The sequence below is a fragment of the Asticcacaulis sp. P2_C5 genome (genome assembly GCF_056404555.1).
Genome location: NZ_JBFUDU010000001.1, coordinates 1 through 230,686 on the forward strand (window position 1 = coordinate 1; position 230,686 = coordinate 230,686).

A 230,686-nucleotide genomic window follows, 5' to 3' on the forward strand; every position below is an offset into this window, starting at 1 on the left:
CTTCGCAATGTCTCGGGCGGTCCCCCGCCCCGCTCACGGGGCGGTATAAGTATTTGTTTTTCTTATACTCCCCCGTTGGCGGGGGAGGTGGCGCGGCGCTCGCGCTTCTTCGGCGCGTAAGCCGTGACGGTGGGGGGCCTTAGCTACAGCTTAAACAGGCACCAAATTTCAGCGTCGCAAACTCTGACATCTCACGCGAAAATCTTATTGAGTTTATTTGCCTTTTTGAGATGTGTGAATCGCCTAGCCCTCAGGTGGAGAGAAAGGAATAATCCGCAATTTCAGTGCTTTTCAAGTTCTAAGGTTCAAATACCGAACCGAGAACTCACCACCTGAACCGGCTTGGGAGTTACTAAAAATCTGTGCTAATCTGTGGGAAAATTCTTTATTTTCAAGTTCTTGATAGAAGTGTGAATCGAATAGGTTTGTTCTATTTCCGGCTAAGCCGGTGACGGCTTTAGGTTACGCGTTCGGCAGTGGTTCCAGGCATCCGTAGCTCAGCTGGATAGAGTGTTGCCCTCCGAAGGCAAAGGTCACAGGTTCGGCGAGACCCGAAAGGGCGAGCGACGCCGCAGGCGCCCCGAAGGGGTAAGCGTCGTAAAAACGATGCGCATCAATCCTGTCGGGCTACGCTGTCGACGCTTGGTTCCTTCAGCTCTCCAGGTAAGAAAACTGCCTCATTCTGATTTTCCGGTTGAGCCGGTGACGGCTTTAGGTTACGCGTTCCGCAGTGGTTCCAGGCATCCGTAACTCAGCTGGATAGAGTGTTGCCCTCCGAAGGCAAAGGTCACAGGTTCGGTGAGAGCCGAAAGGCCGAGCGACGCCGAAGGCGCCCCGAAGGGGTAAGCGTCGTAAAAACGACGCGCATCAATCCTGTCGAGCAACGCTGGCGACACTTGCTCTGCCGACACTTCAAATAAGAAAACCGCCACATTCTGATTTTCCGGTTGAGCCGGTGGCGGCTTTAGGTTACGCGTTCGGCAGTGGTTCCAGGCATCCGTAGCTCAGCTGGATAGAGTGTTGCCCTCCGAAGGCAAAGGTCACAGGTTCGAATCCTGTCGGGTGCGCCATTCCTAATAGTCTTCCTCAGCGGAAGACTTTTTCATAAAAACCAGATCGAAGAAGCACACTTGCTCGACAGCCCAAGACCGTTCATCCAAGACACTTGTGAGCCGGGCAGAATTCAGATTTTTGGAAGTAACTGACTCTGACCCCTCTGCCCGTCGCGGACGGCGATATTTTTTGGAGGGTACATGTCTGTAGGCCGCGAAGAAAAGCTATTAGTTGGCCGTGTTCGAGAAACCATCGGAAGGGCGCGCGAAGCTGAAAATCAATTGTCTGCCTTGCATCTGCAAATACTGCCCCCTGACTTTATTGATCCGCCCGACTACGATGGGACATGTCACTGGCTAGCCAGGGAAATTGACAACATTCGAAATCAAGTGGCGGCACTGGCAGAAAGATTAGGCCTGCATCAAGAACGAATGGCAATTGATTCAGCCTATCCGAAACTTGCAAACGAACGCGATTCCTATGAATTTATTGAGCTTGAGTTCAATAAAGAAGCGGAGCGCTACGAATCTGACAAGTTGAAAATTCTAATTAGAAATTTTGAAAATCTGGCTGTCATGGTAGAGGGCCAAACTGTTTATGGCCTGGAAATTCTAGAAACTATATTGCATAATACTCCTATAATTTTGCGTGATATGAATGTTACTCCCGATAGAGAGGCTAAAATAAAAAACTCCGTTCTGAAAATTTTAAAGTACTCGTTCGATGATGCCATATCGGAGTTTTCTGTACCTCATCTTACTAAAGTGTACAAGCCTGACATTGGTGTTAGGTCACTAATGGCGGCGGTGGAGTTTAAATTTGCGATCAATGAACGGGAATTCAAGACAGCGATAGATGGTATTAACGAAGATATGATCGGATACAATGGACATAGTGATTGGAGAAATTTTTATGCGGTTATATATTGTACTGAGACATTTTCTTCAAAAGGTCGAATTGACGCCGACCTGGCAGGAAAGAAGGCCAATATGAATTGGAAAATCATTCCAGTTTACGGACCGGGAGCTCGCCCTGCAAAAGGAAGTAAACTGCAGAAGTGAATCGGGCAATCTAAACGCTTTGACTAAAGGTATGCCCACTTTTCCTATCCGAGACTGAACCGGTAAGCGGTAATCGCGCCCGCGGTTGCTCGCTCTATCTGAGCATCTACGCTCACTCCAACAAGTCTGGGGCCAGTACGTGTCGTTTCTTTGTTCGACATCAGTCAGGCCTCAAAGCCGTATTTTTGGCGGTGGTATGCCAGATAACGGCACTGAATCTCACTGAACGGCCGGCTCGTTATGGTGTCGGGGATTGACCAGGCGCTCAGGATACTGCAGTCCAACGCTGGCGATATCAAAAGTGCGCCGTCGTCAGCAAATGAAATATGTCCACGGTCGAAAAGATGATCGATGTGTGGCGCCAAAAGTAGGCCGTTATTGCCATCGAGGCGTTCTTTGTCGGAGCTATCTCGCCATGGCTTGATGTGACTGGCGCGTAGATGGCGTCGGTCCGCAATGTCGGTGATGCGGCACTTCGGTTCAATGCGGATCGCGTCATCTTTGAAACGGCCTTGGCCCAACCGAGCGTCGGTGAGCGTCTTGCGAGTTGTTTCCGATATGTCGGCACGGGCTTCGATCGCTGCCACATCCAGCGAGAGTTCTTGGTGTTCAAGCAATTCATAATGGATGGATCGAGCAGGCGCCAATGGGACGGTATCTGGCAAAATTGCGATGATCGGTTTGTTCTGATTGGCGGCCTTTTGAACCCAAGCTCTCGCGCCCGGACCCCAGTCGATTATCAGCCTGCCTTCGTACGCGCTCAGAGACGGATTTAGCGTGGTTTGATAATCGTCGCAGGTCCCAGGTAAGTCGACGCCCTCGCCATGGACATAGGGGCGCGTCTCCTGAAGAAGCCCTTTATATCGGACATCATACAGCCCGACGAAGAGGGTAGCCTTGTCTGGTGTGACCACAAAACTCGCCCAATACTGACGTGCAAATTTTGCCCGATTTCCGATATCCTGTGTCGCTTGGTAGATCTCAAATTCCGCAAGATTTGTAGTCCAAAGTGTATAAGGCGTTTTTGTAGCTTCTTGGCGTGTGTCGCTATGCCGGACCAAGGCCACTTCTTTAGATGAGATGCCGGCATCTTCCAACAATGTGTTGAAGTGCCCGTGCTCCGCATTACTGGAAATTTCGACCGAAAAGCCAAGCGATTTCAATAAATTTCCCACCGTGGCCTGTCCGCCACTGAAATCTTCGGCATGAAGGGGCCCTAGGTCGGGGCGGGCGTATTTGTGAGCGACGCCGACAATGGCTTTTGAATCATAACGGCGACCACTTTCAACAAGATGGTAAGTACGAGCTGGCGCGAAGCCGTAAGTCTGTAGAAACGCTTCCCGGCCGAGGCCGTCGAACTCAGTCATAGCGGCGCGGATGTGGTCAGGATTGTTAATGTCGGAAAATGGCATGGACGCTAGGTGAGTACGAGCGGCGCGGAACAAATAACACTGACCATTAGACCGTGCTCCATTTGGTTATGACGCAGGCGGCGGACTTGAAGATGTCCCGCCCTTCTTGACGAAATATGTCGTTAGCAGGGTGAGGAAGAATGCAAGCCAGCCGTCTTTTCGGCTCAGGAATTCTATCACCTCGGGGGAATTGTTGGCAAGTGAAGCAAGGTCGGCGAGGCTGATCCCTGACACTGATGCCGCAGCCCAAGTTCCCAAGCCTGCTCCGGTTGCCCAGATCATTGAGTACAGGCCACGCCCGACCTTATCGCCCATCTCCGTGTGGGCCTTGCCGAACCCTGGGCCTAACCATTTTGCGAACGCTGTAGCTAAGACTGTGAAAACCCTGTGCGTGCTTTCGCGGGCGTCGTAGCCCAGCCACTGTTTGTCGGGTTTAAGAACCTGATCTTCGAGGCCCTCGGCCGCTTCAACGTTTTTGAGGCCCTCTTCGATTGTCATGTCATGGCTCCGTTGACACTTCAGCCGTTAGGTGGCGCGGCCGTGTCATCAGAGCTAACTCAGTACAAGTCATCGCGTAAGGCAATTTGCAAGCAAAATCAGGGGCTTTTGCCTGCCAGAGCCGGAGCGTTTGCTAACGAATTCCTGACTTCGGTCGAAAGGGACTCTGTGAAGGGGAGAGCCTCTCCAACTGTCCGTTGCCGTGCTCGAATCCAGTCGACTCCCACGCGCGGATCGCTTTCACTAAGCTCGCCGGCAACTTGGAAAACCCTTCTTTTCTTAGGCTCGATAGAATTTTTTCGGATAAGGTGTCTTGGCCTGCTTCGGGGGACTTTAACCGGTGTTCCTTGGCCATTTCAAAGGCACGTGATTTGTATTTTGTCTTAGCCTCAGCGGACTTTTTTTGAGCTTTTATTTTATCTTTCGCCATCTTCCGGCCTGCTTCCGCCGCTCTTTGATGTTCACTCTTCAGTTCGGCTTGACGAAAAGCTCTGCCGCATTGATAAGCACCGGCTGTTAAGTCCCTCACTAACCGTTCCAACTTCATTTGCAAATTGCGATCAAGGCCAGGCGTAAGATTTCGCACAATCCGGTCACAAGTAATGGCTCGTACCGCCTTTCGAAGATCCTCAAAATCTAACTCAATACCTTTGACAGCTAATTTCTGTCCTAACGGCCAGCCGTCTTGATCATAGGCGGTGATTGAAATGATCGACTCTTCTATTGCCGCTTCAAAAGATGTATCCGTTATATCAGGCGTCGCCGCAGCCTTTTTGCGCGGCTTGGCGATCCTTGACTTCGCGTATTTCAGTAGAGAACTTTCCAGTTTTTCGGGATCAGTTTCTCCAAGTCCGCCAACAATGAATTCTGCAACATCGGAGAGTGTCTGATAAGAGCTTTGCCGATGGAAGGTGCCATGCCAAGGTTCTTTTTTACCTTCGAATTCGATTTGGAACTTTCCCAACAGGAAAACGCCGTCGTCGAAGGATTCGCCCTCGTTCGCCTCAATCGTGGAGACCAAGCTCATGATCGCGCCAGGTCTAATGTAGGGTGTTAGATCGGGAATCCACCCTAAAAGCCTTGGATCGTTTAGGGCAAGAAAGTCGAACGGAATGTATTCTTCGGAGTCTGACATCTCAGGCCTTAGCACTTTTTAGTGAAACCATTTCACCGGATTGGCCAACCATATGTTGAAAGTGGGGACGGGAGCAATATTCCCTTTTTGTTCAATAGACGCTCATGCTCACGGCCATTCAGCCACGGTGATTTTGCTATCGTGCGGTCGATAGCGGGCGACCTGGCCATCAATCCGAGAAAAATATGGATCCAGATGCTGCAGGGCTTCGGGGCGCATAATTACGAAAAATTCTGGCCGGCATAGGGTTTCCGTGACGCCATACCAATTGCATTAATTTCATGCTTTTCTTAATCTGTATCGCACGGCGAACGCGCCAATGCTGTTTACGCCAACTTGCCGTTCTACCGCCCAAGGCGACACGGTCGGCCTTGCTCCAATGCCAAGCCGGAGCGTCAGCGGACATACGTCGTGCGGGATTTCTGGGACGCCTTACCAATTGTCAAAATAGCAATGGATTATCGTTAGTAGCGTTCGTTTCCGCTATCGATTCCGTCCTCGCTTTTGCGGGCTGAGTTTTTAGAAAATACTTTATGCAATTAGTAACGCGTCCCCGAAATCGCGTTCGGTCGATAGGTTCTCACATGCAAGGCCTGACGTCTACATGAGTAACATTCTAGATGACAATTTAAAGGTGCTTGGGGTAAAAGGCGAGTACATCAGTGGGAGGGTCCAACAAGCTTGAGGCAATGGAATGACGCTTCTTATTGATTACGAGAGCCACTCATTTCCAGCCTCTTACACGTCGAAGAGATTCGGCACGCTCGAAACAGATTGGAATGAACTACTTTGGGCCGCCATAATGATCGGTCGGCCGAGCACCTATCATGTGTTCAGGCATGGGCCTGCATCCTTTCATGAGGCAATCTTTCGGCTTGGTCTTGTAAGGATGGCCGTTGAGCAGGGCTCGAACGGGTATTTGCGCCGTACCGACGCCTTCGCCTCACTCGACCCCACGGAAAAAGGAATGGTGAGCTATTTCCTGGGGATGGTGCTTTGTAAGGTATTCGCCGCGCGGCTGTTACAAACGCCTTGGCTCTTGCACCTTGACGTGTTTAAGAAGTCACTTGGCGCGGTTGTCCTTGGTCGCTCGCGTCCAGACCTTGTCGGCGAAGATATATCAAACAAATGGCATGCATTTGAGAGCAAGGGGCGATCTTCTGCGCCTTCAAAACTTGACAAGCAAAAAGCAAAAATTCAAGCCAAACGGCTATTATTTGTAGGCTCCGCGAAATGCACTTTGCACGTAGGTTCTTTTGCATTCTTTAGAAACGACCTGTTGGAATTTTATTGGATTGATCCTGAGCCAGATGCAGATAAACCTTTACGGTTACCAGAACCAAAGGAAGAATGGCGCTTCTATTTTGAGCCACCTTTCAGCTTTGCATCTGACACGGATTCAAAAGCATTAGATGCGGAGCGCGAGTTGACCGATGTGAAAGTCGACGTCCATCCACAGATTCGACAACTTCTAGAAAGAGAAGAATGGCTGACCGCAAAAACGCGTGCAATCGAGATGCGCCAGGTGCTCTTGACCCAAGGATATCATGCGGACGGTATGAAGGTCACGGCCGGTGAAAGTTGGGCAAAGCCCTTTGAATTCCGTGAGCGAAGATAAATGACAATCAGAAATAGGGGGACAGGGGCAATATTCCGCAAGACTTCCGACACAGCGCTATTGAAGCACCCGCTGGTCCTCAGTCCCGCATCGTGGCTTCCTTAGTGGCGCGCGGCGAGCAATGGAGCGACCGAGCAAGAGAACAAGGGAGCATTACTCCTGTCCCCCTATTCTGCTGTCCCCTTACCTTTTTCAGGCTTCCCGCTTCCGGTCATTGTCCCAGGGTCAATGTTATGACGGTCGTATTTGAGATGTCTTCACCTGGGTCGGGCGCATAGCCGTCGTCGCGGTGGCACGTGGTCTTTGACGCCAGGCCGGTCGCCAGGGTGATATCGACTTCGCAGCGGTCGTGAATGACCCAGACCTTATCATAGTCAACGTAACGCCTTGGCCCTTTGGCCAGTTCGGCGAGCATCTCAGCGGTAACATCGATTGGCGTCGTCGTCCTGTCGCTGACGATATGCGCCAAGCCCAAAGCAGGATCCCATTGCGACAGAGTCGAGACCTCTTCGATCTTCACCTTCACGTTTTGGCCGTCCAATGGCCAGTCCGAGTCCTGGCGCGTCAAGATGGGGAGGTTCCGGACCATAACCGGATATCCGTTGCCTGTCCGTGTCAGCTTCGCCCTGTCGTACCATGATAAAGCGCTCTGCTGCGTCAGCGCATCGAACCCGGCCTTGAGACCGGCACCTTGCGTCTCGCCCATCTCCGCGCCGTCTCTGTCTGTGAAGACCTGCACGATATCATCGGTAGCGATATCGATACGCGCCTTAACCGCGTTCCAGTTTTCGATGCGCACGGGCGTCAGCTTAGCGTCGGCAACATAGGTCGCCGGGTACATGGCGCGGATGAGTATCTTTTGGGCCTCTGAACCCGTCGTGGTCACGGGGTGCCCGTTCCACAGCCGCTCGTAACGCACAAGCGTCGCCGTGATGCGGTATCCATCGCCTTCGGCCGTGTATTCGTAGTCTATGTCGGTCTCTGTTCGTTCCGATTCGTGAAAAGGATCAGCTCCACTTTCAGAAACCTCCACAATGTGAGCCTCGATGACGCCGTGGTCGCCAATATGTAAGGGGAGCGGATGCGGCATTGCGTCATCGGCATGAACCGGCGCGGCGATCAAGGCCACTATCGAAACCGCACTTGCAAGCCGCACGACGCTTCCCTCTCCCAGAGCCTTTGACGTGCCACGGCGACGGGCGGCAGCTTTGCCGTCAGCTGGTTCCTGGATTTCGAGTCGCCCAAAACCCTGAAGCTGCGCATCTATTCACCGGCATGACGTCCGCCGGCCTGTGTGCCCGAACCCAGCCATCCGTTCGACATGATCCAATCGATAATGGTTCCCTGCCAGACGTCGCGTGGCAACAGGAAAAAGCCGTGCTGACCTTTGGCGAAGAAGCGGGCTTCGACGGGCACGCCGGCATGCCTGAGGGCTTCCAGGAAAACGATACTGTTATCGATATCCACCAATTGGTCGTCGGCGGCATGAAGTATCAAGGTCGGCGGGGTGTCGGCTGTAACCTGCAGCTCGTCCGAAAACGATTTTAACCGTTCGTCGGACGGTGATGGACCCAACAGCGCCGTCCGCGAATCCATATGGGTGATCTTCGGGTCCATGCTGATGACCGGATAGACGAGCACCAGAAAGTCGGGACGCAGGCTGACCTGTTCCGGGTTGGCGACATAGGACGTCCCGAAGTGGGTCGCCAGGGTCGCGGCGACGTGGCCGCCCGCCGAATAGCCAATCGCGCCGACGCGCGCCGGATCCAGATTCCATTGCGCGGCGTGGAGCCGGATAAAGCGCAGTCCCTGCTGCGCGTCCTGAAGCGGACCTATCGACTTGTCCTGCATCGTTTTGTCGCTGGGCAGGCGATATTTCAGAACGAAGGCGGCGATGCCGTGATCGACGAAATACTGCGCCTGTTGCACGCCCTCGTAATCGAAGGTCAGGCCGGCATAGCCGCCGCCCGGTACAATCAGCACGCTGGCGCCGGTCGCCTTCAGTTTTGCGGGCAGGTAGACCTGGATCTGGGGACGAGAAACCTTCTGAATCCATCCTTTGTCCGCGCCGGTTTCTTCATCGGGGCCTGGCTTGGCATTGGGAATGGCCGCGTCACCGTAGAGCGGAAAGCTCTCCATTTTGGGCGGGAAGGCCATGGACGGATCGGGCGCCGCCGCGGTTGCCGACATGACGAAACCGGCCATCAGGCCAAGCCAGAGCACGAAGCTTATCTTTAGTCGCCGCATGTCTATCAGCCCTTTCCGCCCGTCCTTCCCAGTTCAATTCTTGGCACATCGCACCGAAGAAATTGTCTGAGTTATGATGGCGGCAGGTTGGTTCCGAAACGGCGCGTCTGTCAATCGGAATTACGCCTTGGACGGTTTCCAAACCTTTCCGGCCGATTTGTCCTTGCCTGCCATCCCTTCCTATGCCATATACTGAACCACATGGTTCAGTATGCAAGACCCCATCTCGATGCTTCGTTCTCCGCGCTGTCGGACGCTACGCGACGTGGTGTCCTGGAACAACTCGGGCGGTCCGACGCCTCGATCACGGATCTGGCCGGTCGTTTCCACATGACCCTGACGGGCATGAAGAAGCACGTCGGCGTCCTGGAGCAGGCGGGGTTTGTCACCACGGAGAAGATCGGCCGTGTGCGGACCTGCCGGCTGGGCCAGCGCCGGCTTAACGAAGAGGCGGCCTGGATCGAGAGATACCGGCAGCTTTGGGAGGCGCGCTTCGACGCCCTGGACGCCATTATCGATGAATTGAAAAACAAGGAGAAAATCGATGACCAGTGAACCCGCCCCCCAGAAGAACCCGACCACTATCGAACGGGCTTCAGACCGCGAAATCGTGGTTACGCGGACCTTCGACGCCCCGGCGCGCATCGTGTTCAGGGCGTGGACCACGCCCGAACTGTTCCAGCGGTGGTGGGCGCCGAAGTCGCTGGGCATGCCCCTGCGCGCCGTCGAAATGGATGCCCGTACCGGTGGCGGCTATCGCGTCGAATTTGGTAAGGACGCCGAAAACACCTTCGCCTTCTTCGGCCGGTATATCGAGGTCACGCCCCACACCCGCATCGTCTGGACGAACGAAGAAGGCGATGACGGCGCCGTGACCACGGTCACCCTGGAAGAGGACAGCCAACGGACGCGGCTTACCCTGCGCGAACTCTATCCGTCGAAGGAAGCGCTCGATGCGGAGCGCGGGGCGGAAGAAGGCCTGCCCGAACAGTTTGGTCAACTGGACGAACTGCTGGCCGAGCTGGTCGCCGACGCGGGAGGGGCATGACGTCGTCTGCCCGTCAACCCACTTGGTATACGGTGGCCGTCGGTTCGAGTTCGATGAGATAGTCGCGATCGAAATCGTAGTACTTGGCCGTAAGGTAGTCTTCGCCGGCAAAGGCCTTGATCGCGTCCAGGTCGGTCCAGAAGGTCAGCATCTGGAAATGCGCGACATCGCCCTCAACACGATGCAGCACATGCGCGCCAAGATTGCCCGGGGTCGCCATATAGTCCGGCACGGCGACCGTCCGCATCAGCTCAAGATAGGCGTCCGCTTTCGAAATTGGCGTCATGCCGTGCCAAAGACGTGCCAGCATGTCAGATCTCCTTCAGGTGGCTTCGCTGTGCACGCGCAGGGACAGGTAGGCGGCGCCCAGCATCACGGCCATGCCGATCCAGGTGACAAGCGGGACGCTTTCATGAAGGGCGATGGCGCCGGTCAGGACGGCGATGGCCGGCGAGACAAAGGCGAAATTGCCGGACTTCGATGCGCCCTCGTCACGCAGCAGCCGCATATAGAGCGCAAACGCCACCAATGAGCCGAACACGGTCAGGTAAAGCCAGCCCGTCCAGGCGGCGCCGTTCCAGCGGAAATGCAGCGCCTCACGCGCGCCGGGCTCGACGGCCAGCGAGGCTGCCAGCAGAACCAGGCTGCCGACAAGCATGGACAGGCCGGATATGAAGGTCGTCGGATAGGTGCGCAGCAGCGGCCGGGCCAGGACCGAGCCCAGGGCATAGGTAAAGGCCGACAGGGCGACCGCTATGCCGCCCAGCAACCGCATCTGGCCGTCGTCATGTTGGACGAGAAGGCGGCCGAGGTCGGGTGAAAACATCAGGCCGACACCCGCAATGCCGAGGCCAAGAGCCGTGATCTTGGACAGGGTCAGGCGTTCTTCGCCAAGCGCCACGGCGCAGGTGAGCAGCGCCACCGGCGTCAGCGACATCTCAATAACGGCGGCCAGGCCCGACTCGATAAATTGCATGCCCCAGAACAGCGGTCCGTAGCATAGGGTGATCATCAGGAAACTAGCGAGGACCAGGCGGAGGGACTCTCGCCGGTTCCATTGCCGGATACGGGGATCGCGGCAACCATAGGCCGTCAGTATGATGCCCGCCGCGACAAACCGCGTTCCGGCCAGGAAAAACGGGGGCACGGTGGCGATGGCGATCTTGGTGGCCCACCAGGTCGTGCCCCAGACGAAGCAGACGATGCAGAACGCAAGAAGCGATTTTAACCTCATCAGCCTGCGTCCCGTGAATGCAATTGGGTAATGGATAAAACTGATTTATCCCATTACGCAATATGCTCAGGCGCTTTCAAGCGCCTGAGCAAGATCGGCGATCAGGTCATCGGGATGTTCGATGCCGATCGACACCCGGATCGTCGCGTCCAGCACGCCTATTCGCTTGCGCACATCGGCCGGCACACCCGAATGGGTCATGGTCGCCGGATGGCTGGCCAGGGATTCGGTGCCGCCCAGGCTGACGGCCAGCTTCATGATCTGGAGCGCGTTGAGGAACTTAAACGCCGCCGGCTGACCGCCGCGGATGTCGAAGGCAAAGGTCGATCCGGCGCCGGAACATTGCGCGGCATAGACGCGACCCAGGGGCGATGACGGCTCGTGATAGGGCAGATAGTGGATGGCCTCGACCTTGGGGTGGGCTCTCAAAAAATCGACGACGGCGCGGGCGTTTTCGTTCGCCTTTTCCATGCGCAGGCTGAGCGTTTCGAGCGACCGTCCCAGCATCCAGCACGAATGCGGATCGAGCTGGGTGCCGATGGCGCTGCGTAACAGCTTGACCTGTTTCATCAGGGCCTTCGATCCCAGCGCGGCGCCGGCGATCAGATCCGAATGTCCGCCGACATATTTGGTCAGCGAGTAGAGCGAAATGTCGGCGCCATGCTCGATCGGACGCTGGAAGACGGGCCCGAGCAGGGTGTTGTCGCACGCCACGATCGGCGTATGGCCCTGGGCCGCGCCTATCCGGTCGGCGATGCGCCGCATCAGGGCAATATCGACCAGGCTATTGGTCGGATTTGCCGGCGTCTCGATCAGGATGATGGCCACGCGCCCCTTGGCCATGGCCGCATCGGCCGCCGCCTGGACGGTTGCTTCATCGACGCCATCGGCGAAAGCGACGGCCGCCACATTCATATTGGCGAAGGTCTTGCTCAGCAGGGTTTCGGTCCCGCCATACAACGGCTGGGAATGCAGGACGACATCGCCCGGCCGGACGAAGGCCAGCAAGGTGGTCGCAATGGCCGACATGCCGGATGAAAACAAGACGCAGTTTTCGGCGCGTTCATAGACCGCCAGGCGATCCTCGACGATCTCGCTGTTCGGGTGATTGAAGCGCGAATAGACGAGCCCGGCGCCCTTGCCGGCGGGTGGTTCCTTGCGACCGGAGACATAGTCGAAGAAGTCCCGGCCATCCTCGGCTGTTTTGAAGACGAAGGTCGAGGTCAGAAACACCGGCGGCTTTACGGCGCCTTCCGAAAGCTCGGGATCGTAGCCGTAGTTCAGCATCTGGGTCTCAGGGTGCAAAACGTGGTCACCGATCTTGGTCCGCGAGGGATGGGGTGCGGTCATGACTTGGCTCCTGGCAGGGTGCTATGATGGCGCGCAATTTATACCAAATGCGATGTCAATTCCTTGCTTTTCCAGTTCGGTTTTGTGTAAATACCGCCATATTGTGCTTGGAAAGACAAATAATGGCGCAGAAAATTGCTGACGCAACCGACCGCCGGATACTCAAGGAACTGGTCCGCGATGCGCGCATCACCAACAACGAATTGGCCGATCGCGTCGGCCTGTCGCCCTCGCCCTGCCTGAGGCGCCTGCGCCGGATGGAAGAGGCGAAGATCATCCGCGGCTATACGGCCCTGGTCGACCCGGCCATCGAAGGCTGGACCATGGCGGCCATGGTGGTGGTCCGCTTGAGCCGGCAGCACGAAGACGAGATCGTCATGTTCGAAGCGGCCGTGCGCGAATGGGACGAGGTCCTGGAATGCTATCTCGTGACGGGTACGCCGGACTATATCTTGAAGGTCATGTCGTCCGGACTCGAAGACTATGAGACCTTTATCAAGGGCAAGATTGCCCGGCTCAAATGCGTCGCGTCCATCGAGACCAGCTTCATTATGAATACCATCAAGGAACGCCGGATCTGACGGGTCGGTCCTGGCGCGCCATGGCTTGTGTGGCCGCGAGATTCGACGTCATAATGTCAGACTATAGTCTGGAGATGCCGATGTTGAAAGTTACCGCCTGTCTGTTTGCGGCCTTAATCGGCCTGGCCAGTCTGTCCGCCGCGGCCAGGCCAGCGCCCGGGCCCCCTGTGGCCCCGGTGGAAAAGCATCGCGTCATCATTCTCACCGACATCGAAAACGAGCCGGATGATACGGAGTCGGTGATCCGGCTGTTGCTTTATTCCAACCAGATCGACATCGAAGGGCTGGTTGCCACAACCTCGGTCCATCTGAAAAACCGTGTTGCGCCGGAATCCCTGCATCGCATCCTGGCGGCCTATGCCAGGGTGCAACCCAATCTTCTGAAACACGAAGCCGGCTTTCCCGAGGCCAGGGTGCTGGCCGCACGGGTCACACAGGGCCTCCCCGTTTATGGCATGGGCGGTGTCGGCGAGGGCAAGGATTCACCGGGCTCCGCCATGATCATCCGTGCCCTGGAAAGCCAGGACCCGCGGCCTCTGTGGGTGACGGCGTGGGGTGGCGCCAATACCCTGGCGCAGGCGCTGTACCGCATCCGCGCCGACAAGACGCCGGAAGAGGCGAAAAGGCTGATCGCCAAACTGCGCGTCTATACCATCTCCGACCAGGACGACAGCGGCATCTGGATGCGGACGCAGTTCCCGGACCTGTTCTATATCGTCAGTCCCGGTGGCTATGGTGCGTCGACATGGAGCGGCATCATGCAGGAGGTGCCTGACCAGGACAATACCGAGCTCAGCACCGCCTGGATCGCCGAACATATCCAGCAGGGCCACGGTCCCATGGGCGCGCTCTATCCCGATATCAGCTACGGCATGGAAGGCGACACTCCCAGCTTCTTGGGGCTGATCCCGAACGGTCTCAATGCACCCGAAACCCCCGAATGGGGCGGATGGGGCGGGCGCTATGAATTTTACAAACCCGAACTGTCCAATATGGACACCCAGGGCTTTACCGGCGGCGTTCCGATTTTGCCTGAGCCGCGCGCCATCTGGACCAATGCGACGGACAGCTATCGCCCCTATATAGTGAAAAATTACGGGCGGTCGGTGCAACGAGATGAAAAGACGGTTACCGGCTTCAAGACGACCGTGTGGCGCTGGCGAAAAGCGTTCCAGAACGATTTCGCCGCACGCATGGACTGGACAACCAAGGCTTACGCAGATGCCAACCACCCTCCCGTTCCCGTGCTGGACCACGACACGCATCTGACGGTAAAATCCGGCAGTACGTTCGAGCTCAGCGCAACGGGCTCCAGCGATCCGGACGGCGACAGCCTGAGCTTTCTGTGGTTCAATTATCCCGAAGCCGGCAGCTGGAAGACACCGATCCCAATCAACGGCGCCGAGAATATTTATCGGGTCCATGTCACGGCGCCTGAGGTCACCAAGACCGAGACCGCACATTTTATCCTGGCGGTTACAGATAAGGGCACCCCACCCCTGACCCGATACAAGCGCGTCATCGTCACCATCGAACCTTGATGGCGACACACCTCCCTGTTGTCGAAAGCAGCTTCACGATGAACCTGTCGCGACTGCCGCCTCGGTGAGGACAACCAGGACCCTTGACGCCTCGGTCAGTTGCAATCGCGTCCGCAGGTCGGGGTCGCCAGCGGTCTTGGCCAGTCCCGCCAGCCCTGCGGCGCCCGAGATCGTCGTCGCTGCCCTCTCCGTGGCCGCCAGGTCCGGGCCGATGGCGAGCTCGGCTTCGGTGAGGGCGATCGCGGCGACCTTGTGTCTGAGCAGCTCTTTCACGGCTGAGGCTGAGGCTTCGCCGCACGACAGCATATCCGCCGTGGTTTCAAGCGTGCCTGTGAGCCGAAGGAGGTGGCCATGGCGCAGGGCCTGGCCGACGCAGTCGGCGGCTTCGGGTTCGACGATGACGATCCGGTTCGGGCCGGTCATGATGGGCGCCAGGCCTTTCGCCAGGGCTGCTGCCAGCCCGCCTACGCCTGCCTGGACGAAGACATGGGTCAGGCCGTCGTCGAGATGGCTGAGTTGTTCGACGATCTCCGAGGTCATGATCCCGTAGCCCTCCATGACCCGTTGAACGACCGGGTCCTTCGCCAGGTTCGACGTATCCGGCACGAGAAGAGCGCCGGTTTCCGCCGCAAAGCGCTGTGCCAGGTCGACCGCATCGTCATAGGTGCCGGCGACACGTTCGATGCGGGCGCCCTGACGCGCGATGCGGTCGACGCGATCGCCGGAAACATGGCGTGGCAGGAAAATGGTCGCCCGGGCATTCACCCGTTTTGCAGCCGCCGCCACGGCCAGGCCGTGGTTACCGTCGCTGGCGCAGACCAGGGCCGGCAGGTCATGGCATGAAGCAAGGGCGTCGAGCGTCTGACATCCGCTGTGCTGCATCAGGGCCAGGATACCGGCGGTCATGCCCCCCAAGGATTTGAAATTGCCCAGCGGACGGTCGGTCTCCATTTTCATGTAAAGACCTGCCAGGCCGAGACGGGCGGCGATGACGGGCGCACTGCGTAACGGGGTCGGCGTGAAACCCGGCCAGAGTGTGGCAACCAGATGGTCAAGGGATGGATCGGTCATGGAACTCTCTAGTCGTAACTGCCAAGGTGGATGACTTAAACAAGCAAGAAACCCCACCACCGCATCTCCGCCTGCGCTTCACTTCGTTTCGCTTGACGTCGTGCGGTCCCCCTCCCCACGCTTCGCGCAGGGAGATGTAAGTAAAGGTAAGCTAGCCATTTTCTTATATCTCCCTGCGCGAAGCTCTTGCGAAGCGTGGGGAGGGGACCGCATGAGCGCGAATTGGCGATAGTCCAATGAGCCGTGAGATGCGGTGGTGGGGTTTCTTGCTTGCTTGACTACCCACCTTGGGAATGACCTCTAATCTACCGTGTCACCGTCCAGCGGCGTGGACAGCATGGATGGGCGCTGTTCAAAAGCCGCCATCCAGGCCGACAACCGCGCAAAAGGCCGAAAAGACGGGAGCTCGCGGAAGTCGAGCCAGCTCAGGGCGGTCGCCACGGCGATATGGCCAAGCGTCACCGGGCCGTCGACATCGAGATGATCTTCGAGCCACTGACAGGTCGATGTCAGTTTCAGCGTGAAACCGTCGGCCAGCGGCGGATAACGCAGCGCTTCGGGGCGTCGCACCGTTTCCCAGCGCAGAGCAATCCCCGACTCGCACAGGCCTTGCGCAACCGCCTGGAGCTGCAGGGCCTGCCATCGCGCTTCGCCGCTGGACGGAATTAGCGGTTGCCCCGCGTGAAGCGTATCGAGATAGGCGCAGATGACGTCGGAATCGAATAGCGCCGGGGCGCCGGGGCGGATAAGCACCGGCACCTTGCCCAACGGGTTCTGCGCGAAGACCGTTTCATTCTTTTGGGTTGGACTCGTCTCATGGTGGATGACCTCGACCCGGTCGGCCAGGCCGATTTCGTGGACGAAGACCAGCACCTTGCGGGCATAGGGGGAGTGGGTCTGGTAGAGAAGCTGCATGCGAAATCCATAAACGGTTTCCAAAGGGGCGATGTGCGATAGTAGCGCGGCGCCTTGCCGGGAAACGGCGTTCGGGGGCACTTAAATGCGGGAAATCCGCGTTGTGTTGCGGTAAAAGCGGACATCATGGAACTCGACAGCTTTGATCGCCACCTTCTCAATCTGCTCCAGGAAGACGCGAGTCGGACGTCCGAAGCCCTGGCGGAAATCGTCGCCCTGTCGCCGTCCGCCATCCAGCGTCGCCTGCGCCGGCTGAAGGACAGCGGCGTCATCGAGCGCGAAATCGCCGTGCTGGATCCGCGCAAGGCCGATAAGCCGGTCATCTTCATCGTGGCGCTGGAAATCGAGCGTGAACGTCCGGAGCTGCTGGCCGAGCTGCGCCGGTGGCTGTCGCTTGAAGCACAGGTCCAGCAGGCCTATTACGTCACCGGCACAACGGACTTTGTTGTGGTGATCGCCGCACCCGATACGGCGTCCTATGACGAGCTGATGACGCGCCTGGTGGCTGAGAACGCCAATGTCAAACGCTTCACGACCAATGTCGCCTTAAGCGTGGTAAAGCGCGGCCTGACCTTGCCATTCGCGGAGACCTAGACAGTGATTCGGGACATATTGAAGATGGGCGACCCGCGCCTTTTGCGCGTCGCCAAGCCGGTTGACGACATCCATGATCCCGAACTGGTCGCCATCATTGCCGATATGTATGAGACCATGCACGCCGCCAATGGCGTGGGTCTGGCGGCACCGCAAATCGGCGTCGATCTGCGCCTGATGATCTTCGGCTTCGATGCCAACCCTCGATACCCCGACGAGGCGCCGGTTCCGGTCACGACCCTGATCAATCCCTGGCTCGAGATTTTGACGCAGGACACCGAAGACGGTTGGGAAGGCTGCCTGTCCGTACCGGGCATGCGCGGCCTGGTACCGCGCGCCACGCATATTCGCTACGGCGGCACGCTGGAAGACGGCACGACGCTCGAACGCGAGGCGCACGGCTTCCATGCGCGGGTGTTCCAGCACGAGTTCGATCACCTCGACGGCATCCTGTATCCGCAACGCATCCGGGACATGACGCAGTTCGGATTTATCGAAGCCCTGTTTCCGGACAGTCCCCTGGCAGCACTCGAGAGCGAATAGTGACCCTATAGGCCAAACTGGCCCATCAGCGTCGAGCAGATGAGCCGGACCAGGTCCGATTGGCGGGGGCTGCCCGTCTTGGCCAGCACCTGTTTCAACTGAAAACGCACGGTCCCTTCGGCGAGGCCGTTGATCAGGGCATAGCTGTTGACCGAGCCGCCCTCGACAATGGCCTTGGACAGGCGCGCCTCTGCCGGCGACAGGCGAAACAGCTTTTCCAGCAGCTTGGCCGGAATCTCGAACGGCCGTGCGGCGCGGGTGATCAGCAGGGCAACGCGGTTTTCGCGCCCATCCGGCCCGCCCTGCAACGGCATGACCATCAGATGCGTCGGGGTTAGCCCCTGGTCGTCAAGCGCGACGCAACGCTTTTCGACCGCGTCGGCGTGCTGAGCGGCGTTGCGGATCAAGGCATGCAGGGCCTGGGTGCGATCGTGGCTGAGGCTGCATATACGCCCGCCAATGACCTTCAGCACGTCGGCGGACTTGATGACCTGCTGGGCGTTGTGATTAGCCCAAATCACATTGGCCTGGTCGTCGCAGATAACCAGGGCGGGCCGGACGCGGTCGAGCAGCCGTTCCATCGCTTCGGACTTTTTCGCCGATTGCTGCAACTGGTCGGCCAGGCGCAGCGCCTGGGCGACATGCGGCACGATGTCGGCGACAAAGGCGCGTTCCTGGCTGGAATAGTCGGCCGTGTCGCCGGGGTAGCGATGCAAGATCAGGCTGACGCCCTGGTCGGGCAGCAGTTCCGTGCCGCCGAATATACCCTTGCCCAGGCCGACATCGCCGAGATCGTCCTGAAACTGCCGCCGGACATAGGCCGGCATGGCCAAGTCTTCGTCGCAGGCGATGCCGACATTGCCGATTCGTTGCTCACGCGCATACTCATAATGAAAGCGCGGGTTCATGGCGTCGTTGACGACCGGGGCGTGACGGGCTGCGTGTTCTTCGGAATGCGAATCCCAGGCCAGCCAGGTCGTCTGAAGCGCCGGTCCGGCAGCGTCGAGCCGCTGCACCACGGCGCTGCGCACATGAATATTGGCGCAGATCTGGTCCAGGACCTGCCGCCACGTGTCCGGCTGCTGAACCGTGCCGTAAAGCTTGAGAAGAAGATCGTCCCTGTAGGCCAGCATCCGCCCGTGCGTTTTCCGAAGAGCTACGAAAGGCCGGATCTTTTCGGCGCGCGGAACAGGTTATCCGGCGGCACGATTTTGTCCACTCGCTTAGCCGTGAACGGTGGGATAAATAATACCGTATGGCATAAATGTTACAACACATACCTATTTTGCCCGGATGGCCATAAAGCGCCGTGCGAGCGCGGCGGATATACCAAACGGGATATGTGGCGATTGCGGGCAACCCTTAGCGTGGGGGCAATTCGTCATTCCCGGAACATCTCTTCCATGCCCATGCCCAACCTCGTCCGATCGACCACCGCGCTTTGCCTGGCCCTGTGTTGCCTAAGCCCCGCCGTCCAGGCCCAGGACCAGGACACCGCCTACCCCGGCGGCAAGGGTGACAGTGCGGCGGCGCCGGCTGCGACCATGGGCAATACCAGCACGGTGCCGGTGGCGATCCAGGAACTGCGCCGTCATATGCTGGACAGCGACGTCTCGACCCTGACCTTTCATTCCATGGACCAGATATTCACCACGCGGACGGTGGGACGGTCGGGCCCGGTGTGGCAATTGCCGCAATCCACCGCGCCGTTGCAGCTCAGCTACAGCTTCGCCGGCCAGACCCACACGTCAGACCAGTTCCTCGAACGGACCTACACCAATGCCCTGCTGGTCATCAGGGACGGGCGGATCGTCAGCGAGATCTATCGCAACGGCACAGGGCCGCAGACGCGCTTCATGTCGTGGTCGATGGCCAAGTCGATCACCTCGATCCTGATCGGCAAGGCGCTGGAAGAGGGCCGCATCCATTCGCTCGACGACAAGATTGTCACCTATCTGCCGGAACTGAAAAGCGGCGGTTACAAGGACGCCACGGTGCGTCAGGTGCTGGAGATGCGCTCCGGCGCCGATTACGAAGAGCGCTACGACTTCGCCAATCCCGGGGCGGCGGCGCGCAATCACGAGAGCAGCCTGGTCGAAAACGTCACCCGTTTCGCCGACGCGGCGCGTACGGTGAAGTCGAAGGCCACACCCGGCACGCTGTTCGAATACAAGACCCTCGACACTGCGGTGCTTGGCTGGCTGGTCGAACGGGTCAGCGGCATGAACGCCTCGGCCTATCTGGCCAATCGCGTCTGGGAACCGCTGGGTGCCGAGGCCGACGGCTATTACATTCTCGACGGTGAGCCCGGTGTCGGTCGCGAATTCACCGGCGCCGGCTATAACGCCACCTTGCGCGATTACGGTCGACTCGGCCAGATGATGCTGAACGGCGGCATGGCCGATGGCCGGCGCATCCTGAGCGAAGCCTGGGTGAAGGAATCGACCCAGCCGGCGACGCCTGAAACCGAAATTGGAGGCTATGGCTACCAGTGGTGGACCGTGCCGCAATCCAACGCCTACTACGCGGTTGGCCTGCAGGGCCAGTTCATCTATGTCGACCCGGACAGCCACACCGTCGTCGTCAAGCTTAGCTATTTCCCGCCGGACAACCAGGACGTCTACGGCGAAGCCCTGGCCTTCATGGCCGCAGCTTCGGCGTGGAAAGCACAATAAAAACAAAACCATCTCACCAGGGGCAAAAGGAATGAGCAATATAATGAGCAAGGCCAGGACAAGACGATTTGCAGGCTGTGTATCGGTTCTGGCGCTGTTGGCCACAACCGGCGCCGGCGGGGCCTGGGCGCAAAACCAGTCCCAGACTCAGCCGGAAGCGGCGCCGGCCAAGGGCGATGAAGAGATTGTCGTCATCATCTCGCAAAAGCGGCGCGAAAACCTGCAGAAGGTGGCCGTCTCGGCGGTCGTCCTGACCGGCGGCGCCCTGGAAGGCAAGGGCGTGTCGCGGGCCAGCGACCTGCAATATGCCGTGCCGTCGCTGTCCTTCACCGACTCGGGCTTTACGCAGAACGTCAATATCCGCGGCGTCGGTCTGTCGGCCAATACGCCGAACGTGGTCAATGGCGTCGCCACCTATGTCGACGGCGTGTTCCAGCCGCCGATCGTCTCGACCAACAGCTTCTATGACATCGGCTCGGTCGAGGTCCTGCGCGGGCCGCAGGGGACCTTCGTCGGCTCGAACTCGACCGGTGGCGCGATCTTCATCAACAGCCAGAGCCCCAAGCTGGGCAAGCAGGAAGGCTATCTCGAAGCCTCGCTTGGCAATTACGATTTCAAGGGTCTGGAAGGTGCGGTCAACCTGCCCCTGACCGACACCGTGGCGGTTCGCCTGGCGGTCAATTCGCGTCAGCACGACGCCTTCTTTGAAGATATCGGGCCGAACCATAACCAGGTCGGCCGGCTGGACGAGCAGGGCGCCCGCCTGGGCGTATTGTGGAAGCCGACCGACGCCTTCCAGGCCCTGTTCAAGGTCGAGACCGACCGGCTGCAGAACGGCGGCTTCGCTTTCACGCCCCTGGCCAGCCAGCCCTATGGCGCCTACCGCCCGGCCGATCGCACGGTCGATTTCGACCAGGCGGTGTTTAACAATCAAAAGGCGGCGCAGGACACGCTGGAGCTCAAATACCAGTTCGACAACGGCATCACCCTGCGCTCGATGTCGGGCTATCAGGACAAGGCGTTCAACGCCACCGACGACTACGACGCGACCAATGCTGCGCGCTACACCTCATACCTGCCCGTTGCCATTGAGCATAACTACGCCCGCGAACAGATCTGGACCCAGGAAGTCAACCTGATCTCGCCGACGACGGGCCGGTTCAGCTGGGTCATCGGCGCCTATTACCAGCGCAACAAGATCAACAGCGACTACCTGTTCCTGTCCGACGGTTTCCCGACCGAGATCGACAGCCTGACGCTCAAGAAGACGACCGGTGTCTTTGCCCAGGCGACCTACAAGATCACCCCGACCCTGGCGCTGGATGTCGGTGTGCGCAACTCGACCTATGAGGCCGAGGGCGCCGGCAATGTGGTTATCGGCGCCGGCATTCCGGGCTTTCCGCCCGACGGCGTCCCGGTCGCCAGCGTGGCCGGCACGGAGAAGGACCAGCGGCCGACCGGCAAGATCTCGCTGAACTGGACGCCGGACGCCAACAACCTGGTCTACGGTTTTGTGGCGCGCGGCTACAAGTCGGGCGGCTTCTCGTCGCCGGTTGACACCTTCCGTCCCGAAACGGTGACGGATTACGAAATCGGCTGGAAATCGAGCTTCGCCGACCGTCGCGTCAATACCCAGATCGGCGCCTTCTATTACGATTACAAGGATTTCCAGTACAACCTGGTCAATCCGGCGACGGGTGTGGCCAATCCCGGCAATATTTCCGACGCGACGATCATGGGTGTGGAGGCCAGCGTCCAGGGCCGCTTCGGCGACCTGCGCGTCGACGGTGGCCTGTCCCTGGTCAGTTCCGAAATGGGCAGCGTGACCTTTATCAACCTGCGCGCTTTTGCCCGCGCCCATCCCGGCGCCTCGACCGCGCCGCAATGCCCGCCGGGCGTTCCGGATACGCCGAATTTCTGTAACAACTATGCCGGCTTCATGCTGACGACTTCGGGCCAGCCCAACCTCTATTCGCCCGAGCTGTCGTTCAATCTGGGTGTGGAATACGCCTTCCATATCGGCGATGCGATCCTGACGCCACGGCTGAACTACGCCTATGTCGGCAAGCAGTGGACCTATATCGCCTATGACCCAGCGACCGATCGTATCGACGCCTATGGTTTGTGGAACGCCCTGGTCACCTATCACCGCGACAAGTTCAGCGTGGACCTCTACGCCACCAACCTGGCCGACAAGAGCTATGTCACGGGCCAGTATGTCGACAACGCCTTTTACGGTGCACCCCGGCAGGTCGGTGTAAAACTCAGGGTATCCTACTGACCTGCTGTCCGCAGAGGTTCACGCGACGGCTCCCACGTCGCGTGAACCTCTGTTTTTTCAACTCAAGCGCCGGAACTATAACGGCAGCGATCTGAGATGTCTTTGCCCACCCCATTTATGGGGAGGGTGGCGGCCCGTGCCGTGGCGCGAAGCGCTTTCTTCTTCTCATGAGGTTACCATGACCGACATACTTCACGCCCGGCGGCACTTCCTCAGCGGCTGCGCTGTTACCCTCCTGGCCGCTGCGACCGGCACAGCCGCCCATGCCGCGGAACTCATCCCTATTGAGGGCCCTAAACTGACCCTGGTGATGAATCTGGTCGTCACCTGCACCGATCCCGAAAAGGTTGGCGGAGGCCCCGCCAGCAAGGACGGCCAGCGCACCGAAATTTGGCCGATCGTCGGTGGTCGCTTCGAAGGTCTGGGCATTCGCGGCACGGTCATTCCCGGCGGCGGCGATTTCCCGGTGACGCGTCCGGATGGGATCGAGGTCATCGACGCCCTGTACCGCCTGAAGACCGACGACGGCGTCCAGATCATCATCCACAACCGCGGCCTGGTCTACACCCCGACGGCCGAGCAGCCGTACCGCTTCCGCCTGGTGCCGGAATTCATCGCCCCGGTCGGGAAATACGACTGGCTGAACAAGGCGATCTTCCTGTCGACCCTGGTCGAGGTGCCGAAGGAGATGCAATTGGCTGGCCCAGGCGAGAACGACCGGCTGATCCAGGTTTACCGGGTGGATTGAGCGCGCAAAGCGCGCCCTAAAGCCCGCCCTTCCCCTCTACTCCCCCGCCAGCGGATCAATGCGGCACGGCTGTTTCAACACCGTCCCGCACACCGGCGCTGTCATAGGCATCTCAATCCCCACCAACTCACCCAAGACCAGCCGCGATGGATGGTCCTTATCATGCCATACGCGGTTGGTAGATGGTGCCGAGGTCGGCGTAAAGCCGTAACCGCCCCAGCGGCTGGGTGTGTCGATCCATATACGGATGCGCGAACCGGTCCGGAAGCTATGGGCGAACTTGTTCAGCTCGACCCGGCCCAGAACGGGCACACCCGGTGTCATCGCCACCATGGTTTCAGGCCGATCGAGTGGAAACGGGCGGACGATCGTCGCGCGGCCGTCGTCCTGTGCCCGGTCGGACAGGCGCAGCCAGCCGCGCTGGACGAACATTTCCTGGCCGTCCGGCCGGACCTCGGTCAGGGTGACCTGCAGATCGGTGTCCGAGGTGGTGGCGGAAATCCACAGGTCGGCGCTGGCCGAACCGTAGGTCACCAGGGTGCGATCAAGGGCTGAGCTGGTATAGACAGCCGTGCCGCTGCGCCAGTCGGCGTCGAGCGGCGACCAGGCATCCTCGCCGGTGTCGGCCTCGTCGGTATCGACCGCCACACCGGGCCGCGGATACTGATAGGCGTCGGGTTTGCCGTCGCCGTCGTCGGCGCCGGCGGTCAGGGCGCCACCGGCGTCCAGGTTCAGCACATAGGGCGTCACGCCTACCGAATAGGCCGCGCGCTCGATAACGAAGCCCGGTTTGGCGTCGATATTCAGCCGGCCTGGCGTGTCCGACGACGTCGTTTCCATCCACACCTGGACGTGGGGGCGGCTGTCGAAACCATTGGCCTCGCCCTTCACGAAGCGATCGTAGAAGGCGATCAGGGTCTCCTGGAAAACGGCCGAGTCGTACAGGTCGTGGCCGCCATTGGTCTGGATCAGCCACAGTTTCGCCGGGTCGAGCGTGTCCTGATAATAGCCGCCGCGCGAGGTCACCGCCTCGTCCTGGAAGGATTCCATCGACAGGACCGGCACGGTGATATTGTGCGTCCGGTCGGCCAGGGTGCGTTCGGCAATGGCGTCGTCACGCAATGGATGGCGTATCAGGAAGCTCGACAGGGCGTGGGGTTCGGCGCTGAGCTTGTTGGCCGCGACCTGGTCGACACACGCCTGGTCGCCTTCGGCTGCGGCGCTGTCGCGGGCGGCCTCCCAGCGGCTGTGCAGATATTGCCACCAGTTGGAGACGAACAGTGGCGCCGGCACGCCGCCCGGCGCCCAGCTGTCGAGGCGCGGATCGCCCAGCACCATGCCTGGCGCTATGGCCTTCAGGTGCGGCGGGCGTTCCGACGCGGTGGCCAGTTGCGACATCCCTGCCCACGACCAGTTGCCCATGCCGACCGCGCCGTTGGACCACGGCTGGGCCGCGATAAATTCGATGGCGTCGCGGCCGTCGCGGCCATAGTCGGGCCCGAGAAAATCGAACACGCCTTCGGAGCAAGCCGTGCCGCGCGCATTGACCCCGACCACGGCATAGCCATGGGCGATCAGCGACCGGTCCAAGGTGGTCGACATCGACGAGTCGTTTTGCCGGTAGGATCGCCCGCCGATGCTGCCCGGGTCATAGCCGCTGTAGTTGACGATGACCGGGAACGGCCACTTGCCGGCCGGCAGCAGGGCGCTGTAGCGCAGCTTCACCCCGTCGCGCGTCGTCAGATAGCCGGTGATGCGCTTCGCCCAGAACGGCGCCATGACCGGGGCATCGGGAGCGCTGCGGAACATGTCGGGGGTCTGGGCGTCGAAGGAGGCGTCCTGGGCATGGACTGTGACGGCCGGACATGCGGCCAGGCAGGTGATCAGGGCGAGGGTGTGTTTTTTCATATTCATGCCTTGAGCAGCAGGTGATCGCGTTCCCACGAGCTGATGACGCCCTGGAAGTGATCGAGTTCGGATTGTTTGATGGCGAGAAAGGCGTCGATAAAAGCGTCGCCGAGATAGCGCCGCACGGGCGCGCACGCGGTGAGGCGTTCCAGCGCTTCTTCCAGCGTCTTGGGCAGGGTGCGCGGGTGGACATAGGCATTCCCCAGGACCTCTTCGGCCGGGGCGATGGCGGCCTCGATACCGAGGAATTCGGCCAGCAGCGACGCCGCCATGGCGAGATAGGGATTGGCGTCGGCGCCGGGCAGGCGGTTTTCGATCCGCCGGTTTTGCGCATCGGCCGTCGGCACACGCAGGCCGCACGAGCGGTTGTCGCGCCCCCACTGGACATTGATCGGCGCTGAATGGCTGGGGCGCATGCGACGGAACGAATTGACCGTCGGGGCGAACAGGGGCGCGATTTCGGGCAGGAAGGTCTGCAACCCACCGATAAAGTGACGAAACAGGTCCGAATCCGTGCCGTCGGCGGTGGTAAACAGGTTGCCGCCGTCGCGATCGACGACCGAGATATGCAGGTGCATGGCCGAACCTGGCTGTTCGGCCATCGGCTTGGCCATGAAGGTGGCATAGACGCCGTGCGCCAGGGCGGCCTGGCGGACCAGGCGCTTGAAGACGATGACCTGGTCGGCCAGTTGCAACGGGTCGCCGTGGTGGAAATTGATCTCCAACTGGCCGGCGCCCGACTCGTGGATCATGGTGTCCAGGTGCAGGGCGGCGATGTCGGCGTGCTCATAGATGGTCTCGACCAGGTCCTCGTATTCGGTGATCGATTCCAGGCCGTAGGGCTGGGGCGCCGTCTCGGCTCGGCCCGACCGGCCGACGGGCGGGGTCAGGGGCAGGTCCGGGTCGGTATTGATGGCGGTGAGGTAGAATTCCAGCTCGGGCGCTATGACCGGTGTCCAGCCGCGCGCCGTGTAGAGGGCCAGGACCTCCTTCAGGATATGACGCGGCGAGGCCGGCCACGGTGTGCCGTCGGGCTTGCGCGTATCGGCGAAGACAAAGGCCGTGGCGCTTTTGTAGCCCGGCGCGATATGGAGGGTCGTCACATCGGGGAACAGGATCAGGTCACGGTCGGCATAGGCTTCGTCGCCGTCGCCGGCATAGGCGCCGGTGATGTCGACCGAAAACACGCTGGACGGCATGCGCAGCGAGCCTTCGGCCTCCGACTTGACGAACTTGGCCGCCGGCAGGACCTTGCCGCGGATGACGCCGTTCATGTCGGGCACCAGGCACTCGATCTCGGTGATGCGGTGGTGGGCGATCCAGTCGTGAAAGGTCGCAGGCGTCGCTTCGGGTGGCGTGATGAGGGTCATGCCCTCACCCTGCGCCGCAGGAATTGTTATGTCATATACCAAACGGGATATGTAGCCGGCGTGGCCGCACTATGATCGGTGCAGGTGCCGCGGGAAGGCGTACGGCTGCGTCACACCGCACGCCAAGGGGCGTTGAGTTGTAGATCGCCCGCTCGTCGGCATTGATATCGACCTATGACCGAACAGCGGCGCTACCGGAATTCCGATCTGCCTGAATTGAACGCTTGCGGTAACTGCCGCCTTTTGGCACGACGGCTTCCTAAGGCCTACCCAGGCCCCACGTGAACGAGAACGGCGCGACATCTCATGACTACTGAAACGCCAATTCCATTGGATCCTGAGCCCGGCGCGATCGCTGAAGACCACGGTGAACGCAACAAGCTTGTGATCGGCTTGCTGCTGATCTCAACCTTTGTGGTGATCCTGAACGAAACCTTGATGATTGTGGCTCTGCCACACCTGATGAAAGATCTCGGCATCACGGCCAGCGCGGCACAATGGCTATCGACCGCCTTTATGCTCACCATGGCCGTGGTGATCCCCATCACGGGTTTTCTGCTGCAACGCCTCAATACCCGGCCTGTTTTCATTCTGGCCATGTCGCTGTTCTGCCTGGGCACCTTGATCTCGGCCCTGGCGCCGGGCTTTATTGTCCTTGTCCTGGGACGTATTGTGCAGGCGTCGGGTACAGCCATCATGATGCCGCTGCTGATGACGACGATCATGACCCTTGTCGCGCCGGAATCGCGCGGCAAGACCATGGGTGATATTTCCATCGTTATCTCGGTAGCCCCGGCCCTGGGTCCGACCCTTTCCGGACTGATCCTTTCGGTTCTGGATTGGCGATGGATGTTCCTGCTCGTTCTGCCGATTGCCCTGGGTGCCTTGGTCTTAGGCGCGGTGCGGATCAAGAATGTCTCCGTTCCGAACAAGGCGCCGATCGATATTGTCTCGGTTTTCCTGTCGGCCATTGGCTTCGGAAGCTTCGTCTATGGCCTGAGCGGCCTGGGGGAAATGGCGCTGCATCCGTCGGTCATATCGCCCTGGATTCCGTTACTCGTGGGTGCCGCCGTCATCGCGGTCTTTATCGTTCGGCAGCTATTTCTGCAGAAAGAGAACCGCGCCTTGCTCGACATGCGCACATTGACCTACAGCCGCTTCACCATCGCCATGGCGATGATGGCGATCCTGATGATGTCGATGTTCGGTGCCTTTATCCTCCTGCCGATCTATCTCCAGAATGTCCTGGGCCTCACGACCTTGCAGACCGGACTTCTGCTGTTGCCGGGCGGTCTGATCATGGGGTTATGCGCGCCGACCGTTGGCAGGTTGTTTGACAAGCATGGTCCTGTGCTGCTGGTTATCCCCGGCGCCATTCTGCTCAGCCTCGCCCTGTGGGGGCTGACCTTCATCCAACAGGACACGCCGTTCTGGCTGTTGCTAATTGCCCATCTTACTTTGAGCGTCGGCCTCGCCATGATGTTCACGCCGCTATTTACAGTCAGCCTCGGGGCACTGCCACCGAACCTGTATTCGCACGGCAGCGCCATGCTCGGCGCCACGCAACAGGTGGCCGGCGCTGCGGGTGTGGCCCTATTTGTTGCCATCATGACCCTGCGAAGCGCAGGCCTTGCCGCCGCCGGAGCCGACCTGCACGCGATGACGACCGGCGGCATAAAAGCCGCCTTCCTGTGCGGCGCCATTATCTCCCTTGGCGCGGTCGTCGCTGCGTTTTTCATTAAAAAACCAGACGGTCCCTTGCCTGGCGCGCCAACAAGCCATTAAGTCGGATTGCGTACTGGAACTGACGCCTGAGGGCGTGCATCTCTAGGAGGATGGACCTGTCCACAGGGCATTCAGGACATGACGCAGTTCGGATTTATCGAGACCTTGTTTCCGGACAGCCCCTTGGCCGCGCTGGAAACAGAATTGAGGCGTGGCTCTCGTCGGAAACACGCGGCCAGACGGGATCGAGGTTATCGACGAGCGGTAGCGCTTGAAGGCAGAAGACGGCGTCCTGATCTACGTGTTCAGCTATTCCGGCTATCGCACATGGTGCACGAACACCCTGAAATCCACCTCTTCCCGCCTGCGGGGAGAGGGTGGCCCGAAGGGCCGGGTGAGGGGCATTCCACCGTCGAAACTGCATTCACGACCATGGAAATATAAGCTTCAGCAATCACAGTAGGGAAACGTCGGCGAAGCTTTTGGAGGCAACTGGCCGGGCCGGATGACAACGATCGGCTTATCCAGAATAACCGACTGGATTGACCGGAGGACAGGGTGCCATGCCATTACCTCTGGCGCATTGGAGCTCCGAGGGTGCAATCCCTTAAATTCTGCAATTCATATGGCGTCGCCGAAATTCCCTTTACTTCTGTTGACTTTACTTCTGTTGAAATTTTTTGATAATGTTTTGATAATGTACCAGGTGGGAAAATTCAGTGATGAGAACAGATCAACAAATCTATATGGCGATTGCTGAGGTTGTTAATAGAACTGCACCTGCCGATTGGCAGACAATCATCGTCAGCGCATCAATACAAGATGACAATGGCGAAACCGGGTATGATTATCTAGATTCAGCGGGCAACAAAAATTGGTTTTTTCCCGAAAATTTTGAACAATATGAAGTTTATAAGGCGTTTAAAGAATTACGCACTCTAATGAAATCGTCCAGTCACGCGTGGGACACCGCTAGATTTACATTGGAACGATCGGGTAGTTTTGGGATTGAGTTTGATTATAAAGAATAAATTCGACGAGCCTCCGAACGACCATCTGGAAAGAAAAAAGCGGCGGCATTACTTCTTACTTCGAGGTCGCGCATCACGGACACGCCATCTCATGATCCAGATCCTGCGTTGGCGGGATAAAGGTTTGGGAACCAACGCTCCACTGCGTCCGGCGGAAAGGCGAGGCGCAGAGGCGCACGGTGCGATGCGGCGGACAGCATGCCGCGATCTACGAGTACCGACGTCACATTTCGGGCATTCCGTTCCTCGTAGCCTGTAAGGGACGGAATTTTCGAGCGCTCGACCTCGCCAGCCAGAACAGCCTCGCGCAGTATCTGAAAACTGCCACGCTGGAGGCGCCTGGCGCGAACTTCTTCTTCGACATAGATTTCCATTCGGGTGAGCAGGGTGCCGGGTTCGAGAAGGCCGCTCATGAACCGGACCTGGTCGAGACTGGTGTCGAGGAAGAATTTACAAAAATCCAGAAGGCCACGCTGGGTCAGGTTGCCCCGACCGTCGCGATCGCCTTGTCGGGGCCCGTCGGCGTAAGACAGAAGTTTCTTATAGGTATCGACATTGCGGGCAAGGCCGCGGGCGACCGACCAGAGGCTCGTACCTACGCCCAGGCGCTTGAGAAGGGCGTGCGACATCAGGCGGGCGACGCGTCCATTGCCGTCGAGGAACGGATGGATCCACAAGAAGCGATGGTGAGCTGCGCCCACGGTTTGAATTTGCCGGCTTCTCGAAAGAGGGGGATTTCCATAGGCCTGATCGAAACGGGCAAGAAACCGCGGGAGATCGTCAGGATCCGGAGGTACGTGGCGCCCGACGACGACGTCGCCTTTGCGCCATTCTCCGGGGATGACGCGCACCCGTTCATGGGTGTCGACATTGGTCACCCACAGCATGTCTTCAGGCAGGCGTGAGCAGAATTCGCGGTGTAACCATGTGGCATACGCATTGGACGCCGGCCAGGCGTCTGGATCGCTGTCGGTGTCGATCAGTTTTTGGACATGGATGTGGGCCACCGCTTCGAGCTGAAGGTTGCGGCGCTCCGGCTCTATTGCAAAATCATTTGTCAGTGCCCGATCGATGTCGCGCGGGTGAGTGTCATGGCCTTCGATCAGGTTGGAGTAATAGCAGTTCATAGAGCGGACCAGGTCACCCATGGATTCGCGCAATATCGGATTATGAACACGACCTGCAAGCTCACGCGCTTCGCCCACCAGCTCCAAGGCGTGGTCGTCCAGTTCCCGTACCGCTTCTTCCGGAACCATCGGTTCCATATAAGATATATCCATCCGGATATTATGCCGGTTCATGTGCCGATAGTCTATGTATTTTTAGCTTATATAAATCAATATGATAATGTGAATTAGTATTTCTAATTGCTTATATTTTTGCCGGTTGGTGTGCCGGTTAATTTTCCCGCTAAGCTTCGGGACATGGCGTTATGAAATGCACGATCATTTCTGCGAGTTGCGCATATGGCGTCACCGAAAATCCCAATTCTATCGGATGGATTGAGCGAAAGTGGCGTTGATTTGTGATTCATCGGTGCTTTTCGGAGTGTAGGAAACCAAGATTGGCGTCACCGAAATTCGATTTAATGCCGTCAGCGTTTCGGCGTTGAACTCGACCGGCTACAATTGGCGCGATAAGGGCTTCGATATCAAAAGCGCGCGTAAAATTTGTAACACCGACACTGACCACTATATAGTGAGTCCATGAGTGTCGCAAAATCGTACTTGGAAAAGCCCCCGATGTTTCCTGATATTTCCAACGTGCTTCATATTCGAGAAGCACTTTTTCGGCACAAGGCGCTTGGTAGCGCATCCATCATGGTTGGGGCTGGCTTTAGCCGTAATGCAGAGCCCACCAACCACTCCGCGAGACCAATGCCCGATTGGTCGCAAATGGCAGCCGCCCTTTGTGATCCTCTTTATCCAACAAATGCCGAACTACGCGAACACGCGATGAGGGAAGCCTCAGCTACCAGTGGCTTTCTCCGCATGGCACAGGAATATAGGTCTGCCTTTGGTGCAAGCTCCCTAAATTATGCGATTAAAAATCTTGTGCCCGATATGGATTACCTACCGGGCGATTTGCATAAGCGCTTGCTACGCCTGCCGTGGGCGGATGTTTTCACAACAAATTGGGACACACTCCTGGAGAGGGCTTGCGTTGATGTAATTGAACGCAGTTACGATGTTGTAAGAACGCTCGAAGAAGTTCCATTCACGATGCGTCCAAGAATTGTGAAGTTACATGGCACGTTCCCATCCTATGAGCCTTTTATATTTACTGAAGATGATTATCGCACGTATCCAGTGAAATTCGCTCCTTTCGTAAACCTGGTACAACAGTCGATGATGGAAACCATCTTCTGCTTGGTGGGATTTTCAGGAGACGATCCAAATTTTCTAAATTGGGCTGGCTGGGTACGAGATAATTTGGGACCATCCGCGCCAAAAATTTACTTAGTCGGATGGTTGAGTCTTTCCGTACACCGGCGCCGAATGCTTGAGGAGCGCAATGTCATGCCAATTGACATTGCAAACCTGCCGGAGGCGAGCGCGTGGCCGGACCATTTAAAGCATCACCATGCGACCGAATGGTTCATTCGAGCGTTGGAGGCCGGGAGGCCGTATAATATTCTAGATTGGCCAAGACCACCGTCCAATTTGCCGCCCGACGGCGGTCCGTCATTGCCCGTCAACCCATCGCTTAACCAAAGCCCCTGGCAAGAGCTCACACCCGGTCACGATGATGATCTCGAAATAAATTTGTCGAGACTTCGAGAAGCAGCGGGCATTTGGGAACATAATCGTAAAGTTTATCCTGGTTGGCTAATTGCGCCCGAATATGTGCGGGAGCATTTGTGGCAGCAAATTCGCAACTGGGCTTCTGATATTCAAAGACTTTTACCCCATCTCAACGTACCTGAACGAATTTTTGTTCTTTATGAATGTATGTGGCGCTCGGAGTGCGCCCTACTGCCACTTTTTAATGACGTTGCAGCGTTCGGCCTGGATGCCATCCGAGCGGTAGACTTGGCAAGGATGGACGTCCCAGAGCACGATCTTCCTGAAGGGAAAACAAGAGACGAACTCGCCAAGGCCTGCATTTTAATACTTGAAAATGTCGCCCGTACCGCAAGGCATGATGGGGAAGAGGAAATATTCCAAGAAGCAATTGCTGGTTTGGCACTGTGTGCAATTTCCTACCCCGAAGCTGATAACATCAGAACATACGAATTAATTCTACAAGGTCTTGGACGCGGAAAAACTCAAGGTGCTCTACAACTAGTATCGGCATGGCGACTTGGCGCGGATGACCCGGTGTGGGCACTCCGAAAAGCTGGCATAATCAGCGAACTTGGTGATCAAAAGCAAGCCTGCGAACTTCTTGAAAAAGCCTTGGTCCAAATTAGGAAAACACGCCACCGCGATACCGATGACATACCATCGTTGTCACGTGAGTCTTGGGCACTTTATTTTGGTTTGGCCTTTACCCATGACTGGCTTGAAGCGCTTCCGAGGCTTTCCGAAGATTTGCCAAGGCCGAGATTGAGGTGGCGGGAGCTTGCCATCGTTGAATGCGACGCCATGGGAGAATACCAACTAATTAAGCGTTCGCTTGAAAGCGGCAAGGATCGTCAACCAGATGTCACGACGCGGCGAACCTTTGATCTCGACCGAGAACAGGAAACCTATCATTTCGCTCAGGGCCCATCTGCAAAATGGCTGGCAGCAATTCAAATGGTTCATTTGGCAGAGCAAACAGGAGTTCCTGGCTCGGCTAACAGGATGAGTCTATTTAAGGAGGCTCTTACGGTATCTGCTATTATCTTGAAAAACGATGAATGCTGGCTTACCGCTCAACTCGTTGTCCGACAATTACAGTCGATGAGCGAGAGCGAAATTTCAGAAATCTACAACCGCACCCAAATCGCAACGCTACCTCTCGAACTCGTTTCGATGCTACGGGACGCATGCCTTGAGCGCATTGATGAGGCGCTGAATGCATTTGACAGTAAGGACGACCAGAAATCAATTGTACGAAATGGTTTCGAGTTGCTCTCACGCGTGGCATTAAGGTTAAATAGCGAAGACCTTTTTAAAATTCTCAGTATGTCTATAATTTATTACAAAAATAGCAATGTTCAAGGGCAAATACATCAATTCAAAACTTCTCTAAGCAACCTATTATCTCGTACTATGGAAGCGCTAAATCATCAGGATTTAGAAGATATTATGCCAACGATTTTTTCACTTCCATTACCCAGCGGTAGCGGCTCCATGGAATTTGCGTGGGCAGTTGAACCTAGCGAATATATACCTGACGACTTTCAGCCAACCGGGATTTCCCATTCAGATCAGTGGAGAATTGTTATCTCTGGATTGCTTTCATCAGCTATCGATGATGATTTAAGTGCCAGAAAAGGTGCAATACACCGTTTGTATTTGCTGTGGAAATGGAAGATATTAACTGATGCGGAGACAAAACAGTTCGGTGAAGCGCTCTGGACTGAAAAGCATGTAGGCGAGAACAAATTTCCGTCGGCAACAACTTTTGTGATCAGCGCTTTCTCGTCGTTACCTCATCCCGACGGAGTTGATGCCGTAGGCAGGTCACTCGATTTTGTGGCAAATATATTGACTGGGCCAGATCGCAATCCATATGAAAAGCTAAAAGCTATTGCCCCAATTTTTGGGCATATTAGGGAGGAGGGTAAACGGATAGATTTAAATCTCAATATTTCCGAATTAATTTCAAACGCAATCAAAGAGTGGTCGCTAATTAAGTATTCGTCCAAGAATTTAACGTTCCTTGATGGCAGAGAGGACAGAAGAGAAATAGAATCTATACGTTCCATTCGGGATCTAATGAATACAGGAGCAATTCATGTCGATAATTATTCGATCGTATTTAATAAAATAAAATACCTAGACTCTGAGACTGAACATGACGCGCGTGGATACGAGCTATATTCGGAGCTTTTCACAGCATTTGCTGTTGACGAATCTTATTTCAACGAGCAAATCCTAATAGGACTACTATCGGACCGAAAGGTAATAACTAGGGCGGCTGTTCAGGGACTCTTTTACTGGCTCTACAAAAATAAAAACGACGCTTCCAAGATGCTTGACCTAGTCAAAGAGATAGGAATCGCCATCGCTGCCCGACGCTTGGCAATTCTACGTAGCGCCATAGAACTTGCCATTTGGATATTCAAAGAAGGCTCCGAGATACAAAAGGAGGCGATCGCAGCCAATGTGATCTACGGGCTTGGCGCTCTCCTTACTGAGGCGTCATACCAAAAGGTCGCCTACACTGATCTCGACATTCCCTCTATCCGCGCGGCCTGTGTACGGCTGGCCTTTGCAATGAAAAAATCTGGCCATTCCGAAAGCACAGCTATCAAGTCGTGGTTGGAAGCCGCCTCAAGCGACCCACTGCCAGAGGTAAGAAACGCAATCACCCTCCATCCGGATAGCCAGTTAGTAGATGCCGAGGCCTAATGATATGAAGACGCCGGGAGGTTGATCGTGCCAATTGCTGAGAATCCCCATCCGGGCCTATATGAAAAACGTTGAGAAAGCTGTCCTTGAACGTCTTCACTACACCGGGCACGTTGATGTGGCCGGTGTGCGCATTGCTATCGGCTTTTTTCTATCCGCTGGTCAAGATAGCCGACTTGTATTTGAGTTCGACCCTATAAGCGACACAGATTATTTTCAAATTCGACAATACAATTCTAGTGCTGACGGTTCTTTACCCGATATATCACTATATGCCCAGAGTGAAAACGGCTTCGTCATTACGTCCAAAACGGTAAATTTGGTTGGATGGAGAAGTGGTTCGTCAGGTAACTCTATCAAGATAGATACGCGGGCAGCAGAGCTTACTATTCCTCTACAAGAGACACAGCCATCTCCTGTTCTTCGACTTTGGTTTAGATCATTCAAATCGTTCGTCAATCCGGTCATAAGCACGCCGCTTGGAAAACTGAGTGTCAGAGGCGCTACCCACGTTAATGATATAGACGATATGTCCGGGAACATCTCCATATCGGCAGACACGCCCAATGTTGAAGCGAACTGGAGCGAAAAAGCTGACGCCTTTCTCACCCACATGCATCACGGATTATCTTTTGCGCACGGTGGCCGACTACAGACGCCTCGTCTGGATTATTATGCAGGTAACACACTTACTTCGACCTTTTACGCCGGTGAGGCATTTCGATCCGAGTTCGCCATTCAATATTCGCTTCATCATGCGCCGATCATCACCGCACTTACGGATAGATATTTTTCAAAAGGGCCATTGCCAGAACTTTTGTGGACAGCATTGGGTTGGGTTCAGGTGGACTCGACTATCAACGAAGTCCGCTTTCTGACTGGCATGACCGCCTTGGAGTCGATAATTCAACATCTATTGCCGCAAAAAAACAAAAGTACGGTTCCTGCGAAGAAATTCAAACCCATAAAGAAGGCTATGGAAGCCGTTATAAAAAACTCCGAAGGTCTGAATGATAATGACCGAGAGACTCTTATTAGGCAGCTTTCCGACATCAATAGGATGACCCTGGCTGACAAGATTGAAGCGGTTTTCATTCATTTCGGGATTTCCCGGCGCGATCTAGACCGCGCAACTATCGGAGGGCTAGCCAGTCTCCGAAATAAGATTGTGCATCAGGGCACATTCCCAAATGGGACAGACCAGTGGGCTATTATCATTCTGGTTAGAGAAATTGTCACTCGCATCCTTTTAGCTGAAATAGGCTTTTCCGGCAGATACATCTGCTTCATCGGCCAACGTCACGACCGGCAGTTTGAATTGGAAACGGTTATCAAAGACTAGGGCTCCGCCCTCGCGCAGTTCGGAGTGCCCTTCGCCCAGCATCGCTCGTTCCTCACTGCCAGCCGGTTCCCCGCAAAGGCACCCGCTCCGTCTGCACATCCGCTGTTCGCCACGTGGCATCGGTGGCATCTGGAGCCCAGGAGTTTCGCAGGGGTTTCGGGGACAGGTTATCGTGTCCACGACATCTTTCCTTCCGACATGTTTCCTTAAGTGAAAGTGCGGTGCCGCCTTGCGCGAACTGAGCTATGCCGCTGTGGTGTCGAACGCGGCACATATTGAAAGGATTGTTCGGCGGCCTGCCGCATGAAGTCTGATATGTTGAGGTTCGCTAGGAGCTTATTGACGCCCATATATCTCATCATCTGTTCATGCCAGGCGCTCATTTTCAAATCTTGACGCGCCTGTCTGAATGTCATGTCGGCCGGAATCAGGTCTTGCATATGCATCATCAGGCAGGCGGTGATAGTGCTAATATCATCGCTCATGGCCCGAAACGTCGCCGGATTAAAAAGCTCTCCTGGCTTGCCGTCTGCCAATTCGTTCCAATTTTTCGCAACGCTGGTGTGATGCTCACGGAACTGCGCGCCGCTATGGGCGATCCGGTTCCGTGCCTTTCGGATCAGGTCGAGTTGATTGAACGCCTTTTCGAGATAGGGGCTAACTGGTAAGCCAGCCGTCACCCGTGCAGTTCTGACACCCTTCATAGTGTCGAACAGAGTATTTTCCGACACCGGCAACGGGGCCGCCCGAGTCCCGGCCAACAAGCCTTCCTTGGCGAATAGCTTGATGGCGTTTTCCAGGTAGGCGAATTCCTGATTGAACATAGCCGTTGCGATGAAATGTTCGTTCATGCGGCGCAGGAATTTTTGCGGATTGAACACGTAACTTCCTCCCGTTTGATATTTTTCGCATAAATGGGGAATTGGGGAATGCGTCCAAGGTTGTCGGAAAAATGGGCAGCTGTATGCCGCAAAAATATCACAGTTGTCCAGGTGTTGGCCAAGGCCCTGTGGTGGGGTGTTTCGGGCGGCGGGTCTCGTAGTTATCGCCTTACGCCGCGACGCCCAGTGGCGTCGAGTTGTAGATCGCCAGCTCCTCGGCGTTCATGTCGACCTCGATATGGCCGAACAGCGGCGTCGACAGGTAGCGCTCGCCCGTATCGGGGAGCATGCACAGGATGTTGCTTCCGGCAGGGGCGTCCTTCGCCACCTGCAGCCCGCCGGCAAAGGTCGCGCCCGAGGTGATGCCGACAAATATACCTTCGCGCGCAGCCAGGTCCTGGCTGGCCTTCATGGCTTCGGCGCCGGCGATGGTGACAATCCGGTCGACATGACTGAGGTCGACATCGCCTGTCAGTTTCGGGATGAAGTCCGGCGTCCAGCCCTGCATCGGGTGCGGTTTCCACGCCGGATGGGCCGCGGCGGGCGTGCCGTCGGCCAGACGCGCCTGGGCTTCGCCACTGCTCAGCAGCGCCGCGTCGGCCGGTTCGCAGACGACGATCTTGGTCTCCGGGCGTTCCCTGGCCAGGACGCGCGACACGCCGTTCAGCGTTCCGCCCGTGCCGTAGCCGGTCACCCAGTAGTCCAGCCGGTCGCCGTCGAAATCGGCCAGGATCTCACGCGCCGTCGTGCGCATGTGCATCTCCGGGTTGGCCTCGTTCTCGAACTGGCGCGTATAGTACCAGCCGTGGGCCTGCGCCAATTCGATCACCTTCTGAACCATGCCGAAGGCGCGCAGGGCGGCGGGGGTCAGGACCACCTTGGCGCCCAGGAAGCGCATCAGCTTGCGGCGTTCGATCGAGAAGCTTTCTGGCATGACCAGGACCAGAGGATAGCCCTTGGCCGCGCAGACCATGGCCAGGCCGATGCCGGTATTGCCGCTGGTCGCTTCGACCACAGTCTGGCCCGGTTTCAGCGCGCCCGATTTTTCAGCCGCCTCTATCACACCCAAGGCCAGGCGGTCCTTGACCGAACCCAGCGGATTGAAAGCCTCGACCTTGACCCACAGATTGACGTGGTCCGGCGCCAGATGGTTGATGCGCACGATCGGTGTATTGCCGACGGTGTCGAGAATGCTTTGATAACGCGCCATATTAAGCTCCTTTGGCAAGGCTCCTGCCGTCCGAACGAAGCCTCTAGCATAGGCCTCTCTGCGGAATGTGGACAATAGCTATGGACAATCCCCGGTGAAGATAATTATGGTTAATGAATTGGTAAAGGCGTGCAGCCCACAAAGGGCGATATCGGAATCAGCGTCCGCCCTTTGTTGAGGCTGGACAACGCACATCAAGCGGGGCGGCTATGACACAGACAGCAAACACAACGCGCATTGCGCGTCTTTCCCGACTGGCTGTGTATCTGGAGCGCGGCGCCGAAGATTGGCGTGCCGCCCTTGCCGATCCGGCGGTTGCGCGCGCCCTGCATGCCCGTTTCGGCCCGGCCGTGACCGAGATCGAAGCCACACGGCGCATCGTCGCCGAAGTCATGGCGGCACAGGCCGGCAAGACTCGCTTACCCGAGGATCTGCTGCTGCGTCTGCATGACGGCCTGGCCAATCTGGCCTTGCTGGCGGCGCACCGTCCGCCGGCGCCGCGCCCGGGGCAGGATCCGCTGCCGCAGACCGTTGTCGACCTGGCCAGCCGCACCCGGGCGGTCGAAATCGAAAGCTCTACCCGCAAGGTGCTGAAGAAGCTGCGCGTCGCCCTGCTGGGTCTTGGCCTCGCCGCCGGCCTGTCCCTGGCCATGCCGGTCGCGGCCGGCACAGGCGTTGGCGATACGGTGGTCAATCCCGTCACGGGCAGCACAGGCGTTATCGTCAAGACGGGCACCGGTTATGTCCTGACCGACAACTATTGGCTGGTCTTCACCAGCCTGACCGGCTTGAACGCCAAGAGCGTGACCGATGGCGTCAAGGTCTCGGTGCCGACGGCCGGCGATCCGGAAAAATATATCGAGGCCACGGTCATCGGCGTCACCATCAATGCGGGCACGAACCTGGCGACCTCGGTCAAGGTCAAGGACAAGGACGGCCATATCTGGGACGTCGTCACCTCGGTGGACAAGAGCGCCGGCGTCGGTCCCATCAGCAATCCGGGCGGCGGGCCGACCTCGGTCACCTTGCCGACCGCATCGGACGACAAGAATGTCGTCCAGGACGTGCGCGTCGCGGGCGATGGCAGCAACGGCCGTAACGGTGGTGGTTTCAAGGTCTTCGGTGTCGTCATCGGCGTTTCGGCCGGCAATGGCGGACCCGGCATCGATGGCCAGAGCTTCACGCATGACGTTCCGGCCAGCACGGGGCTGATCGAGGTCAAGTCCAATGACCTGTCGGGCATCGAGATCGGCAGCGTGGGCGGCGGCGGCGGGCGCGGCGGCGACGCGGTGTTCAGCTTCGGCATCGACGGCGGCACGGGTGGCAAGGCGGGCAAGGGCGGCGACGTCAATGTCACCAACCGCACCAACATCACCACGGACGGGACCACGTCGCACGGCATGCACGTCTTCAGCCGCAGTGGCGCCGGCGGCGTCGCCGGCACGGTGGATTTCGGCGTCGCCCAGGGCGGTGTCGGCGGCGCAGGCAATGGCGGCGGCCATGTCGTCGGCGTCAATTACGGCAGCATCACCACCAAGAAGGACGGCGCGATCGGACTGTTCGTCCAGAGCCTGGGCGGCCAGTCCGGCGCGGGCGGCAGCAGCTACGGTTTTGTCGGCATTCCGGGCAGTTCGCTGCAGGCCGGCACCGGCGGTACGGCCGAGGCCTATAACTATGCCGCGGTCACCACCGGGGGCAAGGGCGCCCATGGCGTGGCGGCGCAATCGATCGGTGGCACGGGCGGCAATGCCGGCGACGGCATCGGTCTCGCCACCTTCAGCCTGGGCGACGACGGCGGCGGCAAGGGCGGCAATGGCGGCTACGCCAAGGCGGTCAATGGCGAGGGCGGTTTCATCACCACCAACGGCAAGGACGCCTACGGCCTGATGGCGCAGTCGATCGGCGGCGGCGGCGGAGACGGCGGCTATGCCGGCGGCCTGGTCGGGCTGGGCTCCAAGGGCGGGGCAGCCGGCGACGGTGGCACGGCCGAGGCGCGGCTGACCGGCAATGGCAAGATCGTCACGACAGGCGTCGGCGGCTACGGCATCTTCGCCCAGTCGATCGGCGGCGGCGGCGGTAACGGCGGGGTCGGTGGCGGCCTGGCCGGCATCGGCGGCAAGGGCGCGGGCGGCGGCAAGGGCGGCCAGGCCATTGTGGTCACGGAGGCCGACACGTCGATCATTACCCTCGGCGACGGCGCCCACGGCATCTTCGCCGAAAGCGTCGGCAAGGGCGGCGGGGTCGGCGGCACAGGTGCGGGTATCGTCGGCATCGGCGGCGACGGCGATGGTGGCGGGGATGCCGACCTCGTCCAGGTCACCAATGCCGGCGATGTCACCACGACGGGCAAGGCGGCGCGCGGGATCTTCGCGCAATCGACCGGCGGCGGCGGCGGTGCAGCGGCAGGGACCGGCGGCCTGGTCAGCGTCGGCGGCAGTGCGGCCAAGGGCGGTATCGGCGGCCGGGTCGTGGTCAATAACAGCGGCACCATCCGGACCGGCAATCTCACCAATCCGCTCGACGCCGAAGTCGGCAGCGACGGCATCTTCGCGCAAAGCCTGGGCGGCGGTGGCGGTGCGGGTTCCGCCTCGGGCGGCCTGGTGTCGCTGGGCGGCAAGGGCGGCGGCGGCGGCGCCGGCGGCCAGGTCGATGTCGGCAATACTGGCGTTATCATCACACGCGGCGCGCGGGCGCGCGGCATCTTTGCCCAAAGCGTGGGCGGCGGCGGTGGGACCGGCGGTGATTCCGGCGGCCTGGTCAGTATCGGCGGCACCGGCGGCGACGGCAAGCTGAGCCTGGGCGGCCAGGTCACGGTCGACAATGACGGGGCCATCACCACCTACGGCGCGGTCTCCAGCGCCATCCAGGCCCAGTCGGTCGGCGGCGGCGGCGGCGACGGCGGGACCAGCGGCGCGGTCCTGCTCAGCATCGGCGGCAAGGGCAAGGACGGCGGCGAAGGCGGCCTGGTCAAGGTCTATGACAGCTACAACCTGATCACCACGGGCAAGGATTCCCACGGCATCTTCGCACAGAGCGTGGGCGGCGGCGGCGGCAATGGCGGTTCGTCGACCTCGATCAGCCTGTTCGCCGGCGTCTCGGTCGGTGGTTCGGCGGGCAAAGGCGGCAATGGCGGCAATGTCGTGGTCGATTTCGACGACCGCACGCTTGACCTGAACGGCGTGCCGACCCTGGTTTCGCCCCTGATCCTGACCCAGGGCGACCGCGCCATGGGCATCTTCGCCGAAAGCGTGGGCGGCGGCGGCGGCAATGGCGGCTTCGCGGTCCAGACAAGCGTCGGCTACGGCGCCAGTTTCTCGGTGGCTGTCGGCGGGTCCGGCGGTGACGGCGGCAAGGGCGGCCTGGTCAACCTGAGCGGCGACGCCATCGTGCGGACCCAGGGCGATTTCGCTCCGGCCATCTACGCCGAAAGCGTCGGCGGTGGTGGCGGTAACGGCGGCTTCTCGACGGCCATTGCCATCGCCGGCAATCCCGACGGCCCGGCCGGCGCCTTCACCTTCGGTCTTGGCGGCTCGGGCGGCAAGGGCGGCGACGGCGACAAGGTCGACCTCAAGATGGGCGGCGGCATCTATACGGTCGGCGGCTTCTCGCCCGGCCTGATCGCGCAATCGGTCGGCGGCGGCGGCGGCAATGGCGGCTTCAACGTCTCGGTCGCCGTTGCGGCCTCAAGCGCTACGTCGGTCGCGATCGGCGTCGGCATCGGCGGATCGGGCGGCGAAGGCGGCAAGGGCGGCGTGGTTGACGTCCACTATGCCGGCGACATCACCACGGCCGGTTACAGCTCGACCGGCGCCCTGGTCCAGTCGGTCGGCGGCGGCGGCGGTTCCGGCGGCTTCAATGTGACCGCGGCGGTTGGCCTCGGCACCCAGTCCCTGGCGGCCAGCGTCGGCCTGGGCGGTTCCGGCGGCAAGGGCGGCAATGCCGACAGTGCGACGGGCATTTTCGACGGTACGATCGAAACCGGCCTGCTGGCCACGCCAACCATCCCGGACGGCACGCCCGAAGGCGAGTTGAAGCGGGCGCTCGATAACCTGAAGTCGATCCAGTCGGCTGGTCTGGTCGTGCAGTCGGTCGGCGGCGGCGGCGGCAGCGGCGGGTTCAATATTTCGGGTTCGATCTCCGGCGGGCTGGAAGGCAATGCGGCGGTCGCCGTCGGCCTGGGCGGTTCGGGCGGAAGCGCCGGCAATGGCGGCATTGCCAAGGGCGAATCGCACACCATCATCACCCATGCCGACCAGTCGCCCGGATTCCTGGTGCAGAGCGTCGGCGGTGGCGGCGGTGTCGGCGGGATGAACATCTCGGGCAGTATCGCCATTTCCCAATCTCTCAGCCCGACCATCTCGATCGGCCTGGGCGGTGCGGGCGGCGGCGGTGGCTCGGCGGAAAAGGCCCAGGGCAAGGTAACGGGCCATGTCGCCACCTATGGCGCCGATTCCGACGCCATCGTGGCCCAGTCCCTGGGCGGCGGCGGCGGCACGGGCGGGCTGAACGTCTCCGGCGGCATCTCGCTCTCGGGTAAAAACAGCTTCAACCTCGGCGTCTCGCTCGGCGGGGCCGGTGGCAAGGGCGGCGACGGCGGTGTTGTCGACCTCAGGATCAATGAAGGCATCGCCAATAGCGACCGCAGCCTGCTGGCCGCCTATACGGAAGGCGAGCGTTCGAACGGCGTCCTGGCCCAGTCCCTGGGCGGCGGCGGCGGCAATGGCGGCATCTCGGTGGCCGGTGGCCTGGCCATCTCGGCCGAGGCCGGTGGCAATATCATGGTCGGCGTCGGCGGTGCGGGTGGTGGCGCGGGCATCGGCAAGAGCGTCGTCGGCCTGGTCAACGGCAACGTCCTGACGCGGGGCACGGATGCCGACGCGGTCGTCATCCAGAGCCTTGGCGGGGCCGGCGGCAATGGCGGCATCAATGTGTCGGGCGGAATCGCTGCGACCTCGGGCGGCGCGGGCAACCTGTTGGTCGGTGTCGGCGGGGTCGGCGGCAAGGGCGGCAATTCCGGCGTCGTCAAGGGCACGGTGACCGGCGATATCCAGACGGGCTATGAGGAAACGGTCAACGGCGTCAAGGTGCGCCACGGCGACGACGCCTCGGGCGTGACCATCCAGTCCCTGGGCGGCGGCGGCGGCAATGGCGGCATCAATGTCACCGGCGGCATAGCAGTGAGCCTCGGCGACAACGCGACGGGCAATCTCGGCATCGGGGTCGGCGGCTTCGCCGGCGACGCCAGCAACGGCACCTCGGTAACCGGCAGCGTCACCGGCAATATCCAGACCTACGGCAACAAGGCCTACGGCATACTGATGCAGAGCGCCGGCGGGGCCGGCGGCAATGGCGGCATCAATGTCACCGGCAGCATCGCGGCCAGCGCCGGTCCCGCCGTTAATATCGGCCTGGGCCTGGGTGGTTTCGGCGGCAAGGGCGGCCATTCGGTTGTCGCACCCGACGCCGACCAGAACTGGGTCGTCCAAGGCGTTACCAAGGGCGATGTCGTCACCTGGGGCAACGAAGCCTTCGGCGTGGCGATCCAGAGCATGGGCGGCGGCGGCGGGCTCGGCGGCGTCAATGTCACCGGCAATATCGCCTTCAGCTCGGGCGCGTCGGGCGCGGGCAATATCGGGCTGGGCGTCGGCGGCTTCGGCGGCGGCGGCGGCAATGCCGGCAATGTCCGTGGCGACGTCACCGGCACCTACCAGACCCACGGCGACAAATCGACGGGCGTCATCGTCCAGAGCGTCGGCGGTGGCGGCGGTAACGGTGGCATCAATGTCAGCGGCAATGTCACCATCGCGACCGGCGGCGGCGCGCAGGCGGGGGGCTTCAGCTTCGGCCTCGGCGGCTTCGGCGGCAGCGGCGGCTATGCCGGCAAGGCGAGCCTGGTCCGCGTCGGCGACACCGAGACCTGGGGCAAGGAATCCAACGGCATCTTCGTCCAGTCGGTCGGCGGCGGCGGCGGCAACGGCGCCATCAATGTGTCGGGTGACCTCGACCTGTCGAAGAGCGGCGAATCCGGCGCCATCTCGATCGGCATCGGCGGCTTCGGCGGCGGCGGCAAGTCGTCGGGTATCGCTGAGGCGAATGTCACCGGCAATGTCGCAGTGCACGGCACCGGCAGCGGCGTCATCGTGCAGAGCATCGGCGGTGGCGGCGGCAATGGCGGAATCAACATCACCGGCCAGCTGAACTATGGCAAGACGGGCGGGCGCGGCCTGGCCTTCGGCCTGGGCGGCTTCGGCGGCGACGGCGGCGACGGTAATGAGGCTCACCTGACGCTTCAGGGCCCGGCGACAGCGACGGCGAACAACTCGATGGCCCAGATCGTGGCGGTGGGCGAAAAGCAGTCGGCCGTCCTGGTCCAGTCGGTCGGCGGCGGCGGCGGCAACGGCGCCTTCAACATCACCGGCGGCATTGCCGCCGACGGCGAGATCGCGATCGGCCTGGGCGGCTTCGGCGGTGACGGCGGCGTAGGCCGCCTCGCTGAGGCGCATGTGACGGCCAACCTGTTCGCCAGCGGGCAGAAGGCGCGCGGCATGCTGGTCCAGTCGGTCGGCGGCGGCGGCGGCGACGGTGGCTTCAACATCACGGCGGCGGGCAACAAGTCGAAAGAGTTGTCCCTCGCCTTCGGTCTCGGCGGCTTCGGCGGCGACGCCAACCGCAGCGGCGACGTCGTGGCCTGGCACCGCGGCCAGATCTCGGTCGACGGCCTCAACGCCTCGGGCCTGGTGGCCCAGAGTGTCGCGGGCGGCGGCGGTGACGGCGGTCTGAACGTCGCGCTGGACGTCAACCTGCAAAACAAAGGCAATTCCATTGCGGTCGGCGTCGGCGGCAATGGTGGCGACGGCGCCAATGCCGGCAGGGTCGACGTCAACAATGTCGGCAGCATCTTCATCAATGCCGGCGATCCGGCGCACGGCATCGAACAGATCCTGACCCAGCAGATCACCGATGACGACGCGATCAAGCTGGCCGAGCATTCGCATGCCCTGCTGGCCCAGTCGGTCGGCGGCGGCGGTGGCGAGGGCGGGGTCAATATCACGGCGGCCATCGCCTGGAGCAAGGGCAATCCGCTGGCGCTCGGCGTCGGCGGCAGCGGCGGCACCGGCGGCAATGGCGGCGTGGTAAATGTCAGCCAGGGCTGGGAAGACGTGAACGGTGTCAAGACGGCGACGCCGGGAACCTTGCGCACCTATGGCGAGGGCTCGATCGCCCTGCTGGCCCAGTCGGTCGGCGGCGGCGGCGGCGACGCCGGTTTCAATCTCGTCGTGCCCGTCACCTACAGCAGCGACGGCAAGGATCCGGCCAAGGCGGCGGTCATCGCGGTCGGCGGTTCGGGCGCGGGCGCGGGCTATGGCGACACGGTGACGGTCGACCATCGCGGCAATATCCTGACCGGCTTCTACGACATGAACGGCAGCCTGGTCGGCGGCAAGGGCAATGACAGCGGCGGCATCCTGGCCCAGTCGATCGGCGGTGGCGGCGGCAATGCCAACCTGAACCTCGGCATGGGCCTGACGCGTAACGCGTCCGCCCTGGCCCTGAACGTCGGGGGCGCCACCGGCGCCGCCGGCAAGGGCGGCAAGGTCAATGTCTATCACGACGGCAATATATTCACCTGGGGCAACGATTCGACGGCGATCATCGCCCAGTCGATCGGCGGCGGCGGCGGCAATACGGCGGCGTCGATCGGCCTGCCGGCCCTGGCCAACGACAAGCTGGAAATCAGCATCGGGCGGCTCGGCGGCAAGGGCGGCGAAGGCGACGAGGTCTATATCAACGCCAAGGGGACGCTCAGCACCCAGGGCGAGCGCTCGGACGGCATCTTTGCCCAGAGCGTCGGCGGCGGCGGCGGGCGCAGCGGCACGACAGCGATCGGTGGCCAGGTCAAGAATTCGAGCAATAACGAGACCGTCGGCGGCAAGGTGACAATCGGCCTGGAAGGCGGCGAAGGCGCGATCTCGAAAAAGGTCGAGGTCCACGCGTCCGGCTATATCGACACCTGGGGCAAGGATTCCTATGGCATCCACGGCCAGTCGCTCGGCGGCGGCGGCGGGGTCGGTGGCCTGGCCACCAACAGCATCATGCGCACCGACGGCTCGCTGAACATCGCGATCGGCGGCGATGGCGGCAAGGGCGCCAAGGGCGGCGAGGTCAAGATCTACAATGCGGCCGAGATCACTACCCGCGGCGAGAACGCTGCCGGCATCTTCGCCCAGTCGATCGGCGGCGGCGGCGGCACGGGCGGTAATGTTCTTTCGCTCGGCATTCCGGCCGGCGGTCCCAAGGGCGAAACGCCGCACATGAACATGGCGGTCGCCGTCGGCGGCAGTGGCGGTGAAGGCGCTGTCGGCAATATCGTCTATGTCGAGAACAGCGGCATCATCACGACCAGCGGCAAGCACGCCGCCGGCATCCGCGCCGAGAGCATCGGCGGCGGTGGCGGCTGGGGCGGCTCCGTCCTGTCCTTCCGCGCCGATACGGCCAAGGGCGCCAGCAACACCATGTCGATCAATCTCGGCGGTGATGGTGGCGACGGCGGAATCGGTGACATGGTCACGGTGTGGAACAAAGGCGGCAGCATCTGGACCGACGGCGAATGGTCGGCGGGCATCAGCGCCGCCAGCATCGGTGGCGGCGGCGGTGAAGGCGGTGGCGTCGCCGACTTCCAGGTCGCGCAGATCAGCGGTGAAGGCACGTCTGGCAGCATCAATGTCAATATGGGCGGCCAAGGCGGCAAGGGCGGCAAGGGCGGCGAGGTCAATGTGACCAACGATCCGACCGCCGGCGTGGCCGGGACCGGCCAGATCGTCACCACCAAGGACAATTCCTACGGCATCTTCGCCCAGTCGCTGGGCGGCGGCGGCGGCAATGGCGGCGCCGTATTCTCGGCGCTCGGCGGCAAGGGCAGCAAGGACGCTGTCACGGTCGGCCTCAATATCGGCGGCAGCGGCGATGACGGCGGCACAGGCGGTCATGTCAATGTCATCAATCGCGGCCTGATCGACACCACCGGCGCCAGCGCGCACGGCATACTGGCACAATCGATCGGCGGCGGCGGAGGTAACGGCGCGATGGCCATCGCCGGCGCCCTGCTGATCTCGGCCCCGACCAAGAGCCCGCTGATCGCGATCGGCGGCTCGGGCGGCGACGGCGGCAATTCCGGCCTGGTCGAGGTCAATAACAGCGGCAGCATCGTGACGCGCGGCAAGAATGCCAACGGCATCTTCGCCCAGTCGATCGGCGGCGGCGGCGGCAATTCGACCACCGGCTTCAGCGCCTCGGGCAATCCCTATACCTTCGTCGGCTCCAATGCTTTGGCGGCGCTGATCGGCGCCCTGACCACCGGCGACGGCGGGATCGGCGGCGAGGTCAAGGTGACCAATACCGGCAATATCACCACGCTGGGCGAAGGTTCGGCCGGCATTGTCGGTGAAAGCATCAATGGCGGCGGCGGTCACCTGGTGCTCAATTTCGACAGCATCGAGACCCTGTTCGACCTGCAGTGCATCCCGATCCCGGGCGCCAGCACCTGCATACCCGGCACGGGCGGCACGACGGGCGAACGTCCGGTCGGCCAGCCGATCTATTCGACGACCCTGGGCTCGACCGATTCGTCGGACATGAATGCCGGCAAGGTGACCATCGTCAACACCGGTACGATTGCCTCGGGCGGCGCCAACAGCGTCGGCATGGCCATCCGGTCGGTCGGCGGCGGCGGCGGCAAGGTCGATGTGCACAGCCTGCTGGCCACCACCTCAACGGCGGCCAATCCGCACGCCACCATGCCGGTGACGTTCGGCATCAATCTCGGCGCGCTCAACGCCAAGAACGGCACCGGCAGCGCCATCGACAGCAAGCAGACCGGCACCATCTACACAGCGGCCGGTTACGCCACCGGCCTGCGCCTGCAATCGATCGGCGGCGGCGGCGGTGAGGGCACGATTAAGCTCGAAGCGCCCGACGGTACCCAGATCAGCACGGTCGACATCAAGCTCGGCGCGACCAGCGGTACGCACCTCGAAGGCGGTACGGTCGGTCACATCCAGGACGGCGCCATTGCCACCACCGGTAGCTGGTCGACCGCGGCGCATATCCAGAGCATCGGCGGCGGCGGCGGCACGGCCATGGTCGACATCAATGCCGTCGATCAGAGCCAGCTCATCACCCGGGCCGTGCTCGGCGCCGATGGCGGTTCGAATCTGGGCGCAGGCGCCATTACCGGCGATTACGACGGCCTGCAGACCAGCGGTGCCCATTCGGTCGCGCTTCTGGCGCAATCGATCGGCGGCGGTGGCGGTACCGTCCTGACGACGGGCAGCAACGCGCTGGACGTCAAGCTGGGCGGCAAGAACAGCGCGGCCGGCGACGGCGGCAGCATCACGCTCGGCAATAGCGGCCTGATCCAGACGACCGGGGCCGGCTCGCACGCCGTCATGCTGCAATCGATCGGCGGCGGCGGCGGGGCGATCCTGACCGACGCCACAACCATCACCCTGGGCCTGAATAGCGGCAATAGCGGTAATGGCGGCGCCATCATCTTCAACCAGACCGGTGACATCGTCGCCACTGGCGCCGGTGGCAACGGTTTGATCGCGCAAAGCCTCGGCGGCGGCGGCGGCTGGGTCGACGGCCCGAACGGCAATACGTTTGCCGGAACGGCGGGCGGCACAGGCAAGGGCGGGGCCATTACCTTGACGCTTGACGGTGGCGTGTTCGCCTCAGGCGCCGGTGCTGCAGCCATCTTCGCCCAAAGTCTGGGCAGCCTGGGCGGCGGCGACATTGCGGTGAATGCCAACGGCCTGGTGCGCGGCAATGCGGCCGGTATCCGCATCGACGGTGGCGTTAACAATACCGTCAATGCCACGGGCTCGGTCTCGGCGGTGTCGGGCCTGGCGATCAATACCGGCAGCGGCAACGACCGGGTCAGCAACACAGGCCTCGTCGTCGGCAATATCGATCTCGGCAGCGGCAACAACGCCTTCAACAACCAGGCCGGCGCCACCTTCGTCGCCATCAGCCGGATCGACCTGAGCGATCCGTCAGGCAATGGCAATAGCCTCAAGAGAATCGCAGCGAACGCGGCGGGCCTGCCCACGGTCAACGGCACCTTCAGCAATGACGGTGACTTCCTGATGGGCCTGTCGGCCAGCCGCGTGCCGATCGACCTGGCCCACGGCGCTACCTTCGCCAATCTCGACGCCAACGGCGCGCCTGGCAACAACCTGATGTACGGCACGCGCGTCATCAACACGGTCGAGCTCGACGGCAACTTCGTCCAGAGCGCCCAGGGCCATATGGCCTTTGACGTCGCCTTCGGTCCCTATGCTTCGGACCGCGTCAATGTCACCGGCAATACGACGGTGGCCGGCAAGGGCGACGTCATCCTGACCTGGCTCGAAAACGCCGCCCCGGTCACCCTGTTCGCCACGGCGGGCACGGCGACCGATAACGGCCTCGACATCAAGGACACGCTGGCGATCAACTACCGCGTCATCGCCGACAGCGCCGGTATCAAGCTGGCCCTTACCTCCGACTTCGGCCTGCCCTTCCTCAACCGCAACGGCCGCGAACTGGGCCGTCACCTGGATTCGGCTATAACCCTCGGCGGATCCGGCGGAGTCGGCCGGTTGGCGGCGCTGATCGGCAACCTCCAGGTCGGCGACGAAAGCCTTTATGCCGGCGTCTTCCAGGAGCTGAACCCGGAGCCCTTCCTGGCGCCGCAGACCATTCAGCTGGACGCTGCCCGCCAGTTCGCCGGCGACCTGACGCGCTGCAACCTCGCCACCTCGTCGCGGGAACACTGTGTCTGGGCTCATATCGCCAATACCGATACGCGGCGTGAGGGCGACGACGAAAGCTTCGCCTGGCATGGCAATCTCAACAGCTTCGAATCGGGCTTCGAGACGCGCGTCGATGACAAGTGGTCGATCGCCGGCGCCATGGGGTACGGCCGTCTCGACCGCACGTCGGTCGGCAATGGCCGGGCGCAGATGGAGGGCGACAGCCTCCATGCCGGCGTGGGTGTCACCCGCACCTTCGTCAGCGGCAGCAAGCTGGACCTGTCCCTGACCACCGGCCTGCAGACTGTGGACAGTGAACGCCTGGTCCAGGTCTTCGGACCCGAGATCGGCACCGCGACGCCGCATTCGGCCTATCTGATGGCCCGGGCGCGCTATAGCCACACCTATGAGCGCGGCGCCCTGTTCGTCCGCCCGGCGGTCGGCCTGGCGGTGACCTCCCTGCATCAGGGGGCCTTCACCGAACAGGGTCTGGACGGCCTGGGCGTTGTCGGTGTCTCGCACACCCAGACCTTCGCCACCCTGACGCCGGACCTGACGGTCGGTTACAAGGCAAAGGGCAGCGATGGCGGCTATACGGCTCTGTCATTCAATGTCGGCGCCGTGGTCAACTCGACCGACCGGCTGAAAATGCCCTACCGCCTGGCCGGCGCCAATGCCAATGCCGATCCGGCGCAGATCAGCACGGCCTTCGATCCGTCCAGCGTGCGTTACGGCGCCAATGTCCAGGTCGTGGGTAAGGACGACAAGGCCAGCCTGAACCTGTCGATCTCTAACGAAGCCGGAAAACGCTACAGCCAGCAGACCTTCAGCGTCAGCGCCCGGTTCAAGTTTTGAGTCCTTGTGCGCCCGCTACGTTGTAGTGGGCGCACGTAGCGTGCGGTTAAACAAGGCCAGGGTCCGCTCCCAGGCCAGTTTCGCGGCCTCGGGATTGTAGCGCGGCGTCGTGTCGTTATTGAAACCGTGCTCGGCGCCGTCATAGATAAAGGCCTGATAACGGATATTGGCCGCCTTCAGCGCCGCCTCATAGGCCGGCCACAGGGCAGCGATCCGCGTATCGTTGCCGCCGAAATGCAGCAATAGCTCGGCCTTGATATTGGGGACGTCTTCCAGGGCCGGCGGCGAGCCGTAAAAGGGCACGGCAGCGAGGAGGGCCGGCTTGCGTGTGGCGAGGAAATTGGCAATCCCGCCGCCGTAGCAGAAGCCCGTTACACCCAAAGCGCCGGTGGCTTGCGGCAGGGCCTGGGCATAGTCGGCCGCCGCCAGGAAATCTTCCTTGGTCTTGGCCTGGTCGAGCTGGCCGAACAGGGCGCGTGCCTTGTCCTCGTCGCCCGGATAGCCCCCCAACGATGTCAGGGCATCGGGCGCAATGGCGATAAAATTCTCCAGGGCCAGGCGACGCGCAATGTCTTCGATATGCGGGTTCAGGCCGCGATTCTCGTGTACGACCAGGACGACCGGCAGGTTCCCGGTCGCGCCTTGGGGCTGCGCGACATAGGCCTTGATCGTGCCGTAGCCGGCAGGCGAGGCGATGTCGATCCACGAGGTTACAATGCGTGCATCGTCGGGTTTTATCTGCTGGCCGCGGGCGAAGTCCGGCTTCAGCGCCGCGAGCGTGGCGAGGGCGCCTGCAGCACCGGCGGTATAGCGGGCGCAGCGGTCGAGGAAGGTCCGGCGATTGATGAAACCGTGCACATACTTGTCGAAAAGCTGCAGGACTTCGGGTTTGAAATCACTTGAAGGCGGCAGGTCAGGCTTACGGGTCATGGCATGTCTCCGTGAGGCATTGTGTGCGTCAGAGACTTATACGCGCTATCGGCTAAATCCGGTCGCGTTTTTTATCCGCCGTTGCGGTTGGCTGCGATCACTTTCAGACGTTGTGGCGCGGCTGTCACGGCTTGCGCCAGCCGCAGCAGGCGCGGCAAGAGCCTGGGTTCCAGGGCGCTGATATGGTCGAGCCGCCGGCCGAAACGCTGTACCCAATGATTGGCGACCGCCGACAAGTCTGACTTACCTGCCCGCAGTCGGGCATCGGCCATCCGTGTGGCGTAGGCATGGCCGCGTGCCGCTTCGCCCATGCGGTTGCAGAACAGCCGCTTGTGATCGCCCGAGCCGGTCCCCAGATCGTAGAGCCGGATGCCGGCGTCCTTCATGGCCGCGGGGGCCAGTTGCAGGAACAGCAGGCCCGGCGTGTAGTCGCGCAAATCCTGGTCGTAGGTCGACACCCACATATGGACTCGGTCACCGCAGCGCACGCCGAACTTACCGGCGACCAGGCGCTCGCCGGCATACAGATTGACCATCACGCCGCGAAAATCGGCATGCTCCGGCAAGGCGAACAGGTCGCGCATCAATTGCCTGACCCAGGCCGGCGCCAGGAAGTCGGTCAGGCCACTGCGCCGGGTCTGGTTGCTTTTCCAGCCGAGCAGGGTCTCGAAGGCCTGGGCGTCGCGATCACCGATTTCCACCCGCAGCGGGCCATGGTCGGCTTCCAGCTTGGCGGCGTGGTTGCGCAGCTTCTTCGCCTGTTTGCGATTAAGTTCGGGCGCGGGCAGGCGGGTGTCGATCTGGTAGGCCAGGTCATGGTCCGGCGCCATGCCGTCGAACAGATTGTAAGGATCGATCAGCCCGTATAGCGGCATCTGGCGCAGTCCGGCCAGTTCCAGGGCCCGGGCGACGCGCAGACCGCTGTCGCGTTCGCTGACCAGGGCCATATAGTCCGAAAACGGCGCGCCGATCGCCCGGCCGAAGCCGTTGGGCCGGCGGTGATGGGCCAGAAAGCCCAGAACCATGCCATTGCGGCGGAAGATCGCCACCCGCGCATCGGGCCGGACCTTTGAGACGGCGCGGAAGAAGTGCGGCGTCAACAGGGGCGACTGGAAGGCTTCGTCGGCCTCGAGCATTGCCAGCCAACGCCCTTCATCGGCAGTGGTCAGGTCGTCGGCCTTGACGAGATCGCAAAACAGCACGCGGTACGCTTTCGAAGAACGGAAATTATATGACCGTTCCACTATGAACCCTCGCCGGAAGGGGGTCACGCCTGCAAACCTGCTGGTTGCGCAACGTGGTTAAGGTGCCCCGCTACAGGTAAATCGCCGCAAAAAGGACGTCGTCCGGCGCTAGATGTTGCCGCGGTGACATGAAACTCGCTCGATTTTCCGGGCTCGACCCGGCGACGCCCATTTGCTACGCCTGAGGCCGAAGAGATTCATAAGGGGGGACGCCATGCGCCGCGCCATATCTGTTGCCCTTGGTATTGCCCTGTGCTGCTCCACGCCGGTCTCGGCGAAGGACAAGAGCCGCCCGCCCCTGGCGCTCGACGACCTGTTCCAGGACCACATGATCATGCCGCGCCACGCCGCGGTGGTGTCGGGTAGCGCTGCGCCCAACGAGAACATCAACATTTCCTTCTTCAATGTCAGTCAGAGTGCGACCACAGACGACAAGGGCCGCTTCCGCATCAACCTGCCGGATTTCGAGCCTGGCCGGACCAGCACGCTGACGGTTTCGACCGACGACGGTGAGCGCGTCGAGGTGACGGATGTTCTGTCCGGCGACGTCTATCTCTGTTCGGGCCAGTCGAACATGGGCCTGCCGGTCGACCGCGCGCTCAACAATGATATCGTCAAGAGCAATTCGGCCAATGACACGATCCGCATGGCGACCATCGCCACGGATCCATCACCGAAACCCCTGGCGCATTTCAAGACGCCGGTGACGTGGGAAAAGGCCGCGCCCGACACGGTGGGGAAATGGTCGGCCGCCTGTTATTTCTTCGGTGACGCCCTGCAAAAGCGCGTCCATGTGCCGATCGGCCTGGTCAATGCGTCTCTGGGCGGCTCCAACATCACCACATGGCTGTCGTCCGAAGCCCTGGTGCCCGACTATGCCGCCCAGGAAAACCTGCTCGGCGTTTACGCCGACGACCCTGCCAGGGCGGGTCTTGAGTTCGGTCACGCGTTTGAAACCTGGTGGCAATCGGGCGCCGCGCCCGGCACGCCGTGGGCGGCGACAGCCGACGACCTGGCAACCTGGCAACCGGTGCCCAATCCGGTCGTGGCCTGGGAGAAATGGCCGGGCGCCGGTCTCTATACCTATGACGGACCCCTGTGGTATGCCACGACGGTGACGCTCAGCGACGCCCAGGCGGCTCAGGGCGCGACGCTTGATCTCGGCCAGATCGACGATATCGACCAGACCTGGCTGAACGGTCAGCCGGTCGGCTTTACCTCGGGCGGGGGTGTTGAGCGCCACTACAAGATCGAAGCAGGCAGCCTGAAATCCGGCGACAATATCGTCGTCATCAATGTCATCGACCTGTGGAGCTTCGGCGGCCTGTATGGTGACAAACCGCGCCAGTTGCGCCTGGCCGACGGCACGGTCCTGCCGCTCGACTCGTGGCGCTGGGCGCCGGTGCCGGAGGCACAGAAATATCCGCCGCGCGCCCCGTGGGACCCAGCGGGTGGCGTCAGCATCCTGCGCAACGGCATGATCGAGCCCATGGGACCCTTCGCCTTCGCCGGCGCGGTCTGGTACCAGGGCGAAAGCAATGTCGGCAATCCGTATCAGGGCCTGTTGCGCGCTCTTTTCCGCGACTGGCGTGACCAGTTCGGCCAGGAGCTGGCCTTTGCCGTGGTGCAACTGGCAAATAATGGGCCGCGCCCGACCCATCCTGTCGAATCCGGCTGGGCGCGCCTGCGTGAAGATCAGCGCCTGGCCGTGCTGGCCGATGGAAATGCGACCCTGGCCACGGCGATCGATATCGGTGAACCGACCGATGTCCATCCCGCCAACAAACAGGCCCTGGGCGAGCGCCTGGCCCGTGCCATGGCCATCCGACTGTACGGTTTCAAGGGTTCGGAATCGGGCCCGCAGATCGCCGGCATCAAGCGCGACGGCGAGAAGCTGGTACTGAGCTTTACGGGTCAGGAAGGCGATTTCGTCGCCTACAGCGCGGCCCGGCCGATCGGCTTCGAGGCCTGTCATGACAAGGAATGTCGGTATGTCGATGCCGAGATTTCGGGGCGGCAGGTGATTTTGACCGGTGCGAAGGACGCGACCAAGGTGCGCTTCTGCTGGGCGGATTCACCGACCTGCACGCTGTATGACGGCAAGACCGGCCTGCCGGCTTTGCCCTTTGAACAGACGGTCGCGCCATAGAAAGCATAAATGCAGGAGGTGGCTACGGATTTCGCGTAATATTCTGATTTTACGGTAATTCTCAACGCGGAAAGCGCGGAAAAGTCGGAAAGACGCGGAAACGAAGTTCGGCGAAGCCAAATTCAGGATATTGCTTCTATCGCGCGAAGCGCCTTCGTACAGCGTGAGTTGCCAACTTCTCGGAACGACAGCCCTTCGGGCGTAAGCTTGTCCGCCGGCTCCCTTTCCGCGTCTTTCCGACTTTTCGGCGCTTTCCGCGTTGAAAATACTGCTATTTCAAAATATTGCGCGGCAATCAATGCCGCCCACTAACGGCCTACGCCGCCAGGACGGCGTCCATTTCCTGGCCCAGCTTGTCGACCGTGAACGGCTTGGTGATCAGCGATGTCCCGTGGTCCAACACACCATTGTGGATGATGGCGTTTTGCGTATATCCGGTCATGTACAGCACACGCATGTCCGGCCGCTTCTTCAACACCGCGTCGGCCAACACGCGGCCGCTGACATCCGGCATGACGACATCGGTCAGCAGCACGTCGATCCGTCCGCCGCCGTCGATAATCTGCAACGCCCGGTCGGCGCAGTCGGCGCTTACCACATCAAAGCCCAGCTCATTCAGCGCCAGGGCGGCGAATTCGCGCACGCCGGCCTCGTCATCGACCACCAGGACCGTGACGTCTCGGCGGTCGCGGTCCGCCCGCAGCGGTGCTTCCGGCGGGGGCGCCTCGACCTCCTCGGTCGATTTCGGCAGGTAGAGCTTGATCGTCGTGCCGACCCCGACCTCGCTGTAGATGCTGATATGGCCGCCCGACTGCTTGACGAAGCCGTGCACCTGGCTGAGCCCCAGGCCCGTCCCCAGGCCCGATGGCTTGGTGGTGAAGAAGGGCTCGAACACCTGGTCGATAATCTCCTGCGGCATACCGGTGCCGGTATCGCTCACGGCGACCAGGACATATTGCCCCGGAATGACCTCGTCCTGCGACCTGGCATAGTCGCGATCGAGCCAGGCATTGGAGGTCTCGATGGTCAGCTTGCCGCCGTCCGGCATGGCGTCGCGGGCATTGACGGCCAGATTGACGATGGCGGTTTCCAGTTGCCCGAGGTCGATATGGGCGCGCCACAGGCCGGCCGAGCGCACGGTCTCGATCGAGACGGTCTCCCCCAGGGTGCGGCGCAGCAGGTCGGACATCTCCGTCACCGCCTTGCTGACGTCGACGGCATGCGGATCCAGGGGCTGGCGGCGTGAAAAGGCCAGCAGCCTCTGGGTCAGGGCGGCGGCGCGCTTGGCGGCCTCCTGCGACCCGGTGACGAAGCGCATCAGCAATGGATCGGCTTCGGGATAGCGTCGCGTCAGAATGTCGAGATTGCCGATAATCACGGCCAGCATATTGTTGAAGTCGTGCGCGATACCGCCGGTCAATCGCCCGACCGCTTCCATCTTCTGGCTTTGCCGCAGGGCGGCCTCGGCGGCTTCGCGATCGGCCATTTCCTGGCGCAGGCGTTGATTGCCGCGCGACAGGGCGCGGGCGTCGAAGGCCATGACGGCCAGCATCAGCGACGACATGAGGACGAGCAACATGGCGCCGGCGTAACGCGCCATGCGCGGCGCCATGGCTTCCTTGCGAATACGGAAATAGACCGTACCCAGCTTGACACCGTTCTCGACGACCGGCGTCCAGATGGCGATGCTTGCCACCCGGGGTGCCAAGAGCGGGGCCGTGGGTGCGCTGCGCACAGGTTCGGGTCCGACATGGGCCACGACCTCGCCGCGTTCGTCATAGACGGCGACGGCCGCGACGTCCGGATTGGCGCGCAAGGCACCGGTCAGTTGGTTGACGGTCGCCGTATCACCGAAAGCGAGGGCGGCGGACACCGACTCGGCCAGGATACGCGCCTGAATTTTCGCGGATTGCTGGACCTCGGCATTGTGACGCGCCTCGGCATAGACGCCCAGCCCGACACTGGCGACGATCAGGGTGACCAGGCTGATCATCACGGCCAGGGTACGCGTGTTGTTGAGCAGGGCCATCCACCCCCGGCTTTCTACCTCTCTGACAATCGGCTCATCTTTCAAGGAGTGGGGGCTCATCTGCGAGCTCCTTTCACCGAAACGGCCAGGCTGAGCAGCTTGGAACTGATCGACAACCGCCCGGCCGCCGCCGTGTCCTGGTCGATGGAAAAACGCACGCGACCGTCGCGTATGGCAAACTGGATAATGCCGGCGGGGTCGCCCTCGTCGGTCACTGTCAGCACCGGTGCGCCCCGCAGCGCAGCCAGGGCCCGGCCGACATCCTGTTCGCCGGATCCGCCGAGATAGGCGACGTCGCACGGCGACTGATCCTGGATCGCATTCATACGGACGACCTGGATCGGGCGCGCGCCATAGGTCTGGCCGACAACCGCCTGATCCAGCACCTGGCCGAAGGGGTCCCGGCCGACGACGCAGATATGAAATGGGCCGTCCTGGGCCTGAGGCCAGTCGACGAAAGGGGCAAACTTGTACAGGAAGGTCGCCTTGACGGCGGTCTCAAGCGTGGTCGCGGCCACGCACGGCGATACGATCAGCATGGCCATCACCAGCCCGGCGGCCCATCCCACAGCAAGGCTGCGTCTCCCGGCCATCAGAAATCCAGACGCAGGGTGGCGAAGACCGACCGGCCGATATAGCGCGGATCGGCCGTCGACGGGTCCCAGACCTCGATATGGCGTTCATGCAACAGGTTGGTGCCTGATATCGCCAGTTGGATCTTGTCGGTGACCTGCCACCCCAGATGCATGTCGGCTTCGGTATAGGCCGGTACGGGCGCATTATCGACCTTGCCGACCTGGCGCAGGCTGATGTCGAACTCGACCTTGTCGCTGACGTCCCATTGCGACCGGATCTGCGCCTGGTAGGATGGATCCTGGCCCTGAACGTTGAGTTGGCTTACGTCAAGGTGACCTGGCTTGAGCTCGAAATCCTTATGCAGCGTATTGACCCCGCCACTGAGGCGCCAGGCCGGCGTTACCGCATAGCGGCCCCAAATTTCGACGCCTGACGTCGTCCCGCGTCCGCCATTATCGAGCATGAACGGAAAGACATGGACGGGGTCATAGGCATAGGTGCGCAGGTCGTCATAGAGGTTGTAGAAGGCCGAAACCGATAGCGACCAGCGATTTTCATGCTGCATCCGCCAACCGGCTTCGATCGCCGTCAGGGTCTCGGATTGGAAGTCGGGTGAAGGGATCAGATAGGGATCGGCCTCCAGTTCCCGTTCGATGCGGTTGGGTGTGCGCACGGCCCGCGATACCGCACCCCACAGCACGGTCTCTTCGCGGGGGTGCCAGGCCAGCCGGACGCTGGGCAGCCATTGAAAGCCGGAATAGCTGTTGGTCTCCCCTTTTAGCCCCAGGGTCAGATTCAGGTCCGGTTTCAGCGCGATCTCATCCTGGATGAACAGCGAGCCCAGCGAAATGGTCGTCTTCGGATCGGCGAAATGGAATATGTTGTAGGAATTGAAGTTTTCCCACCAATAGCGGAACTCGCCACCCCACACCACGACGTGGCGTTTTCCCAGCGTCACGGTGTGCTGGGCTTCCAGGCTAAGCAGATCCCGGGCCTCGTACAGTATTGGCTGCTCGCGGACGTCGTGGCTGACATAGGCCTTGGTATCCAGCGTCGAGCCGTTGGCAAATCTGTGCGTCCAACCGGCGCGGATGGTCCGGCCGGTGAAGACGCCGCCATGGTCGGCGATGGCATTGCGATAGGCGGATGCGCCGAACGAAGCGCTATCGTGCTCCCATGCGCCGCTAATCCCCATTCCGGCATAGGTGCCGGAGAAGGCATCGTTAAACGTATCTCCGGCTGTAGCCGGCTGTGTGGCGTCATAGGCGAAACTGTCGCCCAGCACTTTGAAACTGATGTGGTCGCTGATCTTGCCGCCGAAACGCACGCCGACCGTGCGGTCCTGGCCGCCGCCGGTGGCGTGCATGAACAGGCCTTCGCTGGCTGCCTGGCCCTTGGTAATGACATTGATGACGCCGTTGACCGCATTGGCGCCCCACATGGTGCCGCCGGGTCCGCTGATCACTTCGATGCGCTCGATATTGGGCAGGTCGATATCGACCTGCTGCCACAGGACGCCCGAACCGATCGGTTCGTAGACGGTGCGGCCATTGACCAGGACCAGCAGCTTGTTGGCCGTTTCCGGGGAATTGAAGCCGCGCGCCGTTACTGTCCAGCTATAGGCGTTGATTCGCGCCACTTCGAGATTGGGCGCCAGGCGCAAGGCTTCGGGCAGGCTGGTAGCGCCGCTGCGCCGAATGTCCTGGGCGGTGATGACATAGATGGCGGTGGCCGCCTCGCTCAGGGCCTCCGGCCGCTTCGACACGGAGGTGACCTGGATATTGCCGAGATCCTCCAGAGACAGGTTTTGCAGGTCAGCGACCGAGGTTGCTTCGCTATCGGCTGTAAGGTCTGGCACCTGGTCTGCCCATACCGGGCTTGACATGGCGGTCAGGCACACAATTGCTGCCGCGCGCACAGATCCAGACGTCGTTAAAAATCGCAAAATCTTCACCCGCCTTTACCCCCGAACACACTGACAGCAAATGGTTTTTATTCTCAGAATAAGTAAGAATTCCATGCGGTTTGACAGCGCCTTATGGATAGTGACCTTGACGACAGCGCTGTCATGGTTCTTCATGCCAAAAAACATAACACCAAAATCATAAGACTCACAGAGAGACGAAACCCCATGGCAACCCCTTCCTCCGTTCGCCGGCGCGGCCTTTTCATGGGTGCGGTTTCCTGCACCGCTCTGTTGTTGGCCTCGATACTGACCCCCAGTGTGGTCGAGGCCAAGGTAACAGTACACGCCAAACGTTCAAAGCCCTTTAACGCCCAGAACGTGCATCCGAAACTGTGGCCGGTGGCAAGGTCGCCGGTCGGTCTCGATTCCGCCATGGAAAAACGCATCAGCGACATTATGGCGAAGATGACGATCGAGGAAAAGGTTGGTCAGGTGATCCAGCCCGAGTGGAAGTCGATCACGCCGGCCGAAGCGAAACAGTATCATATCGGCTCCATCGAGAACGGTGGCGGCGCGGTTCCGAACGGCAATAAGCATTCGACCGTTGCCGACTGGGTCAACCTGATCCAGCCCTATTACGAGGCCTCGGTCGACCCGGCAGCGCACAGCGTCGTCATCCCGATGATCTGGGCGTCGGATGCCGTCCACGGCCATAACAACGTCTATGGCGCTACGCTATTTCCGCACAATGTCGGCCTGGGCGCCGCCCACGATGCCGACCTGATCACCCGCATCGGCGCGGTTACCGCCGCCGAGGTCCGTTCGACGGGCATGGACTGGTCGTTCGCCCCCACCATCGCCGTGGCTCGCGACGACCGCTGGGGACGGGCTTATGAAAGCTATTCCGAAGACCCCCGGATTGTTTCCGACTACGCGGCCGCCATGGTGCGCGGCATCCAGGGCTCCGGCAAGACCTTCCTTGATGGCAATCACGTCATCTCGACCGCCAAGCACTTCCTGGGCGATGGCTCGACGTCGGGCGGCCGCGACCAGGGCGACAGCCTGGTGTCCGAACAGGAACTGGCCGACATTCATGGTGTGGGCTACAAGGCGGCGGTTGACGCCGGCACCCAGTCGATCATGGCCTCGTACAACAGCTGGCACGGCGTCAAGATGCACGCCAACAAGGCCCTTATGACCACCATCCTCAAGGACAGGATGGGCTTTGACGGCTTTATCATGGGCGACTGGAACGCTCACGGCCAGATTCCGGGCTGCAGCAATTTCGACTGCGCCACCGCCTTCAATGCCGGGCTCGATATCTTCAACGCGCCCCAGGATTGGAAAGCGCTGCACGGCAATATGGTGCGCGAGGTCAAGGACGGCACCATCCCGATGGCGCGCCTCGACGACGCCGTCCGTCGAATCCTGCGCGCCAAATTGCGCATGGCCGTGTTCGACGAACCGTCGCCGAAGGACCGCGTGACGACCTTCGCCCCCATCGGCACGCCAGATCACCGCGCCGTGGCCCGCGAAGCCGTGCGCAAGTCCCTGGTCCTGCTGAAAAACAACGACGCCGTCCTGCCGATCAAGCCGGGCGCCCATATCCTGGTCGCCGGCGATGGCGCCAACAATATCGCCATGCAGTCGGGTGGCTGGACCCTGTCGTGGCAGGGTTCCGACAATGGTCCGAACGACTTCCCGGGCGCCACCTCAATCTATGAAGGCATCAAGGCCCAGGTCGAGGCGGCGGGCGGACAGGCGATGTTCAGCCCCGACGGCACCTCGGCGCAAAAGCCCGATGTCGCCATCGTCGTCTTCGGCGAAACACCCTATGCCGAATTCATGGGCGACCAGTCCGACGTCGCCCTGCATCACGACAATGTCGAGTCGCTGGAGCTGATCAAAAAGCTGAAAGCCCAGGGCATCCCCGTCGTCGCCGTCATGCTGTCCGGCCGGCCACTCTATATCAATCCGCAGATCAACGCCGCCGATGCCTTTGTCGAGGCCTGGTTGCCGGGTTCCGAAGGGCAGGGCGTGGCCGATGTCCTGCTGGCCAAGGCCGATGGCACGCCGCAATACGATTTCCAGGGCCGGTTGAGTTTTTCGTGGCCGAAGCGCCCCGATCAGACGCCGCTCAATGTCGGTGACGCCAATTACGACCCGCAATTCGCCTATGGTTTCGGCCTGTCCTATGCCGCGCCGGCGTCGACGCCGCAACTGGACGAGGTCGCCGGCAATGTGAAGTACGGCGAGAAGAACGTGTACTTCGCTAAAGGCGATGTGTGGAACGGCTATCAGCTGTTTATCGGCGACGCCAATGTGCCGCGCATGGCCTATGTCGGTACGAAGACGACGCTGTACGGCTCGGCGGCCATCCTGATGCAGCCGGCCGATGGCGGGGTCAATGTGACCTGGACCGGCAAGAAGGATGCCTGGTTCGAGATCGCGGCGGATAAGCCTTCCGACGTCGCCCGCGAAGCCAATGGCGCCATGATGCTCAGTGTGCGGATGAAGGTCAATGCTTTGCCGTCGGCTGATGTCGTGCTGGGCGCCGGGGCGGCCAGTGTTCCCGTGACCAAGCTGCTGAAGGCCGGCGATGTTGTGCTGGCCGTGCCTTTGTCGTGCTTCGCTGCGGGCCAGGATCTGGCCGCGACCCCCAGCGTGCTTCACCTGGCGACGCCCGGGACCTTGGACGTGACGGTAACGGATGTGCGCCTGGTCGAAACCCAGAAGGGCGCGGCCTGTCCGACGGGGTAGGTTTTTACACAGATGTCGCAGATGTCACAGATGATTTTCTGCCAACGTAACTTCGGATTCTTCATCGCGCGTAGCGCCTTAATTTCACGATGAAAGGCGCTGCGCGCAGGCGAGCGCGCATGAAATCATCTGTGACATCTGTGACATCTGTGTAAACCCTTCTTGGGTTCCGGCGCCTCGAAGTTGAATGTCTTGCACGTTCCGCAGGTGTTTTAACCTACTGTAAGAGGTTTAACCGCAGATTTCGCCGATTAACGCAGATTTTTCAGAGCGATACCTGGCAATAGACGTGTCGGTCTGTCGACTGTGACATGCGCTTTGCGCGTAGACTTCGCACCGATAAATCTGCGTTAATCGGCGAAATCTGCGGTTCCAAAATCCTTATGACTCTTTTGGTGCCTCGAAGGTGAATGTTTTGCACGTCCCGCGGGTATTGCCCGGTACGCCTAGGTCTTGGGCTTTAACGCGCCATAGTAGGCGTCTTCGAGGATCTTCGCCGCCCCCTGGCCCGATTCCGGTCCGCCCGAGACATTGGAATTGAGGAACAGAATCCCGACCACGCCCGGTCCGAAGACGGCGACCGATGTGCTGATCTGCTCGCAATTATTGCCATTGGCGTCGCAATTGGCGCCCCAGCCGCCGTTCTTTTCGAACTCCGGATAGGGAGGCTTGGGCGTCCCGAACAGAGGTTCGTCGAAGCCCAGGCTTGAATCCTTCATGTCCTGGAACAGGTCCTTGCCGGCCGTTCCATTGAGCACCGGACCCGCCGGCTGCAGGCCACCCACAGCGACGATCCTGCGCAACGGGTTGTGCACCAGGATCTTGCCGTCGCCATTGGCCAGGCTGACCATGACCTTCGACATGTCGTCGACCGACAGATACCAGCCGGCCGCCCCGCATTGCAGCGAATTGTCGCCCCAGTCGAAGCCCTTCTTCGAGCCGGGATAGAGATAGGCGAAGGCGTAGGTCGAGTTGTTGGGCGCCGCGCACGACACGTTCGGTGCACCGACCAGATCGAATTCGTTCTTCTGGACCAGGGAGATATATTGCGCCGCCAGGGTCGCCGGCCGCGATGCCTGCGAAGGGTCCTCGGCATTGCCGTTCAGCTTCGGCAGCAGCAGGCGCAGGATCGAGAAGTTGTAATTGCTGTAGCACGGTGAATTGTTGTTGGGATTGATCGGATTGGGCGGATTCTGGACGCTGGAATTCTGGCAGGTCTGGGTTCCCGCCGCAGACACATTCTGGTCGTAGAAGGTCTTCAGACCCGCATAGGCCTGGGAGACATTGCCATAGTCCTTGATGCCGCTTTGCTGCGACATCAGTTGCTTGAAGGTAATGCCCTTGACATAGGTGCCGGGCGTCCAGTCGGCCGGCAGATAGTTGCCGATGCCGGCGGTCAGGGCGACGCCCTTCTTGTCCAGCAGCCTCACTGTGGCGATCGCCGAGACCAGCTTGCTGACGCTGGCCACCGTCACCTTGGTCGACGCGCCGAACGGCACGACCGTGCCATCGGCCGCCGTGCGCGCGCTGCCGCCGCCGCCCTTGAAGAAGTTAACATCGCGCCCGATGAAATAGGAATAGCCGACGACGTGGCCGTCCAGGCTGGCCCTCAGCGCTTTGACGACATCGCACGGCACGACGCATTGCGTGTCGTCGCAGATCGGCTGGCCGGGCTGATCGTGGCCATTGGCCAGTTTCAGCAAGCTTTCAATATGTTCGCCGAACGGTGTCTCGGCCTGCGGACCGCGCCAGTCGAGGACCAGTCGGTATTCGGCGCCACAGGCATTGTCATAGTGGGTGTTCCACGTCGCGAAGGTCGTACCGGTGAGGTTGGCCTTCATCGCCACGACGATCGTCTTCGATTCGCCGGGCGCCATCGGCGCCAGCATGACCCTGGTCGCGGCCGGTTCCATAAGAACATTGCTGTCCTTGATGGCCAGCCAGGCCGGCGCCGTGGTGACCTTGTTGTAATTGTGCACCTTCAGCGTCAGCGAGGCCGTCGCATTATTGGCTGTGCGCGTTTCGCTCTGGTCGCTGATGACAGCCGTCGGAAACACGGCATTGTTGTCGAAAAGAGGTTTTTCCGCGGGCTTGACCTGGATGCCCGTCTCGCCCGTGGGAGTCGGGGTCTGGTTCGTCGTGGCCTTTGGCGGGGCGCCGGCAAAGGCGGAACCGGCCCAGAGCGCCAGCAGACTGGATACAACATACGCAACAATTCGTTGAGAGTAAGCCATCACGTCACCCCACCGTTGTGTTTTGTTGCTGGAGACAAACGCCGTTATCCCGGCCGTGTCAAGGCGGGAGTCGGGATGTGTGATGTGCGCCTGATCGAATCCTGGAAGAGCGCGGCTTAGGAAAGGTATTTCCCCACAGATTTTCACAGATTAGCACAGATTAGAAAACGGCGCATTGCGCCAGGAGGCTAACCTCTCGCTGAACAGGCATAAGCACCTGAAAAATCTGTGCTAATCTGTGAAAATCTGTGGGGAAAATCCTTACTTCCCATCCGGCACATCGAACGTGAAGGTCTTGCACGCCCCGCAGGTGTCGCAGCCGCCGGAACCGCAACCACCACTGTTCGACGATGGTAAAGCCGCTACCTTTTTCGGCCAGAATTTCTTCGCCACCTGCCAGGCGCAGAAGCCCACAATCACCGCGACAATAAGGGTTTGAATCATGTCAGCCTCACTGCGATCTGATAGGTAATAAAGGCCGCCGCATAGGCCAGGGCGAACAGATACCCGGCCGTAATGGCAACATATTTCCAGCCATTGGTCTCGCGCTTGATAACGGCCAGGGTCGACAGGCACTGCGGCGCAAAGACGTACCAGGCGATCAGCGACAGGGCGGTCGCCGTCGACCACTGGCCGGCGATCAGCCCGCTCAGTTGCTGGGTCACAGCGTCGTCGTTGCCCGACACGCTATAGACCGTCCCCAGCGCCGACACCGCCACTTCGCGCGCCGCCAGGCCAGGGATAAGCGCCACGCAGATCTGCCAGTTGAAGCCAATGGCGGCAAAGACCGGCTGGATGAAATGGCCGATCATGCCGGCGATCGAGTAGTCGATATCCGGGCCCGTGGCGCCGGCCGGCTTGCCCGGAAAGGTCGTCAGCACCCATAGCAGGGTATTGACGGCGAAAATGATGCCGGTGATCCGCTTGACGAAGATCATCGCCCGCTCCCACAGCCCCAGAGCCAGGCTCTTGCCATTGGGCACGCGGTACGACGGCAGCTCCATCAGAAGCGGATGTTCGTGCTTGTCGCGGCGCAAGGCCGACATGACCCGAGACACGATAAGGCCCGACGTGATGCCGACGATATACAGTCCGAACAACACCAGGCCCTGGAAACTGACAAAGCCGAACACCGTCGTATTGGGAAGGAAGGCCCCGATCAGCAGGGTATAGACCGGCAGGCGCGCCGAACAGGTCATCAGCGGCGCGATCAGGATGGTCGTCATCCGGTCGCGCATGTCGTGGATCGAGCGCGTCGCCATGATGCCCGGGATGGCGCAGGCATGGCTCGACAACAGCGGAATGAATGACCGCCCCGTCAGGCCGGCGCCGGCCATCAAACGGTCGAGCAGGAAGGCGGCGCGCGGCAGGTAGCCGGATTCTTCCAGCAGCAGGATGAAGAAGAATAGGATAATGATCTGCGGCAGGAAGACGAGCACCGAGCCCAGCCCGCCGATCATGGCATTGGCGATAAAGTTCTTCAGCAGGCCGTCGGGCATGGTGGCGGTGACCAACTGGCCCAGCCAGGCCATGGCCGCCTCGATGCCATCCATCAGAGGCGTCGCCCAGGTGAATACCGCCTGGAAAACGACGAACATGATGACCAGCAGGATGGGTATGCCGAACACCGGATTGAGCAGGACGCGGTCCAGCGCATCGTCGGTGACGGCCGTCCGCGTCGGCATGACGACAGTAGCGGCCAGAATGCGTCGCGTCTCGGCGTGGTCGTCGTCCCCGGAACGTAAAATGTCGGCGGGAGTTGCGCGGTCATTCGTGACCCGATCGATCTGTTCGACTAGGGCCTTGGTGCCATCCGACTTGACGGCGATTGTTTCGATCACCGGCAGGCCCAGTTCGCGTTCCAAAGCCGCCCGGTCGATGCGGATGCCGCGCTTTTTCGCCGCATCCATCATGTTCAGGGCCAGGACCATCGGCCGTCCCAGCCGGCGAATTTCGAGCACGAAACGCAGGTGAAGGCGCAGATTGGTCGCATCGGCCACGCAGACGATCAGGTCGGGCACGGCCACACCGGCCAGCTTGCCCAGGCAGACATCGCGGGTAATGATCTCGTCCGGCCCCATGGCGTCAAGGCTGTAGGTCCCGGGCAGGTCCAACACATGCACCGAACGGCCCGATGGTGCGGTAAAGACGCCTTCCTTGCGCTCGACGGTGACCCCGGCATAGTTGGCGACCTTCTGCCTGGAACCGGTCAGCTGGTTGAACAGCGCCGTCTTCCCGCAGTTGGGGTTACCGACAAGTGCGATATTCAGGGTACTCATACTAGGCCGCCTGCTCCACGGTCACTCTGGCAGCTTCCGAGCGGCGCAGGGCGAAGCGGGTAAAGCCGATCTGAATCAGGAGGGGATCGGCGCCGATCGGCCCGCGGCCAACCACGGAAATCTCCTCGCCCTTGACAAAGCCCAGTTCGCGCAACCGGCGACTGATGGTGTCGCCGTCGGTTACATCGCTGACCGCGACGACGCGGGCAGGGGCAAAGGCTTGCAGGTCTGTGAGTTTCATGGCCGCCATACTTAAGACTGAGAATGATTATCATTTAGTTATGGGACGGGTCAAGGGCGCGTCATGCGACAAGATAGCGCTTGTCAAAGTCAAATGCGAACGATAATGAGAATGATTATCAAATAAGTTTCGTACCTGCCAATGCTGTCACCCTCCACCCTTCCGTCCGGCTTTTGGCGCAATCAGTTGCGCCAATGGCACTGGATCAGCTCGGCCCTGTGCCTGATGGGGTTGCTGCTGTTTTCGGTGACGGGCTTTACGCTGAACCACGCCTCGAAGATCGAAGCCAAACCGCAAACCGTCCGCATCGAAAAGGACCTGCCCAGCTTCACCGGCTACGGTAAGGCCGTCGACAAGCAGCCAGTGCCGAGGCTGGTGGCGGTCGGCGTTGGGCGTGCGACCGGCGTCGATATCTCGCGCATTCCGGCCGATGTGACCGACGACGAAATCTTCGTCGATCTCGACGGGCCCGGCGTCGATGCCTCGGTGACGATCGAAAAGGCCGATGGTCATGTCACCTATGAACGTACACAACGCGGCGTTATTGCGGTGCTCAACGATCTGCATAAAGGCCGTCATACCGGCGCCGTCTGGTCGCTGTTCATCGATCTCCTGGCTATCGCCTGCGTCGTCTTTTCGGTCACCGGCTTCGGCCTGCTCTGGCTTTACGCCAAAAACCGCAGCATCACCTGGCCGCTGATCGCCGCCGGCCTGGTCCTGCCCTTCATCCTCTTCATGGTGTTCGTACATGCTTAAAAACCCGATCCTGCTGGCCGGTGGCACTCTCGTTCTGACGGCCGGTTCTGCCATCGCCGGGCAAATGACGCTCGATGTCGATATCCCGCAGCAGACCGTCGCCGAGTACCACAAACCCTATGTTGCCGGCTGGATCGAGGATGCGGCGGGCGCTCACACGGCCAATGTCTTCCTGTGGTACGACGTCAAGAAGAAGGACGGCGGCGGCCAGAAATGGCTGAAGGAGGTCCGCACCTGGTGGCGCAAGAGCGGCCGCGACCTGACCCTGCCGATCAACGGCCTGACCACCGCCACCCGCGCCCCCGGCCGCCAGACCCTGACGGTCGATGCGGCGACCCTGGCCAGGCTCAAGCCTGGCGCCTATGTGGTGGTCGTCGAAGCCGCCCGCGAAGCCGGCGGTCACGACCTGGTCAAGGTGCCCTTCACCTACGCGCCCTCCAAGGCTGCCTCGGCTTCCGGCAAGGGCGACGGCGAACTGGGCGCCGTCAAAATCACTTACAAGCCGTAGTTATTTTCCTCTTCCCGCCTGCGGGGAGAGGGTGGCCCAACGGGCCGGGTGAGGGGCAACCATGCCATCCGCAGACGCAGAACTTTGTGAATCCGCTCCGATCGCCGGCCGCAAGGTGCTGGTGCCCGAGCTCACCTTGGCGCCGCAGCCCTGCGCCACGGCGCGCAAATACACGCTGGCCGGCCAGGCTTTCGCCACCACATGGAAGGTCATCCTCCTCGCCGATCCGGGCCTGTCCGAACGCGCGCACTCTGCCCTGAGCACCCGGCTCCAGGACCAACTCAACCGCATCGATGTTGAGATGAGTCCCTACCGCAGCGATTCCGACCTGACGCGATTCAATCATGCCGCGCCCGATACCTTCGTCCCCTTGCCAGCCATGCTGCTCGAGGTCGTCCGTCATGCCCTCGACATAGCCGCCTTGAGCGAGGGCGCGTATGATCCCTGCCTGCTCGATGCCGTCGAAGCCTGGGGTTTCGGCGCCAAGGCCGTCGCCCCCGGCCTGCCGGATACGACACACCTGGCGGGCGGCGGCTGGCGCGACCTGGTCTGGCGCGCCGACGGCCTGATCCGGCCTGCCCATGCCCGTCTCGACCTCAATGCCATCGCCAAGGGATACGCTGCCGACGCCCTGTTGGGCATCGTCAAGGCGGAACCCGGTTGCGTCGCCGCCCTGGTCGAGGTCGGCGGTGAACTGACCAGCTTCGGCGTCCAGTCGGATGGCCTGCCATGGTGGGTTGAAATCGCCGGCGTCGACGCGGTTGTCGCCCTACATGAACACGCCGTTGCGACTTCGGGCGACGGTCAGCGTTTTTTCGTCCACGACGGCCGGATTCTGTCGCATACGATCGACGCCGCCACCGGCGCACCCACCCGCTCCGCCATCGCCTCGGCCACTGTGTTCGATCCCCTGTGCTGGCGCGCCGACGCCCTGGCCACCGCCCTGATGGTGATGGGCGAGGCGAGGGGTCTTGAGTTCGCGACGTGCCATGACATTGCGTGCCTGCTGCGCATCCGCGACGGTGAAACCATTCGCGAGCGCCTCAGTCCCGCCCTGGAGCGCTGGCTATGAAATTAAGCGACCTTGTGACCCACGATCCGCAAAATTGGCTGTGGGCCGCCGGCGCTGCGGCTGCCTTTATCGCGATCTGCCTGGCGTCGCTATGGCCGAAAAAGCGCCTGACGAAGACCGCTGCAACCCTGGTTCTCTATGCCTCCCAGACCGGCCAGGCCGAAGAGCTGGCCCGCGACGCCGCTAAGCGGCTCGACGCCACCTGCCTGTCCCTGCGCCAAGTTACGGTTGAGATTCTTACCTCTGCCGAGACCATCCTGTGCGTCGCCTCGACGACCGGCGAAGGCGACGCGCCCGACGACGCCGTGGCCTTCGAACGCGGCCTGATGCGCGAGAGGATTGACCTGTCCGGCAAACGCTTCGCCGTCCTGGCGCTGGGTGATCACAGGTACGACAAGTTTTGCGCCTTCGGCCTGCGATTGTTCGACTGGTTGATGGCCACGCAGGCTCACGCCCTGTCGGCCTGTATGACGGCCGACGACCTCGACGCAACCACGCTGGCGAAATGGGATGCGCTCCTGATCCAACTCGGGGCTTCTGTGACGTCGGATGCCGCCGTCTTCACACCGTGGCGCCTGACCTTGCGCGAACGTCTCAATCCGATGGGCGAAATGCCGCTTTTTCGCATTCGTCTCGTCCCGGTCAACGACCTGCCAACCTGGCAGGCGGGCGACCTCGCCGAAATTACCACGCCTGACGGTCACCGCCGGGACTACTCCCTGGCCTCCCTGCCATCCGAAGGCCATGCCGAGCTGTTTGTTCGCGCGGTGGCCAATGGCACGGGCTCCGGCCTGCTGACCCAGGGCCTGGCGCCGGGCGACACAGTGCCGCTGCGCATCAAATCTCATAGCGGTTTTCATGCTCCCGAAGGGCTTGGCCCCGTCCTGATGATCGCCGCCGGTTCCGGCCTGGCCGGCCTGCGTGCCCATATCCTGGCAGCGCCCAAGCCCGGCTGGCTGATCTATGGCGAGCGTCATCCGGTGCGTGACGGCGCCTTGTGTACCCTGGCCCTGACCTGGCCGCTGGCCCGCCTCGACCTTGCCTTTTCGCAACCCGACAGCGGCGATAAACTGTATGTCCAGGACATTGTCACCGCCCAGGCGAACGCCCTGCGCACCTACCTGGGCGAAGGCGGCGCTATTCTTGTTTGCGGCGGCCTCGCCATGGGGCAGGCGGTGGATTCGGCCCTGCGCGCAGTCCTGGGCGGTGCCTGGGTCGACGCCGCCCTGCGTGACGGACGTTATCGCCGGGACCTGTATTGACCGTTATATTAACATAGTCATGTTACGGTGTGGGCATGAGCAATGCCCCAGATCTCAAAACACAAGATTTCAAATACCAGCGCGACACCTATATCGCCTTTTCCATGGCGGCAGCGGACCTTCTGATCGAGCTCGATGCCAATGGCCGGATCGCTCATACGACCGGCGCGACCAAGGCGCTGCTGGCGGCGGACAATGTGACTCTGAAAGGCACCGATCTCGGCGGCCTGTTCCAACCGTCTGAGCGCGCTACCCTGGCCCATCTGCTGCAAAAGGCCCGCACAACGGGCCGTATCGAGCCCGCAGCCCTGTACCTGGCCCAGGGTCGTGCCAAGCCGATCCTGGTCAATGTCGGGGCCTGTTTCCTGACCAACCGCAACGTGCTGCATGTCACCGTGACCGTGTTGGCCGAATCCCTGTCGATGGGCCTGCCCAAGCGTGACGACATCACCGGCCTGCTCAACATGTGCGACTTCCAGCACATGGCCGAAAAATCGATCAATCCGACCGACGCCGATTCGGGCGCCGCCATGCTGCATGAAATGCGCCTGATCCGTATGGGCGGCCTGACCCAGGCCATGAAGGCCATGCCGGGTGACCGTTCGCGCCAACTGATGGCCGATATCGGAGGACTTCTGCGCGCCAGTTCGGTGGAATCTTCTTCCGCCGGCCAGCTCGACGCCGAAAACTTCGGCCTGATCGCCTCGGCCAGCGGCACCGAGAAGGCGGAACGCCAGTTGGTCAGTGACCTGGGACATACCCTGGAAGCGGCCGGTATCCGGCCGGGCGCCGTCCGTCCCAATGTCACCACCTTGTCAATGGACACGGGCAATCTCGATGAGGCTGGTGTCGCCAAGGCCCTGGCCTATGCCATCAGCACCTTCACGCGCAATGACGGCAAGCTGCCGCTGTCGCTGGAAGCCAGCATGCAGGCCGCCATGGCCTCGACGGTAGAGAAATACGACAGCCTGCACGCTGTCATCGCCACGGGCGCCTTCCAACTGCACTACCAGCCCGTGGTCAGCCTGAAGACGCGTGAGATCAGCCACTTCGAAGCCTTGTTGCGTTTTCCAGGCGATTCAAGCCCTTATCAGACGGTCCGCTTCTCCGAACAGATGGGTCTGATCCCGGAAATCGACGCCGCCGTCTATGGCCGCGGCATCGAGGAACTGAAACGCCAGCCCGATGCGCGCATCGCCGTCAACCTGTCGGGCCATTCCGTACAATCCGACGCCTTCTGCGATGCGCTTACGGCCACTGTGCGCAAGAATGCGGATCTGGCCGGCCGGTTGCTCTTCGAACTCACCGAAACCGCCGAAATCGAGCAGATCGACAACGCCGCCAACTTCCTCAACAATCTGCGCCGTCTCGGTTTCTCGGTCTGTCTTGACGATTTCGGCTCGGGCGCCTCGGGTTACAACTACCTGCGCCGCTTCGAAGCCGACTTTATCAAGATCGACGGCCATTTCCTGAAGATGGCGCGCGATAACAAGCGCGAACGCGCCCTGATCCGTTCCATCGCCTTGCTGTCGCGCGAACTGGGGGCACAGGTGGTCGGCGAAATGATCGAGGACGAGGCAGCGGCGAAACTGGCGGTCGACATGGGTCTCGATCTCGGCCAGGGCTACCTGTTCGGCCGACCGGAGCGCGAACTGCGCTTGCCGGAACTGGTCAATCCCGGCCGCCGCAAGGGCGTCACCGAAAGCTGGGGCTGATCCGGGGCGGGGCATGTGAAGCCTGCGCGTGTGGAACCGTTCGCAAGATTTGAAACACGAATGAACACGAATAAGCACGAATAAGACTGCTTGCTAACGCGCGCAGGCGTACCTGTTCAGCCGGTGCTACGAATTCGTATTCCGGTGCAGTGGCCCGTCATGAAGTGCGCTACGCGCGACAGCGAGCGCTTTCAGATATGCGTGACCATGAAGCTCCCGATGCGATATTTCCGCCCCTGATTCGCAGATTACCATTGCGAATGAGTTGCATTTAATAGTAAACGAGCCTCGTATATGGAGGCTGTATGACCAAGTTCTATTCATGGGCAACGATCAGCGCAGCGGCGGTGCTGGCATTGGCGGCCGGTTCGGCCGACGCCAAGCGAATATGGGTCGTGGCGTCCAGCACCCAGGTCGAAGCGATGGGGCCGGGCAAGCCGCCTGTGGTGACGATTGACGCCGCAGCGTCCGATGATGTCTTCCAGCTCGACTCCTTCGCCGCCAAGCTTGACGGCCTGGTCGTGACGGCGCCCGACGGTACGGCCGCGACCTGCGCCAATCCCTTTACCCTGACCCTGCGCAGCAGCTGCGAACTGACCCTGGCCCAGACCGGCACCTACCGCGTTACCCTGGCCAGCGATACGATCAATGCGCGCTATACCGCCGGCGGCGAGATCAAGCGCTTCCGCGGCACGGCGGCGGAAATGGCCGCCCAGGTGCCGGCCGACGCCACCGACGTTGCGACCTCGCACATGCTCAGCCGCGCCGATACCTATGTCTCCAACGGCAAGCCGACGGCGGCCTCGTGGCAACCGACGGGCAAGGGGCTCGAAATTGTCCCCATCACCGCGCCGGCCGATTTTATCGCCGGCGAAAGCGCCACCTTCCGCGCCCTGCTGGACGGCAAGCCGCTGGCCGGGCTGGCGGTTTCGGTCGTACCCGGTGGCGTGCGGTATCGCGGTGCTTTGAAAGACACCAACCTGACGACCGATGCCAGGGGTGAAGTCACTGTCACCTGGCCGCTCGGTCAGCTGTACTGGGTCGGCGCCAGCTATCCGCCGCGTCCCCCGCAGATCGAAGGTGGACCGCCAGCCGGCCCACCGCCGTTGCCCGAAGACCGTCAGTCCTATTCGGTGACGTTCGAGGTTCTGCCCTTCTGAACCGTATAACACCAGTCCTCCACCGCTTGCAGCTAGGGTATGCACATATCTGCTTGGTTTGGGTGCTGAACGACCGAAGGCCCCCACCACCCCCCTTCGCCAAAGCTGCGCTACGCTTCGCAATGTCTCGGGCGGTCCCCCGCCCCGCTCACGGGGCGGTATAAGTATTTGTTTTTCTTATACTCCCCGCCACGCGGGGGAGCGGGGCGCCCCGTGGCGTGGCGCGGCGCTCGCGCATCTTCGGCGCGTAAGCCGTGACGGTGGGGGGCCTTAGCTTACAGCGTAAAAACAGCGCGCCGGATTCAGCGTCGAAAACCCCGACATCTTACGCCCAATCTTATTGAGTTTACTTGCCTTTTTGAGATGTGTGCATCGTCTAGCAGCATACGGTGGAGGACTGCCATTTAATGGATCATACTAACTCAGTCATGGACCCCGTTAGCCGAGCTACCGCAGCATCGTCTTTTCCGTCCGGAGCATAGGAATCGGCAGGCCCAGCAAACGCGCCACCCGCTGCAGCAGTTTCTGGTCGTCGAACGGCTTGGTGACATAGTCCTGCGCGCCCAGGTCCAGGGCCTTGCGGATATCGGTCATCTGCTGGCGCGCCGTCAGCATCAGCACAGGAATGTCGCGTGTCTTTATGGCGCTCTTGAACGCCTTCAGCACCTGGAAGCCGTCACCGTCCGGCAGACCGATATCCAGAAGCACGCCCGTCGGCCGGAAGGTGTATATGGCCGCCAGTGCCTGGTCGACATTGCGCGCCACAAAGGTCAAATAGCCCGCAAGCCCCAGCCGGATGACCAGCAGGTCGGCGATATCGTAATTGTCTTCGACGATGAGCAGGCGATGTTTGTTAGGCGTTAACGGCGCGGCCATGTAGGGTCTCCGATGCAATACTTAGCCAGGCGGTCACCGCCGCCATCAGGGCCATGGGTTTTATGGGTTTTTCGACCATGTCGTTCATCCCGGCGCCCAGGCACAGCCTGCGCCGCGCATCGCCGCCCGCCGAAATCCCGACAATGGGCGTCATGGCGTTGAAGGCACAGCCCGAACGGATGCCCTGGGTGGCCAGAAGCCCGTCCATCACCGGCATGTTGACGTCCATCAGGATGAGGTCGTACGGCACTTCCAGACAGGCGCTGACGGCTTCGACGCCGTTTTTCACCGTGTCGATGCTGTAGCCCTGACCGCGCAGCAAAACCGACACAAGGTCGATTATGGCAGGCTGATCGTCGGCGACCAGAATCCGCCCCGGACGCGTAATCTCCACCACCTTCTCAGGTTCGACGGCCGGCGGTTCGATCTCGCATATCTCGACCGGAATCTCGAACCAGAACAGGGATCCCTGACCCAGCCGGCTTTCGACACCGATGCGCCCGCCCATCAGTTCGACCAACTGTTTGCAGATCATCAGGCCGAGGCCTGTCCCGCCGACACTATGGTCGACCTGCGAAAACCGCTGGAACAGCCTTTGCTGTCCTTCCGGCGAAATACCGGCGCCGGTATCGGTCACGCGCACGCGCAGCCGGTCGTCACGCAGGTCCAGCCCGATGGTCACGCTGCCGTCCTGGGTGAACTTGACCGCATTGCCGACCAGGTTGAGCAGGATCTGACGCAGCCTCACCTCGTCAAGCATCATCAGATCCGGCATGTCCTCGATGCCGTCGATCATCAGGTTCAGCCCCTTGCCGACGGCCTGGATCTCCAGCAGGTCGACGACGTCCTGGGCGATGTCGGCCACCGAACACGGCGAGGTGTCCAGTTCCAGTTGCCCGGCCTCCAGCTTGGAATGGTCGAGAATATCGTTGATCAGGGCCAGCAGCCCCTGGCCGGCGGTCCAGATGCGCTGGCTGAAACGCCTGTGCTCGTCATCATACAGCATGTCGCGCAGCAGGCTGGAGAAGCCGATAATGCTGGTCAGCGGCGTGCGCAGTTCGTGGCTCATCGTGGCCAGGAACTGCGCCTTGGCCTCCATGGCGGCATTGGCTTCCAGCGTGGCCTGGGCCAGGGCCTCCTCGGTCGCTTTCTGGTCGGTGATGTCGCGCACCACGTCCTGGAAACGCAACACATGGCCCTGGTCGTTGACGATCGCCTGGGGATGAGCCTCCAGCCACACCGGCTGGCCGTCGCGATGCAGGATGCGGTAGCGGATGTGCGGGGCATCGTCCAGCCGGACGCCGGTGACATAGGCGCGGTAGGCAGCTTCGACCTGCGGATAGTCCTCGGGCACGATGAACTCGCGGACATATTTGCCGATAAAGTGTTCGGGCGGGAAGCCCAGGACCGTCGTGACGGCCGGCGAGACATATTCGATCCGGCCATTGACATCGGCGACCGTGATAACGTCCGATGCGTTGTCGGCCAGCAGGCGAAAACGCGCCTCACTGGCTTCCAGCGCTTTTTTGGCCGCGACGAAATCGCTGATATCGTGGAAGACACCGAACAGGCCGGTTACGACGCCGCTCTCGTCGCGCTCGCACACCCCATTGGATTCGACGTAGCGCGTTTCGCCGGTATCCTGGCGTATCATGCGGACCTCAAACGAATAGTCGCCGCCGCGCGCAATGGCGGCATCGACTTCCGTCTTGACCCATTCGCGGTCGTCGGGATGGTAGAAACACATGGTCTCGCCAAGCCGCGGCACGAAGGTGTCGGGATCGCAGCCCAGTATGGCGTAGATTTCGGGCGACCAGTAGGCTTCCTTGGTGGCCAGGTTGCCGTGCCAATGTCCGACCTGGGCCAGCTTTTCAGCCATGCGCAGATAGTCGCGATACTGGGTCAGCTTCTTCTTGGCGTCGAGATAGTCGGTTTCGTATTCGCGTCGTTCCCTGGCGGGAAAGACGGCGTAATGATGCTCGGTCTCACCTTCCGGCGTGGAGACGCGGCGGACATTGACCAGTACGGGCACCCCGCGACCGTCCTGCCCGGCCAGGGTCAGGGCTACCTCATCGGCCACGCCGGTCAGGTTGATCTGCGGCATCAGCTTGGCATTGAAAATGAACTGTGACGGCCGCGTCAGGCAGCGCCCGAAGGTGCGCACGGCGGTCGACTCGGCCAAGCCCGCCAGTTCGCGGAAGAAGCTGTTGGCACGGACAATGGCGCCGTCGCCGTTACAGACAACGAGACCACAGGGCGCCAGGTCGAATCCTTGGTCCAGGGTCACGCGGCGATCCGGTCCTGATAGAGATAGTCGCAGATGGCGTTGCGCACGAGATCGGGGGCGCTGAACTGCGGATAGTGGCCGTGGGTGTCGAGGAGAACCAGGCGGCTGCCGGGAATCTGGCGATGCAGATAGTCACCGACTTCGACCGGCACGACCACGTCGTCGGCACATTGCATGATCAGGGTGGGATTGCGCACGGCGGCCAGATCGCCGCGATGGTCGCAGTTATAGACCACCTTGGCGAAATGGTGAGCGATGTCCGGATCGTTGGCGCGGAAATAGAGCTCAAGCTCACTGGCCAGTTCGGGGCGGTCGGGATTGGCCATGACGACGGGCGCCATGGTGGCCGCCCAGGCTTCGTGATTCAACTCGAGAAAGGCCAGCAGTTCGTCGATGCCCTGCTGGGTGAAGCCACCGGTATAGCCGTCGCGGTCGATATAGCAGGGCGACGCGCCCAGTAGCAGCAGGCGATCGAATAGGTCGGGACGTTTGCCGGCGGCCAGCAGGGCGATCGTGCTGCCGACGCTGTGGCCGAGGATATCGGCGCCCTTCAGGTCCAGGGATTCAACGATCTCGATCAGGTCGTCGGCATAGCCATGCAGGCTGTTGTAGCGGATGCGGTCGTAGGCAGCGCGATTGGACTTGCCCGAGCCGACATGGTCGTAGAGGACGACCTTGTGACTGTCTTCGAAATGCGGCGCAATAAAACGCCACATGGTCTGGTCACAGCCATAGCCATGCAGGAAGATCATCGGCTTTTCGCCACGACCGCGAACGGAGATGGCATTACGCTGGTAAACGGACATGACGCTACACAAATCCTTCTGGATAGTGGCCTTCTGGATAATGCGGTCAGCCTAAACGAACGCGGTTAAAAAGTGCCTTACCGCTCTGCGCTTTTCGGCCGGTGTGCGCGGAAAGGTTTTCTCTCGCTTTGCCGAGTCTTCTTATCGTTGACAGTGGAATTTTGGATCACGAAAAGCACCAAAAGCAGAAAAGCACGAATGGGAGTAGCTCATCTTACTTCGCCCGAAGGGCATTCAATCCAGTTTGTGGCACTGGGCGCGAAAGAAGGCGCTTCGCGCGGGATGTCATACTACCCTGAATATTAGTGCTTTTCTGCTTTTGGTGCTTTTCGTGATCCAAGATTCCACAGCCGAAGACGTGCCGTCACTACGTTGCGTGGTAAGGGCTTCTGTCGTACCGCCATGCAGACCGCAGAAACCCATCTCCAAAACCTCACCCCGCCTGACGCATCGCCGCCATCAGACCCGCCTGCGCCTGCTTCAACAAAATGCGCATCCGTTCGTTTTCGTCGCGCAACATGGCTTCGGCCCGGCCGTTACGCAGCACATAGGCCAGCTGATGCGACAGGACGCGCCAGTTGATCGGCTTGACGACAAACCCCGTCGCCCCCGCCGCATAGGCCTTGTCGACGGCCAGCATGTCCTCGCGCCCCGTCACCACCACGATCGGCATATGTTTCAGCCGCTCATCGGCACGGACACGGGCGATCAGTTCGAACCCGTTGAGCCGCGGCATGTCCAGGTCGACCAGCGCGATATCGATCCCGCCAAGTTGCAGCCGTTCCAGCGCCAACATCCCGTCACCCGCCGTCTCGACCTCGACGGTCGGCGTCGCCAAATGGACAGCGGCGAATTCGCGCAGGATGGGATCGTCATCGGCGACCAGGACGCGCGCCGTCTCGAAGGGCACAAAGCTGTCACTCATCGCTTCAGCACCGTGGCAGTGTCCGGCCCGACGCCCTCTGGCACCGGCACGCCCGATCCGGCGTAGCGCGTGTTGATGACCAGGATCGGACCGTTGCTCAGGGTCAGTTTCTTGGCGACGATGACGCTCCAGTCCGAATCCTGCGCTACATTGCCCTTGGCCGTAACGTTTAAGGTGGCATTGGGGATATAGATGGTGCCCAAAAGCTTCGACACATTGGTCGAGGAGATGTTGAACGTTTTCGTATTGGTCCGTGTCGTGGCGATCAGGAAGCCGGCGAACGGTCCCGACTTGCGTGCCGTCAGCCGTACATTGGCCTTGTCGGCAAAGTTGAAGATCTGCAATGGCCCAAAGATCAGCGCCACATCGTCGCCATCCAGGGTCGAGGTCTGAGTCATGATCAGCCCGCCGATGAAATAGTGATCGCCCGGCAGCAGATGTACCCGCGTACCGCCGACGGCCAGGATGGGCAAGCAATGTACGCCTGGGGCCACCGTTGTGTCGCTGAGCAACGGCGTGACGGCGATATTGAGGCTCAGATTGCACAGGGTGGTCGGATTGAGATTCATATCGGCGAACGGGTCGGGGATGTTCAGTGCGCCGCCATTGCCCGCAGGACTGGTCGATCCCGTCACCTTGCCGCTGGCCTGGATACGCGTCGCGGTGATCATCGACGAAGAGCCGACCGTGATGTCGTTATTGGCATGGATCAGGCAACCCGGCGCACGTATGGTCGAGCCGGTCGCCAGATCGATACTGCCGGAATCTGTTTGCAAGACGCACAACGGCGTCTTTTGCAACGCCTCGGCCATGGCGCTGGCGTGCAGAGTCTTGTCGCCGAGAAAGCCCGTAATGGTGGCGTGCTCGCTTGTGCCATCGACGGTCAGGGTACCGTTCGCCCTGTCGACCGTCACGGAAAAGCTGGCGGCATGACCGTTCATATTGTCGGTGGCGGAGCGTATGGCCGCGGTGCGCGCATCCTGTTCCGGATTGGCCAGCGCGACCGATAGCCGTCCCGCACCGGCCAGCGCTCCGGCGTCGACAGCGGCCTGCAGGCGGCTCTTGTCGCCCGACATGTCGCCCATTTCGAGCGCGCCGACGATGGCGATCATCAGCGGTACGGCGCAGATGGCGAAGATCGTCGCTGTTTGTCCGCTTTCACATCTCACGATGGCGCGGTCAGTTAGCCCAATCCCTTTTCGCCCAATCCCTTGTGGCCAAACCATACGCGCATTTCCTGCCTCCTTTTGAAATAGCAGGCAGTTTTTAACATTTACTTATTAGCCTTGATTCGGACTCTGAAGGTGATCCCTTGCTCGTAACGACACTTTATCGCGACGGCCGCGCACGAATTCACGGCCCGACCGTATGAGCCGGTCCGCGCCTTCCATTCGCCGCCGGCTCAATGTGCTGGTCCTGGGCTCGGTCCTGTTCACCACCCTGCCGGTGGCCGGCCTGTTCGCCTGGTCGGAGACGACCCGCCACGCCCAGGCGCGCTGGACCCAGATGAAAACCGCCGCAGATGTCCTGGCCGGCAGTTCTGTCGACGCCGTCGTTGCCGACGATCCCACCCGCGCCTTTGCCGCTATCCGCGCCGTCTCGCGTACGCCCGGCATCATCTATGCCCGGGTCGAGACTTTCGTACTCGACGGCAATGCCCACCTGCTGGCCGAGAATGGCACGGGATCGCGCCTGCGCAACGATGTGCGTCTCAGTGCCGAAACACCCAACCCGTCGGTCTTCGCCCTGGTCATGACCCAGAGCATCGAGGTGGCAGCACCCATCACCTATGACGGCCGTCGCATCGGCCAGGTCGTCGTCGTCCATAAGGCGAAAGGCATTGCCGCCGACCTGCTGCGCTCCATCGGCGCCATCTTTGGCATCGCCGCCGGCGCCCTGGCCCTGGCCCTTATCGCGGCGCGCCGTTTGCAGACCGCGATGACCGAGCCCCTGACCCAGCTGACCGCTTCGGTCGCCGCTATCTCGGCCAAATCCGACTTCTCGCAGCGCGTCACGGTGCGCAGCCGCGACGAGGTCGGCCGCCTGGTCGAAGGCGTCAACACCATGCTGGATGCCATCGGCCAGCGCGACGCCACGATCCAGGCCCAGGTGAGGGGGCTGGAATCCGAAGTCGCCGCCCGCACGGCCGACTATATCCAGGCGCGTGACGAAGCCCAGGACGCCAACGCCGCCAAGTCCGATTTCCTGGCAACCATGAGCCATGAGATTCGCACGCCGATGAACGGCGTCATGGTCATGGCCGAGTTGCTGGCCGCCGAAACCCTGCCGGCCAAGGCGCGCCGCCATGCCCAGACCATCGTCAAGTCCGGCCGTTCGCTGCTGGCTGTCATCAACGACATTCTCGATTTTTCCAAGATCGAGGCCGGCAAGCTGGAGGTCGAACAGGTCGATGTCGACATACTGGACCTGACCGACGATATCATCGCCCTGTTCCAGGCCAAGGCCCGCGAAAAAGGCCTGGAGCTGGTGGTCGCTGCGCATCCCCTGGCCCCGCGCATCGTTGTTGCCGATCCGGTCCGTCTGGGTCAGGTCCTGTCGAACCTGATTTCCAACGCGCTGAAATTCACCGAAAAGGGCTTTGTCGTTGTCCAGATCGAGCCGGGCGATCTTAACGCGGCCGAACATTCCTGGAAGCTGTCGGTCCGCGATTCCGGCATCGGTATTGCCGCCGACAAGCTGCCCGGCATCTTCGCCGCCTTCACCCAGGAAGACCAGACCACGACCCGGCGCTTCGGTGGCACCGGCCTCGGCCTCTCCATCGCCAAGCGCCTGGTCGAAGCCATGGGGGGCGCCATAACCGTCGCCAGCCAGCCGGGCAGGGGCACGCGCTTCCAGGCTGTCCTGCCGGCCGGCAACAATCCCGCAACCTGCGCACCGCCGCGCCTCGCAGAGCCCGTGCCGGTGGCTTTGCGCGTGGCCGGCCAGTATACCCGCGCCGCCCTGGCCCGCCGCCTCGAGGCCGCGGGCATAGTCCTCACCGAAGACGGGCCGAGGGCCGTCATTGCCGACAGTGCGCATCGTGACAGCGGCGATGTGGCGCCCATCCGCCTTATCCTGCTGGCCGACCCCGACGACAACCAGGCCGAGGCCCTGGTCCGTCAGGGTCGTGCGGCCTGCATCTTGTCCGCCCCTGTCCGCCACCGCGATCTCGACAGCCTGATCGAGCGTCTGCGCGACAGCCAGCCCCTGGCTATCGACGATGCCGATACACCGGTCCATGGCATTGCCGTCCATTACAGCGCCGCCCGCGTGCTGGTCGTCGACGACGCCGAGGTCAACCGGGAGGTTGCTGTCGAGGCCCTGTCGCGCTTCGGCATCACCGCCGACACGGCCAATGACGGCGCCGAGGCGCTGGAGCGCCTCGACCATGAAGATTACGACCTGGTGCTGATGGACGGCTCCATGCCGGTCATGGACGGCTTCGAAGCCACCCGCCGCCTGCGGATTCGTGAAGCGACCTCCAGCGCCGACGCTACACCCGTTATCGCGCTAACCGCCCACGTGGTCGGTCACGCCGCCAACCTGTGGCGCGAGGCCGGCATGGACGGCGTCCTGCACAAACCCTTCACGCTGAAGGACCTCGGCGAAATCCTGCACCAATGGTTGCCGGCCGCCCTGGCCGCCGAAGCGCTCGACGACATGCGCGGGTCAGATCACGGCCACGACCAGGCCCATGACCCGGATAACCTCCAGCCACTGGTGACGGTTGACGAAGCCCTGTTTGACGCCGAGGTTGCCGGCCCCCTGTTCGACGGCCTGGGCACCGAGCGCGACGCCTTCGTCCGCCGCATCATAGGTCTTTACCGCAGCCACGCCCCCGACTGCGTGACCCAGATGATGGCGGCGCGTAGCGAAGGCGATGACGAGGCGGTCGCCCGTGCCGCCCACGCCCTGAAGTCCATGAGCCTGAATCTCGGCGCGCGCGCGGTCTCAGAAGCCACCGCCGCCATCGAACGCGCCGTGCGCGAAACCGGACGCAAGATCTCGGCGGACGAGGTTGCCAATACCCGGGCCCTGCTGGAAGCGACCCTGGTCCGGCTCGACGACCTGACCGAAGGCGGCGCGCGCATCACCATGGTGCTTCAAGACCCGGAAGCGATCATGCTGCGCGAATTGAAGGAGGCGGTGGCCGCCGGCGCCTTCGAAATGAAGTACCAGCCCATCTTCGACCGCAACGGTCTGGTCGCCATATCGGCCGAGGCCCTGGTGCGCTGGAACCGCAGCGACGGCCTCCATATAGGCCCGGATGTCTTCATTCCCCTGGCCGAGCGCAGCGGCCTGATCTGCGAAATAGGCGCCATTGCCCGCCGCAAGGTGCTGGGCGAAGCCGCCGGCTGGGGCGCCATTCCCGTGGCCATCAATGTCTCGCCGCTGGAGCTCAACCAGCCCGACTTTGTTGTCGACCTGAAACGCCTGCTGGCGGAGACAGGCTACGACCCGTCGCGCCTGGTGCTGGAAGTGACCGAAACAGCCTTCCTGGCGGAACCCGATCGCGTGCGCCTCATCTTCAGCGAGTTGCACGACCTGGGTATCAAGCTGGCGCTCGATGACTTCGGCGTCGGTTATTCGTCGCTGACGGCGCTGCATCGCTTCCCGTTCGACAAGATCAAGATCGACGCCGAATTCGTCCAGGCGCTCGACGGCGAAAGACGCACGGCCCTCGAAGCCCTGGCCATTATCCAGGCGGTGACGGGTATCGGACGGGCGTTTGGCATGCAGGTGGTGGCCGAGGGCATTGAGACGGCGTCGCAGCACGCCCACCTGAAGGCCGCCGGTGTTCACGCCATGCAGGGCTGGCTGTTCGGCAAGCCGATGTCGGCGGCGGGCTTCGGCGCCCTGCTCACCGTCGCCCATGACCAGCGCCTGGCGGGCTGATCCGGCGTTCGTTCAATCGCGCACGCAGTAACACGTTCGGCAAACAGACGTTCTTCGTTTGCCACCGCAGCTGGCCGGTCACAATGGACTCGACCAAAGCACCGTTTCCCGACCCTGTTTCGGACTCCCTCAGCGCGATTAAGACATCGGTCTGAAAGAGCACATTGTTGAAGATGCAAGCTTTGCAAGGCCGAGTTCATCAGGGGGTGGACCCTGGAAATCTTTTGAAGCTGTTGAGTTCGCAACCCTCGGGGCGGTACTATTCTTTTGGCCTCACACGTAGAGGACGCTAGCGTCAGGTGCGGGTCCCTTTGCGCGCTCGGCAAAGCCTTCGTAAAAGAATGGTATATTGTCACCAACGTCACCTGTCAGGCGGCCCGCAACTTTCGGCCAAGTCAGCATCCCCACATGCTTGTCGATGTCGCCTATAATCAGGATGGGCGCCTTCTGGTCTGGGTGCCAGACATAGCTACCTCCAAAGGCGCTTCTTCCGACTTCGAGGATATAACAGCCGAATAGCTCCACTATCCGCTGTCGTTGATCTACGTCATAGGCGCCAAATCGGCCGACAAGGTCCGTCAAAATGTCTTCGACCAGAATGAGGCTATTCTCGCTAAGGTCCAGCTGGCGCCCGACGTCGGGGCCCATAAAGCCGTGCAGGTCCTTGACGCTGTCTGCAATATATTCTGCTAGCGATGTCATATTTCCCCCTTTACGTCGATTGTCACGAAAGAAGATATACTCGTAATTTACTGACGCCAAGAGCTCTACGTCTACGCAGTGGACGCCATCCCGTGCATTTGGACGCTTTCTGACGGTTTACGGGCAGACACGGCACACGGTCAGCGCAACTCCTCCCTTGACAGCGCTGTCCGCCTCTCCCTATTCAGGCTGCCAACGAAAAGGTTGAGGAACGTCCATGCTGACTCGCCACGAACTGGGAGAAGCCGAAGCCCGCCTGGCGATCGACGCCTGCGTCGCCGAATTGAAGCGCCGTGGCAAGGCCGGCGTCGTCGCGGTGGGCGACTCGCACGGCGAACTGATCGCGCTCTGGCGCACCGACGGCTGTGCCCTGCCTCCCATCGTCATCGCCCAGAACAAGGTCTATACGGCGGCCCGCGTGCGCGGCAAAAGCGGCGATCTCGGCCGGTCTGCCCAGGAAGACGGTTCCGACGTCCACTATCACGGCGATGCGCGCTATGTCGGCTGGGACGGCGGTTTACCGGTGATCCACAATGGCGAATGCCTGGGCGCCGTCGCCGTCAGCGGCCTGACCGGCGTCGAGGACGTCGAGATCGCCGCACTCGGCGTCACCGCCATCCTTTCCAGTCTCGTATAAATCAATTTTCTTCTCCCGCCCCCTTTAGGGGAGGGGGGACCACCCGAAGGGTGGTGGGAGGGGGTAAACCGGCCTCTCCGCCACGCCAAATCCAAAGGGCTCATCTCATGGCATTTCCCGTTCCCTATACCGCCGCCCCGAACCGCTATGACGCCATGCCCTACCGCCGTTGCGGCCGGTCGGGCCTGAAGCTGCCGGCGATCACGCTCGGCCTATGGCAAAATTTCGGCGGCGACGATGTCTTCGAGACCGGCCGCGCCATGCTGCGTTACGCCTTCGACCACGGCGTCACCCATTTCGACCTGGCCAACAATTACGGCCCGCCCTACGGCTCGGCGGAAGAGAACTTCGGCAAGGTCCTGGCGACCGATTTCAGGACTCACCGCGACGAACTGGTCATCTCGACCAAGGCCGGCTGGGACATGTGGCCCGGGCCCTATGGCGATGTCGGCGGCTCGCGCAAATACCTGATCGCCTCGTGTGACCAGAGCCTGAAGCGCATGGGGCTCGACTATGTCGATATCTTCTATTCGCACCGCGTCGACCCGGAAACACCGCTGGAAGAGACCATGGGCGCCCTGGTCACCCTGCACCGCCAGGGCAAGGCCCTGTATGTCGGCATCTCATCCTATTCGCCGGAACTGACGCGCAAGGCCGCCGCCATCCTGAAATCGGAAGGTGTACCGCTGCTGATCCACCAGCCGTCCTATTCCATGCTCAACCGCTGGATCGAGGCTGACCTGCTCGATACTCTGGCCGAGATCGGCACGGGCTGCATCGCCTTTTCGGCCCTGGCGCAAGGCCTGCTCAGCAAAAAGTACCTGAATGGCGTGCCGGCCGACGCCCGCGCCGCCAGGGAGGGTTCGTTCAACCAGCGCCTGCTGACCGACGACAATATCCGCCGCATCCGGGCGCTGAATGCCATTGCCGAAGGCCGCGGCCAGACCCTGTCGCAGATGGCGATCGCCTGGGTCCTGCGCGACCCTCGCGTCACCTCGGCCCTGATCGGCGCCCGTACGGTGGCGCAACTGGCCGACTCCCTGGGTTCACTGGACAATCTCGCCTTCAGCGACGCCGAACTGGCCGATATCGACACCTATGCCACCGACGGCGGCATCGATCTCTGGGCGGTTTCGTCGACATTATAAGCCTAAAGTCGCTACGCCCTCCGCCCGAATATCCCACGCAGAGCTCCGATCATGCCGGGCGGATTAGCGGCGTACCGCTCCGGCAAGGCGCGAGTAAGTGCAAACTGCTCGAAACCGTCGATGGTCTCGGTTCCGCGATAGCTGCACCCCAGCGAGCGCGACAAGGGGACGATCTCTTTCAGCACGGCCTGGAAGTCGCCGTCGATCGGCACGTCCTTGATCATGCGCAGTTCGCTGAGATAGGTCTCAAGGCTGAGAAAGCGGAAGCCGCGCTGCTCCAGTCCCGACCTGAGCCGCGCCAATGACGGCGCGGCGCCCCAAAACTCAAATCGGGTGGGTTGCACCCGGGCAAGCGCGGGCACCGTCAGTCCAAGGTCGCCAATCGCTTCCCGAGGCAGTAGGGTCCCTGCCACTTCGGCGAGGCTATGACAGGCGATCGTCAACGGAAAATCGCACCGCTGCGCAACTACCTGGACCAGGCGTTCGAAGCTATCCGCGTCTTCGGTCACGAAGTAGAAATCACGCCGGCAGTCGCCGTGTTGTTCGGCCAGATAACAGGCCGGTACGGCGCCGGCTTCCACGGCCTCGACGATGCGTTCCAGAAACCGGTAGTTCCGGCGCGAGCCCGCCGGCGTTAGCAGGCCGTCTTGCTTCATCAGTTCGTCCTGGCGTGACTCAGGCTTGAGCTGTACGACCGGCAACGCAGATGCAGCCTTGAGCAAGGCGAAATTAATCCGTGTGCTGATAAATAGGTCGCTGCGGCCGTCGCGATACCGCACCAGGCTGCGCCAGGGGTCACCCTTGCGGATCAGCTCTTCCGTCACCTCATCTGTGACGTCCTCGCCGCGCACATCGAACAGGTTCAAGCGTGTCATGATGCTGGCAGGCTATCGGCAATTCTTTAACGCTGCCTCAACGCCGCTGCACTTGGCATTCTAGGATTCACCCATCTACAAGCGTTTGAAAAGAAAGATTTTGTGCCCACAGATTTACACAGATTAGCACAGATTTCCGTATCTGAATTGTCTGTTCGCGTAGCCATTTTTATCTGCAGGAAAGCCACTGCCGCGGCAATATAAACCATTGAAAATCTGTGATAATCTGTGAAAATCTGTGGGCAAATCTATCGAAAACGTAACCGCTAAAAAGACGGTCTGGGGCGTGTTTTCGGAATCCATTCGCAAGGCTTCTCCTTGGGATGCGTCATTATGATAGGTCCTTGGCCCGGGGGCTTTGGCTGGACGGTGACGCCTGGCAAGCTGGAGAAAAAAAGGCCGCTCCCTCCGTGGGGAGGAAGCGGCCCAGGTGTAAGCGCGTCTGCGGGGAGCAGCAGCACTCTTGGGGAAGTGTTAAAACGGCGCGGCCTCAGGCCAACCGATAAAGAACTGTTTGTGGACATCGGCGATTGCGAGGCCGCCTTGCCAGGTAATGCCGGGGTCGTCGTGCCGCGCGCCTGGCCCGGTCGAGCCTACCTCGTAAAAGCGTGAATCCCTGGGCAGGAAGACCGCCGTCTTGGTGCCGTCGCGCGCTGTGCCGTTCATGCTGGTCCAATGATCCCGGGCGATATGCGCGTCCATGAAACAGTCGATGAACGAGGCCTGGCCCACCGCGTTGGGATCGGCATAGCGACCGTCCGGAAAGGTCGTTGTCGGATGCCACGGGCGGCCCAGGGCCACCGAACCGTCCGGCACACCGGCCTCGCGCGTCAGGCGCGACCGGTAGACGACGATGCCGATCGGCTGCGCTATTTGTGTCGACGGTGCGACGACAAACGACTGGAAGTCTCCGGCCGCAAAGGTCGCCGACCGGCGCCGGCTTTCCACCGTGCTGTCCTCGATCAGCACCTGCCCGTTGCCGAAGATAAAATCGACATTGCCGGAAATATGGCTGTTGCGGATAAATACCCGCTTGCCATTGGCGAACAAGGTGTCCTGATAGCCCAGCAAGGCCGCCTGTTGTACCATCACGCGATCGCTGTGGATGTCGAGCAATAGCGCCACACCCTGGGAATTGGAGATCTTGCGCGCATCGCCGTCCGGAAGTGCGTCATTGGTCAGAAAATCATAGGTATTTTCCACCGTCAGACCCTCGACCGTCACCTGATCGGCATCGATCGTCAGGGTTGCCGAGCCAGGCGTCCCCCATCTGTTGCGATGGTAAACCCCTGCCGTCTGCGCCACCGCGTCGAAATACAGCCGCGTCCGCTCGGTCCCGTCGCCGCGTAATCGCGTCTTCGCCCGGGCAACCGCCACCTTTTCATAATATTGCCCGGCCTCGATATCGACCGTGACCCAATGATCGCCGATATCGTGCGTCGCGGCATCGACCGCGGCCTGCACGGTCGCATAACACCTTGCCAGCTCGCCACACTGCCGCTTGACGGCGTAATGGTCCGACGCCGCCACGGGAATCGTCGCGCATCCCGCAAGCCCCATGGCAAGGGCAATCGAGATTATGGATGCCAAGCGGTTCATCTCGGTTTGCCTGCCTTCATAAATCTATCGACCCGGTCGACGATCTGGCTGAGATACGGCTCGAACAGCCAGATATCGTGCGGTGCGTTGTAGAACGCAAAATACTGGTTGCGCACACCAAACCCGTTCAGGGCTGTCGCCACCTCTTCCCGGCCCGCCGTAAAACGCAGGTTGCCGCTGCTGATGATCATGGTCGCCGGCGCCCGCGCAGTGACGTGACTGGCCGCACTGGCTTCGCGCCACCGCTCCGGCGCCTGCTCCATCGATCCGCCCAGCCAAACCGCCGCCGGCGAAGCACTTCCGGCGGCATTTTCGTACTGCAGCGCCAGGGGTGTGGTAAAATCCAGCACACCATCGAGATCGATCAGCGCGCTCACTGAGGTATCGTCCGAAGCCCTGGACTTGAACAGGTCGCTGTCCGCCGTATAGGCCACCAGCGCCGCCATCTGGCCGCCCGACGAACCGCCCCCCAGGGCGAGGGCGTCCGGCGCTATGCCGAAGGCGTCGGCATGCGCCTTTGTCCACACGATCGCGTCGTTGATATCGATCAGCCCCGCCGGGTATCCCGCCTCGGGCGACAGGCGATATTCCGGCAGGAAAACCGCATAGCCGCGCTGCGCCAGCAGATTGGCGATGGCGTAAAAGTGCGACTTGCTGCCCGACCGCCACGCCCCGCCATGCACCAGCAGAATGCCCTGCTTCAGGTTTCGCTGCGCCGGGGGCAAAAAGACGTCGATATGCAGGTCGCGGCCCGCCGTCTTGTAGACCCTGTCGAACAGGACCTGCTGGCCGCTTTCGAAGGTCGATACGGGCCAGCTCAGCTCCGGATAGGTGCTCTTGTAGCCCTCGTAGCGCTGCGCAATGGTATAGCTGTCGTCGACCGGCCGGAAGCTGTCCGCCTGCGCTGCGCCCGCTATGGCCATCATTGCTATGAATAGTCTTTTCACGAGCGCTCCCTTTCCAGCAAAAAGCAAGGCCGCCGGTCTTCCTGAGACCGGCGGCCCGTTTGTACCCTCCGCCTCTAGTAGCGGAACCGCGCCCCGACCAGCCATTGCGAGCCGGTATGGGTGTATTCGCGCGTCAGGTCCATGTCACCTGTATCGCCTGTGCCATAGATCCGTTCGACCTCGTCGGTGATATTGATGCCTTCGAAGGTCAGGGTCAGGTGTTCGTTGATGTCGTAATAGGAGGCAAAGTCGACATGGGTCGGACCGTATTTGCGCTCCTGGACATGCCCGTTGCCACCGGGTTCGCTCAGCAGATAGTCGTCGCGCTTGTTGACCGATATCCGGGCGCCATAGGACTTGGCGTCGTAATAGACCGTCACATTGTACGAGTTCGGCGACAGGCCCGTCGAATCCTCGGCCGATACATGGGTGTAGTTCGACGCGATGCCCAGGTTGGCGAACGGACCGGGCAGGAAGGTGAAGGGCTGGTTATAGGTCAGCTCGAAGCCCTTGACGCTGTTGCCGTCGTCGTTGTTTACCGGAATCGTGAAGGTGTAGGGCACCTTCGCCGGGTCGGCATTGTACGACACGTCATATTGCGGATCAGCATAGATGGCGGCCCAGAACGACGGGTCGATCATCTTGGTGACCACGTCCGTCTTCAGCGACCGGACGATGTCCTTGTTGAACACGCCCAGCGACAGCAGGCCTTCCTTGCCGAAATACCATTCGACGGCGAAGTCGAGGTCGTTGGATTCGTAAGGCTTCAGGGCCGGGTTGCCGACATTGCCGACGGTCCGCGTTGTATAGCCGAAAACCGGTCCGGCGATATTCAGCGTGCTCAGGCCGGGCCGCGTCATGCTGCGGCCGTATGAGGCCCGCAGCACGACATCGCTGCGCACGTCCAGGGCCAGATTGATCGACGGCAGATAGTTCTGGTACGACACCTTGTCTTTCACCGCCGTGCCCGCGATCAGGGCTTCGGATGTGACGTTCGTCTTGACGTAACGCAGGCCGGTATTGGTCCGCAGCCGCATGTCGCCGATTGAATATTCAGCATTCATTTCGACATAGCCGCCCATGGTCTGCTCGCCCACCTTCCAGCCGGCGCCGGCGTTGCCGGTATAGCCGGGTGCGATAATTCCGGCCTTCGCAATGGCGTCGAAATCGGCGACACGGAACGGCAGCAGTGTTGCGTCATCCAGTCCATCGCCGAAATTGGAAATCGGGAAGGCCCGGGTGTAGGACGAAGGGTCGAAGCTTGGGCTGGCGCCATAGCCTTCCGAATACTGGACGGTGCGATTGTTGTAGTTCAGCCCCGCCTGGATCGAGAACGATTCGGTCCTGTAGTTGGCGTCGAACTTCGACGAGAAGTTCTCCTTGGTGACGTTGTTGATCCGGTTGGCCGCGGTCAGCGCATTGACGTAGTTGCTGGCCTTGTTCGGATCGTAGCCGCCGAAGCTGACCTCCGGCACATACGGGTTGTTCCTGTAGTCGTAGGCATAGAAGTGCGGGACCGAACGGTAATAGAACCGCAGTTCGGTCCGGTCCGCGTCGTCCGTCGCCGTGCCGGCCATCGCGTCCAGGCTCAGCTGATCCGAAATCCTGAACTTGCCCGACAGTACGACCTGGTTGAACGACGACTTGGATTTCTGGTGGCGGCTTTCATACCATGACGTCACGTCGTTGAAGCTGGCCGCGATCAGCTGTTTGCCGTCGGGACCAACCGTAAACGACACCGGCGTCTGGCCGGTAAAATTGCCCGCCGTGCCGTGGGTCAGCAGCCATTCCATCGAGTTATAGCTGAACCGGTCATTGGTCAGGTCGGAATGCAGCGCGTCCAGCGTGATCAGCACGTCTTCGTTTGGCTTGTACTGCAAAGACCCTGTCAGTCCGGCGCGCTTCTGGTCATTGCCGAAGAAATCGGCGCGGGGCAAACGTGGCGCCCACAGGCAATCCAGTGGATCGGCGGCGCCACAGGCGGTCGACGGCGTACCCGTCACCGTCGGATTGCTGTCGGCCCAGCTGTCGCCATTAGCGTGCGGAGATGTCCAGCGGACGCTGGAATAGCCTTCCTGGTAGACCGTCCGATTGGACACGGCGGCCGAAAACAGGACGCCCAGCTTGCCGTCGGCGAACTTCTTGCTGACCAGGAAGGCGACCCGCGGATCGTTCTTGCCGGTCAGCGAATTATAGGCATCCTGGGCCGACGCCGACAGCGTGAAGTCGTCGCGGAAATCGAACGGCCGGGCCGAATACAGGTCGACCGTACCGGCTATGCCGCCTTCCTCGGTCGAGGCCTTTTGCGTCTTTTCGATATCGACGCGGTTGAACAGTTCCGACGCGAACAGGTGAAAATCGAAGGCGCGTCCGGCGTTCAGGGTGACGCCTCCGGTATCCAGCCCGTCGCTGCTCGCCGGAACCTCCATGCCGTTCAACGTGGTGCGCGTAAAATCGGGTCCAAAGCCACGCAGCGTGATGTTGCGGCCTTCCCCACCTTCGCGCGACATGGCCACGCCCGGCACGCGCTGGATGGATTCCGCCAGGTTCAGGTCGGGCATCTTGCCGATGTCTTCGGCAACGATACTTTCGACCGAATTGGCCGCCTTGCGCTTGATATCGCGCGCCTTGTTCAGCGAATTACGAATGCCCTTCACGACGACGGTGACGGGTTCGCTGGGCGGAGCGGCTGCGGCCGGTGCGACATCGGCCTGCGGTGATGCCGGATCGGCCATGACCAGGCTGGCCGTCCGGGCAACACCGCCCGCCATGGGGTAGCTGGTGCTCGAAGCCTGCGGATTGGGTGTGGCCAGCGCCAGGATGATGACGCCGTTGGGTTGGGTAACCGGTGTCAAATTTGTGCCGGCCAACAGGCGATTGAGGCCTTCGCGGACCGGCATGGTGCCGCGTACCGCCGAGGTGGTCTGGCCCTTGGCCAGGCGCTCAGGCACCAGAAGCTGAATATCGGCCTGTTCGGCAAACTGCGGAATGCCTTGCTGGGCCGATTGAGCCGGAATGTTGAACGACTTGTCTTGGGTCAAGGCCTGGGCCTGGACGGGGAAGGCTGATACCATCAGCAGGGTGGTTCCTGCCAGCAGCAAGGGGCCATTGAACATGCGCATGCGCGAGTTCGTCATCGGTTTCCTCCTGTGTTATGTGGCGCCTTGTGGCGCCTTATGTGAGGACACAACGACCCTCTATTAGAACGATGTGCAGGCCTATGGGTTCCGTATCGCCAGCGTCACTTTTTTTTCATATCTATGTAGATTGCCTTGTCGGTACGGGTAATTTCCGCCCCGAAGGCCTGGCCGACCGCGCCTGAAAATCCGTCGGGATCGTCCGTGCTGAAACGGCCCAGCAGCCGCTCGCCGCCCAATGCCGGATCGCGAATGATGATCTTCAGCCGGTTATAGCGGTTATATTCGTCGGCGACCTGGGCGATGCTCTTGCCGTCCAACACGATTTGGCCCTCGCGCCAGGCCAGGGCGCTGTCGATCGCTTCAGGGGCATGATCGACGCTGACCTGCCGTTTCGGTCCGATAAAGGTGCGGTCGCCGGCATTCAGCCACACCGCCGGCTGATCGCTCCCGTCCAGCCACGCCTTGACTGTACCCTCGGTGACCAGCACCTCGGCACCGCCATCACGACGATTGACCGAAAACGCCGTCCCCACGGCCTGAACCCGCGCAATACCCGCCGTCACGATAAACGGTCGCTGCTTGTTTTTGGCGACCTTGAACCATACCTCGCCCCGGACCAGGTCGATCTTGCGCTGGTGGTCCGTCATGTCGATCTTGATGCGGCTCTCGGTATTGATCGCTGCGATCGATCCGTCGCTCATCGGCAAGCGGCGGATTTCGCCCATCCGGGTGGTGGCTTCGTCCCAATGCAGGCTGATGGCGGCCGCACCCAGTCCGGCCGCGAGAACCCCTCCGCCGACGCCCGTCCCGATCAGCATACGGCGGCGCGTTACGTCTTCGCGCCGGACATCCCTTTCACGCCGATCATCCCTGGCCTGCCATGCCGTGACCGGACCCAGCGCCCTGGCGCGTGACAGGCTATCCCACGTTGCCTGGGCGCGCAAAAGCGCCCCGCGCCGCCGCGGATCGCCGGCCAGCCATTCGCGCAGCCTCTGTTCGTCTTCGGGCGCCAGGGGGCGATCCTTGACAGCCCAGACGCTGGCCGCGACCTCGATCTCTTCGCTAGTTTCGACGGGTGTCGGCGTCACGACTTGACTCCTTGTGCGGTTGAACGTGGCGGTCCTCGGTGGCGATGGCCCGCATGATCAGCCTCAGTCCCTTGGCGGACTCGTTCTCAACAATGGTTTCACTTACGCCCATGGCCCGGGCGATTTCTTTTTGGGGCAGTCCCTGGATCTTGCGCATTTCAAAAATCTTGCGACAGCGCGCCGGCAGGGTTTCGATCAGCCGGCGCACCCGCGCCAGTTCCGACCGTGCCGCCGTCACCTGTTCGGGCGATGGCGCATCGCTTTCGATGTCCAGCCGGTCGATCTCGTCGACGCTTTCGATCCGCACGATGCGGGCGCGGCGCAGTCGCATCAGGGCGATGTTCTTGGCGACGGTAAAGAAATACGCGCGCGGCGACTGGATATGGTCGACACTGACCAGTTCCGCCATGCGGCAATAGGCCCCCTGGATGATATCCTCGATGTCTTCATTGCCCATACGCGTCCGCTTAAGCCAGGCGCGCACGTCGGCTTCGTGGGGCAGGATCTGTGATCCCACCCACTGTATGACGTGGCGTGGCGCCGAATCCATAAATGCCCTCCTGCTATTAAGATGCCTGGGATTGGGCTTTCCGTAAAATAAGTTCAGGAATATTATTTCGATGAGGGGCGGGGAATATTTCTGAGCGTGTGGCGCCCCTGGGTGGGGCGATCCCGGACGAGCAAACCGGAGCTACTAACTTCAGTTCGGGGGATCTGGTGAAGCTGGATTCTTGCTTACCTTACAGGCGACAAATAAGATGTATGTTGGCTGCTGACGACCAAAATGGGGGCTGATTATGTCGATAATTGAATTTCTGTCTCGCTTATTTGGATATCGTCCCGCGATGCCACCAGCCCGTCAACCAGACCCTGTGCTGTTATCAACGCAAGACCTGCCGTTACTATCTATCGATCCGGTCACTTTAGCAGCGATAAAACGTACCGTGCGCACCGGACACTGCGGTTGCGTAGGCCGTCGAACGAAGCATGGAAAAGCCGGTATGCCTGATTTCCATAGCCAATATCAGGATGTGGACGTTGCTGGATGGAGGGAAATTTTACGCTGCGTGGAAGTCGGTATTGCCTCGAAATCCGAGGTTTTCGAGCCATCGGCTATGATGGCACCTTCGGATTGGGCTAATGTTATCACTTTGCCGGATACAATCAGGGAGTTGACGCAGGTTAGGGAATTACGACTTTACGGCAGCCATTTGAGACGGGTCCCGCCCGAGATCGGCTACATGTCGAATCTCGAAAACCTGGATATCTACACGTCCTATTCACTGCACTGGTTGCCCTATGAAGTGACACGGTGTCAAAATTTGCGTTCAACCCGAATGAGCACTCGAGCGATGTATGGAAACCGAAATACTCGCATGCCGTTTCCAAGGCTTCACGCGCCGCAACCGTCCTTGACCCCGCAGACATGTAGCGTGTGCGATCAGCCGTTCGGAGCGCATCAACCACATCTGTTTTGGACGACCTTGTGGGTGGGTACAGATTTGACGCCGCTGCTGATCCATAGCTGCTCAGTAGAATGCACAGACCGGGTCCCAAATGCGGCTGAGGGCTATAGGCCGAGGCCGCATAAGGGCGGTGGCGCGGAGATCATCCCGTCGCGGTATTGAAGCTTGGCGGTGTCAAACCTGGAACGCGCCCTTCGAAAGCGAGAAAAAAGTGTCAGAGTCACTTTAGTTAGCATTAAGCCGCCTGTCTGAACCAGTACGTCCTAACGCACCCGCGTCTGGTCCGTCACCCAGTTGACTTCCCACGTCTTGCCGCCGTCAGCGGAAAAGGCCTGCTCGAAATGCGGCCGTTCGGTGCCGACCAGCGTCCAGGCAAAGCGGATGATGGTGGGGCGGCCGTCCAGGGTGTCATTGCTGTAGAACTCGCCATGGCCGTCGCTGAAATGCCCGACCTGAGGTGCGGGGTCCATGGTGCCATTCTTCTCATTGGCCCAATAGATGCTCCACTCGTGCGACTGTGGATTATAGAGGCGGACGGCAACGCCATGGATGTGGATATTCTGTGCCGCGCTGTCGACCTTGAACTCTTCGACCTCGGCGTGACCGTCCCATATCTGCTGGCAAACCACCGTGCCGTCGAATTCGATCCATTCGTTTGAACCGCTCAACGGGTGAAGGAGCTTTTTCAGGTGGATGTTCCACGAACCGACCAGGCCGTCAAAATCGTGCTGGCCGTCCGGGGTCACTTGCGCCTGGGCCGGTGTGGCCAGAGCCAGGATCGCGCCGAATAGCATGCCTGCTGTTTTCATTTGCACCTCGCTAAGCGCCCCGCCCGGCGCTTCGCGCCACCCTCCCCGTAAACGGGGTGGGCGAAGACTAGACAGGCATTGGCTCAAAATGTACGCCTGCGCTTCATCGCTGGCCTTGTAAAAAATTCGCCGCCGGGCCGCACTTTATCTCTCCTATTCCCAATCGCCAGAATATCTCCCTTTCAAATCTACACCAATTCACTATGGTTTTAATCCCGACCCCTATGGGACCTATGCCATGCCGATTTCGCGCCCTCAGTTGCCGCCCGTCAAACAGCCGTCCACCCCGCAAAGCGTGTGGTATGCCCGCTGCCCGACCTTGACTGCCCTGGGCCTGATCGCCAACCGCGGTGTGCTGCAACGCGAATTCCTGCGTGAGAATGTCTATATCGTCTCGGTGCGTGAAAACTCGACGGCGGCCGTGCGCCAGGGTCATCTCGACCACACCCTGCCCAACCTGTTCCGCGAAGCCGACGCCGCCACCGCCCTGTGGTCGCACGGCCTGCATGGCCAGTCGCGCCTGCTGGCTTTGGGCCAGACCTTCCACTGTGTCGCGGTCGTCACGCGTCCTTCCCAGCCGATCGAACGCCTGCGTGACCTGTCCGGCCGCCGTCTGTCGATCCCCAAGGAGGCCGGCGCCTTTTCCCCGGCCCAGGTGCGATCCCTGCGTGCCTGGGAATCGATCCTCAGCCTGGCCGGTGTCCCGCAACGCGATATCGAATGGGCGCCGGTCATCGCCGATCATCCGTCGGTGCCGTTCGGCGACATCGCCCGCCGCGAAGTCGAGGCCCTGCTGGCCGGCCAGACCGACGTCGCCCTGTTATACGGCGCCAAGGGCATCGAACTGGCGCGCAATGCCCATCTCAAGATCGTCCACCGCTTCAGTGCGACCGAGATCCGCGACCATCCGCGCCTGTCGGGCCTGGTCGAACAACGCGCTGTCACGGTCGACGGCACCCTGCTCGATGCCCGCGACGACCTGGTTGCCCGCGTCCTGGCCAATCTGCTCGACGCCGCCAATTGGGCGCGCGACTTCCCGAAGGAGGCGCTGCGCCAGGTGGCGCTCGAAGGCAAGGTCGAACCGTCCGATGCCGAAACGGCCTATGACGGCCTGATCGCCGACGGCGCCCGGCTCGATCTCGACGCGGCGAAGATTGCCAATCTCGACAGTCTGGCGTCATGGCTCAAAGGCCGCCACCTGCTGCCCGAGACCTATGACGCCGGTGTCTTCCTCCGTCCGGAAGTCCTGGCCAAGGCGCGCCAGACGTCACCCGAGAACGCGTAAAAAAACGCCTCAAAATGACCTAATTCTGTGCTAGAAGCGGCCCATGAATCCGGTTTTTCGCGACCTGAAAACCTCCATTTTCGAGATCATGTCCGGCGAGGCACGTCGCCTGGGCGCGGTCAATCTCGGCCAGGGTTTTCCCGAATCCGACGGCTTCCCCGACGTCCGCCAGGCGGCCGCCGACGCGCTGATGCACCAATCCAACCAATATGCCCCGATGCGCGGTCTGGCCACCCTGCGCGCCGCCGTGTCGCGATTCTACCAGACCTATCAAGACATCGAGCTTGATCCCGACAAGCAGGTCCTGATCACGTCTGGCGCCACCGAAGCCATCTGCGCCGCCATACTGGCCCTGATTTCGCCGGGCGACGAGGTCATCGTCTTCGAGCCGATGTACGACGCCTATGTCCCGCTGATCCGCAGCGCCGGCGGGGTTCCCCGCATTGTGCAGCTGTCGCCGCCGCATTGGCGCCTGACCCAGGCTGATCTGCACGACGCCTTCAATGCCCGCACCAAGCTGGTCCTGCTGACCACGCCGAACAATCCGACGACCCACGCCCTGTCGCGCGCCGAACTGCTGTTGATCGAGCACTATGCCCAGAAGTTCGACGCCTTCGTCGTTGCCGACGAGGTTTGGGAACAGCTGGTGTTCGAGGACTCGCACCTCAGCGTGCTGCATTTGCCCGGCCTGGCCCAACGCAGTCTGAAGATCGGCTCGGCGGGCAAGATTTTCTCCCTGACCGGCTGGAAGGTCGGCTTTGTCTGTGGGCCCTCCGAACTGGTCGACCAGGTCGCTCGCGCGCATCAGTTTATCACCTTTTCGACCCCGCCGGCTCTGCAGCACGGTGTTGCCTATGGCCTCGACCTGCCACGCCAACGTTTCGAGCAGGCGCTTGACGCGTTTCGGACGTCGCGTGATGTTTTGAGCAAGAGCCTGACCGATCACGGCTTCGTCGTGCTGCCGGCCCAGGGCACCTACTTCATCAATATCGATCTTGAAGCCTCGGGCATCACCACGCCGGGCCTCGATTTCGCCTTCCATCTGCTCAACCATCACGGCCTGGCGACCATTCCGTTGCAGGCCTTCTGTGAGAGCGGCCCAGACCGGCAGGTCCGCGACCTGCCCGTCCTGCGCCTGTGCTTTGCCAAGTCGCCTGAAAGCCTGCAAAAAGGCATAGACGCCCTGGCACAGGCGCGCGAGGCGCACTTCGCACTTGCAAACTGAACTGAAACGTTTAACCTCCTCCTGACAAAGGATTTGAGGCCATGACGGAACAGCCCGGCGACTGGTTAGATGAAACAGCAAAATTGCTGGCTCTCGACCTGCCCGAGGTCTGCCGCGAGGGTGTCGTCGCCAATCTGGAACTCCTGGCCAGGCACGCCCGTATCCTCGACGATCATCTCTTGGCCGGGGACGAAGCGTGATCGACCGCTATAATGCCTTGACGCGGACCCTGACGCCGAAAGTCCATGAAGGGCCGCTGGCCGGCATGACCTTTGTTGCAAAAGATCTGTTCGATATCCAGGGCTTGCCGACCACGGCCGGGGCGAAGATGCGCCTCGATTCAGCGCCGGCTGCGCATGATGCCGAGGTCATTGCCCGTCTGAAAAAGGCCGGCGCGGCTCTGATTGGCACGGCCAATATGGACGAATATGCCTACGGCTTTGCCACGGTGAATGCGCATTTCGGCACCACCCGCAACCCGCATGACTTGGCACGCCTGGCCGGCGGGTCGTCAGGCGGATCGGCCGCCGCGGTCGCCGCCGGCTTGGCCGATTTCAGCCTGGGTTCCGACACCAATGGTTCGATCCGTGTTCCGGCCAGTTTGTGCGGTGTCTATGGCCTGCGCCCCGCCATGGACGACCTGCCGATGGACGGCGTCTTCCCGTTCGTCCATGCCCTGGATACGGTCGGTCCGTTTGCCCGTTCGATCCGCGATCTCAAGCGCGTCTATGAGGTCATGGCCGGCCGCACTGTAAAGTCCGAATCGGCTGGACGCATCGCCGTGCTGGACGGCTTTTTCACCCGCAATGCCGGCGCCGAGGCCCGCGAAGCTGTCGCGACCGTCGGCGCTCATCTCAATGCCGAAATCCTCAACCTGCCCCAGGCTGAGGCCGCGCGTTCGGCCGCCTTCCTGATCACTGCGGCGCAAGGTGGCGCCCTGCATCTCGACACGTTGAAAAACCGCGCCATGGACTATGACCCGGCCGTGCGCGACCGCCTGATTGCAGGCGCCATGCTGCCGTCGGCCATCTATCAAAGGGCGCTGGATTTTGGCGCGGTGTGGCGTGATATCGTCGCCGAAGCGCTGGCAAGATTCGATGTCCTGATCTGTGCGGCAACGCCGGTTTCAGCCCCTCGCATCGATGAAGGCACCATCGTCTTCAATGGTGAAACGGTCTCGGCCCGCGCCAATCTCGGCATACTCGCCCAGCCGCTCAGCCTGGCCGGCATCCCGGTTATCGCTGCCCCGCTGAAGACCGACAAGTTGCCCATCGGCCTCCAATTCGCCACAGCGCCCGGCCGCGAGGGCTTGCTGTTCGAGCTGTTGGCTAAGCTGGAGGCAGATGGGATTGTCGGCTTTACCGCGCCGGTCGAGGTGCTCGCCTGATGCTCAATACGCCGTCTTCGTACCGCGGCATGGTGACCGCGCCGCATTATCTGGCCAGCCAGGCCGGGCTCGATATCCTGAAGGCCGGTGGCACCGCCATGGAGGCCGCCATCGCTGTAGCCGCGACCCTGGCCGTCGTCTATCCGCATATGAATTCGATCGGCGGTGACAGTTTCTGGCTGATCCGCGAAGGCGACAAGGTGCGCGCTATCCATGGCTGCGGCGGGGCGGCGGCCACGGCCGATCTTAGTTTGTACAAAGGTTATGACGCCATTCCCTGGCGTGGTCCGCTGGCGGCCAATACGGTCGCCGGGACGATTTCCGCGTGGCAGGCTGTGCTGGAAGACAGCGAAATGCCGCTGACGCAACTGCTCGAATCCGCCATCCACTATGCCGAACACGGTGTTGCGGTGACGAAAGGAGGGGCGGATATCGCCGCCGCCAAGGACGCCGAACTGTGCGAGCAATATGGCTATGGCACGGTCTATCGGGCGGGCGGCAAGCCCCTGCAAACGGGTGACCGCCTTACGCAACCGGCCCTGGCGCGCACCCTGCGCCGCCTGGCCGCCGAAGGGCTGGACAGCTTTTACGACGGCAGCCTGGCGCGTGATATCGCCGCCGATTTGGCCGCCGCGGGATCACCGGTCTCGGCCGCTGACCTGGGCGTCCATCGGGTCAGCCGCACCACGCCCCTGACCACACGTCTCCGCGATGTGCGGCTGTACAACACCGCCCCGCCGACGCAAGGCCTGGCCTCGCTGTTGATCCTGGCGCTGTTCGACAGGCTTAATGTTCCGTCTACGGACGATCTTGTCCTTATCCACAATCTGGTCGAGGCGACCAAACAGGCTTTTATCCTGCGCGACCGTCATATCGGCGATCCGGATTTCCTGTCGGTCGAGGCACAGGCCTTGCTGGATGATACGGCCCATCTCGACCAATTGGCCGCCCGGATTGGCGAAGAGGCCTTGCCGTGGCCACATGTGCCGGCCGATGGCGATACGGTGTGGTTCAGCGTCATCGACGGCGAGGGGCGGGCGGTCAGCGCCATCCAGAGCACCTATTTCGAGTTTGGCTCGGGCCTGGTCCTGCCGCAGACCGGCATCATCTGGCAGAATCGTGGCGCCAGCTTTACCTTGACCGACAAGGGACCGCGCGCCCTGGAACCCGGCCGCAAGCCGTTCCACACCCTCAATCCGGCCATGGCTATGTTCGATGATGGCCGGGTCATGGCCTATGGCACCATGGGCGGCGAGGGCCAGCCTCAGACCCAGGCCGCTATCTTCAGCCGCTATCGGATGGGTGTGCCGCTACAGCAGGCGATTACCGCGCCGCGCTGGCTGCTGGGCAAGACGTGGGGTGAGGCCAGCGTCAATCTCAAACTGGAAAATCGTTTCGACCGCGGGCTGGGTATTGCCTTGACTCTCAGTGGTCACAATGTCGAAAGAGTCGATTCCTTCACCTCGATGATGGGCCACGCCGGCGCCCTTGTCCGCCATCCCGACGGTCGCCTTGAAGGCGCAACTGACCCCAGATCCGACGGGAGTGTGGCGGCATGGTAAGTTCTGGTGCCCGTGCGATGGAGCGCTGCGACGCGCTCGGTGGCGGCGTCTTCAGCGACAGCCCGGACTTTCTGTATCGGCCCTACCTCGGCCGCGGTCATATCGCTGCCCTGGATCAAGTTGCCGCCTGGATGCAAGAAGCCGGCATGACGACGCGGATCGATGCCGCCGGTAATCTGGTTGGCCGCTATGGCGAGGCGCCTAAGTCCCTGCTGATCGCCTCTCATATCGACTCGGTACGCGATGGCGGGCGTTATGACGGACCCTTGGGCGTCATGTTGGGCATCGAGGCCGTGGCCGCACTGGGCGGACGGAAACTTCCCTTTGCCATCGAAATCTATGCCTTCGGCGATGAGGAGGGCTCGCGTTTTCCATCGGCCATGCTGACCTCGCGCGCCGTCGCCGGTCGGCTGGATGCTGCTGATCTGGAGGTGTCTGACCGCGACGGAACGACCCTGTCCGAAGCCCTGAAAACCATCGATCGCGACGCGGCAACCTTTCTGGATGCCCGTCGCGATCCCAAGGATTTCGTCGCCTATATCGAAGCCCATATCGAACAGGGGCCCGTGCTCGAAGCGGAGAAACTGGCGCTCGGCACCGTCACCGCGATCGCCGCTCAACTGCGTTTCGAGGTCACAGTCCGTGGCGTCGCCGGACATGCCGGCACCAATTCGATGGCGCTGCGCAAGGACGCCCTGACGGCGGCCGCCGAAATGATCCTGGCCATCGAGCGCATCGCTCGCGCCGGCCCGGATGACTTGGTATCCACCGTCGGCCGGATGACGGTCGGTCCGGGCGCACCCAATGTCGTGCCCGGCCATGTTGTCTTCACCATCGATGTCAGGGCCGGCACGGAACCTGTCCGCGACAAGGCCGCCGCAGAAATCCGCCAGGCGATCAGCGATATTGCCTTTGGTCGGGGTATCGCCATCGAGATAAAACAGATCCACGACCTGCCGGCCAGCCCGTGTAATCCGCATCTGATGGATCTGCTGGACCAGGCGGTGATTGCGACCGGCCAACCGGCACGGCGACTGGTGTCTGGCGCCGGCCACGACGCCATGGTGTTCGCCAAAATCGTCCCGGCCGTCATGTTGTTCATCCGTTGTAAGGACGGCATCAGCCACAATCCGCTGGAAAGCGTGACGGCGGCCGACTGCGAAGCGGCTCTGGCGGCGCTGTTGTCCTTTATCGACCTGCTGGAAGCCGACTATGATTGATGTGTTTGGCGAAATCGATCCGCCGCAAAGGCTGCTGATGGGGCCCGGACCGGTCAACGCCCATCCCCGCGTGTTGCGCGCCATGTCGGCCGATCTGCTGGGCCAGTTCGATCCTGAAATGACCGGCCTGATGAACGAAACCATGGCGCTGTATCGCGGTGTGTTCGAGACGCAGAACCGCTGGACCTTCCTGATCGACGGCACAGCCCGCGCCGGTATCGAAGCCGCCCTGGTGTCGCTGATCGAGCCCGGCGCCCGGGTGCTGATCGTGCGTTCGGGGCGGTTCGGCCTGTTGCTGACTGAAATCTGTGAACGTCTGGGTGCGGATTATGAAACCCTCGATGCCGAATGGGGTCAGGTGGTGCCGTTTGAACGCATTGCCGAAGCCGGCCGCCGTTATCGCCCGCACGTCATTGCCGCTATCCATGGCGACACCTCGACCACCATGGCCCAGCCGCTGGACGGCCTGGGCGATCTGTGCCGCGAGATCGACGCGCTGTCCTATGTCGACGCAACGGCGACTCTGGGCGGCATGTCGGTGGCGACCGATGCCTGGGGGGCCGATATCGTCACCGCCGGCCTGCAAAAATGCATGGGCGGGCCGTCGGGCTCGGCGCCGATCACCATTTCCGATCGCGCCGCCGCTTTCATCTTTTCACGCCGCCATACTGAAGCCGGTATCCGCAACCTGGACGCCACAGACGGCAACCGGGCGCGCATCGGCTCGAACTATTTCGACCTCGCCATGATCATGGACTACTGGTCGGACAAACGGCTGAACCACCATACCGAAGCGACCACCATGCTGTATGGCGCCCGTGAATGCGCCCGCATCGTGTTGCAGGAAGGCCTGGTGGCGCGGTTTGAACGCCATGCCCTGGCCGGTCGAGCCATGGTCGCCGGTGCCCGCGCTATCGGTTTGACCGTGTTCGGTAATGACGCCTGTCGCATGACCAATGTGACGGGCATCCTTATCCCCGACGGCATCGACGGCGAGGCCGTGCGTCGCCGCATGCGCGAAGATTTCGAAATCGAGATCGGTACGGCGTTCGGGCCATTGCAGGGCAAGATTTGGCGCATCGGCGCCATGGGCTACAATGCCCGCAAGCACAAGGTGCTGATTACACTCGGGGCCTTGGAGGCCTGTCTGCGTGCGGAGGGTTTTCCGGCAAAATCCGGCGTCGACGCGGCATTGGAGGTGTACGGATGAAGACGCTGTCCCATAAACATCCCTGCTCAATTCCGCCTCTTCCCGTCACTTTACGGGGAGAGGGTGGCGCGAAGCGCCGGGTGAGGGGCATTCTACCGAAGGCACAATCTCTCAGCCTGCGGAGTTCTTGGCACCTTAAGTTGCCCCTCATCCGGCGCTTCGCGCCACCTTCTCCCCTCACGAGGGAAGAAGTGAAGGTAGACGCCCCTGGCATGGAGAGTCACCCATGACCTATCCCCGCGACATGATCGGCTATGGCGCTACTCCACCCGATCCGCGCTGGCCTAATGGCGCCCGCATCGCCGTCCAGTTCGTCGTCAACTACGAAGAAGGCGGTGAAAACTCTATCCTGCACGGTGATCCTGGCTCCGAAGCCTTCCTGTCCGAAATGGTCGGCGCCCAAAGCCAAACCGGCATGCGCGCCATGGCCATGGAAAGCCTGTACGAATACGGATCGCGGGCCGGCTTCTGGCGCCTGCATCGCCTGTTCACCGAACGCCAGGCTCCCGTCACCGTCTACGGTGTCGCCATGGCCCTGGCCCGTAACCCTCAAGCCGTTGAAGCCATGTTGGCCGCCGAATGGGAGATAGCCAGCCACGGCCTGCGCTGGATCGACTACCAGCATATCCCGGAAGAGATCGAGCGCCACCATATCGCCGAAGCCATCGATCTGCACCGTCAGGTGACGGGCACGCGGCCGCTGGGCTGGTACCAGGGCCGGACCTCGCCCAATACGGCGCGACTGGTCGTCGAAGAGGGCGGCTTTGTCTATGACGCCGATTCCTATGCCGACGACCTGCCCTATTACGATACGCGCTACGGCACGCCGCAGCTGATCGTGCCCTATACGCTGGACGTCAACGATATGAAGTTCGTCGCGGTCAACGGCTTCGACGACGGCGAGACCTTCTTCCGCTATCTGCGCGACACTTTCGATCAGCTGTATCTGGAGGGCGGCCGGATGATGTCGATCGGCCTGCATGGCCGCGTAGCCGGCAAGCCCGCCCGCGCTGCCGCCGTGGCGCGCTTTCTTGACCATGTGCAGAAGCACGACAGGGTGTGGATCGCCAAACGCATCGACATCGCCTGTCACTGGCTGAAGGTTCATCCCTATGCGCGATGACATCATCGCCCAGATCAATGCGCTGTCGGAGGAAGCCTTTGTAAAACGCTTTGGCTTCCTGTTCGAACACAGTCCGTGGATCGTTGAAATGGCGGCGCAATTTCGTCCGTTCGCAAGCATCGACGACATGTTCGTTGCTCTGATTACAATATTCGACGATGCCGCATGTAGCGATCAGTTTACAATTTTACGCGCCCACCCGAAACTGGCCGACAAGGCGGCGATGGCGGAAGGCTTGACGAAGGAGTCGGCGGCAGAACAGGCTTCCGCAGGTCTCGATCAGCTGACGCCTGAGGAGTATGCGCGCTTCCATGAGCTGAACAACGCCTATGAGACACGTTTCGGGTTTCCCTTTATCATTTGCGTTCGCCGGGCCGGTGGCAAGGCCGGCATTCTCAGGGCCATGCAGGAACGCCTCGACAATTCTGACACGTCTGAACTGGCAAACGCACTGATGGAGGTCGGCAAGATCGTCAATCTGCGTCTGCGAGACGAGGTTTCGTCATGAGCCTGGCCGATCTCAATACCCGCGTGAAGCACGACCTGGCCTGCCTGAACTACGGCGGGGCAAGTTGGGTGTCCCCACGTGACAGCGTCTACGACGTGGTCATTGTCGGTGGCGGGCAGTCGGGACTGGGGACGGCTTTCGGCCTGTTGCGTGAGCGCGTCTCCAACATCCTGGTCATCGATGAGAATCCGGCCGGGGGCGAAGGACCGTGGGAAACCTATGCCCGCATGGTCACCCTGCGTACGCCCAAACATATGACCGCCCTGGAATACGGCATGGCGTCCCTGACCTTCCGCGCCTTCTGGGAGGCGCAACATGGAGAGGCGGCCTGGACTGCGGTCGACAAGATTCCGCGCGGCGACTGGATGGCCTATCTGCGCTGGTACCGCGAGGTGCTGGATCTGCCGGTACGCAACGATACGCGCCTGACCCTAATCGAACCGGCGGACGGCCTGTACAAACTCCATACCACGGGCGGCGAGATTCTGGCGCGCAAGGTCGTGCTGGCCACCGGCATCCAGGGCGGTGGGGAATGGCATGTCCCGCCCCTGGTCGCCGATGCCCTGCCGACGCATCTCTACGCCCATACCTCGCAGGACATCGACTTCGACCGCCTGCGCGGCAAACGCATCGCGGTTCTCGGTGGCGGCGCCTCGGCCTTTGACAATGCCCACCATGCCCTGGTCGAGGGCGTGTCTGAGGCCCACGTCTTTGTCCGCCGCAAGAACCTGCCGACGGTCAATCCGATCCGCCATATGGAAGCGGCCGGTCTGATCGCGCGCTTTCCGGCGTTGGACGACGGCGATAAATACGCCGTCATGGCATCGTTTTTCGCGCGCAACCAGCCGCCGACCAATGACACCTTTGCCCGCGCTGCCGCCCAGCCAGGATTTCAGCTTCATCTCGGTGCGCCGTGGCTGGCGGTGGAACAGGACGGCGACGGTGCAGTAATCACCACACCGCAAGGGCGGCACAGTTTCGACTTCCTGATCGTCTCGACCGGCCTGGTCACCGACCCGGGCCTGCGTCCGGAACTGCGCCTGGTCGCCGATGGCATCCAACGCTGGGGCGATGTCTATCGCGCGCCTGACGACATTGCCAATCCTCTGATTGACGTCCATCCCTATCTCACACCGGGCTTTGCCCTGACCGGGCGCACGCCGGATGACGCCGATACGGTGCGTGGCATCTATGCCTTCAACTACTCGGCCCTGATCAGTTGCGGCCTGTCGGCCTCGGCCCTGTCGGGGCTGAAATACGCCCTGCCCAAGCTGACCGCAGGCATTGCCGACGACCTGTTTCGCGACGACCGCGCGGCCTTGCTCGATGCCTATTATGCCTATGACGAGCCGGAATTCACGAGCGAATGGACGCAAGAATGAGCCTGTCCACACATGTGCTCGACACCATGCATGGCCGCCCGGCGTCGGGTGTGCGGATACGCCTCTATTCCGGCGCCTTAGGCATCTTCGACGGTGTAACGGACGAAGATGGTCGCTGTCCGTCGCTGAAGGATCTGGTGCTGCATAAGGGCGCCTACCGTCTCGAATTCGCGGTTGCCGCCTATTTCCGCGGTAAAGGTGTGGCCCTGGCTGATCCTCCGTTTCTCGACGTCGTGAACATAGATTTCGGCATGGCAGAGGGTCATTACCACGTGCCGCTGCTCGTCTCGCCCTTCGCCTATTCGACCTATCGGGGCAGCTGATGGACGACCTGGCGCTAAAATCGGCCAAACGGGTGACCTTGAAGGAGGTGGCGAAGGCCGCCGACGTCTCCCTGGCCAGCGCCTCCTATGCCATCAACGGCACCGGCTCCCTGGGCGACGTCGTCCGCGCCCATATCCTGAAGGTGGCGGAAGGTCTGGGCTACCGCCGCAACCTCAGCGCCCGGGCGGTGCGGACCGGCAAGACCGGCGCCATCGGCCTGGTCGTGCCCGACTTCACCAACCCCTTCTTCACCCACCTGGCCCAGTCGGTGATGCGGGCGGCGCGTCTGGCCGGCTATTGCGTCTTTGTGACGGACACGGAGGAATCGGAAAACCTCGAACGCGAAGCCTTCAAGCGGATGATCGACCGCGGTGTCGATGGCATCGTCTGGTTTCCCATCCGCGACGTCAATACGGTCGAGGCCCAGACTCGGTTGGTGCCAACCGTGCTGATCGACCGCAGCATTCGGGGGTTGGAGTCGGTCCAGGCCGATTATGTCCGTGGCGGGCAACTGGCGGCCGAACATCTGATCGGGCTTGGCCATCGCAAGATCGGTGTGGTCGCCGGGCCGCTGGATATCACCAGCCAGAAGCAACGCATCGCCGGCGCATCCGCCACCATCAAGACCCAGGCTAATCTTGTTTTCAGCGTCAGCAATGCCTTTTCGATGGACCTCGACCCGCAGGTCACCAAGGCGATTGCCGGCGGCAAGGCGACGGCCGTGTTTGCCGGTACCGACCTGATCGCGCTGGGGGTTATCCGCTATGCTTTGTCGCTGGGTTTGCGCGTGCCGGAGGATCTGTCCGTGATCGGATTCGGCGACATGCCGTGGGCCCAGATGACGGCCGTTCCCCTGACAACGATCGAAATGCCGATCGACGACATGGCCCAGGAGGCGGTCGATACGCTTATGCGCCATATCGATGGGCGCGAGGGTAGCGCGCCGCCCGCCTTTGCCACCCATCTGATCCGTCGCGCTTCGACGGCGTCACCGCGCATGGTGAAGATCGCATGAGACCGATCCGTTTTCTGCTCGATGACCAGGTGGTCGAGATCGACGAAATCGATCCGACGACGACCGTGCTCGACTGGCTGCGCTATACCGCCGGCCGTACCGGTACCAAGGAGGGCTGTGCCGAGGGCGATTGCGGCGCCTGCACGGTCGTGGTCGGCGAGCTGGACAGCGAGTATACTCCAAACGCGGCAGCGTTTGGCGAGGGCGACCGCCCGCCCGAGCCGTTGCGAGGAGCCCGCGCGGCGCCTGAGCGCATAAAATGGCGGGCGGTGAATGCCTGTATCCTGTTTATGCCGATGCTGGACGGCAAGGTGTTGAAGACTGTTGAAAGTCTCGGCGGTGATCATCCGGTGCAGGCGGCGATGGTCGACTGCCACAGTTCGCAATGCGGCTTTTGCACGCCGGGTATCGTTATGTCGCTGTATGGCCGCAGCATCGGTGCTACCGGAACCTGCGGCGTTGCACCCAAGGACGTGCTGGCCGGCAATCTGTGCCGCTGCACGGGCTACGGCCCGATCCTCGCCGCGGCCGAAGCCAATCCTCCGGTCGAAACCGATGACAGCGCGATCGTAGCATGGTTAGGCGAACTGGGCGGTGAGCCTCTGGACTTAAGCGTAGATGGCAGACGCTGGACGACACCGCAAACCGCTGATCAACTCGCTCAAATCCTGGTCGAACGCCCCGATGCCCGCATCATTGCCGGTGCCACCGATGTCGGCCTGTGGGTCACCAAGCAACATCGCCAGCTGGATGATATCGTCTATATCGGCGACATCGCTGAACTCGCTCAGATCACCGAGACAGACGAAGGCCTGACCCTTGGTGCCGCCGTCCGTTACAGCGATGCTCACGATGCCTTGGGCGATCTGAATAAGGACCTCGGCGAACTGGTCCGGCGGATCGGCGCGGTCCAGGTGCGCAATTCCGGCACGATCGGTGGCAATATCGCCAATGGTTCGCCGATCGGGGATATGCCGCCGGCCCTGATCGCCCTGGGCGCCACCTTGACCCTGCGCCGTGGTTCCGATCGTCGTGTTATCCCGCTCGAAGACTATTTCATCGCCTATGGCCAGCAGGACCGGCAACCTGGCGAATTCGTTGAGAGTCTATATGTTCCGTATACAGATAATTTCGTTCGCATTGTCAAGCAGTCCAAGCGCTTCGACAGTGATATCTCCGTTGTCTGCGCGGCGTTCAACCTGACGATAGAGGATGATGTCATCGTGTCTGCCCGAATTGCCTTTGGTGGGATGGCCGGAACACCGAAGCGCGCCTTGGCCGTCGAGGCCGCCCTGACCAGCCAGCCGTTCGACGATCCTGCCTTCGAAGCGGCGGCGCGGGCTGTGGCTGTCGATTTCCAGCCGCTGAGCGATGTTCGTGGGTCGGCAGACTATCGCCTGACGGTCGCCGCTAATCTGGTCCGCGACATGTGGCGCCGCCCGCGTGCCGTGCTCGATGTCCGCCCGATCGAGGTCGAGCATGAGTGATCTTTGCAATAACCAGGAGCGAGTAGAAGGGTTCGTGCAACGCGGTGACGGCACGTCTTCGGCTGTGGAATTTTTGGCCACGAAAAGCACGAAAAAACGAAAAGCACGAACGGGAGTTACGGTTAGACTCGCGCGAAGCGCCTTAATACCAGCATGTCGCCATCCTGATCGATTGCCCTTCGGGCGCTTCATGATCAACACACTCTCGTTCGTGCTTTTCGTTTTTTCGTGCTTTTCGTGGCCAAAAATTCCACAGCCGAAGACGTGCCGTCACTACGATGCGCGAACGGCCTCATGTGACTGGCAGGTGAATCATGCCTAACGCCGTCCACCAATCCCTGCCGCACGACAGCGCCTGGCGACATGTGTCGGGGACGGCGCTGTACACGGATGATGCGCCGGAACCGCGCAACCTCCTGCACCTGGCGTTCGGTCAAAGCCCGCACGCCCACGCGCGAATCCTGTCGATAGACCTGGACGCCGTACGTGCCGCGCCGGGCGTGGTGGCGGTCTATACGGCGGCCGATATCCCGGGCGACAACAATGTCGCGCCGGTCTTCGGCGACGACCGGCTGCTGGCCGCGGACGAGGTGGTATTCGTTGGTCAGCCAGTGTTTCTGGTCGCCGCCACCTCGGTCAAGGCGGCACGCGTGGCTGCAAAATTGGGAAAGATCGATTACGAGGTCCTGCCGGCCATACTGACCATTGCCGAAGCCAAGGCGGCCAATTCCATTCTTGAACTGGCCCAGATGATGCGGCGCGGCGATGCCGTTGCAAGTTTGGCGGAAGCACAAAACCGCCTGTCCGGCTCAGTCGAGATGGGCGGCCAGGACCATTTCTATCTCGAAGGCCAGATCGCCATCGCAACGCCCGGCGAGGGCGGGACGATGCATATCCTGAGCTCGACCCAGCACCCCAGCGAGATCCAGCACCTGGTCGCCCATATGCTGAAGCGGATGAGCGCCGATATCACGGTCGAGATCCGGCGCATGGGGGGCGGCTTCGGCGGCAAGGAGACCCAGGCCGCCCTGTTTGCCGCCGCCGCCGCCCTGGTTGCCGACAAGACCGGTCGTCCTGCCAAGTTCCGCGCCGATCGCGACGACGACATGGTAATGACCGGCAAGCGCCATGACTTTACGGCGGATTACGATGTCGGCTTCGATGATGAGGGACGGATCACCGCCCTGCGGCTGGAGCTGGCGTCGCGTTGCGGCTGTTCGGCCGACCTCTCCCTGGCGATTAACGACCGGGCCATGTTCCACGCCGACAACTGCTATTTCCTGCCCGCCGTCGAGATCGTCTCCCACCGCTACAAGACCCATACTGTGTCTAATACGGCCTTTCGCGGCTTTGGCGGACCGCAGGGCATGCTGGCCATCGAGCGCGTAATGGATGCGGTGGCGCATCATCTGGGGCTGGATCCGCTCGACGTTCGCCGCCTCAATCTGTACGGACCGGGCCGTGACGTCACACCCTACGACATGAAGGTCGAGGACTTCATTGCCAACCAGTTGATCGACGAACTGGCGCAAACTTCCAACTATGCGGCGCGCCGGACCGCGATCGAGGCCTTCAATGCCGGCAATCCGTATCTCAAGCGCGGCATTGCCCTGACGCCGGTCAAGTTCGGCATCAGCTTCACCACCACCCACCTCAACCAGGCCGGCGCGCTGATCCATCTGTATGCGGACGGATCGGTCCACCTCAATCACGGCGGCACCGAGATGGGGCAGGGGCTGAACACCAAGATCGCCCAGATCGTCGCTGACGTCTTCGGCGTGGCGCTCGACGTGGTGCGGATTACCGCCACGCGGACGGACAAGGTGCCCAATACTTCGGCGACGGCGGCGTCTTCGGGCACCGATCTCAACGGCATGGCGGCGTGGAACGCGGCCCAGACCCTGCGTGGGCGGCTGGCCGGGTTTCTTGCCGGCAAGCACGGCGGCCGTGCCGAGGACGTGATGTTTCGCGACGGCAAGGTCACGCTGGGTGAAGTGACGCTCGATTTCGGCCAGGTCTGCCGCATGGCGCATCTCGGACGGATTTCGCTGTCCTCGACCGGCTACTACGCGACGCCGAAAATCCACTACGATCGCGCATCTCACAAGGGCCGGCCCTTCCTCTATTTCGCCTATGGCGCCGCAGTATCGGAGGTGGTGATCGATACCCTGACCGGCGAAAGCCGCGTGCTGCGCGCCGATATCCTCCACGACGCTGGCCGCTCGATCAATCCGGCCATCGATCTCGGCCAGGTAGAAGGCGCCTATGTCCAGGGCCTGGGCTGGCTGATCACCGAGGAACTGGTGTTTGACGCCAAGGGAAAGCTGCTGACCCACGCGCCGTCGACCTACAAGATTCCCTGCGCCTCCGACCGCCCCGAGGTCATGAATATCGCCCTGTGGCAGGCCGGTGAGAACCGCGAGCCGACCATCCACCGCTCCAAGGCCGTGGGTGAGCCGCCCTTTATGCTGGCCCTGTCGATCCTGAGCGCATTGGGCCACGCCATAGGTAACGTTCAGCTCGATGCGCCGGCAACGCCCGAGCGGATCCTGGCCGCCCTGGTGAAAAGCTCATGACGGAATGGGCCGGACATGCGCGCCGTGTGCTGGACCAGGGCCAGGCCTGTGCCTTGATCAGCCTGCTGGCCGTCGAAGGCTCGGCGCCGCGCGAAGCCGGAACGCGCATGGTGGTGACGGCAGATGCTTGCCTGGGGACGATCGGCGGCGGCCATCTCGAATTTCTGGCCGTCAAACAGGCCCGCGCCGCGCTCGATCATCCGCCGGGGGCATGGCGAATCCAGGACTATCCGTTGGGGCCTCTGTTGGGCCAGTGCTGCGGCGGTCGCGTGCGGGTGATGGTCGAGCGGCTGGACCCTGACCATAGTGACTGGTTACGCGAGGTCGAGATTCGTCCGGCCTTCGCTTTGGAAACGCGGCTGTATGACGGCCATGTCGAGCGCCATCTGGTGTCAGAGATGCCGGCAGCCCTCGCCGCGAAAGGACCGCAACCGATGGCCGGCGATCGACTGATCGAGGCCGTCGGTGCGCCTGTGACGCAGTTGACTCTGTTCGGCGCCGGTCACGTCGGCCAGGCGATTGCGCGGCTAATGTCGGGACTGCCGTTCGATCTGCACTGGTACGATGAAAGACCGGAATATTCGCCCCAAACCACGCCGCAAAACCTGTCCGACATCGCGCAAAACGCAAGCGGTCTGGTCCTGATCATGACCCATGATCACGCCCTGGACTACCGGTTGACGGCCGCGGCCTTGTCTGGCGAAGCGAGTTTTATCGGCCTGATCGGCTCGGCCACCAAGCGCGTCCGCTTTCTCAACCGCCTGCGCAAGGACGGTTTCGATGACGATGTCCTGCAACGCCTGACCTGCCCGATCGGCATCGCCGGAATTTCTGGAAAAGCGCCGGAAATCATTGCCGTATCGGTCGTGGCGCAGCTTCTATTGCAGCGGGCAGATGGTGGCGCGGACGGCAGCGCATAGGGACGTCTGGACGGCCGTGAAGTCGGCCTGGGCTTTGGCCTGGCGTTCGGTATCGCTCATGAAAGCCTTGGCGTCCGGCCAATAGCGTTCGTAGCTATAGGGATGGACCCAGGCGGCGATATAGGGCGCGGCCTTTTGGACATTTTCGATATTGCGGAAGGTGTCGTCGACGAAAAAGACGTCGCTGTACAGCCCACCCTTCAGGCTGCGCAACAACAGGTTCAGCATGACGCCCTTGTCCTGGCCAGTCACCATCATCACGCCGTCGGATACCGTGATATTGGCGTAGGGTTTGTCGGGCAGCCTCAAGCCGATCATCCGGGCGGCATGGCGGATCTGCCCGTCGCCCAGGGCGCCGCGGCGCGTGCACAGCGGCGGTCCGCATTCCGGCGCGTTGTGCAGATCGATGCCGGAAGCACGAAGCGCCGCTTCGGTCGGACCGCGCACATCGGAGCTGCGGGCGCTTAAGGCATAGACCGGGATATGCGCTGCCTGCAGCCGGGTAATCAGGGCCGGCGCGTCGGGCTGGGTTGGTACCATGCGCGAGGTTTGCAGGAACAGGCTGTTGTTGCGGATCAGTTCGGCAAAGGCTGCATCGCCCTCAGGCGTGCCGGGCGTTTCCAGCGATTTTTGCCAGTTGAACCAGGCGTCGCCGCCCAGGTCCTGAGGCATGGTCAGAAGCGTGTTGTCGATATCGAAGACCACAATGACATTGCGACCCTGCGCCCTGGCCTTGATCGCTGCCTGGACCGGGTCGGTCAGGTCGGTGACGGAGATATAGGCCGGCACAGGATGGCGATGGATACGCGGCTTTTTGGCGTCGGCAGGTACGGCTGCCAGCGCCGCGATCAGGCCAAGACAAAGGGCAAGGAATTTGTGGATCGGCATGGTTTGTCCGTACACGGCGGATCAGATTAGCAGACGGGCGGCAAAAATGAAGTATTTTGTGAAACGTTTCACTTGATTCTTGCGCCGTGAGCCGTTCATATCGGAAATCGTTACAGGATAAGGAGCCTGCTCGCCTATGAGCCGTCTGCACAGCTATCTCGGCCGTTTTTGTCATGCGCCGGTATTGGGGCAGGTGGACTGTCTCGACAAGGTCCTGATCAGCGTCGATGGCGAGGGTCGGATCCTGTCGGTGCTGAGCCCTGACGACGACGGCTACCAGGCGGCACTGACGGCGGGACCGGTCGAGACCCTGCCGGAACACGCCTATGTCCTGCCCGGGTTTTGTGACCTGCATATCCATGCGCCGCAATGGCCGCAGATCGGCACGGCGCTGGATCTGCCGCTGGAAGACTGGCTGCAGCAGCGCACCTTTCCGCTGGAGGCGCGTTATGCCGACCTGGCCTTCGCGCGCGTCGCCTATAGCGGCCTGGTCGACGACCTGCTGTCGAATGGCACGACCACGGCGCTGTATTTCGCCACCGTCCATCAGGACGCCACGCGGCTGCTGGCCGATATCTGCCTCGAAAAGGGCCAGCGCGCCCTGATCGGCAAGGTGGTCATGGACAATCCGGATCAATGCCCCGACAGCTATCGCGACGTATCGACCGATGGCGCCTTACGCGGTACGGACGATTTCATCGCCTGGCTGCGCGCCCATCCAGACAATGCGGCGTCGCAGGTGAGGCCGGTGGTGACGCCGCGCTTTATCCCATCGTGCACCGATGCGGCGCTGGAAGGGTTGGGCGACATAGCGCGCCGTTGCGGCTGCCACATCCAGACCCATTGTTCGGAAAGCGACTGGCAGCACCGCTATGTCCTGGATCGCCATGGGATCAGCGACACGGATACGCTCGATCATTTCGGCCTGCTGACGCGGCACACCATCCTGGCCCATGCCAATTTTATCGGTGACGGAGACATGACGACGATCGCCGGGCGCGGCGCCGGTATCGCCCATTGCCCGCTGTCCAACGCCTACTTCTCCAACGCCGTCTTTCCGCTGCGCCGCGCCCTGGACAAGGGTATTCGCGTTGGCCTGGGCAGCGATATATCGGGTGGTCCGTCGTCCTTCCTGCCGGACAGCCTGCGTGCCGCCGTCCTCGCGTCGCGTCTGCTCGAGGACGGTGTCGATGCCGACAGGCCTGTTGACCAGCGCGGCGTCGCGGGCACGCGCATCGACTGGCGTACGGCCTTTTATCTGGCCACCAAGGGTGGCGCCGAGGCGCTGGACCTGCCCGTCGGCAGTTTCGAACCCGGGCGGATGTTCGACGCTGTCCTGGTCGATCCGCAGGCGCCGGGCGGCAGTGTCCGCCTGATGGAGGGCTATGACGGCATCGAGAACGGTCTGCAAAAGATCCTCTATACGGCGTCGAAAGCCAATATCACCCGTGTCTGGGTGGGAGGCGAGGCCCGCGTCTAAGAATCCCCCGCCATCTTCTTCAGTTGCCGGATCAGTTCGGCGCGGATCTTCGGCGTCGACGGGCCCAGAGCGCTGCGGTGGGCCGGTGGAATATGCGCCACCGGATCGCCCTCGGTTTCAAAGATGTAGTAGTCGAACATCGTCTTCCAGTAGCTCTTGTCGGCCGGGCTCAGCCCTTTCAGCGCGGTCAATCCGGCCAGGAACGCCGCCACCGGGTTATCCAGGGTGTCGGCGCTGTTGCCCCACCAGTAGTTGACCAGGACATTGAACCGATCCAGCGACTGGACGTGGTGCCACCAGTATTTCGGCACGTAGAGTACGTCGCCTGGCTCCATTTCGGCGACTTGGGCGGCCTCCAAAGCCTCCTTAAGACGCGGGAAACGCTCGAAATCAGGCTCCTCCAGGCTCGCCAGGCTGATGGCGCGGCCCGACGGTGTATGGTCCATGGGTCCGATATACAGGTTTTTCACCTGCTCCGGCGGAAACAGGATAAAGCGTCGATGGCCGGCAATCACACAGGCCAGGTTGTGGTCGTGATCGTTATGCGTCTGGGCGCGCGAGGCGTTGCTGATCCAGATGCGTGGTGCAATGGCCGGCGGGACCAGCGGATGGACATTGTCGCGCAAAAACCCCGGCAGATGGTCGGCGATCGGCGTCGACTGGATATAGATATAGGGCGGGTTCGGGTGCTCCATCGCCGCCAGGAGCTGGTCGATCGCTGCTGAGATCGACTTGGTCCGGCGGTGGAAGTTGAAGTCGTACATATCCGGCCCGTAGGCGAACCGGCCCTGAACAGCGGCATTAGCCTCCAGCACGGAGGCCGGGTTGCCGCGATCTAAGCTTTTCAGGTAAACTGCCGTTGCCCCGGCGCCGGAGCGGCCTATGGCGACCGCCGGCCAGTCATTCAGCAACCCCTTCATCAGGACGGGCTGGCCTTTCGGTAAAATCTCCGCGACGAAGGTTTGCGGTGTAACCTTGTCGTCGCGACGGACGGGCGACAGGTTAAGCGTGGACTGCATGACAGGACCGGAAAACAAAGACGGGTCTCATTCCTAGGCCAGGTTGACGTGCCGGGCAAGGCCTGGTCGAAATGAGGGCGATATGTGGTTAATTTTTGCGTCGCAGCGCCGGCTTCGCAAAATTTCGAAACGCAACCAAGACCTTATGTCCAGCGCTGTCATGGCCCACCCGTGGCGAAAGTGTGGCATTCGTGCCATTATGGCAGCACATTATTGCCATCATACTGCAAAACGGACTGGCATTTTCCTGACAGTTATATAACAAATGAAATACGAAATAAAAAATCAGGTCGAGAAGCGTTACTGGTCATCCAAAAAGCACATATGGTTTTGTTAAGGTGTTGACTCGCCCCAATCAAATTTTTGACGGGGCAGTCAAATCGGCGCTCGGAAAGCCGGTTCGCCTTACCAAATAGAATATGGCGGATACGACCTGTTTACGAAACTGCGTTAAGCCTCGACACTGGTTACTGTTTTGTAGTCGTCCTTCGCGGCCGGATTCTCGGTCTACCGCGTCAGGTCATAAGTCACCATCGCGGCAGGAGCTCGGGCCTGCCGCGTAAGGTCATAAGGGAGAAGAGAAATATGAGACGTTTTAACGGTAAGGTCCACGCCGGGCTGCTGATGGGCGGAGTGTCTTTGGTAGCGTTAACGGGACTGGCCATGGCCGCCCCCGTCGCCGCTCAGGACCAGCCTGCCGCCAATGGCGGTGAGGCTCAGGAGGTCGTGGTCGTCGGCGTGCGTAAATCGCTGAAGACCGCGCAGCAGATCAAGAAGGACGCTGATACGATCGTCGATTCGATCACGGCCAATGATATCGGCTCGTTCCCGGACAAGTCGGTCGCTGAAGCCCTGCAACGCGTCGCCGGCATCACCGTGAACCGCTTCGCCGCCACCGGCGATACGGCTCACTTCTCGGCTGAACCGTCAGGCGTCGTGGTCCGCGGCCTGCAGCAGGTCCGTTCGGAATTCAACGGCCGTGACATCTTCACTGCCGACTCGTCGCGCGGCTTGTCATGGTCGGACGTTTCGCCGGAACTGATGGGCGGCGTTGACACCTACAAGAACCAGACCGCCGAACTGATCGAAGGCGGCATCGCCGGCACGATCAACCTGCGCACCCGTCTGCCCTTTGACCAGAAGGGCCGCGTCCTGGCTGGTACCGCCGAATATACCTACGGCGACCTCGTCAAGGAAGGCGCCTTCGCCGTGTCGGGCATCTATGCCGACCGCTGGGACACCGAACTCGGTGAATTCGGCCTGATGATCAATGGCGCGCATTCACAGGTCTATACAAACTCGGAAGGCATCCAGTACGGCCGTATCGTTCCGATCGACAATGCCGGCTACTGGGGTAAGCCGACCGTTTATATTCCGGTGTCGATCGCCCTGCGCGACAACGTCTACGACCGCGTTCGTGACGGCATCTCGCTGGCCGGCCAGTGGCAGAACAAAGACCACACCATGGTGGCCACCCTGCAGTACAACCGCTCGAAGAAGGTTGAACAGTGGGAAGAATATGTCGCCACGGCTTCGACCGGCGCCGACGCCTGGGCCCAGCCGATCAATTTTCACTCGAACGGCGGTAACGTCGAATGTGCCGGCAACAATTCGCAGGACACGGACGTCTCCCTCCGGGTCAACACGAAGTGCAAGTTCAATGACGACGGCAGTTTCCAAAGCGGCGCACTGGTTGGTAGCAACGGCGCCTGGTACGGTTCGTGGACGAATCCGGTAGGCTCGACTTCGCCGAACGGCCTGAACCGCGGCTGCTATTCTTGGGAAGGCGCCTGCGCGGACAAGTTCCCGACCCAGCGCGCGACGGCCTACTCCAACGACACTCGCTGGAGTGACAGCACCAACGACACCAAGGACATCTCGTTCAACTTCAAATGGGATCCGACGGATCGCCTGAAGGTCAACTTCGACATCCAGAGTGTCGACGCGATCCAGGAAAATTACGACATCTCGACCGAGACGTCGACATTTGCCCAGGTCAATATTGACGCCACGGGCGAACATCCGATCATCAATGTCGCGGCGAGCCCGGTCGGCTGGTACATGGCGCCTGGCGCCACTACCGGCGAGAGCTACCTGACCAACCCGCATAACTACCGCGTGCCATGGATCATGGACCACGTCACCAATTCGGACGGCAATGAATTCGCCACCCGTCTCGACCTGGCCTATAGCTTCGACTCGCCGTGGCTGAACACCCTGAAGGCCGGCGTGCGTTATGCCAACCGTGAGCAGAATATCCGCTGGACGACCTACAACTGGTCGGCGGTTGTCAACAACTGGTCGAACTATGACGCCAACAACTTCTACGTCACAGGCAGCGCCTGGCCGGCTGGCCAGCAGGAGGCCTACGGCATCGTGCAGTTCGATCCGAACTTCTACGGCGGCGGGGCGACCAACGTGTCGGACGGCATCTTCTTCAACATCGACAATGTGAAGGATCGCGAAGGCTACGCCACGACGTTCGACTCCAGCCATTACCAGCCGCAATATCAGGGTGGCGGGAACTCGAATACCTGGTCGCCGATCTGTCATCGCAGCGGTGAAATGCGCGGTACCCAGAGTGCCAGTGACTACGGCAAGCTTGACGGCTGCTTCCGTCCGGCGGAACTGGCCGACGTGCAGGAAGAAACGAAGGCGGCCTACGTGCAACTGAAGTTCGGCGGCAATGATGCCACCCTGCTAGGCTGGACCGTGGTTGGCAATATCGGTCTTCGCTACGTCGAAACGTTCAACCAGAGCACCGGCGGCGTCAACTATCAGGATAGCACGGTCTACGACTGGAATCCGGTCGTTACGCCGAACGGTGGCGGACCTGCCCACCCCAGCCTCAACTACTATGTCGAGGGCCTGATTGGCACGCCGCCCGCGGTTACCGCCGCGCCGCCGGCACCGGGAGGTACCCCCTCCGCTGCGTATACGGCGCAAGTGGCCGCGGCCAGTGCCTACGTCAATAATCCGGCGAACTGGACCGGCGACCGCAAGTTCGCGGGCACGGTCAACAACACGGCGCAGACCTTCACCGCGACGCACCGCAACTTCCTGCCCAGCTTCAACGTCCGCCTCGGTATTACTGACAAGTGGTTTGTGCGCTTTGCGGCGTCGCGTGCCATGTCGCGTCCGGATATCGGCAACCTGAAGGCCTATACGTCTGTCGGCCGGGGCTTCGTGCATCCCGAATCCAGTCTGACGGCGGCGGATTACGATTGTCATCACCCGACGGCAAATACGCCTTTCGAGTGCGACGCCAATGGTAATATCGTCAAGACGAAGGTCAAATACACCGGTTCGGCCAACAACCCGTACCTCAAGCCGGTGACCGCTGACCAGTTCGACCTGTCGGTCGAAAACTACTTCTCGTCGACGGGCAGCTTCACTTTCAACCTGTTCTACAAGAAGTTCCACGACTACATTCAGTATGGCAAATATGTCTCGCAGTTCACCAATGCCGGCGTGACCCGCGACGTGGAAATCAGTGGTCCAATCAACGGTGAGGGCGCGTCGATCAAGGGCTTCGAAGTGACATACCAGTCCTTCTTTGACAGCTTGCCGGCGCCATGGAACGGCTTCGGCGTCCAGGCCAACTACACGCACCTGGTTAACAGCGGCATTACCAGCTCGAACGTTGTGACCAACTCGGGTGACGGTTCGTCGGGTCAAACCGGCGGCGGCACCTCGGTTGCGGCGCTCAGCTTCACCGGCCTCCCGCTGGAAGGTTTGTCGGACAATACCTACAACCTGATCGGCATGTACGAAAAGGGTGCCTGGTCTGGCCGCGTGGCTTACAACTGGCGTTCCAAGTATCTGGTCACGTCGCAGGATTGCTGTATCGCCTTCCCGATCTGGCAGAAGGCCGCCGGCTTCCTCGACGCCCGCGTCGCCTACCGCATCAACGACCACTACGAAGTCTCGCTCGAAGGCTCGAACCTGCTCAGCACCGAAACGGTCCTGATGCAGCAAGTCGACGGTCCGATGAGCGACGGGACCAACCGCGCGACGGTTATCCTCCCTGCGTCGTGGTTCAAGAATGACCGCCGTCTGCAGGCTTCGATCCGCATCAAGTACTAAGACGCGGTTACCAACCTAAAAGAGGCGCGCTGTTCGAAAGAACAGCGCGTCTTTATTTTACCTCGCTCGAAAGTCCCGCGCTATCGCCGGGTAGCCTTTTGAGCGCGCAGAGATCCGCTGGCTCTCGCTGGCCAAACCGGATCAGCGAAGTGCGAGACTTTGGCGCAGTAACGGCTTTTTGGCCGATTGGCGCTTGACGCTGAATCCATGTAGACGCAAGACTCAAAACAACGGACTGCCGGATCGGCAAGGCCTCCGATTAACAAGAGCAACGGACGAGAAGACAGAAGGCGGTCATGACCCAGGCACCCATTCGAATCGTTATTCTGGGCGGCGGCACCGCCGGCTGGATGGCCGCGGCGGGCCTGTCCAAGTCCTTCAAGCCCGAATTCTGTACAGTAAGGCTGATCGAATCCGATGAGATCGGCACGGTTGGCGTCGGCGAAGCCACCCTGCCGCAGCTGAAGAATTTCAACGACTATCTTGGTCTGGATGAGCGCGAATTCATGCGCGAGACCAATGCTACCTTCAAGCTGGGCATCGATTTCCGCAACTGGGGGCGCGACGGCGACAGCTATATCCACCCGTTCGGTATCCATGGCCAGGCGATCAACGGTGTACCTTTGTTTCAGTACTGGCTGAAAATGAAGCAGAACGGCCATCTTTCCGACCTTGAAGACTATTCGTTCCCTATCGTCGCCTGCCGCCGGCTGAAGTTCGATTTCCCGTCCGAAGATCAGCGCTCCGTGCGCTCTACCTTCGCCTATGCCTATCATTTCGACGCCGTGCTCTACGCCCGCTATCTCCGCAAATGGACGCAGGCGCGCGGTCTGCAGCGTATCGAGGGCAAGGTGGTCTCGGTCAATCTGCGTCCCGAGGACGGTTTCGTCCGTTCGCTAACCCTGCAATCCGGCGAAGAGATCGAGGGCGACCTGTTCGTCGACTGCTCGGGCTTTCGTGGCTTGATCATCGGCCAGACCCTGAACTCGGCATGGGAAGACTGGACGAGCTGGCTGCCCTGCGACCGCGCCCTTGCCGTGCCGTGCGACCGCACCGGTGATTTCACGCCCTACACCCGCGCCACGGCGCGCGAGGCCGGCTGGACGTGGCGCATCCCGCTGCAGCACCGTACCGGCAACGGCTACGTCTTTTCCAGCCAGTTCACCACGGAAGAGCGCGCCGCCGAGGTGTTGATGGGGGCGCTTGACGGTCCCGCCCAGGCCGAACCCCGCCTGCTCAAGTTCCAGGCAGGGCGGCGCAAGTTTTCGTGGACCAAGAACTGCGTCGCTATCGGCCTGGCTTCCGGCTTCCTGGAGCCGCTGGAATCTACCAGCATCTATCTCGCCCAAGCGGCGACCGATTTCATGATGCGTCTGTTTCCGGGCCGGACTTACGAACCGAAACTGATCGACGAGTTCAACCGCCTGGTCGATATCGAATACGACCGGGTGCGCGACTTCCTTATCCTGCACTATCACGCCAACCAGAAGACGGCGGCGGAAGATCCGACGGGTATGTGGCGCTATGTCCGTGAGATGACCGTGCCCGATACCTTGCAGGCGCGCATGGAAACCTACCGCCACCGCGGCCATATCCACCGCTACCGCGACGGGCTGTTCGCGCCGCCCAGTTGGGTCGCCGTCTATACCGGGCAACGCATCTTCCCGCGCAATTACGACCGACAGGTCGACAACATGGCGCTGGACACGGTGGTCACCCGGATGGAGGAGATGCGAGACCGCGTTTCCGTCAATGTCGACGCCCTTCCGACTCACGCCGACTTCCTGCGCGACTATTGCTTCGACCCGAACGCGGCGCCAAATTCCGCAATGACGGAGATCGCCCGTGGCTGATCACGATCGCATCTCCAAGGTCGTCATTGTCGGCCGCGACGAATCCGCCTGGTTGTCCGCCAACATACTGTGGCGGGCGCTCGGCCATACCGGCCTCGACATCACCGTGGTCGAACTGCCGAGCCTGTTGCGCGCGGGCGATGTTCTGCCGGCCCTCAAGCAGTTGGAGGCTTATCACAGCCTGCTGGGCATCGATGAAGCCGCCGTCATGCAGACCGCCGCCGCCACCTATACCCTGGGCCAGCGTTTCTCCAACTGGTCGAAAACCCGTCCGCCCTTTATCCATGGCTACTCGACCTACGGCCGGCCGCTGAACCAGGTGACGTTCCATCACTATTGGCTCAAGGCGCGTGCCATGGGGCTGAAGGCGGAGTTCGAGGATTTCTCGATCAACGCCGCCGCTGCCAAGCAGGGCCGCTTCTTCCTGCCCGGTGCCGAGACCGACGGCTTTGCCATTTGCGACTACGGCTATCATCTCGGCGCCCAGGGCTATTGCCATGTCCTGAAGGCAATTGCCGTCGAGCGCGGCGTCAAGACGGTGGCAGGCCGCATTGCCGAGGTCGTGCGCGACGCGGAGGGTGGCGGTATCACCGTCCTCAAGCTGACCAACGGCCAGAGCGTCGAAGGCGATTTCTTCGTCGACGCCACCGGTGCCGAAAGTCTGCTACTCGGGGGTGGGTTGGGCGTCGGCTTCGAGTCGTGGAAAAAGTGGTTCGCCTGCGACCGCATGTTGACCACCTATGCGCCGCCTCTGTCGCCACTACCCAGTTTCAGTCAGGTCGCCGCCTTCCGCTCGGGATGGACCGGGCTTTATCCGTTGCGCAATTGCACAGCCGTCCAGCAGGTCTATACCAGTGTCGACATGACGGATGAACAGGCGCTGGAGGCGGCCGGCATCGTCTCTGGCCTGCGCCTCAATCCCAATGCCATCCTGACTCCACTCAGTGTCGGTACGCGCAGCGTTTACTGGGAGAAGAACTGCGTCGCGATCGGTGAGGCGGCAGTTGTCCTCGATCCGATCGACAATGTTCGCCTGCACGTCAATCTGATCGGCCTGTCGCACCTGATCTCACTATTCCCGCTCACTCGCGACTGCACGATCGAGAGCGCCGAATATAACAAGAACGCCCGGGGCGCCATCGAGCGCATCCGCGACTACCAGCTCTGCCACTATGTGCTGAACCAGCGTTTCGACCAGCCGTTCTGGGATCACTGCCGGACCATCGAAGTGCCGGAAACGCTGCGCTACAAGCTCGAACTGTTCGCTGCCCGTGGCAATATCATCCTCTATGACGACGAAACCTTCGAGGAGGACGACTGGCTGTCCATGCTGTTTGGCCATGGACTAATGCCGCGTGCCTACGATCCCGTGGCGGACCAGACGCCGGACGCCGAGGCCATTCAGCATTTCCAGAAAATCCTCAGCTTTATCCGTATGAATGTGGAGCCTATGAAACCCATGGAAGCCTATCTCGGCGCTCCCGCTCAGGTGTAAGACAATGCAGTCTCAGGTAAGAAAAATCGTGATTGTCGGCGGCGGCACGGCCGGCTGGATGGCGGCTGCGGCCTTCGTCAAGGCGCTGGGCACGCACCAGTACGACATCACTCTGGTCGAATCCGAGGACATTGGCACGGTAGGGGTCGGCGAAGCGACCATCCCGCCGATCCAGGAATACAACCACTTCCTCGGCATAGACGAGAACGAGTTCATCCGCGCAACCAATGCCTCGTTCAAGCTCGGGATAGAGTTTATCGACTGGCGGCGCCTGAACCACCGCTACTTCCATCCGTTCGGCAAGTTCGGCATCGATATCGACGGCTTTTCCTTCCCGCACTATTATTTCCGGCACTATCATCGTACCGGCATGACTGAGGTCGATATCGGCAAGTACAATGCCGAAACCGAGGCGGCGGCGCTCGGCCGCTTCGGCAGGTTGGCCCGGCCGGAACCCGGCAAGCCCGGGATCAACTACGCCTACCATTTCGACGCGGCGCTCTACGCCAAATTCCTGCGCGGTTATTCGGAAAAACGCGGTGTCGTCCGCCAGGAAGGCAAGATCGTCCAGGTCCATCAGGACACGGATAGCGGTTTTATCACCGCTGTCCAGTTGGAGGATGGCCGGCAGATCGCGGGCGACCTGTTCGTCGACTGCTCGGGTTTCCGCGGCTTGCTGATCGAACAGACTCTGCATGCCGGTTATGACGACTGGAGCCGTTGGTTGCCGATGAACCGGGCGGCGGCGGTGCCGTGCGAACGCACCGAAGTGCTGACGCCCTATACCCGCGCCACCGCGCGCGAAGCCGGCTGGCAGTGGCGTATCCCGCTGCAGCACCGCACCGGCAACGGTTACGTCTTCTGCGACAGCTATATCAGCGAGGACGAGGCGGTATCGACCCTGCTTACCCGGCTGGATGGCAAGCCCCAGGCCGATCCAAGGGTCCTGCGCTTCGTCACCGGCCGGCGACGCGAGATATGGAAGAAGAACGTAGTGGCGCTGGGCCTGGCTTCGGGTTTCCTCGAACCGTTGGAATCGACCAGCATCCACCTGATCCATGCCGGCGCCTTCAAATTCCTGGCTTTCTTTCCGCGCCATGGCTTCAATCCGCACATTATCGACGAATATAATCGCCAGATGGAAGCCGCCTACGACAATATCAAGGACTTCATCATCGCGCACTACAAGGTGACCGAGCGCGACGACACGCCTTTGTGGCGGTACGTGCGCAATATGAGCATTCCCGACAGCCTGCAGGCGCGGCTCGACGTCTTCCGCGGCACGTCGCAGACCCTTGCGGCAGAACAGGACCTGTTCAAGGAGGTCAGCTGGGTGGCGGTGCTCACCGGCCAGGGCCTGGTGCCGGAGGACTACCACCCCGCGGCCGACACCATGGACGACGACGACCTGCGCCTGCAACTGGGCCGCTGGCGTGCGGCGGTGCTGGACCGCGTCAAGGGCCTGCCGGCGCATGAGGAACATATCCTGCGCAACTGCGCCTCGGACGCGCTGAAGATTCACATGGCAGGCTGACGCTATAGTCCCCCTGCGCTATAGTCCTTCTGTGTTGAAAAACAGATTGGCCGTCAGCCGTCCGGCACGCGGATGGGCGCTCAGCGGGACGCCGTCTTCCATGCGCGCCGAGTGCAGCTGCCCGGCGCGATACAGGATCAGCCGGTTGAACACGGGTTCGATATAGTCGATCTCCTCATACAGGTCCCGGATCGCTGCGACCGGCTGCCCTTCCAATCCTGCCAGCTCGCGGCGCCGCGTGTAGTTGAACTTGTCGCTGCCGATCGGTGTGACCAGGGTGGCGCCGGTTGCCTTGTGACGATAAAAGGCCGTGCCGCCGAACGACAGCCGGCTGAGATAGTGGACGGTGGCGTAGCTGTTCTGTTTATGAGCGTCGGTATGCGGCGCCGCCTGGGCTGGTATCATATGGTCGGGCGGCACGGTCGCCAGTCCGAAAAAGCCGTACGCGGGCAGGCGGCGTTCCGGATAGAGTCCGAAGACCTCGATCATCGGCCGCTGCAGCACCCCTGCGATCAGGTTCAGGTAGTCCGAGGGCACTGGCGCAACCAGGCCCGGATATTTCGATCCCTCCGGCGGTGAACCGAACGGCAGGGAGATGGCATGGTCGATCAGCAGTTGCGGATCGTCGAGTACATCGTCGATGACGAATACTGCCCCGTCCGTCCCAAGGGGCCGGATATCGATGCGCGGCCGCGCATTGAGGGTCAACTGTGGCGGAGGGGTGGCGGTCATGACGTGTCCTCAAACTTTACCGCATCCTAAATCTCCGGCCCGGAATTGCAACAGCGACGAATATGTTACACAAGGAAACGGAAACCAGAGCAAAATGACTTTAGATAGAATCATCATTTTGCTCTAATTTATTGTTTTATAGCGCAATTTAACCGAAAACGGGGCCGCCCGAGCGGTGGCATCCCCTTTATTGGATTGCGCTCCAGGGAGCAGGCGCGTGTCATTACAAACTGTCAGAGTCGGGCTTGAGCAAACGGCCATCGTCATCATCGACGAATTCGTCCAGGAGCCGGACCGCATCGTCGAACTGGCGGTCGACATGGCGCCGTTCCCCAGCCAGGAGGGACACTATTATCCAGGCCGCCGCGCCCGCATCATCCCCTCGGACGGTGAGGCGTTCGACTATGTCCGCGCCATCTGCGCCAGCCTGTCCGGGGTTATGAGCTCTGTCTATGGTGTCAACAAATACGACATCCTCGACGCCGGCTTCTCGCTGGTCACCAAGCCGCCCGAGGCGTTGCAACCGCTGCAGACCATCCCACATTTCGACCACTTCGAGATGGGCGGCTTCGCCATCCTGCATTATCTGTCGCCGCATCCGGCGGGCGCGACAGCCTTCTACCGCCACGAAAGCACCGGTTTCGAGCTGATGACGCCCGACCGTATCGATGCCTACCGCGCCGGCCGCGAACGGGACCTGGCGGCTTTGGGCCAGTCGCACGGTTACCAGGACGGCGACGGCAACGGTTTCCTGGAAATCGCCCGGGTCGAGGCGCGGTATAACCGTGCGATCATCTATCCCGGCAACCTGCTGCATTCGGGCATTATTCCCGACAATTTCAACTACAGCTCCAATCCGCGCCTGGGCCGGCTCACCGGCAACGTCTTTATCGGGGCGCTGGCCTAAACCGTCAAGGCGGCTTCCAGCTTGTCCAGACCTTCGTCCAGAATGTCGTCGCTGGCGGTAAGCGGCGCCAGCAGGCGGATCGTGTTGCCATAGACGCCGCATGACAGCAGGATCAGGCCGTTCTCCTGGGCCTTGGTCGTGATCTGCTTGGTCCTGACGGCGTCGGGCGTGAAACTGCCGCGTTCGGTCACGATATCAAAGGCGATCATGGCGCCCAGACCGCGCAGGCTGCTGATCGGGGCTGTGTCATTGCGCTGGGCCAGGGCGGTAATGCGGGCCTTCATCCTGCCGCCCTGACGATTGGCGGCGTCGAGCAGGCCTTCCTCTTCAATCACATCGAGGACGGCCAGGGCCGCAGCGCAGGCAACCGGATTGCCGCCATAGGTGCCGCCCAGGCCGCCGACGACGGGCGCATCCATGACCTCGCCGCGGCCGACGACACCCGACAGCGGGTAACCCCCGGCCAGCGACTTGGCCATGGTCATCAGGTCCGGCTTGACGTCGTAATTTTCCATGGCGAACAGTTTGCCGGTGCGGCCAAAACCGGTCTGGACCTCGTCGGCAATCAGCAGGATGCCGTGCTCGTCGCAGATCTTGCGCAGGGCGCGCATCAGTTCGGGCGGGGTGATGAGAAATCCGCCTTCGCCCTGGACGGGCTCTATAATGATCGCGGCGACCGCGTCGGGCGCGATATCGGCCTTGAACAGATAGTCCAGCATCTTCAGCGTCATATCCGTATCGATGCCGTGGGCCTCGACCGGGAAGGGTAGGTGATAGACGCCGGGCTGCTGCGGGCCGAGATCCTTTTTGTAGGGCACGACCTTGCCGGTCAGGGCCGAGGTCAGGGCCGTCCGGCCGTGAAAACCGCCGGAAAAGGCGATGATGCCGTCGCGTCTGGTATGGCAACGGGCAATCTTGACGGCGTTTTCGACGGCTTCGGAGCCAGTGGTGAACAGGACCGACTTGGCGGGCCCATCGATCGGCGCCAGGGCGTTCAGACGCTCGGCCAGCGCGATATAGGGCTCGTAGGGCACGACCTGGAACGCGGTATGGGTAAAGGCGTTCATCTGGGCCAGGGCGGCCGCCTGGACTTTCGGGTGGCGGTGGCCGGTATTGAGCACGGCGATCCCGCCGGCGAAGTCGATGAAGCGGTTACCGTCGGCATCCCACAGTTCGGCGTTCTCAGCCCGGTCGGCAAACAGGGTTGTGGCGTGGCCGACGCCGCGGGCAACGGCGGCGGCTCGGCGGGCGGCGAGATCGGAATTGCGGGTCATGTCGGGCTCCTGAGATAGCCCGCAGATAGCATATTGTGATCACAATTTTCCAGATACATTTGCCAAGATCGACGCCCTAAAACAAAGGATATTTAACCGCAGATTTCGCCGATTTACGCAGATTTTTCAGAGCTCGCCCTGATTAGTGACGATGAGTTGACCGATCAAATGATCGCTTCGCGATCGAAGGAAACGAATAATGCTCTGAAAAATCTGCGTAAATCGGCGAAATCTGCGGTTAAAACTATCTTCGCCGCCTCCCAAGGCCCTGCATGGCTGTGACTGTGGGAGGATGATTATGTCACGTCAATGCACACTACTCAGATCGACCGCGCCTTTGGGCTTGGGCAAGGTCCAGGCCAGGAAGGCGCAGCAGACGAAGACGATCGAGGCGCCCATGAAGATTTCATTGGTCGCCAGCATGACGGCCTGGCCCTGAACCATATTGTCGACCGTGCCCAGGGCGGCGGCCGGTGGCATGCCGCCGGCGGTCAGTCCGGCGATGGCCTGGCTGGCATTGCCGTTCATGTGGTCGGCCAGCTTGGCGTGGTTGGCATTGGCGGCGTTTTCCCAGGCGGTGGCAACGAACGATGTGGCGACCGCGCCGGCCATGGTGCGGATAAAGTTCTGCAGGCCCGAGGCCGAGGCCATTTCGCTGGGGTTGACCGAACTCATCGAGATCGAGATCAGCGGCATGAAGAAGAAGGGCATGCCTGCGCCGGCCAGGAAGATCCAGGTCGTGATCTGGCCGAAGCTCATGCCCGTCGTGCCATGGCTGCGCATGAAGGTGATGAAGGCCAGCCACATGACACCGCAGAAGATCAGCTTACGCGGATCGACCTTAGTCGTCAGCTGCGAAGCAATGGGCGCGGCGAAGATGGCCAGGATACCGATCATGCCCGTGGCGTTGCCGGCCCAGGTGGCGTTCCAGCCGAGATTGGTCTGCATCCACAGTGGCGCAATGACATTGATGGCAAAGAAGGAGCCAATCATCAGGGCCAGACAGACCATGGCGAGGGTAAAGCCGCGGTGGCGGAAGATGCGCAGGTCGACGATCGGGTTGGCGTCGGTCAGTTCCCAGATCAAAAATGCGATAAATCCGACCAGGGCAAGCAGGGCCAGGCCGATGATGAAGGGTGATTCGAACCAGTCGTTTTCCTTGCCGAGGTCGAGCATGATCTGCAGGCTGCCGACCCAGAGGATGAGCAGCAGGAGGCCTACGACATCGACGCGCGCCTTGACTGTCTGGGTTTCCTGGCTGAACAGGAAGCGCCAGACCAGGAAGCCGGCGCCGATGGCGACGGGCACATTGACGAGGAAGATCGAACCCCAGCCGAAATTGTCGCACAGGGTGCCGCCGAGGACCGGGCCGGCGACGGGGGCGATCAGGGTAGTGATAGCCCAGATGGCCATGGCGGCGGGTTGCAGCTTCTTCGGGAAGATGGTGAGCAGCAGGGTCTGAGACAGCGGCATCAGCGGGCCGCCGCAGAAGCCCTGCAGGATGCGGGCGACAACCAGGATCTCGAGCGTCGGCGAGATGCCGCACAGGAAGGAGGCGATGCCGAAACCGATCAGGGCGACGGAAAAGACACGCACTGTGCCGAAGCGCGCCGCCAGCCAGCCGGTGAGGGGCACGGAGATGGCCTCGGCCACCGCATATGAGGTGATGACCCAAAGGCCCTGCGAGTTCGAAGCGCTCAATGCCCCGGCGATATTGGGCACGGACACATTGGCGATCGAGACGTCGAGGATGGCGACGAAATTGGCCAGGGCCAGCAGGATGCCGCACAGCCACAGGGTCATGCCGGTCAGCTGGACGCGCTCGGGTTTTGGCAGGACGCCCGTGGCGTCGGCCGTCGTATCGGTACCAGACATGGGTCCAGTTCCTTCCTACATTGGGTTATACCTCCAATTTTAGCGTGCTAAAATTGGCAAGGCCGACCGGCCGCCGCGCACGTTTGCGCGAGCCATGCGGCGCTTGAGCTCAACTAATGTTCCACATCGATCTTGGCCGACATGCTCATGCCGACGCGCAGGGGGTGTTGTTGCAGTTCCTTGGGGTCGAGCGCGATGCGCACCGGCAGACGCTGGACCACCTTGATCCAATTGCCGGTGGCGTTCTGCGCCGGGATGACGGCGAAGGCCGAACCGGTGCCGGACGACAGACCCATCACCTTGCCATGGTACTTGACGCCGTGGCCGTAGGTGTCGGCGGTCAGTTCGACCGGTTGGCCGATCTTGACCTTCTTGAGCTGCACTTCCTTGAAGTTGGCGTTGACATAGGCATTGTCGATCGGAACGATGGTCATCAGGGTCTGGCCGACCTGGACACGGCCGCCGACCTCGACCAGGTTCTTGGCGATGACGCCGGAGATCGGTGCGCGAATGACCGTGCGGTCGAGATCGAGCTGGGCTTGCTGGACCTTGATCCGGGCGCTCTGGACCTGCGGATTGTTGTTCAGGTCGACATTGGAAATCAGGGCGGCATTGGCGGCGCGCTGTCCCTGGGCGGCCTGGGCCTGGGCCTTGGCAGCGTTGAGCGCGGCAGCGGCCTGGTCGAGCGTCGCCCGGGCAGCCGTCAGGTCTTCGCCCGACACGGCGCCGACGGCGACCAGGGCCTTGCGGTCGTCATAGTTCTTTTGCGCCTGGTCGAGGGCGGCCTGGGCGCCGGTGACATTGGCGGCGCCGGCATTGGCCTGGGCGGCCAGGGTGGTGTCGTTGTTGTAATAGGTCGCGACCTGGCGCGTCACCTGGTCGAGCTGAGCCTCGGCCTGGGCCAGCGCCAGGCGGGCGTCGGTGTCGTCGAGCACGATCAGGATATCGCCCGCCTTGACCGTCTGGGTATCGTGGATATTGGCCTGTTTGACCGGGGCGGAGACCTGCGAGGTCACGGCCGCAGAGCTGGCGTCGACATAGGCATTGTCGGTCGATACCGTCTTACCGCCCTCGATGACGGCATAGGCGCCGTAGGCGAGGCCGGCCAGCAGAACGACGCCGCCGAAGATCAGGAACAGGGGGCCGCGTGAGCGCGAAGCGGCGGGCTTGGGAGCGGGGGCGGCAGGGGCTTGGCTGTCGTCGGTCATGGCGGGGTCACTCAATTCGCAGCGGTGGTCGAGGAATAGCCGCCGCCCAGGGCGGCGATAAAGCTGATGCGGTCGTTATAGGCCTGGGCCTGCAGGTCGCTGAGCGTCGAGTCAGCGATCACAACCCGCGCATGGGCTGTCAGCACGTCGATCTTGGTGCCGATACCCCTGGCAAAGCGTGCCTTGGTGAGTTCATAGGTGGTTTGGGCGCTGTCGCGGCGGGTTTGGGCGGCCTTGAGCTGGTCGGTGGTCGACAAGGTGCCTGAGGCGGCATTGGCGACGTCCTGCAGGGCACGGGTCAAGGCCTGGTCGTAGGTGGCGACGGCGTCGTCGTAATCGGCCTCGGCCGAGTGGTAGGACGCGTTTAGGCGTTTCTGGTGGAACAGGGGCAGGCTGAGCGCTGGGCCGACACCGCCTATGTCCGATCCCGACTGGGTCAGTTGCGGGATGCCGATGGCCTGGAGACCGAAATAGGCGTTCAGCTTGACGTCGGGATAGAAGTCGCCCCTAACATATTTGATGTTTTCACCCTGGGCTTCGACGCGCAAACGGGCGGCTTCAACGTCGGGGCGGCGGCCCAGCAGGCTGGCGCGGACATCGTTGGGCAGGGCGGCGGCGTCAGTTGGCGCCAAGTGCGGCCGCGTCAGGCTTAGGCCGCGATCCGGTCCGGCGCCGACCAGGGCAGCGATCAGGTTGCTTTGGGTGCGGATGGCGCCATCGATCACGGCGATCTGACCTGCCGCCTTGGCCTGGTCGTCGCGAGCCAGAAGGACGGTGTCCTGAGGCTCGAGGTGATGGTCGGCACGTTGCTGGTACAGGTCGAGCTTGATATCGGCGCCCAGCTTCAGCTCGGCGAGATGATCGCGCGTTTCATAAAGATGGTCCAGTTCGACATAGGCGCGTGCGACGGCGACGGCCAGGTTCTGGCGCACGACCTCGGCTTCGAGGCGCGCAGCCTGCTGCGCGCCGGCCGCGCCGCGAATGGCGGCCTTGCTCTTGCCCCACAGGTCGAGATCGTAATTGGCGTCGACCGTGATCCGTGTCGACGGATGATAGCCGTCGAGCAGGAAGTCCTTGAACGCGTCCGGGAAACCCATGTTCAGGCTTTGCTTGGTCTCGGACAGCGAGGCGTTGAAGCTGGCGTCGGCCTGGGTCGCAGCCGTGATTTGATCGCTGAAGGCCTGGGCCTTCTCCAGCCGCGCCTTGGCAGCCAGCAGGTCTGGCGCATTGGCGAAGGCCTCGTCCATCAGGCTGTTGAGCTGCGGATCATTGAAACCCTGCCACCAGGTCTGGGCCGGCCATTGGCCACCCTGGCCGGTCAGGATCTGATCGGCGGCCAGGCTGTTCGGATCGACAGGCTTGGTCGTCGTCGCCTCGGGCACGCTGGCGCAACCGGCCAGGACGAGCAGCAGGGCCGCCAGGGAAACTGTGGCGGCAACACCAGATTTCAGCGCCCGACCGGGCGCCGGCGACGTTTCGCCGCCCCCGCGGAGGCGTTCGCGTGGCGAATTGGCCGTGAGCGATACGGATGGCGAGGGGGCAATCATGTGAGGTTCCTCAGAAACACAAAAAGGTGAACCGTACTGTACAGTTCTACTTCTTTGCGCTAGGATGCGAATCGAGTCAAGTGCAAACTGTACAGTATGGTACAACTTTTTTATGGATACACCCACACCTAATTTCCGCGACCAACGTCGCGACCGCATTATACAGGCGGCGCGGGAAGTGTTTTTCGATGTCGGCTATGCCGGTGCCAGCATGTCGATGATTTCGGCGCGGCTGGGCGGTTCGAAAGCTACCCTGTATGCCTATTTCAACAGCAAGGAAGAGCTGTTCGAAGCCATAATCCGCGAAGGCTGCGCCGAGATGGCGGCCATCTTCCGCGCCCATATCGGTACAGATGACCTGCGCCTGTCCCTGACGACTGTGGCGCGGGAAATGATGGCGATGATTCTGTCGGACTGGGGTAACCGGACCTTGCAGTTGGTCATCGAAGAGAGCCGGCGTAATCCGGAATTGTCGCGCATGTTCAATGACGCGATCGAAAGCAATGGCCGGCTTGCCTTGGCTGCGCTGTTGCAGGCGGCCCACGACAAGGGTCAGATCACGGTGCCGGACGTGGCGCAGGCCGGGATCATCCTGAAAAGCCTGTTGTTCGGCGATATTCACTTCAAGCGGATCATGAACCTGCTGCCGGAACCCAGCCCGGAACAGCTAGGCCGCCATATCGACCTGGCCATCGATGTCTTTCTGACCTACTTCGCCTGTAAGGAAGCCGACCGGACGGCTTAGGATTTGCATTGTCGCAGTAGAGCCTGGCTTCAAGGCTTGTCGGTTTGAAACCGCGAATGAACGCGAATGAACGCGAATAAAGCGAGCTTTGCTTGCAGCACGCCTATTGGGCGCGATTCAAGCTCATATTGGTAGGGCTTTCTTGTTGGTAGGGCTTTCTTGAATTATTCGCGTTCATTCGCGTTCATTCGCGGTTCCAAACCTCTCGTCGTTGATCGATCCACAGTAAACCGGCAATTGACAAGCGGTTAACGTGTTTATTTACAAATGGGTAAACCTTTTTGGTTAACCTTGGTTGATCCAAGAAGGTTTACCCATGCCCCAGTTTGCCGAAGACACCGCCCTTGCCCACGCCTCCGTGCACCAGAAAGGTGACCAGAAGGCCCCGGCCCAGGCTCATGAGCGCGAGCTCGAATTCGGGCGAATCTGCAAGTCCGTATGCGAACTGGCCGCCGGTTTGTTCGATACGCCGCTGGCCATCGTCAAGCTCTACGAAGGCAGTCAGCTGGTGGTCAAGGGGACCGCGGGCTTCACCAACGAAGCCCTGCTCGACGACATTTCCTTCTGCCAGCGCAAGCTGGTCCCGGGTGAAAGCCTGCTGATTCCCGACGCCACCGCCGACGCGCGCTACTTCCTGGAAGCCGCCGTGCTGAACGGGCCGAAGCTGCGTTTCTATGTCGACATGCCGCTGGTCAGCGACGGTGTCGTCCTGGGCGCCCTGATCCTCAGCGAACGCCAGCCGCGCCATGATTTCACCGTGCAGAAGATGGCGCTGTTCCGCCAGTTCGCCAACAACGCCGCCACCACCATCGCCCTGGCGCAGAACACGGTCGAGCGCAATGACATCCTGTTCGAGCTGAAATCGAATCAGATCCGTTTCGACCTCGCCCAGGAAATGACCGGCATCGGTCACTGGGCCATCGACCTGAAGACGCGCGACGTCACCTGGTCGAAAGGCCTCTATGCCCTCTATGGCCTGTCACCGAAGTCGTACAAGCCGCGCGTCTCCACCCAGCTCGACATCTACGAGCAAGCTGATCAACAGTTGATTATAGACAAGTTCCAGCGCGCCGTGAACTATGGCGAGGACTTCGATTTCAACGTCGATATCCTGCGCCGCAAGGACAAGGTCACACGCACCATCCGCACCAAGGGCGGCGTCGAATATGACGATTCCGGCAAGGCGATCCGCCTGTGCGGCGTCGTTCGCGATATCTCGGAAGGCGTGTCGGACCAGGAAGAGCTGATCAGAGCCCGCATGGCGGTCGAAGATATCAACGACGCCAAGAACGGTTTCCTCAGCCATATCACCAACGAGCTGAAGACGCCGCTCAACAACATTCTGGGCTATGCCCGACTGCTCAACGAGCAGCGTCACGAGAACCCGGACATCGCTTCCTACACGACCAACCTGCTGAAGTCGGCCAAGGCACTGCAATCGCTGGTCAAGGATACGCTGGACGTTTCGTCGCTGGAAGCCGCGCCGGCGCGTGAGACCGACCACGCCCATTCGAGCGAAGACGCGACCAATGTCGTCAACCTGGTCAAGGAGGTCGTGAACCAGTTCGCGTCCCAGGCCCAGGGCAACCAGACCAAGCTGACGGCGCATTTCGTCGATTTCGACAATCCCTATGCCCGCGTCGATTCGATGCGCCTGCGCCAGGTGGTGCAGAACCTGATCAGCAATGCGTGCAAGTTCACGCGCGGTGGTCTGGTCAATGTCACCGCCAGCCAGGTGACGATCGACAATGCGCCCTGGCTGCGCATTTCAGTGCGCGACACCGGCATCGGCATGACCGAGGACCAATCTCTGACCCTGTTCAACGGTGCCGACATCACGGCCAACCGCAAGACCGGCAACGGTCTTGGCCTGTCGATTTCAAAGGCCATTGTCGACCTGCTCGGTGGCCATATCGGCGTCGTCTCGCGTCAGGGCGAAGGTTCCAACTTCTGGTTCGAAATTCCGGTGTCATGGGTCGAGGGCCCAGGCAAGGTGATCGAGCAAACCCAGTTCATTGCGCCGCGCCCGATGCGTGCGCCGATCGATCCGATGCGTCCCAACGCCCAAGCCACAGCCGCACGCGTGGCGCCGGTCGATGACGACCGAATCAATCGCGAATATCTGAAGGCCCTGCTTCAAGACATGAAGCTGGATATGTGAGTACCGCATCAATCTGCGGAACAGGAAATGCCCCCGGTCACCAACCGGGGCATTTTTCATGCGCGGTGTTGAACCATCTAAGTCAATTTTAAGAAGTCTCATCCATACTCACAGGTTCGGGTGGTCCGCCAAACGAGACCACTGAGAGTCGGGAGATGCGGATGAGTGACGACTTCAAGAGCCAGCGCGATCGCTACATGGCGTTCTCCCTGGCCGCCGCCGATCTCCTTATCGAGGCCGATACAAGCTTCAAAATTCTCAAGACAATAGGCGCGACCCAGGCCCTGCTAAGCGAAGTGAATTCGGAAGTTATCGGCCGCGATGTCTGCGACCTGTTCGTCGCCGGCGACCGTTCCCTGGCCCGCCGCCTGCTGCAAAAAGCGCAGCGTGTCGGCCGTATCGAACCGTGCAGCCTGCATCTCGACCAGGGCAAAAATCCACCGCTGCTGGTCAATCTGGGCGCCTGCTTCCTGCCGACCCAGGACAACAAGACCTTCCTGACCCTGACCGTGCTGTCCAATGTCAGGCCGACGGATAGCGCGCATCGCGATGGAGCGACCGGATTGCTCGACGCTTCCGGATACCAGGATATGGCTCGGCAGGCGTTGGAAAATCCCGACAAGGCGCCGCGCGAAATGAAGATGGTCCGCCTGAAGGGGCTGAACAGAGTCATAGGCGGGCTGGCCAAGCCCAAGGCCGATCTGCTGATGGGCGAAATCGGCTCTGTCCTGCGCGCCCAATCGATGGGCGGAACTGCCGCGGCGCGTTTGTCGGGCGAGGAATTCAGCTATATGCCGCCGCTCAAGGGCGATAACTCGACGCCAGAGACCCTGGCGCGCGAATTCAAGGCCGTGGCCGCGGCCGCCGGCCTGGCGGAAAATAGCCTCACCCCCACGGTGATGAGCCTGGAGCTGTCGACCGGCAATCTCGATCAGGACAGCGTGGCGCGGGCTCTTTCCTATGCCATCACCAATTTCTGCAAGCCGGAACAGACCCAGCTCAAGTCCCTCGGCGACAGCCTGAAATCGGCCATGGCCGAGACGGTGCAGCATTTCGACTCGATCCGAAACCTGATCGAGGACAATAATTTCACCCTGTTCTACCAGCCGGTCGTCGCTCTGCGCGATCGCACCATCCATCACTACGAAGCGCTGATGCGCTTTGCCGATGGCCGCAAGGTCTATGAAACCATCCGGATGAGCGAACAACTGGGTCTGGCTCAGGACTTCGACCTGGCCGTCTGCCGCAAGGCGCTGGACATGTTGCAGGCGCGCCCGGACGTCAATATCGCCGTCAACCTGTCGGGAAGTTCGGTCGAAAACGAAGCCTTCCGCGAGAGCCTGCGGCAACTTCTATTACCCTTTCGCGATATGCAGGGCCGGTTGATGTTCGAACTGACCGAGTCGTCGGAAATCAAGGAGTTGGACGCGGTTGGCACCTTCTTGCGCTGGCTGCGCCGCACGGGGTACCAGGTCTGTCTCGACGACTTCGGGGCAGGCGCCGCCGCCTATGCCTATCTGCGCAATTTCGACGTCGACTACGTCAAGATCGACGGCCCCTTCCTGAAGGAAGCGCGCGACAATCCGCGTCAGCGCGCCCTGATTCGCTCGGTCAGCATGCTGTGCAAGGAACTGAACTCCGGGGTTATCGCCGAGATGATCGAGGACGAGGAGATGGCGAAGTTGTGCGCCGAGATGGGGATCGGCTATGGCCAGGGCTATCATCTGGGCAAGCCCAAGCCGTTGATGATGTCGACTCCCGAAATGGCTAACGGCAAGCGCAAAGGCTTTGTCGAAAGCTGGGGGTAGGAAAAGATTCGGAACCGCGAATGAACGCGAATAGGTCGAGCGCTAAGGCGCTCATTCCCTTGTCAGGTGCAAAAACCTGGTTTGAACCGCACCCCTTATTCGCGTTCATTCGCGTTCATTCGCGGTTCCAAAGTCTTTTATCCGGCGGAAAAGACGCCAGCGGACATCTTCATGACTATGAAACACACATTTTCCACCCTCGCTTTCGCTCTGCTGGCTCTTAATGCTGCACCCGCCGTCGCTCGGCCGTACTTGTTCGGGGCCGACCTGTCCTATGTCAACGAGATGAAGGCCTGTGGCGCCAAGTACAGCTATAACGGCGAAACCGATCCCTATGCCATCTTCGCCAAATCCGGAACCAACCTCGTCCGCGTGCGGCTGTGGAACCACGCCACCTGGACGAAATATTCCGACCTGGCCGATGTCATGACGACCATCGCCTCGGCGAAGGCGCAGGGTCAGAAGGTGCTGCTCGACTTCCACTATTCCGACGACTGGGCCGACGGCGGCAAGCAATTGGTGCCCGCCGCCTGGGCCGGCCTCAGCGAGGACGACCAGGTCAAGGCCCTGTACCAATTCACGCTCGATACGCTGAACACCCTGAAAGCCAAGGGCTTGATGCCCGACCTGGTCCAGGTCGGCAATGAGAGCAATGGCGAGCTGATGAAGACGGCGCCGGAAGAGCATGTGCCGATCAATTGGGCGCGCAATGCCCGCCTGTTCAATGCCGGAATCCAGGCCGTGCATGACGCTTCGGCCGACAGTTCGGTCAAACCGGAAATCATGCTGCACATCGCCCAGCCGGAAAATGTCGAGCCGTGGTTCGATGCTGCGACCGTCGCCGGCGTCACGCGCTACGACATCATCGGCATGAGCTATTACAGCAAGTGGTCGAAAGAGGACTTTGCCGGCCTGGCCCAGACGATCCGACGCGTCCATACCAGGTTTGGCAAGGCGGTGGTGATTGTCGAAACCGCCTATGCCTTCACCGACCAGTGGGCCGACAGTGCCAACAACCTGCTCGGCTCCGATTCGGCCCTGAAGGACTATCCGGTCAGTGAAAAGGGTCAGGCGACCTATATGCACGACATCATGCAGCTGACGCTCGACAATGGCGGGGTCGGCGTCGTCTACTGGGAGCCGGCCTGGCTGTCGACCAAGTGCAGGACGCGTTGGGCGCAAGGCTCGGACTGGGAAAACGCTGCCTTTTTCGACTTCAAGGGCAAGGCGTTGCCGGCGCTGGAATGGCCCAAAGCCGCCTATGTCTGGCCGGTCGAGGTTACCTTTGCCGTGGCCGACCGTGGCCAGGCGGCCCAATATCTGAGTGGCGATTTCACCGACGGCCTGCATGTCGCGATGACGAAAGAAGGTGGGCGTTTTGTCTATCGGGCATGGCTGCGGCCAGGCAGCGAAGTCCTGGTCGGCACTGCCGACAGCGAAGCCGCCGTCGATGAGGCCGAGGCCCTGTCAATCGTCGTGCCGGCTGAGGCGAAGGCGGTCGTGTTGGATGCGCCACAGCTTTAATATTGTAGTACAATATGCTGGTTTGCTGAAAGATTCGTGTTACATTTGCCGATAACCGATAAAAAACAAAACGGGAGCGGCGGAAAACACAATGCCAAACGTCTTGAGTCCGGTGGCTGTACAGCCATGACAGCGCCATCCGGGGAACATCGCCGGGCCTTGCTGGCCTTTGTCGCAACACAAATCCTGCCGCACGAGCACGATCTGCGTCGGTGGCTCAAACGCCTGGGTGTCAAAGCGCATGAACTCGACGATATCGTCCAGGAGGTCTATTGCCGGCTTTTGCGGCTGGAGCGCTTCGACCACATCGCGGACGGGCGGGCCTATCTGTTCCGCGCGGCGCGCAATGTCGTGCTGGAACAGGTGCGCAAAAGCCGGATTGTGTCGATGATGACCGTGCAGAATATCGACGACCTCGGCATTGCCGATCATACGCCCAGCCCCGAGGCCAGTGTGTCGTCGCGGGCGGAACTGGATCGCGTGCTGGACCTGATCAAGGGACTGCCCGAGCGCTGCCGCATGGTGTTCGAACTGCGCAAGATCAACGGCCTGTCCCAGGCCGAGACGGCACGCGCCTTGCACATTACCGAAAATGTTGTCGAGAAGGAAACGGCCAAGGGCCTCAGCCTTCTGCTGCAACGCATGGCGGATACGCCGGCGCCCCGTCGCGCCGCGCCGGCCGCCTTCGGAGCCGTTCATGCCGTTGACTAAACCGTCCAACATCGATGAGCAGGCCGCCGCCTGGGTGGCGCGCATGTACGCCGATCCCGGTCCGGCGGATCAGGCGGCCTTCGAGGTGTGGCATAAGGCCGATTCGCGTCATGCCGGCGCCTATCTGCGCGCCGAGGCGGCCTGGGTGCTGCTGGACCGGGCGCAGGTCCTGACCCACGGCGATGGTGCAGCGGCGCAACGCGCGACGAACGACAAGCTGAAGGTGCATCATGGCGCACGGACGCGCCGCTATGTGCTGACCGGTGCTGTAGCCGCGTCGGCGGCGGGGCTGGTCAGCGTGGGTGTTATGCTGAGCCACAGGGTCAGCCTGTCGACGGCGCGCGGCGAACTGCGCAAGGTGCCGCTGGCCGATCATTCGATCGCCACCGTCAATACGGACAGCCAGATCGACGTTGCGCTGAGCGATCGCATGCGCCATGTCGACCTGGTCAGGGGCGAGGCGTGGTTCGAGGTCGCGAAAAATCCCGATGCGCCGTTTGTCGTCTCGGCCGGCGATGTCCGCGTCCGGGCCGTCGGTACGGCTTTCAGTGTGCGCCGTCTTGAGACCGGTGCCGATATCCTGGTTACTGAGGGCGTGGTCGAGGCGTGGAATGTCAAGGACAAGGATCAGCGCGTCACCTTGAAGGCGGGCGGCGAGGCCCACATGCCCAACAGGCCGCAACCGGTCGAGGTAAGCTACCGGCCCGACGAGATCGAACGCAAGCTGGCGTGGCGTGAACACGAAGTCATTCTGAAAAGCACGGCGCTGAGCGATGCGGTCGCCGAGTTCAATCGCTATAACGACCGTGAGATTATCATTGCCGATCCGGCGCTGAGGGATGCGCAGCTGGTCGGCGGCTTCCAGGTCGATCAGCCCGACAGTTTCGCCCGCGCCGTCCATCTGACGCTCAATGTGCCGGTCAGCATTGGCGATGACCGTATCATAATCGGCACAGCGCCGAACAAGTCCTGATCCACACACCAAACCACGGCGGAAAAGGATACGCCGTGCATCTGATACTAACGGCTTTTGGTTTTGATTCTAAGATAAGTGCCCCGCCCGGCGCTTCGCGCCACCCTCCCCATAAATGGGGTGGGCAAAGCAAATCAAAGCTTCGGAACTTTGAAGTGACTGAAAAGGGCCACCAAGCGCTCAACAATAACAAAAAATGCCACAAGGCACGGGGAGCTTATTCATGACACGACACCACTACGGTGGTTTGCGGTTCGGTAGGGCGGCGTTTGCCGCAGCCGTTGTCATGAGCGCGTCGCCGGCCTGGGCGCAGGCCGCCAAAAATTTCAATATCCCCGCCCAGGACGCCGCCACCGCCCTGCCTCTGTTCGTCCAGCAGTCGGGCTTGCAGGTCCTGGCCTCGGCCAGCGATCTCAAGGGCCTGCGCACCAATGCCGTACGCGGGACATTGAAGGTCGATGCGGCACTTAACCAACTGGTGGCCGATACCGGCCTGGCCATTCGCGCTAATGATGGCCAGGCGGCGGTGGTCGTCCGCGCGCGTGCCGCGGCATTGCCCGTGCCGGTAACGCCTGAGGCAGCTGTAACTCTGCCCCCGGAACCGCCGCCCGAGCCGGTCGAGGTGATCGTTATCGGCCTGCGCAAATCACTGCGCGACGCCATCGACGACAAGCGCCGCGCGCCCGGCGTGACAGAAGTGATTTCGTCGAAGGATATCGGTGCCTTGCCGGACGTCACCATCGCGGAATCCCTGGCCCGGTTGCCAGGCGTCAATACAACGCGCGACCGTGGTAATGAATCGCAGGCGTCGATTCGCGGGATCGGACCGCGCATGGTGCTGGGGACGGTCAATGGCCGCGAAGTCGCGTCGAGCGAACCCGACCGCAATATCCGCTGGGAGATCTATCCGTCCGAAGTCGTGTCGGGTGTCACGGTCTACAAGACGTCGGAAGCGCGATTGCTGTCCGGCGGGATTTCCGGAACTGTCGATATCCAGACCATCCGTCCTCTAGACTATAAGGGGCCGCAGGTCGTTTTCCGCGCCGGCGCCGTCAATTATGACGGCGGCAGCGCCCTGCCGGGCTATGACGGCCTGGGCTACCGCGCCTCGGGCTCGTGGGTGAAGACGCTGTCGCCCGACTTCGCCTTTATGCTGGGCGTCACGGCCCAGGAACAGAAGAACGGTTTCGAATCGTTGCAGGGCTGGGGCTATAATGACGACAGCCTGCGCGTCGGCGACGCCACCGGCCCGATCGTCTCGGGCGGCGCAAAGGTGCCGACGCCGTGGGGTGCCAAGGCCGAAGCCAAGTTCCTGACCTCGGATCGTTACAGCGTGGCCGGCGGCTTCCAGTGGCAGGCCAGCGACGCGTTCGAACTGACCTATGACCTGCTCTATTCGAAATTTCGCATCGCTGAACATCAGGACCAGCAATGGTACGACAACAACTGGGGCAATTGGCAGGGCGCCAATACGGACGGTTTTGCCGATCCGGTGGTGGTCGACGGCGACCTGGTCGGCGCCACGACGGCCTATACGCGCGTTACCTCGGTCATCGCCCAATATGACGAGGACAAGGACCTGGTCGTGACCGGCCTGAACGGCCGCTGGCGTGAAGGGCCATGGACAGTCGCCGCCGACCTCGGCTATTCGCGAGCCGAGCGCGCCAATCTGTGGCGGGCCGTCGAGGCACAGTCCTTCCCCGCCTCCATGACGTGGCGCCTGGATGGCGACCCACATGTGACGGTGTCGGAACAGCCGCAGTATCTCAGCCAAGGCATCGAATTTGCCTCGGGCATGTGGACGCCGGGCCATCTGAAGGACGAACTGACCTCGGCAACCTTTGATTTCCGCCGTGACCTGACCGGCAACTTCTGGACCCAGGTCGCGTTCGGTTTGCGTGCCGCCGACCGGGCCAAGTTCGACACCCAGGTCAGCGACGGCCTGGTCGCCGCGCGGGCGGGTGTGACGACCCTGCCGCCCGACCTGTTCACCCATTACCGCTTCCGAAACTTCGATCTTCCGTCCGTGCTGGACGGCGATTTCGACAGCCTGGTGACGGCGGCCTATGGCCCGGGCGCGCTCGATGCCGATCCGAAAGCCGTGGCCTTCACATCCCAGGTCAAGGAGAGGGTCGGTGAAGCCTATGTCGAGGGTCAGTATGTCACAACCGTGCTGGGCAAGCCTGCTGACGGCAATATCGGCCTGCGCGTGGTTGATGTCGACAGCCGCAGCAGCGGCACCGGCGCTTCGGGCGCTCTGCCGGGCGGGCGGAGCTACACCAGGATCCTGCCCAGCTTCCTGGCGCGGATCGAGGTGTCGGAAGGCGCCTATGTCAAGCTGGGCGCGGCGCGGGTCATGTCGCGTCCACCGCTCAACGAACTGAAGTCCGGCCGCACTCTGTCGGCGGCGGCGCCTTATACCGGTACGGCAGGCAATCCGCGCCTGAAACCGTTCGAAGCGACGCAGCTCGATATCGCCTGGGAAGACTATTTCGCCAGGGATGCCCTGTTCGCGGTGGCTGCCTATTACAAACAGGTCGATAACTACATCGGTTATGCCCAGCATACTGAGACGATCAACGGCGCCAGCTATCTGATGTCGTCGCCAGTCAATGGCAAGGGCGGGCATATCGGCGGCGTCGAGGTCACGCTGCAGACGCCGCTCGGCTTTATTCCAGGACTCGAGAAGATTCCGGGGCTCGAGAAGTTCGGCATCTATTCCAACCTGGCCCTGGTCGATTGCGATATTCACGAATTCGCGCCGTCGGATCATCCCCTGCCGATGAACGGTGTCGCCGCGCGAACAGCTACCCTCGACCTTTGGTATGCCGGCAGCCGGATCGATGCCCGCGTCGGCGCCCGCTACCACAGTGCCTATACTTCGATCTATGGCTGGGACTCGACCTTGTTGGCGCGCGTTGCGGCCGAAACCACGCTGGACGCCAGCGCCAGCTATCGCGTTACGCCCAGGGTTTCGTTGCGCTTTCAGGCCGCCAACTTGCTCGATACGCCGCTGCGCGCCTATTATGACAATCGGCCCGATCGCCTGTTGCGCAACGACTATTATGGCCGCCGCTTTCTCCTCGACGTCACGGTCAAGTTCTGATGGCTTGACACCGAGTCTGTGGGGTGAAATTATAATACAATATATAATGCCACAGGGAAATATGCCATGACGTTTCGTCTCAATCGCCGTCACCTGCTCGCAACCGCCGCGGCCGTCGCCGCGATGCCTGCCGTATCATCACCGGCTGTGGCGCAAACGGCCGGGGGCCAGCGCCGCACCATGTTCGACGACGGCTGGCGTTTTGCCTTCGGTCATCTCAATGACGTCGCCAAGGATTTCGGCTTCGGTGCCGATCAGCGCACCTTCGCCAAACAGGGCTGGGACGCGACGCCCATTGCCAAGGACGATTTCGACGATTCCAAATGGCGGGAACTGAACCTGCCGCATGACTGGGCCGTCGAACTGCCGTTCGTACCCAATCCGAAATTCGCCAACCCCAAGCCCGAAGACTGGGACCCGGCCGCCAACCACGGCTTCAAGCCGCTGGGCCGCGAATTTCCGGAAACGAGCGTCGGCTGGTACCGCAAGATGTTCAAGGTCGCTGCCGCCGACGCCGGCAAGCTGTTGAGCCTGGAATTCGACGGCGCATTTCGCAGCACCATCGTCATGATTAACGGCTATATCGTCAAGCAGCACGAAGGTGGCTACGGGCCGTTCCGTGTCGAACTGAACGATTTCCTCAACACCGATGACAAGCCCAATTCGGTGCTGGTCCGTGTCGATGCCTCGCTGGGCGAGGGCTGGTTCTACGAAGGCGCCGGAATCTATCGTCACGTCTGGCTGGTCAAGACCGACCCGGTCCATATCCCGCAATATGGCGTCCTGATCCGGTCCAAAACCGACGGCACGGTCGAGGTGACGACGACCTTGCGCAATGACGGTGATGAAGCGCGCGACGTCAAGCTGTCCAACATCGTCTTCAAGGGTGCCCAGGCCGTGCCGCTCGACGAAAAGCAGACGTCGGTGTCGATCGCGGCCCATGACGTGCAGACGGTCACACAGACACTGAGGGTCGCCGGTCCGGCACTGTGGTCACTGGAAAGCCCTGACCTGTACCAGGTCGATTCGACGGTCTTCGATGGCGATACCCGCCGCGATGCCGTCACCACGCGCTTCGGTTTTCGTGATGTCAAATTCGATGCCGACACCGGCTTCTTCCTCAATGGCAAGAACGTCGAGCTGAAGGGCACCTGCAATCACCATGACCACGCCGGCATCGGTGCCGCCCTGCCGGACGCGATCCAGTATTATCGCCTGCGCTGTCTGAAGGAGATGGGCTGCAACGCCTATCGCACCTCGCACAATCCACCGACGCCGGAACTGCTCGACGCCTGCGACGAACTGGGCATGCTGGTGATCGATGAGACGCGGATGATGACGTCGTCCGACCAGGGGCTGGACGATCTGCAGACCATGATCCTGCGCGACCGCAACCACCCATCGGTCATCCTGTGGTCGATCGGCAATGAAGAGCCGCAGCAGGGCACTGATCGCGGCGCCAAGATCGCCCGGACCATGAAGCGCCTGGTCAATAAACTCGACCCGACCCGCCTGATCACCGCCGCCATGGACAGCGGCTATGGAGAGGGCATTACCTCGGTGATCGACGTCATGGGCTTCAACTATCGTGACAACAAGATCGACGACTTCCACGTCAAGTTCCCGAAAATGCCCATCATCGGCACGGAGACCGCTTCGACAGTGGCCACGCGCGGCGAATATGTCGATGACAAGGTCACCCATATCGTGCCGGCCTACGACACGACGGCGCCGTGGTGGGCCAATACGGCCGAGCAGTGGTGGCCGCATTTCAACGAAAAGCCGTTTATAGCCGGCGGCTTTATCTGGACCGGCTTCGACTATCGCGGTGAGCCAACACCCTATTCCAACTGGCCCAGCATTTCGTCGCAGTTCGGCGTGCTCGATACCTGCGGCTTCCCGAAGGACAACTACTATTATTATCGCGGCTGGTGGCGTCCTGAGCCCCTGCTGCACCTCTTCCCTCATTGGAACTGGGGCGGAAAGGAAGGCCAGGAGATCTCGGTCTGGGCGTATGGCAATTGCGACGAGGTCGAGCTGTTCGTCAACGGCAAGTCGGTGGGCAAGAAGCCCATGCCCAAGGATATGCATGTCGACTGGAAAGTCATCTACGTGCCCGGCAAGATCGAGGCTTATGGCTACAAAAACGGCAAGGTCATATTGAAGGACAAGCGCGAGACGGCGGGTGCTGCGGCAAAGATCGTGGTGACCGCCGACCGGACGGCGCTGAAGGCCGACGGCATGGACTGTGCCGTGCTGCGCGCCGAGGTGTTCGATGCCAAGGGCCGGACGGTGCCCAGGGCCGATAATCTGGTGGTGTTCGAGGTTTCAGGCCCGGCGGCGGTGATCGGCGTCGGCAACGGCAATCCCAATAGCCACGAAGCCGACAAGGCGTCGCAGCGCAAGGCTTTCAACGGCCTGTGCAGCGCCATTGTCCAGACGAAAAAAGAGGCCGGATCGGTAACGATCACGGCCTCGGCGGACGGCTTGAAAGCCGGCAAGGTGGTTTTGAAGCTCGGGTAAAATCCTTACCTCAACCCCACAGCTTCTTTAAAGCCGGGCCACGGCCGCAGCCCTGGTAATAGCGCTCATAGGCGACGGCATTGGTTTGCCAGTAGTGCTGATGATGGCCGTCCGCGGCGTAAAAGGGCAGGGCAACCGTCGATGCCTTGATGATCTGGGTGACGACGGGCTTGCCCAACTGCTTTGCTACGGCGGCCTTCGAAGCAACCGCGGTATTGTACTGAGCGTCGCCGAAGGTGAAGATGGCCGTATGGTAGTTCGGCCCCTTGTCACAGATGACGCCGTTGGGATCGGTCGGGTCGGTCGAATGCCAGAAGGCGGTCAGCAACTGGTCGTAGCTGACCTTGGTCGGATCATAGGTCACTTCGACGGCTTCCAGGTGGCCTGTCTGGCCCCAGGTAACCGATTCATAGCTCGGATTCTTGGTCTTGCCACCCATGAAGCCGGCGCGGGTCGAGATGACGCCCGTGACGTGGTCCATGGCCTTCTGGGTGCTCCAGAAACAGCCACCGGCAAACACGGCGGTCAGCTTGTTCGGATTGGCGGCGAAGGCGGTACCGCTCAGACCCAGCACCAGGATGAAGGCTAACAGGATGCGCTTGAACATGGAAAGCTCCTAGGCCGGGATGAACTTGAGGGCGACGCCATTGTTGCAGTAACGCAGGTTGGTCGGTTTGGGACCATCGTTGAAGACGTGGCCGTGGTGGCCGCCGCATTTCGCACAGTGATATTCGGTGCGCGGCACACCGATGGCAAAATCGGTCTTGGTCTTGATATGACCCGGAATGGCCTTCCAGAAGCTGGGCCAGCCCGTGCCGCTGTCGAACTTGGTGCTGGAATCGAACAGGGGCAGGTCGCAGCCCAGGCAGACAAAGGTGCCCTTGCGGTGTTCATCGAGCAGGGGCGAGGTAAACGGCCGTTCCGTCGCCTCGTGACGCAGCACCTTGTAGGCAAGATCTGGCAGGCGCTTCTTCCATTCGGCGTCGGTCAGGTTCAGCGGCGCGATGGTTTCAGCCGAGGCGCCTGGCGCCTGGGAGCAGCCGGCGGCCAGGGCTGCGAAGCCGATAAAGGAGAGAAGATGGCGGCGATGCATGTGCGGTTCCTCGCTTGGGTTCCTCTCTTATACGCGCAATCCGCCGTTTCGGTTACCGCCACCGTGTCTTTTTTAACGCAATCTTAAAGTAAGACAGCCGTGGGAATGCGGTGTCACAGATCCGTCATTGAACCTACACGGTCCTGTCACGTGCGGGCCGTAATTGCGCCACCTGTGCCCAATCTCGGGGCAAGACAAACGCACAAGGTTTCTCCACCATGAAAAAATCATCTCTTGTCATCGGCGCGGCCACGGTAGCGCTCGCGATGGCTGCCGCTGTCGGCGCCTCGGCGCAGAGCTGGGCCGACCAGGGCTTCAGCATCAGCGGCCGTACCTATATGGACGTCAGCAGCAACTCGTTCGAAGTCAACGGCGTCAAGTCGGGCGCTAAGAACGGCTACGGCTTCGACGTCAAGCGCGTCTATTTCCAGGTCGACAAGAAGTTCAACGACCTGTTCTCGGCTCAGCTGCAGACCGACGTCTCCCCGATGAACCAGTCGAACGGCAGCGCCGCCGGCCAGGGCCTGTATGTCAAGAAGGCCTTCGTGAAGGCGTCCTTCTCGCCGGCGCTCGAAGTCAGCCTTGGTTCGAACGAACTGCCGTGGGTTCCTTATGCTGAAAGCATCTATGGCAATCGCTATCTGGAAAACACGGTTCTGGAGCAGAACAACGTCGGTAACCGCGGCACCTTCGGCACCTCGGCCGACTGGGGTGTGCACGTCGGCGGCAAGCTGAACAGCATCTTCTCGTATCAGGTCTCCATGATCAACGGCAAGGGCTATCGCGACTCGTCGCGTTCGAAGACGATGGACTTTGAAGGCCGCCTGAGCGCCAAGATCGACCAATGGAACTTTGCCGTCGGCGGTTACTCCGGCAAGCGCGGCGCTTCGGTCTATAGCGGCACCACCCTGACCGCCACGCCGCACAACGCTCAGCGCTTCAACGCTTTGGCTGCCTATGTCGGCGATCGTGGCAAGCTCGGCATCGAATACTTCACCACCAACGATTGGGCGACGTCCGCCATCACCGACACTACGGCCGATCATGCCAAGGCCGACAAGGCCGATGGCGCGTCGATCTTCGGCTCGTATCGCATTACGCCGCTGTACACCCTGTTCGGCCGCTATGATGACGTGAAGCCGTCCAAGACCCTGAAGCCCTGGGACAAGAATGCCTATTACAACATCGGCATCCAGACCGTGCCGCTGAAAGGCATCACCCTGTCGCTGGTCGCCAAGCACGACAAGATGGACGTTTTTGCGCAAACCGGGACGCCGGGCAGCTTCGTCCAAGGCGCCCTGACCCGCACCGAATTCACCGAAATCGGCGTCTTCACGGAAATCCGCTACTAAGAACCCCCTTGTTTCCGGCAGATTCCTTCGCCATTGGGCGAAAGCGTCTGCCGGAAAAACTGTCTTTCATGCCGGCTGTAACAAAACTGTCATAAAAAGCGTCTAGACGCGTGACAAACGGAAACCGGCCGGTTTCACCGAATATTCCTATGGAGAATGGGAAATGATGAAGTTTCTTTCCGCGGCGTTTGCAGCCGCAGTTCTGACCGCCTCGTTCGGCGCGTCCACCCAGGCCGCCGAATCGATCAACGGCGCCGGGGCCACCTTCCCCGCACCGCTGTATGCCAAATGGGCCGAAGGCTATAAGCGCACGACCGGCAACCTGGTCAATTACCAAGCCATAGGTTCCGGCGGCGGCATCAAGCAGATCAAGGCCAAGACCGTCGACTTCGGCGCTTCGGATAAGCCGCTGACGGTCGCCGAACTGGATGCTGCCGGCCTGTACCAGTTCCCGACCGTTATCGGCGGTGTCGTTCCGGCGATCAACGTTCCCGGCGTACCCTCGGGCAAGCTGAAGCTGTCGGGTCAGGTTCTGGCCGACATCTTCCTGGGTGACATCACCCTGTGGAACGACCCGGCGATCGCCAAGTTGAACCCCGGCGTGGCTCTGCAGCCTCTTCCGATCACGGTTGTCCACCGCGCCGATGGCTCAGGCACGTCGTTCCTCTTTACCTCCTACCTGTCGATGGTCAGCCCCGAGTGGAAGCAAAAAGTCGGTGCTAACGATGCGGTCGAATGGCCGGTCGGTGTCGGCGGCGCCAAGAATGACGGTGTTGCCGCCATGGTCCGCCAGACGCCGGGCTCGATCGGCTATGTCGAATACGCCTATGTCATGAAGACCGGTATCGGCTACGCTCTGGTCCAAAGCAAGGACGGTACCTATCCGAAGCCGAACGCCGCTGCCTTCGCCGCGGCCACGGCCGGCGCCGACTGGGCGCATGCCCCGGGCAACTATCTGCTGGTCCTGAACCAGCCGGGCGCCAATGCCTGGCCGATCACGGGCGCGACCTTCATCCTGATGTACAAGAACCAGGCGAATGCCGCCAAGGCCGCCGCCGTGCTGAAGTTCTTCGACTACGGCTACAAGAACGGTGACTTCAACGCCAACGACCTGTTCTATGTGCCACTGCCGGCCTCTGTTAAGTCCATGGTCCGCAAGCAGTGGGCGCAAAACGTCAAGGCGAATGGCCAGCCGGTTTACGTCTCGCCGAACCCTTAATACCAGACGACGAAATCAGGCGCCGTTGATGCGGTGCCTGAAGGAAAATACGGGCGAGGTCGCACCTGAAGGCAAGACCTCGCCCTCACTTTTGCCCGAATGCGGAATGGCTAGTGCGCTGGCCGGAGAATCCGGGCAAAACTCTCTACGATCCTGAACCCGACTCCCGACACCAAGGAAAACCATGTCTGTCGATGCCACGCCTGCACAGGCTACACCGGCCAAGTTCGACCCCACCGATGTCATTTTCAGGTGGGTGTCTTTCGGCGCAGCGACCTTGCTGTTGGTCACGCTGGCCGGGATCATTATCAGCCTTTTGATTGGCGGCTGGCCCGCCCTGTCAAAGTTCGGCCTGAACTTCTTCATTACAACGTCGTGGAACCCGGTCACCGATGTCTACGGCGCGGCCGGTCCGATCGTCGGCACCCTGATCTCGTCTGCCCTGGCCCTGTTATTCGCCCTGCCGATCGCCATCGGTATCGCCATCTTCCTTACGCAATTCTGTCCCAACGCCATTGCCCAGCCCTTGTCGACGGCTGTCGAACTACTGGCCGGCATTCCGTCGATCGTCTACGGCATGTGGGGGCTGTTCGTTTTCGCTCCCTTCTTTTCGACGCACGTCCAGATCCCGCTGATGATGATGACCTATCAACATCCAGACTCGTTTCTGGCCAAGATCACGGCGGGCGTACCCAACGGCGCCAATGTCCTGACGGCGTCGATCGTTCTGGCCATTATGATCCTGCCCTATATGTCGGCAGTCTTCCGCGAACTATTCCGGTCGGTGCCGCCGCAGGTGCGCGAAGCCGCCTTCGGCGTCGGCGCCACACCGTTCGAAGTCGCGACCGGAGTTATCATCCCCTATGTCCGCAAGGGCATGATCGGCGCTTCCATGCTGGGCCTTGGCCGTGCGCTGGGCGAGACCATGGCCGTAACCTATATCATCGGCAATTCGCATATCTTCCCCAAGTCGCTGCTCGACTCGAGTTCAACACTGGCTTCAACCATTGCCAACGAATTCGGCGAGGCGGTCGATATGCACGCGTCGGCCCTGATCGCCTTGGGCCTGGTGTTGTTCCTGATCACCTTCACGGTGCTGGCCATTGCGCGCTGGCTGCTGTCGACCCAGCGCTACTGAGGATTTATCAGAATGGACCGCGCACTTCGTCGAAAAATCGCCAATTCCGTCTTCGTCGCCGCATGTATCCTGGCGACCGCTATTGCTCTGCTCGCCTTGGGGCTGATCCTGTATTCGCTGGTCAAGCAGGGGGTCGGTGGGATGAATTTCAAGATATTCACCATGTCGACTCCCGCCGCGGGATCGGAAGGCGGACTGCTCAATTCGATCGTCGGTTCGATCATGATGTGCTCAGTGGCCATGTTGATCGCCGTCGTCGTTGGGATACTGGCCGGAACCTGGCTGGCTGAAATCGGGGGCGATACGCCCTACGGTCATGCCGTGCGTTTTCTCAATGACGTCCTGTTGTCGGCGCCATCGATCCTGATTGGCCTGTTCATCAACGGTCTGCTGGTCATGCCGACCAACCCCTTTTCGCTTGGTCACTTCTCGGGCCTGGCTGGTGCCATCGCCCTCGCCATACTTGCGACGCCCGTGGTCACCCGGACGACTGAGGACATTCTCAACCTGCAACCCAACGCATTACGCGAAGCGGGACAGGCATTGGGCGCCTCGCAATTCGTGACGATCCGCAAGATCATTTGGAAAGCCGCCGGGACCGGCCTCCTGACGGGCGGTTTGCTTGGCTTTGCCCGTATCTCGGGTGAGACGGCACCACTGCTGTTCACTGCGTTCGGCAATCCCAATCTCAGTTTCGACATGACCCAACCGATGGATGCCCTGCCGCTGATGATGAACCGCTTCGCTAACTCGGCCTATGACGATCTTATCGCCTTGGCTTGGGCCGGGGCACTGATCCTGGCCATAGCGGTCCTGGCCATTAATATACTGGGTCGATGGGTGGCCCGCGAAAAACAATCCGGCCATTGAGCCTAATTCAGAGACACGCACATGACCGATACGACCACTAACGATTTCAAGAGCGTTATCGTACCGCCCCCCGCCGATAGCCTGGTGCTCGAGTGCAGAAAGCTCGATTTCTTTTATGGCCAACACCAGGCGCTGTTCGGCGTCGACCTGCCGGTGAAGCGCAATGCCATTACTGCCCTGATCGGTCCGTCGGGTTGCGGGAAGTCGACCCTGCTGCGTGTCATCAATCGCATCTATAGCCTCTATCCCGGCCAGCGCGCCGAGGGGCAGGTTTTGCTGGACGGGGAAGACATCCTTGGGCCCAAGATCGACGTGACCGCCCTGCGCGCCCGCATCGGCATGGTGTTCCAGAAGCCGACGCCGTTCCCCATGTCGATCTATGACAATGTCGCCTTCGGTGTTCGCCTGCACAGCTCGCTGAACAAGGCCGAACTGGATGAGCTGGTCGAAACGTCGCTGCGCAAGGCAGCCCTGTGGGACGAGGTCAAGGACAAGCTTAACAAGTCGGGCCTGGGCCTGTCGGGTGGCCAGCAGCAACGTCTGTGCGTGGCGCGCGGTATCGCCGTCAATCCGGAAATCCTTCTGCTCGACGAACCGGCCTCGGCTCTGGACCCGATCTCGACGGCCAAGCTGGAAGATACGCTGGAAGAGCTGAAGCGCGACTACACGATCGTCATCGTCACCCATAACCTGCAGCAGGCGGCGCGTCTGTCCGACTATACGGGCTTCATGTTTCTCGGCAAGATGATCGAATTCGGTCCGACCGAAGAGCTGTTCGTCAAGCCGAAGGTCGAAAAGACGGCCGAATATATCGGCGGCCGCTTCGGCTGATCCGGTCCGTATCGCAAGATTGAAAGCCCGGCGAGGTAATCGCCGGGCTTTTTTCTGAGCGGTAGGCGATCGCCGAAAATCAGTGGTTTGGAACCGCGAATGAACGCGAATGAACGCGAATAAACGCGAATAAATCGAGCGCCGAAGGCGCTCAAGAAACTAAGCGGCGACCTTAAAAGTTGTCCATTTCTACCCTGACCATTCGCGTTTATTCGCGTTCATTCGCGGTTCCAAAGCCTTGCTTCGTCTACGGCTTCACATAGATCGTCGTTTGCGCGCCTTCGACCTGGGTGCCGTCGCTACGCGTGGCCAGCATGCTCAACACGTGCTCGCCCGGCACGAGGGCTTCGTCGGGCAGAGTGTAGTTGAACTGGACCTTCGGATAGTTGGGATCGTAGCTGAAGAAGTCCGGAGCGTGGACATTGGGATCGTCCTTCAGAGGGCCTGCCGCCGTGACGACCTTGTGGTCCAGCATGATGTCGACGTGGCGGATGCCGATCGGATCACTCGCCATGCCGAAATATTCGGCGCGCTTCTTCTTGCGATCGATAAAGTCGCCGCGATCCGGATGCGCCAGGTACAGCTGCGGAATGAAGGGGCAGGGACCCTTGGGCAGGCTTGCCAGGGGCTGGGTGCGGACACGGGCCGTATAGAGGCTGAGTGCCACGCGGCCGGGCGGCAGGGAGACGACGCGGAAGGGCTCGACCTCATCGAAACTGGCGCAAAGTTTTTCATACATGGCGATCAGTTGGTCTTCGTGCAGCAGATAGTCGGGCTCGTTGAGGATCAGGACAACGCCCTTGCCAGCGCGGTTCCGGATCAGGCTGTCGAAATCGAGCCCCCAGTCGCGGCGGGCGACGACAAATTGCGCCGTCGTGTCATAGGGCTCGCCGAGCGTATAGAGACGGCGATTCCTGTCACCGTCCGCGGGGAATTCGAGATGGACCGCCGTGCGATGGCCGGTGGTCGCCCAGGTGATGTCGGGGCCGAAGCGGGCAACGGCGCGAGCATTGGCGGCGGCGAGATCGGGCTCGGCCAGGCTATAGTTTTCGTTCTGCAAGATATTGTGGGCGCGTTCGGCGGGCGGCAGTTCGGCCGAATGGCGGAATTCCCACTGATAGATGCTGGCGGCGATGCCGATGGCCAGGGCCAGCAACGGGCCGGTGGCGATCAGGGCCAGGCGGACATAACGGCCGATCGTGGTCGTCGCCTTGTCGGCAAAGGCGATCAACACGCCCGGCACATAGGGCAGAAGCGGCAGATAGGCCATGAACGGCCAATGCGGCATGACCTTCTTGTTGACCAGGGTTTGCAAGACGTAAAAGACGAACATGACCGCCGCCTGGTAGCCCAAAAGGGTTCCCGGCGTGTCGCGCTCCTTGAGCAGGGCGCGTTTTCCGCCGGCGGTCAGGGCGATAAAGAACAGCGGCGTGGTGATGGCGAACTGGGTCAGGAAGAAGCTGATGACGCGCGACAGGCTGGGGTCGAAGCGTGGCCGGTTGATGACGTGGAACTGGATTGCCGGCCAGCCCTCCAGGCCATTATAGACGAGGGCGGGCACGAGGCCCAGGGCGGCAATGGCTGCTGTGATATAGGGGCCGGGCTTGCGCCACAGGGTGCGGCCCTGCGGGTTGGCCAGCATATAGATGACGACGGCAAGGCCAGGCACCAGGAAACGAAAATGGACCAACTGACCCAAGCCGGCGCACACGCCGGCCCATATCCACCATTTCAAGGCGTCCTTGTCGCTATCACTGGTGAGGGCGCGCAACAGGCAGCCCAGCATCAGGACGAGCAGCAGCTGCAGCCCGCCTTCCGGGTAGAAGATGGTGCCATTCAGCGCCGAAGGCGGCAGCAGCAATGAGATGATGGCGGCCCAGACGGCGTTGCGCTCGCTGGTCACCGGTTTGGCCATGAACCAGACGCCGAAAGGTATGGCCGTGGCGACGATCAGGCCGAACAGGCGCAACGGCCAGACGTGCCAGCCGAAAACCGAGGTAATGACGCGGGCGATCCACGGATAGCCGGCCGGGATATCGGGATAGCCAAGCGCGAAATAGGCGCCCGAGACGACAAAGTGGCCTTCTTCCCAGATGACGTGGCTGATCAGGCCGATATAGAACCGCCACACGGTCATGACGACCAGCAAGACCAGGGCCGCGCGGGTCAGCATCCGGTCGTCGCCGAACAACGGCTTTTGCGCGGTTAAGGTGGGTCGATCGCTATTCAGGTCGTAGAATTCGGCGGGCATGTCGTCTCCGGGGATGCCTGTTTATAAACAGATATTCCGGTGAGGAAAGCCCGCTATTTCTTCCAAATTGCTATGACGATGACTCATAGCAATTTGGCAAGGGCGACTGCCCGCCCGAGCTCGTGCGAGGAGCCATGCGGCGCCTGAGCTGAAAAAATGCGACTGCCAACTTGCACAATATGCGCCCTATCAGTGCAAGTTGGCAGTCGTCAGGTAACCCATGTCATTGAGCCAGTCGCCCAGCCGCGCCGGCCAGTCGCGGATGGCCTTGCGCTTCGACCGGTCGCCCATGTTGAAGCCGTGGCCGTCGCCGGACAGGATATGGCGCTCGAACGGCACGTCCGGGAAGGCCTGATACATGCGCTGGATGACGTCGGTGTCGGCGACCGCCATCTTGTCGTCGAAGGCATTGAGCAGGAAGGCCGGCGGCGGGGCATGGTCGACGATAGGCGGAATGCCGAGCGGGCCGGGATAGATCTCGATCAGGAAATCGGGGCGGGCATTGATCCGGTCGATCGGATCGGCGGCGTTGGGATCGGCCGGCTTGGTGTTGAAGGCGACCATCGAAGTCAGTTCGCCGCCGGCCGAAAAGCCCATGATGCCGATACGGTTGGGGTCGATGCCATAGTCGGCGGCATGAGCGCGGACCCAGCGGACGGCGCGCAGCAGGTCGGCCTGGGCGTCGCCTTCGATCGAATAGGGCGAACCGGCCTCGCGGGCCAGGACGTATTTCAGGGCAAAGGCGGTGACACCCTGGCCTTGCAGATATTGCGCTGGCTTCATGCCTTCTTCGTTGAAGACCAGGTTCTGGTGGCCGCCGCCCGGCACGACAATGACGGCTGTGCCGGTATTGTGCGCCGGATCGGGCCGGTAGACGGTCAGGGACGGATTGTTGATGCTGCGCCACCACCATTCGGCATGCTGTTCGGGAATGTTGCGGCGCGATTCGAAGCCAGGCTGGCCCTTGACCCACAGGCTGATGACGTCCGGGGTCGTGGTCTGGGCTGAAGCCGGCGCGGCCATGGCCATGGCCAGCAGGGCGGCGATGAAAAAGCGCATGATTTCCTCCGTCATTTCGTTATTACGACGCTACGGCAGGATGCCAAAAAGTGTTAGCACTATTTCGCGAACGGGACCCGGAGAGACGATGACAGACGCGGCAGATATTCCCCAAGACACTGCGCCGCAGCCGGTCAGTTTTGCCAGCGCCTTCGCCTTCTGGCTGAAGCTCGGCTTTATCAGCTTCGGCGGTCCGGCGGGGCAGATCGCGATCATGCATCAGGAACTGGTTGAACGCCGGCGCTGGATCTCCGAAAGGCGGTTTCTGCACGCCCTCAACTACTGCATGGTCCTGCCGGGGCCGGAGGCGCAGCAACTGGCGACCTATATCGGCTGGCTGATGCACAGGACGTGGGGCGGGATTGTCGCCGGGGCGCTGTTCGTCCTGCCGTCCCTGGCCATCCTGATCGGCCTGTCATGGGTCTATGTTGCCTATGGCCATGTACCACAGGTGGCGGGCCTGCTGTATGGCATCAAGCCCGCCGTGACCGCGGTCGTCGTCCAGGCGGTGCATCGCATCGGCGGACGGGCGCTGAAAAATTGGGTCCTGTGGGCCATTGCGGCGGCCGCCTTTGCCGCCATCTTCGTAGTAAAGGCGCCCTTTCCGCTGATCGTGCTGGGCGCGGCCGTGATCGGCGTCATCGGTGGCAAGTTGTCGCCGGCGACCTTCAGCCTGGGCGGCGGTCATGGCTCGGCAGACAAGGATTTCGGCCCGGCCCTGATCGATGACGATACCCCGACCCCCGATCATGCCCGGTTTCGCTGGTGGCGGCTGGTCAGGGTGGTCGTGGTCGGGCTGATCCTGTGGGCGGTGCCACTGGGCCTGCTCGGCCTCGGCCTGGGCTGGGATCAGCCGCTGGCCCAGATGGGGGTCTTCTTCACCCAGGCGGCCCTGCTGACCTTCGGTGGCGCCTATGCCGTCCTGCCCTATGTGTATCAGGGGGCGGTGGTCCACTATGGCTGGTTGACTCCGCCGCAGATGATCGACGGCCTGGCCCTGGGTGAGACGACGCCGGGACCGCTGATTATGGTCGTGACGTTTGTCGGATTTCTCGGCGGCTACAGCAAGATGATCTTCGGACCGGAGCACCTGTTCCTGGCCGGTGCCGTGGCGGCCTGCGTCGTTACCTGGTTCACCTTCCTGCCGTCCTTCGTCTTCATCCTGGCCGGCGGGCCGCTGGTTGAAACGACGCACAATAATCTGAAATTCACCGCACCGCTGACGGCGATTACGGCGGCGGTGGTCGGCGTGATCCTGAACCTGGCGCTGTTCTTTGGCTATCACGTTCTGTGGCCGAAGGGGTTTGGCGGTGTTTTCGACTGGGTTGCGGCGGTGATCGCCCTGGCGGCGGCGGTCGCGCTGATCCGCTTCAAGGCCAATGTCATGCTGGTGATCGCAGCCTGCGCAGCGACCGGCCTGCTGATCTGGTTCCTGGCGCCCCAGCTTTTGCCTGGCGGGGTTTGAGCTCTACAGAGCTTCCACTCGCTCGCGTGTGGCGTGGCTGACGGTGTAGTCGGCGGCGACGCGGATGTCGCGCAGGTGGCGCACCCGGTCGATCGATTCCTGGTACAGCGGATGGGCCTTGTAAGCGCGGAAGTCTTCGACGGAGGCAAATTCGCCATAGACGATGATGTCGATATCGTTGGCGATCTGGTCGATCTTTTCGTTATAGGCGACTTCCAGATGGGCGGCGTGCGGGATCTGGGTCAGCACCGACAGGCCACGATAGATGGTGTCGCGATCGGCAGGATCCTTGCAACTGAACATAACGATGTGGCGGATCATGCGGGACTATGCGTTGACTATGCGTTGACTATGAAACCAGTCGTTCCCTTAAAGCCTCAGCCCTTGGCGTCAAGTGACGAATTTGACGCAGGCGCGCTTTTGGCCACTCGCCACCAAGTCACGGCCTGTTCGTAAAAGGCCATGGCGGACGTCTTATCGGTAAAGGCCGACAGTGGAATGGCGATGGCGCAGTTGGGGCGGGTGTAGAACAACAGAACGCCGCCCGATTTCTGAACAGCACGCAGGTCCGCGAGAAGGATTTCCACATGATATGACGGGCCGACACATACGATTCGGTCCGGTGTCAGGGCCGCGCTGCGCAGACCCTTGATACGCGGCGATGTGCGCAGGGTCATCCATGACCAGAGCGCCAGGATCACCGGCATCAGCAGCAGCGTGACGGCGATGAACGGTACAAACACAACGGCGTCGAAGCCGATGCCGCGCCAATCGCCGAGCTCGATGCGCTGACGATTTATCCAAAGTGGCACAATGCTGCCGAAGATCACAATGGTCAGCAAGGTCACGGGCCTGAACAGGCTGCGGTAGAACAGTCTGAGGTAAAAAGAAAAGTGCAGGGGAAAGGTGTAGGCAAAGGGCTGCGTCCGCCAATCAGACGGCAGATCGATGGTTTGCGGCGGCGCTTCGAAGACATTGGCCTGGGGATGACGGGCTGCCTTGATCAGCGCCGTGGCACGCGCCGTAAATTGCGCCCGATCTTCGGGTGACGCGAAGGCGGCTTTGGGAATGATAATCGCCGACGCTTTTGCAAGATACAGAAACAGCTTGTCGCGGTTCTGGCTCAGCCTGGAAAAGTTCTGCCAGGTCAGTCGTGTTTGCGTGGCCCGCCCGGTGATGTCTACACCCAGGTCGCTCAATGTGACGACGCTCTCAGACTTCAGAGCTTTATTGGATTGAAACTGCCGCCACAGGCTGTACAGGCTAAGGCTCGGTATCAGGACCAGCCACACGACACAGTTCAAAGCGATGAACTGGGCCATGTTCACATAACGGTGCGGCGTCTTGTCAGTCAGCAGCAGTAGAGCTGGTAGCAAGAGTATCATGGCGGCGTAGAACACGACATAGACGGACGCGAAGACTCGCCTGTAGTAGGTGACCAGGGTGAAGCTTGCGTGGTCGTGGAAGGTCAAACGGTACGGGCGTGTGACGATATCAGTCATTGGGAGGCGCTCGTCTTGTCTTGGCGGCTGGCCCGCCACCACGCCCGCGCCTGATCATAAAAGGCCTGGGCGGATGCTTTGTCGGCAAAGGCGGAGATGGGGACAATCAGGGTGCCGCGTGGCTTGGGGAAGATCAGGATATAGCCGAACCGCCGGGTCACTTTTTCAATATCTTGCCACTCGACGCTGAAGGTGTTGGACTGAGCGAGGATGCAGATGCGCTGTCCGTCTATGGCGACGCGGCGCTTGCCCTTGAAGTGAGGACTGTTGCGGTGAATCAGCCAGGTCAACGGCGTCAGCAAGGGTACAAAAACGAAGCAAAAGAACACATAGAATGTCACGGGCTGCCAAACGACGGACAGCCAGTCGGCGGGTGACTCGAGGCGCAGGTCATCGTGTTGGTATCTCATCAAGGCAAATACCGCTCCCAGAAAAACGATCGTGGCCAAAGCCGTCAGGGGGCTGAGAAACATCTGGTAGAGGTTGTGGGTATAGGTGGCTACAGAGCGCCAGATATTGAGTGAAAACGGCTGCGAGACGAGGGCAGTTGCTTCGTCGTAGGTGGGGGCACCGTCATCGCCCAATATGACCGCAGGCTTAGCTTTCGCTGCACGAATAAACTGTTGCGCGGTCTTTAGAAATTGCGCGCGTTGGTCCGGCGACTCGAAGGCTGAGTTGAGAACGATATAGCCGGCATTCAGCCGTGTCACGAAATAGATGGCCTGGCGGTTACATGTCGCATAACGGAAGGTCTTCCAAACCATCCGGTTAGTGAAACCGTCGCCGTCTAAGGCCAGAAAATCGTCTGTCAACCGTGCCGTGCGTGTACCTGTGGTATTTTGCGCTTTTTTAAGACCGTTGCGCGCCACAAGGATGCTGAAAAACGGTATGACCACCAGCCATAAAACCGCCATGACGGCCACCCCTGCGGCAAATTTCGGCCAGGATTCGGCGTTGACGTCATAGTTCACGAACATGAACGGCCAAAACAGGAGTTGATACAAATACACCAATCCAACCGGAAGGCTGAACAGGGCCCTGAAACTGGCCGTAATGAACAGACCGTTATAGTCATTCAAGGTTACGTTGAAAGGCTTGGTAACGATATCGGTCATGCAAATCCCCCCGCGCCTGATTCATAAGTCATGCCGGTAAGAGCCGCAAGTGGCAACACTCAGGCGTCGCAGGCGCAGTCCGATGTATGGCGGCGCAGCAGGCGCCGACCGGCACTGTTCAGGTTGGCGGCACCGCAGTTGATGTCCCAACCGCCCGCCACAGGGCGAGTGCACGGGCTTCGAAGGCGTCGGCGTCTGCCTTGCTTACGAACGCTGTTCGATCGACCACGACATTGCCGTGTGCACTGTTGCAAAAACTCAGGCTGGGTCCGCGGCGAACAATGTTGCTGATATCATCCCAGGCGAAACGAAGGTCGTGCCGTGGCCCTACCACGGCGACACCGGTTTCGTTGATTGTGACGACCTGTTGCGCGGCGATCATCTTGCGAAACAGGAACCAATGCATGACGATGGAAGCTGCAGGAAACAATAGCAAGACAGCGCCGAGGAGCGCCAACACCCCGGTGAGCGGCGACAGCCAATCGCCGGCGATTATCTGTTTGCGAGCAATCCACAGAGGAAATCCCGCGAAAGCCGTTACAACTATCATCAGAGGAACAGGGCGGAGCCAGACCTGGTAGGCAAGAGGAAGCTTGTAGGCAACAAAGAAACCCAGGTTCAGGTTGAAAGGTGGCGTGGACAGTCCTTCATTGCCTACAGGTTCTTTCGAATGGACATAGTGTATGATCTGCGGTTTGTGTTGGGTGTCTTTGATATGCTGTTCGGCCTTGCGGATGAAGGCTTCCTGCATTGCCCCGTCGGTGAAGGCCTCTTGTGGAATGACAAGCCCTGTGCTGAATTTTCCCACCAGATGCAGGTCCTTGCCGGCTCGGCAAACGAAGCGGAAGGTCTTCCAGGCGCGGCGATTTTCGACTCCTTCGCTCAAGGTAACCACCTCGTCCGCCGTCAACGTTGTCTGCCACTGTCCAAGAGGTGTCTGGGTTTTATGAAATCCCAACAAAATATTGACCATCGTCAGCGCCGGGACGAGTACTACCCATGTCGTAAACATGATCGGTAAAAAGGTTAGGAAGACGACAAAATTCTGGAATGTGACACCAAGCCAGATGGGGCCGCCTAGAAACAAGGGGAGCCAGAAGAGACAGACGGGCCAATGGGTCATGCCGCGGAAGTAGCCCCGCAGTTGATAATTGATGCCGTGCCAGGCGGTCAGTTTGTAGACGTGTGTCTGGATATCGGAATCGTCCATGCCGCTCCCCTTTTGGCTCCATAAGCCAGAAGCGGAGCGGCGTGACAAGCGGCTTCAGGCGTCGCAGGCGCAGTCCGATGTATGGCGGTGCAGCAGACGCAGGCCGGCATAGTTGAGACCGTGGGCTCCCGCGACCATCAGGGCACCCAGGACGCTCAACAGGGCTTCAATATTGTCAAGGCTATGGATAAAGGCCGCCAGGGCCAACAGAAGAAGGCCGGCCCCCATCAGGCCGCTGACCTCGACCTTGCGCCAGCCCTTCGACTGCCACAGGGCCAGCCCGCTGAGTGGCACGGCGATCAGCACCAGCACCTTGTGCACAATGTCATTCTGCGAGAAGATGCCGAGGAAAGGCAGGGCGGCGACCAGCAGCGGCAGGGCCAGGCAGTGCACGACGCACAGACCCGACAGGGTCATGGAAGCGACGTCCAGCCATTTTGCCTTGCGAGTTTCGGCCATTGGGTGTGCCTTGCAGAAGTCCCGGTGTGGATCGCCGGTCGCGTGAAATGCAAATATGTTATATCATAACTTTTTGCAAGGCGTATGGGTTAAAATTCATCAAACGGGGCAGGGCGCATGATCACATTCAACGACATCGAAGCGCGCGCGGCTGAGCGCCGGGGCGGTCCCGAGGCGCTGGAGGCCGCGCTGTTCAAGCCTTTGTCGACGGCCGAGGTCGCTGCCGTCCCGGAAGATCGCTGGCTGGCGGAGATGACGCGCTGTATCTTCCAGGCCGGTTTCAGCTGGGACCTGATCGACAAGCGCTGGCCGCAGTTCGAGGCGGCGTTCGACGGCTTTAACGTCACGCGCTGGCTGTTCATGTCGGACGACGACCTGTCCGACCTGTTGAACGCGCCGGGCCTTATTCCCAACGGCCGCAAGATCCAGTCGGTTGCCGGCAATGCCAAGTTCCTGTCCGATGTCGCTGAAAGCCACGGCTCGGCCGGTGCCTGGTTCGCATCGTGGCCGATCGAAGGCTATATGGAGCTGTGCGCCGAACTGAAGACGCGCGGCTCGCACCTGGGCGGCATGACGGGCCAGAGGGCCATGCGCCGCATTGGCCGTGACGCGCTGATCCTGACCACCTCGGTGATCAAGGGGCTGGTCGCGGCGGGCGTCGTCTCCGGCGAGCCGAAGTCGAAGAAGGACCTGGCCGCCGTTCAGTCGGCGATCAACGCCTGGCACGCCCAAAGTGGGCGTGGGCTGACCCAGATGAGCCAGATTCTCGCCTATTCGGTTCCGTGAGGTCGCTAACATCAAGATTGGGCTTGCTCATTTAATAAATCAATTTTACTTATTCTCGATAACACCTGGGCTCGCTGGACAACCGGGCCAAAAATCCTGTGGGAAGAGACCTATGACCACCTACGCCGAACAGCGTCTGGCCAGACTGCGCGCCGAGCACGAAGCCTTGATCACGCAGGCCAATATCCCGGCGCCCACCGGCAATGGCATCTATCATCGCTGGCAAAACCCGGTCGTGACGGCCGCCCATGCGCCGCTCGAATGGCGCTACGACTTCAATCCCGTGACCAATCCCTTCATGCAGGAACGACTGGGTGTCAACGCCACGTTCAATGCCGGGGCGATATTGTGGCCAAAAGACGGAGACTCCAAGTATCTGGTCATGGTTCGCGTCGAGGGCGATGACCGCAAGTCGTTTTTCGCCATCGCCGAAAGCCCGAACGGCGTCGACAATTTCCGCTTCTGGCCAAAACCTGTGGTCATGCCGCAGACCGAAGACCCCGACACCAATGTCTATGATATGCGCCTTACACAGCACGAGGATGGCTGGATCTACGGCCTGTTCTGCACCGAGCGCAAGGATCTGAGCCTGCCCAACGACACCTCGGCGGCGACGGCGCAGTGCGGCATCGCGCGCACCAAAGACCTCATCACCTGGGAGCGCCTGCCCGACCTGATCACGCGCTCAGGCCAGCAACGCAATGTGGTGGTTCATCCGGAGTTCGTGGATGGTAAATACGCCCTCTACACCCGGCCGCAGGATGGTTTCATCTCGGTCGGCGGTGGTGGCGGCATCGGCTGGGGCCTGTGCGATGACATTACAAGGGCAGTGATCGACAGCGAGGTCATTGTCGATACCAAGGTCTATCACACCATCAAGGAAGTGAAGAACGGCCAGGGCCCGGCGCCGATCAAGACGCCGGAAGGCTGGCTGCACCTGGCGCACGGCGTACGCAACACCGCCGCGGGCCTGCGCTACACCCTGTACATGTTCATGACAGCGCTCGATGAACCGTGGAAGGTCATCTACGCGCCGGGCGGCCATTTCATCGCGCCGCAGGGTGAGGAAAGGGTCGGCGACGTGTCCAATGTCGCCTTTACCAATGGCTGGATCGTCAACGACAAGGACGAAGTCTTCATCTATTACGCCTCGTCCGATACGCGCCTGCACGTTGCCAATTCGTCGATCGCCCGCCTGCTCGACTATTGCAAGAACACACCGTCCGATCCGCTGACCTCGGCGGCCTGCGTCCAGCAACGCCTCGACCTGATCGCCGGCAATGAGGCCTGGCTGGCCGCCCAAAAGACGGTAGAGGCATGATTTCGCCGACCGACTTTCCGAAGACCCTGCGCCATGAAGCCCGGCAGGAGGCGAAAAATCTGCTGCGCTGGTGGGCGTTGAAGGCGCCTGACGACCTCCATGGTGGTTTCTGGGGTGAGGTCGACGCCCAGGGCCAGCCGGTCAAGGACGCGCCCAAAAGCTCGATCCTCAATACACGTCTGCTGTGGTTTTTCAGCGCCATGGCGACCTATCTCGATTCCGATGAGGCCCTGCTGCTGGCGCACCGCGCCGCCAACTATATCCGCAGCCATTTCCTCGATCCCGATCACGGCGGTATCTACTGGCTGCTCGACCACAGGGGCCAGGTCATCGACGCCAAGAAACAGGGCTATGCCCAGGCCTTCGCCATCTATGCCTTCAGCGAATATTACCGCGCCACCCAGGACAAGGCCTGTCTCGAGATCGCCCGCCAGATCCAGCGCGAGATCGAAGAACGCTTCTGGGATCCCGGCAGCGGCGGCTATATCGAGGCGATGAGCGCCTTCTGGTACGATGCCGGTGATCAGCGCCTGTCGGACAAGGACGCCGACTGCCCCAAGACGATGAACACCCACCTTCACATTCTGGAAGCCTACACCAATCTGCATCGCGCCGCGCCCGACGACGTCAGCCACGCCGCACTGTATCGCGCGCTCGACATCTTCATCGAACGCTTCATCGACCACAAGACGCATAATCTGAAGCTATATTACGACATGGACTGGACCGACCGCACCGCCTCGGTGTCCTATGGCCACGATATCGAGGCCAGTTGGCTGATCTGGGAGGCTGCCGAGGTGCTGAACGAGCCTGACCTGTTGACGCGGGTCCGTCCGCTGACCCTCGACCTGGCGGGCGAAGTCCTGCGCGACGGTATTCAAGGTGACGGCGGAATTGCCTATGAGCGACATTTCCGTGGCGCCCTGGATACGGCGGGTGAGTGGTGGGGCCAGGCCGAGGGCCTGGTCGGTTTCGTCAATGCCTGGCAAATGGGTGGTGACGGCCGTTTCCTCGAGGCGACGGCGCAGTTGTGGGATTATGTGAAGGCGGAGTTCGGCGCCGCGGGTCGCGACGAATGGACATGGTACGCCGCCAATGCCGGGCGCGAGCCGAAGTACAAGGCCGGTATGTGGAAGTGCCCGTACCACAACGGCCGCGCCATGATTGAACTGGACCATCGGCTGAAACGTGTGAGACTGTAGCGAATAAAGCGGATATTCCGCGCATAATAACCCCGTAAAAAGCACAAGGGGAGGGAAACATGAACCTGCAACCGATCGATTTCGCGATTGTCGGAGGCTATGTCCTGCTGACCATCGGTCTGGGATTCTGGGTGTCCAAGCTGTCGTCCGGCAGCCTGTCCTCCTACTTCCTGGCGGGCAACAAGCTGCCGTGGTGGATACTGGGCCTGTCCAACGCCTCGGGCATGTTTGACGTCGCCGGCACCATGTGGATGGTAGGCCTGCTGGTCGTCTATGGCCTGAAATCCGTCTTCATTCCCTGGCTGTGGCCGGTGTTTAACCAGATTTTCCTGATGGCCTTTCTCGCCATCTGGCTGCGCCGGTCGGGCAAGCTGACCGGCGCCGAGTGGATTACCTTCCGCTTCGGCGATGGGGCCGGGGCGCGCGCCTCGCACATGATCAATGTCGTCTTCGCCCTGATCAATGTCATAGGCATGCTGGCCTTCGGGTTCTTGGGCATCGGAAAGCTGGCGGCCGAGTTCAGCCCGTGGCATTTCGTTGCCGACCCGCTGCTTAACGACAAGATCTACGGTCTGATCGTCGTGGCCCTGACCACGCTTTATTCGGTCAAGGGCGGGATGTATTCGGTGGTGATGACCGAGGTGCTGCAGTTCTTCATCAAGCTGGTGGTCTGTATCGCCATCGCCGTCATCGCCATGAACAAGGTGTCGCCCGACATGCTGAAGGCGGCGGTGCCGCACGGCTGGTACGATATCCTGTTCGGCTGGAAGCTCGATCTCGACTGGAATGCCGTGGCGGCGGCGGCCAAGCCGGCGGACAAGGTCATCGCCACCTCCGCGACCAACACTATCGCAGCGGAGGGCCATTCTTACTTTACCATCTTTATTGGCCTGATGGCCTTCCAGGGCATTCTGAAGTCCCTGTCGGGGCCGGTGCCGAACTACGACATGCAGCGCCTTTTGTCGGCCAAGTCGCCGACCGAAGCCGCCAAGGTGTCGGGCTTCGTCAATATCGTCCTGTTGTTCCCGCGTTACCTGATGATTGCCGGCATGGCGGTCCTGGCCCTGGTCTTTATCGGCCCGGAATGGACGCGCATGCAGGATGCGGCAGCTGCGGCCGGCAAACCGTTCAGTGGCGATTTCGACGCCATCCTGCCGTGGGTGGTGCACAACTTCCTGCCGCCGGGCCTGCTGGGCCTGACCCTGGCCGGTATGTTGTCGGCCTTTATGGCGACCTATTCGGCCTCGCTCAACGCCGCGCCGGCCTATGTCGTCAACGACATCTACAAGAAATATATCAATCCCGATGCCGACCAGAAGACCTATGTCCGGCTGAGCTACCTGGTGTCCTTTCTGTTTGCGGCCGTGTCGGCGGCGATCGGCTGGCAACTGACCTCGATCAACGACATCGTCAGCTGGATCGCCACCGGCCTCTATGGCGGCTATACGGTCGCCAATGTCGTCAAATGGTACTGGTGGCGCTTCAACGGCGCCGGCTATGCCGCCAGCATGGGGCTGGGCGTTATCGCTGCCGGCCTGATGGCGGTGCCGGCGTCGATCACCGGCTTCCAGATCGATCCGTTGCAGGCCTTTCCGTTTCTGTTTGTCGCCTGCATGGTGGTGGCGATCGGCGTTTCCTACATGGCGCCGGCGACCGACATGGAAACGCTGAAGGTCTTCTATAAAAAGACCCGGCCGTGGGGTCTGTGGGGACCGGTCCTGACGGCGCTGCGCCAGGAAGAGCCGGATGCCAAGCCCAACCGCGATTTCGGCATCGACATGTTCAATGTGGCGATCGGCATCACCTGGCAGACGGCCCTGACGGCATCGGCCATCTTCCTGGTTATCCACCAGATGCCGAAATTCTACATCGCCGCCGGGCTGGCCCTGGTTTGTACGGTGATCATGAAGTTCACGCTTTGGGATCGCTTGCGGGATGAGCCGGCATAAGGAGACAAGGCCGTACGAATGCATGTCCGTGCTGAGGCCTTGACAAGATTTCTCCCTCCTCCCTGTTTGAGCGCAGCGAAAATGGGGAGGTGCCGCCAACGGCGGCGGAGGGGTATTTCTGTGCTTCAAGCTTGCCCAGCCGCTTGAGATATTGTGGGCATGTCCCGAACACGTGAAAAGCCGACAGGTCAATCAGGTGACCCCTCCGGCGCTTCGCGCCACGCCACGGGGCGCCCCGCTCCCCATCGTCGCTTCGCTCGACAGGGAGGAGGGGGGATAAGTCACCCCAAGCCTGTGTTTTATCGTTAGCCACGTAGCTGATTGGCACATATCCCAAACCTCTGGCATTATTCCGCCTTCACATACGGCCGGATTTCCGCGTCCTGTGATGCCCAGAGGTCGACAGCCAGCTTGCCGATATAGGCCGAGCCATCGGGTCCGAGATGCGTGTAGTCGAAGCCCTGGTGGTCGGCTGTGGTGCCCTGCGAGGCGTCGCTGAACACGGCAGGCACCGATGTCCCAGAGGCTTCGCTATCGAGGATATTCTGCGGGATGGGGCTGCCCGCCAGCCGGTTGGCGGCGACCGGTCCCATGGCCTGGATCGCCTGCCGGGTCGCGTCGTAGATATCGACACAGGCAAAGCCCTTGTCGGCCGCGACGACGCGAATCGCTTCGGCCCACGGGCGCAGGTCGTCATTCAGCCGCCCATTGCGGAACCAGCGCTGGGTCAGCGGTGTTACCATGACCGGAATGGCGCCAACGTTGCGGATATCGAGGCCGTACTGACGCATATTGACGGGGAATTCGGTAGCCAGATCGGTGTGGCGCTCGGCCTTGGATGAGCCGTCATTGTGGCCGAAGCCGATCCACACATAGGTGCGTTCGAACGCGGCCCCGTCGCGCAGCTGGGTCATGACGCCGTTCCACAGGCCTTCGACGCGATAGCTTTTGGAGCTGCGGCCGCCGCGCGCCGCGTTGATGCAGGTCACCTCCGAGCGGAAGCGGGCGCAGAAGCCGGCGCCGTAGCCCGAACGGTCGGTCATGGTCGAATCGCCGACGAGAATGACGCGGATCGGTTTCAGCGGCTGGGCGGCACAGGCGCCGGCTGCAGCCCAGATCAGAATGGAAAGCCATACGGTGCGGATGGTCATGCGGCCTCGCTACAAATGTCCTACATAAACGCACCGGACGCTCAACTCCGTCGTCTCTTGATTCCAACCGTAACTGGATTACATACAGATCATGCGCATTGAGATCTGGTCCGACGTCATCTGTCCGTTTTGCTATATCGGCAAGGCCAACCTGGAAACCGCCATGCGCGACGCCGGGGTGACGGCCGATATTGTCCATCACGCCTTTCGCCTGATGCCTGGCGATGCGCCCTATCCGGTCGAGCAGATGTTCGCACGGCGCTACGGCCAGGATCCGGACCAGGCTGCCGCATCGCTGCGCAATGTCGAGGCGACGGCTGCGAAGGCGGGACTGGCGTTTCACCTTACGGGTACGCTATGCGGTGATACGACGGATTCTCACAGGTTGCTGGCCCTGGCGGGCGACAAGGGTGTCCAGTCGGCCCTGCTGGACCGCCTTTATCGCGCCTATTTCAGCGAAGGCCGCAATGTGTTCGACCGTGATGTACTGCTTGAGCAGGGGCAGTCGGTTGGGCTCCAGCGCGACGACATGACGGCGGCGTTTGACTCCGTGGAACTGACGGCGAGGATCGAGGCTGACCAGCGCCAGGCCCAGGCCTATGATGTGCGCGGTGTGCCCTTTTTCATCGTCGATAACCGCATCGCCGTCTCGGGTGCGCAGCCAGTCTCGGCTTTCGCGGAAGCCTTGCGCTTCGTGGCGGCGGCAGACGCGCCTGTCTGCGGTCCAGATTATTGCGAACCGGCACAAAAATAATCGGATGAGCGTTGGCGCTACGTGGAAACCGGACCTATATAGGACCGGAAAAAGACGTATTTGCCCGAAAGCCCGATTTGATGAGCCCCAATTTGAGTAATAATGCGCAGGCACCCCTTCCCAAGCCCAAGGCAAAGTTTAGCGAAACCGTCAACTTTCTGAAACCGTATCTGTGGCCTTCGACACGCGCCGACCTGAAGTTCCAGGTCATCATGGCCCTGGTCGCCATGTTGCTGGGCAAGGTGGTGACCGTCGGTATTCCCTTTACCTACAAGTGGGCGACCAATGCCCTGACCGACAACAAACCGGTGGCTTTCTGGGGCCTGATTGCCGCGGGGCCGGTTATCCTGGTCATCGCCTATGGCGTGGCCCGGATGGTGTCTCAGGTCCTCAACAATGTGCGCGACGCCCTGTTCGCCGCCGCCGGCCAGCACGCCGTCCGCGGCCTGGCCAATCGCGCTTTCGGCCACCTGCATAACCTGTCTCTGCGTTTCCATCTGCAACGCCGCACCGGCGGCTTGTCGCGCGTGATCGAGCGCGGCAAGGCGGGGATCGAAACCATTGTCCGCCTGGTCATGATGTTCGGCATTCCGACCGTGGTCGAATTCGCCCTGACAGCGGTCGTCCTCGCCTACCAGTTCACCGCCTGGTATGTCGTGGTCGTTGTTGTCACGGTCGTCGTCTATGTCTGGTTCTCGATCATCGCCTCCAACTGGCGGATCAGCATCCGCAAGGACATGAACGAGGCCGACACCGATTCGATGTCCAAGGCCGTCGATTCGCTGCTCAACTTCGAAACCGTCAAATATTTCGGCAACGAACAGCTTGAAGCCGACCGCTATAACCGCGCCACGGGCCGCTACGAAGCCGCCGCCATCAAGACCTACACGTCCCTGGCCTGGCTCAATATCGGCCAGGCAGTGATCTTCTCCATCGGCATGGCGATCGTCATGGTGATGTCGGCCTTCGAGGTCCTGAACGGCAGCAAGACCATCGGCCACTTCGTCATGATCAACGCCTTCATGATGCAGTTGGCCGTACCGCTCAACTTTATCGGCACCTTGTATCGCGAAATCTCGACCGGCCTGATCGACATGGAAGCCATGTTCAAGTTGCTCGACGAGCCGCAGGAGGTGGTCGACAGCCCGGCCGCCACCGAGCTTGTGGTCAGCGACGGTGCCATCCGCTTCAACGACGTCCATTTTTCCTATGATCCCGATCGCCAGATTCTCAAAGGCGTGACGTTTGAGGTACCGGCCGGCAAGACGGTCGCTGTGGTTGGGCCTTCGGGCGCCGGCAAGTCGACCCTGTCGCGCCTGTTGTTCCGTTTCTACGACGTCAAGGGCGGCAGTATCGAGATCGATGGCCAGGATATCCGCAGCGTGACCCAGGCGTCTTTGCGCAAGGCGATCGGCATGGTGCCGCAGGATACTGTGCTGTTCAACGACACTATTGCCTATAATATCGGCTACGGAAAGTTCGGCGCGTCGGGGGGTGAGGTCGAGGATGCGGCGGAACGCGCCCAGATCGCGCACTTCATCTCGACCCTGCCCAAGGGTTTCAATACCGAGGTCGGCGAGCGCGGCCTGAAGCTGTCGGGCGGTGAGAAGCAGCGCGTGGCCATTGCCCGCACCCTGCTGAAATCACCACCGATCCTGATCCTCGACGAAGCCACCTCGGCGCTCGATACCCATACCGAACGCGAGATCCAGGCCTCGCTGGATGACGTGTCGAAGAACCGCACGACCCTTGTTATCGCCCACCGCCTGTCCACCGTGGTCGGCGCCGACGAGATCCTGGTGCTCAAGGACGGTGTCGTCGCCGAACGGGGTAAGCATCATCAGCTCATGGCCCTGAATGGCCTGTACCATTCGATGTGGGAACGCCAGCGCGCGGCCGACGCCGCCCGCGAAACCCTGGCCAAGGTGGTGGCGGAAGTTGAGTAAGAAAAGGGTTTTGGAACCGCGAATGAACGCGAATAAACGCGAATTTCATTAGGCTTACCACTGACGCAGGGCCGTGGGGCACCGTATATGCGCCTCCGGCGCTTTGAGTTCTATTCGCGTTTATTCGCGTTCATTCGCGGTTCCAAAACCTTCCTTCGACGACAAAGCCCCGGACGTCGCCGTCCGGGGCTTTGCTGCGTTAGAAACGGGGTGGATCAAGACCCCGCTTAAGAAACTTACATCGACGACGTCGTTACGGTCGTCGAGGTCGACGTCTCAGACGTGCCCGTATCGGACATCGCCATGCCGGCATCCGGCACGGCGACTTCCGAGGTCGTGGTTTCGGTCGTCGTAGTGGTTTCCGTCTTCTTTTCGCAGGCGGCGACTGTCAGACAGGCGGCAGCAGCGATCAGCGGAAGAACTTTTGCATAGTTGAGCTTGATCATGAGTGGAGGCTCCTTCTCACCAGAGGATTGTTGTGCCGATGACGGCGGCCATCGGAAAATCGGGTCGCGGATGAAATCCGACGATCGTTCAGGCAGGAGCGACTATGGCCATAGCCGAAGTAGGGAAGCGTTGCGGTTAGTCGCTGCGAAAAATAAAAAACCTGCAAGCGCAAATTATTTAGGTCAAGCGCCGTCGCACGGGCGCCCCCGATGGCGCCTTGCATCAGCTCCAGAGGACAAGAGAGGTTCGGTTTACGCCGCTACCCAGCCGCCGTCGATCGACAGAGGGGCGCCGTTGATCGCCTTGCCGGCGTCCGAGCACAGGAAGACCGTCAGCGCGGCAATGTCCTCGACATGGACGAATTCCTTGGTCGGCTGGGCCGCCAGGATGACCTCCTTGATCACCTGTTCCTCGGTCATGCCGCGCGCCTTCGCCGTGTCGGGAATCTGCTTCTCGACCAGCGGCGTCTTGACGTAGCCCGGGCAGATGGCGTTGCAGGTAATGCCGAATTCGGCGCCTTCCAGGGCGATGGTCTTGGTAAAGCCCAGCAGGCCATGTTTGGCGGCGACATAGGCCGACTTGAAGGGGGACGCGACCAAGGCATGGGCCGAGGCCATGTTGATGATCCGGCCCCATTTTTTCGTCTTCATGGCTTCGAAGGTCAGCCGGACGGTATGGAAGCTTGACGTCAGGTTCAGGCCGATAATGGCGTCCCACTTGTCCGGCGGGAAGCTCTCGATCGGTGATACATGCTGGATCCCGGCATTGTTGACCAGGATGTCGACGCCGCCCAGCCTGGCATCGATGGCGCCGATCAGGCCGCCGATCTCGTCGGCGCGCAGCAGGTTGGCGCCGTCGAACAGCACGTCGACGCCATAGGTCGTGGCCATCTCACTGCGTAGCGCCTCGATCTCGCCGGCATCGCCCAGACCGTTGAGCATGATCTTCACGCCCTGCGCGGCCAGTCCCTTAGCGATGGCCAGGCCGATACCGCTCGTCGAGCCCGTGACCAGGGCCGTCTTGCCTGCTAAACTCGTCATCTGCCTATTCCTTGTCTGTGGGCCCAGTGCTTCCCGGCCCCGTATCGGCTTCCGGGCGGGGTGCAACACCGGCGCGCCGCGCCGCCATGCTGAGCGCCTGCTGCCCGCATTGCTCGACGAAGGCCATGGCGGCGCGACTCTGGTTCTGACTGTATTTCAGGCAGGTCTGGGCCCATTTTTGCTGAAGCTCGGCTATGGATGCGGCATCCTGCGGCCGGGCGGCAGCGTTCATCAGATCGATTGTGTCCTGGGTGAAGGCTTGCGTATCGGCGGCATAGCGATGCGATGTCGTGCTGATCATTTCAATCAGGTTGATCAGGCTGCGCGCCGCCAGCTGCTGCTGGGCTTCCATCAGTTTCAGCCCGTTCTCGAAGGGCGATATGGTCATGCGCAGACGCTCCATAAAGGCGTTGCATCTGTATGGCGGCTTTCGCTACCGTGTGCAATGCAAAATCTTTGGCTAAAAACTAACCGGCAAGTAGGGCGGTTTTACGTCAACCAAGACGTTCAAAAACGAGACTAATTCAGCAGAATTGACCCCAACAGCACCCGAGCGCCCTTGCGGCCCAGAATCTGATCCGTCACGGTTTGCAGCTGCGTCGCTATATAGTCGGTATCGACCAGCGAAGAGGCGTTGAGATTGGCAGCGTAGCCCTGAAGTTTGGTAACATAGGCGTCCTGCAGGCGCGGCAAATACAGTTTCACCAATTCGGTCAGCTTCGGGTCGTCAGCATAGAGACCGATCTCGACGCTCATGGTGCCGTGCTTCGCGCCGGTGCCACGCGTAAAGACGCTGATCATCGGAAACTGCGTATAGGCGAGGCCGCCGCCCTTCTTCTTTTCAGGCGCATTGGCGCGCGCCGCCGTGCCTGGCAGAACAAGGCCTGGCAGAACGAGGGCCGTGGCGGTTAGTGCGGTACCAAGCAGGGTGCGTCGATTCATGACAACAAGCTTAGGAGACGGCGGTTAAGATGTAGTTCACACTCACTATTCAATTAAAATTAACCATAAAATCAATAGCTTGATTACAAATAATTTAGCCCTTTGGCGTAATGTCTCACTCTCGCAGCGGGGGGTAACCACTTACGTTAATGACGGGCATGATAACGCTGCACTCACAGATACAGAAGCGGCTGCGAAAAATTGCCTGCGATTCTGTCAGCCTGCTCATCGTCGAAGACAATGACGCGTCGCGCCGGCTGGTACTGGAACTGTTGCGCGCCGCGGGGTTCAGCCGGCTCAATTTCGCCCGCGACGCCGAAGAAGCGATACTGCAGATTCAGGCCCACCATCCCGACCTTATTCTCATGGACTGGGGCCTGCCCGGTATGTCGGGTATAGACCTGGTCCGCGCCATCCGTGCGGCGGTGGCTAAACCCGACCCGCGCTTTCCCAATCCGGAGGTACCGATCGTCATGCTGACGGCGCGCACCCGTCACCGCGACGTGACGACGGCGCGCAACGCCGGCATCAGCGATTTTGTCTGCAAGCCGTTTTCGACGACCACGCTGTTGAAGGCTGTTTCCCTGGCCCTGACACGCAAACGGCGCTTCATCACAACGCCGGAATTCACGGGTCCCGACCGCCGGCGCCGCAAGGCCGCCCAGTTTCCGGGCCTGCTGCGCCGCGAGGAAGACGGCGGCTTGCGTCAGGTCCTGTCGGCTGAGATGGGCCGGCTGCGCGAGATGCTGAAAATCCGCGGTCGCCCCGATCCCGCCCGTCTCAGCGATGTGATCAGCCGTCTGCTCAAAGTCCAGACAGAAGCCCAGGGCATAAGGTTGAACCTGATCGAACAGGCGACACACTCTTTAAATGAGTATGTGCAATACTTCGGTCACAAGGCAGAAGCCGAAGTCCTGGATGTGCATCTCGACGCCCTGATCCGGCTGAACGATGTCCCCTATGCCGACCATGAAGAGGCCATGAATATAGTGTCGCAATTAAACCGTCTGGTCAGCCAGCGTCGCAGCAGGAAGGCGTCATGAACGCTTCCGCCATGCTGGACCCGAAGAATGGCAATACCGCACAGAACGCGACCAATCGTGATGTGCGCAACCTGGCCAATCTGGGTGAAACCGCGTCGACCTCGCGCGTTCTCAACCTGTCACAGATCTACCTGACCTCATCGAAGGAAAAGGAATACCAGTTAAAGCCTTTCTTCCGCGACTCGCAGATGAACAAGGCCATACTGGTCAAGCATACGCTGCGCGCCAATGAACGCGACCTGTTCGCCCGGGTGCGCCGTACCGCGACCAAGATTATCCTGCCTTTCGACCCGCTGGACCTGAAGCTGGGCGGCCGCTCGATCCTGGTCAATCAACTGGGTTTCGACAGCTTCTGCCGGGCCTATTTCAACACGGACGACATCAGCGGAAACAGTGACGTCCAGGTACTGCGTCTGCTCGATACCCTGCCGTCGCTGGATCCCTTCCTGGTCCGCGAACATCTTGGGCGCAACGGCTATCGCCCGGGCGCCTGTTATCTCAAGATCTCGCCGTTCGATGTCCAGCGCATGATCGGTTTTGCCAATGAGGAGATCGAACGCCTGGTCGTCAACGCCTTCGGCGATGGCCTGACCGGTGGCGCCAGTGTCAAGCTGGCCAGCAAGATCCTGGCCAATGAGCTGGACAAGGAGCTGTGGCCGCTCAAAAAGACCCTGCGCATGACGGACGAGGAATTCTCCGACGGTATCTTCTCATGGCGCGGCTTCCTCTATTTCAAATGGCGGCACATCGAACTTCAGGAGGAGATGCGCAAGGTCCTGGAGGGCCTGGCCAGCTACCAGCCGATCGGCGCCTCGGACGAAAACCTGCGCGAATATCTGAAGGATGCGCGTCCGCGTCTGGCGCGCAGCATCGTCAATGCCATCGCCAATGTCGGACGCACGCTCAATGTCTATGACCAGGCCTATCACGCGCTGGTCGAAGGCGAGAATCCCGGGCCATTCCGTCGTTTCCTGCTGGACGGGCCTGGCCTGTTCTTTGAACTGGGCGAAAACATCGGCATTCTCAGCCATATCGGCTCGTTCTGGGGCTATCGGATGGGGCAGCAAATGATGAACCAGCGTCTGACGCCGGGCGAATATGCCGACATTCTGATGGATTTCGAGGATTCGCTGACGGTTGTGGCGCGCTACACCGGCGGCGATCAGAAGTAGCCCGTTGGAAAATATCGGACTCGGTTCGCGTCGTTGCCACTAGGTCATTTGCGATCGGAACCGATGTCATGAAGCCGTTATTTTCCAACAAACCTTAACAGAGAAGTATATAGATGGCGTTGTTGCATGTATCCGGGTCGGTCGGGGAAAGTCTGTTCACGGCGGCCCGCGAGATCCGCAATCTGGCCCATCTCAATCGTACGGCCTCGTCGTGGCGGGTGATGAATCTCGCCAAGGTCTATGTCGCGCACCGTGAAGATGAGGCGTGGATCGCCCAGCCTTTGTTCGAGAATTCCAAGCTCAATCGCGCCATCATTCTGAAACACACCCTGCGCGCCGACGAACGCCATCTGGCCGGCGGTTCGCGCAACACCGTGACCAAGATCATCCTGCCCTACGATCCGTTCGACCTGCGTCTGGGGGGACATTCGATCTATTACGGCCAGAACGGTTTCGAAGACCTGATGCAGAACCACTTCGGCATCGATATCATGGAAAAGAGCCGTGACCTGACCGTGCTGCAGGTGCTGGATACCTTGCCGTCACTGGATCCCTTCCTGGTCCGCGAACATCTCGCCCGCATGGGCCTGCGCCCGGCGCGGCTGTACTTCCCGATCGCGCGTGGCGACCTGCAATCCATGGCTGCCTTTACCGCCGACCGGATCGAAGACCTGGTCTATGCCGCCCTGGGCGAAAAGCGCGAAGGCACCAAGGGTGGCGCCGCCCGGTTGGGCGACAAGATCCTGTCCGACAAGCTCGACCAGGAACTGTTGCCGCTGAAGTCGGCCCTGGGCATGACCGACAGCGCCTTTCATGAGGGCGTCATGTGCTGGCGCGGTTTTCTGTATTACTGCTGGTGCCACGCCGAACTGCAGGCCGGGACGCGCGAGCTGCTGTCGGGCCTCAGCCATTACAAGCCCAATGCCACCCATGACGAAATCCTGCGCAACTTTGTCGGCAAGATCCGCCCGCGCCTGGCCCGCGCCATCGTCAAGACACTGAAGGAAATCAGCCAGGCGCTGGAGGGCTATGACGACGTCTACAATGCCCTGGCACACGAGCGGAACCCCGAACCCTTCCGCCAGTTCCTGCAGCACGGCTCGCGTCAGTTCCTGGAACTGGGCGACAAGGTCGGCATCCTCAATCACATGGTGTCGTTCTGGCGCTTCCGCATGTCCAAGGTCACCCAGAACAACAGCCGGCCGCTCGAATTTATCGAATTCGCCGATATCCTGGTCGATTTCGAAGCCAGCCTGGCCGGTGCCATCCAAAACGACGACCGGTCAGCCGCATAAGGTTGACGGATTTGCTGTCCGAGTGCGGCATTGATTGTCGCGTATTTTTGAAATTACAGCTATTTTCAACGCGGAAAGCGCGGAAAAGGCGGACAAGTCGCGGAAACAACGTTCGGCGAAGCAAATCCAGGGCGTTGCTTTTACCGCGCGAAGCGCATTTGGGCTGTACTGGTAGCCAGCATCCCGGAATGACGGCCCTTCGGGCGCAGGCCTGTCCGCCTGCTCCCTTTCCGCGTCCTGTCCGACTTTTCGGCGCTTTCCGCGTTGAAAATTGCTGTAAAATCAGTATCTTCAGCCAAGGGTGTGGCCAAGCACTGGCAAAAGCTTCCAGACCCGGCCCCACAAGTCGTGTTCACCCCTTACGGCTTCATCAGCTTTTCGGCCAGGTAGGTATATTCGATCGCATAGCGCCGGGCGATTTCGGGCAGGTTGGCCGCGGCGGCGTGACCGCCCTCGGTGTTCTCATAATAGTAGAACGGCAAACCCAAATCCTCGAACAAAGCCGCCATCTTGCGCGCATGCACCGGACCCACACGATCGTCCTTGGTCGAGGTTTCGAACAGAGGTTCCGGATAGGCGACGCCGGCCTTGACGTTATGATACGGCGAAATCGAACGCAGGAAGGCGCCTTCGACCGGATCGTCCGGATTGCCGTATTCGCCCTGCCACGATGCGCCGGCCGACATATGGGTATAGTTGACCATGTCGAGCAACGGCACCTGGACGACGACGGCGTTCCAAAGGTCCGGCCGCTGGGTCAGTTGCACGCCCATCAGCAGGCCGCCGTTCGAGCCGCCCATGATGCCGAGATGCGGCGTCGAGGTTACCTTGCTGTCGATCAGGTCCTGGGCCACGGCCGTGAAGTCGTCATAGATCCGCTGGCGGTTGGTCTTCAGCCCGGCCTCGTGCCACGTCGGTCCGAACTCGCCGCCGCCACGGATATTGGCCAGAGCATAGGCGCCGCCTTTTTCCAGCCATAGCTTGCCGATGCTGCCCGAATAGCTGGGCTCCATCGACACTTCGAAACCGCCGTAAGCATAGAGAATGGTCGGCGTCGTTCCGTCCAGCACCATATCCTTGCGTCCGACCAGGAAGTAGGGCACCCGCGTGCCGTCCTTCGACGTCACCCAGCGTTGCACCACCTGCAGGCCTTCGGCGTTGAAGCGCTCGGGGCTTGACTTGATCTTCTCGACCTTGCCGGTGGCGGCATCGGCCCGGTACAGGGTCGAGGGTTCGAGGAAGCCGGCCGCCCAGACGAAGATCTTGTCGCTTTGGTCGTCAGCGTCGTCGACGCTGAGGGTCGAGTTTTCCGGCAGGGCCATCTGGTAGGAAGACCATTCGCCGGCCCCGTTCGCGCCAGGCTTGAAACCAAACGAGCGCACCTCGCCCGTCACATTGGACAGGATGGACAGAACCAGCCGGTGTTTCGTCTGGCTGATCGCCTCCACCGACTGGTGGTCATTGGGCATGAACAGCAGGACAGGCTCGATCGCCGCCGGATCTGCCAGTCCCTTCTTGAAATCGAATGCAATCACCGCGCCTGATTTGAAGACGCGTCCCGATGGACTGGTCCAGCTGTCCTTCAGCGAATAGACCGCCTGGCCCTGATACAGGCTGCTGAAATCCGAGCTTTGCGGAAATGGCAGGGTAACCGCCTTGCCGCCGTCATAGAAGGTCAGTTCGGTGTGGAAGAAATCGAGCGAACGATAGGCCATGTCGGCGACATAGGTGCCGTCGATGTCGCGCACCACGGTCCGGCCGGCTGAAACGTCGTCCTTGCTGCCGCGGAAGATCTCGACCGCCTGGTCCAGGGTCTGGCCGCGTTTCAACACCTTGGTGACGTAGGCATAGCCGGAACTCGTCACCTCGCCCGGGGTAAATTCACGCGACACATAGACCGTGTCCTTGTCGAGCCAGGTGACATCCTGCTTGCCGGCGGGCAGGTCGAAACCGCCGGGTACGAAGGCGCGCTTCGCAATGTCGAATTCGCGCACAACGGACGCATCGAGACCGCCGTCCGACAGGGTCAGCAGGCAGATATTATTGGCCGGTGGCAGGCAGTCCTTGCCCTTGTAGACCCAGTTCTTGCCCTCGGCCTTCGACAAGGCATCGACATCGAGAATAGTTTGCCAGTCGGGACGGCCGGCACGGTAGGAGGCCCAACTGGCGCGGCGCCACAAGCCCTGGACATGGTCGGCGTCCTGCCAGAAATTGTCGACCATGTCGCCGCGCGCGAATCGGGGCGCCGGAATGCGGTCATTGGCCTGCAGGATCTTCAGCATGTCCGCCTTGTTCTGCTCGAAGCGCGGGTCCTGGCTGAGCCTGGCAATGGATGCCTCATTGTGGCTCGTGACCCAGGCCATGGCCTTTTCGCCGTCGATCTCGTCGAGCCAGGCGCGCGGGTCAGCAGCGGAAGCGTCCGCCGTATTGGGGTTGGAAGGATTGGCCTTGGCAACGGTCGTCATCTGCACTCCGGTTTGGGCTGAGGCGACCGGAGCCATCGCGGTCGCACCCAGGGCCAGTATCAGGCCCAATGCGGTCAGTGAAGAGAATGATATGCGTGACTGGGCTTTACGTGACTGGGATGTCATCAAGATACCTTATTGCCGTTCCGACAGAGTGCCGGCCTCCCGCGAGACAGGCATAAAGATTACGAGGGAAACTACCCCACTTTATTGGCAAGGCAAGATTACAAAAGAGTCATGTTCTTCCCGGCTTCTGGGTGCTACCGGACAGCGGACGAAAAAAGCCTTCCGGCACGAAACCGGAAGGCTTTTTAGTTTGCGGGGGATAGATGCGTGGAGCAGGTAAATCAGTCTTTTTGCGTACCGGGAATCGTGGTCTTCGGCAGCTTGCCGTTGCCGATGCGGCCTTCGTTTCGCAGGACGCGGCCCTTGGCCGTCATCTTGGTATTGTGCAGAGCTTCGCCCAGTTCTTCCTCGGCGGCGCCAACGGTTTCCTTGATGCTCGATTTAACGGACATGTGCGTTATCTCCTGGTGGGTCATGGTCGGCGAATCCTGCGGATCCGCGACAAAACCATCCTAGAACGAGCGGCGTAAGTTTGATGCCCGAGCCCATCCATCCCTGCGTAAAGATCGGGTAAGATGTAACTCCAGGCGCGATGACGATGGTCATCGCGCCTGGCAAGGGCGACTGCCCGTCGCGCACGTTTGCGCGAGCCATGCGGCGTTTGAGCTGAAAAAAGTCCCGCCGCGGGAAACCTGTGGAAAACTCCGTGATTTTTTCCCCTTTTTGCCGCTCTTTATGGGGAATTTATAAAATCCGGTAGGCCCCGCCATGGCTTCCTTAAGTGCGATGCAGCAATCTAGGCACATCACGTCCACGGCTTCTGCACGGTTCGCTTTCTGGGGCTCTTTACCGCCCCCCCTAGCCTAAGACCCTCAGACGGCATCCATGCGAGCAAACCGTGGACGTGAGCCCTTTTTCCTCCCCGAAAAATCTTCCTCTCCTCAAAATCGAAACTGAACCGTATCTGGCCAAGGAGAAGCCGTCATGCTGTCATCTGCCACCAAGGCTGCGGCCAACGTCACGAAGAGCCTGGCCGAGAACGACATTCGCGATGCCGGCCAGGATATAGAAAACAGCGGCCAGGACGTTCTGCACAGTGTCAGCGACTATGCGATGGATGCCGGCCAGAAGGTGCGCAGCCTGTTCGACAAAACGGTCGACCAGACGTCTCGCGCGTCGGAAAAGCTTCAGGAAGAAATAAAGTCCAATCCGGTCCGGTCCAGCGCCATCGCGCTCGCTGCCGGCTTTGTCCTTGGCGCCCTGCTGTCGCGCCGCTAAAAATCTATCGGTATGCATCGGGCTTCAGGCCCCCCCGAGCGATAGCCCGATGCCTGAGCGGAATGCGGTGTCCTGGCCGCATTCCGCTCCCTCCCTTACCAGCTTCTTATATTATCACGGCTCCCGCTTATTGTTCCCTTACGCCCCTGCGTCTAGGGTTGGGACAAGGCTGTTTTCACAGCAATTGTTATGTGACGTTGCGTGCTTGAGACGGTACGCAGGCCGTGGCAAACTCGCCATCAGGCGGTTGGCCGCGGCAAATGGGCGCGCGCGCCCGCAACAGGAAATAAGCTGGCATCATGCGCTTGCCCTGGGGAATTACCGTCAAGGAGGTCTACCTGGCCTTCTTCTGCCTGATTTCCATCGCCTTATGCGCCTTTGCCATGGTGATCTATGCGCAGTATCAACGCGTACAAAACCTGAACCAGTATACCATCTATCAATATGAGAATATTCGCCAAAGCCGGCTGATCCTGGCGGATGTGATCGATATGGAATCGGGCGTGCGCGGTTACGTCATGTCAGGCAATACAAAATTCCTCGAACCCTATGCCAAGGCCAATTTGCGTTTGCGCGACGAGATCTTTGCCCTGCGCAATCAGATCTACTACGAGTCCAATTCCTTCGAGGAGACCAACCACTGGCTCAGCCAGATCGAAGAAATCCAGAACCTGCTGTCCAAGCAGGTCACCTATATCAAGATGTTCGGCAAGAGCACCGTCTCACCGGGTGAGATGGATCAGGAAAAAGCCAAGATGGACGCCTTGCGGATCACGGTCGAAAAGAGCATCGACAAGCGGCTTGGCATGCTGCGGATCCAAATCGACCGTGTCGAGGCCCAGCGCAACAACTTCATCTATATCCTGATCATCGGCACGGTGCTGGGGGTCGGCATCCTGCTGGCCGGTACCGTTCTGATTATCCGGCTGGAGGTCGAAAAGGAAAAGGTCGAGGACGAGAACCAGCGCGCCGAAACGCGTTTTCTGGCGGTGATGAACGGCGTCAATGACGGGCTGTACGAACTTAACTTTGTCAATGACACCATGTACATGTCCCACGAATTCAAGGCGATGCTGGGCTATGACGACCACGAGATGGAGGACACGGCCGAGGCCTCGATCGTGCTGATCCATCCTGACGATGTCGACGCGGCGCTGGAACGCCGGCGCGACTATATCACCAAGAAGACACCGCACTACGTCAACGTCTTCCGCATGAAACACAAGGACGGGACCTGGCGCTGGATCATGTCGCGCGGTGTCGGCACGTGGGATCGCTTCGGCCAGATTCGCTCGCTGATCGGGACCCATACGGACATTACGGAACAAAAAGCGCGTGAGGAAGAACTCCGCCAGCTCAATGCCGACATGGAAGCCTTTACCTACATCACCTCACACGACATGCGTTCGCCGCTGGTCAATCTCAAGGGGTTTTCCCATGAACTGGCCCTGGCGGTAAACGACGTCAATGATCTGCTGGAACCGCAGAAGGACAAGATCGGTGAGGCGACCTGGACGCGGCTCGACGCCATTCTCAAACACGATATCCCCGAGTCCCTGGGCTTCATCGGCAATGCCGTCGACCGCATGGACACCCTGACCACGGCCATCCTCGACCTGTCGCGGATCGGCAAGTACGTGTTTCACGACGAACGGGTCAATACGCGCGAAGTTTTCGACAAATGCCTGGGCGCCCAGAGCTACGAAATTGCCAGCAAACAGGTCGAGGTGACGATCGGAGCGCTGCCGGAACTGGTCACCGACCGCCTCGCCCTGGAACAGATCGTCTCCAACCTCCTCGACAATGCGGTCAAGTACCTGAAACCCGGTCAACCGGGCCGGATCGAAGTCAGCTGTGCCGAGACAAGCCGTGACCACGTCTTTTCGATCCGTGACAATGGTCGCGGCATTGCGCCGGAGGACATGGATCGCGTCTTCAATATTTTCCGCCGGGCGCGCAATACAGGCGACGTGCGCGGCCTCGGCATCGGCATGGCGTTCGTCAAGGCGTCGCTGCGCAAAATGTCGGGCACCATATGGTTCGAATCTGTGCTGGACGAAGGCACGACCTTCTATTTCAGCTTGCCGCGCAAAACCATGGATCGCCCGGGCGCAGCCTCTATGCGTGCCGTCTCTGGAAACCAGGCTGGGACAAACCAGGTTGAGGCAAACCATGTTGTCGCAAAGCAGGGAGCGCGCGCATGATGGAGGAATTCAGCGCTCCCTTCGGCTTGATCCTGATCGAGGACGACGAAGGCCATGCCGCCCTGATCCGGCGCAACCTGCAGCGGGTCGGCGTGCTCAACAAGATTACGCGCCTGGGCTCCGGGATCGCGGCCATCGACTATTTCTTTCCGTCGGAAGGCGCCATGGCGGCTGGCGAGAAGATGGTCGTCGTCCTCGACCTTAATCTGCCGGATATCGACGGTTTTGAAATTCTGCGTCGTCTCAAGACGGATGACGCGACTAAAATGATTCCTGTGGTGGTTTTGTCAACGACGGATCATCCAAAAGATGTTGACCGCTGCTACGCTTTGGGATGCAATGTTTTCATGACCAAGCCGGTCGGCTACGACGCCTTCTCCGAGGCCATCCGCAAGCTCGGCCTGATGCTGACCGTTGTGCGCGTTCCGCATATTCACGACTGATCCGTACATGCCAGACACCATCCCAGACACCACGAATGAAACGCGTTCGACGCATCCGGCCATGAAGCGCATCCTCTATGTCGAAGATGACGCGGCGTTGAGCCGCCTGCTGCAGCGGCGCATGGAGCGCGTCGGCCTGACCGTCGACACGGTCGAAACGGCCGAGGCAGGGCTTCAGGCCCTGCGGGACACCGTCTATGACCTGGTCCTGGTCGACTACAATCTGCCGGGCATGAACGGGTTGGAACTGCTTGATCGCATGGCGGCGCTGCCCCATTCACCGCCGGCGGTCATCCTGACCACGGGCGGCGACGAACGCATAGCCCTGGAAGCGCTCGAAAAGGGTGCCGCCGATTACGCGGTGAAGGACGTCAACCAGACCTATCTCGATCTTCTGCCGGCCATCATGACCTCGGCCTTTACCAAGGAGCGCTTGCTGCGCGAAAATGCCCAGCAGCGCGACGAACTGCGCCAGGCCAAGGAACGCGCCGAAAACGCCAATTCGGCCAAGAGCCGCTTCCTGGCCACGATGAGCCACGAGATTCGCACGCCGATGAACGTGGTGACCGGACTGGCCTCGGTCCTGGCCAAGTCGCCGCTCAACGAAGAGCAGAAGAAGATCGTCGACACGCTGCGCACCAATGCCGACCTGCTGCTGAAGCTGATCAACGACCTGCTCGACATCAGCCGCATCGAGGACGATCATATCGATCTCGAAAAGCTGCCGTTCGAAATCTCGGCCATCCTGCGCGATATCCGCGTCATGTTTGAACAGGACGTGGCGAGAAAGGGCCTGACCCTGTCGCTCAACGATACGACCCACGGGGCTGTCCTGCTGGGCGACCGGATGCGGCTGCAACAGATTCTGATGAACCTGGTCAGCAATGCCCTGAAATTTACTGACTCGGGTCAGATCACCCTGCGTGCCGAGGCTACGCCGGACGGTGACGAACACACCATCCTGCACGTCAGCGTCAGCGACTCCGGTATCGGCATCGAACGCGAAAAGCTCCCGCTCATTTTTGAGAAGTTCACCCAGGCCGACGAAACCATAACGCGCCGCTTCGGCGGGTCCGGGCTGGGCCTGTCGATCGCCCGCTCGCTGATCCAGCTTATGGGTGGCGACATCCGCGTCGAAAGCCGGCCGGGTGAGGGCTCGGTCTTTCACGTTACCCTGCGCCTGCCGCGCGGTGTTTTCGCACCTGCCGCGCCTGTACCCGAACCGCCGCGCCGCCGCCCGCTGGAAGGGGAGGCCAAGCCGTGCGTCTTGATCGTCGAGGACTATGCGCCCAACATCATGGTGTTGAGCCTGATGCTGGAGGAACTGGGCTATGACACGGTCGCCGCGTCATCCGGGGTCGAAGCCATCCATCTGGTGCGCGACCGCGACCAGGCCTTTCATGCCATCCTGATGGACGTGCAGATGCACGGCATGGACGGCCTGGAGACGACCGGCTGTATCCGCGAACTCGAAGACGAGGAAGGTCGCAACACGATTATCGGCGTCACAGCCCACGCCCTGGCCGGGGATCGCGAGCGCTGCCTGGCGGCCGGGATGGACGATTATATCAGCAAGCCGGTCCTGCCCGATATACTGGCGCTTAAGCTGGGGCAGATCCGATAACCCTTCGATGCTGCTGGTTCTGCTTACCGCCCGCTTACAACGCCGCAACCGGTTAGACACTGCAGCTTTGTAGCCTTTCTCCTATCGTCAATCTGAACGGGGCTATCGCCCCCGACAGGAGACGACACCATGGCCGACACATCCGACCAGACCCTGCAATCCGCGGCACCCGCCACCTCGCACCTGGAAGAGGTCGAAAAGGTGTCGCGCGACCTGCACAAACTGCTCGATGGCTGTGAAGGCGCACGCCTGAAGGCCGACATCAAGCAGCAGATTCTTCGTCTCAATGCCTGGACCGACGCCTATCTGACGGGCCTCAACGCCGTCCAGAAGATCACCCAGACCGGCACAGATACCTTGCAGGCGGCACAGAAGGAATTGTCCCTGTCGCTAGAAGAATATCTCCGCCTGGAAGACGAGGGGGGCAATCCGGCGACACCGGAACAGCAACGCCGCACCGACGACCTGTCCAAGGCCCTGCGCAGGATCCACAGCCTGATACCGGCCTTCGACGCGACCTTTTCGGACCCGACGCAGCCGCCGGTGCAACCGGATCAGCCGGAAATGCCCGAGCCGCCCCAGCAGCCGGAAACCGAACCCGATTTGCAACCCGAAATTCCGCCCGTCACCCAGCCTGAAGTCTCGGCCCCGGCCGATGTAACCAAGGCTTAGTCGTTAACCCCACTCTCGATAAGGAGTTCAGTCATGCGTGCCCAGGTTATACCTTTTCCGGCTCATCGTGCTCCGGCCCCGTTTCGCCAGTCGGGTTTTGACGGCAATTTCTACGACGACGAACTGCCACCCGAGCTATTCGATGAAGACGAGGATCGCGAAGATCTGAATCTCTATGTTCACATCGCCGAAATTGCACAGGATTAAACCATGACCGAATCGACCCACGCAAAACGCAACGGCGGCAGTCTGCTGCTTTTCCTGCTGTTGGCTGTACTGATTATCGGCGGCATCTGGCTGTACAACAAGCAGCACAGTGAAACCATAGGCGACCATATCGGTGGCGCGATCGATGCCGTACCGGCGGTGGTGGGCAAGGCGGCCGACGAAGTGACCGACAAGGAAAATTACGACAAGGCTGGCGACGCTATCGAAGAGGCCGGCGACAAGGCTGGTTCGGCATTGTCAAAGGCGGGCAAGGCGACGTCTGAGGTCGTCTCCGAGACCTCAGCCGACGTCAAGGCGGCGGCTGACAAGCAAAAACAACAGGATGCCTCTTCTTCTTCCAGGCATTAAAGCGTTTTCGTGAAGCGTGCTTAGTTCGGTTGCGGGACGGCATTCCAGTTCCGTCCTTGGCCAGTTCCGTCCTTGGCCAATTCTGTCCTAAGGTGAGATGGCGTTCATATTGTCTATTTATGGTTGCCGGCGGAGCAAGGTCTGATCCTTGCTCCTTTTTTCCATCTACGGATTACGGATGTCATTTGCGCGACGTGTACATTCGAGTTAAGAAAAACATTATGCTTCCCAATGATTTGCCATCGCCATCGCATGATGAAATCCGCGAATATCTGCATCGCCAGATGTTATCGTCGGTATCACATGACCTTAAGACACCTCTGGCCACCATTATCGGTTCGCTTGAGGTCATGACGCTGCTGGACGGCAAGCTGACGGAAGACAAGCGCAAGTCGCTGGTCAGTTCCGCCCTGACCGAAGCCTTCCGTCTCGACTATTTCATCACCAATATTCTCGACATGGCCAAGTTTGAAGCCGACGCCGTGCGGCCGCGCTTCGAATCGGCGCGCCTGGGCCAGATGATCCAGGATTCGCTGGCGCGGTTAGGCCCGCTCAAGACGCGGGGCGAACTGCAGATCACACCGGTCGGTATCCAGGACGAACTGGTCACCGATCCCATGTTGGGCGCCCGGGCCATCGGCCTGGTCCTGCATAATGCCTTCAAGTTCGGCGGGCGCAAGGCGCAGAAGGACCCGCCTCTGGTTGAAATCGCCTATGGCCTCAAGGACGGTAACGGCTTTGTCCGCATCCGCGACCACGGCGAAGGTATTCCCGACGATCAGCAGTCGGTGGTGTTTGACAAATATACCCGGTTGCAGAAATCCGACCAACAGGCCGCCGGCACGGGCCTGGGCCTGACCATCTGCCAGCACATCATGCGGTTGCTACATGGCCGTATCGAGCTCAACAACCACCCCGAAGGTGGCGCGGTCTTTACCCTGATCTATACAGACCAGCGCAAACCGTAAGGTTTTCGCCCAAGGCAAGTTAAGATGGTTCGTGCAACGCGGTGACGGCACTACGTTGAACGGGCTCTTTCAAACCGTCGGGTCGCAACAAAAAACCGGCCCCTTTCAGGACCGGCTTTTTAGTCTCGGATGTAACCCTGCCTAGAGTGGAGGGTTAGCACTGCGGCCGGTGATCATGCGATACACCAGGCTGGCAATAAACAGCACGACGAAGATAACCGCGATGAATTTGGCGATCTCGGCAAAGGTACCGGCCAGACCGGTAAAGCCGAAGAAGGCGGCAAGAACCGCCAGGATAAAAAATGTAACAATCCAGTTGAGCATAGCTTTCTCCTGTTCAGGCGCCGACCCGAATTTGCCGGAGCCGGAAACACACTTTCAGGTTAGGCAATCGCAGGTAAATATACAAAGGCGAGCCCAAGCCGAATTGTAAGAAAAGCGTTAAGCTTCCTTTATCGCTTCGGCCTTGGATTCAGGGCTGACCATGTCCATGCGGTAACCGATGCCCGATTCCGACACGATCGACTTGCCCAGGCCGGGGCGGGTCTCGAGTTTGTCGCGAACCTGACCGATATAGACGCGCAGATACTGGGTGTCTTCCAGGTGCGCCGGGCCCCAGACTTCCTTCAGGATCTGCTTGTGCGTCAGCATGCGGCCGCGATTGACCAGGAAATAACGCAGCAGGTCGTATTCCTTGGGCGTGAAGCCGACGCGCTCGTCGTCGATAAAGACTTCGTGGCGCACCAGGTCCATACGGATCGGGCCATGGACGATTTCGGGTTCACCGACTTCCTTGACCGCCGACTTGCGCAGATTGGCGTTGATACGGGCCAGCAGGACTTCGGCTGAAAAGGGCTTGGTGACATAGTCATCGGCACCGGTATTGAGCGCCGGCGCGGCGTCAGCGTCTTCGGACCGGGCGGTCAGCACCACGATGGGCACATTCGACCACTCGCGGATCTTGGTAATGACTTCCTTGCCGTCGATATCGGGCAGGCCGAGGTCGAGCAGGATAAGGTCGGGACGCACCGAAGCCGACAGGCGAAGCGCCTGCTTGCCGCTGTCGCACTCACATACCTTGAAATCCGCCGCTTCGAGAAAAATGCTGAGCATTTTGCGGATTTCGTCTTCGTCATCCACAATCAGAATTGTGTTTTTCTTTTCCAGCATGTGATGCCCCAAAAGGTAAAATAAGACAGTTTCCCAGTCGGCGAGACTCTTAGGATCGCCAAGGGGATAATACCACCATGTAGGGCGATAAAAATAAAAATTAAATGCGGCTGTCTTTCAGACGGTTATCTGCCTGAGGGCCGTGAATTGCCTTGTATATCAAGCCATGATGGGCGCCGGCCTGACGCCGTTGGCCTGGGCTGCCTGCTCGATAAAACGCGCCAGGCTGGCGTCGCGTTCGGTTACCGCATCGACGTCGTGGGTGGTCAGCCTGATCTGCACGCGGTTATAGACGTTGAACCATTCCGGATGATGGTCGGCGCGGTCGGCCTCGGCGGCGACGGCGGCCATGAAGGCGAAGGCGGCCTTGAAATCGGTAAAGGTCAGGTCGGCGCGGATCGCCTTGCCGTCCGGATCGACTTTCCAGCGCGGCATATCCTGGGTCAGGGCGGACAGTTCGTCGGGCTTCAACCGGTGCATCACGTACCTCCTGTGCGGGCCTCCTGTGCAGGTCACAAGTATAGGCCAGGTGGCGTTGCCGGCCAATCGCAATAGCGTGAAGTTTGTATAGACATTCGATAAGGGCAATGATCTGATATCGCCAAACAGAACTGGACGCGCATTATCGAGCAGTATAATGCATAATCGGTCTAATTCGATAAAAATCAAGCGGAGGATATGTCGCATGCGGTTTCCATCACGGCTTATGTCCTGCCTTGTTGCGTCCTATCTGGGCGCGCTTACGGCCATGATCGCCCTGCCGGCGGTCGCCAATCCGGCCGCACCGGCGCACAATCCTGGCTACGCCGCCATCGTTCCGCAATATATCCTTGTCGACGGCGACCTGCGCGAGGGCGTCAGCCTGGCCGGTCCGTGGCATTACTCCGTCGATCCTTACAAGGACGGCCTGGCTGATTTCCACGGTAAGCCGAAGAATGCCCGACTGGGCCGCGGTTCCGACATCAATGTCGAACAGGCGATGAAGGACGACCCGACCGGCGCCCTGTTCGAATACGACCTGGGCCGCTCTCCCGTCGCCGCCGTGCCCGGTGCCTGGGTCGGTTACGATCCGACACTGCGTTATTACAACGGCCTGATGTGGTATCAGCGTTCGTTTGATGCGCCGGTGCGTAGCGGCAAGCGCGTCTTCCTGCGGTTCGGCGCCGTCGACTACTCGGCCGAAGTCTATCTCAATGGCCAACTGGTCGGTCGCCACGAAGGCGGCTCCACACCGTTCAGCTTCGAGGTCACCGATATCCTGCGCGACAGCAACAACAATCTCGTCGTCGGTGTCGATTCGACGCGTTCGCCCGATACCATCCCGCCGACCGTGACCGATTGGGAAGCCTATGGTGGCATTACCCGCGATGTCCGCCTGGTCATCACGCCCCAGACCTTTATCGATGACGACTTTATCCGCCTGACCCTGGACGGGCAGATCAAGGCCGATGTGGCGCTCGAAGGGCCGAACAAAGCCAATCAGGCGGTCGAGGTTACGGTCGCCGGCCTGAAACTGAGCCTTAAGGGCATAACCGACGCCAATGGCCGGGTCAGTCTCAGCGCCAAGGCGCCGGCGGGGCTGAAACGCTGGTCGCCGAAAACGCCGACCCTTTATGACGTTTCGGTCAAGACGGCGTCCGAGACGCTCACCGACCGCATCGGTTTCCGCACCATCGAGGTCAAGGGGACGGATATCCTGCTCAATGGCAAGCCGATCTATCTGCGCGGCATTTCGCTGCACGAAGAGGAGTTCGGCCCCAATCCGTCGCGGGTCATCACGCAGCAGGCCTCACGCGCCCTGCTGAGCGAGATCAAGTATGGCCTGAACGGTAACTATGTCCGCCTGTCGCACTATCCCCACTCCGAGGTGACGACGCGCATGGCCGACGAGATCGGCCTGCTGGTATGGAGCGAGATCCCCGTCTACTGGGCCGTCCATTTCGACAGTCCGCAGACGCTCGACGTGGCCAAGAAGATGATGGCGGAGAACATCCTGCGCGACCGCAATCGTGCCTCGGTCATCATCTGGAGCGTCGGTAATGAAACGCCGGTGTCCGATCCGCGCAACGCCTTTCTGACAGCCCTGGCGCATGAGGCCAAGGCACTCGACGGCAGCCGCCTGGTCAGCGCCGCCCTGCTGACCGAGCGCAAGGTCATCGACGGCCATATCGACATCACCATCGACGATCCGCTGGTGCCGGAGCTCGATGTCATGGCGATCAACACCTATAATGGCTGGTACGGCAACGACAAGCTGGCCGATGTGCCGCGGACCGTCTGGCACAGTTCGTGGAACAAGCCGCTGGTCCTGTCGGAATTCGGCGCCGAGGCCCTGTATGGGGTGCATGAACCCAAGACCAATATGCGCTTCGGTGAGGAATACCAGGCCGACTTCTATCGTTCGACCCTGGCCATGGCGGATCAGATTCCGTTCCTGCGCGGGATGTCACCGTGGATATTGAAGGACTTCCGCTCGCCGCGCCGGCAGAACTGGTACCAGAAGGGCTGGAACCGCAAGGGCCTGCTGTCGGAAACGGGCGAGCGCAAGATGGCGTTTTTTGTGCTGAGTGACTTCTACAAGGCGAAGGAAGAGAAGGGGCAATAGGCTTTTTGAACCGCAGATTTCGCAGATTAACGCAGATTTTTCAGAGCCCTATCGCATTGGCGAAGGGGCGCTGGAACTATTGCATCTCGATCGCGAAGCGATCATTTTTGAGTGATAGCGCACAAGTGGTGATGGTCGAGCGCGGAAGAAATCTGCGTTAATCTGCGAAATCTGCGGTTCAAAAAAACTTACTTCGCCGCCAAGGCCGCATGGTACGAACCCGTGCCGTAATGGAAGACATGGTCGTCGCTGGTGATCATCGATGGCGTCAGGTCGGCCTCGTCGGCCAGGGCCTCGTAGATCGGTCCGAAATCGGTCCGCGCCAGGTCGAACAGGCTGTCGATCGACGGCAGGACAAAATAGCTCTCCTGGAACTCGTCGATGCGGTAATGCGTCCGCATCACGCGCTCCAAGTCGAAACCGATACGGTTGGGTGAGGCGTCTTCCAACGCAAACCGCGTCTCGGTAAAGGACGACAGAATCCCCGCGCCGAAGATGCGCAGATCGCCGGCTTCTTCCACCAAACCGAACTCGACCGTGTACCAGTACAGCCTCGCCAACCGTTCCAGCACGCCCAGCCGCTCGGCGCGCAATCCGCCCTCGCCATAGGCCTGCATGAAGTCGGCCATTATCGGGTTCATCATCATCGGCACATGGCCAAAGATGTCGTGAAACACGTCCGGCTCCTGGAGATAGTCGAGCTGATGCGCCTTGCGGATAAACTGCCCGGCCGGGAAGCGGCGATTGGCCAGATGGTCGAAAAAGACGTCGTTCGGCACCATGCCGGGCACCGCCACGACCTGCCAGCCGGTCTTCTTCGTCAGGATTTCCGACAAGGCGTCGAAGTTCGGAATGGCGTCGGCGGTGATCGGCAGGTCCTGCAGGCCATCCATATAGGCTTTGGCTGCGCGGCCCTCGACCAGGCGGATCTGCCGGTCGAACAAGGTCTTCCACGTCGCATGTTCCTGCGCCGTATAGAGATGCCAATCCTGCGGAATCGTCCAGTCGGCGCGTTCGGGCACATAACCCCCGACAATGCCGTGCTTCTCGTCTTCGTTATGCAACTGGCCTGCGCGATCGTCCATCATGATAGGTCTCCGTCCCGTACCTATTTTGCGTCAAACTGGTTTCATTTGCAAATATCATTCCCGTGAAAGCTCGGCGGCGACCTCGGGATGGCGTATCTTGTAGCGCTCGACATCGGCCGTATGGCTTGTTGTTATATGTACTGAGCCGGCAATCACCAAAGCGCCCATAGCGACGGCCAGCAGCTGTCGAGGTTCCACAATATCGGATTTTACGCGCAGATAGAACACACTCAGGCAAGTCAGCCAGAAGGTGCCAAACGCCAGACCGCCGCCGACATCCGATAACCAGTGGGCGCCGAGATACAGCCGCGAAAAGGCGATGGCGAAGACCAGGCAGGCCAGTCCGGCAATCGTCCAGATCCGCCAGGCGCCACGCAGGTTGCGCACCAGCATGACCGCCAGAAAACCGTACAATATGGCATTGACCGTGCTGTGGCCACTCGGGAAGGACCATGCGCTCCATCCCGGCGCATACAGTTCCGCCGGCCGCGCGCGGTGCAGGGCGACCTTGATGACGGTATTGAGCATCGAACCGATCGAGACGGCGAACAGCCAGCACAGGGCCGACCGCCAGGCCTTTTTCCACAGCAGCCAAAGGCCGACCGCGCCGGCGACACAGCCCGCCACCACGCTGTCGCCCAGTTCGGTCAGCGCTATCATCAGGGTATCGGGCAAGGGGGTGCGATGATCTTGCAGGAAATGGTAGGTGGCGAGATCGGCCATGACCAGCGGATCCTGCGTGGCGACGTCCTCGATCAGGTCGAGAAACACCCAGGCGGAAACAAGGATCAGTACCGCCGCGATGGCCAGCGGCAGGGCAGCGATCAGGTCCTGCCGGTTTAAGCGAAGGTTCAAAGCGGTGTTTCCAGACGGATGTTCCGTCGCATCTACCCGCTGCTGTCATAAGGCCGCAATTCGACTTTAGGCGCCTGACTCGTCGATCAGCTTCCGCATGGCCTCGAGATAGCCGATATAGGCCGTCCGCCCGGCCGGGGTCAGGGTGACTGTGGTCAGCGGCTTCTTGGCGACAAAGGTCTTGTCGATCGCCACGTAACCCGCTTCTTCCAGTTTGCGCAGTTGCACCGACAGATTGCCGTCGGTCGCCTGCAGCCGGGTCTTCAGCTGCGTGAAATCCGCTGACCCGGCCGTTGACAAAAAAGCCATGATGCCCAGGCGCAGGCGGCCGTGGATCACGTCATCGAGCGAGTCGATGTTGAAATCGTCCATCGATCCTAAGCCTTCTGTGCCCGCATCAGCGCCAGGCCTGGTAGCATGGCGAAGAGAATCAGACAGGCGGCATAGGCCAGCAACTGTTCAGGCCGGTCGGCGATCAGGCCCATGACCGGGGCGCCCAGAAAGCAACCAAACGCGACCAGTTTCAGCCACGTCTTGCCGGCCATAGCAGCGCTAACCCACCAGCCCATGCCGTACATGATCAAGACGACCGGCGCGATAATGTAATACAATCCCTGGAATTGTCCGCTGGCACGAATGATCAGGAACAGGGTCATGATGAAAGCGATAACCCCCAGGGCGACCGCCGACCAGGCGTGGTTGGCGGCGCGTGCAGTCGTGGAGTCTGCTGCCTTCTTACGGCCGATGGCCAACAGGATTGCAATTACGGCGAAGACGACACTGGCGCCGAACCAGACGATCACGTTCATGGCCAGGGTCTGTGGCAGCCAACCTCGGATAATGGCGTATTGGCCAACAGCCGCCAAACCGTACAGCAGACCTGCCCAGAACAGCGTGCTGCCGTTGTTGAGGGGGCCGGCGCTTCCGGCCAGGGCCAGCGACTTCATATAGTCGATATCGCTTTGTAAGGATTTGGACATGTTGGGGCTTTCTGTGGGCGTTTAGGCAGGTTTACGGGTCAGCAAACGGACGCCGCCGAACCAAATCCATGGGCTGATCAGGATTGCCAGGTAGATCAGGCTGATCCACGGCTGATAGTCGACGTAAAATTCGTGCGGCGTAAAGGCGTAAGGGTGTTTCGTGGCTACGAAGGCAATGTAGTCGACGATCATCGAAGCCAGCAGCCAGATTACTCCGAGCAGCGCCACCGTCTGCGGTTTCAGCATGCGGCGCCGGCCGAAATACAGCCCGGCGAACAACGGCCAGACAACCAGCATGACCACCACATGCCACGGTACGGTGGCGACGAAGGCGGGCGCCTTCAGCATGCCAACGCCCAGTTCCTCAGGCGATGGCGAATGGTTGACAATCGCGTAGGTGACGCTGATGGCAGTGGCGATAATGCTGACCAGCAGATAGGCGAGTGCAAATAGCGACAGGGCGCGGACGATGGCAAATTTCTGTGTCGATGTCGTGCTGTCCATGCCTGCACTCCCGCTTTATACGACCGGAGTATCAAAAGTACTTTATATTGTAAAGTTCTTTTTGTCGCGAATCCGGGTGCAGGGGCGTTGCCCCTGCTGCCCCTGCTGCCCCTGCCTATTTCGTGATGATGTCGCGGGATTGCGGGGCCAAAGCCGCCAGCAGCTTGTTCTGCGACGAGAAGGGCACGTCGTTCTGCGTCATGGCTTTTTGCAGGTCCTCGACCAGGGCATAAAAGGCAGCGTGGTCGATACCCAGCTGGGCGTGGGCAGACTTCGAATCCTTGCCTGTATAGGCGCAGCCGCCGTTCAGGATATGGCAGAACTGTTCGACCAGCATGGCCTTGACGTGGTCCCGCTTGGCGGCGACGAAGAAATCATGCGTGCGCGGGTCATCGAGCAGGATGACCATGAAATCGTCGGTGATCTTCACCAGGCCGTCATGACCGCCGAAATCGTTGAAAAGCTTGTCGTCGGTCGCGATCACCGGCGCGACCTGGGAGCTGTCTTCAGCGAAACCGGGTGAGGCGACACTGGCGAGAACCGCGGCGCAGATAACGGTCTTGAACATGGGTATGATCCTTAAAAGCCGACTTGCAGCGAGGCATAGAGACCGGTCTGGCGGCGGGTAACGATATTGCCGAGGTCGGCATAGGCCAGGGTGACCGACATGTTCTTGCACAAGGCATAGGCGGCAAAAACGTCGAACGCCGCCTCTTCCCTGGCCGCGCCGAGATTGTCGGGTTTGGTGCGGAATTCGGCGCCAACCGCCAGCTTGCGGCTGAGCAGCCAGGCGGCCGAGCCCTCAAGCTGGATGTGATACCTGTCGTCGATGCCGCCGAAACCCAGTATGCCGAACTGATTGGCCTTGGTGGCGCGGAGGGTGGCGTTGAGCAGGAGGCTGTGGGACAGATACAGCTTGGTGGCGCTGATATAGTAGTCCGTGCCTTCGTCGTCGCGGGCGCCGAGCGCCTTCACCAGACCGCCGTTCTGGTTCTTCTTGAACTGCATGCCGACCGAGACCTGTGGCACCCAGCTGTCCTGTTCCAGCACGGCGTCGCCCAGAACCCGGACCTTCAGGCCCAGCGTGTCCTGGCCGATAGTGTAGCCATAGCCCAGGCCTAGGGCCGCGCCGACCTTTTCGGTGTCGAAGTCCTGATGCGACCACGACAGTTCCAGCCGGTTGTCGAGCCCGACCAGCCCGCCATAGGAACGGATATCGTAATCGGTGGTGTTGACGTCGGTATAGTAGAGATTGCCGCCGACCTGGCCGTCCGTGCCGTAGCTGCCGATCACCGCCCACGGCGTCAGGCCACCGCCGGCCGCCCCTTCGACCGTATTGACCCCTCCCGTCAGGAGCAGCTTGCCGCTACTGTAGTCCAGGAAGGAGTCCGCGCGGACGCCGCCCGCCAGGCCGGCGAGTGCCGCAGCCAGGCCGAGGGCGCAAAGGAGAGATTTCATGACGTGCCCAAATGTATCTGTTCACCGCACATCTCGCCCGGATATGCTTAAGGCCTGATTTATATCAATTGTGGGAATGCGTTGTTTTTGGAAATTTACCCGGATTTTGGCCTTACGAAAAAGTAATGTTGCGTAAGGGTGGGCTGTGCTATCCCTGAACAGTCGTATCAAATGTTCCGGACCCGTTCCATGCGCGCAATTTTCCTGGCCCTCGGCCTGCTGTTCATTCCAGCCTCGGCCGCCGTGCCGCTTGGCGCCACCGCCGCGGATTATCCCCAGGGCAAACTGCCCGAAACGGCCAAGCCGCTGGCCTACCGCCTGAGTTTCAATATTGTTCCGTCAAAGCCGCGCTTTTCCGGTCATACCGAAATCGATGTTCAACTGGCGGCTCAAACGAGTTCGCTGTTTATGCATGGCCGCGATCTGAAGGTCACCCTGGTGACGGCCACCGGGGCCGACGGTAAGATCGTCAAGACGAAATATACCCAGGTCGACCCGTTGGGCGTTGTCCGCCTCGACTTCGCCAAGCCGCTGGCAGCCGGCAAGGTCACCCTGGCCTTCGACTATGACGCCGCCTTCGGCGATGGCCCGGCCGGCCTGTATCACATCAAGGTCGGCGACGACTGGTACGTCTGGTCGCAGTTCGAATCGATCGATGCCCGCGCCGCCTTCCCGTCGTTCGACGAGCCCGGCTACAAGACGCCGTTCAAGGTTTCCGTCACCACCGACAAGGGCCTTGTCGTGGCCAGCAATGCGCCGCCCAATGGCGAAGTCACCGCCGGCAAGATGATCCAGCACGACTTCTACTCGACCAAGCCGCTGCCGACCTATCTGGTCGCCCTCGTCGTCGGTCCGTTCGCCGTCGCCGAAGGGTCGGCGCCGCCCAGCGCCTATCGCAACTATCCCCTGCCCATCCGCATCATCGCCACCAAGCCGAACGCCGCAAAGCTGCAATATGCGCTGCAGGAAACGCCGGCCATCATCAACCATCTCGAAGACTATTTCGGCCAGGCCTTCCCCTATCCGAAGCTGGACCAGATCGCTTCGCCGGTCATGCCGGGCGCCATGGAAAACGCCGGCGCCGACATCTATGCCGACAATATCATCCTGCTGGATAGCGGCGCCTCGACCAAGCAGAAGCAGGACTTCGGCATGGTGGTGTCGCACGAACTGGCTCACCAGTGGTTCGGCGACTATGTCACGCCGGCCTGGTGGGACGACATCTGGCTGAACGAGAGCTTCGCCAACTGGATGGGCTTCCGTATCGGCAATGAATGGCGCCCCGAGCTGAATATCGGCGCCGGCGCTGTCGACGAAGGCTTCACCGCCATGGACACCGACGTTCTGAAGGTCGGCCGTCCGATCCATGAGCCGATCGTCAACAGCAGCGACATCGACCAGGCCTTCGACACCATCACCTACGGCAAGGGCGGCCAGGTCATTTCCATGGTCGCGGCCTATCTCGGTGACCAGCGTTTCCGCGCCGGTGTCCGCCTGCACATGTCGCGCCATCCCTATGGTAGTGCCACGACCGAGGACTTCTTCGGCGCCCTCGGTGACGCCGCCGAGGACCCGAAGGTCCTGACCGCGATGAAGAGCTTCATCGACCAGGAAGGCGTTCCCGTCGTCGACTTCACCCATGTCGGCGGTTACCTGGTTGCCACCCAGTCGCGCTACGCCAAGCTGGGCGCGACGCTGGAACCGCAGACCTGGTCGATCCCGATGTGCATTCGCCGCGGCGAGGACCGGGCATGCTTCATGCTGGACCTGCCGCAGGGCAATCTCGGCGTCGACAATGTGCCCGGCGCCATCATGCCGAATGCCGGCGGTACCGGCTATTACCGCTTCAGCCTGACGCCGGAAGACTGGGATATCCTGATCAAGACCGGCGCCAGCCTGCCGGCGGGTGAAGGCCTGGCCGCGACCGACAGCCTGTGGGCGCAGTTTGCCGCCGGCAAGCTGCCTGCCGCCAAGTTGATCGATGCCGCCCGCGTCCTGGTCAATAATCCCGACTCGCGCGTTGCCTATGAAGGTGGCTCGCGCCTGACCAAGCTGCATGCCCAGGGCCTGATCTCGGACGATGCGGCTTCCGACTACCGCCGCGTCATGGGCGAGATCTTCAAGCCACGCCTGGCCGCCCTGGGCTTCGACCCCAAGGCCGGCGTCTATGCCAGCGACAGCCCGGACGCCCAGCGCCTGCGGACTCAACTGGTCGGCCTGCTGGCCGGCGAAGCCAATGATGCCGCGATCCAGGCTCAGTTGAAGACGGCTGCGACCTCTTACCTGTCGGGCGACACCGGCGCGCTGGACCAGTCCTTCCTCGATACCGGCCTGAAGGTCTATGTCAGCGGCGGCGGCCTGGCTGCCGCCAAGACGATGTACGAGCGCACCATGACGGCAAGCGACGAGGTCTTCCGTCAGGCCGCCCTCACGGCGATCACAGCCGGCGCCACGCCGGAAACCGCCAGCTGGATCTTTGGCCAGATGGCCAGCGATACGCGCCTGCGTTCGCCGGACCGTTACGCCCTGATCAAGGGCCTGATGGGCGAACCCGGCAGCCGTGATGTGGCCTTTGACTGGTACAAGACCAACTACGAGAGCCTGTCCAAGGGCGTCGGCATCTTCTCGGCGTCGCGCTTGCCGACCCTGGCCAAGGGCTATTGCTCGGTCGACCGGGCGGCCGAGGTCGACTCGCTGCTGCGCCAGAAGGTCATCGCAGCGGGCCGGGGCGTCCTGTCGTTCGATCGCATGGTCGAAGGCGTCCATGACTGCGGCGTGCTGAAGGATGCCAAGTCGGCGGAAGTCAGCCAGGCTTTCAAGGACTCGCATTAAGAGAACCAGAAGCAATTATCTTACAATTGCTGGAAAATCAGGCGGTGAGGCGGTGTAACGCCTTGCCGCCTTTTTCTTTCCATGCCATCCCTAGCGGCAACGAGCGCGACAGCGCGCCTATTGTATTGGCCTTTGGGGATTGAGACGCATGACAGCTTCGACAGACGGGGCGACCGCGCCCAAGAAACACAACATGTTCCTGGTGGTCGGCGCATCGTCGCTGGGCACTGTGTTCGAATGGTTCGACTTCTATATCTTCGCCACCCTGGCGGCGATAATCGGGGCGCACTTCTTCGAGGTCAAGGGAATCAATCCGACGACGGCCTTCATCTTCGCCCTGCTGGCCTTTGCCGCCGGCTTTATCGTGCGGCCGTTCGGCGCCTTCGTCTTCGGGCGGATCGGCGACATGGTCGGACGCAAATATACCTTCCTGCTGACCATGGTCATCATGGGCCTGTCGACCTTCGGCGTCGGGCTCCTGCCGACCTACGAACAGATCGGCATATGGGCGCCTGCCACCCTGATCGGCCTGCGCCTGCTGCAGGGCCTGGCCCTGGGTGGCGAATACGGCGGCGCGGCGACCTATGTCGCCGAACATTCCGACCCGAAAAAGCGCGGGGCGACCACGGCCTGGATCCAGACCACGGCGACGCTCGGCCTGCTGATGTCCCTGGCCATTATTGGCGTCACCCGCCATTATCTGGGCGAAGACGCGTTCAAGGCCTGGGGCTGGCGCGTGCCGTTCCTGAGCTCGATCCTGCTGCTCGGCGTATCGATCTGGATTCGCATGCAGCTCAACGAAAGCCCCGTCTTCAAGGCGATGAAGGAAGAGGGCCGCGATTCAAAAGCGCCGTTTACCGAGGCCTTCCTGCGCTGGAACAATCTGAAGATCGTATTGCTGGCCCTGTTCGGCCTGGTCGCCGGCCAGGGCGTGGTCTGGTACGCCGGTCAGTTCTATACCCTGTTCTTCCTGCAGAACCTGCTGCATCTCGACGCCAATACGGCCTATCTGCTGGTCGGCTCGGCCCTGGTGATCGCCACGCCCTTCTTTATCTTTTTCGGCTGGCTGTCGGACAAGGTCGGCCGCAAGCCGATCATCCTGGCCGGGCTGCTGCTGGCGGCGGCCGGCTATTTCCCGCTGTTCCATGCCCTGACGGTTGCGGTCAATCCGGCGCTGGAACGCGCGCAGATGACGGCCCCTGTGTCGGTGAATGCCGATCCGGCGGCCTGCGCGCTGCAGTTCGACCCGGTCGGCAAGACCAAGTTCCTGCAGTCATGCGATATCGCCAAGTCGTATCTCGCCAAGGGTGGTGTCAGCTACAACAATGTCGTGGCGCCTGCCGGTACGCTGGCAACGATCAAGATCGGCGATACCGTCGTCGATTCCTATGAGGGCAAGGGCCTGACGGGCGACGCGGCCAAGGCGGCGTCGGACGACTTCAAGAAGCGGGTCGGCGCCGCGCTGAAGGCTGCCGGTTATCCGGACAAGGCCGATCCGGCGCAGATCGATATGCCCAAGGCCATGGCGGTGCTGATCGCCCTGGTCCTGCTGGTCACCATGGTCTATGCGCCGATGGCGGCGGCCCTCGTCGAGATGTTCCCGGCGCGCATCCGTTACAGCGCCATGTCGGTGCCGTACCATTTCGGCAACGGCTGGTTCGGCGGCCTGCTGCCGGCGATCGCCTTCACCATCATCGCCACGACTGGCGGGATGTATGACGGGCTATGGTATCCGATCGGCATCGCTGCGGTAACCTTCGTGATCGGGCTGTTGTTTGTTAAAGAAAACAAGAACGTCGACCTGAATCATTAAGGCCGGCTCATGGAATAAACGGCCGATAAAGTAAACGTGCGCCCGGGCTTGGTTGACCGGGCGCATTTTTTTTGTTCCCCTGCGCGCCGGTGCGGTCACAGCTGTGGCCTTCCGGCGTAAATCTTTGTGTATATTGTATTTATTCAATCCAAAGGTGCTGCCATGACCGATTCTCCGACACCCGATCCGTCTCCGACGATTTCGCCCAAGGCCCGGGGCCTGATTACCCGCGTCCAGGACATACTGCTCAGACCGGCGCCGACCTGGGATGTGATCGACGCGGAACCGGCCGACGTGAAGTCCCTCTATATGGGCTATGTCATACCGCTGGCAGCGATCGGTCCGGTAGCGTCGATCATCGGGATCAGCCTGTTCACCCTGGGATTCGGCTTGATTCCCGCGGTGCTGGGCGGGATCTGGGGTTTTGCTGTCGGCCTGGCCATGGTCTATGTCCTGGCGCTGATCATTGACGCCCTGGCGCCCAGTTTCGATGGCCAGAAGAACTTCCTGAAGGCCTTCAAGCTGGCGGCCTATTCGATGACGGCCGGCTGGGTGGCCGGGATTGTCATGCTCATCCCGCTGTTGTTCTTCGTGGTTATCCTGGCAGGCCTGTACAATCTGTATCTGTTTTATGTCGGCCTGCCCAAGCTGATGAAATCACCACCCGAAAAGAGCCTCGGCTATACGGCCGTGGTGGTGATCATCGCCATTGTGCTTGGCGCGGTCGCCGGCGGCGTCGGCAAGATGGTGGCCGGCGGGGCGGCTCTTGGCACCTTCGGGATGATGCCGCATGGCCCCGTCGTGGCCGATAACGGCAAGGTGAGCGGGACGGTAAGGATCGGCGGCGCCTCGGTCGATCTCGGCAAGATACAGCAGGCCACCGACCAGATGGCGGCTGAGGCTTCGGCGCAGCAGAATGGCACGACGACGGTAAAGGTCGCCGATCCGCAGGTGTTGCTGGCCCTGATGCCGGCGAGCTATATGGGGGCCGCGCGGACCGATGACAGCACCAGTTCGGGCGGTGCGGTGGGTATCACGGCGGCCCAGGCCCGGGGCAGCTATCTCGTCAATGGCAATACGATCAGCCTGGAAGTTGAAGACCTGGGAACGGCTTCGGGACTTGGTGCAATGGCGGCGGCGTTGAACGTCAACAGTTCGTCCAGCAGCGCAACCGGTTATTCGAAGATCTCCACCCAGAACGGCCAGATGGTCTCCGAAGAGTATGACCGCGACAGCAAGTACGGTAAGTACTCTGTCGTGCGCAATGGTCGGATAAACGTCGAGGCGTCAGGAACGGTTGACTCGATCGATACGCTGAAGAACCTGGTCAACGGTCTCGACGCGGGCAAGCTGGAGGGGTTGTCGAAGGGGTAGGGCCTGAGGGCCTACTGAAAAGCGCTGGCTCCTACCCTACTATACATCCCTGAATTTGCTTGCAAATTTGGGGAGGGGGACCACACGAAGTCGAGTTGGCGAATGCCAACGAGAATGAGATGTGGTGGTAGGGTTTCTTGCTTACTTTGTAGTGTCCTTCGCATCGAGTATAAGCCCGTTTGGAAGGGTTCAAGTAAGCCAGAAACCCCACCAGCCTTGCCGGCAGGCACACATCTCCGTCTTCGCTTCACTGCGTTTCGCTTGCCGTCGTGCGGTCCCATCGCTGGCGAAAGCTATACTTTCGCTGGCGCTATACCCCAAATTTCTTCGAAATTCAGGGATGTATACGTCTCTGAGCGCGTCGGCTCTGTTTAAGGCGCGCTCTCAAGCGCCGGGTCATAGTCGTGCAGCGGCAGACCGAGGAAGGCCCAATAGTGCGGATAGACGCCGTCGCGTGTCAGGGTGTTGTGATCCGAACCCGCCATGCGGATAAAGACCTTGGGTGCATTGGCCAGGGCGAACAGGCGTTGGCCCTCTTTGAACGGAATGACGCGGTCGCGGTTGCCATGGGCGATCAAAAGCGGCATATGGACGTCCTTGATCCGGGTACGGCTCATATATTTGTCGGTCATCAGCAGCGAGACTGGCACAAAGGGATAGCGCTCCTGGGCGACGTCGGAAGCTGCCGTGAAAGGCGCCTCGAGGATCAGGGTGTGGGCGGGGCGCTGGGTGGCGACGTAGGTGGCGACGCCCGAGCCCAGGGAATGGCCGTGGATGACGATATCCTGGTCGCGGAAGCCTTGCGCCTTCAGCCAGTCATAGGCGGCCAGTCCATCGATAAACAGGCCCTTTTCGGTCGGCTTGCCGGTTGAGTGCGAATAGCCGCGATAGGCCAGGGCCAGGTAACCGACGCCCTGCTTATGCATGCGAATATAGCGGTATTTACCCATGGCGAGCGTGCCGCCCTGACCGTGCAGGAACAGGATAACGGGCTGGCCGGGCTGTGGCGGTTCGTACCAGGCCTGCAGGCGCTCGCCATCGGGGGTGGTAATGCGGACATCCTGGATCTGCAGGCCGCTGACAGCCGGGCCATCGGGTTCGGGCTCGATACCGTAGAGCATATGGCGCTGGTTGACATAGAGATAGCCGACCAGGGCGACATAAAGGAGCGCCACAACCGCGACCGCGGCAAGTGCGATGTTTCTGAGGCGCTGCAGAGCAGGGGACATGGCTATCCTCAGAAAACGGTTGCAGCGAGGACTTCGCCCGCCTTGGGTTGGTGGCGGTAGGTCAGGGTCACGATGGCGAACTCCAGGACCTTGGCGACCACGGTATACAGGCTCAGCCACATCAGAAATCTGATCATGATCGTTGCGTCTTCAGGCATGTGCTTCATATGCGTCAGGATCAGCACGATGGAGCCGATAACGACGACAATCATGGCCCCCGCGACGCAGGTCGTGAGGCGCGCCAGCCACCAGGCGACAATAAGGAACTTGCGCGGACCCGGCACACGGCCGTCAACCCTGTTGAGGGCCAGCACCGCCAGGAATGGCACGACCAGACTGGCCAGGGGTACGAACCAGCCGAGCCACGCCCAGCGCGGCGTGACCGGAAGATGCGTCTGTCTGCCGGCATTGGAGGTCAGCCGCCAGGTCCAGCGCGCCATGACGATCAACGTGCCAAACCGCATCAAGATCATAAGCATGTAGAGCATAACCAGTGGCGCGGCGTCTTTTTCCGCGTTGGGAAGCGTCTGGAATGTCGGCCAGCCCAGGGACAGGCCGGCGGCAAGCAGGATGACGCACGGCAAAAGCTCAAGAGCGGACATGATCTGCAGCGTCAGGGTCATGCCCGCGCCGGCCTTGTGCTTTGTCGGCTGAGCCATGCCATCCCCCCGTTTGAAGACCAACTATCGCCGCTCGACCGACCGCGTGCAAGATTCAATTTACACAGACCAGTTTACAAAACAAACTAGTTCATGTAATGACCTTGTTTATGGAGCGACGGGCTCCGGTTTCCTCAGGGAGAATTATTGTGAGCACTTCGATTACAAGGGACGGTGAGCGCTGGCATGACCTCGACGCCGTTCGCGCCTTCGCCCTGCTGCTGGGCGTTGTTCTTCATGGCGTCATGTCGTTCATGGAGCCGCGTATCTGGATTGTCGCCGACACGGTGACCGACAGCGGTGCCAATGTCGCCTTCTACGTTATTCACATGTTCCGCATGATCACCTTCTTCGTCCTGGCCGGCTTCTTCGCCCGCATGATGCTGGAAAAGCGCGGCATCGGCGGTTTCATCGCCAACCGACTGAAGCGTGTCGGCATTCCCCTGGTCGCTTTCTGGCCGATCGTCATGGCCGCCATCATCGCCATCATGATCATCGCCAACATGCCGGCACCGGGTTCGGCCGCCGCCGCGGCGCCACCGGCTCCTCCGCCGGCCTTCAGCGTGCAGACCTTCCCGCTCAGCCACCTGTGGTTCCTGTATGCCCTGTTGCTGCTCTATACCGGCGCTCTCCTGATCAAGATCGTCACGGACGTCCTGCATGTCGGCAATGTGCTGGGCCAGGTGCTGGACCGCGTCATCGGCATGCTGACCAAGAGCGACCTGATCACCGCCGTCCTGGCCCTGCCGGTCGCCGTCGTCTTCTACAGCAATGATGCATGGATGATGTGGTTCGGCATCCAGACCCCGGACACCGGCCTGATCCCCAACCTGATGGCCGTGGCCGGCTTTGCCACCGCCTTCAAGTTCGGCTGGTGGCTGAACCGCCGCGCCGACCTGCTGGATCACCTGGCCAGCCGGGTTTGGCTGTACGGCCCGGCCGCGATTGCCGGCACGTGGTGGTGCCTGTCGACCGTCGGCAAGATGCCGGTCCTGGCGCCGACGGCCGGTCACGACCACCCGCTGTACTGCATGATCTATCCCCTGACCGCCTGGGCCTGGACCTTTGCCCTGATCGGCGGCGCCCGCCTGCTGCTGCGCAAGGAAAACCCGATGGTCCGCTACCTGGCCGACGCCTCCTACTGGGTCTATATCGTCCACGTGCCGCTGCTGCTGGTCTTCCAGTATCTGGTCAAGGACATGGCGGCCGAGGTCGAGTACAAGGCCGCGATCGTCCTGGTCGGCACCATGACCATTGCGCTCATCAGCTACGCGCTTATGGTACGCTACACATTCATCGGCACGATTCTCAATGGTCGCCGCCGCAGGGTCAAGGCCGGGGCAGCGGCGCAGGAGGCAACGGCGTGAGCGCTGATAAAGATACGGGCACAGATAATGGTCCAGAAGATGAAAAGGTCGGCACCCGGATGGGTGCCGACCTGGCCTTCGTCAAGGGACTGGTCGGTGAAGGGGCGCGCGGCCGCATGTCGGGCGGGGCTGTCTTCCTGGCGGCCGGCCTGTGCTACGGCCTGCAATGCCTGCTGTTGTGGCCCGAGACCATGGGCTGGTTCCACTGGGGATCGTTTGGAGTGGTGCTCGGTATCGCGCCCAGCGTCATCTTCGCCGCCGTGCTGGGTTATGTCCTGTGGACGAACCGCAAGGACGGCCAGAGGGGCGTGGCGACTCGGGCGATCAATGCCGCCTTCGGCAGCGCCGGCCTGGCCAATATGTTCATCGTCGCTGTCTTCGGCTACCTGGCCTTTTATGTCGAAAAGAACATGCTGATCTGGCTGCTGTATCCGGCCGTGGTCTGCGCCTTTCAGGGGGCGGTGTGGTACATCGCCTATATGATCCGGCGCGAACTGTGGCTGGCCCTGGTGTCGGCCGGCTGGTTCATCACCACCCTGGCCCTGGGCCTGCTGATCCGCACGCCACACTATGTCCTGGTGCTGGGCCTGGCCCTGACCTTCCTGATGGGCGGATCGGGCTATGCCATGATGCGATTGGCCAAAAGGGCGGAGACGACAGCGGCATGAGCATGGAGATGGACGATCGGCCGGAGGGGTCGGAACATGACCAGGATATCGGCGCCAACCTGGCCTTTATCCGTTCGCTGGTCAGCGAGGGCGGACAGGTGCAGCGCTCGGCTGGTATCGCCTTCCTGGCGGGCGGCCTGTCGTTCGGCACGCAATGCATATTGCAGTGGGCCGAGATCATCGGCTGGCTGCCATATGGCTTGCTGGGCCTGGTCATCGGCGTCGGTCCGACTATCGTCTTTACCGTCATCGTCTCGTGGCTTGCCTGGAAGGATCGCAAGTCCGGCCAGAAAGGCGTGGCGACGCGCTCGCTCAATGCGGCTTTTTCCAGCGCCGGCCTGGCTAACCTGGTCATGGTCGCGGTCTTCGCCTATGTCGCCATAACCGAGAAAAGCATTCTGCTGTGGATGCTGTACCCGATCGTCATCTGCGCCCTTCAGGGGGCTGTGTGGTACATCGCCTACATGATCCGCCGCAAGGCATGGCTGGCCTTTGTCTCGGCCGGTTGGTTCGTCACCACCCTGATTCTGGGCCTGCTGATCAAGACGTCGCACTATGTCCTGGTGCTGGGGATCGCCCTGTTCGTCCTGATGGGCGGGGCCGGCTATACCCTGATGCGCCTGGCCAAAAAGCAAGCCCCGGAAAGGGCTGAGGGAGAGGACCGGCACCATGGGTGACGGGTTCAACATCAACCGGCTGGACGATGCCATCCACGGGCGGCTGCGCCTGGGGATCATGGCCTATCTGATGGACGCCGAAGCGGCAGACTTCAACGAGCTGAAGTCCGTGCTGGATGCGACCCAGGGCAATCTCTCGGTCCATCTGCGCAAGCTGGAGGAGGCGGGCTATGTCGAGATTATCAAGAGCTTCCAGGGCCGCAAGCCTTTGACGCGGGCGCATATCACACCGGCCGGTCGCAAGGCCTTCGCGGTCTATCTCGATGCACTGTCGAAACTGGTCGAGCGGCGATAATGGCCTCTGATTAGCTGGTATCAGGCAAGATTTTGGCCGCGAAAAGCGCGAAAAACGCGAATAAGTTTAAGCCTGAAAGCTTGCGCGAAGCGCTCAAACGGAATACGCGCTAGCAAAAGATTGCCCAGCGGGCACAAAATTTCAGCGTTCATTTTCGCGCTTTTCGCGTTTTTCGCGGTTCAAAATCCTATAGCTTGCTGCGTAATGAGGTTGGCAAAAGCCAAATCTCAGAAAACATCGGCGGCAGTCGCTTTCACCGGATTAGCCAGCCAGCGCGTGACGCGCGTGACAATGATGATCGTCAGCACGCACCAGACAACCAAAGTCAGTTGCAACAGGGCGTTCAGAGAGACTAGCCCGTTGCCGGCCGATAATAATCGGATGACAAGCCCGATAAGCAGGATCGCGATCTGCAGAAACCACCAAATCAGAATAATTTTCACTTGGCCGCTGTCCTTCCAGTCCGTTGGATTGCGGCTGGCCTGATAGATTTCCTTGACAACACCATAGGGCTTGAAAAGTGAAGCGATCGGAATGAGGTACCAGAAGGCGGCCATCCACGGCCCGCTCTGCAAATCCTCCGTTACGGTTTCGCGTACGGCCTTGTTGGCGAGACCGGTCCACAGGATCAGAAAGCCGAAGTGGAGATACATGGCGATCTTAAAAAGGCTGACCGGCGCAACCGCCGCAGCAAGGTCGTGATAGGCTTGCTCACCCGCTGGCAACAAGCCTGTTTCAACGACAAGCAATCCGGTCAGCCAGAGCGCCAGTATGAACGACGTCAGACGCAGGAAAAATGAAACTATGCGCGGTCCTTGAGCAGTCCGAGTCGCTTCAGCCATGCGCGATATCCCCCATTACTATCCTCTGCACCATCCGGCGCTTTCGGTGGAAAGACAAGCGAAACCGTGACGAAGCTGATGCCGAGCAGCAGGCTCCAGGCGCCCATTTTTTGCAGCGAGACCAGGTGCCAGGCCTTGCCGGAATAGGCCCCGGAATACGCCCATGTTCGCGTATAGGTGCCGATATTTTCCGCCACCCAGAGGAAGAAGGCGGTCAGGCCGGCGGCCAGCAGCAGGGGCATGGAATGGACGGTACGGTCGATACGGAAGAAGACAAAGCTGCGGAAAAACACGACCGCAATCACCGCGAACAGGATGTAGCGGATGTCGTAGACGAAATGATGGGTGAAGAAGTTGATATAGATGGCGATGGCCAGTAGCCAGGCGATCCACGCCTGGGGGTAATGCGAAAAGCGCATGTCGAAGACGCGGATGGCGCGGGCGATGAACGACCCCACCGAGCCATACATGAAGCCGGTGAACAGAGGCACGCCGCCGATATGGAAGATCGAGGCTTCCGGATAGGTCCATGAACCCATGTGGGTCTTGAACACCTCCATCACCGTGCCGATGACGTGGTAGAGACAGATGACCTTGACCTCGTCGACGGTTTCCAGCCGCGTCCACAGCATAGTCGCCTGGATCAGCAGGGCACAGAGCAGCAGGAAGTCGTAGCGATGGACGACCGCTCCGGCCGGCCAAATCAGGTGGGTGACGACGATCAAGAACAACATGGCGGCGCCGAACAGGCACGACCAGGCCATCTTCAGGCCGAACAGGACGAACTCGGCCAGCGGCGCGGGCAGGCGTTGCAGCGTACCGCGAATGAAGCGGCGGGCCGGTTGCAGAAACGGAGCTAAGGGGTGAACGGGCGGGTTGGCCATGACGGTTTATGACGTGCAAATTTGCGGTTGTCATCTGCCGAAAAATACTTGACTCAGTCCAATATATTGCTTTTCCTATCGTCATGACCCAGAACGACACCATTGAACGCTTACGTGCCTTCAACCGCTATTACACCCATCGCATCGGCTTGCTGGCGCCGCAGCCTTATGGCGGCGAGCTGAGCCTGACCGAAAGCCGGGTGCTGTACGAACTGGCGCATCATGGCCCGTTGAAGGCCGGTGACCTGATTACGCAGTTGGGACTCGATGCCGCCTATGTCAGCCGTATTGTCAAACGCTTCACGGCCCTGGGTCTTGTGGCCAAGGCGCGCGATCCGCAGGACGGCCGGGCGGCAATCCTGACCCTGACCCAAGCCGGGCGGCAGGCCTTCGCGCCGATCGATGCAGCGTCACGCGAAGGCCTGGGGCAGTTGATCGGTCACCTCGGTGAGGCGGCGCAGGCGGCTCTTGTCACCTCGGTCAGGCGCGTCGAACGTTTGCTGGAGGGTAGCGGGGTATGGCGGATGCGCGATCTGCAGGTCGGCGATATCGGCCAGATCACGGCGCGCCAGGCCCTGTTGTATCAACGCGAATACGGCTTCGATATCAGCTACGAAGCTTTGGTGGCGCAACTGCTGGCAGGTTTCGTCCAGACTTTCGATCCAGACAGGGAAGCCGCCTTCATTGCCGAAAAGGACGGCGAGGTGGTGGGCTCGGTCTTTCTGTTCCGCGGCGATGAAGACGATGTGGCGAAGCTGCGCCTGCTGTATGTCGAACCGGATATGCGCGGCCTGGGTATCGGCAGGGCGCTGGTCGAGGCCTGTGTCGCGGCGGCGCGCCAACGCGGCTACCGGCGCATGGTGCTGTGGACGCAGAACCATCTGCTGGCAGCGCGGCGCATCTATCAGGCGGTGGGGTTCGCCTTGGTGTCGGAACAGGAGAACCGGATGTTCGGTTGCGACCTGGTCAGCCAAGTCTGGGGTATGGATCTGTAAAGGCGTCGGGTTGACGCAAACGGCCCCATACAGCATGTTCCTGGTCTGTGAAGGGATAAGAGGGGAAATTGCCATGACCGAGTCGACCGATACGGAAGCCCAGCTTCGCGCCGCACGCAATCACATCATCGCCAGTCTCAATGCCGGCCTGTCCGTCGCTGCCGCTATCCGGGCCGCGATTGCTGATGGTATTGATGAAGTGGCAGCACACAATGCCGGCCGGGCGCTGAAGCGTGAAATGGTGCAACTGAAAAAGAGCCGGGCGCTACGTTCCGTCGGCCTGGGCGCCCTGGTTGCACTGGCGGCCTTGATTGTGACCTTCACGCCGGGGCTGAACATTCTGGTGTCCATTCCCTATACCCTGCGCTTCATCGCCTTCGTCGCCGGCATTGCCTATATGGTGATCTCGTTCGTCTATTACGCGACAGCCGAAAGCCGGGTGAAATAGACTACACCCGGATCGACTGGCGGATGACGGAGGCGACGTCCTTGACGCGGGCGCGGATCATCATGAACGGACCGCGACGCATGCCGCAGGATGTCTCGACCGACCACTCGCCCGAGATCTCGTCGTTGTTCTCTCCGACTGTGCCTTCATACTCAACGTCGTGACTGAGGCCGGCGGTACCGTCATAGGTCTTGACGAAGCGCACCTTCCCACCGTTGCTGCGGCCGACGACATGGGCATTGGTTTGATAGAATGCGCCATCGGCATCGTTCATGCCCTCGTGAATCGTGCCGGACAGGCGGCTGCCCGAATCGATCAGCACAGCGACGAACAAGCTCTCGGGAATGTTCGGCAGCGTTCTAATACTATACAGCCCGTTCCACACGCCAGTAAGGGCTGTGCCGGGGTTCAATTCTTTTTTCATTGTTTACTCCCTGGGGTGAAGTCTAATCCTTACAGCCTTAAGGGGCAAACGGCAGATGCGCCGTAACGCCAATTTTGACGCATTTGTGAATAAAAAGGCAGTCGTTTTGCCAGGCCAGTTATCATTTGGCGCCGTAAAGGCGACCTCCGGGGGGGCTTGGCCCGGATCAAGGCGATTCCATCATTGTTCTTACCCAAGTTCTGGCCCAATCATTGTTCCGGCAATGCAATCTTGCTAAGACGGCCGCGCCCGCCATATACCGGCCGCCTTAAGCTGGCCATCTATGGGCTTTTCGCCCGCATCGCCTATGCCGTGAGATCGTTTTTCGTCGCTGGGGATGGGGGCTGCGGGCAATTTTGACTCCCTACCACCGCTGTGATTAAGTATGGCGCTTCGGGGGATGGTATGGTCAATCAGACAGCATATCCGCGCGTCTATCAGTTCAGCCCGCTTAAAAAGCTACAACTCGCTGTTGGGCACCTGATGGTCTGCGCCCTTGGATTTTTCACAGCTGCCACCTCTTACGGGCTTATCGCGCATACTGGCCTGTTGGGCGGCGTAACGCTCATGTTCACGCTCCTGACGCTGTTTTGGTGCACCGGCTATCTGAGCCTGATGCCACGAGTCGCTCTGTGGATCAGAATTGTCTTTGGCCTGGCGGTTATAGGTCTGTGGGCCGCCACGGGTATTCTGGCAAACGATCTCAGCCATATTCCAAAAGGACTGTGGGTGCCTGAGCTTGCTGGCCTCCTGCTGGTTAGCGTGAACTTGTTCTTCCTGCTTCGCTCCCTGCGCGGAAGGCTGGTTCTGCACGCGGACCGGCTTGACTGCCGGGGCATCTTTTTCAGCCGCACCATGTGTTACAGCGAGATCGTCGACAGTTCCGTAGCAAGCGGCCCTATCTGGCAGAACCTACTCAGGCTTGATCTGCGTGACGGTACAAGGCTCGATATTGGGACGTTTGTACGTCCGGATGAGGTGTTCAGAGCCTGGGTCGACGGACTCCCCAACAAACGGCTCCAGGCCAAGCAACGACAATGGGAGGATCAGCAGGCCAATCCCGCCTTCCCGCGTGTCTATCGTCAGGGGCGCCTTGGCCGGGCGGTGGTTTCGCTGCTGGCGCTGATGGTTTGTGCCCTTGGGTGCGCCATACTGGCGATGGCGGGTGACCTGGTGGCCGATCCGGGCCTGAATCTTCTCTTGCGGCAAATGGACGAGGTCCCAATTTTCGCCCTCATGGCCTTCGTACTGATCGCGCTCAACGAACCTCGCCTTGGCATCCCGGTCAGGATTATCCTTGCACTCGTCTTCTCCGGACTCAGCTACGCCTATAGCTCGATCTCCTCGCCGCATATGCTGCCGATTCCGCCGTCGGATCTTGGCTGGGTCAAGCCGACGATAGGCGCGGTCTTTCTTGCCGCGGGCCCCTTCTATATTTACCTTACCCATCGTACGCAATTGACGCTGTATGCTGATAGGGTGGAATACCGCGGCATTCTGGCTACCCGTACGATCCGCAACAGCGAGATTGCCGACACATTCGGCTTCTTGGATACGTTTTTCGGCAGCATCTGCCTCCGGCTGAACAACGGGCGGTCAGTCCGGATCGTCAAGCCCGGTCCATTCGACGCGCCGTTCAGTGACTGGATCAACAGTTTTCCCAATAGAGATAGAGAGGCCGAGGATCGCAATCGCGAGGCGTGGGAGCGCAAGCGCCAGGATTTTCTGGCCAATTCCCCCTTCGGCAACGCGCCTGAAGGCCGCGTCTATAATTTCAGGGCGCACACCCAGGCGCTGAAATGGTTGTGGGTGCCGGCTCTTCTGATTTCGGCAGTAGGCATCTATGGGCGACCGTATCCGCTCTGCGTGTTCGCCGTGATGGCCATGCCCGTAGTGGCGGTGATCATGGTCGCGCTGTCGCATTCGCGATGGGTACTGCACAATGATAAGACGGTCTATCGGGTCGGCATTGGAGCCCAGATGGCTGTAGCGCCGTCGATTGTGCTGGCGTTGCGGACCTTCTTCGATGTCCGCGTATTTGACTGGACGGTTCCGGCCGTTTGCAGCGTCGCGGCGGCCCTGGGCATGATACTTGTGGTCTGCCTGATCGAACGCCGGTACCGGTGGCCGGTCCTGTTGTCGGCCCTTCCCATCTATATGTGCTACGCGTGGGGCAGTCTGATGTTCCTGAATGTCATGCTCGACACGAGCCGCCACGAAGTCTTTCCCGTGAAGGTGTTGAAGGTCGAAGCCAACACCGATAACCTTGTGAAGACGCTCACGCGCCCGGCAGGCCAGCCGGGCGGCGAAACCCTGGCCGTCTATCTCCTGGTGCGGCCTTGGCGGCAGGGCGATACGGTCTGTCTCGCGGTCCACAAGGGTGCGCTGAGCTGGTCATGGTATCACCCGATCAGGTGTCCCGCGGCCTGATCCAATCATTGTTCCGGCAATGCAATCTTGCTAAGACGGCCGCGCCCGCCATATACCGGCCTATGAACCCTATGTCCGACACCGCCCCCATCACCGATATCAATACCCGGACCGCCATCCTGGCCACCGGGGCGCGCGTGCTGCGCACCGAAGGCGAGGCGCTGCTGCTGTTTGCCGGCTCGCTGTCGGAAAGCTTTGTGCGCGCGGTCGAGATCATCCAGGCTTGTCGCGGCCGGGTCGTCATGTCCGGCATGGGCAAGTCAGGCCATATCGCGCGCAAGATCGCCGCGACTCTGGCCAGCACGGGTACGCCGGCCTTTTTCGTCCATCCGGCCGAAGCGTCGCACGGCGATCTGGGGATGATCACCACCGAAGATGTGTGCGTGGTCCTGTCCAATTCGGGCGAGACCGCCGAGCTGTCCGATATCATCGCCCATACCCGCCGCTTCGCCATTCCGCTGATCGGTGTCGCCTCGCGGCCGGGCAGCACGCTCTTAACTACTGCCGATGTTGCGTTGTTGCTGCCAAACGCGCCCGAAGCCTGCGCCATTGGCATGGCGCCGACCACCAGCACGACCATGACCCTGGCGCTGGGCGATGCCCTGGCCGTGGCGGTGATGGAGAAGAAGGGGTTCGCCGCGCCCGATTTCCGCGTCTTTCATCCCGGCGGCAAGCTGGGCGCGCAGCTTCTGACCGTCCGCGCCCTGATGCACGGTGGCGAAGCCGTTCCGCTGATCGGCGAGACCGCCCTGATGAGCGACGCGGTTCTGGTCATGACGGCCAAGAGTTTCGGCGTGGTCGGCATTGTCGATGGCGTGGGGCATCTGAACGGCATCATCACCGACGGCGACCTGCGCCGCCACATGGATGGCCTGATGAAACGCCATGCCCGCGACGTGATGAGTCGTAAGCCGCGGACCATTACCGCCGGCGCCCTGGCGGTTGAGGCGCTGGGTATCATGAACGAGCGCAAGATCACCTGCCTGTTTGTGGTCGACGAGGATGCAAAACCCATCGGCCTGATCCATATTCACGATTGCCTGCGGGCCGGAGTCGCATAAGAGTTGCTGTCATGAAAACTGTCGTCATCATCCCCGCCCGCTACGAATCGAGCCGCTATCCCGGCAAGCCCCTGGTCATGCTGCGCGGCAAGGACGGGGTGTCGAAATCGCTGATCCAGAGATCCTGGGAAGCCGCCCAGGCGGTCAAGGGCGTCGATGCCGTCTATGTCGCCACCGACGACGAACGTATCCGCATCGCTTCGGAAGCCTTCGGCGCTCAGGTCATCATGACGTCAGACCAGTGCGCCAACGGCACCGAACGCTGCGCCGACGCCCTGCCGCACCTGCCGCATCCTTTCGATCTCTATGTCAATCTGCAGGGCGACGCGCCGCTGACCCCGGCCTGGTTCGTCGAGGACCTGATCGCCGCCATGCGCGACAATCACGAGGTCCAGATGGCGACCCCGGTCCTGCGTTGCGATCGCCAGACCTTCGCCAATTTCATCGAGGATCGGCAAAACGGCCGCGTCGGCGGCACCACGGCGGTGTTCGATGCGAAGATGAACGCGTTGTATTTCTCCAAGGAAGTTATACCCTATACGGGCGGGGTCATCGCGGAAGACGCCGTCATTCCGGTCTTCCATCACGTTGGGGTCTATGCTTACCGTGAGGCGGGGCTTCGCGCCTACCCGCGCTGGACGGCGGGTCCGCTGGAGCGCCATGAAGGCCTGGAACAGCTTCGCTTCCTCGAGAACGGTGTGCCCATCCGTTGTGTCGAGGTTGATGGCCGTGGTAAGGTATTTTGGGAATTGAACAATCCGGTCGATGTGGCCCGTATAGAAAGTGTCTTGCCATGATCAGAGCACAACATGTGAAAACACGCGTCATCGACGTCAACGGGATCAAGATCGGTGGCGACGAGCCGTTTGCCCTGATCGCCGGCCCGTGCCAGATCGAAAGCCTGGACCACGCCCTGATGATCGCCGAGAAGATCGCCGAAGCCTGTGCGCCGACGGGCACGAAATTCATCTACAAGTCCAGCTACGACAAGGCCAACCGGTCCAGCATCGGCACGGCGCGCGGCATCGGCATGGAAGAGGGACTGGATATCCTGGCCGCCGTGCGCGACAAGTTCGGCTGTCCGGTCCTGACCGACGTCCATGATGCGCATCAGTGCGAGCCGGTCGGCAAGATGGTCGACGTGCTGCAGATCCCGGCCTTCCTGTGCCGCCAGACCGACCTGTTGCTGGCGGCCGGCGCCACCGGCCGGGCGATCAATGTCAAGAAGGGGCAATTTTTGGCGCCGTGGGACATGGCCAATGTCGCCAAGAAGATTGCTTCGACGGGCAATGAGCGCATCATCCTGTGCGATCGCGGCACGTCGTTCGGCTACAACACCCTGGTGACCGATTTCCGCGGCCTGCCGACCATGGCCCAGACAGGCTATCCGGTTATGTTCGACGCCACCCACAGCGTCCAGCAGCCGGGCGGCATGGGCACGACCAGCGGCGGCCAGCGCGAATTCGCGCCTGTCCTGGCGCGGGCGGCCTGCGCCATCGGCGTGTCGGCGGTGTTTATCGAAACGCATCAGGACCCGGACAATGCGCCGTCCGACGGCCCGAACATGATCCGCATCGAGGAGATGTGCGAACTGATCGGCGTGCTGCGGACCTTTGACGACCTGGCCAAGGGCAAGCCATCGGTGACCTATGCCACGACTTCGGCCAAGGCCGTCGAAGCGGCGGAGTGATGGACATGATGCGGCTGTTCAGGCGGTAACGGTCGTTTTAGGTATCCACAGATTACACCGATTACACAGATTTTAGCGCTGTGCTTTATGCATCGCGGTCGCGTTCGTCTGCTTTCGATCGCAAAGCGATCATTTCCGGCAAATCCACTTACCGCTTCTCGGTCAAGCCACTGAAAAATCTGTGTAATCTGTGTAATCTGTGGATTCAATCCTTCGGAGCTGATCGCCATCACCGATGTTCCCGGACGATGGCGTTACTTTTCCAGAAACGCCTTGAAGGCCTCGGCATAGTCCGGGTGCCAACGTGACAGGGGCGGGCGGTTCTGGATAATGTCGAGCGATGCCCACGCCATGCGCTTTTCATCCAGTTCCCGCGACACATCATTGTCCGGGCACAGGATGTAGAAGTCGCCGCGCTCCAGACTTTGCAGCATGAAGTCGACCGTCTGCTCCGCCGTCCAGGCGCCATCGGGTTTTTCGGTACGCCCGCGCGACGTCATACCCGTCCAGACAAATCCCGGGATCAGCAGATGCGCCGTGACCGCCGGATTGGCGCCGTTACGCAGTTCGTGCTGCAGGGCTTCGGTATAGACCTTCACGGCTGCCTTTGAGACATTGTAGGCCGGATTGCCGGGCGGCGTGGTGATGCCCTGCTTGGAGCCGGTATTGATGACCAGACCGGGCTTACCGCTTTTGATCATCGCCGGCACAAAGGCCTGGCAGCCATGGACGACGCCCCACATATTGGTGTCGATGATCTGGCGCCAATTGTCCGCGTCAAGCACCGAACTGTCGGGGCCGATGGCGGCATTGTTCATCAGGACGGAGATGTCCGTGTACGCCTCGGCGAGCTCCAACATCGCGTCGCGATCGCCAACATCTGCGTCGATGGTCAGGATGCTGGAACCGGTGAAATCCGTGGCTGCGTTGTCCCGGTTTTCCGCAAGGGTACGGAGTGCCGTCGACAATGCCGCTTGATCGCGATCGACAATAATGATGTCCAACCCGATTGCAGCAAAACGCTTGGCGGCGGCCAGGCCTATGCCAGAGGCCGCGCCGGTGATCAGCGCCCTATTGCCGGGTTTCAAGGCAGGATGGGACATGACGAAGCTCCGATTTCAGGCGTCCGAAGTGTGGTCCGTGAATAATTCTCCGCCGGCCGGTGACCAGCGCAGCTCCAGATGTTCGAGCCGGGCGAAGTTTTCGAACAACTGACCCAGGCGATGAAGGGCTGCCGGCTCGGTTCGAATCGAGAACTGACAGGCGCCGTCATCGGGTTCTTTTTCGTAGAGACGCGTCAGGAATTGCACGGCGCAATGGCCGGTATGGTCGATCGTATAGAAACTGAGCCGGAAATGACGGTGCTGCCGCTCTGCCGCATCGTCGGACCCGTATTCATAGACATGGCGGTCATCGGCCTGGCGGGGGAAGGCGAGCAGGGCGCGCCCCAGTTCGGACAGGTCTTCGACGTTGCAATAGATCTCGACGCAGCCGCTGAACAGACCGTTGCCGCCGGCGAACTCCAGATTGAGCGCATACGGCTCCTCATAGGGAAATCGCCGGACTCTGAGCCAGGATGGTGTCATGTTAGCTGGCTAACTCAGAACGGTGAATCCGGCAATACCGACTTCAGCGGATTAAACGCCTGCGAACAGGCGTAGGGCTCGAGCTCCTTCCAATCCCCGTCGGCCATCACCTTGTAAAGGGCGCGAGAGCCGTTCTCGTCCTTGACCAGACTAGCGAATGTAGCCCCCGACAGACCGAAGGTGAAGGTCGTGAAACGTGGTGGTTCGGGTGTATTGGGGTTGTGCGAGCCCGAGACAGCCGGTTGGGCGCCGTCAAACACCACATTGTCGAGTGTAACGTGCAAAGGGTGCTGCTCGTCATAGCCTCGAAACACCACCAGGCCGCCGCCGAATTTAGCGCTGCCGGTATAGTGGAAATTGTTGATCGCGATATCGGCAAAATCGGGGATCAGGGTTCCCGTCTTGTCGCTATAGGCGGTGTCGAGCACAATCGGATTGCGCATATTGCGCATGCAGACGCCGTCGAACAGGACGCGGGTCACCTTGCCGCCGCGCGACGAGTCCGATTTGACGCGCAAACCGTTGCCGCCGGTACTATCCATGCCGTCCATGACGAGGTCGGTGACGACGATATTGTCCATGCCGGAGTCTGTTTCCGAACCCAGCGACATGCCGTGACCGTAGTAGAAGTAGTTGCGGGCATAGGTGTGGTTTTGCGACGGCCGGCTGCCCTTCGACTTGATGGCGACATTGTCGTCACCGGTCGAGATATAGCTGTAGGCCAGCAGGACGTTCGACGATTGCGCCGGGTCGAAGCCGTCGGTATTCTTGACGGTTTCGGGCGTGAAGCAGGTCGCCGGGGTCAGTTTGTCGGGTGTGGTGCCTTCGGGGCAGGCGTAGTCGGGCCTGGTGTAGAAGGCCGTGGGGGTGAGGATCTTGATCCCCCAGGCGGTGATGCCGGTCATGTTCTGCGGCACGATATGGAAGTTGGGGCTGTTGACGAAGGTCAGCCTGTACAGGGTGAAGTTGCTGCCGCCATCGATCTGGACCAGGCGGAAATTGTGCTGGGTCAGGCCCTGTTTCGATTGATAGGCTACGTCCCACCATGAGCGCTTGCCGGCATTGGGGCCGCTGAGCAGCAGGGAGCCGCCCTGGCCGTCGATGCGGCCTTCGCCCATCAGGCCGGAATCGACCAGGTCGGCGCCTTCGATCAGCGAACGGCAGGATTTGACACTGACGGTGTTGGCGGTGCCGCAATCTCCCGGGCCCTTGTCATAGTCGGCCGGATCGCGTGAGGCGTAAAGGGTGGCGCCCTTGTCGATCCACAGAATGACCTTGGATTTCAGGGTGATCGGACCGCTGAGGAAGGCGTCATTGCCGCTGGCGGCGACCAGCTTGACCGCGCCGGACGGGCAGGCGTCGATGGCCTGCTGGATACGGGCTGTGTCGGGATGGGTGTCGCCCTCGGCCTCGTGACTGGTCAGGGCGGCGGATTCGATATCGGCCGACAGAGTAGCGCAGATATGATGCGGATAGTCCGGCTCGCTGACCGTGCCCCACTGGGTCTTGACGGGCGCTTCGGCATAGGCGGCGAACGCCATGGTAACCGGTGTCATCAGCAGCAGTATCAGGAGGCGGCGTTTCATCTCTGTCTCGTTTTTATGGGAGTGGTTCCAGCATAGCCGAGGTGAGTGGGCTTGGCTAGATAGGCAAAAGAAAGGGGTGGAACCGCAGATTTCGCAGATTGGCGCAGATTTTTCGGAGCCCTCACGAAAAAGGATTCATGGACGCCGATCTCCATTAAAGATCGCTTTGCGATCGAAAAACCGGTCCTATAAAAGCGTAAACATCAAAATATGTCTCTGAAAAATCTGCGTCATGGCGGTCCAAAGGCTATACCTTTGGACTCGGCATACTGTCGAAATCTGCGGTTCCCGTTCGATCTTCAACATGGCGGCTATTTCGTGCCACAGGCGTGAAAAAGCAATGTGCCGTGATCCCGCTGGGCGATATGGATTTACACGATTTACATAGCGGCGCGTGCTTGAGATATGCTGGCTGGGCCGTTAAAGGTTGGGCCGGAAACAGGGAAAACGCCGAATGGCCAATGTCGAGCTGCGGGGACTGGAGAAGGCCTTCGGGACGCAGACCGTCCTGAAGGGCGTCGACCTCGCCATACCCGACGGCGAATTCGTCGTTGTGGTCGGGCCATCGGGCTGCGGCAAGTCGACCCTCCTGCGCCTGATTGCCGGCCTGGAGCCGCCGACCGCCGGCGATATCCTGATCGAGGGCAAGAGCGCGCTAAACGACACGCCGGCCCAGCGCGGCGTCGCCATGGTCTTCCAGTCCTACGCCCTGTATCCGCATCTCAATGTCTTCGACAATATGGCGTTCGGCCTGCGCATGGCCAAGATGGCCGAGAGCGATATCAAGCTCGCGGTGGCCAAGGCGGCCAAGTTGTTGGGTATTGCCGACCTGCTGGACCGCCGGCCGCGCGAACTGTCGGGCGGTCAGAGGCAAAGGGTGGCCATCGGTCGCGCCATTGTGCGCCAACCGCGCCTGTTTCTGCTGGATGAGCCCTTGTCGAACCTCGATGCCGGGCTGCGCGTCCATATGCGCCACGAATTCGCCCGGCTGCATCGCGAACTGGCCACGACCCTGATCTATGTCACCCACGATCAGGTCGAGGCCATGACCCTGGCCGACCGGATCGTGGTGTTGAATGCCGGCGGCGTCGAGCAGATCGGCACGCCGACCCAGGTCTACGAAGCGCCGCGCAACCTGTTTGTCGCCGGGTTTCTGGGCTCGCCGCGGATGAACCTGATTCAGGGCGAGGTCGCCGCCATTACCGCCAAGGGTGTCCGCGTCAAGCTGGTCAGCGGGGACACCGTCGTTGCGGCCGTGGCGCCAGGTGGGGCACGGGCCGGAGATCGCGTGACCCTGGGGGTGCGGCCGGAATCGCTGTCATTGCAGGCGACAGGCAATACTCTGGCGGCCACGGTCGACGTCGTCGAAACCCTGGGCAGCGCGCGGGCGGTCTATGCCATGATGCCGCGGGTCGAGGCGCCGGTCTGCGCCATCCTGCCGGCCGGGAACAACTCGCGCCACGGAGATGTGGTGGCGCTGCGTTTCGATCCGGTGGATGCCTATCTGTTCAATGCTGCGGGTGAAGCGTTTGTACGTGGTGGCGCGGCTGAGGCGGCGGCGTAGGGGCTTATCGGCACTTGGTGAGCGCGCGGTTGCGTAAGCAAAAGTTTAACCACGGATGACACGGATGCTGCTTCGCAGCCACACGGATGTATGGTCGGAAGATGTAAGAATTTTGCCGCGAAAAGCGCGAAAAGCGCGAAAAGGGTGCGGCCGAAAATTCTGCGCGCAGCGCCTTCAAATCGTATGACGGCTTGCAAGGGGACTGCCCTTCGGGCGTAGAAAGTCGCTTACTTTTTCGCGCTTTTCGCGCTTTTCGCGGCAAAATTCTTTCTAAATGCTTTCCCGCACCCTAACGATGTAAGCGTTTGCAGCTCCGCCTCTTCCGCGCTATGACAACGGAAAAGGGAAACATCCATGAGCGACACAAACCGGTTGATCAAGACCGTGACCATTATCGGTGGCGGCACCGCCGGATGGATGACCGCGGCGCTGCTGTCGAAGCTGCTGCTGGGCCGGTTCGAGATCAATCTGGTCGAGTCCGAAGAGATCGGGACCATCGGCGTCGGTGAGGCGACCATCCCGGCGATCAAGGTCTTCAACCAGTTTCTCGACCTCGATGAGACCGAGTTCCTCAAAGCCACCCAGGGCACGTTCAAGCTGGGGATCGAGTTCGTCAACTGGCGCGAAAAGCCGGCCCAAGGCCATCACAGCTATATCCACGGCTTCGGCAAGATCGGCAGCGACCTGATGTGGTTGCACACCCATCAATTCTGGCTGAAAATGTTCCCCAAGGGCGGATTCAAGGACTTCGATCACTATGCGCTGAATACCCTGGCGGCGCGGCGCAATCGCTTTCGCCCGCGCCGGCCGGGAGAAGGGCCGCCCATGGCCGATTTCGACTATGCCTACCACTTCGACGCCTCGCTCTATGCCCGCTATCTGCGCGGTCAGGCCGAAGGGCGCGGGGTCAAGCGCATCGAAGGCCGGATCACCAAGGTCGATCTGCGCGCCGAAGACGGCTTTATCGACAAGGTGGCGCTGAACGACGGCCGCGAGGTCGGCGGCGATCTGTTTGTCGACTGTTCGGGCATGCGCGGCCTGCTGATCGGCGATGCCCTGGGCGTCGGTTACGAGGACTGGGACGCCTGGCTGCTCAACGACCGCGCCTGGGCCGTGCCGTGCGAAAGTGCTGCCGTTCTCACTCCCTATACGCGCTCGACGGCGCACGGTTCCGGCTGGCAATGGCGCATTCCTCTGCAGCACCGCACCGGCAATGGCCACGTTTTTTCCAGCCAGCATATGGCCGATGACGAGGCGGCGGCAATCCTGCTCAACAATCTCGACGGCAAGGCCCTGGCCGATCCGCGCTTGGTCAAGTTCCGTCCTGGTAAGCGCCATCGCGCCTTCGAGAAGAACTGCGTCGCCATCGGCCTGTCGAGCGGCTTCTTGGAACCGCTGGAATCGACCAGCATCCACCTGATCCAGACGGGGATTCTGCGCCTGCTGGCCCTGTTCCCCGGCAATGCCTTTGATGCCCGCGATATCGCCGAATACAATGCCCAGACCGATTTCGAATATCGCGATATCCGCGACTTTATCGTGGCCCACTACAAGGTGACCGACCGCGAAGATACGCCCTATTGGGCCTATCTGAAACATATGGACGTGCCGGACAGCCTGGCCCAGCGGCTCGATCTCAGCCGGTCGTCGGCGCGGTTCTTCAAGCATTCGGCGGCCGAACTGTTCCACGAGGAAAGCTGGGTCCAGGTTCTGCTGGGCCAGGGGTTACGGCCGCAGTATGATCCGATGGTCGACATGATTCCGGAAGAACAGATCGCCGGCTATCTGCGCGACATCGAAGAGGTGATCGACGAATACGCTAACAGCCTGCCGCTGCACGGTGACTATATCGCGCAAAACTGCAAAGCGCCGCCGTTGAAGGTCATGGCCTGACTTAAATCACCCCCGCTATTTGACTGCCGTAAGCGCGTAGCAGGTAAGATGGTGTGCAACTCCAGGCGTGGCAGAAGCTGTTGATGTGGAAGTCATTATACGGCGCCGTGCGTGGATTGTCCGGCGAATAGGCTTCCCAGAAGGTGTCGGCGCCGGCCTTCAGCATGCCGCCCCAATAGGCACGCATCATGGCCAGCCCCTCGGCTGCGCAACCGGCGATGAACAGGGCCTCGCAGACATAGTGGTTAAGGTATGGTGTGCCCGGCCGGATCGTGACCGGGTCCTTCAGGGCGTTGCGCAAAGCCGTCGCCTGCTGGGCTTTGGTGCCGACCCCGGCAATCGTCATCCACGCCTGTGAGGCCAGAGACACCTGACGCTTTGGGCCGCTGACGAAGACCTTGGCTTTCGTGTCGTAGAAGGTCGCCAGGGCGGCCTTTTCCATGGCAGCAATGCGCGCGGCATAGGTCGCGACATCGGCTGTTCGTCCCAGGGTTTTGGCCAGTTCGGCGACACGTTTCAGGCCGTAGATATAGATGGCCTGCATGGCGGCGGCGTGATCGAGCGCCGGCTGCCAGTCGACAAATACCCAGATGCCGTCGGGAATGACGAAGACATCGGCGGCTATGTATTGCCGCAGGACCTCCATCTGGCGCAGGGCGGTCGGCCACAGCTGGACGCCGGTCTCGATATCGCCCGACGCCTTGACATAGTCGGCCAGGGTGACGGCGAAAAAGACGGCATAGTCGTGCGGGAAATCGCCCGCGCGCATCGGCTTGGGCTGTTCGAAGACGTCGCCGGGCAACAGCCCGTCGGCGCGCGGAAAGGCGGCCAGCAGATACAGGCAGCGCTTGACCAGGTCGTGATTGGGCATTGTGACATAGCTGGTCAGCGCCTGCAGGCGCAGATCGCCCGTCCACAGGCGCTGGTCGCGGCGGGGACCGTCTTCGAACACCGTCTGCATGCAGTCGCGCAAGGTCGCGGCCGCCACGGTATCCATGTGTTTCAGGTCGTCGGGAAAACGTTCGGGCAGGGGCGGCAAGCTGCCCTTCGCCGAGGTCAGGGCGTGGGCCTGGACGTTGCGGAAGCTGACGCCGAAGCTCGACGAGGTATCGATGACCTCGATCTTGACGAAGCGAAAAGCGTAGCGGCGCGGCAGACGGACGGACTGCGGCAGATAGTCGATCGTCACCACCTCTTCGGGCAGCCACGATTCCGACAGCCAGCCCTTATAGGGATGCAGAGGCTCGGCGACGTCACTTATCACCTCGCCGAAGATGAGCCGCAGCCGCGCCGGAGCGTCGACATTGGGACCGACGCCCAGCAGGTCGAACGACAGGTGGCCGGTGCGATGGCCGTCAAAATCTATGATACAGCTATCGCCCTTGTGCAGGACCAGGGCATCCGCGTCGGGTGCGCCGGCGGGCATGATCTGCCAGCCCAGGGGATGGGTCGGGTCCGCTATCGGCGTGATCAGCCCGAGCGGCGCCTGAAGGGTTTCACTGAGCGTCGGCTTGCACGCCTCGGCTTTGGCCAGGAAATCGGTGTTGGTCGGGCCGAACTGCGTCGCCGTCTTGACCGAGGTCGAGTCGTCCGCCCGGGCGGTCGTGAGACCCAGACTGGTGAAAGCCAGCAGACTGCCGGTCATGCGCAGGAGGTTGCGTCGGTTCATCTTGGTCCCTGATTTTTTATCGGCGTCTTTCTGGGGTGGCGCGGATATTCAGGGTAGGCTTGCCGCCATATATAAGCAATCCGGTGCTGAGACTGTGCAATATTTGGACGTCTCGGAGCCGATATTTTTAACCGCAGATTTCGCCGATTGACGCAGATTTTTCAGAGCACAGTTGGGTTCGATGGAGTTTGATCGCGCGGAAATCCTTAGACGTCGGCAGCCCCACCGGCGCTGCGAAACAGGCTGTGAAAAATCTGCGTTAATCAGCGAAATCTGCGGTTTATATCTTTACGGCTGCTGCGCGGCGGCGTTCATCGCCTGCAAGGACGATTGGAAGCGGTCCGGCGAGTCGAGCATAACCACCGCCACGGCCCCGTTCTGGGTCTGGGTCACCACCAGCATGCCCATGACCGGCACGCCGCCCTTGGTCGCCTGGAAACCGACCTGCGCCATGCGGCCCGACGGATCATCGAGATAGCCCATGACCTGCGGCTGGCCGTCGAAGAACGGGATCAGCTTCATGTAAAAATCACGCGATTGCTGCGGCACCGGCGTGCTGCCCGCCAAACTGGCGCGATAGACATGGCCAGCCTGCGACTGCAAAGGCGTCATGCCCTGAGGTGCGCCCGAGATGGCCGGCGTCGTCCCCGTTGGCCCGCCGGTAGGCTGCATCGGTTGCGGATTCTGCGGGTTCGGGTTCTGAAAGGTCGGGTTTTGCGGATTGGGATTTTGCGGCACGGCGCCTGGCCAGGCCGCCGGCTGCCGTCCGTCGGGATTGTTCATATAGGGCGCCGGCGCCTGGGCGTAGGGATCGTTCTGCGCCATCTGCTGCGCGTTCTGGCCGTTGCGCGCGGCAGGTCCGCCGGGCCGGCCACAGGCGCTGAGGCACAGGATGGCGGCGGCACAGGTGAGAAGCATCAATTTCGACATGGTCATATCCCCTCTGTATACGTCAGGCGTCCGCCACGCCGTCGCCATCGACGTCGTGATCGGGGTTGGTTGCATTGGGTGCGGCGGCTGCAGCGCTGTCGACCGAAGCGACAGCATGGTCGGCTGCGGTATTGCCATAGACCTCGGCGGCGCCTTCCATGCCATGGGCGGCGAAATCAGCGCTGTCGACGGCAGCCTGATGGGCCATGTCGTGCTGGTCGACGGCCTCGTCGATCTCGTGCTGGTCGGTTTCGGCCTCATGGATCTCGCTGTCGGCATCGCCGCCCAGTTCCTCGACTTCGCGCATTTCATATTCGGCCGCTTCGGCGCGATCGTGGGCCGTGGCCCAGTCGCCGTCCTTCATCGCCTCGTCCTGCTCCTTCTGCAGGGTCTCGAAGTCCTCGCGGTTTTCGTCGGCCTTCTCGGTGCGGCCGATCAGGGCGTCGGCATCGTCCTGCGACATCTCGGGATTGGCTTCGAGCGCTTCGAGGACGTCGTCGCGACCCTCTTCGGACAGGTTGGCGATTTCGACGCGAAAGGTTTCCGTCAGGGCTTCGGCTTCGGGCATGGGTGTCTCCGCAGGTCTGGGTTCGCGGCGGTCAATGCCGCCTTCATGATGTTCAGCGTGGGATTGGCGGAGAATGGCGCGCGCCCCCAAAAATAATTATTCCGGCGTGCTGTCCGTTCCATCGGCCGCATGATCACCCGCGTTGTCGCTCGATGTGTCGGGCGTGTCCGGCGTGTCGTCGTGCGTCATGTAAGGATTGAGCGGAGCCTCATCCGCCGCCTTGGCCGGCGGCGATTCGTCGTGCGTTACCGCGTCGGCCGATGACGTGCCATGTGTCGTGCCGTGATCGGGCTCGGCGGTGGTGGTGGCTGTGCTTTGGGCGGTTGTCTGGGCCGAGCTGGAAGCCGCCGCCTGGATCGTTTGAGCGATGACGGACGATCGGCCGCGCCCCTCGTCGCGGCCGTCGCCTGTCAGTCCCTCGGCTTCGACGACGTCGTCGGACGCGCCGTCGATGACCACCTCAGCTGTCGGTGGTGTCGGAGACATGGTCATCGACATGATCCGGCGTGTGAACCGACGTATGATCGTCGACATGGTCAGTGGCGTGGTCTGGGGCCGTATCCGTACCAGCGTCATGGACGTCGTCGGCGGAGGCTTCAACCACGGCGTCATGGACATTATGGACCATGTCCGACACGCGACCGGCCAGGTCGTGCAGAGGGTTCGCCATTTGCGCGCCGGCCGCCTCGACCTGGGGCGGCAGGTTGGGTGCGGGCCCGAAATCGATGCCGCTGTGCTGGACAACGTCCTGGGCGTGGCGCGCAATGTCGCCGAAGGTCGAGTGCGTGAAGCTGTCGGCTTCCACGACGTCGTCGGCGGGGGCGGCTTCGATTATGGTGTTGGGATCTATATCGGGCATGGGTCAGCTCCTTCGGTCAGTCGTCCAGGGTGTCTGGCGGTGGTGCGGGTGGAGACGGTGGCGGGGTTACGCTTAAAATCGTACCGCAGGCCGTATTGGGGCAACGAATCTTCGCCTCGCTGCGTCCGGCCAGCGCGGCTTTCAGTACGCGCAGAGGCCGGCTGCAGGCGACGCATTCGATGCGCACCGAATTGTCCTCCTGCTCGGTCGCCAGGCGCTCGATACGCGCCGATTTCGGCGGCGCCGGGCGGACTTCCAGCACCTTGCGGCAGTCGGGATTGGGGCAGCGCACCTTGATCGCGTCGGTCTCGTTGGGAAAGCGCGTGCGGTCGAAACGCAGCGGCTCGGCGCAGGCGATACAGGTCAGCCGGCAGAGGTTGTCATTGATTGGCGGCGTGTCCGTAATAGGCGCGGGAACGGGTTTGGGTTTCCCGGCCTCGATCCAGTGTTCGATAACGCGGCGCCAGGCCTGAAAGTCGCTTGTGGCGGCGAATTCGGCCTGGAGGTGCAGGCGGCGGCCGAGGAAGGGCTGGTTGCCCAGGGCGATTTCGGCGATCTGGCGGGCTCCCCCCAGGCTGTCGGCGACCTGGCGTTCCAACGCCTCCATGTTCAGCCGCTTGATCACCGGAAAGGACTTCATCGTCCACTGGACGGTGACGCGGCGGACGATATCGGCGCTGCCGACGACCAGGGCCCCGGCGCGGTCGGCGGTGATCTGCGACTGGCGCGACCACGCCATTAGCGGCGCGTCGATGGCGCTTTCGACGATCTTGGCCGGGTTGATGAATTGCATGACCCCGTCGCCCATGATGGTGCGCTGGGAACTGTGGCCGCTCATGAAGCGCGACACCGTGTTCCACAGGGCGTGACCGGCGGCGACGTGGCCCATCTCACGGCCGAGCAGGTAGAGAATCTCGCTCTCGCCGAAATTGAGCAGGACCGAGCCCAGGACGATAAAGGCGCCGTTTTCGTCGCCGAGCGTCGTGCAATCCCACATCTGCTCGCCGGACACGTAGATTTCCGGCATGTGGTTGAGGCCCAATATGCGCGCCGCCAGTATGCCCTGGTTGAAGATCTCCGGCATCTGGTCGGGGCCGAGGCGGATGCCGTTGACGGCGGCCTCCAGCATGGGTCGGCCGAAGCGTTGCGACACGGCCTGGGCGGCGGCATTGACCGGGCCGGAATTGCGCAGGGCACGCATGGCGGCTGCATCCATGTCCCACATGACATAGTCGATCGGCAGATGATAGTCGGACCCGAGCGGTCGCAGCCAGCGGCAGTGCGCGCAATAGTCTTGCTGAGCCGGCAGCCGTGAGCCGTCGCCGCAGGCCTGGCAACGGTGGACCTGGAATGGTGCGACGTAGGCGGGTGCGGCATAGTTTGGCGCAACCGGGGACGCGGCGTCAGTGGCCACGCCGCATCCACCGCAAAAGCGTTCTCCGGCCAGGATGGAATGGCCGCAGTGGCTGCAGAAACGAGCGGAAGAGGGTGAGGGGGCGCCGGTCATGCGACCTCGCTGACGGATGTGGTGACAGGGGCGCTGGCCCAGGCGGCAATCGCGCGGCCAAAGGCGGATGACAGCCGCATCTGGGTGAGTTTGAGGTCGATGACGGCCACACCCAGCAGGCACAGTACAGCGGCCGCGCCGAGGTCGGTAAAGGGACCGGCGACGATCAGGGCGACCATCAACCCGATCGCGGCCGCCAGACACCACCAGGTCGCGGCGGTGGCGCGCAGGCCGTGACGGACCTCGATGATCGAGCCGCCCTTGCCGTTACCCGAAATCGTGACCGTCCAGTCGTGCAGGACGGGCAGGGCCATCAGACGTGACGGTCTGTCTGCGTGACCCCCGGACAGGTTGCGGAAGTCCAGGCTTTCCAGGGCCTGCGCAGTTCGGGCAGCGGCGACATCACGCGGCGCATCGCTTTCGGTCCGGGTCGCTTTCCAGTATACGCTGCCGTCGGACATGGTCAGGATTTCCTCACGGTGGCGGGCGTACGAAAGGGTGCGGCCAGATCGCGGTTTTCGACGACCCGATCGACGCCATAGGCCCGGTTGAGCGTGCGGATAATGATGCATGACGACCGCCACGGCCCGAGCGGCGCCACGGCCCGCCACAGCCGGCGTTCCAGCAGGGTGGCCTGGAAGCGGGCCGTCAGGGCGTGGATCAGCGGGGCGGCGTAGAATACGGCCATCAGAGTAACCAGCAGACCGGTCAGATCAGGGAAGGCTTCGATTTGCAGACAGATGGCCAGACCAGCGGCGCAACTGGCAATGAGCATGACGTAGTAGAGCCAGCCGAAACGCATGCCGAAGCGGATCGAAACCTCGCTTGCGGATCCGGTTTCGGTGACGGCGATGCGCCATTCCTGGATCGTCGGCAGCCACAGGAACCAGCCGGTACGCTGCCAGGATTCCTCGTCGTGGCGCCGGAAGCCGCAGGCCAGGGCCGCCTGCTCGACGCAGGCCTTGGTTCGGGCAGGATCAGCCTCAACCTCGGCGATCACCGTCTTCCAGTAGCTGTCGAACCGATCTGACATGACGGTTACAGGCGATCAAGCAGTTCAGCGCGGCGCTTGTCGAACTCGGCCTCGCTGATCAGGCCCTTGTCCTTCAGCGCTGCCAGCTTTTCGATTCGCGCCACGATATCGTCGCTGTCCGAGGGCTGGGCGGGAACCGGGTCAGGCGCGGGCGTAAACACCTGAGGCGTGAAGGATGGGGCCGCGGCGGTCGGCAGGGGCGTGACATTGGAGGGTGCAGCTTGCGGGGCTGGCTGTTGGACGGGCGGGAGCGCAGCCGGCGTCGCCGGAGTCAGAAGTCGTTTTTGCAGGTCCGCCGCCAGGCGATTGGGCATGCCGATGGCGTAGTCGTAGGCGGCCCAGCCTATCGCGACCACCGATAGGAGCGGCGCTAACGGCCCGATCGACATGGTCAGGAACAGGATGTTGAACGCGCCGGCGGCGACCAGTATGCCGAGCATCAGGAAGGTCGAATTCCAGTCGACCTTGATGCCGTAGACGATGCGGCTGCTGGTTGGGCCCGTTGGCTTCACGCTTACCTGGCAACGAAAGCAGATCGGATTGCCGATGCTTTTTTTGTTCAAGGTGGCGGTCAGGCCGTGAGGCGGGGTCTGGCTGTCGATCTGGCCCTGCATCGCCTGTAGCGCCTGGACGACATGATGGAAGGCCCATTCCGGCGCCATCTGGACATCGGCCGCCTTATCCGTCGCCAGCGGCTGCAGGCCGCTCGAACTGTTAAAGCGCGGCGGCTGCGGCGGCGGGATATAGGCCGGCTGGGCGGGCGTGGCCGCCTGGGCCGCGGAAAGGGCGGTGCCGCAGCTGGCGCAGAAGCGGGTGCCGGCGCGGTTGGCGGCGCCGCAGGCTGGATTGCTGCATAGGGATTGCGGTGTGGTGTCCGGGTTGATCTGGTTCATGGCGGCTCTCAGTTGATGATGATGGCCTGGCGCCAGACGGCGGCGACCTGGTCGAAGGGCACGGGCTGGGTGAATTGGGCCATGGGGTCGTTGATATGGACCAGGGCAATGGGACCTTGCGGTGTCTGCTGGAACGACATGCCGCGCGCCACGACGACATGGCCCATGCCGCCACCGGCTTCGATGCCGATTACCACTGCGTGGCCCTGTTTCAGCGTGCGGTACAGGGTCATGGCGTCGGTCGGCGCGGCATAGGAAGAGGTCCGTCCGCCGAACTGCTGAACCAGACGCTGGACCTGCTGCAGCGAGCCGGTGGTGACGCAGCGCGGATCCTGCTGAACGCAACAGATCTCGGCCGGCGCCTCGTTGGCGGTTGCGACCAGGGCGCATTGCGATGGCGTCTGCGCCTTGCCGCGGCTGGCGG

184 protein-coding genes and 2 tRNA genes (1 of these 186 cut by a window edge) are annotated in these 230,686 nt (G+C 61.1%); 97 read left to right on the forward strand and 89 right to left on the reverse strand.

The genetic code is table 11. The annotated features are described in order from the left end of the window. Positions 1–745: 745 nt before the first annotated feature. From AC1DXO_RS00005 to AC1DXO_RS00015, 3 genes are all read left to right on the forward strand, one after another. Positions 746–883: transfer RNA gene (locus AC1DXO_RS00005), tRNA-Arg, on the forward strand. Positions 884–993: 110 nt separating this feature from the next. Then, a tRNA-Arg gene (locus AC1DXO_RS00010) sits at positions 994–1,070 on the forward strand. A 183-nt stretch (positions 1,071–1,253) separates the two neighbouring features. Continuing rightward, positions 1,254–2,114 (forward strand): PD-(D/E)XK nuclease domain-containing protein, encoded by an 861-nt coding sequence (locus AC1DXO_RS00015; RefSeq protein WP_476976019.1) that lies wholly within the window; start codon positions 1,254–1,256, stop codon positions 2,112–2,114. Between the two features lie 164 nt (positions 2,115–2,278). On the opposite strand, the gene AC1DXO_RS00020 is transcribed toward AC1DXO_RS00015, so the two are convergent. The 3 genes from AC1DXO_RS00020 to AC1DXO_RS00030 all read right to left on the reverse strand — a co-directional run bounded on the left by AC1DXO_RS00020 (position 2,279) and on the right by AC1DXO_RS00030 (position 5,159). After that, entirely contained in the window at positions 2,279–3,526 is a 1,248-nt protein-coding gene (locus AC1DXO_RS00020; protein ID WP_476976020.1) for an HNH endonuclease, read from the reverse strand. A gap of 66 nt (positions 3,527–3,592) precedes the next feature. Next, positions 3,593–4,024: a hypothetical protein gene (locus AC1DXO_RS00025; protein WP_476976021.1), complete on the reverse strand. Its 432-nt coding sequence runs from the start codon at positions 4,022–4,024 to the stop codon at positions 3,593–3,595. Positions 4,025–4,157: 133 nt separating this feature from the next. Beyond that, positions 4,158–5,159 (reverse strand): hypothetical protein, encoded by a 1,002-nt coding sequence (locus AC1DXO_RS00030; RefSeq protein ID WP_476976022.1) that lies wholly within the window; start codon positions 5,157–5,159, stop codon positions 4,158–4,160. Positions 5,160–5,853: 694 nt separating this feature from the next. Here AC1DXO_RS00030 and AC1DXO_RS00035 point away from each other — a divergent pair. Continuing rightward, positions 5,854–6,777 (forward strand): hypothetical protein, encoded by a 924-nt coding sequence (locus tag AC1DXO_RS00035; protein ID WP_476976023.1) that lies wholly within the window; start codon positions 5,854–5,856, stop codon positions 6,775–6,777. Positions 6,778–6,988: 211 nt separating this feature from the next. Here the strand turns inward: AC1DXO_RS00035 and AC1DXO_RS00040 are convergent, their stop codons facing one another. Together AC1DXO_RS00040 and AC1DXO_RS00045 are read right to left on the reverse strand one after the other, a co-directional pair. After that, the gene (locus AC1DXO_RS00040; RefSeq protein WP_476976024.1) at positions 6,989–7,933 is read right to left on the reverse strand and encodes a hypothetical protein; all 945 of its coding nucleotides are present in this window, start codon (positions 7,931–7,933) and stop codon (positions 6,989–6,991) included. A 107-nt stretch (positions 7,934–8,040) separates the two neighbouring features. Continuing rightward, positions 8,041–9,024 (reverse strand): alpha/beta hydrolase, encoded by a 984-nt coding sequence (locus tag AC1DXO_RS00045; protein ID WP_476976025.1) that lies wholly within the window; start codon positions 9,022–9,024, stop codon positions 8,041–8,043. 201 nt (positions 9,025–9,225) lie between these two features. Between AC1DXO_RS00045 and AC1DXO_RS00050 the strand changes: the two genes are divergently transcribed. Further along, positions 9,226–9,579 (forward strand): ArsR/SmtB family transcription factor, encoded by a 354-nt coding sequence (locus AC1DXO_RS00050; protein ID WP_476976026.1) that lies wholly within the window; start codon positions 9,226–9,228, stop codon positions 9,577–9,579. After that, complete coding sequence (locus AC1DXO_RS00055; protein WP_476976027.1) at positions 9,569–10,072, forward strand: SRPBCC family protein; 504 nt, start codon at positions 9,569–9,571, stop codon at positions 10,070–10,072. The genes AC1DXO_RS00050 and AC1DXO_RS00055 overlap by 11 nt, the downstream gene beginning before the upstream one ends. A gap of 13 nt (positions 10,073–10,085) precedes the next feature. Here the strand turns inward: AC1DXO_RS00055 and AC1DXO_RS00060 are convergent, their stop codons facing one another. The 3 genes from AC1DXO_RS00060 to AC1DXO_RS00070 form a co-directional block, all read right to left on the reverse strand. Continuing rightward, positions 10,086–10,382, reverse strand: a complete 297-nt coding sequence (locus AC1DXO_RS00060) for an antibiotic biosynthesis monooxygenase (protein WP_476976028.1) — start codon at positions 10,380–10,382, stop codon at positions 10,086–10,088. 12 nt (positions 10,383–10,394) lie between these two features. Further along, positions 10,395–11,306 (reverse strand): DMT family transporter, encoded by a 912-nt coding sequence (locus AC1DXO_RS00065; protein WP_476976029.1) that lies wholly within the window; start codon positions 11,304–11,306, stop codon positions 10,395–10,397. A 66-nt stretch (positions 11,307–11,372) separates the two neighbouring features. Continuing rightward, positions 11,373–12,656, reverse strand: a complete 1,284-nt coding sequence (locus tag AC1DXO_RS00070) for a cystathionine gamma-synthase family protein (protein ID WP_476976030.1) — start codon at positions 12,654–12,656, stop codon at positions 11,373–11,375. A 122-nt stretch (positions 12,657–12,778) separates the two neighbouring features. On the opposite strand from AC1DXO_RS00070, the gene AC1DXO_RS00075 reads away from it, so the two are divergent. Beyond that, complete coding sequence (locus tag AC1DXO_RS00075) at positions 12,779–13,237, forward strand: Lrp/AsnC family transcriptional regulator (RefSeq protein ID WP_476976031.1); 459 nt, start codon at positions 12,779–12,781, stop codon at positions 13,235–13,237. A gap of 80 nt (positions 13,238–13,317) precedes the next feature. Next, complete coding sequence (locus AC1DXO_RS00080; RefSeq protein WP_476976032.1) at positions 13,318–14,778, forward strand: DUF1593 domain-containing protein; 1,461 nt, start codon at positions 13,318–13,320, stop codon at positions 14,776–14,778. A 33-nt stretch (positions 14,779–14,811) separates the two neighbouring features. Here AC1DXO_RS00080 and AC1DXO_RS00085 read toward each other — a convergent pair whose 3' ends face one another. Together AC1DXO_RS00085 and AC1DXO_RS00090 are read right to left on the reverse strand one after the other, a co-directional pair. After that, positions 14,812–15,849: a pyridoxal-phosphate dependent enzyme gene (locus tag AC1DXO_RS00085; RefSeq protein ID WP_476976033.1), complete on the reverse strand. Its 1,038-nt coding sequence runs from the start codon at positions 15,847–15,849 to the stop codon at positions 14,812–14,814. Positions 15,850–16,149: 300 nt separating this feature from the next. Continuing rightward, entirely contained in the window at positions 16,150–16,764 is a 615-nt protein-coding gene (locus AC1DXO_RS00090; protein ID WP_476976034.1) for a glutathione S-transferase family protein, read from the reverse strand. Positions 16,765–16,890: 126 nt separating this feature from the next. Between AC1DXO_RS00090 and AC1DXO_RS00095 the strand changes: the two genes are divergently transcribed. Then, a complete protein-coding gene (locus AC1DXO_RS00095; RefSeq protein WP_476976035.1) occupies positions 16,891–17,358 on the forward strand; it encodes an Lrp/AsnC family transcriptional regulator in 468 nt (155 codons plus the stop codon). 3 nt (positions 17,359–17,361) lie between these two features. Continuing rightward, entirely contained in the window at positions 17,362–17,901 is a 540-nt protein-coding gene (gene def / locus AC1DXO_RS00100) for a peptide deformylase (protein WP_476976036.1), read from the forward strand. A 5-nt stretch (positions 17,902–17,906) separates the two neighbouring features. On the opposite strand, the gene AC1DXO_RS00105 is transcribed toward def, so the two are convergent. Next, the gene (locus tag AC1DXO_RS00105; RefSeq protein ID WP_476976037.1) at positions 17,907–19,034 is read right to left on the reverse strand and encodes a helix-turn-helix transcriptional regulator; all 1,128 of its coding nucleotides are present in this window, start codon (positions 19,032–19,034) and stop codon (positions 17,907–17,909) included. 270 nt (positions 19,035–19,304) lie between these two features. Between AC1DXO_RS00105 and AC1DXO_RS00110 the strand changes: the two genes are divergently transcribed. The 3 genes from AC1DXO_RS00110 (at position 19,305) to AC1DXO_RS00120 (ending at position 23,605) form a co-directional block, all read left to right on the forward strand. After that, positions 19,305–20,576: a serine hydrolase domain-containing protein gene (locus AC1DXO_RS00110; protein ID WP_476976038.1), complete on the forward strand. Its 1,272-nt coding sequence runs from the start codon at positions 19,305–19,307 to the stop codon at positions 20,574–20,576. A gap of 31 nt (positions 20,577–20,607) precedes the next feature. Continuing rightward, positions 20,608–22,857 (forward strand): TonB-dependent receptor, encoded by a 2,250-nt coding sequence (locus AC1DXO_RS00115; RefSeq protein ID WP_476976039.1) that lies wholly within the window; start codon positions 20,608–20,610, stop codon positions 22,855–22,857. A gap of 178 nt (positions 22,858–23,035) precedes the next feature. Further along, complete coding sequence (locus AC1DXO_RS00120) at positions 23,036–23,605, forward strand: DUF3237 domain-containing protein (protein ID WP_476976040.1); 570 nt, start codon at positions 23,036–23,038, stop codon at positions 23,603–23,605. 36 nt (positions 23,606–23,641) lie between these two features. Here the strand turns inward: AC1DXO_RS00120 and AC1DXO_RS00125 are convergent, their stop codons facing one another. Both AC1DXO_RS00125 and AC1DXO_RS00130 read right to left on the reverse strand, forming a co-directional pair. Beyond that, entirely contained in the window at positions 23,642–25,513 is a 1,872-nt protein-coding gene (locus tag AC1DXO_RS00125; RefSeq protein WP_476976041.1) for a CocE/NonD family hydrolase, read from the reverse strand. Positions 25,514–25,515: 2 nt separating this feature from the next. Beyond that, positions 25,516–26,883 carry a glutamine synthetase family protein gene (locus tag AC1DXO_RS00130; protein WP_476976042.1) on the reverse strand — a complete coding sequence of 456 codons (1,368 nt, stop codon included), beginning with the start codon at positions 26,881–26,883 and terminating at the stop codon, positions 25,516–25,518. Positions 26,884–27,189: 306 nt separating this feature from the next. Between AC1DXO_RS00130 and AC1DXO_RS00135 the strand changes: the two genes are divergently transcribed. Together AC1DXO_RS00135 and AC1DXO_RS00140 are read left to right on the forward strand one after the other, a co-directional pair. After that, positions 27,190–28,668 (forward strand): DHA2 family efflux MFS transporter permease subunit, encoded by a 1,479-nt coding sequence (locus AC1DXO_RS00135; protein ID WP_476976043.1) that lies wholly within the window; start codon positions 27,190–27,192, stop codon positions 28,666–28,668. Between the two features lie 662 nt (positions 28,669–29,330). Beyond that, positions 29,331–29,639, forward strand: a complete 309-nt coding sequence (locus AC1DXO_RS00140) for an immunity protein YezG family protein (protein ID WP_476976044.1) — start codon at positions 29,331–29,333, stop codon at positions 29,637–29,639. A gap of 89 nt (positions 29,640–29,728) precedes the next feature. On the opposite strand, the gene AC1DXO_RS00145 is transcribed toward AC1DXO_RS00140, so the two are convergent. Beyond that, complete coding sequence (locus AC1DXO_RS00145) at positions 29,729–30,904, reverse strand: Fic family protein (protein WP_476976045.1); 1,176 nt, start codon at positions 30,902–30,904, stop codon at positions 29,729–29,731. Positions 30,905–31,381: 477 nt separating this feature from the next. On the opposite strand from AC1DXO_RS00145, the gene AC1DXO_RS00150 reads away from it, so the two are divergent. Continuing rightward, positions 31,382–35,143 carry an SIR2 family NAD-dependent protein deacylase gene (locus tag AC1DXO_RS00150; protein ID WP_476976046.1) on the forward strand — a complete coding sequence of 1,254 codons (3,762 nt, stop codon included), beginning with the start codon at positions 31,382–31,384 and terminating at the stop codon, positions 35,141–35,143. 61 nt (positions 35,144–35,204) lie between these two features. Then, positions 35,205–36,485 (forward strand): HEPN domain-containing protein, encoded by a 1,281-nt coding sequence (locus AC1DXO_RS00155; protein ID WP_476976047.1) that lies wholly within the window; start codon positions 35,205–35,207, stop codon positions 36,483–36,485. A 206-nt stretch (positions 36,486–36,691) separates the two neighbouring features. Here the strand turns inward: AC1DXO_RS00155 and AC1DXO_RS00160 are convergent, their stop codons facing one another. Together AC1DXO_RS00160 and cysK are read right to left on the reverse strand one after the other, a co-directional pair. Beyond that, a complete protein-coding gene (locus tag AC1DXO_RS00160) occupies positions 36,692–37,366 on the reverse strand; it encodes a hypothetical protein (RefSeq protein WP_476976048.1) in 675 nt (224 codons plus the stop codon). Positions 37,367–37,535: 169 nt separating this feature from the next. Beyond that, entirely contained in the window at positions 37,536–38,576 is a 1,041-nt protein-coding gene (cysK, locus tag AC1DXO_RS00165; protein WP_476976049.1) for a cysteine synthase A, read from the reverse strand. Positions 38,577–38,785: 209 nt separating this feature from the next. Between cysK and AC1DXO_RS00170 the strand changes: the two genes are divergently transcribed. Beyond that, positions 38,786–51,223 carry a hypothetical protein gene (locus AC1DXO_RS00170; protein WP_476976050.1) on the forward strand — a complete coding sequence of 4,146 codons (12,438 nt, stop codon included), beginning with the start codon at positions 38,786–38,788 and terminating at the stop codon, positions 51,221–51,223. Between the two features lie 15 nt (positions 51,224–51,238). Here AC1DXO_RS00170 and AC1DXO_RS00175 read toward each other — a convergent pair whose 3' ends face one another. Together AC1DXO_RS00175 and AC1DXO_RS00180 are read right to left on the reverse strand one after the other, a co-directional pair. Continuing rightward, the gene (locus AC1DXO_RS00175; RefSeq protein WP_476976051.1) at positions 51,239–52,153 is read right to left on the reverse strand and encodes a dienelactone hydrolase family protein; all 915 of its coding nucleotides are present in this window, start codon (positions 52,151–52,153) and stop codon (positions 51,239–51,241) included. A gap of 71 nt (positions 52,154–52,224) precedes the next feature. After that, complete coding sequence (locus AC1DXO_RS00180; protein WP_476976052.1) at positions 52,225–53,355, reverse strand: GNAT family N-acetyltransferase; 1,131 nt, start codon at positions 53,353–53,355, stop codon at positions 52,225–52,227. Positions 53,356–53,611: 256 nt separating this feature from the next. Between AC1DXO_RS00180 and AC1DXO_RS00185 the strand changes: the two genes are divergently transcribed. Further along, on the forward strand, positions 53,612–55,546 hold the full coding sequence (locus AC1DXO_RS00185) for a sialate O-acetylesterase (protein WP_476976053.1): 1,935 nt from the start codon (positions 53,612–53,614) through the stop codon (positions 55,544–55,546). Positions 55,547–55,862: 316 nt separating this feature from the next. Here AC1DXO_RS00185 and AC1DXO_RS00190 read toward each other — a convergent pair whose 3' ends face one another. The 3 genes from AC1DXO_RS00190 to AC1DXO_RS00200 are packed head-to-tail and all read right to left on the reverse strand — an operon-like array spanning position 55,863 to position 60,009. Beyond that, positions 55,863–57,635: an ATP-binding protein gene (locus AC1DXO_RS00190; RefSeq protein WP_476976054.1), complete on the reverse strand. Its 1,773-nt coding sequence runs from the start codon at positions 57,633–57,635 to the stop codon at positions 55,863–55,865. After that, positions 57,632–58,168 (reverse strand): TOL_0243 family YfiR-like periplasmic protein, encoded by a 537-nt coding sequence (locus AC1DXO_RS00195; protein ID WP_476976055.1) that lies wholly within the window; start codon positions 58,166–58,168, stop codon positions 57,632–57,634. Before AC1DXO_RS00195 ends, AC1DXO_RS00190 begins: the two co-directional genes overlap by 4 nt. Next, positions 58,168–60,009: a TOL_0244 family TonB-dependent receptor gene (locus tag AC1DXO_RS00200; protein WP_476976056.1), complete on the reverse strand. Its 1,842-nt coding sequence runs from the start codon at positions 60,007–60,009 to the stop codon at positions 58,168–58,170. The genes AC1DXO_RS00195 and AC1DXO_RS00200 overlap by 1 nt, the downstream gene beginning before the upstream one ends. Positions 60,010–60,282: 273 nt before the next feature. On the opposite strand from AC1DXO_RS00200, the gene AC1DXO_RS00205 reads away from it, so the two are divergent. Continuing rightward, complete coding sequence (locus AC1DXO_RS00205; protein WP_476976057.1) at positions 60,283–62,817, forward strand: glycoside hydrolase family 3 protein; 2,535 nt, start codon at positions 60,283–60,285, stop codon at positions 62,815–62,817. Positions 62,818–63,263: 446 nt separating this feature from the next. Here AC1DXO_RS00205 and AC1DXO_RS00210 read toward each other — a convergent pair whose 3' ends face one another. The 4 genes from AC1DXO_RS00210 to AC1DXO_RS00225 form a co-directional block, all read right to left on the reverse strand. Further along, positions 63,264–65,051: a serine hydrolase gene (locus AC1DXO_RS00210; protein WP_476976058.1), complete on the reverse strand. Its 1,788-nt coding sequence runs from the start codon at positions 65,049–65,051 to the stop codon at positions 63,264–63,266. 261 nt (positions 65,052–65,312) lie between these two features. Continuing rightward, the gene (locus AC1DXO_RS00215; protein WP_476976059.1) at positions 65,313–65,495 is read right to left on the reverse strand and encodes a hypothetical protein; all 183 of its coding nucleotides are present in this window, start codon (positions 65,493–65,495) and stop codon (positions 65,313–65,315) included. Further along, positions 65,492–67,330 (reverse strand): ferrous iron transporter B, encoded by a 1,839-nt coding sequence (gene feoB / locus AC1DXO_RS00220; RefSeq protein ID WP_476976060.1) that lies wholly within the window; start codon positions 67,328–67,330, stop codon positions 65,492–65,494. Before feoB ends, AC1DXO_RS00215 begins: the two co-directional genes overlap by 4 nt. Before the next feature lies 1 nt (position 67,331). Then, complete coding sequence (locus tag AC1DXO_RS00225) at positions 67,332–67,571, reverse strand: FeoA family protein (RefSeq protein ID WP_476976061.1); 240 nt, start codon at positions 67,569–67,571, stop codon at positions 67,332–67,334. A gap of 141 nt (positions 67,572–67,712) precedes the next feature. Here AC1DXO_RS00225 and AC1DXO_RS00230 point away from each other — a divergent pair, with 141 nt between their 5' ends. From AC1DXO_RS00230 to AC1DXO_RS00255, 6 genes are all read left to right on the forward strand, one after another. After that, positions 67,713–68,327: a PepSY-associated TM helix domain-containing protein gene (locus tag AC1DXO_RS00230; protein ID WP_476976062.1), complete on the forward strand. Its 615-nt coding sequence runs from the start codon at positions 67,713–67,715 to the stop codon at positions 68,325–68,327. Then, positions 68,320–68,835, forward strand: a complete 516-nt coding sequence (locus tag AC1DXO_RS00235; protein WP_476976063.1) for a DUF2271 domain-containing protein — start codon at positions 68,320–68,322, stop codon at positions 68,833–68,835. Before AC1DXO_RS00230 ends, AC1DXO_RS00235 begins: the two co-directional genes overlap by 8 nt. Before the next feature lie 61 nt (positions 68,836–68,896). Next, on the forward strand, positions 68,897–69,907 hold the full coding sequence (locus AC1DXO_RS00240) for an FAD:protein FMN transferase (RefSeq protein WP_476976064.1): 1,011 nt from the start codon (positions 68,897–68,899) through the stop codon (positions 69,905–69,907). Next, on the forward strand, positions 69,904–71,169 hold the full coding sequence (locus AC1DXO_RS00245) for an NADPH cytochrome P450 oxidoreductase family protein (protein WP_476976065.1): 1,266 nt from the start codon (positions 69,904–69,906) through the stop codon (positions 71,167–71,169). The genes AC1DXO_RS00240 and AC1DXO_RS00245 overlap by 4 nt, the downstream gene beginning before the upstream one ends. A 35-nt stretch (positions 71,170–71,204) precedes the next feature. Then, positions 71,205–72,884, forward strand: coding sequence for an EAL domain-containing protein (locus AC1DXO_RS00250; RefSeq protein WP_476976066.1), 1,680 nt, complete (start codon positions 71,205–71,207; stop codon positions 72,882–72,884). A gap of 305 nt (positions 72,885–73,189) precedes the next feature. Beyond that, positions 73,190–74,044, forward strand: coding sequence for a DUF4198 domain-containing protein (locus AC1DXO_RS00255; protein WP_476976067.1), 855 nt, complete (start codon positions 73,190–73,192; stop codon positions 74,042–74,044). Positions 74,045–74,491: 447 nt separating this feature from the next. On the opposite strand, the gene AC1DXO_RS00260 is transcribed toward AC1DXO_RS00255, so the two are convergent. The 5 genes from AC1DXO_RS00260 to AC1DXO_RS00280 form a co-directional block, all read right to left on the reverse strand. Continuing rightward, positions 74,492–74,920, reverse strand: a complete 429-nt coding sequence (locus AC1DXO_RS00260; protein WP_476976068.1) for a response regulator transcription factor — start codon at positions 74,918–74,920, stop codon at positions 74,492–74,494. Further along, entirely contained in the window at positions 74,898–77,207 is a 2,310-nt protein-coding gene (locus tag AC1DXO_RS00265; RefSeq protein WP_476976069.1) for a PAS domain-containing hybrid sensor histidine kinase/response regulator, read from the reverse strand. Before AC1DXO_RS00265 ends, AC1DXO_RS00260 begins: the two co-directional genes overlap by 23 nt. Beyond that, complete coding sequence (locus AC1DXO_RS00270) at positions 77,204–78,013, reverse strand: alpha/beta fold hydrolase (protein ID WP_476976070.1); 810 nt, start codon at positions 78,011–78,013, stop codon at positions 77,204–77,206. The genes AC1DXO_RS00265 and AC1DXO_RS00270 overlap by 4 nt, the downstream gene beginning before the upstream one ends. Positions 78,014–78,446: 433 nt before the next feature. Continuing rightward, positions 78,447–78,938, reverse strand: a complete 492-nt coding sequence (locus tag AC1DXO_RS00275; protein WP_476976071.1) for a response regulator — start codon at positions 78,936–78,938, stop codon at positions 78,447–78,449. Continuing rightward, positions 78,935–80,164 (reverse strand): TadE/TadG family type IV pilus assembly protein, encoded by a 1,230-nt coding sequence (locus AC1DXO_RS00280; RefSeq protein WP_476976072.1) that lies wholly within the window; start codon positions 80,162–80,164, stop codon positions 78,935–78,937. Before AC1DXO_RS00280 ends, AC1DXO_RS00275 begins: the two co-directional genes overlap by 4 nt. 142 nt (positions 80,165–80,306) lie before the next feature. Here AC1DXO_RS00280 and AC1DXO_RS00285 point away from each other — a divergent pair, with 142 nt between their 5' ends. Further along, a complete protein-coding gene (locus tag AC1DXO_RS00285) occupies positions 80,307–83,834 on the forward strand; it encodes an EAL domain-containing protein (RefSeq protein ID WP_476976073.1) in 3,528 nt (1,175 codons plus the stop codon). Positions 83,835–84,107: 273 nt separating this feature from the next. Here the strand turns inward: AC1DXO_RS00285 and AC1DXO_RS00290 are convergent, their stop codons facing one another. Further along, positions 84,108–84,536: a hypothetical protein gene (locus AC1DXO_RS00290; RefSeq protein WP_476976074.1), complete on the reverse strand. Its 429-nt coding sequence runs from the start codon at positions 84,534–84,536 to the stop codon at positions 84,108–84,110. 217 nt (positions 84,537–84,753) lie between these two features. Here AC1DXO_RS00290 and AC1DXO_RS00295 point away from each other — a divergent pair, with 217 nt between their 5' ends. Beyond that, positions 84,754–85,173, forward strand: coding sequence for a GlcG/HbpS family heme-binding protein (locus tag AC1DXO_RS00295; protein WP_476976075.1), 420 nt, complete (start codon positions 84,754–84,756; stop codon positions 85,171–85,173). Positions 85,174–85,280: 107 nt separating this feature from the next. Then, a complete protein-coding gene (gene mgrA / locus AC1DXO_RS00300) occupies positions 85,281–86,321 on the forward strand; it encodes an L-glyceraldehyde 3-phosphate reductase (protein ID WP_476976076.1) in 1,041 nt (346 codons plus the stop codon). 11 nt (positions 86,322–86,332) lie between these two features. Here the strand turns inward: mgrA and AC1DXO_RS00305 are convergent, their stop codons facing one another. The 7 genes from AC1DXO_RS00305 to AC1DXO_RS00335 form a co-directional block, all read right to left on the reverse strand. Further along, on the reverse strand, positions 86,333–87,196 hold the full coding sequence (locus tag AC1DXO_RS00305; protein WP_476976077.1) for a hypothetical protein: 864 nt from the start codon (positions 87,194–87,196) through the stop codon (positions 86,333–86,335). Between the two features lie 474 nt (positions 87,197–87,670). Beyond that, on the reverse strand, positions 87,671–88,795 hold the full coding sequence (locus AC1DXO_RS00310; protein ID WP_476976078.1) for a pectinesterase family protein: 1,125 nt from the start codon (positions 88,793–88,795) through the stop codon (positions 87,671–87,673). Then, complete coding sequence (locus tag AC1DXO_RS00315; RefSeq protein WP_476976079.1) at positions 88,792–89,742, reverse strand: alpha/beta hydrolase fold domain-containing protein; 951 nt, start codon at positions 89,740–89,742, stop codon at positions 88,792–88,794. Before AC1DXO_RS00315 ends, AC1DXO_RS00310 begins: the two co-directional genes overlap by 4 nt. Before the next feature lie 74 nt (positions 89,743–89,816). Further along, entirely contained in the window at positions 89,817–92,879 is a 3,063-nt protein-coding gene (locus AC1DXO_RS00320; RefSeq protein WP_476976080.1) for a TonB-dependent receptor, read from the reverse strand. A 104-nt stretch (positions 92,880–92,983) separates the two neighbouring features. After that, positions 92,984–93,970: a FecR family protein gene (locus tag AC1DXO_RS00325; RefSeq protein WP_476976081.1), complete on the reverse strand. Its 987-nt coding sequence runs from the start codon at positions 93,968–93,970 to the stop codon at positions 92,984–92,986. Continuing rightward, complete coding sequence (locus AC1DXO_RS00330) at positions 93,945–94,520, reverse strand: RNA polymerase sigma factor (protein WP_476976082.1); 576 nt, start codon at positions 94,518–94,520, stop codon at positions 93,945–93,947. The genes AC1DXO_RS00325 and AC1DXO_RS00330 overlap by 26 nt, the downstream gene beginning before the upstream one ends. 1,179 nt (positions 94,521–95,699) lie before the next feature. Next, positions 95,700–96,245, reverse strand: coding sequence for a hypothetical protein (locus tag AC1DXO_RS00335; protein ID WP_476976083.1), 546 nt, complete (start codon positions 96,243–96,245; stop codon positions 95,700–95,702). 238 nt (positions 96,246–96,483) lie between these two features. Between AC1DXO_RS00335 and AC1DXO_RS00340 the strand changes: the two genes are divergently transcribed. From AC1DXO_RS00340 to xdhC, 15 genes are all read left to right on the forward strand, one after another. Then, positions 96,484–97,530, forward strand: a complete 1,047-nt coding sequence (locus AC1DXO_RS00340) for an ABC transporter substrate-binding protein (RefSeq protein WP_476976084.1) — start codon at positions 96,484–96,486, stop codon at positions 97,528–97,530. Positions 97,531–97,573: 43 nt separating this feature from the next. After that, entirely contained in the window at positions 97,574–98,755 is a 1,182-nt protein-coding gene (locus tag AC1DXO_RS00345; protein ID WP_476976085.1) for an aminotransferase, read from the forward strand. Positions 98,756–98,796: 41 nt separating this feature from the next. Continuing rightward, on the forward strand, positions 98,797–98,955 hold the full coding sequence (locus tag AC1DXO_RS00350) for a DUF4089 domain-containing protein (protein ID WP_476976086.1): 159 nt from the start codon (positions 98,797–98,799) through the stop codon (positions 98,953–98,955). After that, a complete protein-coding gene (locus tag AC1DXO_RS00355) occupies positions 98,952–100,142 on the forward strand; it encodes an AtzE family amidohydrolase (protein WP_476976087.1) in 1,191 nt (396 codons plus the stop codon). The genes AC1DXO_RS00350 and AC1DXO_RS00355 overlap by 4 nt, the downstream gene beginning before the upstream one ends. Then, the gene (locus AC1DXO_RS00360) at positions 100,142–101,704 is read left to right on the forward strand and encodes a gamma-glutamyltransferase family protein (RefSeq protein WP_476976088.1); all 1,563 of its coding nucleotides are present in this window, start codon (positions 100,142–100,144) and stop codon (positions 101,702–101,704) included. Before AC1DXO_RS00355 ends, AC1DXO_RS00360 begins: the two co-directional genes overlap by 1 nt. Continuing rightward, a complete protein-coding gene (locus tag AC1DXO_RS00365) occupies positions 101,698–102,924 on the forward strand; it encodes an allantoate amidohydrolase (protein WP_476976089.1) in 1,227 nt (408 codons plus the stop codon). Before AC1DXO_RS00360 ends, AC1DXO_RS00365 begins: the two co-directional genes overlap by 7 nt. After that, positions 102,917–104,134, forward strand: coding sequence for a pyridoxal-phosphate-dependent aminotransferase family protein (locus AC1DXO_RS00370; protein ID WP_476976090.1), 1,218 nt, complete (start codon positions 102,917–102,919; stop codon positions 104,132–104,134). Before AC1DXO_RS00365 ends, AC1DXO_RS00370 begins: the two co-directional genes overlap by 8 nt. A gap of 226 nt (positions 104,135–104,360) precedes the next feature. Further along, positions 104,361–105,257 (forward strand): allantoinase PuuE, encoded by an 897-nt coding sequence (gene puuE / locus AC1DXO_RS00375; RefSeq protein WP_476976091.1) that lies wholly within the window; start codon positions 104,361–104,363, stop codon positions 105,255–105,257. Then, on the forward strand, positions 105,247–105,765 hold the full coding sequence (gene uraD, locus AC1DXO_RS00380; RefSeq protein ID WP_476976092.1) for a 2-oxo-4-hydroxy-4-carboxy-5-ureidoimidazoline decarboxylase: 519 nt from the start codon (positions 105,247–105,249) through the stop codon (positions 105,763–105,765). The genes puuE and uraD overlap by 11 nt, the downstream gene beginning before the upstream one ends. Then, positions 105,762–107,147: an NAD(P)-binding domain-containing protein gene (locus AC1DXO_RS00385; RefSeq protein ID WP_476976093.1), complete on the forward strand. Its 1,386-nt coding sequence runs from the start codon at positions 105,762–105,764 to the stop codon at positions 107,145–107,147. The genes uraD and AC1DXO_RS00385 overlap by 4 nt, the downstream gene beginning before the upstream one ends. Next, a complete protein-coding gene (gene uraH, locus AC1DXO_RS00390; RefSeq protein WP_476976094.1) occupies positions 107,144–107,470 on the forward strand; it encodes a hydroxyisourate hydrolase in 327 nt (108 codons plus the stop codon). The genes AC1DXO_RS00385 and uraH overlap by 4 nt, the downstream gene beginning before the upstream one ends. Further along, positions 107,470–108,486, forward strand: coding sequence for a LacI family DNA-binding transcriptional regulator (locus AC1DXO_RS00395; RefSeq protein WP_476976095.1), 1,017 nt, complete (start codon positions 107,470–107,472; stop codon positions 108,484–108,486). The genes uraH and AC1DXO_RS00395 overlap by 1 nt, the downstream gene beginning before the upstream one ends. Next, positions 108,483–109,973, forward strand: coding sequence for a xanthine dehydrogenase small subunit (gene xdhA, locus AC1DXO_RS00400; RefSeq protein ID WP_476976096.1), 1,491 nt, complete (start codon positions 108,483–108,485; stop codon positions 109,971–109,973). Before AC1DXO_RS00395 ends, xdhA begins: the two co-directional genes overlap by 4 nt. 314 nt (positions 109,974–110,287) lie before the next feature. Beyond that, positions 110,288–112,549, forward strand: a complete 2,262-nt coding sequence (xdhB, locus tag AC1DXO_RS00405) for a xanthine dehydrogenase molybdopterin binding subunit (RefSeq protein ID WP_476976097.1) — start codon at positions 110,288–110,290, stop codon at positions 112,547–112,549. Continuing rightward, a complete protein-coding gene (gene xdhC, locus AC1DXO_RS00410) occupies positions 112,546–113,469 on the forward strand; it encodes a xanthine dehydrogenase accessory protein XdhC (protein WP_476976098.1) in 924 nt (307 codons plus the stop codon). The genes xdhB and xdhC overlap by 4 nt, the downstream gene beginning before the upstream one ends. Here the strand turns inward: xdhC and AC1DXO_RS00415 are convergent. Continuing rightward, positions 113,428–114,357, reverse strand: coding sequence for a DUF2608 domain-containing protein (locus AC1DXO_RS00415; RefSeq protein WP_476976099.1), 930 nt, complete (start codon positions 114,355–114,357; stop codon positions 113,428–113,430). The genes xdhC and AC1DXO_RS00415 overlap by 42 nt on opposite strands. Before the next feature lie 136 nt (positions 114,358–114,493). Here AC1DXO_RS00415 and guaD point away from each other — a divergent pair, with 136 nt between their 5' ends. Further along, positions 114,494–115,837 carry a guanine deaminase gene (gene guaD, locus AC1DXO_RS00420; RefSeq protein ID WP_476976100.1) on the forward strand — a complete coding sequence of 448 codons (1,344 nt, stop codon included), beginning with the start codon at positions 114,494–114,496 and terminating at the stop codon, positions 115,835–115,837. Here guaD and AC1DXO_RS00425 read toward each other — a convergent pair. Next, positions 115,834–116,856, reverse strand: coding sequence for a cupin-like domain-containing protein (locus AC1DXO_RS00425; protein ID WP_476976101.1), 1,023 nt, complete (start codon positions 116,854–116,856; stop codon positions 115,834–115,836). The genes guaD and AC1DXO_RS00425 overlap by 4 nt on opposite strands. Before the next feature lie 585 nt (positions 116,857–117,441). Between AC1DXO_RS00425 and AC1DXO_RS00430 the strand changes: the two genes are divergently transcribed. The 4 genes from AC1DXO_RS00430 (at position 117,442) to AC1DXO_RS00445 (ending at position 125,824) form a co-directional block, all read left to right on the forward strand. Next, positions 117,442–120,942 (forward strand): TonB-dependent receptor, encoded by a 3,501-nt coding sequence (locus AC1DXO_RS00430; protein ID WP_476976102.1) that lies wholly within the window; start codon positions 117,442–117,444, stop codon positions 120,940–120,942. Between the two features lie 296 nt (positions 120,943–121,238). Beyond that, positions 121,239–122,795: a tryptophan halogenase family protein gene (locus tag AC1DXO_RS00435; RefSeq protein WP_476976103.1), complete on the forward strand. Its 1,557-nt coding sequence runs from the start codon at positions 121,239–121,241 to the stop codon at positions 122,793–122,795. Next, positions 122,788–124,290: a tryptophan halogenase family protein gene (locus AC1DXO_RS00440; RefSeq protein WP_476976104.1), complete on the forward strand. Its 1,503-nt coding sequence runs from the start codon at positions 122,788–122,790 to the stop codon at positions 124,288–124,290. Before AC1DXO_RS00435 ends, AC1DXO_RS00440 begins: the two co-directional genes overlap by 8 nt. 4 nt (positions 124,291–124,294) lie before the next feature. Continuing rightward, complete coding sequence (locus AC1DXO_RS00445; protein ID WP_476976105.1) at positions 124,295–125,824, forward strand: tryptophan halogenase family protein; 1,530 nt, start codon at positions 124,295–124,297, stop codon at positions 125,822–125,824. An 18-nt stretch (positions 125,825–125,842) separates the two neighbouring features. Here AC1DXO_RS00445 and AC1DXO_RS00450 read toward each other — a convergent pair whose 3' ends face one another. Continuing rightward, positions 125,843–126,556 carry a DUF6445 family protein gene (locus AC1DXO_RS00450; protein WP_476976106.1) on the reverse strand — a complete coding sequence of 238 codons (714 nt, stop codon included), beginning with the start codon at positions 126,554–126,556 and terminating at the stop codon, positions 125,843–125,845. A 217-nt stretch (positions 126,557–126,773) separates the two neighbouring features. Between AC1DXO_RS00450 and AC1DXO_RS00455 the strand changes: the two genes are divergently transcribed. After that, a complete protein-coding gene (locus tag AC1DXO_RS00455) occupies positions 126,774–127,463 on the forward strand; it encodes a DUF6445 family protein (protein ID WP_476976107.1) in 690 nt (229 codons plus the stop codon). Here AC1DXO_RS00455 and gabT read toward each other — a convergent pair. The 4 genes from gabT to AC1DXO_RS00475 form a co-directional block, all read right to left on the reverse strand. Continuing rightward, positions 127,460–128,737: a 4-aminobutyrate--2-oxoglutarate transaminase gene (gabT, locus tag AC1DXO_RS00460; protein ID WP_476976108.1), complete on the reverse strand. Its 1,278-nt coding sequence runs from the start codon at positions 128,735–128,737 to the stop codon at positions 127,460–127,462. The two genes, AC1DXO_RS00455 and gabT, sit on opposite strands and share 4 nt — an antisense overlap. A gap of 306 nt (positions 128,738–129,043) precedes the next feature. Further along, entirely contained in the window at positions 129,044–130,612 is a 1,569-nt protein-coding gene (locus AC1DXO_RS00465) for a DHA2 family efflux MFS transporter permease subunit (RefSeq protein WP_476976109.1), read from the reverse strand. A 113-nt stretch (positions 130,613–130,725) separates the two neighbouring features. Next, entirely contained in the window at positions 130,726–131,820 is a 1,095-nt protein-coding gene (locus AC1DXO_RS00470; RefSeq protein WP_476976110.1) for an EmrA/EmrK family multidrug efflux transporter periplasmic adaptor subunit, read from the reverse strand. Between the two features lie 11 nt (positions 131,821–131,831). Next, positions 131,832–133,367: an efflux transporter outer membrane subunit gene (locus tag AC1DXO_RS00475; protein ID WP_476976111.1), complete on the reverse strand. Its 1,536-nt coding sequence runs from the start codon at positions 133,365–133,367 to the stop codon at positions 131,832–131,834. A gap of 112 nt (positions 133,368–133,479) precedes the next feature. On the opposite strand from AC1DXO_RS00475, the gene AC1DXO_RS00480 reads away from it, so the two are divergent. The 8 genes from AC1DXO_RS00480 (at position 133,480) to galA (ending at position 146,918) form a co-directional block, all read left to right on the forward strand. Further along, on the forward strand, positions 133,480–134,112 hold the full coding sequence (locus AC1DXO_RS00480; protein WP_476976112.1) for a TetR/AcrR family transcriptional regulator: 633 nt from the start codon (positions 133,480–133,482) through the stop codon (positions 134,110–134,112). A gap of 316 nt (positions 134,113–134,428) precedes the next feature. Beyond that, complete coding sequence (locus AC1DXO_RS00485; protein ID WP_476976113.1) at positions 134,429–136,273, forward strand: ATP-binding protein; 1,845 nt, start codon at positions 134,429–134,431, stop codon at positions 136,271–136,273. Between the two features lie 161 nt (positions 136,274–136,434). Further along, positions 136,435–138,081 (forward strand): EAL domain-containing protein, encoded by a 1,647-nt coding sequence (locus AC1DXO_RS00490; protein ID WP_476976114.1) that lies wholly within the window; start codon positions 136,435–136,437, stop codon positions 138,079–138,081. A 171-nt stretch (positions 138,082–138,252) separates the two neighbouring features. Then, positions 138,253–139,605, forward strand: coding sequence for a glycoside hydrolase family 53 protein (locus tag AC1DXO_RS00495; RefSeq protein ID WP_476976115.1), 1,353 nt, complete (start codon positions 138,253–138,255; stop codon positions 139,603–139,605). Between the two features lie 126 nt (positions 139,606–139,731). Continuing rightward, a complete protein-coding gene (locus tag AC1DXO_RS00500) occupies positions 139,732–140,316 on the forward strand; it encodes an RNA polymerase sigma factor (protein WP_476976116.1) in 585 nt (194 codons plus the stop codon). After that, positions 140,303–141,289: a FecR family protein gene (locus tag AC1DXO_RS00505; RefSeq protein WP_476976117.1), complete on the forward strand. Its 987-nt coding sequence runs from the start codon at positions 140,303–140,305 to the stop codon at positions 141,287–141,289. Before AC1DXO_RS00500 ends, AC1DXO_RS00505 begins: the two co-directional genes overlap by 14 nt. 223 nt (positions 141,290–141,512) lie before the next feature. Further along, positions 141,513–144,395, forward strand: a complete 2,883-nt coding sequence (locus AC1DXO_RS00510; RefSeq protein WP_476976118.1) for a TonB-dependent receptor — start codon at positions 141,513–141,515, stop codon at positions 144,393–144,395. Between the two features lie 66 nt (positions 144,396–144,461). After that, entirely contained in the window at positions 144,462–146,918 is a 2,457-nt protein-coding gene (galA, locus tag AC1DXO_RS00515) for a beta-galactosidase GalA (protein WP_476976119.1), read from the forward strand. Between the two features lie 10 nt (positions 146,919–146,928). Here galA and msrA read toward each other — a convergent pair whose 3' ends face one another. After that, the gene (msrA, locus tag AC1DXO_RS00520; RefSeq protein ID WP_476976120.1) at positions 146,929–147,525 is read right to left on the reverse strand and encodes a peptide-methionine (S)-S-oxide reductase MsrA; all 597 of its coding nucleotides are present in this window, start codon (positions 147,523–147,525) and stop codon (positions 146,929–146,931) included. Between the two features lie 9 nt (positions 147,526–147,534). Beyond that, on the reverse strand, positions 147,535–148,011 hold the full coding sequence (gene msrB / locus AC1DXO_RS00525; protein WP_476976121.1) for a peptide-methionine (R)-S-oxide reductase MsrB: 477 nt from the start codon (positions 148,009–148,011) through the stop codon (positions 147,535–147,537). A 218-nt stretch (positions 148,012–148,229) separates the two neighbouring features. On the opposite strand from msrB, the gene AC1DXO_RS00530 reads away from it, so the two are divergent. The 5 genes from AC1DXO_RS00530 to pstB all read left to right on the forward strand — a co-directional run bounded on the left by AC1DXO_RS00530 (position 148,230) and on the right by pstB (position 153,421). Beyond that, positions 148,230–149,363, forward strand: coding sequence for a porin (locus AC1DXO_RS00530; RefSeq protein ID WP_476976122.1), 1,134 nt, complete (start codon positions 148,230–148,232; stop codon positions 149,361–149,363). A 163-nt stretch (positions 149,364–149,526) separates the two neighbouring features. After that, positions 149,527–150,582 (forward strand): phosphate ABC transporter substrate-binding protein PstS, encoded by a 1,056-nt coding sequence (gene pstS, locus AC1DXO_RS00535; RefSeq protein WP_476976123.1) that lies wholly within the window; start codon positions 149,527–149,529, stop codon positions 150,580–150,582. 184 nt (positions 150,583–150,766) lie between these two features. Further along, positions 150,767–151,720 carry a phosphate ABC transporter permease subunit PstC gene (pstC, locus tag AC1DXO_RS00540; RefSeq protein ID WP_476976124.1) on the forward strand — a complete coding sequence of 318 codons (954 nt, stop codon included), beginning with the start codon at positions 150,767–150,769 and terminating at the stop codon, positions 151,718–151,720. 12 nt (positions 151,721–151,732) lie between these two features. Beyond that, the gene (gene pstA, locus AC1DXO_RS00545; RefSeq protein ID WP_476976125.1) at positions 151,733–152,590 is read left to right on the forward strand and encodes a phosphate ABC transporter permease PstA; all 858 of its coding nucleotides are present in this window, start codon (positions 151,733–151,735) and stop codon (positions 152,588–152,590) included. Positions 152,591–152,611: 21 nt separating this feature from the next. Further along, positions 152,612–153,421 (forward strand): phosphate ABC transporter ATP-binding protein PstB, encoded by an 810-nt coding sequence (gene pstB, locus AC1DXO_RS00550; protein ID WP_476976126.1) that lies wholly within the window; start codon positions 152,612–152,614, stop codon positions 153,419–153,421. A gap of 247 nt (positions 153,422–153,668) precedes the next feature. On the opposite strand, the gene AC1DXO_RS00555 is transcribed toward pstB, so the two are convergent. Then, positions 153,669–155,672 carry a glycosyltransferase family 39 protein gene (locus tag AC1DXO_RS00555; RefSeq protein ID WP_476976127.1) on the reverse strand — a complete coding sequence of 668 codons (2,004 nt, stop codon included), beginning with the start codon at positions 155,670–155,672 and terminating at the stop codon, positions 153,669–153,671. 189 nt (positions 155,673–155,861) lie between these two features. Next, complete coding sequence (locus tag AC1DXO_RS00560; protein WP_476976128.1) at positions 155,862–156,731, reverse strand: alpha/beta hydrolase; 870 nt, start codon at positions 156,729–156,731, stop codon at positions 155,862–155,864. Between the two features lie 88 nt (positions 156,732–156,819). Between AC1DXO_RS00560 and chrA the strand changes: the two genes are divergently transcribed. Beyond that, positions 156,820–158,196: a chromate efflux transporter gene (chrA, locus tag AC1DXO_RS00565; RefSeq protein WP_476976129.1), complete on the forward strand. Its 1,377-nt coding sequence runs from the start codon at positions 156,820–156,822 to the stop codon at positions 158,194–158,196. 3 nt (positions 158,197–158,199) lie between these two features. On the opposite strand, the gene AC1DXO_RS00570 is transcribed toward chrA, so the two are convergent. From AC1DXO_RS00570 to AC1DXO_RS00590, 5 genes are all read right to left on the reverse strand, one after another. Next, complete coding sequence (locus AC1DXO_RS00570) at positions 158,200–158,517, reverse strand: Dabb family protein (RefSeq protein ID WP_476976130.1); 318 nt, start codon at positions 158,515–158,517, stop codon at positions 158,200–158,202. A 56-nt stretch (positions 158,518–158,573) separates the two neighbouring features. After that, positions 158,574–159,698: a YcxB family protein gene (locus AC1DXO_RS00575; RefSeq protein ID WP_476976131.1), complete on the reverse strand. Its 1,125-nt coding sequence runs from the start codon at positions 159,696–159,698 to the stop codon at positions 158,574–158,576. Continuing rightward, complete coding sequence (locus tag AC1DXO_RS00580; RefSeq protein ID WP_476976132.1) at positions 159,695–160,813, reverse strand: hypothetical protein; 1,119 nt, start codon at positions 160,811–160,813, stop codon at positions 159,695–159,697. The genes AC1DXO_RS00575 and AC1DXO_RS00580 overlap by 4 nt, the downstream gene beginning before the upstream one ends. A 118-nt stretch (positions 160,814–160,931) precedes the next feature. Beyond that, entirely contained in the window at positions 160,932–162,023 is a 1,092-nt protein-coding gene (locus tag AC1DXO_RS00585; RefSeq protein ID WP_476976133.1) for a hypothetical protein, read from the reverse strand. A gap of 54 nt (positions 162,024–162,077) precedes the next feature. Next, a complete protein-coding gene (locus tag AC1DXO_RS00590) occupies positions 162,078–162,482 on the reverse strand; it encodes a MerC domain-containing protein (protein ID WP_476976134.1) in 405 nt (134 codons plus the stop codon). A gap of 117 nt (positions 162,483–162,599) precedes the next feature. Between AC1DXO_RS00590 and AC1DXO_RS00595 the strand changes: the two genes are divergently transcribed. The 4 genes from AC1DXO_RS00595 (at position 162,600) to AC1DXO_RS00610 (ending at position 167,740) form a co-directional block, all read left to right on the forward strand. After that, positions 162,600–163,268 (forward strand): DNA-3-methyladenine glycosylase I, encoded by a 669-nt coding sequence (locus AC1DXO_RS00595; RefSeq protein ID WP_476976135.1) that lies wholly within the window; start codon positions 162,600–162,602, stop codon positions 163,266–163,268. 112 nt (positions 163,269–163,380) lie between these two features. Further along, positions 163,381–164,589: a glycoside hydrolase family 130 protein gene (locus AC1DXO_RS00600; protein WP_476976136.1), complete on the forward strand. Its 1,209-nt coding sequence runs from the start codon at positions 163,381–163,383 to the stop codon at positions 164,587–164,589. Beyond that, complete coding sequence (locus AC1DXO_RS00605; protein WP_476976137.1) at positions 164,586–165,791, forward strand: AGE family epimerase/isomerase; 1,206 nt, start codon at positions 164,586–164,588, stop codon at positions 165,789–165,791. The genes AC1DXO_RS00600 and AC1DXO_RS00605 overlap by 4 nt, the downstream gene beginning before the upstream one ends. A gap of 59 nt (positions 165,792–165,850) precedes the next feature. Continuing rightward, the gene (locus AC1DXO_RS00610) at positions 165,851–167,740 is read left to right on the forward strand and encodes a sodium:solute symporter family protein (protein WP_476976138.1); all 1,890 of its coding nucleotides are present in this window, start codon (positions 165,851–165,853) and stop codon (positions 167,738–167,740) included. Between the two features lie 347 nt (positions 167,741–168,087). On the opposite strand, the gene AC1DXO_RS00615 is transcribed toward AC1DXO_RS00610, so the two are convergent. Then, on the reverse strand, positions 168,088–168,891 hold the full coding sequence (locus AC1DXO_RS00615; RefSeq protein WP_476976139.1) for a GDSL-type esterase/lipase family protein: 804 nt from the start codon (positions 168,889–168,891) through the stop codon (positions 168,088–168,090). A gap of 91 nt (positions 168,892–168,982) precedes the next feature. Between AC1DXO_RS00615 and AC1DXO_RS00620 the strand changes: the two genes are divergently transcribed. Next, positions 168,983–169,645, forward strand: a complete 663-nt coding sequence (locus AC1DXO_RS00620; RefSeq protein ID WP_476976140.1) for a DsbA family oxidoreductase — start codon at positions 168,983–168,985, stop codon at positions 169,643–169,645. Positions 169,646–169,737: 92 nt separating this feature from the next. Beyond that, positions 169,738–171,591 (forward strand): ABCB family ABC transporter ATP-binding protein/permease, encoded by a 1,854-nt coding sequence (locus tag AC1DXO_RS00625; RefSeq protein ID WP_476976141.1) that lies wholly within the window; start codon positions 169,738–169,740, stop codon positions 171,589–171,591. 236 nt (positions 171,592–171,827) lie between these two features. Here AC1DXO_RS00625 and AC1DXO_RS00630 read toward each other — a convergent pair whose 3' ends face one another. The 4 genes from AC1DXO_RS00630 to AC1DXO_RS00645 form a co-directional block, all read right to left on the reverse strand. Continuing rightward, complete coding sequence (locus AC1DXO_RS00630) at positions 171,828–172,037, reverse strand: hypothetical protein (RefSeq protein ID WP_476976142.1); 210 nt, start codon at positions 172,035–172,037, stop codon at positions 171,828–171,830. A gap of 252 nt (positions 172,038–172,289) precedes the next feature. Continuing rightward, entirely contained in the window at positions 172,290–173,078 is a 789-nt protein-coding gene (locus tag AC1DXO_RS00635) for a 3-hydroxybutyrate dehydrogenase (protein ID WP_476976143.1), read from the reverse strand. Positions 173,079–173,082: 4 nt separating this feature from the next. Next, positions 173,083–173,466, reverse strand: a complete 384-nt coding sequence (locus AC1DXO_RS00640; protein WP_476976144.1) for a phasin — start codon at positions 173,464–173,466, stop codon at positions 173,083–173,085. Between the two features lie 131 nt (positions 173,467–173,597). Continuing rightward, positions 173,598–174,020, reverse strand: a complete 423-nt coding sequence (locus AC1DXO_RS00645) for a Tat pathway signal protein (RefSeq protein ID WP_476976145.1) — start codon at positions 174,018–174,020, stop codon at positions 173,598–173,600. A 158-nt stretch (positions 174,021–174,178) separates the two neighbouring features. On the opposite strand from AC1DXO_RS00645, the gene AC1DXO_RS00650 reads away from it, so the two are divergent. From AC1DXO_RS00650 to AC1DXO_RS00660, 3 genes are all read left to right on the forward strand, one after another. After that, on the forward strand, positions 174,179–175,063 hold the full coding sequence (locus AC1DXO_RS00650; RefSeq protein WP_476976146.1) for a response regulator: 885 nt from the start codon (positions 174,179–174,181) through the stop codon (positions 175,061–175,063). Then, entirely contained in the window at positions 175,060–176,235 is a 1,176-nt protein-coding gene (locus tag AC1DXO_RS00655; protein ID WP_476976147.1) for a hypothetical protein, read from the forward strand. Before AC1DXO_RS00650 ends, AC1DXO_RS00655 begins: the two co-directional genes overlap by 4 nt. A gap of 113 nt (positions 176,236–176,348) precedes the next feature. After that, entirely contained in the window at positions 176,349–177,530 is a 1,182-nt protein-coding gene (locus tag AC1DXO_RS00660; RefSeq protein WP_476976148.1) for a hypothetical protein, read from the forward strand. Between the two features lie 359 nt (positions 177,531–177,889). Here the strand turns inward: AC1DXO_RS00660 and AC1DXO_RS00665 are convergent, their stop codons facing one another. Both AC1DXO_RS00665 and AC1DXO_RS00670 read right to left on the reverse strand, forming a co-directional pair. After that, entirely contained in the window at positions 177,890–180,121 is a 2,232-nt protein-coding gene (locus AC1DXO_RS00665; RefSeq protein WP_476976149.1) for a prolyl oligopeptidase family serine peptidase, read from the reverse strand. Positions 180,122–180,342: 221 nt separating this feature from the next. Next, positions 180,343–180,513: a hypothetical protein gene (locus tag AC1DXO_RS00670; RefSeq protein WP_476976150.1), complete on the reverse strand. Its 171-nt coding sequence runs from the start codon at positions 180,511–180,513 to the stop codon at positions 180,343–180,345. Positions 180,514–181,045: 532 nt separating this feature from the next. Between AC1DXO_RS00670 and AC1DXO_RS00675 the strand changes: the two genes are divergently transcribed. The 8 genes from AC1DXO_RS00675 (at position 181,046) to AC1DXO_RS00710 (ending at position 187,826) form a co-directional block, all read left to right on the forward strand. Then, complete coding sequence (locus AC1DXO_RS00675; protein WP_476976151.1) at positions 181,046–181,339, forward strand: DUF883 family protein; 294 nt, start codon at positions 181,046–181,048, stop codon at positions 181,337–181,339. A 299-nt stretch (positions 181,340–181,638) separates the two neighbouring features. Next, a complete protein-coding gene (locus AC1DXO_RS00680) occupies positions 181,639–183,543 on the forward strand; it encodes an ATP-binding protein (protein ID WP_476976152.1) in 1,905 nt (634 codons plus the stop codon). Further along, the gene (locus AC1DXO_RS00685) at positions 183,540–183,986 is read left to right on the forward strand and encodes a response regulator (RefSeq protein ID WP_476976153.1); all 447 of its coding nucleotides are present in this window, start codon (positions 183,540–183,542) and stop codon (positions 183,984–183,986) included. Before AC1DXO_RS00680 ends, AC1DXO_RS00685 begins: the two co-directional genes overlap by 4 nt. Before the next feature lie 7 nt (positions 183,987–183,993). Beyond that, positions 183,994–185,610, forward strand: a complete 1,617-nt coding sequence (locus AC1DXO_RS00690; protein ID WP_476976154.1) for a response regulator — start codon at positions 183,994–183,996, stop codon at positions 185,608–185,610. A 129-nt stretch (positions 185,611–185,739) separates the two neighbouring features. Next, entirely contained in the window at positions 185,740–186,282 is a 543-nt protein-coding gene (locus tag AC1DXO_RS00695) for a hypothetical protein (RefSeq protein WP_476976155.1), read from the forward strand. Positions 186,283–186,315: 33 nt separating this feature from the next. Then, a complete protein-coding gene (locus tag AC1DXO_RS00700; protein WP_476976156.1) occupies positions 186,316–186,489 on the forward strand; it encodes a hypothetical protein in 174 nt (57 codons plus the stop codon). A 3-nt stretch (positions 186,490–186,492) separates the two neighbouring features. Continuing rightward, complete coding sequence (locus tag AC1DXO_RS00705) at positions 186,493–186,858, forward strand: hypothetical protein (RefSeq protein ID WP_476976157.1); 366 nt, start codon at positions 186,493–186,495, stop codon at positions 186,856–186,858. Between the two features lie 221 nt (positions 186,859–187,079). Next, complete coding sequence (locus tag AC1DXO_RS00710) at positions 187,080–187,826, forward strand: sensor histidine kinase (RefSeq protein WP_476976158.1); 747 nt, start codon at positions 187,080–187,082, stop codon at positions 187,824–187,826. Between the two features lie 141 nt (positions 187,827–187,967). Here the strand turns inward: AC1DXO_RS00710 and AC1DXO_RS00715 are convergent, their stop codons facing one another. From AC1DXO_RS00715 to AC1DXO_RS00725, 3 genes are all read right to left on the reverse strand, one after another. Beyond that, the gene (locus AC1DXO_RS00715; protein WP_023447788.1) at positions 187,968–188,150 is read right to left on the reverse strand and encodes a DUF1328 domain-containing protein; all 183 of its coding nucleotides are present in this window, start codon (positions 188,148–188,150) and stop codon (positions 187,968–187,970) included. Positions 188,151–188,267: 117 nt separating this feature from the next. Next, positions 188,268–188,996 (reverse strand): response regulator, encoded by a 729-nt coding sequence (locus AC1DXO_RS00720; RefSeq protein WP_476976159.1) that lies wholly within the window; start codon positions 188,994–188,996, stop codon positions 188,268–188,270. 159 nt (positions 188,997–189,155) lie between these two features. Continuing rightward, on the reverse strand, positions 189,156–189,476 hold the full coding sequence (locus tag AC1DXO_RS00725; RefSeq protein WP_476976160.1) for a 4a-hydroxytetrahydrobiopterin dehydratase: 321 nt from the start codon (positions 189,474–189,476) through the stop codon (positions 189,156–189,158). Positions 189,477–189,681: 205 nt separating this feature from the next. On the opposite strand from AC1DXO_RS00725, the gene AC1DXO_RS00730 reads away from it, so the two are divergent. Further along, positions 189,682–191,601: a glycoside hydrolase family 2 protein gene (locus AC1DXO_RS00730; RefSeq protein ID WP_476976161.1), complete on the forward strand. Its 1,920-nt coding sequence runs from the start codon at positions 189,682–189,684 to the stop codon at positions 191,599–191,601. 188 nt (positions 191,602–191,789) lie between these two features. Here the strand turns inward: AC1DXO_RS00730 and phhA are convergent, their stop codons facing one another. From phhA to AC1DXO_RS00765, 7 genes are all read right to left on the reverse strand, one after another. Beyond that, positions 191,790–192,686 (reverse strand): phenylalanine 4-monooxygenase, encoded by an 897-nt coding sequence (gene phhA, locus AC1DXO_RS00735; RefSeq protein WP_476976726.1) that lies wholly within the window; start codon positions 192,684–192,686, stop codon positions 191,790–191,792. 57 nt (positions 192,687–192,743) lie between these two features. Beyond that, positions 192,744–193,544: a phosphatase PAP2 family protein gene (locus AC1DXO_RS00740; RefSeq protein ID WP_476976162.1), complete on the reverse strand. Its 801-nt coding sequence runs from the start codon at positions 193,542–193,544 to the stop codon at positions 192,744–192,746. 66 nt (positions 193,545–193,610) lie between these two features. Then, positions 193,611–193,916, reverse strand: a complete 306-nt coding sequence (locus AC1DXO_RS00745) for a winged helix-turn-helix domain-containing protein (protein WP_476976163.1) — start codon at positions 193,914–193,916, stop codon at positions 193,611–193,613. 5 nt (positions 193,917–193,921) lie between these two features. Continuing rightward, complete coding sequence (locus tag AC1DXO_RS00750) at positions 193,922–194,524, reverse strand: hypothetical protein (protein ID WP_476976164.1); 603 nt, start codon at positions 194,522–194,524, stop codon at positions 193,922–193,924. Between the two features lie 21 nt (positions 194,525–194,545). Next, a complete protein-coding gene (locus AC1DXO_RS00755; protein WP_476976165.1) occupies positions 194,546–195,028 on the reverse strand; it encodes a hypothetical protein in 483 nt (160 codons plus the stop codon). 115 nt (positions 195,029–195,143) lie between these two features. Further along, complete coding sequence (locus tag AC1DXO_RS00760; protein ID WP_476976166.1) at positions 195,144–195,596, reverse strand: group I truncated hemoglobin; 453 nt, start codon at positions 195,594–195,596, stop codon at positions 195,144–195,146. 11 nt (positions 195,597–195,607) lie between these two features. Next, positions 195,608–196,486, reverse strand: coding sequence for a DUF3034 family protein (locus tag AC1DXO_RS00765; protein ID WP_476976167.1), 879 nt, complete (start codon positions 196,484–196,486; stop codon positions 195,608–195,610). 189 nt (positions 196,487–196,675) lie between these two features. Between AC1DXO_RS00765 and AC1DXO_RS00770 the strand changes: the two genes are divergently transcribed. The 3 genes from AC1DXO_RS00770 (at position 196,676) to AC1DXO_RS00780 (ending at position 202,505) form a co-directional block, all read left to right on the forward strand. Then, a complete protein-coding gene (locus AC1DXO_RS00770) occupies positions 196,676–199,318 on the forward strand; it encodes a M1 family metallopeptidase (protein WP_476976168.1) in 2,643 nt (880 codons plus the stop codon). Positions 199,319–199,466: 148 nt separating this feature from the next. Continuing rightward, positions 199,467–201,131, forward strand: coding sequence for an MFS transporter (locus tag AC1DXO_RS00775; protein WP_476976169.1), 1,665 nt, complete (start codon positions 199,467–199,469; stop codon positions 201,129–201,131). Between the two features lie 162 nt (positions 201,132–201,293). After that, positions 201,294–202,505, forward strand: coding sequence for a Yip1 family protein (locus AC1DXO_RS00780; protein WP_476976170.1), 1,212 nt, complete (start codon positions 201,294–201,296; stop codon positions 202,503–202,505). Positions 202,506–202,876: 371 nt separating this feature from the next. Here AC1DXO_RS00780 and AC1DXO_RS00785 read toward each other — a convergent pair whose 3' ends face one another. Both AC1DXO_RS00785 and AC1DXO_RS00790 read right to left on the reverse strand, forming a co-directional pair. After that, positions 202,877–203,734: an alpha/beta hydrolase gene (locus tag AC1DXO_RS00785; protein ID WP_476976171.1), complete on the reverse strand. Its 858-nt coding sequence runs from the start codon at positions 203,732–203,734 to the stop codon at positions 202,877–202,879. Positions 203,735–203,742: 8 nt separating this feature from the next. Next, on the reverse strand, positions 203,743–204,393 hold the full coding sequence (locus AC1DXO_RS00790) for a DUF4328 domain-containing protein (protein ID WP_476976172.1): 651 nt from the start codon (positions 204,391–204,393) through the stop codon (positions 203,743–203,745). Positions 204,394–204,542: 149 nt separating this feature from the next. Between AC1DXO_RS00790 and AC1DXO_RS00795 the strand changes: the two genes are divergently transcribed. The 4 genes from AC1DXO_RS00795 to AC1DXO_RS00810 are packed head-to-tail and all read left to right on the forward strand — an operon-like array spanning position 204,543 to position 207,400. Beyond that, complete coding sequence (locus tag AC1DXO_RS00795) at positions 204,543–205,760, forward strand: acyltransferase family protein (protein WP_476976173.1); 1,218 nt, start codon at positions 204,543–204,545, stop codon at positions 205,758–205,760. After that, entirely contained in the window at positions 205,757–206,428 is a 672-nt protein-coding gene (locus tag AC1DXO_RS00800; protein ID WP_476976174.1) for a hypothetical protein, read from the forward strand. Before AC1DXO_RS00795 ends, AC1DXO_RS00800 begins: the two co-directional genes overlap by 4 nt. Next, on the forward strand, positions 206,425–207,105 hold the full coding sequence (locus AC1DXO_RS00805) for a hypothetical protein (RefSeq protein ID WP_476976175.1): 681 nt from the start codon (positions 206,425–206,427) through the stop codon (positions 207,103–207,105). Before AC1DXO_RS00800 ends, AC1DXO_RS00805 begins: the two co-directional genes overlap by 4 nt. Continuing rightward, positions 207,098–207,400 carry a winged helix-turn-helix domain-containing protein gene (locus tag AC1DXO_RS00810; protein WP_476976176.1) on the forward strand — a complete coding sequence of 101 codons (303 nt, stop codon included), beginning with the start codon at positions 207,098–207,100 and terminating at the stop codon, positions 207,398–207,400. The genes AC1DXO_RS00805 and AC1DXO_RS00810 overlap by 8 nt, the downstream gene beginning before the upstream one ends. A 227-nt stretch (positions 207,401–207,627) precedes the next feature. Here the strand turns inward: AC1DXO_RS00810 and AC1DXO_RS00815 are convergent, their stop codons facing one another. Both AC1DXO_RS00815 and AC1DXO_RS00820 read right to left on the reverse strand, forming a co-directional pair. After that, a complete protein-coding gene (locus tag AC1DXO_RS00815; protein ID WP_476976177.1) occupies positions 207,628–208,242 on the reverse strand; it encodes a DUF4328 domain-containing protein in 615 nt (204 codons plus the stop codon). Beyond that, positions 208,203–209,126 carry a DUF817 domain-containing protein gene (locus AC1DXO_RS00820; RefSeq protein WP_476976178.1) on the reverse strand — a complete coding sequence of 308 codons (924 nt, stop codon included), beginning with the start codon at positions 209,124–209,126 and terminating at the stop codon, positions 208,203–208,205. The genes AC1DXO_RS00815 and AC1DXO_RS00820 overlap by 40 nt, the downstream gene beginning before the upstream one ends. A gap of 83 nt (positions 209,127–209,209) precedes the next feature. On the opposite strand from AC1DXO_RS00820, the gene AC1DXO_RS00825 reads away from it, so the two are divergent. Together AC1DXO_RS00825 and AC1DXO_RS00830 are read left to right on the forward strand one after the other, a co-directional pair. Then, positions 209,210–210,121, forward strand: a complete 912-nt coding sequence (locus AC1DXO_RS00825) for a bifunctional helix-turn-helix transcriptional regulator/GNAT family N-acetyltransferase (RefSeq protein WP_476976179.1) — start codon at positions 209,210–209,212, stop codon at positions 210,119–210,121. A gap of 73 nt (positions 210,122–210,194) precedes the next feature. After that, positions 210,195–210,569, forward strand: coding sequence for a hypothetical protein (locus tag AC1DXO_RS00830; protein ID WP_476976180.1), 375 nt, complete (start codon positions 210,195–210,197; stop codon positions 210,567–210,569). A 1-nt stretch (position 210,570) separates the two neighbouring features. Here AC1DXO_RS00830 and AC1DXO_RS00835 read toward each other — a convergent pair whose 3' ends face one another. After that, a complete protein-coding gene (locus AC1DXO_RS00835; RefSeq protein ID WP_476976181.1) occupies positions 210,571–210,993 on the reverse strand; it encodes a hypothetical protein in 423 nt (140 codons plus the stop codon). 405 nt (positions 210,994–211,398) lie between these two features. Between AC1DXO_RS00835 and AC1DXO_RS00840 the strand changes: the two genes are divergently transcribed. The 4 genes from AC1DXO_RS00840 to kdsA all read left to right on the forward strand — a co-directional run bounded on the left by AC1DXO_RS00840 (position 211,399) and on the right by kdsA (position 216,174). Then, positions 211,399–213,423 (forward strand): hypothetical protein, encoded by a 2,025-nt coding sequence (locus AC1DXO_RS00840; protein ID WP_476976182.1) that lies wholly within the window; start codon positions 211,399–211,401, stop codon positions 213,421–213,423. Positions 213,424–213,494: 71 nt separating this feature from the next. After that, a complete protein-coding gene (locus AC1DXO_RS00845; RefSeq protein WP_476976183.1) occupies positions 213,495–214,484 on the forward strand; it encodes a KpsF/GutQ family sugar-phosphate isomerase in 990 nt (329 codons plus the stop codon). A gap of 11 nt (positions 214,485–214,495) precedes the next feature. Continuing rightward, positions 214,496–215,281: a 3-deoxy-manno-octulosonate cytidylyltransferase gene (locus AC1DXO_RS00850; RefSeq protein ID WP_476976184.1), complete on the forward strand. Its 786-nt coding sequence runs from the start codon at positions 214,496–214,498 to the stop codon at positions 215,279–215,281. After that, positions 215,278–216,174, forward strand: coding sequence for a 3-deoxy-8-phosphooctulonate synthase (gene kdsA, locus AC1DXO_RS00855; protein ID WP_476976185.1), 897 nt, complete (start codon positions 215,278–215,280; stop codon positions 216,172–216,174). The genes AC1DXO_RS00850 and kdsA overlap by 4 nt, the downstream gene beginning before the upstream one ends. A 254-nt stretch (positions 216,175–216,428) precedes the next feature. Here the strand turns inward: kdsA and AC1DXO_RS00860 are convergent, their stop codons facing one another. The 3 genes from AC1DXO_RS00860 to AC1DXO_RS00870 are packed head-to-tail and all read right to left on the reverse strand — an operon-like array spanning position 216,429 to position 219,346. Continuing rightward, entirely contained in the window at positions 216,429–217,277 is an 849-nt protein-coding gene (locus tag AC1DXO_RS00860; protein ID WP_476976186.1) for an SDR family NAD(P)-dependent oxidoreductase, read from the reverse strand. A gap of 15 nt (positions 217,278–217,292) precedes the next feature. Then, positions 217,293–217,760, reverse strand: a complete 468-nt coding sequence (locus AC1DXO_RS00865) for a hypothetical protein (protein ID WP_476976187.1) — start codon at positions 217,758–217,760, stop codon at positions 217,293–217,295. Positions 217,761–217,774: 14 nt separating this feature from the next. Continuing rightward, positions 217,775–219,346 (reverse strand): glycoside hydrolase family 28 protein, encoded by a 1,572-nt coding sequence (locus AC1DXO_RS00870; RefSeq protein ID WP_476976188.1) that lies wholly within the window; start codon positions 219,344–219,346, stop codon positions 217,775–217,777. Between the two features lie 454 nt (positions 219,347–219,800). On the opposite strand from AC1DXO_RS00870, the gene AC1DXO_RS00875 reads away from it, so the two are divergent. Beyond that, entirely contained in the window at positions 219,801–220,910 is a 1,110-nt protein-coding gene (locus AC1DXO_RS00875; RefSeq protein WP_476976189.1) for an ABC transporter ATP-binding protein, read from the forward strand. Positions 220,911–221,264: 354 nt separating this feature from the next. Then, a complete protein-coding gene (locus AC1DXO_RS00880; RefSeq protein WP_476976190.1) occupies positions 221,265–222,803 on the forward strand; it encodes a tryptophan halogenase family protein in 1,539 nt (512 codons plus the stop codon). 1 nt (position 222,804) lies between these two features. Here the strand turns inward: AC1DXO_RS00880 and AC1DXO_RS00885 are convergent, their stop codons facing one another. The 10 genes from AC1DXO_RS00885 to AC1DXO_RS00930 form a co-directional block, all read right to left on the reverse strand. After that, on the reverse strand, positions 222,805–224,472 hold the full coding sequence (locus AC1DXO_RS00885) for an alpha-L-rhamnosidase-related protein (protein WP_476976191.1): 1,668 nt from the start codon (positions 224,470–224,472) through the stop codon (positions 222,805–222,807). 288 nt (positions 224,473–224,760) lie between these two features. Further along, on the reverse strand, positions 224,761–225,402 hold the full coding sequence (locus AC1DXO_RS00890) for a hypothetical protein (protein ID WP_476976192.1): 642 nt from the start codon (positions 225,400–225,402) through the stop codon (positions 224,761–224,763). A 22-nt stretch (positions 225,403–225,424) separates the two neighbouring features. Beyond that, on the reverse strand, positions 225,425–225,970 hold the full coding sequence (locus AC1DXO_RS00895) for a hypothetical protein (protein WP_476976193.1): 546 nt from the start codon (positions 225,968–225,970) through the stop codon (positions 225,425–225,427). A gap of 96 nt (positions 225,971–226,066) precedes the next feature. After that, complete coding sequence (locus AC1DXO_RS00900; protein WP_476976194.1) at positions 226,067–226,462, reverse strand: hypothetical protein; 396 nt, start codon at positions 226,460–226,462, stop codon at positions 226,067–226,069. Continuing rightward, positions 226,431–226,829, reverse strand: a complete 399-nt coding sequence (locus tag AC1DXO_RS00905) for a hypothetical protein (RefSeq protein ID WP_476976195.1) — start codon at positions 226,827–226,829, stop codon at positions 226,431–226,433. The genes AC1DXO_RS00900 and AC1DXO_RS00905 overlap by 32 nt, the downstream gene beginning before the upstream one ends. A 16-nt stretch (positions 226,830–226,845) precedes the next feature. Then, positions 226,846–228,243, reverse strand: coding sequence for a M48 family metallopeptidase (locus tag AC1DXO_RS00910; RefSeq protein WP_476976196.1), 1,398 nt, complete (start codon positions 228,241–228,243; stop codon positions 226,846–226,848). 89 nt (positions 228,244–228,332) lie between these two features. Next, entirely contained in the window at positions 228,333–228,797 is a 465-nt protein-coding gene (locus AC1DXO_RS00915) for a hypothetical protein (protein WP_476976197.1), read from the reverse strand. 2 nt (positions 228,798–228,799) lie between these two features. Continuing rightward, positions 228,800–229,369: a hypothetical protein gene (locus tag AC1DXO_RS00920; RefSeq protein WP_476976198.1), complete on the reverse strand. Its 570-nt coding sequence runs from the start codon at positions 229,367–229,369 to the stop codon at positions 228,800–228,802. A 5-nt stretch (positions 229,370–229,374) separates the two neighbouring features. Further along, on the reverse strand, positions 229,375–230,262 hold the full coding sequence (locus AC1DXO_RS00925; RefSeq protein WP_476976199.1) for an SHOCT domain-containing protein: 888 nt from the start codon (positions 230,260–230,262) through the stop codon (positions 229,375–229,377). An 8-nt stretch (positions 230,263–230,270) separates the two neighbouring features. After that, positions 230,271–230,686 carry the 3' portion of a papain-like cysteine protease family protein gene (locus tag AC1DXO_RS00930; protein ID WP_476976200.1) on the reverse strand. Its footprint extends 385 nt past the window's final position, so 416 of the gene's 801 nt are visible here — the last part of the coding sequence; its start codon lies off the right edge, out of view; the stop codon is at positions 230,271–230,273.

Excerpts from the sequence above, each read along its gene's own strand:
- AC1DXO_RS00015 (WP_476976019.1), top strand. The coding sequence starts at position 1,254 with ATGTCTGTAGGCCGCGAAGAAAAGCTATTAGTTGGCCGTGTTCGAGAA.
- AC1DXO_RS00020 (WP_476976020.1), bottom strand. The coding sequence starts at position 3,526 with ATGCCATTTTCCGACATTAACAATCCTGACCACATCCGCGCCGCTATG.
- AC1DXO_RS00025 (WP_476976021.1), bottom strand. The coding sequence starts at position 4,024 with ATGACAATCGAAGAGGGCCTCAAAAACGTTGAAGCGGCCGAGGGCCTC.
- AC1DXO_RS00030 (WP_476976022.1), bottom strand. The coding sequence starts at position 5,159 with ATGTCAGACTCCGAAGAATACATTCCGTTCGACTTTCTTGCCCTAAAC.
- AC1DXO_RS00035 (WP_476976023.1), top strand. The coding sequence starts at position 5,854 with ATGACGCTTCTTATTGATTACGAGAGCCACTCATTTCCAGCCTCTTAC.
- AC1DXO_RS00045 (WP_476976025.1), bottom strand. The coding sequence starts at position 9,024 with ATGCGGCGACTAAAGATAAGCTTCGTGCTCTGGCTTGGCCTGATGGCC.
- AC1DXO_RS00050 (WP_476976026.1), top strand. The coding sequence starts at position 9,226 with ATGGTTCAGTATGCAAGACCCCATCTCGATGCTTCGTTCTCCGCGCTG.
- AC1DXO_RS00055 (WP_476976027.1), top strand. The coding sequence starts at position 9,569 with ATGACCAGTGAACCCGCCCCCCAGAAGAACCCGACCACTATCGAACGG.
- AC1DXO_RS00060 (WP_476976028.1), bottom strand. The coding sequence starts at position 10,382 with ATGCTGGCACGTCTTTGGCACGGCATGACGCCAATTTCGAAAGCGGAC.
- AC1DXO_RS00065 (WP_476976029.1), bottom strand. The coding sequence starts at position 11,306 with ATGAGGTTAAAATCGCTTCTTGCGTTCTGCATCGTCTGCTTCGTCTGG.
- AC1DXO_RS00070 (WP_476976030.1), bottom strand. The coding sequence starts at position 12,656 with ATGACCGCACCCCATCCCTCGCGGACCAAGATCGGTGACCACGTTTTG.
- AC1DXO_RS00075 (WP_476976031.1), top strand. The coding sequence starts at position 12,779 with ATGGCGCAGAAAATTGCTGACGCAACCGACCGCCGGATACTCAAGGAA.
- AC1DXO_RS00080 (WP_476976032.1), top strand. The coding sequence starts at position 13,318 with ATGTTGAAAGTTACCGCCTGTCTGTTTGCGGCCTTAATCGGCCTGGCC.
- AC1DXO_RS00085 (WP_476976033.1), bottom strand. The coding sequence starts at position 15,849 with ATGACCGATCCATCCCTTGACCATCTGGTTGCCACACTCTGGCCGGGT.
- AC1DXO_RS00090 (WP_476976034.1), bottom strand. The coding sequence starts at position 16,764 with ATGCAGCTTCTCTACCAGACCCACTCCCCCTATGCCCGCAAGGTGCTG.
- AC1DXO_RS00095 (WP_476976035.1), top strand. The coding sequence starts at position 16,891 with ATGGAACTCGACAGCTTTGATCGCCACCTTCTCAATCTGCTCCAGGAA.
- AC1DXO_RS00105 (WP_476976037.1), bottom strand. The coding sequence starts at position 19,034 with ATGCTGGCCTACAGGGACGATCTTCTTCTCAAGCTTTACGGCACGGTT.
- AC1DXO_RS00110 (WP_476976038.1), top strand. The coding sequence starts at position 19,305 with ATGCCCATGCCCAACCTCGTCCGATCGACCACCGCGCTTTGCCTGGCC.
- AC1DXO_RS00115 (WP_476976039.1), top strand. The coding sequence starts at position 20,608 with ATGAGCAATATAATGAGCAAGGCCAGGACAAGACGATTTGCAGGCTGT.
- AC1DXO_RS00120 (WP_476976040.1), top strand. The coding sequence starts at position 23,036 with ATGACCGACATACTTCACGCCCGGCGGCACTTCCTCAGCGGCTGCGCT.
- AC1DXO_RS00125 (WP_476976041.1), bottom strand. The coding sequence starts at position 25,513 with ATGAAAAAACACACCCTCGCCCTGATCACCTGCCTGGCCGCATGTCCG.
- AC1DXO_RS00130 (WP_476976042.1), bottom strand. The coding sequence starts at position 26,883 with ATGACCCTCATCACGCCACCCGAAGCGACGCCTGCGACCTTTCACGAC.
- AC1DXO_RS00135 (WP_476976043.1), top strand. The coding sequence starts at position 27,190 with ATGACTACTGAAACGCCAATTCCATTGGATCCTGAGCCCGGCGCGATC.
- AC1DXO_RS00140 (WP_476976044.1), top strand. The coding sequence starts at position 29,331 with ATGAGAACAGATCAACAAATCTATATGGCGATTGCTGAGGTTGTTAAT.
- AC1DXO_RS00145 (WP_476976045.1), bottom strand. The coding sequence starts at position 30,904 with ATGGAACCGATGGTTCCGGAAGAAGCGGTACGGGAACTGGACGACCAC.
- AC1DXO_RS00150 (WP_476976046.1), top strand. The coding sequence starts at position 31,382 with ATGTTTCCTGATATTTCCAACGTGCTTCATATTCGAGAAGCACTTTTT.
- AC1DXO_RS00155 (WP_476976047.1), top strand. The coding sequence starts at position 35,205 with ATGAAAAACGTTGAGAAAGCTGTCCTTGAACGTCTTCACTACACCGGG.
- cysK (WP_476976049.1), bottom strand. The coding sequence starts at position 38,576 with ATGGCGCGTTATCAAAGCATTCTCGACACCGTCGGCAATACACCGATC.
- AC1DXO_RS00170 (WP_476976050.1), top strand. The coding sequence starts at position 38,786 with ATGACACAGACAGCAAACACAACGCGCATTGCGCGTCTTTCCCGACTG.
- AC1DXO_RS00175 (WP_476976051.1), bottom strand. The coding sequence starts at position 52,153 with ATGACCCGTAAGCCTGACCTGCCGCCTTCAAGTGATTTCAAACCCGAA.
- AC1DXO_RS00185 (WP_476976053.1), top strand. The coding sequence starts at position 53,612 with ATGCGCCGCGCCATATCTGTTGCCCTTGGTATTGCCCTGTGCTGCTCC.
- AC1DXO_RS00190 (WP_476976054.1), bottom strand. The coding sequence starts at position 57,635 with ATGAGCCCCCACTCCTTGAAAGATGAGCCGATTGTCAGAGAGGTAGAA.
- AC1DXO_RS00195 (WP_476976055.1), bottom strand. The coding sequence starts at position 58,168 with ATGGCCGGGAGACGCAGCCTTGCTGTGGGATGGGCCGCCGGGCTGGTG.
- AC1DXO_RS00205 (WP_476976057.1), top strand. The coding sequence starts at position 60,283 with ATGGCAACCCCTTCCTCCGTTCGCCGGCGCGGCCTTTTCATGGGTGCG.
- AC1DXO_RS00210 (WP_476976058.1), bottom strand. The coding sequence starts at position 65,051 with ATGGCTTACTCTCAACGAATTGTTGCGTATGTTGTATCCAGTCTGCTG.
- AC1DXO_RS00215 (WP_476976059.1), bottom strand. The coding sequence starts at position 65,495 with ATGATTCAAACCCTTATTGTCGCGGTGATTGTGGGCTTCTGCGCCTGG.
- feoB (WP_476976060.1), bottom strand. The coding sequence starts at position 67,330 with ATGAGTACCCTGAATATCGCACTTGTCGGTAACCCCAACTGCGGGAAG.
- AC1DXO_RS00225 (WP_476976061.1), bottom strand. The coding sequence starts at position 67,571 with ATGAAACTCACAGACCTGCAAGCCTTTGCCCCTGCCCGCGTCGTCGCG.
- AC1DXO_RS00230 (WP_476976062.1), top strand. The coding sequence starts at position 67,713 with ATGCTGTCACCCTCCACCCTTCCGTCCGGCTTTTGGCGCAATCAGTTG.
- AC1DXO_RS00235 (WP_476976063.1), top strand. The coding sequence starts at position 68,320 with ATGCTTAAAAACCCGATCCTGCTGGCCGGTGGCACTCTCGTTCTGACG.
- AC1DXO_RS00240 (WP_476976064.1), top strand. The coding sequence starts at position 68,897 with ATGCCATCCGCAGACGCAGAACTTTGTGAATCCGCTCCGATCGCCGGC.
- AC1DXO_RS00245 (WP_476976065.1), top strand. The coding sequence starts at position 69,904 with ATGAAATTAAGCGACCTTGTGACCCACGATCCGCAAAATTGGCTGTGG.
- AC1DXO_RS00250 (WP_476976066.1), top strand. The coding sequence starts at position 71,205 with ATGAGCAATGCCCCAGATCTCAAAACACAAGATTTCAAATACCAGCGC.
- AC1DXO_RS00255 (WP_476976067.1), top strand. The coding sequence starts at position 73,190 with ATGACCAAGTTCTATTCATGGGCAACGATCAGCGCAGCGGCGGTGCTG.
- AC1DXO_RS00260 (WP_476976068.1), bottom strand. The coding sequence starts at position 74,920 with ATGGCCGCGCCGTTAACGCCTAACAAACATCGCCTGCTCATCGTCGAA.
- AC1DXO_RS00270 (WP_476976070.1), bottom strand. The coding sequence starts at position 78,013 with ATGTCCGTTTACCAGCGTAATGCCATCTCCGTTCGCGGTCGTGGCGAA.
- AC1DXO_RS00275 (WP_476976071.1), bottom strand. The coding sequence starts at position 78,938 with ATGAGTGACAGCTTTGTGCCCTTCGAGACGGCGCGCGTCCTGGTCGCC.
- AC1DXO_RS00280 (WP_476976072.1), bottom strand. The coding sequence starts at position 80,164 with ATGGTTTGGCCACAAGGGATTGGGCGAAAAGGGATTGGGCTAACTGAC.
- AC1DXO_RS00285 (WP_476976073.1), top strand. The coding sequence starts at position 80,307 with ATGAGCCGGTCCGCGCCTTCCATTCGCCGCCGGCTCAATGTGCTGGTC.
- AC1DXO_RS00290 (WP_476976074.1), bottom strand. The coding sequence starts at position 84,536 with ATGACATCGCTAGCAGAATATATTGCAGACAGCGTCAAGGACCTGCAC.
- AC1DXO_RS00295 (WP_476976075.1), top strand. The coding sequence starts at position 84,754 with ATGCTGACTCGCCACGAACTGGGAGAAGCCGAAGCCCGCCTGGCGATC.
- mgrA (WP_476976076.1), top strand. The coding sequence starts at position 85,281 with ATGGCATTTCCCGTTCCCTATACCGCCGCCCCGAACCGCTATGACGCC.
- AC1DXO_RS00305 (WP_476976077.1), bottom strand. The coding sequence starts at position 87,196 with ATGACACGCTTGAACCTGTTCGATGTGCGCGGCGAGGACGTCACAGAT.
- AC1DXO_RS00310 (WP_476976078.1), bottom strand. The coding sequence starts at position 88,795 with ATGAACCGCTTGGCATCCATAATCTCGATTGCCCTTGCCATGGGGCTT.
- AC1DXO_RS00320 (WP_476976080.1), bottom strand. The coding sequence starts at position 92,879 with ATGACGAACTCGCGCATGCGCATGTTCAATGGCCCCTTGCTGCTGGCA.
- AC1DXO_RS00330 (WP_476976082.1), bottom strand. The coding sequence starts at position 94,520 with ATGGATTCGGCGCCACGCCACGTCATACAGTGGGTGGGATCACAGATC.
- AC1DXO_RS00335 (WP_476976083.1), bottom strand. The coding sequence starts at position 96,245 with ATGAAAACAGCAGGCATGCTATTCGGCGCGATCCTGGCTCTGGCCACA.
- AC1DXO_RS00340 (WP_476976084.1), top strand. The coding sequence starts at position 96,484 with ATGCCGATTTCGCGCCCTCAGTTGCCGCCCGTCAAACAGCCGTCCACC.
- AC1DXO_RS00345 (WP_476976085.1), top strand. The coding sequence starts at position 97,574 with ATGAATCCGGTTTTTCGCGACCTGAAAACCTCCATTTTCGAGATCATG.
- AC1DXO_RS00350 (WP_476976086.1), top strand. The coding sequence starts at position 98,797 with ATGACGGAACAGCCCGGCGACTGGTTAGATGAAACAGCAAAATTGCTG.
- AC1DXO_RS00360 (WP_476976088.1), top strand. The coding sequence starts at position 100,142 with ATGCTCAATACGCCGTCTTCGTACCGCGGCATGGTGACCGCGCCGCAT.
- AC1DXO_RS00365 (WP_476976089.1), top strand. The coding sequence starts at position 101,698 with ATGGTAAGTTCTGGTGCCCGTGCGATGGAGCGCTGCGACGCGCTCGGT.
- AC1DXO_RS00370 (WP_476976090.1), top strand. The coding sequence starts at position 102,917 with ATGATTGATGTGTTTGGCGAAATCGATCCGCCGCAAAGGCTGCTGATG.
- puuE (WP_476976091.1), top strand. The coding sequence starts at position 104,361 with ATGACCTATCCCCGCGACATGATCGGCTATGGCGCTACTCCACCCGAT.
- uraD (WP_476976092.1), top strand. The coding sequence starts at position 105,247 with ATGCGCGATGACATCATCGCCCAGATCAATGCGCTGTCGGAGGAAGCC.
- AC1DXO_RS00385 (WP_476976093.1), top strand. The coding sequence starts at position 105,762 with ATGAGCCTGGCCGATCTCAATACCCGCGTGAAGCACGACCTGGCCTGC.
- uraH (WP_476976094.1), top strand. The coding sequence starts at position 107,144 with ATGAGCCTGTCCACACATGTGCTCGACACCATGCATGGCCGCCCGGCG.
- AC1DXO_RS00395 (WP_476976095.1), top strand. The coding sequence starts at position 107,470 with ATGGACGACCTGGCGCTAAAATCGGCCAAACGGGTGACCTTGAAGGAG.
- xdhA (WP_476976096.1), top strand. The coding sequence starts at position 108,483 with ATGAGACCGATCCGTTTTCTGCTCGATGACCAGGTGGTCGAGATCGAC.
- xdhB (WP_476976097.1), top strand. The coding sequence starts at position 110,288 with ATGCCTAACGCCGTCCACCAATCCCTGCCGCACGACAGCGCCTGGCGA.
- xdhC (WP_476976098.1), top strand. The coding sequence starts at position 112,546 with ATGACGGAATGGGCCGGACATGCGCGCCGTGTGCTGGACCAGGGCCAG.
- AC1DXO_RS00415 (WP_476976099.1), bottom strand. The coding sequence starts at position 114,357 with ATGCCGATCCACAAATTCCTTGCCCTTTGTCTTGGCCTGATCGCGGCG.
- guaD (WP_476976100.1), top strand. The coding sequence starts at position 114,494 with ATGAGCCGTCTGCACAGCTATCTCGGCCGTTTTTGTCATGCGCCGGTA.
- AC1DXO_RS00425 (WP_476976101.1), bottom strand. The coding sequence starts at position 116,856 with ATGCAGTCCACGCTTAACCTGTCGCCCGTCCGTCGCGACGACAAGGTT.
- AC1DXO_RS00430 (WP_476976102.1), top strand. The coding sequence starts at position 117,442 with ATGAGACGTTTTAACGGTAAGGTCCACGCCGGGCTGCTGATGGGCGGA.
- AC1DXO_RS00435 (WP_476976103.1), top strand. The coding sequence starts at position 121,239 with ATGACCCAGGCACCCATTCGAATCGTTATTCTGGGCGGCGGCACCGCC.
- AC1DXO_RS00445 (WP_476976105.1), top strand. The coding sequence starts at position 124,295 with ATGCAGTCTCAGGTAAGAAAAATCGTGATTGTCGGCGGCGGCACGGCC.
- AC1DXO_RS00450 (WP_476976106.1), bottom strand. The coding sequence starts at position 126,556 with ATGACCGCCACCCCTCCGCCACAGTTGACCCTCAATGCGCGGCCGCGC.
- gabT (WP_476976108.1), bottom strand. The coding sequence starts at position 128,737 with ATGACCCGCAATTCCGATCTCGCCGCCCGCCGAGCCGCCGCCGTTGCC.
- AC1DXO_RS00465 (WP_476976109.1), bottom strand. The coding sequence starts at position 130,612 with ATGTCTGGTACCGATACGACGGCCGACGCCACGGGCGTCCTGCCAAAA.
- AC1DXO_RS00470 (WP_476976110.1), bottom strand. The coding sequence starts at position 131,820 with ATGACCGACGACAGCCAAGCCCCTGCCGCCCCCGCTCCCAAGCCCGCC.
- AC1DXO_RS00475 (WP_476976111.1), bottom strand. The coding sequence starts at position 133,367 with ATGATTGCCCCCTCGCCATCCGTATCGCTCACGGCCAATTCGCCACGC.
- AC1DXO_RS00480 (WP_476976112.1), top strand. The coding sequence starts at position 133,480 with ATGGATACACCCACACCTAATTTCCGCGACCAACGTCGCGACCGCATT.
- AC1DXO_RS00485 (WP_476976113.1), top strand. The coding sequence starts at position 134,429 with ATGCCCCAGTTTGCCGAAGACACCGCCCTTGCCCACGCCTCCGTGCAC.
- AC1DXO_RS00490 (WP_476976114.1), top strand. The coding sequence starts at position 136,435 with ATGAGTGACGACTTCAAGAGCCAGCGCGATCGCTACATGGCGTTCTCC.
- AC1DXO_RS00495 (WP_476976115.1), top strand. The coding sequence starts at position 138,253 with ATGACTATGAAACACACATTTTCCACCCTCGCTTTCGCTCTGCTGGCT.
- AC1DXO_RS00500 (WP_476976116.1), top strand. The coding sequence starts at position 139,732 with ATGACAGCGCCATCCGGGGAACATCGCCGGGCCTTGCTGGCCTTTGTC.
- AC1DXO_RS00505 (WP_476976117.1), top strand. The coding sequence starts at position 140,303 with ATGCCGTTGACTAAACCGTCCAACATCGATGAGCAGGCCGCCGCCTGG.
- AC1DXO_RS00510 (WP_476976118.1), top strand. The coding sequence starts at position 141,513 with ATGACACGACACCACTACGGTGGTTTGCGGTTCGGTAGGGCGGCGTTT.
- galA (WP_476976119.1), top strand. The coding sequence starts at position 144,462 with ATGACGTTTCGTCTCAATCGCCGTCACCTGCTCGCAACCGCCGCGGCC.
- msrA (WP_476976120.1), bottom strand. The coding sequence starts at position 147,525 with ATGTTCAAGCGCATCCTGTTAGCCTTCATCCTGGTGCTGGGTCTGAGC.
- msrB (WP_476976121.1), bottom strand. The coding sequence starts at position 148,011 with ATGCATCGCCGCCATCTTCTCTCCTTTATCGGCTTCGCAGCCCTGGCC.
- AC1DXO_RS00530 (WP_476976122.1), top strand. The coding sequence starts at position 148,230 with ATGAAAAAATCATCTCTTGTCATCGGCGCGGCCACGGTAGCGCTCGCG.
- pstS (WP_476976123.1), top strand. The coding sequence starts at position 149,527 with ATGATGAAGTTTCTTTCCGCGGCGTTTGCAGCCGCAGTTCTGACCGCC.
- pstC (WP_476976124.1), top strand. The coding sequence starts at position 150,767 with ATGTCTGTCGATGCCACGCCTGCACAGGCTACACCGGCCAAGTTCGAC.
- pstA (WP_476976125.1), top strand. The coding sequence starts at position 151,733 with ATGGACCGCGCACTTCGTCGAAAAATCGCCAATTCCGTCTTCGTCGCC.
- pstB (WP_476976126.1), top strand. The coding sequence starts at position 152,612 with ATGACCGATACGACCACTAACGATTTCAAGAGCGTTATCGTACCGCCC.
- AC1DXO_RS00555 (WP_476976127.1), bottom strand. The coding sequence starts at position 155,672 with ATGCCCGCCGAATTCTACGACCTGAATAGCGATCGACCCACCTTAACC.
- AC1DXO_RS00560 (WP_476976128.1), bottom strand. The coding sequence starts at position 156,731 with ATGCGCTTTTTCATCGCCGCCCTGCTGGCCATGGCCATGGCCGCGCCG.
- chrA (WP_476976129.1), top strand. The coding sequence starts at position 156,820 with ATGACAGACGCGGCAGATATTCCCCAAGACACTGCGCCGCAGCCGGTC.
- AC1DXO_RS00570 (WP_476976130.1), bottom strand. The coding sequence starts at position 158,517 with ATGATCCGCCACATCGTTATGTTCAGTTGCAAGGATCCTGCCGATCGC.
- AC1DXO_RS00575 (WP_476976131.1), bottom strand. The coding sequence starts at position 159,698 with ATGACTGATATCGTCACACGCCCGTACCGTTTGACCTTCCACGACCAC.
- AC1DXO_RS00580 (WP_476976132.1), bottom strand. The coding sequence starts at position 160,813 with ATGACCGATATCGTTACCAAGCCTTTCAACGTAACCTTGAATGACTAT.
- AC1DXO_RS00585 (WP_476976133.1), bottom strand. The coding sequence starts at position 162,023 with ATGGACGATTCCGATATCCAGACACACGTCTACAAACTGACCGCCTGG.
- AC1DXO_RS00590 (WP_476976134.1), bottom strand. The coding sequence starts at position 162,482 with ATGGCCGAAACTCGCAAGGCAAAATGGCTGGACGTCGCTTCCATGACC.
- AC1DXO_RS00595 (WP_476976135.1), top strand. The coding sequence starts at position 162,600 with ATGATCACATTCAACGACATCGAAGCGCGCGCGGCTGAGCGCCGGGGC.
- AC1DXO_RS00600 (WP_476976136.1), top strand. The coding sequence starts at position 163,381 with ATGACCACCTACGCCGAACAGCGTCTGGCCAGACTGCGCGCCGAGCAC.
- AC1DXO_RS00605 (WP_476976137.1), top strand. The coding sequence starts at position 164,586 with ATGATTTCGCCGACCGACTTTCCGAAGACCCTGCGCCATGAAGCCCGG.
- AC1DXO_RS00610 (WP_476976138.1), top strand. The coding sequence starts at position 165,851 with ATGAACCTGCAACCGATCGATTTCGCGATTGTCGGAGGCTATGTCCTG.
- AC1DXO_RS00615 (WP_476976139.1), bottom strand. The coding sequence starts at position 168,891 with ATGACCATCCGCACCGTATGGCTTTCCATTCTGATCTGGGCTGCAGCC.
- AC1DXO_RS00620 (WP_476976140.1), top strand. The coding sequence starts at position 168,983 with ATGCGCATTGAGATCTGGTCCGACGTCATCTGTCCGTTTTGCTATATC.
- AC1DXO_RS00630 (WP_476976142.1), bottom strand. The coding sequence starts at position 172,037 with ATGATCAAGCTCAACTATGCAAAAGTTCTTCCGCTGATCGCTGCTGCC.
- AC1DXO_RS00635 (WP_476976143.1), bottom strand. The coding sequence starts at position 173,078 with ATGACGAGTTTAGCAGGCAAGACGGCCCTGGTCACGGGCTCGACGAGC.
- AC1DXO_RS00640 (WP_476976144.1), bottom strand. The coding sequence starts at position 173,466 with ATGACCATATCGCCCTTCGAGAACGGGCTGAAACTGATGGAAGCCCAG.
- AC1DXO_RS00645 (WP_476976145.1), bottom strand. The coding sequence starts at position 174,020 with ATGAATCGACGCACCCTGCTTGGTACCGCACTAACCGCCACGGCCCTC.
- AC1DXO_RS00650 (WP_476976146.1), top strand. The coding sequence starts at position 174,179 with ATGATAACGCTGCACTCACAGATACAGAAGCGGCTGCGAAAAATTGCC.
- AC1DXO_RS00655 (WP_476976147.1), top strand. The coding sequence starts at position 175,060 with ATGAACGCTTCCGCCATGCTGGACCCGAAGAATGGCAATACCGCACAG.
- AC1DXO_RS00660 (WP_476976148.1), top strand. The coding sequence starts at position 176,349 with ATGGCGTTGTTGCATGTATCCGGGTCGGTCGGGGAAAGTCTGTTCACG.
- AC1DXO_RS00665 (WP_476976149.1), bottom strand. The coding sequence starts at position 180,121 with ATGACATCCCAGTCACGTAAAGCCCAGTCACGCATATCATTCTCTTCA.
- AC1DXO_RS00670 (WP_476976150.1), bottom strand. The coding sequence starts at position 180,513 with ATGTCCGTTAAATCGAGCATCAAGGAAACCGTTGGCGCCGCCGAGGAA.
- AC1DXO_RS00675 (WP_476976151.1), top strand. The coding sequence starts at position 181,046 with ATGCTGTCATCTGCCACCAAGGCTGCGGCCAACGTCACGAAGAGCCTG.
- AC1DXO_RS00680 (WP_476976152.1), top strand. The coding sequence starts at position 181,639 with ATGCGCTTGCCCTGGGGAATTACCGTCAAGGAGGTCTACCTGGCCTTC.
- AC1DXO_RS00685 (WP_476976153.1), top strand. The coding sequence starts at position 183,540 with ATGATGGAGGAATTCAGCGCTCCCTTCGGCTTGATCCTGATCGAGGAC.
- AC1DXO_RS00690 (WP_476976154.1), top strand. The coding sequence starts at position 183,994 with ATGCCAGACACCATCCCAGACACCACGAATGAAACGCGTTCGACGCAT.
- AC1DXO_RS00695 (WP_476976155.1), top strand. The coding sequence starts at position 185,740 with ATGGCCGACACATCCGACCAGACCCTGCAATCCGCGGCACCCGCCACC.
- AC1DXO_RS00700 (WP_476976156.1), top strand. The coding sequence starts at position 186,316 with ATGCGTGCCCAGGTTATACCTTTTCCGGCTCATCGTGCTCCGGCCCCG.
- AC1DXO_RS00705 (WP_476976157.1), top strand. The coding sequence starts at position 186,493 with ATGACCGAATCGACCCACGCAAAACGCAACGGCGGCAGTCTGCTGCTT.
- AC1DXO_RS00710 (WP_476976158.1), top strand. The coding sequence starts at position 187,080 with ATGCTTCCCAATGATTTGCCATCGCCATCGCATGATGAAATCCGCGAA.
- AC1DXO_RS00715 (WP_023447788.1), bottom strand. The coding sequence starts at position 188,150 with ATGCTCAACTGGATTGTTACATTTTTTATCCTGGCGGTTCTTGCCGCC.
- AC1DXO_RS00720 (WP_476976159.1), bottom strand. The coding sequence starts at position 188,996 with ATGCTGGAAAAGAAAAACACAATTCTGATTGTGGATGACGAAGACGAA.
- AC1DXO_RS00725 (WP_476976160.1), bottom strand. The coding sequence starts at position 189,476 with ATGCACCGGTTGAAGCCCGACGAACTGTCCGCCCTGACCCAGGATATG.
- AC1DXO_RS00730 (WP_476976161.1), top strand. The coding sequence starts at position 189,682 with ATGCGGTTTCCATCACGGCTTATGTCCTGCCTTGTTGCGTCCTATCTG.
- phhA (WP_476976726.1), bottom strand. The coding sequence starts at position 192,686 with ATGGACGATCGCGCAGGCCAGTTGCATAACGAAGACGAGAAGCACGGC.
- AC1DXO_RS00745 (WP_476976163.1), bottom strand. The coding sequence starts at position 193,916 with ATGGACGATTTCAACATCGACTCGCTCGATGACGTGATCCACGGCCGC.
- AC1DXO_RS00750 (WP_476976164.1), bottom strand. The coding sequence starts at position 194,524 with ATGTCCAAATCCTTACAAAGCGATATCGACTATATGAAGTCGCTGGCC.
- AC1DXO_RS00755 (WP_476976165.1), bottom strand. The coding sequence starts at position 195,028 with ATGGACAGCACGACATCGACACAGAAATTTGCCATCGTCCGCGCCCTG.
- AC1DXO_RS00760 (WP_476976166.1), bottom strand. The coding sequence starts at position 195,596 with ATGTTCAAGACCGTTATCTGCGCCGCGGTTCTCGCCAGTGTCGCCTCA.
- AC1DXO_RS00765 (WP_476976167.1), bottom strand. The coding sequence starts at position 196,486 with ATGAAATCTCTCCTTTGCGCCCTCGGCCTGGCTGCGGCACTCGCCGGC.
- AC1DXO_RS00770 (WP_476976168.1), top strand. The coding sequence starts at position 196,676 with ATGCGCGCAATTTTCCTGGCCCTCGGCCTGCTGTTCATTCCAGCCTCG.
- AC1DXO_RS00775 (WP_476976169.1), top strand. The coding sequence starts at position 199,467 with ATGACAGCTTCGACAGACGGGGCGACCGCGCCCAAGAAACACAACATG.
- AC1DXO_RS00780 (WP_476976170.1), top strand. The coding sequence starts at position 201,294 with ATGACCGATTCTCCGACACCCGATCCGTCTCCGACGATTTCGCCCAAG.
- AC1DXO_RS00785 (WP_476976171.1), bottom strand. The coding sequence starts at position 203,734 with ATGTCCCCTGCTCTGCAGCGCCTCAGAAACATCGCACTTGCCGCGGTC.
- AC1DXO_RS00790 (WP_476976172.1), bottom strand. The coding sequence starts at position 204,393 with ATGGCTCAGCCGACAAAGCACAAGGCCGGCGCGGGCATGACCCTGACG.
- AC1DXO_RS00805 (WP_476976175.1), top strand. The coding sequence starts at position 206,425 with ATGAGCATGGAGATGGACGATCGGCCGGAGGGGTCGGAACATGACCAG.
- AC1DXO_RS00810 (WP_476976176.1), top strand. The coding sequence starts at position 207,098 with ATGGGTGACGGGTTCAACATCAACCGGCTGGACGATGCCATCCACGGG.
- AC1DXO_RS00815 (WP_476976177.1), bottom strand. The coding sequence starts at position 208,242 with ATGGCTGAAGCGACTCGGACTGCTCAAGGACCGCGCATAGTTTCATTT.
- AC1DXO_RS00820 (WP_476976178.1), bottom strand. The coding sequence starts at position 209,126 with ATGGCCAACCCGCCCGTTCACCCCTTAGCTCCGTTTCTGCAACCGGCC.
- AC1DXO_RS00825 (WP_476976179.1), top strand. The coding sequence starts at position 209,210 with ATGACCCAGAACGACACCATTGAACGCTTACGTGCCTTCAACCGCTAT.
- AC1DXO_RS00830 (WP_476976180.1), top strand. The coding sequence starts at position 210,195 with ATGACCGAGTCGACCGATACGGAAGCCCAGCTTCGCGCCGCACGCAAT.
- AC1DXO_RS00835 (WP_476976181.1), bottom strand. The coding sequence starts at position 210,993 with ATGAAAAAAGAATTGAACCCCGGCACAGCCCTTACTGGCGTGTGGAAC.
- AC1DXO_RS00840 (WP_476976182.1), top strand. The coding sequence starts at position 211,399 with ATGGTCAATCAGACAGCATATCCGCGCGTCTATCAGTTCAGCCCGCTT.
- AC1DXO_RS00845 (WP_476976183.1), top strand. The coding sequence starts at position 213,495 with ATGTCCGACACCGCCCCCATCACCGATATCAATACCCGGACCGCCATC.
- AC1DXO_RS00850 (WP_476976184.1), top strand. The coding sequence starts at position 214,496 with ATGAAAACTGTCGTCATCATCCCCGCCCGCTACGAATCGAGCCGCTAT.
- kdsA (WP_476976185.1), top strand. The coding sequence starts at position 215,278 with ATGATCAGAGCACAACATGTGAAAACACGCGTCATCGACGTCAACGGG.
- AC1DXO_RS00860 (WP_476976186.1), bottom strand. The coding sequence starts at position 217,277 with ATGTCCCATCCTGCCTTGAAACCCGGCAATAGGGCGCTGATCACCGGC.
- AC1DXO_RS00865 (WP_476976187.1), bottom strand. The coding sequence starts at position 217,760 with ATGACACCATCCTGGCTCAGAGTCCGGCGATTTCCCTATGAGGAGCCG.
- AC1DXO_RS00870 (WP_476976188.1), bottom strand. The coding sequence starts at position 219,346 with ATGAAACGCCGCCTCCTGATACTGCTGCTGATGACACCGGTTACCATG.
- AC1DXO_RS00875 (WP_476976189.1), top strand. The coding sequence starts at position 219,801 with ATGGCCAATGTCGAGCTGCGGGGACTGGAGAAGGCCTTCGGGACGCAG.
- AC1DXO_RS00880 (WP_476976190.1), top strand. The coding sequence starts at position 221,265 with ATGAGCGACACAAACCGGTTGATCAAGACCGTGACCATTATCGGTGGC.
- AC1DXO_RS00885 (WP_476976191.1), bottom strand. The coding sequence starts at position 224,472 with ATGAACCGACGCAACCTCCTGCGCATGACCGGCAGTCTGCTGGCTTTC.
- AC1DXO_RS00890 (WP_476976192.1), bottom strand. The coding sequence starts at position 225,402 with ATGTCGAAATTGATGCTTCTCACCTGTGCCGCCGCCATCCTGTGCCTC.
- AC1DXO_RS00895 (WP_476976193.1), bottom strand. The coding sequence starts at position 225,970 with ATGCCCGAAGCCGAAGCCCTGACGGAAACCTTTCGCGTCGAAATCGCC.
- AC1DXO_RS00900 (WP_476976194.1), bottom strand. The coding sequence starts at position 226,462 with ATGACCATGTCTCCGACACCACCGACAGCTGAGGTGGTCATCGACGGC.
- AC1DXO_RS00905 (WP_476976195.1), bottom strand. The coding sequence starts at position 226,829 with ATGCCCGATATAGATCCCAACACCATAATCGAAGCCGCCCCCGCCGAC.
- AC1DXO_RS00915 (WP_476976197.1), bottom strand. The coding sequence starts at position 228,797 with ATGTCCGACGGCAGCGTATACTGGAAAGCGACCCGGACCGAAAGCGAT.
- AC1DXO_RS00920 (WP_476976198.1), bottom strand. The coding sequence starts at position 229,369 with ATGTCAGATCGGTTCGACAGCTACTGGAAGACGGTGATCGCCGAGGTT.
- AC1DXO_RS00925 (WP_476976199.1), bottom strand. The coding sequence starts at position 230,262 with ATGAACCAGATCAACCCGGACACCACACCGCAATCCCTATGCAGCAAT.